The 222,256-nt window shown below is 71.4% G+C and carries 215 protein-coding genes, 5 tRNA genes, 5 pseudogenes and 1 riboswitch; of the genes and pseudogenes, 125 read left to right on the top strand and 100 right to left on the bottom strand.

Annotated elements, in window-relative coordinates:
- Positions 1-126 precede the first annotated feature (126 nt).
- Entirely contained in the window at positions 127-648 is a 522-nt protein-coding gene (locus AC5WRL_RS10985; RefSeq protein ID WP_496088217.1) for a universal stress protein, read from the bottom strand.
- A 645-nt stretch (positions 649-1,293) separates the two neighbouring features.
- On the opposite strand from AC5WRL_RS10985, the gene AC5WRL_RS10980 reads away from it, so the two are divergent.
- The 5 genes from AC5WRL_RS10980 (at position 1,294) to AC5WRL_RS10960 (ending at position 4,940) form a co-directional block, all read left to right on the top strand.
- The gene (locus AC5WRL_RS10980) at positions 1,294-2,412 is read left to right on the top strand and encodes a GlxA family transcriptional regulator (RefSeq protein WP_496088216.1); all 1,119 of its coding nucleotides are present in this window, start codon (positions 1,294-1,296) and stop codon (positions 2,410-2,412) included.
- Between the two features lie 116 nt (positions 2,413-2,528).
- Positions 2,529-3,125 (top strand): oligoribonuclease, encoded by a 597-nt coding sequence (orn, locus tag AC5WRL_RS10975; protein WP_496088215.1) that lies wholly within the window; start codon positions 2,529-2,531, stop codon positions 3,123-3,125.
- 102 nt (positions 3,126-3,227) lie between these two features.
- Positions 3,228-3,303, top strand: a tRNA-His gene (locus tag AC5WRL_RS10970).
- 190 nt (positions 3,304-3,493) lie between these two features.
- Positions 3,494-4,492, top strand: a complete 999-nt coding sequence (locus AC5WRL_RS10965; RefSeq protein ID WP_496088214.1) for a helix-turn-helix domain-containing protein — start codon at positions 3,494-3,496, stop codon at positions 4,490-4,492.
- Positions 4,493-4,742: 250 nt separating this feature from the next.
- Entirely contained in the window at positions 4,743-4,940 is a 198-nt protein-coding gene (locus tag AC5WRL_RS10960) for a hypothetical protein (protein ID WP_496088213.1), read from the top strand.
- A 19-nt stretch (positions 4,941-4,959) separates the two neighbouring features.
- Here the strand turns inward: AC5WRL_RS10960 and AC5WRL_RS10955 are convergent, their stop codons facing one another.
- Positions 4,960-5,196 (bottom strand): hypothetical protein, encoded by a 237-nt coding sequence (locus AC5WRL_RS10955; protein WP_496088212.1) that lies wholly within the window; start codon positions 5,194-5,196, stop codon positions 4,960-4,962.
- 121 nt (positions 5,197-5,317) lie between these two features.
- Between AC5WRL_RS10955 and AC5WRL_RS10950 the strand changes: the two genes are divergently transcribed.
- From AC5WRL_RS10950 to rsgA, 3 genes are all read left to right on the top strand, one after another.
- Positions 5,318-6,040 (top strand): M50 family metallopeptidase, encoded by a 723-nt coding sequence (locus AC5WRL_RS10950; protein ID WP_496088211.1) that lies wholly within the window; start codon positions 5,318-5,320, stop codon positions 6,038-6,040.
- A gap of 105 nt (positions 6,041-6,145) precedes the next feature.
- Entirely contained in the window at positions 6,146-7,486 is a 1,341-nt protein-coding gene (gene aroA, locus AC5WRL_RS10945) for a 3-phosphoshikimate 1-carboxyvinyltransferase (protein WP_496088210.1), read from the top strand.
- Between the two features lie 15 nt (positions 7,487-7,501).
- Positions 7,502-8,509 (top strand): ribosome small subunit-dependent GTPase A, encoded by a 1,008-nt coding sequence (rsgA, locus tag AC5WRL_RS10940; protein ID WP_496088209.1) that lies wholly within the window; start codon positions 7,502-7,504, stop codon positions 8,507-8,509.
- 244 nt (positions 8,510-8,753) lie between these two features.
- Here the strand turns inward: rsgA and AC5WRL_RS10935 are convergent, their stop codons facing one another.
- Positions 8,754-9,416 carry a sensor domain-containing protein gene (locus AC5WRL_RS10935; RefSeq protein WP_496088208.1) on the bottom strand — a complete coding sequence of 221 codons (663 nt, stop codon included), beginning with the start codon at positions 9,414-9,416 and terminating at the stop codon, positions 8,754-8,756.
- 49 nt (positions 9,417-9,465) lie between these two features.
- Positions 9,466-10,527 carry an NAD(P)H-dependent flavin oxidoreductase gene (locus AC5WRL_RS10930; protein WP_496088207.1) on the bottom strand — a complete coding sequence of 354 codons (1,062 nt, stop codon included), beginning with the start codon at positions 10,525-10,527 and terminating at the stop codon, positions 9,466-9,468.
- Positions 10,528-10,628: 101 nt separating this feature from the next.
- Between AC5WRL_RS10930 and AC5WRL_RS10925 the strand changes: the two genes are divergently transcribed.
- Both AC5WRL_RS10925 and hisN read left to right on the top strand, forming a co-directional pair.
- A complete protein-coding gene (locus AC5WRL_RS10925; RefSeq protein ID WP_496088206.1) occupies positions 10,629-10,808 on the top strand; it encodes a hypothetical protein in 180 nt (59 codons plus the stop codon).
- A 23-nt stretch (positions 10,809-10,831) separates the two neighbouring features.
- Positions 10,832-11,650, top strand: a complete 819-nt coding sequence (gene hisN / locus AC5WRL_RS10920) for a histidinol-phosphatase (RefSeq protein ID WP_496088205.1) — start codon at positions 10,832-10,834, stop codon at positions 11,648-11,650.
- A gap of 90 nt (positions 11,651-11,740) precedes the next feature.
- On the opposite strand, the gene AC5WRL_RS10915 is transcribed toward hisN, so the two are convergent.
- A complete protein-coding gene (locus AC5WRL_RS10915; RefSeq protein WP_496088204.1) occupies positions 11,741-13,204 on the bottom strand; it encodes a catalase in 1,464 nt (487 codons plus the stop codon).
- A 144-nt stretch (positions 13,205-13,348) separates the two neighbouring features.
- Between AC5WRL_RS10915 and AC5WRL_RS10910 the strand changes: the two genes are divergently transcribed.
- The 3 genes from AC5WRL_RS10910 to tesB all read left to right on the top strand — a co-directional run bounded on the left by AC5WRL_RS10910 (position 13,349) and on the right by tesB (position 14,862).
- Complete coding sequence (locus tag AC5WRL_RS10910) at positions 13,349-13,774, top strand: Fur family transcriptional regulator (RefSeq protein WP_496088203.1); 426 nt, start codon at positions 13,349-13,351, stop codon at positions 13,772-13,774.
- Positions 13,775-13,815: 41 nt separating this feature from the next.
- Positions 13,816-13,889, top strand: a tRNA-Met gene (locus AC5WRL_RS10905).
- A gap of 79 nt (positions 13,890-13,968) precedes the next feature.
- Positions 13,969-14,862, top strand: a complete 894-nt coding sequence (tesB, locus tag AC5WRL_RS10900) for an acyl-CoA thioesterase II (protein WP_496088202.1) — start codon at positions 13,969-13,971, stop codon at positions 14,860-14,862.
- A gap of 102 nt (positions 14,863-14,964) precedes the next feature.
- Here the strand turns inward: tesB and AC5WRL_RS10895 are convergent, their stop codons facing one another.
- Positions 14,965-15,573: a helix-turn-helix domain-containing protein gene (locus AC5WRL_RS10895; protein WP_496088201.1), complete on the bottom strand. Its 609-nt coding sequence runs from the start codon at positions 15,571-15,573 to the stop codon at positions 14,965-14,967.
- A 102-nt stretch (positions 15,574-15,675) separates the two neighbouring features.
- On the opposite strand from AC5WRL_RS10895, the gene AC5WRL_RS10890 reads away from it, so the two are divergent.
- The 3 genes from AC5WRL_RS10890 to AC5WRL_RS10880 are packed head-to-tail and all read left to right on the top strand — an operon-like array spanning position 15,676 to position 17,904.
- Entirely contained in the window at positions 15,676-16,302 is a 627-nt protein-coding gene (locus AC5WRL_RS10890) for an SAM-dependent methyltransferase (protein WP_496088451.1), read from the top strand.
- A gap of 38 nt (positions 16,303-16,340) precedes the next feature.
- On the top strand, positions 16,341-16,841 hold the full coding sequence (locus AC5WRL_RS10885) for a DinB family protein (protein ID WP_496088200.1): 501 nt from the start codon (positions 16,341-16,343) through the stop codon (positions 16,839-16,841).
- Positions 16,842-16,866: 25 nt separating this feature from the next.
- Positions 16,867-17,904 carry an alpha/beta fold hydrolase gene (locus AC5WRL_RS10880; protein WP_496088199.1) on the top strand — a complete coding sequence of 346 codons (1,038 nt, stop codon included), beginning with the start codon at positions 16,867-16,869 and terminating at the stop codon, positions 17,902-17,904.
- 127 nt (positions 17,905-18,031) lie between these two features.
- Here AC5WRL_RS10880 and AC5WRL_RS10875 read toward each other — a convergent pair whose 3' ends face one another.
- The 3 genes from AC5WRL_RS10875 to map form a co-directional block, all read right to left on the bottom strand.
- Positions 18,032-18,970 (bottom strand): GNAT family N-acetyltransferase, encoded by a 939-nt coding sequence (locus AC5WRL_RS10875; protein ID WP_496088198.1) that lies wholly within the window; start codon positions 18,968-18,970, stop codon positions 18,032-18,034.
- A 9-nt stretch (positions 18,971-18,979) separates the two neighbouring features.
- Positions 18,980-19,780 carry a phosphatase gene (locus tag AC5WRL_RS10870; protein ID WP_496088197.1) on the bottom strand — a complete coding sequence of 267 codons (801 nt, stop codon included), beginning with the start codon at positions 19,778-19,780 and terminating at the stop codon, positions 18,980-18,982.
- Between the two features lie 64 nt (positions 19,781-19,844).
- Positions 19,845-20,615 (bottom strand): type I methionyl aminopeptidase, encoded by a 771-nt coding sequence (gene map, locus AC5WRL_RS10865; RefSeq protein ID WP_496088196.1) that lies wholly within the window; start codon positions 20,613-20,615, stop codon positions 19,845-19,847.
- A 54-nt stretch (positions 20,616-20,669) separates the two neighbouring features.
- Here map and AC5WRL_RS10860 point away from each other — a divergent pair, with 54 nt between their 5' ends.
- Positions 20,670-20,945, top strand: coding sequence for a helix-turn-helix domain-containing protein (locus tag AC5WRL_RS10860; protein WP_496088195.1), 276 nt, complete (start codon positions 20,670-20,672; stop codon positions 20,943-20,945).
- 352 nt (positions 20,946-21,297) lie between these two features.
- On the opposite strand, the gene AC5WRL_RS10855 is transcribed toward AC5WRL_RS10860, so the two are convergent.
- Positions 21,298-21,474 carry a hypothetical protein gene (locus AC5WRL_RS10855; protein WP_496088194.1) on the bottom strand — a complete coding sequence of 59 codons (177 nt, stop codon included), beginning with the start codon at positions 21,472-21,474 and terminating at the stop codon, positions 21,298-21,300.
- Positions 21,471-22,298 carry an L-histidine N(alpha)-methyltransferase gene (locus AC5WRL_RS10850; protein WP_496088193.1) on the bottom strand — a complete coding sequence of 276 codons (828 nt, stop codon included), beginning with the start codon at positions 22,296-22,298 and terminating at the stop codon, positions 21,471-21,473. Before AC5WRL_RS10850 ends, AC5WRL_RS10855 begins: the two co-directional genes overlap by 4 nt.
- Positions 22,299-22,326: 28 nt before the next feature.
- Here AC5WRL_RS10850 and pdxR point away from each other — a divergent pair, with 28 nt between their 5' ends.
- Positions 22,327-23,853 carry a MocR-like pyridoxine biosynthesis transcription factor PdxR gene (gene pdxR / locus AC5WRL_RS10845; RefSeq protein ID WP_496088192.1) on the top strand — a complete coding sequence of 509 codons (1,527 nt, stop codon included), beginning with the start codon at positions 22,327-22,329 and terminating at the stop codon, positions 23,851-23,853.
- A gap of 168 nt (positions 23,854-24,021) precedes the next feature.
- On the opposite strand, the gene AC5WRL_RS10840 is transcribed toward pdxR, so the two are convergent.
- The 4 genes from AC5WRL_RS10840 to erm all read right to left on the bottom strand — a co-directional run bounded on the left by AC5WRL_RS10840 (position 24,022) and on the right by erm (position 26,232).
- Positions 24,022-24,816 carry a phosphotransferase enzyme family protein gene (locus AC5WRL_RS10840; RefSeq protein ID WP_496088191.1) on the bottom strand — a complete coding sequence of 265 codons (795 nt, stop codon included), beginning with the start codon at positions 24,814-24,816 and terminating at the stop codon, positions 24,022-24,024.
- A gap of 41 nt (positions 24,817-24,857) precedes the next feature.
- On the bottom strand, positions 24,858-25,112 hold the full coding sequence (locus AC5WRL_RS10835; protein ID WP_496088190.1) for a Txe/YoeB family addiction module toxin: 255 nt from the start codon (positions 25,110-25,112) through the stop codon (positions 24,858-24,860).
- Positions 25,109-25,390 (bottom strand): type II toxin-antitoxin system Phd/YefM family antitoxin, encoded by a 282-nt coding sequence (locus tag AC5WRL_RS10830; protein ID WP_496088189.1) that lies wholly within the window; start codon positions 25,388-25,390, stop codon positions 25,109-25,111. The genes AC5WRL_RS10835 and AC5WRL_RS10830 overlap by 4 nt, the downstream gene beginning before the upstream one ends.
- A 101-nt stretch (positions 25,391-25,491) precedes the next feature.
- On the bottom strand, positions 25,492-26,232 hold the full coding sequence (erm, locus tag AC5WRL_RS10825) for a 23S ribosomal RNA methyltransferase Erm (RefSeq protein WP_496088188.1): 741 nt from the start codon (positions 26,230-26,232) through the stop codon (positions 25,492-25,494).
- A gap of 453 nt (positions 26,233-26,685) precedes the next feature.
- On the opposite strand from erm, the gene AC5WRL_RS10820 reads away from it, so the two are divergent.
- The gene (locus AC5WRL_RS10820; protein WP_496088450.1) at positions 26,686-30,393 is read left to right on the top strand and encodes an ABC transporter ATP-binding protein; all 3,708 of its coding nucleotides are present in this window, start codon (positions 26,686-26,688) and stop codon (positions 30,391-30,393) included.
- On the opposite strand, the gene AC5WRL_RS10815 is transcribed toward AC5WRL_RS10820, so the two are convergent.
- Positions 30,390-30,611, bottom strand: a complete 222-nt coding sequence (locus AC5WRL_RS10815) for a hypothetical protein (protein ID WP_496088187.1) — start codon at positions 30,609-30,611, stop codon at positions 30,390-30,392. The genes AC5WRL_RS10820 and AC5WRL_RS10815 overlap by 4 nt on opposite strands.
- Before the next feature lie 108 nt (positions 30,612-30,719).
- Here AC5WRL_RS10815 and AC5WRL_RS10810 point away from each other — a divergent pair.
- From AC5WRL_RS10810 to AC5WRL_RS10800, 3 genes and pseudogenes are all read left to right on the top strand, one after another.
- Positions 30,720-31,101: pseudogene (locus AC5WRL_RS10810) on the top strand (type II toxin-antitoxin system RelE/ParE family toxin).
- Positions 31,098-31,421, top strand: coding sequence for a helix-turn-helix domain-containing protein (locus AC5WRL_RS10805; RefSeq protein WP_496088186.1), 324 nt, complete (start codon positions 31,098-31,100; stop codon positions 31,419-31,421). The pseudogene AC5WRL_RS10810 and the gene AC5WRL_RS10805 overlap by 4 nt, the downstream one beginning before the upstream one ends.
- 152 nt (positions 31,422-31,573) lie before the next feature.
- On the top strand, positions 31,574-32,098 hold the full coding sequence (locus AC5WRL_RS10800; RefSeq protein ID WP_496088185.1) for a hypothetical protein: 525 nt from the start codon (positions 31,574-31,576) through the stop codon (positions 32,096-32,098).
- On the opposite strand, the gene AC5WRL_RS10795 is transcribed toward AC5WRL_RS10800, so the two are convergent.
- Positions 32,086-32,625 carry an NUDIX hydrolase gene (locus AC5WRL_RS10795; protein WP_496088184.1) on the bottom strand — a complete coding sequence of 180 codons (540 nt, stop codon included), beginning with the start codon at positions 32,623-32,625 and terminating at the stop codon, positions 32,086-32,088. The genes AC5WRL_RS10800 and AC5WRL_RS10795 overlap by 13 nt on opposite strands.
- An 11-nt stretch (positions 32,626-32,636) precedes the next feature.
- Positions 32,637-33,746, bottom strand: coding sequence for an MFS transporter (locus tag AC5WRL_RS10790; protein ID WP_496088449.1), 1,110 nt, complete (start codon positions 33,744-33,746; stop codon positions 32,637-32,639).
- A 156-nt stretch (positions 33,747-33,902) separates the two neighbouring features.
- On the opposite strand from AC5WRL_RS10790, the gene AC5WRL_RS10785 reads away from it, so the two are divergent.
- Positions 33,903-34,805, top strand: coding sequence for a LysR family transcriptional regulator (locus tag AC5WRL_RS10785; protein ID WP_496088183.1), 903 nt, complete (start codon positions 33,903-33,905; stop codon positions 34,803-34,805).
- A 91-nt stretch (positions 34,806-34,896) separates the two neighbouring features.
- Here the strand turns inward: AC5WRL_RS10785 and AC5WRL_RS10780 are convergent, their stop codons facing one another.
- The gene (locus AC5WRL_RS10780; RefSeq protein WP_496088182.1) at positions 34,897-37,026 is read right to left on the bottom strand and encodes an ATP-binding SpoIIE family protein phosphatase; all 2,130 of its coding nucleotides are present in this window, start codon (positions 37,024-37,026) and stop codon (positions 34,897-34,899) included.
- A gap of 125 nt (positions 37,027-37,151) precedes the next feature.
- Between AC5WRL_RS10780 and AC5WRL_RS10775 the strand changes: the two genes are divergently transcribed.
- Positions 37,152-37,661 carry a hypothetical protein gene (locus tag AC5WRL_RS10775; RefSeq protein ID WP_496088181.1) on the top strand — a complete coding sequence of 170 codons (510 nt, stop codon included), beginning with the start codon at positions 37,152-37,154 and terminating at the stop codon, positions 37,659-37,661.
- A gap of 104 nt (positions 37,662-37,765) precedes the next feature.
- Here AC5WRL_RS10775 and AC5WRL_RS10770 read toward each other — a convergent pair whose 3' ends face one another.
- Entirely contained in the window at positions 37,766-38,929 is a 1,164-nt protein-coding gene (locus AC5WRL_RS10770) for a LacI family DNA-binding transcriptional regulator (protein WP_496088180.1), read from the bottom strand.
- 113 nt (positions 38,930-39,042) lie between these two features.
- On the opposite strand from AC5WRL_RS10770, the gene AC5WRL_RS10765 reads away from it, so the two are divergent.
- From AC5WRL_RS10765 to AC5WRL_RS10755, 3 genes are read left to right on the top strand one after another with little or no spacing between them, the layout of a single operon-like run.
- Complete coding sequence (locus AC5WRL_RS10765; protein ID WP_496088179.1) at positions 39,043-40,212, top strand: Gfo/Idh/MocA family protein; 1,170 nt, start codon at positions 39,043-39,045, stop codon at positions 40,210-40,212.
- A gap of 19 nt (positions 40,213-40,231) precedes the next feature.
- Complete coding sequence (locus tag AC5WRL_RS10760) at positions 40,232-41,419, top strand: dihydrodipicolinate synthase family protein (protein WP_496088178.1); 1,188 nt, start codon at positions 40,232-40,234, stop codon at positions 41,417-41,419.
- A complete protein-coding gene (locus tag AC5WRL_RS10755; protein WP_496088177.1) occupies positions 41,416-42,243 on the top strand; it encodes a sugar phosphate isomerase/epimerase family protein in 828 nt (275 codons plus the stop codon). The genes AC5WRL_RS10760 and AC5WRL_RS10755 overlap by 4 nt, the downstream gene beginning before the upstream one ends.
- Positions 42,244-42,293: 50 nt before the next feature.
- Here AC5WRL_RS10755 and AC5WRL_RS10750 read toward each other — a convergent pair whose 3' ends face one another.
- From AC5WRL_RS10750 to AC5WRL_RS10740, 3 genes are all read right to left on the bottom strand, one after another.
- Positions 42,294-42,668, bottom strand: coding sequence for a toxin Doc (locus AC5WRL_RS10750; RefSeq protein WP_496088176.1), 375 nt, complete (start codon positions 42,666-42,668; stop codon positions 42,294-42,296).
- Positions 42,668-42,898: a hypothetical protein gene (locus AC5WRL_RS10745; RefSeq protein ID WP_496088175.1), complete on the bottom strand. Its 231-nt coding sequence runs from the start codon at positions 42,896-42,898 to the stop codon at positions 42,668-42,670. The genes AC5WRL_RS10750 and AC5WRL_RS10745 overlap by 1 nt, the downstream gene beginning before the upstream one ends.
- 64 nt (positions 42,899-42,962) lie before the next feature.
- Positions 42,963-45,299: an ATP-binding cassette domain-containing protein gene (locus tag AC5WRL_RS10740; protein ID WP_496088174.1), complete on the bottom strand. Its 2,337-nt coding sequence runs from the start codon at positions 45,297-45,299 to the stop codon at positions 42,963-42,965.
- Positions 45,300-45,430: 131 nt separating this feature from the next.
- Here AC5WRL_RS10740 and AC5WRL_RS10735 point away from each other — a divergent pair, with 131 nt between their 5' ends.
- Positions 45,431-46,210 (top strand): TetR/AcrR family transcriptional regulator, encoded by a 780-nt coding sequence (locus tag AC5WRL_RS10735; RefSeq protein WP_496088173.1) that lies wholly within the window; start codon positions 45,431-45,433, stop codon positions 46,208-46,210.
- 126 nt (positions 46,211-46,336) lie between these two features.
- Entirely contained in the window at positions 46,337-47,350 is a 1,014-nt protein-coding gene (locus tag AC5WRL_RS10730) for a prenyltransferase (RefSeq protein WP_496088172.1), read from the top strand.
- Between the two features lie 150 nt (positions 47,351-47,500).
- On the opposite strand, the gene AC5WRL_RS10725 is transcribed toward AC5WRL_RS10730, so the two are convergent.
- Positions 47,501-48,748: an APC family permease gene (locus tag AC5WRL_RS10725; protein WP_496088171.1), complete on the bottom strand. Its 1,248-nt coding sequence runs from the start codon at positions 48,746-48,748 to the stop codon at positions 47,501-47,503.
- A gap of 149 nt (positions 48,749-48,897) precedes the next feature.
- Positions 48,898-49,728 (bottom strand): oxidoreductase, encoded by an 831-nt coding sequence (locus AC5WRL_RS10720; protein ID WP_496088170.1) that lies wholly within the window; start codon positions 49,726-49,728, stop codon positions 48,898-48,900.
- 89 nt (positions 49,729-49,817) lie between these two features.
- Between AC5WRL_RS10720 and AC5WRL_RS10715 the strand changes: the two genes are divergently transcribed.
- Positions 49,818-50,393 (top strand): TetR/AcrR family transcriptional regulator, encoded by a 576-nt coding sequence (locus tag AC5WRL_RS10715; RefSeq protein ID WP_496088169.1) that lies wholly within the window; start codon positions 49,818-49,820, stop codon positions 50,391-50,393.
- Positions 50,394-50,562: 169 nt separating this feature from the next.
- Positions 50,563-51,441 (top strand): MBL fold metallo-hydrolase, encoded by an 879-nt coding sequence (locus AC5WRL_RS10710; protein WP_496088168.1) that lies wholly within the window; start codon positions 50,563-50,565, stop codon positions 51,439-51,441.
- 33 nt (positions 51,442-51,474) lie between these two features.
- Here AC5WRL_RS10710 and AC5WRL_RS10705 read toward each other — a convergent pair whose 3' ends face one another.
- The 3 genes from AC5WRL_RS10705 to AC5WRL_RS10695 are packed head-to-tail and all read right to left on the bottom strand — an operon-like array spanning position 51,475 to position 52,978.
- The gene (locus AC5WRL_RS10705) at positions 51,475-51,945 is read right to left on the bottom strand and encodes a hypothetical protein (RefSeq protein WP_496088167.1); all 471 of its coding nucleotides are present in this window, start codon (positions 51,943-51,945) and stop codon (positions 51,475-51,477) included.
- The gene (locus AC5WRL_RS10700; RefSeq protein WP_496088166.1) at positions 51,903-52,154 is read right to left on the bottom strand and encodes a DUF397 domain-containing protein; all 252 of its coding nucleotides are present in this window, start codon (positions 52,152-52,154) and stop codon (positions 51,903-51,905) included. The genes AC5WRL_RS10705 and AC5WRL_RS10700 overlap by 43 nt, the downstream gene beginning before the upstream one ends.
- Complete coding sequence (locus tag AC5WRL_RS10695) at positions 52,151-52,978, bottom strand: helix-turn-helix domain-containing protein (RefSeq protein WP_496088165.1); 828 nt, start codon at positions 52,976-52,978, stop codon at positions 52,151-52,153. The genes AC5WRL_RS10700 and AC5WRL_RS10695 overlap by 4 nt, the downstream gene beginning before the upstream one ends.
- Before the next feature lie 113 nt (positions 52,979-53,091).
- Between AC5WRL_RS10695 and AC5WRL_RS10690 the strand changes: the two genes are divergently transcribed.
- Positions 53,092-53,568: an ATP-binding protein gene (locus AC5WRL_RS10690; RefSeq protein WP_496088164.1), complete on the top strand. Its 477-nt coding sequence runs from the start codon at positions 53,092-53,094 to the stop codon at positions 53,566-53,568.
- Positions 53,569-53,572: 4 nt separating this feature from the next.
- On the opposite strand, the gene AC5WRL_RS10685 is transcribed toward AC5WRL_RS10690, so the two are convergent.
- On the bottom strand, positions 53,573-55,630 hold the full coding sequence (locus AC5WRL_RS10685) for a serine/threonine-protein kinase (protein ID WP_496088163.1): 2,058 nt from the start codon (positions 55,628-55,630) through the stop codon (positions 53,573-53,575).
- Between the two features lie 88 nt (positions 55,631-55,718).
- Here AC5WRL_RS10685 and AC5WRL_RS10680 point away from each other — a divergent pair, with 88 nt between their 5' ends.
- Positions 55,719-56,393 (top strand): class I SAM-dependent methyltransferase, encoded by a 675-nt coding sequence (locus AC5WRL_RS10680; protein ID WP_496088162.1) that lies wholly within the window; start codon positions 55,719-55,721, stop codon positions 56,391-56,393.
- Here the strand turns inward: AC5WRL_RS10680 and AC5WRL_RS10675 are convergent.
- Together AC5WRL_RS10675 and AC5WRL_RS10670 are read right to left on the bottom strand one after the other, a co-directional pair.
- Complete coding sequence (locus AC5WRL_RS10675) at positions 56,359-57,042, bottom strand: GNAT family N-acetyltransferase (RefSeq protein WP_496088161.1); 684 nt, start codon at positions 57,040-57,042, stop codon at positions 56,359-56,361. The genes AC5WRL_RS10680 and AC5WRL_RS10675 overlap by 35 nt on opposite strands.
- 40 nt (positions 57,043-57,082) lie before the next feature.
- Positions 57,083-57,220, bottom strand: a complete 138-nt coding sequence (locus AC5WRL_RS10670; RefSeq protein WP_496088160.1) for a hypothetical protein — start codon at positions 57,218-57,220, stop codon at positions 57,083-57,085.
- 81 nt (positions 57,221-57,301) lie between these two features.
- Between AC5WRL_RS10670 and AC5WRL_RS10665 the strand changes: the two genes are divergently transcribed.
- Positions 57,302-57,916 (top strand): CGNR zinc finger domain-containing protein, encoded by a 615-nt coding sequence (locus AC5WRL_RS10665; protein ID WP_496088159.1) that lies wholly within the window; start codon positions 57,302-57,304, stop codon positions 57,914-57,916.
- Here AC5WRL_RS10665 and AC5WRL_RS10660 read toward each other — a convergent pair.
- Positions 57,899-59,053, bottom strand: coding sequence for a hypothetical protein (locus tag AC5WRL_RS10660; protein WP_496088158.1), 1,155 nt, complete (start codon positions 59,051-59,053; stop codon positions 57,899-57,901). The genes AC5WRL_RS10665 and AC5WRL_RS10660 overlap by 18 nt on opposite strands.
- A gap of 142 nt (positions 59,054-59,195) precedes the next feature.
- Positions 59,196-60,353, bottom strand: coding sequence for a peptidoglycan recognition protein family protein (locus AC5WRL_RS10655; RefSeq protein ID WP_496088157.1), 1,158 nt, complete (start codon positions 60,351-60,353; stop codon positions 59,196-59,198).
- Between the two features lie 193 nt (positions 60,354-60,546).
- On the opposite strand from AC5WRL_RS10655, the gene AC5WRL_RS10650 reads away from it, so the two are divergent.
- The 4 genes from AC5WRL_RS10650 to AC5WRL_RS10635 all read left to right on the top strand — a co-directional run bounded on the left by AC5WRL_RS10650 (position 60,547) and on the right by AC5WRL_RS10635 (position 65,417).
- Positions 60,547-61,941 (top strand): nitrate/nitrite transporter, encoded by a 1,395-nt coding sequence (locus tag AC5WRL_RS10650; protein WP_496088156.1) that lies wholly within the window; start codon positions 60,547-60,549, stop codon positions 61,939-61,941.
- Between the two features lie 114 nt (positions 61,942-62,055).
- On the top strand, positions 62,056-63,228 hold the full coding sequence (locus AC5WRL_RS10645; protein ID WP_496088155.1) for a uroporphyrinogen-III synthase: 1,173 nt from the start codon (positions 62,056-62,058) through the stop codon (positions 63,226-63,228).
- A 90-nt stretch (positions 63,229-63,318) separates the two neighbouring features.
- A complete protein-coding gene (locus AC5WRL_RS10640; protein WP_496088154.1) occupies positions 63,319-64,317 on the top strand; it encodes a CehA/McbA family metallohydrolase in 999 nt (332 codons plus the stop codon).
- Between the two features lie 365 nt (positions 64,318-64,682).
- On the top strand, positions 64,683-65,417 hold the full coding sequence (locus tag AC5WRL_RS10635; protein ID WP_496088153.1) for a dienelactone hydrolase family protein: 735 nt from the start codon (positions 64,683-64,685) through the stop codon (positions 65,415-65,417).
- Between the two features lie 206 nt (positions 65,418-65,623).
- Here AC5WRL_RS10635 and AC5WRL_RS10630 read toward each other — a convergent pair whose 3' ends face one another.
- Positions 65,624-66,307, bottom strand: a complete 684-nt coding sequence (locus AC5WRL_RS10630; RefSeq protein WP_496088152.1) for a GNAT family N-acetyltransferase — start codon at positions 66,305-66,307, stop codon at positions 65,624-65,626.
- A gap of 399 nt (positions 66,308-66,706) precedes the next feature.
- Here AC5WRL_RS10630 and AC5WRL_RS10625 point away from each other — a divergent pair, with 399 nt between their 5' ends.
- The 3 genes from AC5WRL_RS10625 to AC5WRL_RS10615 all read left to right on the top strand — a co-directional run bounded on the left by AC5WRL_RS10625 (position 66,707) and on the right by AC5WRL_RS10615 (position 71,558).
- Positions 66,707-69,085 carry a HelD family protein gene (locus tag AC5WRL_RS10625; RefSeq protein WP_496088151.1) on the top strand — a complete coding sequence of 793 codons (2,379 nt, stop codon included), beginning with the start codon at positions 66,707-66,709 and terminating at the stop codon, positions 69,083-69,085.
- Positions 69,086-69,463: 378 nt separating this feature from the next.
- Positions 69,464-70,882: an NAD-dependent malic enzyme gene (locus tag AC5WRL_RS10620; RefSeq protein ID WP_496088150.1), complete on the top strand. Its 1,419-nt coding sequence runs from the start codon at positions 69,464-69,466 to the stop codon at positions 70,880-70,882.
- A gap of 394 nt (positions 70,883-71,276) precedes the next feature.
- Complete coding sequence (locus AC5WRL_RS10615; protein WP_019433197.1) at positions 71,277-71,558, top strand: HU family DNA-binding protein; 282 nt, start codon at positions 71,277-71,279, stop codon at positions 71,556-71,558.
- A gap of 148 nt (positions 71,559-71,706) precedes the next feature.
- On the opposite strand, the gene murA is transcribed toward AC5WRL_RS10615, so the two are convergent.
- The gene (gene murA / locus AC5WRL_RS10610) at positions 71,707-73,029 is read right to left on the bottom strand and encodes a UDP-N-acetylglucosamine 1-carboxyvinyltransferase (protein WP_496088149.1); all 1,323 of its coding nucleotides are present in this window, start codon (positions 73,027-73,029) and stop codon (positions 71,707-71,709) included.
- A gap of 120 nt (positions 73,030-73,149) precedes the next feature.
- Here murA and AC5WRL_RS10605 point away from each other — a divergent pair, with 120 nt between their 5' ends.
- The 6 genes from AC5WRL_RS10605 (at position 73,150) to AC5WRL_RS10580 (ending at position 82,838) form a co-directional block, all read left to right on the top strand.
- Positions 73,150-73,707 (top strand): YqgE/AlgH family protein, encoded by a 558-nt coding sequence (locus AC5WRL_RS10605; RefSeq protein ID WP_496088148.1) that lies wholly within the window; start codon positions 73,150-73,152, stop codon positions 73,705-73,707.
- Positions 73,708-73,718: 11 nt separating this feature from the next.
- Complete coding sequence (locus AC5WRL_RS10600; RefSeq protein WP_496088147.1) at positions 73,719-74,027, top strand: DUF3039 domain-containing protein; 309 nt, start codon at positions 73,719-73,721, stop codon at positions 74,025-74,027.
- Positions 74,028-74,056: 29 nt separating this feature from the next.
- A complete protein-coding gene (locus AC5WRL_RS10595; protein WP_496088146.1) occupies positions 74,057-75,697 on the top strand; it encodes a beta-N-acetylhexosaminidase in 1,641 nt (546 codons plus the stop codon).
- A 130-nt stretch (positions 75,698-75,827) separates the two neighbouring features.
- Positions 75,828-76,748 (top strand): FAD binding domain-containing protein, encoded by a 921-nt coding sequence (locus AC5WRL_RS10590; protein ID WP_496088145.1) that lies wholly within the window; start codon positions 75,828-75,830, stop codon positions 76,746-76,748.
- A 2,897-nt stretch (positions 76,749-79,645) separates the two neighbouring features.
- Entirely contained in the window at positions 79,646-80,476 is an 831-nt protein-coding gene (locus AC5WRL_RS10585; protein ID WP_496088144.1) for a (2Fe-2S)-binding protein, read from the top strand.
- A gap of 4 nt (positions 80,477-80,480) precedes the next feature.
- Positions 80,481-82,838, top strand: coding sequence for a xanthine dehydrogenase family protein molybdopterin-binding subunit (locus tag AC5WRL_RS10580; RefSeq protein WP_496088143.1), 2,358 nt, complete (start codon positions 80,481-80,483; stop codon positions 82,836-82,838).
- Between the two features lie 71 nt (positions 82,839-82,909).
- Here AC5WRL_RS10580 and AC5WRL_RS10575 read toward each other — a convergent pair whose 3' ends face one another.
- Entirely contained in the window at positions 82,910-83,737 is an 828-nt protein-coding gene (locus tag AC5WRL_RS10575) for a Rid family hydrolase (protein WP_496088142.1), read from the bottom strand.
- Between the two features lie 73 nt (positions 83,738-83,810).
- Here AC5WRL_RS10575 and AC5WRL_RS10570 point away from each other — a divergent pair.
- A pseudogene (locus tag AC5WRL_RS10570) lies at positions 83,811-84,710 on the top strand (LysR family transcriptional regulator); the annotation flags it as partial.
- Between the two features lie 26 nt (positions 84,711-84,736).
- On the opposite strand, the gene AC5WRL_RS10565 reads toward AC5WRL_RS10570, so the two are convergent.
- Positions 84,737-85,792: a hypothetical protein gene (locus tag AC5WRL_RS10565; RefSeq protein ID WP_496088141.1), complete on the bottom strand. Its 1,056-nt coding sequence runs from the start codon at positions 85,790-85,792 to the stop codon at positions 84,737-84,739.
- 180 nt (positions 85,793-85,972) lie between these two features.
- Between AC5WRL_RS10565 and AC5WRL_RS10560 the strand changes: the two genes are divergently transcribed.
- Positions 85,973-87,007: a phage baseplate protein gene (locus AC5WRL_RS10560; RefSeq protein WP_496088140.1), complete on the top strand. Its 1,035-nt coding sequence runs from the start codon at positions 85,973-85,975 to the stop codon at positions 87,005-87,007.
- Between the two features lie 58 nt (positions 87,008-87,065).
- Here the strand turns inward: AC5WRL_RS10560 and AC5WRL_RS10555 are convergent, their stop codons facing one another.
- From AC5WRL_RS10555 to AC5WRL_RS10545, 3 genes are read right to left on the bottom strand one after another with little or no spacing between them, the layout of a single operon-like run.
- A complete protein-coding gene (locus AC5WRL_RS10555) occupies positions 87,066-87,410 on the bottom strand; it encodes a hypothetical protein (RefSeq protein WP_496088139.1) in 345 nt (114 codons plus the stop codon).
- A complete protein-coding gene (locus tag AC5WRL_RS10550; RefSeq protein WP_496088138.1) occupies positions 87,407-87,640 on the bottom strand; it encodes a hypothetical protein in 234 nt (77 codons plus the stop codon). The genes AC5WRL_RS10555 and AC5WRL_RS10550 overlap by 4 nt, the downstream gene beginning before the upstream one ends.
- A complete protein-coding gene (locus tag AC5WRL_RS10545) occupies positions 87,637-88,047 on the bottom strand; it encodes an ATP-binding protein (RefSeq protein ID WP_496088137.1) in 411 nt (136 codons plus the stop codon). Before AC5WRL_RS10545 ends, AC5WRL_RS10550 begins: the two co-directional genes overlap by 4 nt.
- A 173-nt stretch (positions 88,048-88,220) precedes the next feature.
- Between AC5WRL_RS10545 and AC5WRL_RS10540 the strand changes: the two genes are divergently transcribed.
- The 3 genes from AC5WRL_RS10540 to AC5WRL_RS10530 are packed head-to-tail and all read left to right on the top strand — an operon-like array spanning position 88,221 to position 89,575.
- On the top strand, positions 88,221-89,093 hold the full coding sequence (locus tag AC5WRL_RS10540; protein ID WP_496088136.1) for a helix-turn-helix domain-containing protein: 873 nt from the start codon (positions 88,221-88,223) through the stop codon (positions 89,091-89,093).
- On the top strand, positions 89,093-89,329 hold the full coding sequence (locus AC5WRL_RS10535) for a DUF397 domain-containing protein (protein WP_496088135.1): 237 nt from the start codon (positions 89,093-89,095) through the stop codon (positions 89,327-89,329). Before AC5WRL_RS10540 ends, AC5WRL_RS10535 begins: the two co-directional genes overlap by 1 nt.
- A 6-nt stretch (positions 89,330-89,335) precedes the next feature.
- Positions 89,336-89,575, top strand: coding sequence for a DUF397 domain-containing protein (locus AC5WRL_RS10530; RefSeq protein ID WP_496088134.1), 240 nt, complete (start codon positions 89,336-89,338; stop codon positions 89,573-89,575).
- 19 nt (positions 89,576-89,594) lie between these two features.
- On the opposite strand, the gene AC5WRL_RS10525 is transcribed toward AC5WRL_RS10530, so the two are convergent.
- Together AC5WRL_RS10525 and AC5WRL_RS10520 are read right to left on the bottom strand one after the other, a co-directional pair.
- Positions 89,595-91,985, bottom strand: coding sequence for an ATP-binding cassette domain-containing protein (locus AC5WRL_RS10525; protein WP_496088133.1), 2,391 nt, complete (start codon positions 91,983-91,985; stop codon positions 89,595-89,597).
- Positions 91,982-92,359: a VOC family protein gene (locus tag AC5WRL_RS10520; protein ID WP_496088132.1), complete on the bottom strand. Its 378-nt coding sequence runs from the start codon at positions 92,357-92,359 to the stop codon at positions 91,982-91,984. The genes AC5WRL_RS10525 and AC5WRL_RS10520 overlap by 4 nt, the downstream gene beginning before the upstream one ends.
- 163 nt (positions 92,360-92,522) lie before the next feature.
- On the opposite strand from AC5WRL_RS10520, the gene AC5WRL_RS10515 reads away from it, so the two are divergent.
- From AC5WRL_RS10515 to AC5WRL_RS10505, 3 genes are all read left to right on the top strand, one after another.
- Positions 92,523-92,915 (top strand): helix-turn-helix transcriptional regulator, encoded by a 393-nt coding sequence (locus tag AC5WRL_RS10515; RefSeq protein WP_496088448.1) that lies wholly within the window; start codon positions 92,523-92,525, stop codon positions 92,913-92,915.
- Positions 92,916-92,925: 10 nt separating this feature from the next.
- Positions 92,926-93,348: a VOC family protein gene (locus AC5WRL_RS10510; protein WP_496088131.1), complete on the top strand. Its 423-nt coding sequence runs from the start codon at positions 92,926-92,928 to the stop codon at positions 93,346-93,348.
- 106 nt (positions 93,349-93,454) lie between these two features.
- Entirely contained in the window at positions 93,455-94,672 is a 1,218-nt protein-coding gene (locus AC5WRL_RS10505) for a glycosyltransferase (protein WP_496088130.1), read from the top strand.
- Positions 94,673-94,734: 62 nt separating this feature from the next.
- Here AC5WRL_RS10505 and AC5WRL_RS10500 read toward each other — a convergent pair whose 3' ends face one another.
- The 3 genes from AC5WRL_RS10500 to AC5WRL_RS10490 all read right to left on the bottom strand — a co-directional run bounded on the left by AC5WRL_RS10500 (position 94,735) and on the right by AC5WRL_RS10490 (position 96,650).
- Positions 94,735-95,190, bottom strand: a complete 456-nt coding sequence (locus tag AC5WRL_RS10500; RefSeq protein WP_496088129.1) for a peptidoglycan-binding domain-containing protein — start codon at positions 95,188-95,190, stop codon at positions 94,735-94,737.
- A gap of 257 nt (positions 95,191-95,447) precedes the next feature.
- On the bottom strand, positions 95,448-96,158 hold the full coding sequence (locus tag AC5WRL_RS10495) for a M23 family metallopeptidase (RefSeq protein ID WP_496088128.1): 711 nt from the start codon (positions 96,156-96,158) through the stop codon (positions 95,448-95,450).
- A gap of 78 nt (positions 96,159-96,236) precedes the next feature.
- Entirely contained in the window at positions 96,237-96,650 is a 414-nt protein-coding gene (locus AC5WRL_RS10490; protein ID WP_496088127.1) for a peptidoglycan-binding domain-containing protein, read from the bottom strand.
- Between the two features lie 256 nt (positions 96,651-96,906).
- Here AC5WRL_RS10490 and AC5WRL_RS10485 point away from each other — a divergent pair, with 256 nt between their 5' ends.
- The 4 genes from AC5WRL_RS10485 (at position 96,907) to AC5WRL_RS10470 (ending at position 102,012) form a co-directional block, all read left to right on the top strand.
- Entirely contained in the window at positions 96,907-98,391 is a 1,485-nt protein-coding gene (locus tag AC5WRL_RS10485; protein WP_496088126.1) for an MFS transporter, read from the top strand.
- Between the two features lie 136 nt (positions 98,392-98,527).
- On the top strand, positions 98,528-100,348 hold the full coding sequence (locus tag AC5WRL_RS10480) for a DEAD/DEAH box helicase (protein ID WP_496088125.1): 1,821 nt from the start codon (positions 98,528-98,530) through the stop codon (positions 100,346-100,348).
- 187 nt (positions 100,349-100,535) lie between these two features.
- Positions 100,536-101,195, top strand: a complete 660-nt coding sequence (locus tag AC5WRL_RS10475; RefSeq protein ID WP_496088124.1) for an IclR family transcriptional regulator — start codon at positions 100,536-100,538, stop codon at positions 101,193-101,195.
- Positions 101,196-101,205: 10 nt separating this feature from the next.
- Complete coding sequence (locus AC5WRL_RS10470) at positions 101,206-102,012, top strand: S16 family serine protease (RefSeq protein ID WP_496088123.1); 807 nt, start codon at positions 101,206-101,208, stop codon at positions 102,010-102,012.
- 64 nt (positions 102,013-102,076) lie between these two features.
- Here the strand turns inward: AC5WRL_RS10470 and hppD are convergent, their stop codons facing one another.
- Positions 102,077-103,207, bottom strand: a complete 1,131-nt coding sequence (gene hppD / locus AC5WRL_RS10465) for a 4-hydroxyphenylpyruvate dioxygenase (RefSeq protein WP_496088122.1) — start codon at positions 103,205-103,207, stop codon at positions 102,077-102,079.
- A 134-nt stretch (positions 103,208-103,341) separates the two neighbouring features.
- Here hppD and AC5WRL_RS10460 point away from each other — a divergent pair, with 134 nt between their 5' ends.
- Positions 103,342-103,875, top strand: a complete 534-nt coding sequence (locus AC5WRL_RS10460; protein WP_496088121.1) for an Lrp/AsnC family transcriptional regulator — start codon at positions 103,342-103,344, stop codon at positions 103,873-103,875.
- Here the strand turns inward: AC5WRL_RS10460 and AC5WRL_RS10455 are convergent.
- Complete coding sequence (locus AC5WRL_RS10455) at positions 103,800-104,300, bottom strand: SsgA family sporulation/cell division regulator (protein ID WP_496088120.1); 501 nt, start codon at positions 104,298-104,300, stop codon at positions 103,800-103,802. The two genes, AC5WRL_RS10460 and AC5WRL_RS10455, sit on opposite strands and share 76 nt — an antisense overlap.
- A 270-nt stretch (positions 104,301-104,570) precedes the next feature.
- Here AC5WRL_RS10455 and AC5WRL_RS10450 point away from each other — a divergent pair, with 270 nt between their 5' ends.
- Positions 104,571-105,899: an RDD family protein gene (locus tag AC5WRL_RS10450; RefSeq protein WP_496088119.1), complete on the top strand. Its 1,329-nt coding sequence runs from the start codon at positions 104,571-104,573 to the stop codon at positions 105,897-105,899.
- A gap of 126 nt (positions 105,900-106,025) precedes the next feature.
- On the top strand, positions 106,026-106,676 hold the full coding sequence (locus tag AC5WRL_RS10445) for an RDD family protein (RefSeq protein WP_496088118.1): 651 nt from the start codon (positions 106,026-106,028) through the stop codon (positions 106,674-106,676).
- 24 nt (positions 106,677-106,700) lie between these two features.
- Here AC5WRL_RS10445 and AC5WRL_RS10440 read toward each other — a convergent pair whose 3' ends face one another.
- Positions 106,701-107,048, bottom strand: coding sequence for a hypothetical protein (locus AC5WRL_RS10440; protein ID WP_496088117.1), 348 nt, complete (start codon positions 107,046-107,048; stop codon positions 106,701-106,703).
- Positions 107,049-107,249: 201 nt separating this feature from the next.
- Between AC5WRL_RS10440 and AC5WRL_RS10435 the strand changes: the two genes are divergently transcribed.
- Together AC5WRL_RS10435 and AC5WRL_RS10430 are read left to right on the top strand one after the other, a co-directional pair.
- Entirely contained in the window at positions 107,250-109,631 is a 2,382-nt protein-coding gene (locus AC5WRL_RS10435; protein ID WP_496088116.1) for an immune inhibitor A domain-containing protein, read from the top strand.
- A 134-nt stretch (positions 109,632-109,765) separates the two neighbouring features.
- Positions 109,766-110,107: a hypothetical protein gene (locus AC5WRL_RS10430; protein ID WP_496088115.1), complete on the top strand. Its 342-nt coding sequence runs from the start codon at positions 109,766-109,768 to the stop codon at positions 110,105-110,107.
- 43 nt (positions 110,108-110,150) lie between these two features.
- On the opposite strand, the gene AC5WRL_RS10425 is transcribed toward AC5WRL_RS10430, so the two are convergent.
- Both AC5WRL_RS10425 and AC5WRL_RS10420 read right to left on the bottom strand, forming a co-directional pair.
- A complete protein-coding gene (locus AC5WRL_RS10425) occupies positions 110,151-110,741 on the bottom strand; it encodes an isochorismatase family protein (RefSeq protein ID WP_496088114.1) in 591 nt (196 codons plus the stop codon).
- Positions 110,742-110,882: 141 nt separating this feature from the next.
- A complete protein-coding gene (locus tag AC5WRL_RS10420) occupies positions 110,883-112,211 on the bottom strand; it encodes a nicotinate phosphoribosyltransferase (protein ID WP_496088113.1) in 1,329 nt (442 codons plus the stop codon).
- Between the two features lie 55 nt (positions 112,212-112,266).
- Here AC5WRL_RS10420 and clpS point away from each other — a divergent pair, with 55 nt between their 5' ends.
- From clpS to rodA, 7 genes are all read left to right on the top strand, one after another.
- Positions 112,267-112,578: an ATP-dependent Clp protease adapter ClpS gene (clpS, locus tag AC5WRL_RS10415; RefSeq protein ID WP_496088112.1), complete on the top strand. Its 312-nt coding sequence runs from the start codon at positions 112,267-112,269 to the stop codon at positions 112,576-112,578.
- A complete protein-coding gene (locus AC5WRL_RS10410; RefSeq protein ID WP_496088111.1) occupies positions 112,578-113,192 on the top strand; it encodes a DUF2017 domain-containing protein in 615 nt (204 codons plus the stop codon). Before clpS ends, AC5WRL_RS10410 begins: the two co-directional genes overlap by 1 nt.
- 170 nt (positions 113,193-113,362) lie before the next feature.
- On the top strand, positions 113,363-114,919 hold the full coding sequence (locus AC5WRL_RS10405; protein WP_496088110.1) for an alanine/glycine:cation symporter family protein: 1,557 nt from the start codon (positions 113,363-113,365) through the stop codon (positions 114,917-114,919).
- A gap of 86 nt (positions 114,920-115,005) precedes the next feature.
- Positions 115,006-115,437, top strand: a complete 432-nt coding sequence (locus AC5WRL_RS10400) for a M67 family metallopeptidase (RefSeq protein WP_496088109.1) — start codon at positions 115,006-115,008, stop codon at positions 115,435-115,437.
- 101 nt (positions 115,438-115,538) lie between these two features.
- Positions 115,539-115,820, top strand: a complete 282-nt coding sequence (locus AC5WRL_RS10395; RefSeq protein WP_496088108.1) for a MoaD/ThiS family protein — start codon at positions 115,539-115,541, stop codon at positions 115,818-115,820.
- Positions 115,820-116,770, top strand: coding sequence for a PLP-dependent cysteine synthase family protein (locus tag AC5WRL_RS10390; RefSeq protein ID WP_496088107.1), 951 nt, complete (start codon positions 115,820-115,822; stop codon positions 116,768-116,770). The genes AC5WRL_RS10395 and AC5WRL_RS10390 overlap by 1 nt, the downstream gene beginning before the upstream one ends.
- A gap of 113 nt (positions 116,771-116,883) precedes the next feature.
- Complete coding sequence (gene rodA / locus AC5WRL_RS10385) at positions 116,884-118,035, top strand: rod shape-determining protein RodA (RefSeq protein ID WP_496088447.1); 1,152 nt, start codon at positions 116,884-116,886, stop codon at positions 118,033-118,035.
- 17 nt (positions 118,036-118,052) lie between these two features.
- On the opposite strand, the gene AC5WRL_RS10380 is transcribed toward rodA, so the two are convergent.
- The gene (locus AC5WRL_RS10380) at positions 118,053-118,220 is read right to left on the bottom strand and encodes a hypothetical protein (protein ID WP_496088106.1); all 168 of its coding nucleotides are present in this window, start codon (positions 118,218-118,220) and stop codon (positions 118,053-118,055) included.
- 115 nt (positions 118,221-118,335) lie between these two features.
- Between AC5WRL_RS10380 and AC5WRL_RS10375 the strand changes: the two genes are divergently transcribed.
- The 9 genes from AC5WRL_RS10375 to AC5WRL_RS10335 all read left to right on the top strand — a co-directional run bounded on the left by AC5WRL_RS10375 (position 118,336) and on the right by AC5WRL_RS10335 (position 127,658).
- Positions 118,336-119,091 carry an MBL fold metallo-hydrolase gene (locus AC5WRL_RS10375; RefSeq protein ID WP_496088105.1) on the top strand — a complete coding sequence of 252 codons (756 nt, stop codon included), beginning with the start codon at positions 118,336-118,338 and terminating at the stop codon, positions 119,089-119,091.
- A 191-nt stretch (positions 119,092-119,282) separates the two neighbouring features.
- Positions 119,283-120,026, top strand: a complete 744-nt coding sequence (rph, locus tag AC5WRL_RS10370) for a ribonuclease PH (protein ID WP_496088104.1) — start codon at positions 119,283-119,285, stop codon at positions 120,024-120,026.
- Positions 120,027-120,222: 196 nt separating this feature from the next.
- Positions 120,223-121,347 carry a LacI family DNA-binding transcriptional regulator gene (locus tag AC5WRL_RS10365; RefSeq protein WP_496088103.1) on the top strand — a complete coding sequence of 375 codons (1,125 nt, stop codon included), beginning with the start codon at positions 120,223-120,225 and terminating at the stop codon, positions 121,345-121,347.
- Positions 121,344-122,723 (top strand): ABC transporter substrate-binding protein, encoded by a 1,380-nt coding sequence (locus AC5WRL_RS10360; RefSeq protein ID WP_496088102.1) that lies wholly within the window; start codon positions 121,344-121,346, stop codon positions 122,721-122,723. The genes AC5WRL_RS10365 and AC5WRL_RS10360 overlap by 4 nt, the downstream gene beginning before the upstream one ends.
- Positions 122,720-123,592, top strand: coding sequence for a carbohydrate ABC transporter permease (locus AC5WRL_RS10355; protein ID WP_496088101.1), 873 nt, complete (start codon positions 122,720-122,722; stop codon positions 123,590-123,592). Before AC5WRL_RS10360 ends, AC5WRL_RS10355 begins: the two co-directional genes overlap by 4 nt.
- Positions 123,589-124,497 carry a carbohydrate ABC transporter permease gene (locus tag AC5WRL_RS10350; RefSeq protein WP_496088100.1) on the top strand — a complete coding sequence of 303 codons (909 nt, stop codon included), beginning with the start codon at positions 123,589-123,591 and terminating at the stop codon, positions 124,495-124,497. The genes AC5WRL_RS10355 and AC5WRL_RS10350 overlap by 4 nt, the downstream gene beginning before the upstream one ends.
- 20 nt (positions 124,498-124,517) lie before the next feature.
- On the top strand, positions 124,518-126,614 hold the full coding sequence (locus AC5WRL_RS10345) for a beta-galactosidase (RefSeq protein ID WP_496088099.1): 2,097 nt from the start codon (positions 124,518-124,520) through the stop codon (positions 126,612-126,614).
- Between the two features lie 8 nt (positions 126,615-126,622).
- Positions 126,623-127,225 carry an RdgB/HAM1 family non-canonical purine NTP pyrophosphatase gene (gene rdgB / locus AC5WRL_RS10340; protein WP_496088098.1) on the top strand — a complete coding sequence of 201 codons (603 nt, stop codon included), beginning with the start codon at positions 126,623-126,625 and terminating at the stop codon, positions 127,223-127,225.
- A gap of 43 nt (positions 127,226-127,268) precedes the next feature.
- Positions 127,269-127,658, top strand: coding sequence for a DUF6204 family protein (locus tag AC5WRL_RS10335; protein WP_496088097.1), 390 nt, complete (start codon positions 127,269-127,271; stop codon positions 127,656-127,658).
- A gap of 3 nt (positions 127,659-127,661) precedes the next feature.
- Here AC5WRL_RS10335 and AC5WRL_RS10330 read toward each other — a convergent pair whose 3' ends face one another.
- From AC5WRL_RS10330 to bcp, 4 genes are all read right to left on the bottom strand, one after another.
- A complete protein-coding gene (locus AC5WRL_RS10330; protein ID WP_496088096.1) occupies positions 127,662-128,327 on the bottom strand; it encodes a class F sortase in 666 nt (221 codons plus the stop codon).
- Positions 128,327-128,971, bottom strand: a complete 645-nt coding sequence (locus tag AC5WRL_RS10325; RefSeq protein WP_496088095.1) for a hypothetical protein — start codon at positions 128,969-128,971, stop codon at positions 128,327-128,329. Before AC5WRL_RS10325 ends, AC5WRL_RS10330 begins: the two co-directional genes overlap by 1 nt.
- Before the next feature lie 111 nt (positions 128,972-129,082).
- Positions 129,083-129,862 carry an HAD-IIA family hydrolase gene (locus tag AC5WRL_RS10320; protein WP_496088094.1) on the bottom strand — a complete coding sequence of 260 codons (780 nt, stop codon included), beginning with the start codon at positions 129,860-129,862 and terminating at the stop codon, positions 129,083-129,085.
- On the bottom strand, positions 129,855-130,346 hold the full coding sequence (gene bcp, locus AC5WRL_RS10315) for a thioredoxin-dependent thiol peroxidase (protein ID WP_496088093.1): 492 nt from the start codon (positions 130,344-130,346) through the stop codon (positions 129,855-129,857). The genes AC5WRL_RS10320 and bcp overlap by 8 nt, the downstream gene beginning before the upstream one ends.
- 135 nt (positions 130,347-130,481) lie before the next feature.
- Here bcp and AC5WRL_RS10310 point away from each other — a divergent pair, with 135 nt between their 5' ends.
- A complete protein-coding gene (locus AC5WRL_RS10310; RefSeq protein ID WP_496088092.1) occupies positions 130,482-130,790 on the top strand; it encodes a DUF3618 domain-containing protein in 309 nt (102 codons plus the stop codon).
- Positions 130,791-130,864: 74 nt separating this feature from the next.
- The gene (locus AC5WRL_RS10305; RefSeq protein WP_046725788.1) at positions 130,865-131,167 is read left to right on the top strand and encodes a GroES family chaperonin; all 303 of its coding nucleotides are present in this window, start codon (positions 130,865-130,867) and stop codon (positions 131,165-131,167) included.
- 12 nt (positions 131,168-131,179) lie between these two features.
- On the opposite strand, the gene AC5WRL_RS10300 is transcribed toward AC5WRL_RS10305, so the two are convergent.
- Together AC5WRL_RS10300 and AC5WRL_RS10295 are read right to left on the bottom strand one after the other, a co-directional pair.
- Positions 131,180-133,420 carry a transglycosylase domain-containing protein gene (locus tag AC5WRL_RS10300; protein ID WP_496088091.1) on the bottom strand — a complete coding sequence of 747 codons (2,241 nt, stop codon included), beginning with the start codon at positions 133,418-133,420 and terminating at the stop codon, positions 131,180-131,182.
- Between the two features lie 77 nt (positions 133,421-133,497).
- Positions 133,498-134,814: a GDSL-type esterase/lipase family protein gene (locus AC5WRL_RS10295; protein WP_496088446.1), complete on the bottom strand. Its 1,317-nt coding sequence runs from the start codon at positions 134,812-134,814 to the stop codon at positions 133,498-133,500.
- A 12-nt stretch (positions 134,815-134,826) separates the two neighbouring features.
- On the opposite strand from AC5WRL_RS10295, the gene AC5WRL_RS10290 reads away from it, so the two are divergent.
- The 4 genes from AC5WRL_RS10290 (at position 134,827) to AC5WRL_RS10275 (ending at position 137,645) form a co-directional block, all read left to right on the top strand.
- On the top strand, positions 134,827-136,149 hold the full coding sequence (locus AC5WRL_RS10290) for a DUF445 domain-containing protein (protein ID WP_496088090.1): 1,323 nt from the start codon (positions 134,827-134,829) through the stop codon (positions 136,147-136,149).
- Between the two features lie 434 nt (positions 136,150-136,583).
- Positions 136,584-136,669: transfer RNA gene (locus AC5WRL_RS10285), tRNA-Leu, on the top strand.
- Between the two features lie 138 nt (positions 136,670-136,807).
- The gene (locus AC5WRL_RS10280) at positions 136,808-137,236 is read left to right on the top strand and encodes an OsmC family peroxiredoxin (protein ID WP_496088089.1); all 429 of its coding nucleotides are present in this window, start codon (positions 136,808-136,810) and stop codon (positions 137,234-137,236) included.
- Between the two features lie 88 nt (positions 137,237-137,324).
- The gene (locus AC5WRL_RS10275) at positions 137,325-137,645 is read left to right on the top strand and encodes an antibiotic biosynthesis monooxygenase family protein (RefSeq protein ID WP_496088088.1); all 321 of its coding nucleotides are present in this window, start codon (positions 137,325-137,327) and stop codon (positions 137,643-137,645) included.
- A 21-nt stretch (positions 137,646-137,666) separates the two neighbouring features.
- Here AC5WRL_RS10275 and AC5WRL_RS10270 read toward each other — a convergent pair whose 3' ends face one another.
- The 7 genes from AC5WRL_RS10270 to AC5WRL_RS10240 form a co-directional block, all read right to left on the bottom strand.
- Positions 137,667-138,425 (bottom strand): IclR family transcriptional regulator, encoded by a 759-nt coding sequence (locus tag AC5WRL_RS10270; RefSeq protein WP_496088087.1) that lies wholly within the window; start codon positions 138,423-138,425, stop codon positions 137,667-137,669.
- Positions 138,426-138,548: 123 nt separating this feature from the next.
- Positions 138,549-139,343 carry an ectoine/hydroxyectoine ABC transporter ATP-binding protein EhuA gene (gene ehuA, locus AC5WRL_RS10265; protein ID WP_496088086.1) on the bottom strand — a complete coding sequence of 265 codons (795 nt, stop codon included), beginning with the start codon at positions 139,341-139,343 and terminating at the stop codon, positions 138,549-138,551.
- A gap of 67 nt (positions 139,344-139,410) precedes the next feature.
- Positions 139,411-140,031 (bottom strand): ectoine/hydroxyectoine ABC transporter permease subunit EhuD, encoded by a 621-nt coding sequence (gene ehuD, locus AC5WRL_RS10260; RefSeq protein ID WP_496088445.1) that lies wholly within the window; start codon positions 140,029-140,031, stop codon positions 139,411-139,413.
- Between the two features lie 29 nt (positions 140,032-140,060).
- Complete coding sequence (gene ehuC / locus AC5WRL_RS10255) at positions 140,061-140,774, bottom strand: ectoine/hydroxyectoine ABC transporter permease subunit EhuC (RefSeq protein ID WP_496088085.1); 714 nt, start codon at positions 140,772-140,774, stop codon at positions 140,061-140,063.
- Positions 140,774-141,697: an ectoine/hydroxyectoine ABC transporter substrate-binding protein EhuB gene (gene ehuB / locus AC5WRL_RS10250; RefSeq protein ID WP_496088084.1), complete on the bottom strand. Its 924-nt coding sequence runs from the start codon at positions 141,695-141,697 to the stop codon at positions 140,774-140,776. The genes ehuC and ehuB overlap by 1 nt, the downstream gene beginning before the upstream one ends.
- A 60-nt stretch (positions 141,698-141,757) precedes the next feature.
- The gene (locus AC5WRL_RS10245) at positions 141,758-142,969 is read right to left on the bottom strand and encodes a S8 family serine peptidase (RefSeq protein ID WP_496088083.1); all 1,212 of its coding nucleotides are present in this window, start codon (positions 142,967-142,969) and stop codon (positions 141,758-141,760) included.
- Positions 142,966-144,468 carry a WXG100 family type VII secretion target gene (locus AC5WRL_RS10240; RefSeq protein WP_496088082.1) on the bottom strand — a complete coding sequence of 501 codons (1,503 nt, stop codon included), beginning with the start codon at positions 144,466-144,468 and terminating at the stop codon, positions 142,966-142,968. Before AC5WRL_RS10240 ends, AC5WRL_RS10245 begins: the two co-directional genes overlap by 4 nt.
- A 133-nt stretch (positions 144,469-144,601) precedes the next feature.
- On the opposite strand from AC5WRL_RS10240, the gene AC5WRL_RS10235 reads away from it, so the two are divergent.
- Positions 144,602-145,108: a DUF3830 family protein gene (locus AC5WRL_RS10235; RefSeq protein WP_496088081.1), complete on the top strand. Its 507-nt coding sequence runs from the start codon at positions 144,602-144,604 to the stop codon at positions 145,106-145,108.
- Here the strand turns inward: AC5WRL_RS10235 and AC5WRL_RS10230 are convergent.
- Both AC5WRL_RS10230 and AC5WRL_RS10225 read right to left on the bottom strand, forming a co-directional pair.
- Positions 145,051-146,574 carry an amidase gene (locus tag AC5WRL_RS10230; protein ID WP_496088080.1) on the bottom strand — a complete coding sequence of 508 codons (1,524 nt, stop codon included), beginning with the start codon at positions 146,572-146,574 and terminating at the stop codon, positions 145,051-145,053. The two genes, AC5WRL_RS10235 and AC5WRL_RS10230, sit on opposite strands and share 58 nt — an antisense overlap.
- Positions 146,571-147,566, bottom strand: coding sequence for a D-2-hydroxyacid dehydrogenase (locus AC5WRL_RS10225; RefSeq protein WP_496088079.1), 996 nt, complete (start codon positions 147,564-147,566; stop codon positions 146,571-146,573). The genes AC5WRL_RS10230 and AC5WRL_RS10225 overlap by 4 nt, the downstream gene beginning before the upstream one ends.
- Before the next feature lie 237 nt (positions 147,567-147,803).
- On the opposite strand from AC5WRL_RS10225, the gene AC5WRL_RS10220 reads away from it, so the two are divergent.
- Both AC5WRL_RS10220 and AC5WRL_RS10215 read left to right on the top strand, forming a co-directional pair.
- Positions 147,804-148,709: a maleate cis-trans isomerase family protein gene (locus AC5WRL_RS10220; RefSeq protein ID WP_496088078.1), complete on the top strand. Its 906-nt coding sequence runs from the start codon at positions 147,804-147,806 to the stop codon at positions 148,707-148,709.
- A 71-nt stretch (positions 148,710-148,780) separates the two neighbouring features.
- Entirely contained in the window at positions 148,781-149,539 is a 759-nt protein-coding gene (locus AC5WRL_RS10215; protein ID WP_496088077.1) for a maleate cis-trans isomerase family protein, read from the top strand.
- 15 nt (positions 149,540-149,554) lie between these two features.
- On the opposite strand, the gene AC5WRL_RS10210 is transcribed toward AC5WRL_RS10215, so the two are convergent.
- On the bottom strand, positions 149,555-151,363 hold the full coding sequence (locus AC5WRL_RS10210) for a putative bifunctional diguanylate cyclase/phosphodiesterase (protein ID WP_496088076.1): 1,809 nt from the start codon (positions 151,361-151,363) through the stop codon (positions 149,555-149,557).
- Between the two features lie 312 nt (positions 151,364-151,675).
- Between AC5WRL_RS10210 and AC5WRL_RS10205 the strand changes: the two genes are divergently transcribed.
- Positions 151,676-152,896, top strand: coding sequence for a M6 family metalloprotease domain-containing protein (locus tag AC5WRL_RS10205; RefSeq protein WP_496088075.1), 1,221 nt, complete (start codon positions 151,676-151,678; stop codon positions 152,894-152,896).
- A gap of 63 nt (positions 152,897-152,959) precedes the next feature.
- On the opposite strand, the gene AC5WRL_RS10200 is transcribed toward AC5WRL_RS10205, so the two are convergent.
- From AC5WRL_RS10200 to AC5WRL_RS10180, 5 genes are all read right to left on the bottom strand, one after another.
- Positions 152,960-153,033 (bottom strand) — tRNA-Lys (locus tag AC5WRL_RS10200).
- Positions 153,034-153,159: 126 nt separating this feature from the next.
- Positions 153,160-153,233 (bottom strand) — tRNA-Lys (locus AC5WRL_RS10195).
- The gene (locus AC5WRL_RS10190; protein WP_496088074.1) at positions 153,224-153,754 is read right to left on the bottom strand and encodes a hypothetical protein; all 531 of its coding nucleotides are present in this window, start codon (positions 153,752-153,754) and stop codon (positions 153,224-153,226) included. The genes AC5WRL_RS10195 and AC5WRL_RS10190 overlap by 10 nt, the downstream gene beginning before the upstream one ends.
- Before the next feature lie 52 nt (positions 153,755-153,806).
- Complete coding sequence (locus tag AC5WRL_RS10185; protein ID WP_496088073.1) at positions 153,807-154,184, bottom strand: DUF8844 domain-containing protein; 378 nt, start codon at positions 154,182-154,184, stop codon at positions 153,807-153,809.
- Between the two features lie 53 nt (positions 154,185-154,237).
- Positions 154,238-155,116, bottom strand: a complete 879-nt coding sequence (locus AC5WRL_RS10180) for a phosphatase PAP2 family protein (RefSeq protein ID WP_496088072.1) — start codon at positions 155,114-155,116, stop codon at positions 154,238-154,240.
- Between the two features lie 152 nt (positions 155,117-155,268).
- Here AC5WRL_RS10180 and AC5WRL_RS10175 point away from each other — a divergent pair, with 152 nt between their 5' ends.
- Positions 155,269-155,868 carry a histidine phosphatase family protein gene (locus AC5WRL_RS10175; protein WP_496088071.1) on the top strand — a complete coding sequence of 200 codons (600 nt, stop codon included), beginning with the start codon at positions 155,269-155,271 and terminating at the stop codon, positions 155,866-155,868.
- A gap of 153 nt (positions 155,869-156,021) precedes the next feature.
- Here the strand turns inward: AC5WRL_RS10175 and AC5WRL_RS10170 are convergent, their stop codons facing one another.
- Entirely contained in the window at positions 156,022-157,353 is a 1,332-nt protein-coding gene (locus tag AC5WRL_RS10170; protein ID WP_496088070.1) for an NsdA family TPR-like regulatory protein, read from the bottom strand.
- Between the two features lie 174 nt (positions 157,354-157,527).
- Between AC5WRL_RS10170 and AC5WRL_RS10165 the strand changes: the two genes are divergently transcribed.
- The 3 genes and pseudogenes from AC5WRL_RS10165 to AC5WRL_RS10155 form a co-directional block, all read left to right on the top strand.
- The gene (locus tag AC5WRL_RS10165) at positions 157,528-157,893 is read left to right on the top strand and encodes a hypothetical protein (protein WP_496088069.1); all 366 of its coding nucleotides are present in this window, start codon (positions 157,528-157,530) and stop codon (positions 157,891-157,893) included.
- Between the two features lie 25 nt (positions 157,894-157,918).
- The gene (locus AC5WRL_RS10160) at positions 157,919-158,770 is read left to right on the top strand and encodes a spermidine synthase (RefSeq protein ID WP_496088068.1); all 852 of its coding nucleotides are present in this window, start codon (positions 157,919-157,921) and stop codon (positions 158,768-158,770) included.
- A gap of 100 nt (positions 158,771-158,870) precedes the next feature.
- Positions 158,871-159,293: pseudogene (locus AC5WRL_RS10155) on the top strand (transposase); the annotation flags it as partial.
- Between the two features lie 9 nt (positions 159,294-159,302).
- Here the strand turns inward: AC5WRL_RS10155 and AC5WRL_RS10150 are convergent.
- Entirely contained in the window at positions 159,303-161,024 is a 1,722-nt protein-coding gene (locus AC5WRL_RS10150; protein ID WP_496088067.1) for an eCIS core domain-containing protein, read from the bottom strand.
- A 520-nt stretch (positions 161,025-161,544) separates the two neighbouring features.
- On the opposite strand from AC5WRL_RS10150, the gene AC5WRL_RS10145 reads away from it, so the two are divergent.
- Positions 161,545-161,874, top strand: a complete 330-nt coding sequence (locus tag AC5WRL_RS10145) for a helix-turn-helix domain-containing protein (protein ID WP_496088066.1) — start codon at positions 161,545-161,547, stop codon at positions 161,872-161,874.
- 38 nt (positions 161,875-161,912) lie between these two features.
- On the opposite strand, the gene AC5WRL_RS10140 is transcribed toward AC5WRL_RS10145, so the two are convergent.
- Complete coding sequence (locus AC5WRL_RS10140; RefSeq protein ID WP_496088065.1) at positions 161,913-162,524, bottom strand: hypothetical protein; 612 nt, start codon at positions 162,522-162,524, stop codon at positions 161,913-161,915.
- Positions 162,525-162,556: 32 nt separating this feature from the next.
- On the opposite strand from AC5WRL_RS10140, the gene AC5WRL_RS10135 reads away from it, so the two are divergent.
- Together AC5WRL_RS10135 and AC5WRL_RS10130 are read left to right on the top strand one after the other, a co-directional pair.
- Positions 162,557-163,252: a response regulator transcription factor gene (locus AC5WRL_RS10135; RefSeq protein WP_496088064.1), complete on the top strand. Its 696-nt coding sequence runs from the start codon at positions 162,557-162,559 to the stop codon at positions 163,250-163,252.
- Positions 163,249-164,691 carry a sensor histidine kinase gene (locus AC5WRL_RS10130; RefSeq protein ID WP_496088063.1) on the top strand — a complete coding sequence of 481 codons (1,443 nt, stop codon included), beginning with the start codon at positions 163,249-163,251 and terminating at the stop codon, positions 164,689-164,691. The genes AC5WRL_RS10135 and AC5WRL_RS10130 overlap by 4 nt, the downstream gene beginning before the upstream one ends.
- Before the next feature lie 10 nt (positions 164,692-164,701).
- Here AC5WRL_RS10130 and AC5WRL_RS10125 read toward each other — a convergent pair whose 3' ends face one another.
- From AC5WRL_RS10125 to AC5WRL_RS10110, 4 genes are all read right to left on the bottom strand, one after another.
- The gene (locus AC5WRL_RS10125; protein ID WP_496088062.1) at positions 164,702-166,153 is read right to left on the bottom strand and encodes a GH1 family beta-glucosidase; all 1,452 of its coding nucleotides are present in this window, start codon (positions 166,151-166,153) and stop codon (positions 164,702-164,704) included.
- Positions 166,154-166,280: 127 nt separating this feature from the next.
- Complete coding sequence (locus AC5WRL_RS10120; protein ID WP_496088061.1) at positions 166,281-167,258, bottom strand: carbohydrate ABC transporter permease; 978 nt, start codon at positions 167,256-167,258, stop codon at positions 166,281-166,283.
- Positions 167,259-167,261: 3 nt separating this feature from the next.
- Positions 167,262-168,272, bottom strand: coding sequence for a carbohydrate ABC transporter permease (locus tag AC5WRL_RS10115; protein WP_496088060.1), 1,011 nt, complete (start codon positions 168,270-168,272; stop codon positions 167,262-167,264).
- A 24-nt stretch (positions 168,273-168,296) separates the two neighbouring features.
- Positions 168,297-169,565, bottom strand: coding sequence for an ABC transporter substrate-binding protein (locus tag AC5WRL_RS10110; RefSeq protein ID WP_496088059.1), 1,269 nt, complete (start codon positions 169,563-169,565; stop codon positions 168,297-168,299).
- A gap of 351 nt (positions 169,566-169,916) precedes the next feature.
- On the opposite strand from AC5WRL_RS10110, the pseudogene AC5WRL_RS10105 reads away from it, so the two are divergent.
- Together AC5WRL_RS10105 and AC5WRL_RS10100 are read left to right on the top strand one after the other, a co-directional pair.
- Positions 169,917-171,108, top strand: a pseudogene (locus AC5WRL_RS10105) (RNA-guided endonuclease InsQ/TnpB family protein); the annotation flags it as partial.
- Between the two features lie 81 nt (positions 171,109-171,189).
- Positions 171,190-172,227, top strand: a complete 1,038-nt coding sequence (locus tag AC5WRL_RS10100; protein WP_496088444.1) for a LacI family DNA-binding transcriptional regulator — start codon at positions 171,190-171,192, stop codon at positions 172,225-172,227.
- A gap of 286 nt (positions 172,228-172,513) precedes the next feature.
- Here the strand turns inward: AC5WRL_RS10100 and AC5WRL_RS10095 are convergent, their stop codons facing one another.
- Together AC5WRL_RS10095 and AC5WRL_RS10090 are read right to left on the bottom strand one after the other, a co-directional pair.
- Positions 172,514-173,527: an NAD(P)/FAD-dependent oxidoreductase gene (locus tag AC5WRL_RS10095; RefSeq protein ID WP_496088058.1), complete on the bottom strand. Its 1,014-nt coding sequence runs from the start codon at positions 173,525-173,527 to the stop codon at positions 172,514-172,516.
- 155 nt (positions 173,528-173,682) lie between these two features.
- The gene (locus AC5WRL_RS10090; protein WP_496088057.1) at positions 173,683-174,144 is read right to left on the bottom strand and encodes a MarR family winged helix-turn-helix transcriptional regulator; all 462 of its coding nucleotides are present in this window, start codon (positions 174,142-174,144) and stop codon (positions 173,683-173,685) included.
- A gap of 35 nt (positions 174,145-174,179) precedes the next feature.
- On the opposite strand from AC5WRL_RS10090, the gene AC5WRL_RS10085 reads away from it, so the two are divergent.
- The 5 genes from AC5WRL_RS10085 to AC5WRL_RS10065 are packed head-to-tail and all read left to right on the top strand — an operon-like array spanning position 174,180 to position 177,323.
- A complete protein-coding gene (locus AC5WRL_RS10085; protein ID WP_496088056.1) occupies positions 174,180-174,638 on the top strand; it encodes a nuclear transport factor 2 family protein in 459 nt (152 codons plus the stop codon).
- Positions 174,639-174,667: 29 nt separating this feature from the next.
- Positions 174,668-175,093, top strand: coding sequence for a PPOX class F420-dependent oxidoreductase (locus tag AC5WRL_RS10080; RefSeq protein WP_496088055.1), 426 nt, complete (start codon positions 174,668-174,670; stop codon positions 175,091-175,093).
- A gap of 7 nt (positions 175,094-175,100) precedes the next feature.
- Positions 175,101-176,024 carry an SDR family oxidoreductase gene (locus tag AC5WRL_RS10075; protein ID WP_496088054.1) on the top strand — a complete coding sequence of 308 codons (924 nt, stop codon included), beginning with the start codon at positions 175,101-175,103 and terminating at the stop codon, positions 176,022-176,024.
- A 26-nt stretch (positions 176,025-176,050) separates the two neighbouring features.
- Complete coding sequence (locus AC5WRL_RS10070) at positions 176,051-176,917, top strand: alpha/beta fold hydrolase (protein ID WP_496088053.1); 867 nt, start codon at positions 176,051-176,053, stop codon at positions 176,915-176,917.
- A 49-nt stretch (positions 176,918-176,966) separates the two neighbouring features.
- A complete protein-coding gene (locus tag AC5WRL_RS10065) occupies positions 176,967-177,323 on the top strand; it encodes a glyoxalase superfamily protein (protein ID WP_496088052.1) in 357 nt (118 codons plus the stop codon).
- A 69-nt stretch (positions 177,324-177,392) separates the two neighbouring features.
- Here AC5WRL_RS10065 and AC5WRL_RS10060 read toward each other — a convergent pair whose 3' ends face one another.
- On the bottom strand, positions 177,393-178,808 hold the full coding sequence (locus AC5WRL_RS10060) for a glycoside hydrolase family 6 protein (protein ID WP_496088051.1): 1,416 nt from the start codon (positions 178,806-178,808) through the stop codon (positions 177,393-177,395).
- 510 nt (positions 178,809-179,318) lie between these two features.
- Between AC5WRL_RS10060 and AC5WRL_RS10055 the strand changes: the two are divergent.
- Positions 179,319-181,283 (top strand): annotated as a pseudogene (locus tag AC5WRL_RS10055) (glycoside hydrolase family 48 protein); the annotation flags it as partial.
- A gap of 143 nt (positions 181,284-181,426) precedes the next feature.
- Here AC5WRL_RS10055 and AC5WRL_RS10050 read toward each other — a convergent pair.
- A complete protein-coding gene (locus AC5WRL_RS10050) occupies positions 181,427-182,380 on the bottom strand; it encodes an SCO2400 family protein (protein WP_496088050.1) in 954 nt (317 codons plus the stop codon).
- 368 nt (positions 182,381-182,748) lie between these two features.
- Here AC5WRL_RS10050 and AC5WRL_RS10045 point away from each other — a divergent pair, with 368 nt between their 5' ends.
- From AC5WRL_RS10045 to def, 8 genes are all read left to right on the top strand, one after another.
- Positions 182,749-184,491 (top strand): glycoside hydrolase family 6 protein, encoded by a 1,743-nt coding sequence (locus AC5WRL_RS10045; protein ID WP_496088049.1) that lies wholly within the window; start codon positions 182,749-182,751, stop codon positions 184,489-184,491.
- Positions 184,492-184,573: 82 nt separating this feature from the next.
- On the top strand, positions 184,574-185,434 hold the full coding sequence (locus AC5WRL_RS10040; protein ID WP_496088048.1) for an SOS response-associated peptidase: 861 nt from the start codon (positions 184,574-184,576) through the stop codon (positions 185,432-185,434).
- A 293-nt stretch (positions 185,435-185,727) separates the two neighbouring features.
- Positions 185,728-186,384: a sigma-70 family RNA polymerase sigma factor gene (locus AC5WRL_RS10035; protein ID WP_496088443.1), complete on the top strand. Its 657-nt coding sequence runs from the start codon at positions 185,728-185,730 to the stop codon at positions 186,382-186,384.
- The gene (gene rsrA, locus AC5WRL_RS10030; protein ID WP_496088047.1) at positions 186,381-186,725 is read left to right on the top strand and encodes a mycothiol system anti-sigma-R factor; all 345 of its coding nucleotides are present in this window, start codon (positions 186,381-186,383) and stop codon (positions 186,723-186,725) included. Before AC5WRL_RS10035 ends, rsrA begins: the two co-directional genes overlap by 4 nt.
- 194 nt (positions 186,726-186,919) lie before the next feature.
- Positions 186,920-188,221, top strand: coding sequence for an HD-GYP domain-containing protein (locus AC5WRL_RS10025; protein WP_496088046.1), 1,302 nt, complete (start codon positions 186,920-186,922; stop codon positions 188,219-188,221).
- The gene (locus AC5WRL_RS10020; protein ID WP_496088045.1) at positions 188,218-188,922 is read left to right on the top strand and encodes an HD-GYP domain-containing protein; all 705 of its coding nucleotides are present in this window, start codon (positions 188,218-188,220) and stop codon (positions 188,920-188,922) included. The genes AC5WRL_RS10025 and AC5WRL_RS10020 overlap by 4 nt, the downstream gene beginning before the upstream one ends.
- Before the next feature lie 83 nt (positions 188,923-189,005).
- A complete protein-coding gene (locus tag AC5WRL_RS10015) occupies positions 189,006-189,986 on the top strand; it encodes a hypothetical protein (protein WP_496088044.1) in 981 nt (326 codons plus the stop codon).
- A 32-nt stretch (positions 189,987-190,018) separates the two neighbouring features.
- Positions 190,019-190,642: a peptide deformylase gene (def, locus tag AC5WRL_RS10010; RefSeq protein WP_496088043.1), complete on the top strand. Its 624-nt coding sequence runs from the start codon at positions 190,019-190,021 to the stop codon at positions 190,640-190,642.
- Between the two features lie 54 nt (positions 190,643-190,696).
- Here the strand turns inward: def and AC5WRL_RS10005 are convergent, their stop codons facing one another.
- Genes AC5WRL_RS10005 through AC5WRL_RS09995 form a run of 3 tightly spaced genes read right to left on the bottom strand, consistent with a single transcriptional unit; the run spans position 190,697 to position 193,906 of the window.
- A complete protein-coding gene (locus tag AC5WRL_RS10005; RefSeq protein ID WP_496088042.1) occupies positions 190,697-191,233 on the bottom strand; it encodes a hypothetical protein in 537 nt (178 codons plus the stop codon).
- A gap of 35 nt (positions 191,234-191,268) precedes the next feature.
- On the bottom strand, positions 191,269-193,416 hold the full coding sequence (locus AC5WRL_RS10000; protein WP_496088041.1) for a hypothetical protein: 2,148 nt from the start codon (positions 193,414-193,416) through the stop codon (positions 191,269-191,271).
- Entirely contained in the window at positions 193,403-193,906 is a 504-nt protein-coding gene (locus AC5WRL_RS09995; protein ID WP_496088040.1) for a hypothetical protein, read from the bottom strand. The genes AC5WRL_RS10000 and AC5WRL_RS09995 overlap by 14 nt, the downstream gene beginning before the upstream one ends.
- Before the next feature lie 103 nt (positions 193,907-194,009).
- Between AC5WRL_RS09995 and AC5WRL_RS09990 the strand changes: the two genes are divergently transcribed.
- Positions 194,010-195,434: a WXG100 family type VII secretion target gene (locus AC5WRL_RS09990; protein ID WP_496088039.1), complete on the top strand. Its 1,425-nt coding sequence runs from the start codon at positions 194,010-194,012 to the stop codon at positions 195,432-195,434.
- Positions 195,431-196,669, top strand: a complete 1,239-nt coding sequence (locus AC5WRL_RS09985; RefSeq protein WP_496088038.1) for a S8 family serine peptidase — start codon at positions 195,431-195,433, stop codon at positions 196,667-196,669. Before AC5WRL_RS09990 ends, AC5WRL_RS09985 begins: the two co-directional genes overlap by 4 nt.
- Here AC5WRL_RS09985 and AC5WRL_RS09980 read toward each other — a convergent pair.
- The 7 genes from AC5WRL_RS09980 to AC5WRL_RS09950 all read right to left on the bottom strand — a co-directional run bounded on the left by AC5WRL_RS09980 (position 196,649) and on the right by AC5WRL_RS09950 (position 204,777).
- Positions 196,649-196,846 carry a DUF397 domain-containing protein gene (locus AC5WRL_RS09980; protein ID WP_496088037.1) on the bottom strand — a complete coding sequence of 66 codons (198 nt, stop codon included), beginning with the start codon at positions 196,844-196,846 and terminating at the stop codon, positions 196,649-196,651. The two genes, AC5WRL_RS09985 and AC5WRL_RS09980, sit on opposite strands and share 21 nt — an antisense overlap.
- Before the next feature lie 191 nt (positions 196,847-197,037).
- Positions 197,038-198,069: a ribonucleotide-diphosphate reductase subunit beta gene (locus AC5WRL_RS09975; protein ID WP_496088036.1), complete on the bottom strand. Its 1,032-nt coding sequence runs from the start codon at positions 198,067-198,069 to the stop codon at positions 197,038-197,040.
- Positions 198,069-200,528, bottom strand: coding sequence for a ribonucleoside-diphosphate reductase subunit alpha (locus AC5WRL_RS09970; protein WP_496088035.1), 2,460 nt, complete (start codon positions 200,526-200,528; stop codon positions 198,069-198,071). The genes AC5WRL_RS09975 and AC5WRL_RS09970 overlap by 1 nt, the downstream gene beginning before the upstream one ends.
- Before the next feature lie 79 nt (positions 200,529-200,607).
- Positions 200,608-200,746, bottom strand: a riboswitch (cobalamin riboswitch).
- Between the two features lie 50 nt (positions 200,747-200,796).
- Entirely contained in the window at positions 200,797-201,297 is a 501-nt protein-coding gene (locus tag AC5WRL_RS09965; protein WP_496088034.1) for a GNAT family N-acetyltransferase, read from the bottom strand.
- Between the two features lie 30 nt (positions 201,298-201,327).
- Entirely contained in the window at positions 201,328-201,618 is a 291-nt protein-coding gene (locus tag AC5WRL_RS09960; RefSeq protein ID WP_496088033.1) for a YbdD/YjiX family protein, read from the bottom strand.
- Positions 201,615-203,753 (bottom strand): carbon starvation CstA family protein, encoded by a 2,139-nt coding sequence (locus AC5WRL_RS09955; protein WP_496088442.1) that lies wholly within the window; start codon positions 203,751-203,753, stop codon positions 201,615-201,617. The genes AC5WRL_RS09960 and AC5WRL_RS09955 overlap by 4 nt, the downstream gene beginning before the upstream one ends.
- Before the next feature lie 232 nt (positions 203,754-203,985).
- Positions 203,986-204,777: a GntR family transcriptional regulator gene (locus AC5WRL_RS09950; protein WP_496088032.1), complete on the bottom strand. Its 792-nt coding sequence runs from the start codon at positions 204,775-204,777 to the stop codon at positions 203,986-203,988.
- Between the two features lie 266 nt (positions 204,778-205,043).
- Here AC5WRL_RS09950 and AC5WRL_RS09945 point away from each other — a divergent pair, with 266 nt between their 5' ends.
- Genes AC5WRL_RS09945 through AC5WRL_RS09925 form a run of 5 tightly spaced genes read left to right on the top strand, consistent with a single transcriptional unit; the run spans position 205,044 to position 210,894 of the window.
- Positions 205,044-206,315, top strand: coding sequence for an extracellular solute-binding protein (locus AC5WRL_RS09945; RefSeq protein ID WP_496088031.1), 1,272 nt, complete (start codon positions 205,044-205,046; stop codon positions 206,313-206,315).
- A 45-nt stretch (positions 206,316-206,360) separates the two neighbouring features.
- Entirely contained in the window at positions 206,361-207,341 is a 981-nt protein-coding gene (locus AC5WRL_RS09940; protein WP_496088030.1) for a carbohydrate ABC transporter permease, read from the top strand.
- Positions 207,338-208,252, top strand: coding sequence for a carbohydrate ABC transporter permease (locus AC5WRL_RS09935; protein WP_496088029.1), 915 nt, complete (start codon positions 207,338-207,340; stop codon positions 208,250-208,252). Before AC5WRL_RS09940 ends, AC5WRL_RS09935 begins: the two co-directional genes overlap by 4 nt.
- A gap of 7 nt (positions 208,253-208,259) precedes the next feature.
- Positions 208,260-209,852, top strand: coding sequence for a glycoside hydrolase family 3 protein (locus AC5WRL_RS09930; protein WP_496088028.1), 1,593 nt, complete (start codon positions 208,260-208,262; stop codon positions 209,850-209,852).
- Positions 209,842-210,894, top strand: a complete 1,053-nt coding sequence (locus tag AC5WRL_RS09925; RefSeq protein WP_496088027.1) for an SIS domain-containing protein — start codon at positions 209,842-209,844, stop codon at positions 210,892-210,894. Before AC5WRL_RS09930 ends, AC5WRL_RS09925 begins: the two co-directional genes overlap by 11 nt.
- A gap of 60 nt (positions 210,895-210,954) precedes the next feature.
- Here AC5WRL_RS09925 and AC5WRL_RS09920 read toward each other — a convergent pair whose 3' ends face one another.
- Complete coding sequence (locus AC5WRL_RS09920; RefSeq protein WP_496088026.1) at positions 210,955-211,713, bottom strand: SDR family oxidoreductase; 759 nt, start codon at positions 211,711-211,713, stop codon at positions 210,955-210,957.
- A gap of 84 nt (positions 211,714-211,797) precedes the next feature.
- Here AC5WRL_RS09920 and AC5WRL_RS09915 point away from each other — a divergent pair, with 84 nt between their 5' ends.
- Positions 211,798-212,439 (top strand): TetR/AcrR family transcriptional regulator, encoded by a 642-nt coding sequence (locus tag AC5WRL_RS09915; RefSeq protein WP_496088025.1) that lies wholly within the window; start codon positions 211,798-211,800, stop codon positions 212,437-212,439.
- A 297-nt stretch (positions 212,440-212,736) separates the two neighbouring features.
- Positions 212,737-214,230: a sensor histidine kinase gene (locus AC5WRL_RS09910; protein WP_496088024.1), complete on the top strand. Its 1,494-nt coding sequence runs from the start codon at positions 212,737-212,739 to the stop codon at positions 214,228-214,230.
- Between the two features lie 180 nt (positions 214,231-214,410).
- On the opposite strand, the gene AC5WRL_RS09905 is transcribed toward AC5WRL_RS09910, so the two are convergent.
- Together AC5WRL_RS09905 and AC5WRL_RS09900 are read right to left on the bottom strand one after the other, a co-directional pair.
- Positions 214,411-214,668 (bottom strand): WhiB family transcriptional regulator, encoded by a 258-nt coding sequence (locus AC5WRL_RS09905; RefSeq protein WP_019433310.1) that lies wholly within the window; start codon positions 214,666-214,668, stop codon positions 214,411-214,413.
- A 330-nt stretch (positions 214,669-214,998) separates the two neighbouring features.
- Positions 214,999-215,967 carry a diacylglycerol/lipid kinase family protein gene (locus AC5WRL_RS09900; RefSeq protein WP_496088023.1) on the bottom strand — a complete coding sequence of 323 codons (969 nt, stop codon included), beginning with the start codon at positions 215,965-215,967 and terminating at the stop codon, positions 214,999-215,001.
- 74 nt (positions 215,968-216,041) lie between these two features.
- Here AC5WRL_RS09900 and AC5WRL_RS09895 point away from each other — a divergent pair, with 74 nt between their 5' ends.
- Positions 216,042-216,455, top strand: a complete 414-nt coding sequence (locus AC5WRL_RS09895) for a hypothetical protein (RefSeq protein WP_496088022.1) — start codon at positions 216,042-216,044, stop codon at positions 216,453-216,455.
- A gap of 73 nt (positions 216,456-216,528) precedes the next feature.
- On the opposite strand, the gene AC5WRL_RS09890 is transcribed toward AC5WRL_RS09895, so the two are convergent.
- The 3 genes from AC5WRL_RS09890 to AC5WRL_RS09880 form a co-directional block, all read right to left on the bottom strand.
- A complete protein-coding gene (locus AC5WRL_RS09890) occupies positions 216,529-217,536 on the bottom strand; it encodes an RNA polymerase sigma factor SigF (protein ID WP_496088441.1) in 1,008 nt (335 codons plus the stop codon).
- Positions 217,425-217,838: an ATP-binding protein gene (locus tag AC5WRL_RS09885; RefSeq protein WP_496088021.1), complete on the bottom strand. Its 414-nt coding sequence runs from the start codon at positions 217,836-217,838 to the stop codon at positions 217,425-217,427. The genes AC5WRL_RS09890 and AC5WRL_RS09885 overlap by 112 nt, the downstream gene beginning before the upstream one ends.
- Before the next feature lie 162 nt (positions 217,839-218,000).
- The gene (locus AC5WRL_RS09880; RefSeq protein ID WP_496088020.1) at positions 218,001-218,954 is read right to left on the bottom strand and encodes a 1-aminocyclopropane-1-carboxylate deaminase/D-cysteine desulfhydrase; all 954 of its coding nucleotides are present in this window, start codon (positions 218,952-218,954) and stop codon (positions 218,001-218,003) included.
- A gap of 163 nt (positions 218,955-219,117) precedes the next feature.
- On the opposite strand from AC5WRL_RS09880, the gene AC5WRL_RS09875 reads away from it, so the two are divergent.
- On the top strand, positions 219,118-221,316 hold the full coding sequence (locus tag AC5WRL_RS09875) for an ATP-binding domain-containing protein (RefSeq protein ID WP_496088019.1): 2,199 nt from the start codon (positions 219,118-219,120) through the stop codon (positions 221,314-221,316).
- Here the strand turns inward: AC5WRL_RS09875 and AC5WRL_RS09870 are convergent.
- Positions 221,294-221,761 (bottom strand): NUDIX domain-containing protein, encoded by a 468-nt coding sequence (locus AC5WRL_RS09870; RefSeq protein WP_496088018.1) that lies wholly within the window; start codon positions 221,759-221,761, stop codon positions 221,294-221,296. The two genes, AC5WRL_RS09875 and AC5WRL_RS09870, sit on opposite strands and share 23 nt — an antisense overlap.
- Positions 221,762-221,837: 76 nt before the next feature.
- Here AC5WRL_RS09870 and AC5WRL_RS09865 point away from each other — a divergent pair.
- On the top strand, positions 221,838-222,256 hold a 419-nt coding region (locus AC5WRL_RS09865; protein WP_496088017.1), incomplete at its 3' end, for a four-helix bundle copper-binding protein.

The raw sequence follows: 222,256 nt of genomic DNA, 5'->3' as shown, positions 1-222,256 counted from the left end.
CCACCCCGGGCGGGGCAGCAATTTGCGGAAACGTCCCGGCGGCGTGCGACCGGGCGCGCCGGGGCGGCCCAGGGGGGCACAGGAGCCCGTCGCGGGCGGCCGGGGGCAGCGGGGCGGCCGGGGCCGTTACGGGATGACGATGACGGGCCGCCGCGCCCGGCGGGCCAGCCGGCCCGACACGGAGCCGAACAGCCGCCCCAGCAGCCCCTGGGTGGTGCCCACGACGATGGCGTCCGCCTCGTACTCCTGGCCCACCTCCTCCAGCTCGTGGCAGATGTCGCCGCCACGCTCCAGCAGGACCCAGGGGAGGTCGGTCAGCAGATCGGAGCAGGCCAGCTCCAGACCGATGACCTCGGTGCGGTGGTCGGGGATGTCCACCAGCGCGGGGGGCTCGCAGCCCGCCCAGACGGTGGTCGGCAGTCGGTTCGCCACATGAACGATGATCAGCCCGGAGCCGGCGCGGTGGGCCATGCCAATGGCGTATGCGAGAGCACGCTCACTGGTGGTCGAACCGTCGAAGCCGACTACGACACCATGCTGAAAAGCCGGGTCGCGGGAGTACCGCTCGTCATCGGCGGGCGCGGGGGGAGTGGACGGATCGGCGAGACGCTTGCGATCCGTGGGTTCTGGGAGCTCGTATCCAGCCATCAGTGCCTCGGCGGGCGGTCAGCGAGGAGACCTCGTGAGCACGGCAGGGACGCGTGTGGGACACGGAAGGGCCCACGTCAAGGCTGTTTCGTCAGCCACAAGCCCACCTCCTGAATACGACGTACATTGCTGGTTCCCGCTGACGGCGTTGTCAACCCCGCGAACCATGACCGAGCAGCATGCCGCACCGCGCGGCGGGACGCAATGGCCGCCGCACCCTTGTGTGCGACCGATGCCGGAGCGTAACGATACGGTGTCTGTGACGTTGCCGGCGACCCGCCGGGACGTCGGATCACCGGCCGGGGGTCTTGTTGACGACTTTTATTTTCAGCCAACTTCCCCACTACTGAAACACCTTGCCCATCCGCCCCGCCAACCCCACGGCTCCACGGGGAAACGGCGAGGCACCGGGGCTCCCGGCCACTGGCGCTGCGGAGCACGACGAGAAGGCGCACTTCCCCCAACTGCTCGTACGTGTAACGCTTCCTGATCGACTGCTTCGCGCCACGTTGCCATGTCGATTTAGCGCCGAGTGATGAACTTGTCCCGCCGACCTCATCCGACACAGTAGATTCGATCTTGGCAATCACGTCGGGGGAAACGTGCAGGACCGAGAGGATGCGACGACCGAGGGAACTGAGGAGCATGAGCCAGGACCCAACGCACGGCCCCGAGCCCGCCGTCAAGCTCGCTGCCCGGCGCCGCCGCGAGATCGTCGCGGTGTTGCTGTTCAGCGGCAGCCCCATGTTCGAAAGTTCCATCCCGCTCTCCGTCTTCGGCGTCGATCGTCAGGACGCCGGAGTACCGCGCTACCGCCTGCTGGCCTGCGCGGGGGAGGAAGGACCGCTGCGCACCACCGGCGGACTGGAACTGCGCGCGCCCTACGGTCTGGGGGCGATCTCCCGGGCCGGAACCGTCATCGTCCCCGCCTGGCGGTCGATCACCGGACCGCCACCCGCCGCCGCGCTCGCCGCGCTGCGCCGGGCCCACAGTGAGGGCGCACGCATCGTCGGGTTGTGCACGGGCGCGTTCGCGCTCGGCGCGGCCGGCCTGCTGGACGGCAGACCGGCGACAACCCACTGGATGTACGCGCCCACGCTGGCCAAGCGCTATCCGTCGGTCCATGTGGACCCCCGGGAGCTGTTCGTCGACGACGGTGACATCCTCACCTCCGCCGGCACGGCCGCCGGGATCGATCTGTGCCTGCACATCGTCCGCATGGACCATGGCCCCGAAGCCGCGGCGGCCCTGGCCAGACGGCTGGTGCTGCCCACCAGGAGAGGGGGTGCCGGCAACGGCGCCGAGAGCGGGCAGCCACGTCATCTGGACCGGTCTTTACCAGAGGACATCGGCGCCGACCCGCTGGCCGAGGTGGTGGCCTGGGCGCTGGAGCACCTCCACGAGCAGTTCGACGTGGAGACCCTGGCGGCCCGGGCGTACATGAGCCGCCGTACGTTCGACCGGCGCTTCCGGTCCCTCACTGGGAGCGCTCCCCTCCAGTGGCTGATCACCCAGCGGGTGCTTCAGGCGCAGCGGCTGCTCGAAGTCTCCGACTACTCGGTGGACGAGGTGGCGGGCCGCTGCGGCTTCCGCTCCCCGGTCGCCCTGCGCGGACACTTCCGGCGGCAGCTGGGGGCCTCCCCGGCGGCCTACCGGGCGGCCTACCGGGCCCGGCAGCAGGAGACGGCGGCCGGGCGCGCCAAGCCCGTGACCGACGGCTTCTCGCCCCGGGTGCCCGGGCAGCGGGGGCGGCCGGTGGCCTGAGCGCCGGGCGAGCACGTACGACACGGGGCGGGCCGTCCGCCGGGGGGCACCCGGGGGCGGCCCGCCCCGCCCGCTCCGGGGCGGCGCTCCCGAACGCGCGGCGTAGGGTTGATCGCATGAACGACCGGATGGTGTGGATCGACTGCGAGATGACAGGTCTCTCGCTGATCGACGACGCGCTCATCGAGGTGGCCGCGCTGGTCACCGACTCTGAGCTGAACGTACTCGGCGACGGCGTGGACATCGTGATCCGCCCGCCCGCCGCCGCCCTCGCCGGCATGCCGGAGGTGGTGCGCACCATGCACACCACCTCGGGGCTGCTGGACGAGCTGGACGGCGGCACCACGCTGGAGGACGCCGAGCGGCAGGTGCTGGAGTACGTACGCGCGTACGCGCCGGAGCCCGGCCGCACCCCGCTGTGCGGCAACTCGGTCGGCACCGACCGGGGGTTTCTCGCCCGGGACATGCCGCGGCTGGAGGGGCATCTGCACTACCGGATCGTCGATGTCTCCTCGGTGAAGGAGCTGGCCCGCCGCTGGTATCCGCGGGTCTACTTCAACAGCCCCCCCAAGGGCGGGCAGCACCGGGCGCTGGCGGACATCAAGGAGTCCATCGCGGAGCTGCGTTACTACCGGGAGGCGCTGTTCGTGCCCCAGCCGGGCCCCGACTCGGACACCGCCAAGCGGATCGCCGCCCGGCACACCGAGGGCTGACCCCGGTCCCGGCAGAACGCGGGAGCGAAGTGCCCCGCGCACCCTGTACACTCAATACGGCCGAGCGGGGAGAGCCGTAAAAAGCCTCCCGAACCGGTCATGGTGGGTGTAGCTCAGTTGGTAGAGCACCTGGTTGTGGTCCAGGTGGTCGCGGGTTCAAGTCCCGTCACTCACCCCAAAGGATCAAGGGTCCGACCTGCGGAAACGCGGTCGGGCCCTTTGTCGTTGGGGCAGTTGACGTGGTGCCCGCCACAGCATGAGCGCCGGGCGGGGCGGGAAAGAAGCGGATGGCCGTTGGCATACGGGGGCGCGCCGCGCAATTCGGAGATCGCGGCTGAGGAGCGCCCGATCCTCCGAAGGAGACCTGGATGCTTCCCACGACCGTGCTCGACACCAGCCATCTCGAACCCGGCGAGCGCTTCGACTACTGGCGCGACACCCTCACCGGTGTCATCTCCCCGATGGAGATCACCAGCGACACCACCTCCGACTTCCACGGCCGGATGCGGCTGATCGCCCTGGACGACATCCGCGTGCTGCCCGTGACCATGCAGGCGTTCCAGTGCCACCGCACCCCGTACCTGATCCGGCGGTCCGACCCGGAGCTGCTGCACCTGGCCGTGATGCTTCCGGGGGCCACGCCGCTCGCCGTCACCCAGACCGCCGGGCAGCACATCACCGGGCCGGGCGACCTGTACATGGTGGACACCTCCCGCCCGTTCACCATCCGGGCCACCGAGCCCGGCAGAGCGTCCATGGGGCACTGCGTCGAGATACCGAAGAAGCGCCTCAGCCTCCCCCGGCACACACCGGTCGGCCGGCTGCTGGGCCGCTCGCTGTCCGGCACCCGTGGCTTCGGCGCGCTGCTGGCCCACTACCTCACCCATCTCACGGAACAGCACCACACCTACCGGCCGGCCGACGCGCCCCGGCTCGCCACCACGCTCACCGATCTCGTCACCGGACTGATCACCCACACCCTGGACACCGCCCCGCCGCCCGACCCGGCCGGGGCGGAACGCACCCTGCTGCTGGCGGTCAAGACGTTCATCGAGCAGCACCTCGCCGACCCGGAGCTGAAGCCCACCGCCATCGCCGCCCACCACCACATCTCCACCCGCCACTTGCACCGGCTCTTCCAGCACCACGGCACCACCCCGGCCGCGCACATCCGCCGGCGCCGGCTGGAGCGGGCCCACCACGACCTGACGGACCCGGTGCACACCCGTACCCCCATCCACGCGATCGCGCACCGCTGGGGCTTCACCTCGCACGCCCACTTCACCCGCACCTACACCCATCACTACGGCACCACCCCCACGCACACCCGCAGCCGGGTCCTTGACCGGCGGCGACCGGATTCTTGACGCTCGGCGCCACAACCCGCCCCAAGGCTGGCCGTCCTCGGCGGGCCCGGGTGGAATGGATTCCGTCAACACAGATGAACGGCGCACCGGCCAGGGGTGCCGTTCATCAGGGGGAGGGACGTCGCGCGAGGCACGCCCCCGCGCTGCCTCGCGCGACGGTTGAACGGAGAGTTGAACGGAGAAGAGAGCGGCGCACCCCTGACCGAGGTGCGCCGCTCGGCCGGTCGGGGCCAAGCCCTAGGCTGGTGGGATGGGGAAGAGCCAAGAACCCGTCCTGGGCGTGAAGTTGTCCGATGTGCTGCTGCTGGCCGCGATCATGCTGGTGGGTGTGGGGATCGCCCTGCTGCTGGACGACGGGCCGCGGCAGGTCGTGCTCGGCCTGGCCACCATCGGGAACGGCATCTTCATCGGGAGCCGGATCCGCGAGCGGCGCGACGCCGGGCGCTGAGTACGGTGCGGCGGCCGGCTCAGTCGCCGCCACCCCCGCCATCGCCACCGCCCCCATCGCCGCCGCTGTTGCCGCCGTCGCCGCTTCCGCCGCCCCAGCTCCAGCCGCTGTCACCCCCGTTGCCGCTGTTGCCGCCGTCGGCCGGGGAACCGCCCGAGCCCGTACCGCCGGTGGTGCGGCGGTGATCGCCCCGGAACATCCGCATGGCGATCGAGCCCGCCACCAGCACCAGCACGACGCCGATCACTATGACCACGGCAACCCACTCCCCCTGTTGGTCATTTCACACATTCACGAGTTATCCACAGGCCCGGACGGGCTGAGGGCAGCCTCCCATAAGATCGAGTGGATGGCCGGAGCACAGGGGAGGGGAAGCCGTGGAGATCGCTGACATCGGGGAGCTGTGGGACCGGGTGACCGGCACCCAGCCCGCGCCCGAGCTGTGGCTGGTGCTGGCGACCGCCGCCGTGGCGCTGGCCGTCGTCACCCCGTACGGCGTGTGGCGGGTCGCCCGGAACACCATCACCATCGCCCACGAGGGCGGCCACGGCCTGGTGGCCCTGCTCACCGGCCGCAAGCTCGAAGGCATCCGGCTGCACTCGGACACCTCCGGGCTCACCGTCTCCCGGGGCAGACCCACCGGGCTCGGCATGATCCTCACCGCCGCCGCCGGCTACACCGCCCCCTCGCTGCTGGGCCTGGGCGGCGCCGCGCTGCTGGCCGCCGGGCGGATCACCGCGCTGCTGTGGGGCGCCACCGTACTGCTGCTGGCGCTGCTGATCATGGTGCGGAACGCGTACGGCATGCTCACCGTGGTGCTCACCGGCACGCTGTTCATCCTGGTCTCCTGGCTCACCGACCCCGAGGTGCAGGCCGCCTTCGCCTACGGCGTGGTGTGGTTCCTGCTGCTGGGCGGGGTCCGGCCGGTGTGGGAGCTCCAGATGAAACGGCGCCGGGGCGGCGCCGGGGACTCCGACGCCGACCAGCTGGCCCGGCTGACGCGGATGCCCGCGCTGATCTGGCTGCTGTTCTTCCACGCCGTGGTGCTGGCCTGCCTGATAGCCGGCGGCGGCAGCCTGCTGGACGCCGCCGCCTCCTGACCCACCGCCTTCCCCGGCTCCCGGTCCATCCCGGACCGCGTCCAGGGGCCCGGCCCCGACCCGGGCCCGCCGCCCCGCACTCCGTCGCGCACTAAAGTGAGCACCATGACCGATCACAGCCTGACCGCCGACCACTGGCCCGCCCCGCTCGCCTCCGGCGCGGTCGAGGCGACCGTCACGGTGCCCGGCTCCAAGTCGGTCACCAACCGCGCCCTGATCCTCGCCGCGCTGGCCGCCGAGCCGGGCTGGGTACGGCGCCCGCTGCGGTCCCGCGACACCCTCCTGATGGCCGACGCGCTGCGCTCGCTGGGCATCGGCATCGAGGAGACCGTCTCCTCCAACTCCACCGTCGCCCCCGAGGGGCTCGGCGAGTCCTGGCGGATCATCCCCGCCACCCCGCAGGCCCCGGCCACCGTCGACGTCGGCAACGCCGGCACCGTGATGCGCTTCCTGCCGCCGCTGGCCACCCTCGCCGAAGGCCCGGTCCGCTTCGACGGCGACCCCCGTTCGTACGAACGCCCGCTGCACGGCGTCATCGACGCGCTGCGCGCGCTCGGTGCCCGGATCGACGACGAGGGGCGCGGCGCGCTGCCGCTGACCGTGCACGGCGCGGGCTCGCTGGACGGCGGGCGGGTGGAGGTGGACGCCTCCTCGTCCTCCCAGTTCATCAGCGCCCTGCTGCTGTCCGCCCCGCGCTTCAACCAGGGCGTGGAGGTCCGGCACACCGGCACCGTGCTGCCCTCGCTGCCGCACATCCGGATGACCGTCGACATGCTGCGCCGGGCCGGCGCCCAGGTGGACGCCCCCGAGTCGGGCGGCGAGCCGAACCTGTGGCGGGTGTCCCCCGGCGCGCTGCTCGGCCGCGACCTGGTCATCGAGCCCGACCTGTCCAACGCCCAGCCGTTCCTGGCCGCCGCGCTGGTCACCGGCGGCAGCGTCACCATCCCCGACTGGCCCTTCCACACCACCCAGCCCGGTGACGCGCTGCGGGAGATCTTCTCCGCGATGGGCGGCGACTGCGTCCTGGACGACCGGGGCCTGACGCTCACCGGCAGCGGCCGGATCCACGGCATCGACATCGACCTGGGCGAGGTCGGCGAGCTGACCCCCGGCATCGCGGCGGTCGCGGCGCTGGCCGAGGACGAGTCGGTGCTGCGCGGCGTGGCCCATCTGCGGCTGCACGAGACGGACCGGCTGGCGGCCCTCACCCGCGAGATCAACGCGCTGGGCGGCGATGTGACGGAGACGGCCGACGGCCTGCGGATCCGCCCGCGCCCGCTGCACGGCGGGGTGTTCCACACGTACGAGGACCACCGGCTGGCGACCGCCGGTGCCATTCTGGGTCTGGTGGTGAAGGACCTGGAGGTGGAGAACATCGCCACCACCGGCAAGACCATGCCCGACTTCCCCGAACTGTGGCGCGACATGCTGGCGGGACGCGGCTAGGCCGGGCTGCACACGATGCGCCGGTACGGCAAGCACACCGATGAGGACGATGTACGGGTCCGGCCGTCCCGGCACGGCAGCCGCCCCCGCACCCACCGCAGGCCCGCGCACGAGGACGCGGCCCAGGGATTCGTCCTGACGGTGGACCGGGGCCGGATCACCTGCCTGGTGGGCGAGGTGACCGTCACCGCGATGAAGGCCCGCGAACTGGGCCGCAAGGCCGTCGTGGTGGGCGACCGGGTCGCCGTGGTCGGCGACCTCTCGGGCAAGCGGGACACGCTGGCGCGGATCGTCCGGGTGGAGGAGCGCACCTCCGTGCTGCGGCGCACGGCCGATGACGACGACCCGTTCGAGCGGGTGGTCGTCGCCAACGCCGACCAGCTCGCGGTGGTCACGGCGCTGGCCGACCCCGAGCCCCGGCCACGGCTGATCGACCGCTGCCTGGTGGCCGCGTACGACGCGGGTCTGGAGCCGCTGCTGATCCTCACGAAGGCGGACCTGGCCCCGGCCGGTCCGCTGCTGGAGACGTACGCGCCGCTCGGGGTGCGGCACGTGGTGACCAGCGCGGAACGCTTCGAGGACGCCGAATCGGTGGCTGCGGTACGGGAGTTGCTGGCGGACCGGATCACGGCGTTCGTGGGCCACAGCGGGGTCGGCAAGACCACCCTGGTCAACGCCCTGGTGCCGGAACGGCAGCGCGCCACCGGGCATGTCAACGCGGTGACCGGGCGGGGCCGCCACACCACCGTCTCGGCGCTGGCCCTGCCGCTGCCCGACTCGGCGGGCTGGGTCATCGACACCCCCGGCGTACGGTCCTTCGGCCTCAACCACGTGGACCCGTCCCGGGTGATCGGGGCCTTCCCCGACCTGGAGCCGGGCGCCGCCAACTGCCCCCGGGCATGCAGCCACGACGAACCGGACTGCGCCCTGGACGCGTGGGTGGCCGAGGGCCACGCGGACCCGTCGCGGCTGTACTCCCTGCGCCGCCTGCTGGCGACGCGGGAGCGCACGGCCGGGGACTGACCGGCGGACCGATGTGCCGCCGGTCAGCGTCGGGCCGCCCGCTCCCTGACGCGCGCGACGATCGCGTCATCCATGGCTCCGGCGGTCATGGGCCGGCCGCCGGCGAAGACGGGGAGAGCCAGCCTCGCCCGCACCGCCCGGGCGGTGGTGTCTGTGGCGTGCGCGGGCGGCTCTGGAACCTCGGGTGGGGGCGGGTTGGTCTCCGTCGTGCGAGCCGGGGTGCCAGGCGGCGGGGCGGTGCGCGTCACGAGGCGGCCGGGGCAGGGGAAGCCATCGTGGCGCGGTGGGCTGCCGTCTGGTTGGTCAGCAGCGCGCTCGCCAGCGAACGGTGCAGTGCCGCAAGGCCGCGGACCAGCGGGAGCGCGGTCGCCAGCAGGACCACACCGATGGCGGTGGTGAGGGCCACATCGCCCGCGTAGGAGTCGTTGCCCGTGATCAGGTCCAGCAGGCCGTGGTGGTCGTCGCCGCGCGGCAGGGACCACGCCCAGGCGAAGTAGAGCAGCCCGCCGGCGCCGCCCACCGTCCAGGTGACGGCCAGGCAGAAGCCGGCCACCCGCAGCGGGAACGACACCACCATGTGCGCCAGATCGCGCCAGGACTGCGGCTCCGCCAGGGAACGGACCAGGCCCGTGAAGCCGGTGCCGCCCGGCCGCCGGTAGTGGTGCGGCGGCAGCGGACGGCCGCTGAGCGCTTCGAGTTCGCGGCGTTCCACGACGGCCATGCCCCGGGCGGCCCGCAGGGTTCCCGCGAGGACCGGTATCCCGGCCCCGATGACCAGGGTGCCCATGCCCAGGCTGAACCCGGTGACCGCGACGGTGAAGGCCACGATGCCGACCGGCAGGCCGCGCAGCAGATACGACAGTTCGCGTGCGAAACGGCCTCGGGCCGGGGGAGTCGGGGTGCTCATGGCGTCCATCCTCTGGCCGGGAACCGCTGTTCAACAGCGGCCTGGGGCGTCAGCCGTGGGTGGTGCTGAGTACACCCTCCGCCTCCCGCCACAGCCGGCCGGTCAGCTCCGCCGCGCCCTCGTCCGTCGTGTGCCGGTGGCCGGTGCCCGCCCACAGGCTCAGCCCGTGCGGGTCGCCGGCGGCGGCGGCAGCCGCGCGCAGCGGCTTGGTCAGCTGGTGCAGGAGGGGATAGCCGGCCGGGGCGGTGGCGGTGTGGGCATCGAGGAAACGGTTGCGCAGGCCGCGCGCCGGGCGGCCCGAGAAGGCGCGGGTGACGGTGGTCTCCGCGAAGTCGTCCTCGTTCGCCAGCGCCGCCCGGTACGCCGCGCCCGTGCCCGCCTCCGGGGTACGCAGATACGCCGTGCCCAGCTGCGCCGCCCCGGCCACGCCCCCGCGCAGCACCGCCGCGATGTCCGCCCCCGTGGCCAGGCCGCCCGCCGCGATCAGGGGGAGAGCGGTCCGCTCCCGTACCCGGGGCAGGAGTTCGGTCAGCGGCGTGTCGTCCGGGTCCGCCTCCGCGTCGAAACAGCCGCGGTGGCCGCCCGCCTCCGGGCCCTGCACACACAGCGCGTCCACCCCCAGGGCGGTGGCCTCCGCCGCCTCGGCGGGCGTGGTGACCGTACAGATCACGGCCGTCCCGGCCGCGCGCAGCGCGGCCACCGTCGCGGCCGGTGGCGCGCCGAAGGTGAAGGACACCACCGGCACCGGATCGGCCAGCAGCAGATCGAGCTTGTGCTCCCAGTGGTCGGTGTCGCGCACATCCGGCTCCGGCAGCTGCGGTACGCCGTACCGCCGCGCCTCCGCCGCCAGTTCGGCGCGGTAGCGCAGCACCGGGCCGAGATCCGCAGGCGGCGGACCCGGCACGAAGACGTTGACGCCGAACGGCCCCGCGCCCACCAGCCGCCGGGTTCCGGCGATCCGCTCCGCCAGTGCCTCGGGGGTCAGATACCCGGCGGCCAGAAAGCCGAGCCCGCCGGCCCGTACCACCGCCGCCACCAGCTCGGGAGTGGTGGCTCCGCCCGCCATCGGGGCCTGGACGATCGGGACCCTCAGCTCGCGCAGTTCGAACATACCGGCAGCGTAATCGCCTTGTCGTCGGGTGGAGCCCGCTCCACCACCGGGAGGGGTGGCCGCGGTCGGCCCGGCGGGCCGGGTCTTGCAGACTGGTCGGCATGAAATCGCTGCTGCTGTTCACCCTCGTCGTCAGCCTGACCGCGAACGTCTTCGTCAACTTCGCCCTCGACAGCGGGGTGACGCAGGCGCTGCTCAGCATCTGTTCCGGTGGGGTGGCGCTCGGTTCCGGCATCGGGATGTGGGTGCTGCGCGACCGGGGTGACGCTCCCGCCCACTGAACCGACGGGGGATACTGGTCCGCATGGCCGATTACCACGACGATCTGCGGCTGGCCCATGTGCTGGCGGACGGCGCCGACGCGCTCACCATGGACCGGTTCAAGGCGATCGATCTCCAGGTGGCCACCAAACCCGATATGACGCCGGTCACCGAGGCCGACCGCGCGGCGGAGGAACTCATCCGCGCGCAGCTGGGCCGGGCCCGGCCGCGCGACACGGTGCTGGGCGAGGAGTACGGCACCAGCCAGGGCGCCGGCACGGCCCGCCGCTGGATCATCGACCCGATCGACGGCACCAAGAACTATGTGCGCGGCGTCCCGGTGTGGGCCACCCTCATCGCCCTGCTGGAGCGCGACGAGCACGGTACGGAGCGCCCCGTCGTCGGCGTCGTGTCGGCTCCCGCGCTGCACCGCCGCTGGTGGGCGGCGCTCGGCAGCGGCGCGTACACCGGGCGCGGGCTCACCTCCGCCACCCGGATCCAGGTGTCGAAGGTGGCGGACGTGGCGGACGCCTCGTTCGCGTACTCCTCGCTCACCGGCTGGCAGGAGCGCGGCAAGCTCGGCAGCTTCCTGGAGCTGTCCGGCAAGGTGTGGCGGACCCGCGCGTACGGGGACTTCTGGCCGTACATGATGGTCGCCGAGGGCGCGGTCGATCTGTGCGCCGAGCCGGAGCTCTCGGTGTGGGACATGGCGGCCAACGCGATCATCGTCACGGAGGCGGGCGGCCGGTTCACCGGCCTGGACGGTACGGACGGCCCGCTCGGCGTGGACGGCGCGGCCTCCAACGGGCTGCTGCACGAGGCGCTGCTGGCGCATCTGGGGTACGTGCCCGGCGCCATGTAGACCATCGGCGTACCTCCGGGTACGCAGGCCGGAGCGGCCGTCCCCGCCCACGGGGTCCGGCCGCTCCGGTTTTGTTACGGCAGGCGCCGGTCAGCCACGGAGGGCCTGTACCGCGGACTGGAGCCGCTTGCCGTAATCCTCGTCCGCCCGGCGGAAGTTCTCGATCGCGCGGTCGGCGATGTCGTCCCGCGACACCTGGGCGATGAAGCCGGCCAGGTTGTCGATCAGGCGGGTCTTCTCGTCCTCGGACATGAGCCGGTAGAGGTTCCCGGCCTGTACGAAGTCGTCGTCCTCGGCGTGCGAGGGCGCCGCGTGCCCGTCGGCGGTGCCGGTGACGGCGGTCGGCTCCCACAGCGGGCGGCCGGTCTGGGCCGGGCCGCCGAAGGAGTTCGGCTCGTAGTTCTTGGCGCCGCCGTGCCGGCCGTCGTACATCACGCCGTCCCGGCCGTGGCTGCGGGCCTCGGTGGCGTGCGGGCGGTTGACCGGCAGGTGGTCGGCGTTGATGCCGACCCGGTAGCGGTGGGCGTCGCCGTACGCGAAGAGCCGGCCCTGGAGCATCTTGTCGGGGGACGGGCCGATGCCCGGCACGAAGTGGTGCGGGGAGAAGATCGACTGCTCGACCTCGGCGAAGATGTTCTGCGGGTTGCGGTTCAGCTCCAGCTTGCCGATCTCGATCGGCGGGTAGTCCTCGTGCGGCCACACCTTGGTGAGGTCGAACGGGTTGAAGCGGTAGGTGGCCGCCTCGCTCGCCGGCATGATCTGCACCTGCACGGTCCAGGTCGGGAAGTCGCCGTTCTCGATGGAGACGCGCAGGTCACGCTGGTGGCTGTCGGGGTCCGTGCCCGCCAGCACCGCCGCTTCCTGGGAGGTCAGGTTCTTGATGCCCTGGTCGGTCTTGAAGTGGTACTTGACCCAGAAGACCTCGCCGGCCTCGTTGGTCCACTGGAAGGTGTGCGAGCCGTACCCGTTGAGGTGCCGGTAGGAGGCCGGGATGCCGCGGTCGCCGAACAGCCAGGTCACCTGGTGGGTGGACTCGGGCGACAGGCCCCAGAAGTCCCAGACGTTGTCCGCCTCCTGGGAGCCCGTGTACGGGTCGCGCTTCTGGGTGTGGATGAAGTCGGGGAACTTGATGGCGTCCTTGATGAAGAAGACCGGGGTGTTGTTCCCGACGAGGTCGTAGTTGCCTTCCTCGGTGTAGAACTTCAGCGCCCAGCCGCGCGGGTCGCGGACGGCGTCGGCGGCGCCGAGGTTGCCGGCCACGGTGGAGAAGCGCAGGAACGTCTCGGTCTGCTTGCCGATCTCGGACAGGAAGGCCGCCCTGGTGTACGGGGTGACGTCCGCCGTGACGGTGAAGGTGCCGTACGCGCCGGCGCCGCGGGCGTGCACGATGCGCTCGGGGATGCGCTCCCGGTTGAAGTGCGCCAGCTTCTCGATGAGCAGCTGGTCCTGGATCAGGCCCGGGCCGCCCACGCCCGCCGTCTGGCTGTTCTGGTTGTCGGCTACCGGCGCGCCGGCCTCCGTGGTGAGCGGTCCCGCCGCGGTCTGATCGGTCATCCCTGTTCACGCCCTTCGGTGCCATTTGGTGCGGACTCTTGGCCTCCGCTGAATCCGATCCTATATTGGACTTAGTCCAAGTCAAGACGGGGCCTGAAGTCATACGAAGTCGGGCCCCCGGGCGGCTCGCGCTAGGGTGGAACCATGAGTGACCTGCTACAACGACTCCGGGACCGTGGCTGGCGGCTCACCGCGCAGCGGCGCGTCATCGCCGAGGTGCTGGATGGTGAGCATGTCCACTACACGGCGGACGAGGTGCACGCCCGCGCCGTCGCCCGCCTGCCGGAGATCTCCCGCGCCTCCGTCTACAACACCCTGGGCGACCTGGTCGCGCTCGGCGAGATCATCGAGGTCACCACGGACGGCCGCGCCAAGCGGTACGACCCCAACGCGCACCACCCGCACCAGCACCTGGTCTGCTCGGGCTGCGGCACGATCCGCGACGTACGGCTGGCCACCGACCCGCTGCGGGCGCTGCCGGAGAACGAGCGGTACGGCTTCACCGTCTCGGACGTCGCCGTCACGTACTACGGGCGCTGTCCCAGCTGTTCGGGCGCCGTTCAGGGCTGATTTGCTCTGATCACCGGCGAGGGTTAGAGTTAAGACATCGCCGCGGGGTGGAGCAGCTCGGTAGCTCGCTGGGCTCATAACCCAGAGGTCGCAGGTTCAAATCCTGTCCCCGCTACGGAAGCCGAAGGGCCCGGATCCGATCAGGATCCGGGCCCTTCGCACATTCCAGGAAGCGGACGGGGAGAATCAACGCCATGGACGCTACTCTTCAGTATTTGCTCGATCTGCTCGATCTGGAGCCGATCGAGCGGGACATCTTCCGGGGTGCGAGCCACCCCTCGGTCATCCCCCGGGTCTTCGGCGGCCAGGTCGCCGCGCAGGCCCTGGTGGCGGCGTGCCGCACCGTGCCGAGCGACCGGCTGCCGCACTCGCTGCACTCGTACTTCCTGCGCGGCGGCGACCCGGGCGCGCCGATCGTGTACACGGTGGACCGCATCCGCGACGGCCGCTCCTTCACCACCCGGCGGGTGGTGGCGATCCAGCACGGGCAGCCGATCTTCCATCTGTCGGCGTCCTTCCAACTGCCCGAGGCCGGGCTCGAACACCAGGAGCCGATGCCGGACGCCCCGGACCCGGAGACGCTGCCGGGCGGTGAGGAGGTGCTGCACCGGTACGCGGACCGGTTCGCGCACCCGGCGGTCGCCGAACTGCTGCTGGAGGCACGGCGCGCGGTGGATCTGCGGTACGTGGCGGAGCCGCCGTACGCGACGGCGGGGGAGCGGCGTGAGCCGCGCTCGCAGGTGTGGTTCCGGACGAACGGGAAGCTGGACGGTGAGCGCGACGACCCGATGCTGCACATCTGCCTGGCGACGTATGTCTCGGACATGACGCTGCTGGACTCGGTGCTGCTGGCGCATGGGCGCGGTGGCTGGGCGGTGGGCGATGTGGTGGGCGCGAGCCTGGACCACGCGATGTGGTTCCACCGGCCGTTCCGGGCGGACGAGTGGCTGCTGTACGACACGGACTCGCCGACCTCGGGGGGTGGGCGCGGGCTGGCCAGGGGGAGGATCTTCACCCGGGACGGTCAGCTGGCGGTCTCGGTGATCCAGGAGGGTGTGGTACGGGTGCCCCGGCGCGAGCAGGAGTGATCGCGCAGATGGGGCCCAGTAGTCCTGGCCCGGACACCGGGGAGCACGTAACCCGCCGGTAGGGCCGGGGCCGTTTCCTGGCGCTGAGGAACCTCGGTGAGTTCACCGTCCGCTCCCGGCCCGAGACGACCGATGAGGGTCGGTGCGCACATGCGCGCGCACTCCCTGTAGGCCGAACAGGATGAGAAGCTCAACCGCGCCGCCGTCGGCGCTGCCCAGCCAGTGGGGCACGGAGGTGTCGAACTCGGCCGCCTCACCGGGCGGCAGTGTCAGGTCGCGCTCGCCGGCCACGAGTCGCAGGCGTCCGCTGAGCACGTAGAGCCATTCAAAGCCTTCGTGGGTCTGCGGGGTCGGTTCGAGTGGTTCCGGCTGGGCGGGGATGATCATCTTGAACGCGTGCACACCGCCCGGTCGCCGGGACAGCGGCACGAACGTCATCCCGAACCGCCTGATCGGCTTGAGGTGGATCCGGGGGTCGCCGGTGCGCGGGGCACCGACGAGGTCGTCCAGCGGAACGTCATAGGTACGGGCCAGCGGCAGCAGCAGTTCCAGGCTCGCCCGGCGTTGCCCGCTCTCCAGCCGGGACAGGGTGCTCTCCGACACGCCGGTCGTCGCCGCGAGGTCGGCGAGGGTGATGCCGCGGTCACGGCGCAACGCACGCAGCCGCGGCCCCACCGCGTCGAGCACGTCGTCATCCGTCCTGGGATCCATGGGGCCATCTTGCCATTACCGCAAGATTGCGTGCCGGTTTGTGGTGCGCCCGGCGAGACTGAGCGCCTTCTGACACAAGGAGTCCTGATGAACACCGCCGATATGAGCACCACCGACGCGGTCGCCTTCTGGGACGGCATCTACGCGGCCCGACCGGCAGCCGGCAACCCGCAGCCGAACGCTCGCCTCACCGAGACGGTGACGGGCCTGCCGCCCGGTGACGCGTTGGACCTCGGATGCGGCGACGGCGGCGACGCGCTGTGGCTCGCCGGCCAGGGGTGGCAGGTCACCGCCGCCGACATCTCGGCCGTGGCGGTCCAGCGGCTCGCCGCCCTCGCCCGCTCACACGGCCTGGGCGACCGCGTCACCACCGTGCGACACGACCTGCACAGGTCTTTCCCGCCCGGCGGGTTCGACCTGATCTCCGCCCACTACCTGCACACCCCCGGTGACCTGGACCGGGTAACCGTACTGCGCTCGGCCGCACACGCACTGCGCCCGGGCGGGCGGCTGCTGGTGGTCGACCACGGCTCGGCCGCGCCGTGGTCGTGGAATCAGGACGACGACACCCGGTACCCGAGCCCACGGGAGGTCGCCGCCGGTATCGATCTGGCTCTGGAGACATGGACGGTCGAGCGGGCCGACGCCCCCCGCCGGATCGCGACCGGACCAGGCGGGCACACCGCCGAGGTCACCGACCACGTCCTCCTCATCCGCCGCACCGCCTGACACGGCGGCAGGCCCCCAAGGAAGGAAGACGATCCCTGTTGCCCAGCACCACACGCCGCGATGGCCGTGGCGACACCCCGCCACCCCGGACCGGAAGCAGCGAGATCGAGGTCCTGCGCGGCTTTCTCGACTACCTCCGGACCTCGATCGCCACGAAGGTCGATGGCGCCCCCGAGCCGCAGGTGCGAACAGCCGCGGTGCCGTCGGGCACGAACCTGCTCGGCCTGCTCAACCACCTGACGTACGTCGAGCGGTCGATGTTCCTCGGGGACGACGTCACCGACTGGCAGGCGACGTTCCGCGCCGCGCCGGCGGACAGCGTGGCCGATGTCGTCGCCCGCTACCGGGACGCGGTCAAGCGCGCGAACGACGTTCTCGATGGGTGCGCCGATCTCGGCGCACCGGTTCCCCGGCCCCGGCCGGACCGCCCCGCTCCCAGCATCCGCTGGGCACTCACCCACCTGATCGAGGAGACCGGCCGGCACGCGGGCCACGCCGACATCCTCCGCGAGCTCATCGACGGCACGACCGGACGCTGACCCACCCTCTCCAGGACGGAAACACATGATCACCGCACTGCGGCCGTTGCCGCGTGTCCTCCGGCGATCCGCGCGCACCGTGGCCACCATGATGCTCACTCTCCTGCTCTTGACCGGCATCGCGGCCTGTGCCACGTCCGCGCCCACCGCTGGCGACGGCGTTCCCGACCACACCGCCGCGACCCAGGACGATCCCCGGTTCGAGAACACCTTCCGGCACGAGTTCGCCGACGTCGACGGCGTCCGTATGCACTACGTGACCGGCGGCAGCGGCACACCGGTCGTGCTGATACACGGCTGGCCACAGACCTGGTACGGCTGGTGGCCGATCATGCCGGAACTCGCCGAGCACCACACCGTCTACGCCGTCGACCTTCCCGGACTGGGTGACAGCACCGGCTCACCGACCGGCTATGACAAAGCCACGCTGGCGCGGTACGTGCACACCCTGATCGCCGATCAGCTCGGGGTGCGTGACGCCCGTGTCATCGGGCACGATTTCGGTGCCGCGGTGGCATTCCAGTACGCTGCCCAGTTCCCCGACGACACCGCACGCCTCGGCTACCTCGACCTGCCGCTGCCCGGGCCCGCGATCGATGCGCCCACCTACCGCTCGCTGAGCTGGCACATCGCCTTTCACTCCCAGCAACGAGTCCCCGAGGCGGTCGTGGATGATGATGTCCGCGAGTACCTGGCGCTGTTCTATCCTCAGGTCTCCTTCGGTGGCACGGCGTTCGGCGGCACCTCCGACCGGTCCCCGTTCACCGACGCCGAGATCGACGAGTACGCACGAACGTACAGTCGGCCCCAGGTCCTGTCGGGCGGCTTCGACCTCTACCGCGCCCTCGACAAAGACGTCCGCGACACTGTGGCAGCGGCACCGGTCGGTGTGCCGACCCTGCTCATGGCCGCCCAAGGGCAACTCGAAGGGATCCAGGGCACAGTCGCCCCGCGCGTGACCAACATCGTGCGGGCGGTGGACGTGCCGGACGCCGGGCACTGGCTCGTCCGGGAGAACCCTCAGTTCGTCACCGCCGAGCTCTTGCTTTTCCTCGACGGATGACCACGCCACCAAGACGGCATCGCAGCGGGCACTGACATCCCCTCCCGCCGAACCGGACAGCCGAACCGTTCGGGCAGAAGTCCGTGAGACGGGCGGGCCCGGGCGCGGGGGTGCCCAGGGCGGCCCCTCAGTGGCAGGGCGGGCGCCGGGCCCAGGTCGTCCACAGCGGGCGGTAGCCCGCCCGGTGCCAGAACGGGCCCGACAGGGGGCTCAGCGCGGCGTAGTGGAGCAGGGTGTGGGTGGCGCCCGCCTCGGCGAGGGCCAGGTGTGCGGTGCGGACCAGCGCCGTGCCGGTGCCGGTGCCGCGCTCGGCCGCCTCGACCATGAGGGTGGCGAGATAACCGACCCGGCGGGCGGCGATCTGGCGGGCGGCCCAGGCGGCGTCCGCGGGCGGTTCGACGGACAGCAGGCCGGTGATCCGGCCGTTGCGCTCGGCGACCCACACCCACGCGCCGGGGGCGGCCAGCCGCTGCCGGGCGTGCCGCTCGGACGCCTCGCGCCGTACCGTCGCGCCGAACTGTTCGTCCCAGCGCAGCCCGTCCCGCCACAGCGCCACCGCCCGGTCCAGCTCGACGGGGTCGGCGGGCGCCAGCGGCCGTACCAGCATGCCGCCGGCCGTCCGGGCGCGGTCCGGTTCGCGGGCGGCGGCCCGGCGGGCCGCGATGATGGTCTTCGGGGTGAAGCCGTGCGCGAGCAGTGTCGGGGTGACCTCGGTGTCGCGGCTGGGCCAGGTGAAGGTGGCCTCGCTGTCGCCGGCCGCCGGCCCGGTGGCGGCCATCCGCTTGTCCCAGGCGGCCAGCAGCGCGTCCAGTGCGCGGGCGGGGTCGGGGCCGGTGAGCCGGACGTGCAGCTGGTGCTGGTCCAGGGCCGACCAGCTGGCCTCGTACGCCTGCGGATCGAGCCGGCGGCGCCGGTAGCGGGCCTCGGCGCCGGGGAGGGTGAAGGCGATGTCGCCGGCGGCCGGCTCGGGCAGCGCGTGAACGGCGGGCAGCAGGGGATCCAGGGCCCGTAGCCGGGTCTCCATGGGTGGTGTGCTCGTGTTGCTCGTACGCGTCACGGACGTCACGGCCGGAGCCTACGTCAGCAGCCCGGCCGCGTGGAGGAGATAGGCGGTCATCGGCTCGTAATAGCGGGGATTGGTCACATGATCGTCCAGCGGTACGCAGATCGACAGGGTGCCCTCGGCCTCCCCGACGAACAGCGCCGGGTCGTTGCAGTCCGCGTATCCGATGGTGTCGATGCCGTACTGCGCCGCGCAGCCCGCCCAGCCGTGATCGGCGACCACCAGATCCGGCGGCGCCTGGCCGTCCGCCGCCAGCGCGTCGAGGATGGCCGCCATCGGGCGCGGCGAGTGCGTGTGCCACAGGGTCGCGCCGCGCTCGTACATCGCGACCCCCGCCATCTGCGCGACCACGCCCTCGTCGGCGGTGAGCCCGATCGGCACCTTGACGATGTCGCAGCCGGCCCCGGCCAGCGCGAAGCCGGTGCGGGCGTGCACGTCCAGCAGCCCGCCGGGGTGGCCGGTGGCCAGCAGGACGCGCTGCCGGCCGTCGGCCGCCTTGCGCAGGGTGGCCGCGGCGCGCTCCAGGGCGTCGACCGTCAGCTCGGGGTCGATGGTGTCCTGGCCCTGCCGGTGCTCGGGGTCCTCGTCGACGCCGCACCGCTCGGCCATCACCGCGAGGACGTCCTGCTCGTCGGCCCAGCGGTCGCCGAGTTCGAGGCCGAGCCAGTAGTGCCGGTTGCCGTTGGCCAGCTCGCGGTAGTGGGCGAGGTTGTTCTCCCGCGGGGTGGCCACCTCCCCGGCGATGCGGGCACGTATGAGGTGGTCGATCAGTTCCGGGCGGGAGGGCGGGGGCGCGAAGGACACGGACGGCATACGGCCAGTATCGCCCCGCCCGGCGCGGTGCGGGGGCCCCGTCGCCGAGCTGTGATCTCGGGGATCAGGGCAGCGTGAGGATACGGGGTCCGTCGTCCGTGATGGCCACGGTGTGCTCGAAGTGGGCCGCGCGGGAGCCGTCATCGGTGCGCAGGGTCCAGCCGTCGCGGTCCTCGTGGAAGCCGTCCGTGCCGCCGGCCAGCAGCATGGGCTCGATGGCCAGCACCAGGCCGTGCTTGAGCGGGAAGCCGCGCCCGGGGCGGCCCTCGTTGGGGAGATGCGGGTCCTCGTGCATGGCGCGGCCGATGCCGTGGCCGCCGAAGCCCTGCGGGATGCCGTAGCCGGCGGCGCGGGCGACCGTACCGATGGCGTGGGCGATGTCGCCGGTACGGGAGCCGTCGGCGCGGGCGGCCTCGATGCCGGCCGCCAGGGCGCGCTCGGTGGTCTCCAGCAGCCGGGCGTCGGCGGGGGAGGGGCGGCCGATGGTGAAACTGACGGCGGCGTCGCCGGTCCAGCCGGCCAGGTGGGCGCCGGTGTCGATGGAGACGAGGTCGCCGTCGCGCAGCCGGTAGGCGGTGGGGATGCCGTGCACGATGGCGTCGTTGACGGAGGCGCAGATGGCGCCGGGGTAGGGGGTGGGAGCGAAGTTGGGCCGGTAGCCGAGGAACGCGGGCTTGGCGCCGGCGTCGCGGATCACCTGGTGGGCGATCTCGTCGAGTTCGAGCAGGGACACGCCGGGCGCGGCGGCCTCGCGTACGGCGGCGAGCGCCTGGCCGACGACGCGGCCCGCCTCGCGCATGGCGTCCAGTGCCGCGTCGTTCTTGATCTCCACCATGGCTGGTGCTCCTCCCGGATAGCCAATTACTATACCGGTATTAGTATCACGAGCATGGTACGTACTCCACTCACCCCCGAAGAGCGCGAACGCGGCCGGCGGCTGGGCCTGCTGCTGCGGGCCGCGCGCGGCGAACGCAGCATGGCGGAGGTGGCGCTGGTGGCCGGTATCTCGCCGGAGACCCTCCGCAAGATCGAGACCGGCCGCGCCCCCACCCCGGCCTTCTTCACCGTGGCCGCGCTGGCCCAGGCCCTGGACCTCCCCCTGGACCAGCTGGCGGCGCGCTGCGCGGCGGCGGAGGAGGCGGCGGCTGCGGCGGCTGCGGCTTAGCGATTCCCCCGCCGCGCGGAGCGGCGAGGACAGCCGCGCCGTCCGTCAACCGGCGAGCGGGACCGTACGTACGCCGATGCCGCTCCCGTCCGGCCCCCGCCCCGATCGGGGAGCGAGGCTCACCATTGCGCTGTCGCCCATGACGCACCAGGGGCCACGGGCGTGGGCCGCGCGGACCACGCCGCGCGGAGCGCGGCGCCGAACGCGCCGCGTCCCGTGGTGTGGTGCGGGCGCTGGTCCCGGGCGGTAACGGACACCCGAGGAGTTCAGCGCCCGCAACCGGGGCGAGGCCACGCCGTGATGGGACGCCCCGCTGCCCCGGCCCGAAGCGGCGGGCGGCAACCGGTCCCGGCTAGCCGCAGTCCGGACCGGCGGCTCTCAGGTCCGCCTCGGTGCGTTCGGCGTCGCGGTCCACGAGGTCGGTGCTGCCCGCGAGATCCCGGGTGGGGCGGGCGGCACGGCGGTGGTTGCGCTCCAGCGCGGCCCAGATCGTCAGCACGGCGACGGCGAGGATCGGGATCATCGTCATGCCGGGTTGGTGGCGGTGGCCTTGAAGAAGGAGTACTGGAACGTCCCGCCGTCCGCCGCGCAGCGGTGCAGGTCCTCGATGCCCCGGTCCCACTCCGTCCCGGTGGTCAGCCCGGCCGCCAGGGCGTCGGCGCGGAACGACTCGATCATCGCGATGAAGGTGTTGCGGGTGAAGGAGTCCACCAGCGCGGGCCGGGTGCCGTCCGCGTACATGGTGCGCGGGGTGACCGTCACCCCGGTGAACCCGGCGCGGCCCAGCAGCGGCTGCAACTGCCGCCCCAGCAGGGTGTTCCCGCCCGCCGCCGCTTGCAGCCGTACATGATGGCCGATCACCGCGCGGGCGGCCTCGCTCTCCGGGTGGAGCACGATGGCGCCGTGGTCGCCCTCGATCACGGTGAGGGTGCCGCCCGGGCGCAGCACCCGGCGCAGCGCCGCCAGGGTGCGCTCGGGGTCCGGCTGGTGCTCCAGCACGAAGCAGACGAAGACATGGTCGAACGCGCCCCGGGGGAAGGGCAGCTGGTGCAGATCGGCCTGCCGCCAGGTCACGTCGCTGTCCGGGAACTCCGCCGCCACCCGGGCGCGGGCCCGCTCCAGCGATTCGGCCGAGATGTCGACAGCGGTGAGCCGGATCCCCGGGCTGGCGGCCAGCAGATGCACGGTCTGCGCGCCCACCCCGCAGCCGGCCTCCAGGACCTGGCTGCCGGCCGGATAGCCGGTGTCGTAGTGCAGCAGGGTGGCGAGGGAGTCGGCCTGGTCGCCGAGGCGGCGGGTCTCCCGCGCCGAGTAGCCGTGGACGTAACGGCTTGTTGTCGTGGTGCTGTTCATGCGCTCAGCCTCGGCGCACAATGGTCTGATGGACAGGTCCAATGAGAGGGATCTCCACGGGGCCAAAGCGGGCTCGGACTTTCTTCAGCTGCGCATCGAGGAGGCGCCGCCCGGGGGGCGGGCCGACTGGCTGGGGCGGGAGATCCGCCGTGCGATCGCGGACGGCCGGCTGCCGGTGGGCAGCAGGCTGCCCGCCAGCCGGGTGCTGGCCGCCGAACTGCGGGTGTCGCGCGGCGTGGTGACCGAGGCGTACCAGTGTCTGAGCGAGGACGGCCATATCGCCGGGCGGGGGCGAGCGGGCACCGTGGTGGTCGCGGCGCCGGTCCCGGTGCCGCCGGCCCGCCCCGCGCCCCCCGTGGTACGGGATACGCGTACCACCGGTGCGTCGCTGCCGGAGGGCGCCCTCTTCGGCGCCGCGCCCGGCACCGATGTGTTCGATTCGCTGCGGGCCGCCACCGCCCGGTTCGACTTCACCCCCGGCGTCCCCGATCTGGCCGCCTTCCCCCGCGCCGCCTGGCTGCGGGCCGAACGCGCCGTGCTCGACGGCCTGTCGGCGGCCGACCTCGGCTACGGCGACCCGCGCGGCGCGCCGGCGCTGCGCACCGCCGTCGCCCACTGGCTGGCCCGCATTCGGGGCATCTCCGCCGACCCGGCCGAGATCCTGATCCTCGCCGGGGTGTCCCAGGCGCTGAGCCTGCTGGCCCCCGTGCTGCGGGAGGACGGCATCGAGCAGATCGCCGTCGAGGAGCCCGGCTCGCTGGGCACCCGGCAGCATCTGCGGCACGGCCGGATGGTGATGCCGCCGGTGCCGGTGGACGAGGACGGGGTACGGGTCGACGCGCTGCGTGCCGGCGGCGCCCGGGCCGTACTCCTCACCCCCGCACACCAGTTCCCCACCGGGGTGGTGCTGAGCGGGGAGCGCCGCCGGGAACTCATGGCGTGGGCGCGGGAGCGCGGCGGGCTGATCGTCGAGGACGACTACGACGCCGAGCACCGGTACGACCGCCCGCCGGTGCCCGCGGTGCGCACGATGCTGCCGGAGGCGGTCGCGTACACCGGCAGTGTCTCCAAGCTGCTGGCCCCCGCGCTGCGGATCGGCTGGCTGCTGCCGCCGCCGCGCTACCGGGAGGCGCTGGTGGCCGCGAAGCGGTTCACCGATCTGGGGAACGGGGTGCTGCCGCAGCTGGTGCTGGCCCGGCTGATGGAGTCGGGGGAGTTGGAGCGGCAGCTGCGGATGGTGCGGCGGCGGCACCGGCACCGGCGGGACACCATGATCGAGGCCATTGAGCGGTCGCTGCCTGGGGTGCGGGTGCACGGCGCGGCGGCCGGCGTGCATCTGATGATCACGTTCTCGCCGGGGTCGCCGCTGGTACGGGACCGGCCGGATCGGGAGCTGGCGTCGGCGGCGCTGGCGCACGGGGTGAAGGTGCAGCCGCTGTCCTGGCACCGGCAGCGCCCGGGGCCGCCCGGCCTGGTCCTGGGGTACGCGGCCAGCGCCCCGGCCCAGATCACCGAGGGCATCACCACCTTGGCCCGTGCGCTGCGCGCGGGCTGACGCCCGGCGGCGAGCGTGCTTGTGCCGGGGCCGGCGAACCGCGACGAGGCGGGATTCCGCCGTGCCCTCGGCCGCCGGCCCCCACCGCGAGCCCGGCCCGCACGATCCGGGTCGCGGGTCGCGGGTCGCGGGTGGCCGGCAGCGCCCGGCGGCTCGACCGGGCCCGGGTCAGTCCCCGTTCTGCGTGGTTGTGGTCGTGGTGAGGGCGGCGGTGAAGGCGGTGCGGTGGGCGGCGAGCCATTCCTGGAGCTGGTCCCAGTAGCGCCAGCCGCCCCGGGCGGCCACCAGCCGGACGAACCCCTCCTCGCCCGCCGTCACCCTGCGGGTCACAAAGGCCCGGCCCACGGCGGTGGCCTGCTCGATCACGGCGGGGAGTTCGGCGCGTTCCGCCGCCCCCAGCCCGTACCCGTCCGCCAGGACCCGCAGCCGGCCCGGCGCGTCGGCCGTCTCGCCGGGCCGCATCGGCACCCAGTAGCGGGCGGCCATCGCCACGTCCCAGACCGGACGGCCGGGCGCCGCGAGATCGAAGTCGATCAGCGCGGCGGCCCGGCCGTCGCGGAAGACGACGTTCTCCCGGCAGACATCGTTGTGGCACAGCAGCGGGCCGCCCTCGGGGTCGGCCAGCTCCCGCGACCAGCCGGCGCCCGGGTCGACGGGCACGGCCGCGCTCGCCGCGTGGAACGCCCGCAGCAGCGCGCCCACCGAGCGCAGCGCGCCGGGGGTCCACGACCAGGCGGGGAACGGCGGCACCGCCACCTCGCCGGGCAGGAAGGTGAGTTCCTCGCGGCCGTCGCCGGTCAGCCGGACCGGCTCCGGGGCGGCCTCGAACCCGGCCCGGCGCAGGGCGCGGAGATGCGCGTGCAGGGCGGGGGCGTTGGGCGGGGCCGGCCGGCTCACCACCGTGCCCCGCCGCCGCACGGCGCCGCCGCTGCCCAGGCCGCCCGGCAACTCCTCACTGTCCATGGTCGGCAGCGTAGTTGGGGCGGGCCCGGCCCGGGCCGCCGTCAGTAGTGGTAGCGGGCGGCCAGGATGATGATCTCCCGGTCCGTGACCAGGTAGACGAGGCGGTGTTCGTCGTCGATGCGCCGGGACCAGGCCCCGGGCAGGTGGTACTTCAGCGGCTCGGGTTTGCCGATCCCGGTGAAGGGGTCGCGCCTGGTGTCGTCGATGAGCTTGTTGATCCGGGCGAGCGTCTTGCGGTCGTTCTTGAGCCAGGAGGTGTAGTCCTCCCAGCCCTGCTCCTCGAAAACCAGCCTCACCCGGCGCCCGTCCCGGCATCCGGCGCCTGTGGGTCGATCAGCTCGCGTTCGGAGACATGGAGGCCGCTCAGGGCGTTCTCGTACGCCTTGAGCAGGCGGCGGGCGTTCGCGGGAGAGCGCAGCAGGTACGACCCCTCGCGCAGGGCGGCATAGTCTTCGGCGGACAGGAGTACGGCGTTGCCGTGCCGGGACACGATCTCGACGGCGTCGTGGTCCTCGTTGACCCGCTTGATCAGCGGAAAGAGCTCCTTGCGAGCCTCGCTCGCGGTGATGGACATGGCGTGGCCCTTTCGGAGAGTGGTACTTGATAACGTACCACTCTCCGAATTGATCTGGGCAGGGTGCCATGGGCCGGGCCGCCCGCCGGCGACGCCGGTCCTCAGCGGCGCAGTTCCCGGAACAGCGCGATCCACCGGTCCGGTGGGACCAGGCCGCACGGCAGATCGCGGTCCAGGTCCAGGGGCCGGGTGCGGCGCCGGCCGTAGTGGTGGGTCAGGGTCGCGTGCAGGGAGCCGCCCTTTCCGGTGAAGCCCAGGTCGACGAACGCGCCGTACGCGCCGAGGTCCGCCGCCGGGAGCAGCGGTGCCGGGCGGCGGTCCAGATGCAGCAGCGCCGAGTCGGTGCGCGGCACCGGGACGAAGTGCCGGCGGTGCACGCGCGGCCCGAGCCGCCACGCGTACCGGGGCCAGCTCCGTACGGTCAGCAGCGGCCAGTTGCCGAAGTCGCCGGTGCGTTTGCGGGCGTACTCCTGCTGGGTGAGGAGGGTGGCCGAGGTCAGCCGGGGCGCGGCCAGGCACCAGCGCACGATGTCGGTGGTCCGTGAGTACGGGATGTTCCCGACCACCGCGAACGGCTCGCGGGGCGGGGTGGCGCGCAGGAAGTCTCCCTGGATCAGCCGGATGCGGGGGTGGTCGGGGAAGCGGTCGGCCAGCGCGGGGTCGATCTCGTAGGCGATGACCCGGTCGGCGGTGGCGGCCAGCGCGCGGGAGAGGTGCCCCTCTCCGGCGCCGGGCTCCACCACCAGATCGCCGGGGCGCACGCCGGAGGCGCGCACGATCGTCCGAATGCTGGCGGGGTGGCGCAGAAAATTCTGCGAAAGGGTGAGGCGACGGCGTGCCACGGGTGATGTCCTCGGGGGTGAGGACAGGCATCGCCAAGGCGGCGGGCCTGTCCGTGTCGATTGCTGACACCGGACGGCCCTGGTGGCGTGAGGACTGCGCGATCAAACGGTTCAGGCGTCGGGCGAGTCCTGGCGGACCAGGGCCGGACGCCGCACGCGCGGGCGGGGGCTGAGCTGGGGCTGCCACGCGGCGGCGCGCAGCCCGTTCACGATCGAGTTGAAGCACGACATGAGTGAGACGATACGGACCGTCGCGTGGAGCCCGCAAATCCATTTCTTCACACTGTTGCGGTGGGATGAAATGGCCCCGGCCCGGTGTTGAGCACTGCGGCACGAAGACGGGTCCACGGGAGGCAGCAGGTGGCGGAAGCCGGCACGGACACCAACAAGGAGCACAGCGGTCAGAGCTGGGTACGGCGGCTCACCGCGTACTGCTGGCTGCACCGCCGCAACATGCTGCTCTCCCTCGGCGCGTCCCTCGCCGGCATGGGCGTCATGGCCCTCATGCCCCTCATCACCAAGATCATCATCGATGACATCGTCATCGGCGGCCAGGGCGGCCTCGCCCTGTGGATCGGCCTGCTCATCGCCGGAGCCGTCGTCATCTACGGCCTCACCTTCGCCCGCCGCTACTACGGCGGCCGGCTCGGCATCGACGTGCAGCACGACCTGCGCACCGCGATGTACCGCTCCCTCACCCGCCTCGACGGCCGCCGCCAGGACCAGCTCTCCACCGGCCAGGTCGTCGGCCGGGCCACCAGCGACCTCAGCCTCATCCAGGGCCTGCTCTTCATGATGCCGATGGTCATCGGCAACCTCATGCTCTTCGCGGTCTCCCTCGTCGTCATGCTCGTGCTGTCCCCGCTGCTCACCCTCGTCGCCCTCGCCGTCGTCCCCCTCCTCATCTGGATCGCCCGGCTCAGCGGACGCCGCCTCTACCCCGCCACCTGGCACGCCCAGAACCGGGCCGGCGCCGTCGCCGGCGTCGTCGACGGCGCCATCACCGGCGTCCGCGTCGTCAAGGGCTTCGGACAGGAGGAACAGGAGCGCGGCAAGCTGCGCGCCATCAGCCGCGACCTCTTCGCCGCCCGGCTGCGCACCGTACGGCTCAACGCCCGCTTCGTCCCCGCCTTCAACGCCATCCCCTCCCTCGGCCAGGTCGCCATGCTCGCCCTCGGCGGCTGGCTCGCCACCCGCGGCGAGATCACCCTGGGCACCTTCGTCGCCTTCTCCACCTACCTCGCCCAGCTCGTCGGCCCCGTCCGGCTGCTCACCATGGTGCTCACCGTCGGCCAGCAGGCCAGGGCCGGCGTCGAACGCGTCCTGGAACTCATCGACGCCGAACCCGAGATCACCGAAGCCCCCGACGCCCGCGCGCTGCCCGCCGACGCCCCCGCCAGCGTCGAATTCGACCGGGTCGGCTTCGGCTACGGCAACGGCCCCGGCGCCACCCCCGTCCTCACCGACCTCTCGCTGCGCATCGAACCCGGCGAGACCCTCGCCGTCATCGGCCCCTCCGGCAGCGGCAAATCCACCGTGTCCCTGCTGCTGCCCCGCTTCTACGATCCCGACAGCGGCACCATCCGGGTCGGCGGCCACGACACCCGCGAGCTGACGTACGACTCACTGCGCGCCGCCATCGGCCTGGTGCCCGAGGACAGCTTCCTGTTCTCCGACACCATCCGCGCCAATCTCGCCTACGGCCACCCCGACGCCACCGACGAGCAGGTCATCGCCGCCGCCCGCGCCGCCCAGGCCGACGAGTTCATCCGCGCCCTGCCCGACGGCTACGACACCGTCGTCGGCGAACAGGGCATGACCCTCTCCGGCGGCCAGCGCCAGCGCGTCGCCCTCGCCCGCGCCATCCTCACCGACCCCCGGCTGCTCATCCTCGACGACGCCACCTCCGCCGTCGACGCCCGCGTCGAACGCGAGATCCACGACGCGCTCCGCTCGGTGATGGCAGGCCGCACCACCCTCCTCATCGCCCACCGGCTGTCCACCCTCCAGCTCGCCGACCGCATCGCCGTCCTGGACGGCGGCCGGCTCGCCGACACCGGCACCCACGCCGAACTCACCGAACGCAGCGAGCTGTACCGGCGACTGCTGAGCGACCCCGAGGAGTGGGGGACCACCCCCCGCGACCCGGCCGGACTCGCGACGGGCGACAGCGACGGCGACGGCGAGGCAGGGGCACCGAACGGCATCACCCCCGAACTGTGGCAGCGCGAAGCCGCGGCACCCGACGCCACCGCCACCTCCCTCATGGGCGGCACGGCCGCCGACCCCGCACTCCTCGCCCAGGTCGCCTCGCTGCCCCCCGCCACCGATACCCCCGACATCGACGAGGACGCCGCCACCAGCCCCGAGACCGGCGGCTACGGACTGCGCCGCCTGCTGGCCGGACTGCGCACCCCGCTGCTGCTCGCCCTCCTGCTGGTCATCGCCGACGCCGGCGCCTCGCTCCTGCTGCCCGTGCTCATCCGGCACGGCATCGACCAGGGCGTGGAGAAGGCCGCGTACGGCGCGGTCTGGGCCGCCGCCACCCTCGCCCTGCTGGTGGTGCTCGCCCAGTGGGCCGTCCAGGCCGGCGGCATCCGCGCGGTGGGACGCACCGGCGAACGCGCCCTGTACTCCCTGCGCCTGAAGATCTTCGCCCACCTCCAGCGGCTCGGCCTCGACTACTACGAGCGCGAACTGACCGGCCGGGTCATGACCCGGATGACCACCGACGTCGACGCCCTCACCTCCTTCCTCCAGACCGGCCTCGTACAGGCGCTGGTCGCCGTCATGACGTTCTTCGGCATCATGGGCGTCCTGGTCGCCATCGACGCGCAACTGGCCCTGGTGGTGCTCGCCACCCTCGTCCCGCTCACCATCGGCACCGTCATCTTCCGGCGGCACAGCGTCAAGGCGTACGAGCTGGCCCGCGAGCGGGTAGGCGGCGTCAACGCCGACCTCCAGGAGTCGGTCGCCGGGCTGCGCATGGTGCAGGCGTTCCGGCGGGAGAGCGCGGGGTACGAGCGGTTCACCGACCGCTCGGACGGCTACCGGCGGGCGCGGCTGCGCGGCCAGTGGCTGATCTCGGTGTACTTCCCGTTCGTGCAGCTGCTGGCCACCCTGGCGACGGCCGGGGTGCTGCTGGTCGGCGCCGGCCGGGTCGGCGCGGGCACGCTCACCGCCGGCGCGCTGGTCGCGTACCTGCTCTACATCGAGCTGTTCTTCGCCCCCGTGCAGCAGCTCTCCCAGGTCTTCGACGGCTACCAGCAGGCGGTCGTCTCGCTCGGCCGGATCCAGGAGCTGCTGGCCGAACCCACCACCACCCCGGCCGCCGACCGGCCCCGGGCGGTCGGCGAGCGGCTGCGCGGCGAGGTGGAGTTCGCCGGCGTACGGTTCGCCTACCAGGGCACCGAGGCCGCCGAGGAGGCGGGCGAGGAGGCGCTGCGCGGCGTGAACCTGACCATCCCGGCCGGCCAGACCGTCGCCTTCGTCGGCGAGACCGGCGCCGGCAAGTCCACGCTGGTCAAGCTGGTCGCCCGCTACTACGACCCGACGGCGGGCGCGGTCCGGGTGGACGGCACCGACCTGCGCGCCCTCGACCTCGCCGGCTACCGGCACCGGCTCGGCGTCGTACCGCAGGAGCCGTATCTGTTCGCGGGGACGGTACGGGACGCCATCGCGTACGGCCGCCCCGACGCGAGCGACGCGGAGGTGGAGGCGGCGGCCCGCGCGGTCGGCGCCCACCACATGATCGCGGCGCTGCCCGGCGGCTTCCACCAGCCGGTGGGGGAGCGGGGCCGGGCGCTGTCGGCGGGGCAGCGGCAGCTGATCGCGCTGGCCCGCGCGGAGCTGGTACGGCCCGACATCCTGCTGCTCGACGAGGCCACCGCCGCGCTCGACCTGGCGACCGAGGCGCTGGTCAACCGGGCCACCGACCGGCTGGCGGTGCGGCGCACCACGCTGGTGGTGGCCCACCGGCTGACCACCGCCGCCCGCGCCGACCGGGTGGTGGTGCTGGACCACGGCACGGTGGTGGAGGACGGCACGCACGCCGAACTGCTCGCACTCGGCGGCCGGTACGCGGTGCTGTGGCGCACCTACGCGGGCGAGGGCGAGGGCGCGGGCGCGGGCACGGAGGCGACGGCCCCGGTGGCCGGTTAGCGGTTGCGCGGGTGCCGGCGCGCGGTGCGCTCGTTGCCCCGCCGGTAGTTGCCGGTCCACCGCGCCATCACCAGCTGCGGATCGGCACCCCCCGCGACCTCGGCCAGAAAAGCCCCGGCCCGCTCCCCCCGCAACATCCCCGCCACCACCCCCCGATGCGTGATCCGCACCGCACCGTCACCCAGCTCCCGATACTCAAAACCCTCGGCTCTCCCCATGGATGGCAGGCTACGCCGTCACTCCTGCGAGTGGCAGTGGCTGAACGGAGTGGTGACGTGACCCTCAGCCATGTTTAGCTATTGCTAAATAGAGGAGGGGGTGCCACAGTGGAAGAGCGCTGGGAGGTCTACCTGACGGACGAGGTGGATCAGTGGCTCAACGACCTGGAGAAGGCGGATTGCGCATCGTATGTGCTGGTAAATCAGGCCATCGCGATGCTCTCCCGGGTCGGGCCGGCCGAAGGCAGGCCGCTGGTCGACCGAGTGAAGGGCTCGGTGCTGCACAACCTCAAAGAGCTGCGTCCGGGCTCCGTGGGGCGCAGCGAGGTGCGAGTGTCTGTTCATGTTCGACCCATGGCGTGCCGCCATCCTGCTGATGGCGGGAGACAAGTCAGGGAACTGGGACGAGTGGTACCGCCGGGCGATTCCGGAGGCGGAGCGGCGGTATGCGGAATACCTTGCGGAGCGGAAGAGGGAGAACGGGCAGTGAGCGGATTCGTCAGCTGGTCGGCCAGTGGACACCGGGAGCAGGCCGAGGCGCTGGCGGGCGGACCGGAGGCGTTCCGTGAGGGTGTGCTGCGCATGGTCGCGGAGGCGCGGGCGTGGCGTCTGGTGGAGATGCGGCGGGAGCGGGGACTGACCCAGCAGCAGGTGGCCGACCGGATGGCGGTCAGTGCGGGGCGGATCTCCCAGATCGAGAGCGGGCAGGTCTCGGGGAGCGAGGTCATCGCCCGCTACGTTCAGGCGCTCGGCGGGAATCTCATCATGGTCGCTGTCTTCGACGACGGGGAGCTCAGGAAGGTCGGATAGCCGGTGGGAGCGGAGGATTTCGCCCGTATCCGCCCGGGGGCGGTGGCGGTAGGGTGCCGCCATGAGGAGTGTCCGGGGGAAGAGGGCGCTGTTGGCGGTGTCCGTGTTGGTGATGGTGATGGCGTCCTGTGGTGGTGGCGGGGGCGACGGGGGTGTTCCGGATTCTCTGGCGCCGTCCGGGGGCGGACGGGGCGGACGGGGCGGACGACGGGGGCGGGCCCGGCGCTCCGCCGGGCGGCGGGCTGCCGTCGGTGCCCGCCGCGGAGCTGTGCTCCATCGTCAGCGACGAGCCCCTGGCCTCGGCCGGCCTGACCACGGCCGACGGGGCGCTCAAGGCCTGGGCCCACTACGAGCAGGCCTGTGTCTACGGTGAGCTGACGGCCCGGCGGCTGATCCTCTCCGTCAACGAGAGCGACCTGATGCTGAAGTGGGCCCACGAGGAGCCGGTCACCGACTTCGAGGGACATCCCCTGGTCGTCCAGTACAGCTCCGCCGAAGCCTGCATGCTCGACCTCGAAATCGCTGCCATCGGCTCGGAGGACACCGACGACTACCGGGCCACCCGGGTGATGATCCTCGTCGAGGATCTGACCATGTACGGAACCCCGCCGGAGAACCAGCCCTGTGAGGCCACCGCCTACCCGGCGGCCCGGGACGCGCTCGCCTACGTGGACTGAGCCGCCGGCCCCGGGCGGCGGGAGAGGCCGGCCAGGTAGGTGTCCACCGTCTGCAACAGGCCGTCCGCCAGGCCCGGTTCCCCGGACCACCAGTGGATGGCCTTGATCTCCTCGTTCGGCGTGAACGGCAGCGGCTCCGCCGTGTCCGCCTCGTACACCGCCCCGTACGCCGTGGGGCGGTGCGCGAAGGCGGTCCTGGCGAAGCCGGCGAAGCGCAGCGCCCCGGGATCGATCAGCTGGCCCGCCTCCTCCCGCAGCTCGCGGGCCGCCGCCTCGCGCGGGCTCTCGCCCGGCTCGATGCTGCCGCCCGGCAGCTCCCAGGTGCCGCGCTTCCGCTCCAGGACCAGCAGCAGCCGCTGCCCGTGCCACAGCGCCACCAGGCTGTACGAGATCGGCGCGTCGTCGAACGTGCTGTCCTCCGGCACCTGTTCGAACCCCAGCAGCCGCACCGCCAGCGGGCCGGTCGCCAGGGGGAGGGGCAGGGGGAGGGGCTGTCGCTGTGGCTGCGTCCGCTGATCACCCGTCATGCCGCCCGACCCTACTCCGGGGCGCTGACAACCACCGTCACCGCCAGCGCCGCCAGCGCCAGCGCACCGCCCAGCCACATCGCCGCCACCGGCCCGGCCGCGTCCGCCACCCGCCCGCCGGCCAGCGCGCCCGCCGCGATCGCCAGGTTGATCACCGTCGCGAACAGCGAACTCGCCCCCTCCCGCGCCGCCGCGTCCGGCGCCGCCCGCTGCGTCCAGGACTGCCCGGCCACCGCCACCCCGCCGTACGCCACGCCCCACACCAGCAGCAGCCACGCCAGGTGCGGCACCAGCAGCACCGCCACCGCCAGCACGCCGCAGATCACCAGCACGGTGCCGCGTACGGTACTGCCCACCACCGCCCCCGCCGTGAAGGTGCCGGCCAGCCCCGCCACCCCGTACAGCAACAGCAGCCCGCTCAGCGGCGAACCCGCCACCCCCGCCGTCTCCTCCAGCACCGGCCGGATGTACGTGTACGCGGCGAAGTGGCCGGTCACCAGCAGCGCCACGATCAGCAGCGGCGCCCGGACGCCCCGGTCACCGAACAGCCGCAGCACCCCGCCCAGCCCCTGCGCCCGGCCCTGCGGCGGCAGCGGCGGCAGCAGCACCGCCAGCGCCCCCGCCACGGCCAGCGACACCAGACCGCCGCCCACGAACGCCGCCCGCCAGCCGGCCAGCTCACCCAGGTACGCGCCGGCCGGCACCCCCAGCACGGAGGCGGCGGCGATCCCGGAGAAGATCAGTGAGGTGGCCCGGCCCGCGCGGTGCGGCGGCGCCAGCCGGGCGCCGAGGCCGGCCGCCAGCGCCCACACCCCGCCCATCGCCACCCCGACCAGCACCCGCGCGCCCATCAGCACCGGGTAGTTCGGCGCCCAGGCGGAGAGCAGGTTCGCCCCGGCCAGCAGCACCATGAGCGCCACCATGACCCACCGCCGGTCGGCGCCCCGGATGCCCGCGGCGACCAGCGGCGCGGCCAGCGCCGCCAGCACCCCGGTCACCGTCAGCGACAGCCCGGCCAGCCCCTCGCTGACGTCCAGTTCCCGGCCCAGCGGGGTGAGCAGCCCGACCGGCAGCATCTCCGAGGTGACCACCATGAACGTGGCACCCGTCACCGCCGCCACCCCCGGCCAGTACCCGGAGCGCCGAGTACGTCGCTGACCTGCGGTTTCTTCTACTTGTGTCATGCCGTCCAGCCAACTGCGCCGGAGGGCCGGGAACAACGGCCAAGTGCTCACCCTTCTATGAGCGGGGCTCATCGAATCGACGGGAGGCGGGCGGTGCCGGACGGGCTGGAACTCCGCGAGCTGGAGTGCTTTCTGGTGCTGGCCGAGGAACTGCACTTCGGCCGCGCCGGCGAGCGGCTGTACGTGTCGCAGAGCCGGGTGAGCCAGCTGATCGCCGCCCTGGAGCGCCGGGTCGGCGCCCGGCTGGTGGAGCGCACCAGCCGGCGGGTGGCGCTGACCCCGCTGGGCGCCGACTTCCGGGCGGCGCTCGGCCCGGCGTACGGGGCGCTGCGGGCCGCCGTCGAGGAGACGCGGGAGCGGGCCCGGGGGGAGGCGGGGCGGCTGCGGGTCGGGTTCCAGGCGCCGTTCGTGGGGCGGCTGATGGGCGCGGTCAACGACTTCCAGCAGCGGTTCCCCGAGTGCGACACACAGATCACGGAGCTGCCGCTGTCGGACCCCTTCGGCGCGGTGCGGCGTGGCGAGGTGGATGTGGCGGTCGTGATGCTTCCGGTGGCGGAGCCGGACCTGGTGCTGGGGCCGGTGTTCTCCCGGCAGCGGCACCGGCTGGCGCTGTCGGTACGGCACCCCCTGGCGGCGGCGGGAGCGGACGGCGGCAGCGGCGAGCTGTCGGCGGAGGACCTGGCCGCCGTACCGCTGATCTCGGCCGCCGGCCCGGCGCCCGCGTACTGGCGCGAGGCGCAGGCGCCGACCCGGACCCCGGGCGGGCGGCCGGTGCCGCGCGGCCCGGTGGTCCGTACCCTCCAGGAGGGCCTGTCGCTGACGGCGGCCGGGCGCGGCGGGATGCTGCTGTGCGGCACCACCGGGAACTACCACCGGCGGGACGACATCACCTATCTGCCGGTACGGGCGCTGCCCGAGTCGGCGCTCGGGCTGGTGTGGCACCGCGACCACGAGACGGCGCGGATCAGGGAGTTCGCCCGGGCGCTGGCCATGTGAGCGCCCGGCGGGCGTGCCGGACGGTGCCGGACGACCCGCCCCGTACGGCCCCGGGCGCGCGCGACGGAACCGGCGCCCGCGCCCGTAGCCGTCACAGCGCCGGAACGTCCGCGATCCCGGGGAAGTCCTGCGGCTCCTCGGGAACCTCCGCCCAGATCGTCTTGCCCGTGCTGCTCTGCCGGCTGCCCCACCGCTGGGTGAGATGCGCGACGATGAACAGGCCGCGCCCGCTCTCGTCGTACGCCCTGGCCCGCCGCAGATGCGGCGAGGTGCTGCTGCCGTCCGACACCTCGCAGATCACCCCGCCCTCCCGGATGACCCGCAGCTGGATCGGGCCGCCCGCGTGCCGGATGGCGTTGGTGACCAGCTCGCTGACCACCAGCTCGGTGGTGAACACCGCGTCGTCGAGCCCCCAGCTGGTCAGCTGCTGGGCGGCCAGCTCGCGGGCCCGGGCCACGGCCGTGGGCTCGGCGGGCACCTCCCAGGTGGACACCTGGGCCGGGGACAGCGCGCGGGTACGGGCGACCAGCAGCGCGATGTCATCGGTGTGGTGCTCGTCGACCAGGGACTTCAGCACCGCGTCGCACGTCGCCTCCAGGGACGGCGCGCGCTGGGCCAGCAACTGGCACAGCTCCGCCAGCCCCTGATCGATGTCGGCCCGCCGCGACTCCAGCAGGCCGTCCGTGTACAGCGCCAGCCGGCTGCCCTCGGGGAGCGTGATGTCGACGGACTCGAACGGCAGCCCGCCCAGCCCGAGCGGCGGACCGGCCGGCAGATCGATGACCTCGGCCGCCTCGTCCGGCCGCACCAGGACGGGGGCCGGGTGCCCCGCGCGGGCCAGCGAGCAGACCCGGGAGACCGGGTCGTACACCGCGTACAGACAGGTGGCGCCGGTCTCCATGCTGCCGTCGTCGGACCCCGCCCTCCCGTCCTCGACGCCGGTGCCCGGCCAGTCGTCCTGCTCGTTCTCGGCGCGCATCCGGATGACCACGTCGTCGAGGTGGGTGAGCAGCTCATCGGGCGGCAGATCGATGTCGGCCAGCGTCCGTACGGTGGCCCGCAGCCGCCCCATGGTGGCCGAGGCGTGCAGCCCGTGCCCCACCACATCACCGACCACCAGGGCCACCCGTGCCCCCGACAGCGGGATGACATCGAACCAGTCGCCGCCCACCCCCACCATGGAGTCCGCCGGCAGATAGCGGGACGCCACCTCCACGGCGGCCAGATCGGGCCGGCCGCGCGGCAGCAGACTGCGCTGGAGGGTGAGGGAGGTGGCCCGCTCGTGCGTGTAGCGGCGCGCGTTGTCCAGGCATACGGCGGCCCGCGCGCCGATCTCCTCCGCGAGCAGCAGATCGGCCTGGTCGAAGTCCTCCGGGCGGCGGTGGCGGGCGAATATCGCCACGCCCAGCGTCGCGCCCCGGGCGCGCAGCGGCACCACCACGCCGGAGTGCACGCCGTACTCGCGCACCCGCGCCGCCCGCTCCGGATCCATCGCGAACCACTCGGCGACCGCCGTCGCGTCCAGCACCCGCGCCCGGTACTCGCCGCTGGCGGCCACGGCGCGGCCGTGCGGCGACTCCGGCGGGTACTGGAGCGATTCGCCGGTCTCCAGCATGACCTCCGGGGTGCCCTCCAGCACCGACCGCTGCGCCACCCGGCGCAGTGTCACGGGGCCGGGGAACCGCTGGGTACGGGGTTCCTCGCCGCGCAGCACCGAGTCGTACAGATCCACCGTGACCAGATCCGCCAGCCGGGGGACGGCGACCTCGGTCAGCTCGTCCGCGGTGCGGCGGACGTCCAGGGTGCTGCCGATCCGGCTGCTGGCCTCGCTGAGCAGGGTCAGCCGCTCCCGGGCGACCATCAGCCGGGCGACGCGCCGCTCGCGGTCCTCGCGGATGCGGCACACCAGGAGGCTGAGGAGGCAGGCCAGCGCCACGGCGGTCAGTACGGTGACCCGGCCGCCGATGGACAGCTGCGGGACGAGAAACCCGTACAGCACGAAGGAGGCGCCGAAGGTGACGAGGGCGACGAGGAGCGTCGGCCCCAGGGGGAGCAGCCCCGCGGCGGCGAGCGGCGCGAGCAGCGAGAAGCTGGACCAGCGGGCGAGACGGCCGGAGGACGTCTCGTACTGAACGACGGTGATGACGGCGATGTAGAGCAGCAGCAGGGTCAGGACGGACGGGCCCCGGAGCCGGCGGATGTGTGATCGAAAGGAAGCCATGTGGTCACCCTCCGCGTCCACCGTAGCGCGAACGGGACAAGCCGCACCTTTCGTGCGGGGGGTACCGCGGCCGGGCGATTGATGCGAGCATGATCAACCACATTCGGCGTGAACGGGGGTTCGCGATGAAGCGTCGCGTTTGGTGGGCCGCGGGGGCGGCCGGTCTGGTGCTGGTGGGGACGATTGCGTCCGTCGCCATCGCGCAGCGGGAGAGTCTGGCGGAGAAGCTGGAGAAGGACGGCTACCTCCTGGCGGGGGAGGTGGACGGCCGGCAGATCTGGCTCGTCGGGACGGCCGATGGCGGGATGGCGTACCGCACCATCCCGGACGGCGGATGCGGCCGCGGCGGTGGCCCGCTGATGGACCCGGTCACCGAGCACTCGGGCGCGGACTACTACCTCGCCTGCACCGGCACCGACACGGACGGGAGCTTCACGGTGCTGGCCCAGCTGCCGAAGGGCACCACCTCCGCCGTGCTGGCCTTCGATGCCGAGGAGCCCTGGCCGATGACCATGCTGACCACGCCGGACGGCTGGCCGGCCGAGGTCGCCTTCGCCGAGATCGCCTCGGAGCACGCCGTGGCTGTGACGGCCGGGCTCGGGGAGTTCGAGGTGAGGTTCGAACCGGCCGGGTAGCGCCGGTGCGGGGGCCGATTGCGGGCCGGGCGGCCGGGCTCCGGCGTCCGGCATCCGGCGTCCGGGGGTGCCCGGCCGGCCGCCCGTCCGGCGGCCCCGTACGGTCAGGTGGCGCGCGGCGGCGCCGTCGAGGCGCGGACCATCAGGTCGGCGGGGAGGGTCGCCACCCGCCCCGCCGGCGCCTCCTCGCGGCCGAGCGCCAGCCGCCCCGCGCGGGCGCCCGCCTCGTGCAGCGGGATCCGTACGGTGGTCAGGGCGGGCGCCGCGTCGATCGCGAACGGCAGGTCGTCGAAGCCGGCCACCGAGATGTCCTCCGGGATGCGCAGCCCCCGGTCGCGCAGCGCCGCGCAGGCGCCCAGGGCGACCGTGTCGTTGGCGGCGACGACGGCGGTCAGGGTGGGCTCGCGGCGCAGCAGTTCCAGCGCGCCGTCGTAGCCCGAGGCCCGGTCGTAGCCGCCGTGCACGGTGAGCCGGTCCGCGTCGCCGGCCACCCCCGCCTCGGTGAGCGCCGCACGGTGGCCCTCCAGGCGGTGCCGGGTGGTGGTACGGGCGGCGGGGCCGCCGAGGTAGCCGATCCGCCGGTGGCCGAGGGTGAGCAGATGGGCGGTGAGGCGGTGGGCGCCGCCGAAGTTGTCGAAGGTGAGCGCGACGGGGGAGGGGGCCCAGGTCTCGTCCTGCTCCGCAGGCGTGGCCGGGGCCGGGGCGGAGAGCGGCTGCCGCCCGCACAGCACCACCCGGGTGCCGCCCGCCTCAAGCCGCCGCAGCCGGGTGGCCAGCGCGGCCAGATGGTCGGGGTCCTCGACCGTTCCGCCGGTCAGCACCACGGCCGCCGCCCGCTGGCGCAGCAGCAGCGTGAGGTAGGTCAGTTCGCGCTCCGGCGAACCGCCGGTGTTGCAGATGATCGCCATCTTCTGGCCGTGCGGCGCGTCGTGCTGCCCCGCTCCCTGCCCCTGCCCAGGTCCCTGCCCCTGACCCTGTCCTTGTCCCGCTCTCGGCTCCGCGTCCGGTCCGATCTGGGACTGGATGGCGGAGGCCATCACCCCGAAGAAGGGGTCGGCGATGTCGTTGACCAGCACCCCCACCAGGTCGGAGGTGGCGGCGGCGAGCGCGCTGGCCGGGCCGTTCACCACGTACTCCAGCTCGTCCACCGCCCGCAGCACCCGGGAGCGGGTGGAACCGGCCACCGGATAGTTGCCGTTGAGCACCCGGGAGACCGTCGCCGCGGACACCCCCGCGCGTGCCGCCACATCCGCCAGCGTCACCGACATGCTCCGCCCCGCTTTCCGTGCTGCCACTTGTCCCATCCGCTGTGGGCAGGTTAGCGTCTCCCCATATAGAAAGCGCTTACTAGCCGCCGCTGCTCCGGGAGGGAATCCGGCCCATGACCGACACGCCGAACCGCAGGACCGTCCGCATCGCCATGAACGGCGTCACCGGACGCATGGGATACCGCCAGCACCTGGTCCGTTCGATCCTCGCGCTGCGCGAACAGGGCGGCCTCCCGCTCCCCGACGGCACCGTGATCTGGCCCGAGCCGATCCTCGTCGGCCGCCGCGAGCACGCCCTCAAGGCGCTCGCCGACCAGCACGGCCTGGACGCCTCCGCCATCTCCACCGACCTGGACGCCGTCCTCGCCGACGACACCGTCGACATCTACTTCGACGCCCAGATCACCCTCGCCCGCGAGGAAGCCCTCAAGAAGGCCATCGCCGCCGGCAAGCACATCTACACCGAGAAGCCCACCGCCACCGGCCTCGACGGCGCCCTCGCGCTCGCCCGCCAGGCGCGCGACGCCGGCATCAAGCACGGCGTCGTCCAGGACAAGCTGTTCCTCCCCGGCCTGCGCAAGCTCAAGCGGCTCATCGACGGCGGCTTCTTCGGCGAGATCCTGTCCGTGCGCGGCGAGTTCGGCTACTGGGTCTTCGAGGGCGACTGGCAGCCCGCCCAGCGCCCCTCCTGGAACTACCGCTCCGAGGACGGCGGCGGCATCGTCGTCGACATGTTCCCGCACTGGGAGTACGTGCTGCACGAGCTGTTCGGCCGGGTCGAGACCGTCCAGGCGCTGACCGCCACCCACATCCCGCGCCGCTGGGACGAGAACGGCAACGCGTACGAGGCCACCGCCGACGACTCCGCGTACGGCATCTTCCAGCTGGCCGGCGGCACCGTCGCGCAGTTCAACTCCTCCTGGTCGGTGCGCGTCAACCGCGACGAGCTGGTGGAGTTCCAGGTGGACGGTACGCACGGCTCCGCCGTCGCCGGGCTGCGCAACTGCCGCGTGCAGCACCGCTCCGCCACCCCCAAGCCGGTGTGGAACCCGGATCTGCCCGTCACCGAGTCCTTCCGCGACCAGTGGCAGGAGGTGCCGGACAACGCCGAGTTCGACAACGGGTTCAAGGCGCAGTGGGAGCTGTTCCTGCGCCATGTGGTGCTGGACGAGCCCTACAGCTGGGACCTGCTGGCGGGCGCGCGCGGGGTGCAGCTGGCCGAGCTGGGCCTGAAGTCCTCCGCCGAGGGCCGCCGCCTGGACGTCCCCGAGCTGAGCCTTTAGGAACAGGGAGAACGCACCGATGATCCGACTCCCTGACGCGACGGGCACCGGCACGGGCACCGGCACCGTACGGGACTACCAGCCCCGTACCACCCCGGCCCCGGCCCTCGCCGCCGCCGGCGAGGGCCCGCTGACCTCCCGCATCGTCTTCTCCGCCGCACACGTCGTCGCCGACCCGTACGCCGACACCACCCCGGACAGCCCCGCCGCCGTCGACTGGGACGCCACCCTCGCCTTCCGCCGCCACCTGTGGTCGCACGGGCTCGGCGTCGCCGAGGCCATGGACACCGCACAGCGCGGCATGGGCCTGGACTGGGCCGGCGCCGCCGAGCTGATCCGCCGCTCCGGCGCCGAGGCCAGGGCGCACGGCGGCCGGATCGCCGCCGGCGTGGGCACCGACCAGCTCACCGGCCCCGGCCCGTACTCCCTCGCCGACGTGCGTACGGCGTACGAGGAACAGCTCGCCGTCGTGGAGGAGACCGGCGCCCAGGCCATCCTGATGGCCTCGCGCGCCCTGGCCGCCTCCGCCACCGGCCCGGACGACTACCTCACGATCTACGGCGAACTGCTGCGCCAGGCGGCCGAGCCCGTCATCCTGCACTGGCTCGGCCCGATGTTCGACCCCGCGCTGACCGGCTACTGGGGCAGCACGGACCTGGACGCCGCCACCGAAACCTTCCTGGAGATCATCGCCGATCACCCCGACAAGGTGGACGGCGTGAAGGTGTCCCTGCTGGACGCCGGCCGCGAGGTCGCCCTGCGCCGCCGCCTGCCGCGGGGCGTGCGCTGCTACACCGGCGACGACTTCCACTACCCCGAGCTGATCGCCGGCGACGAACAGGGCTTCTCCCACGCCCTGCTGGGCATCTTCGACCCGCTCGGGCCGGTGGCCGCGCAGGCCGTACGCACCCTGGACACCGGCGACACGGTCGGCTTCCGGGCGCTGCTCGACCCGACCGTCGAGCTGTCGCGGCACCTCTTCCGGGCCCCGACCCGCTACTACAAGACGGGCGTGGTGTTCCTGGCCTGGCTCTCCGGCCACCAGCGGCACTTCACCATGGTCGGTGGCCTGCAATCGGCCCGCTCCCTGCCCCACTTCGCCCGCGCGTACGAACTCGCCGATACCCTCGGCCTGTTCCCGGACCCGGCGCTGGCCGAGTCCCGGATGAAGACCCTGCTGGCGCTGAACGGAGTGGAGCAGCCATGACCGAAGTGCGGTTCTCGATCAACCAGATGACCGTCAAGCAGCTCGGCCTCCCCGAGCTGGTGAAGGGCTGCACCGACCTCGGCATCGAGGGCGTCGGCCTGTGGCGCGAGCCGGTCCAGGAGTACGGGGTGGCCGCCGCCGCGAAGCTGGTGCGCGACGCCGGACTGACCGTCACCACCCTGTGCCGGGGCGGCTTCTTCACCGCCACCGACCGGAAGGAGCGCACCGCCGCCCTGGCGGACAACCGGCGCGCCATCGACGAGGCGGCGGAGCTGGGCACCGACACGGTGGTGCTGGTCTCCGGCGGTCTCCCGGCCGGCAGCCGCGACCTGGCCGGCGCCCGCGAGCGGGTCGCGGACGCGCTCGCCGAACTCGGCCCGTACGGGGCGGAGCGTGGCGTACGGCTCGCCATCGAGCCGCTGCACCCGATGTACGCGGCGGACCGCTGCGTCGTCTCCACGCTCGGGCAGGCGCTGGAGCTGGCGGAACGATTCCCCGCCGAGCAGGTGGGGGTGGTCGTGGACACGTACCACCTGTGGTGGGACGAGCGGGTCGCGGACGGCATCGCCCGGGCGGGCGCCGGGGGCCGCATCCACAGCTTCCAGCTGGCCGACTGGGTGACCCCGCTGCCGGCGGGCGTGCTCACCGGGCGCGGCCAGATCGGCGACGGGGCGGTGGACATGCGCTGGTTCGCGGAGCAGGTCACGAAGGCCGGCTACACCGGCTGGACCGAGGTGGAGATCTTCAACGATGTGCTGTGGTCGCGGGACGGCCAGGTGGTGCTGGCGGAGACGCTGAACCGGGTGACCCAGCACCTCGGCTGACCACCGCGTGCGGCGGGGGCCGGGGCGTTGGCGCTCCGGCCCTCAGCCACTCAGATCCGCCACGCCCGGATCCGGTCGGCGGCGGCGTAGACGGTGGCCTTGTCGGTCTGGATGTCCCGGACCAGGTCGATCAGGGCTCCGTATGGTGCGTCGATGCCTTCACCGGAGGCGTTCATATAGGCGACGGTCACCTGACAGGCATACAGGCTGTTGCGATGGGGGAGCGGCTCCAGACGCACCAGGGTGTGCAGCAACGCGGCGGCGCGCCAGGCGTTGTCGGGATCGGCGTTGTCCGGCCGGGGGATGCGGGTCTTGTGGCGGGCGATGGCGGCCACCAGCACGGAGTAGTCCGCGACACTGAGGTCCTCGGGGACGGCCTGTTCCTGGACATCCAGCAACCAGGGCACGTCGATGTACATAGGCATCAGGCCGCTTCAACTCCCCTGCTGGGTGGGACCTCGTCCGGGAACGCCGCGTCGAACTCGGAGCGGTGCTGCTCTCCCCACGTGATCGCGTGGCGTACGAACTGCCGCCGCTGCATCTCACGCAGCGGCAGGTCGTGCACGTACTGCTTGAGCGACTTCCCATCGGCGGCGGCGCCGGCTCTGACGGCTTCGAGTTCTTCGTCGGTGAAGGTGATGTTGAGTGACGGCATACCGGCATGGTACCTGATTGGTACCAGTTGAATGTGCCGCCTGTCACATCACCTCATCCGCACCTCATCCAGCCACATACTCCCGCAGATGCCGCCCGGTCAGCGACACCTCCGCGCCGCCCCCTGCGCCCACCCCTGGCCCGGTCCCCGCCGCCGTCACCAGCTCGCGCGGCGTGCCGGTGAACATCACCCGCCCCCCGTCCGAGCCGCCGCCCGGGCCCAGGTCGATGATCCAGTCGGCGTGCGCCATCACCGCCTGGTGGTGCTCGATGCACACCACCGTGTTCCCGTCGTCCACCAGCCGGTCGAGCAGCGCCAGCAGCTTGTCCACATCGGCCATGTGCAGCCCGGTCGTCGGCTCGTCCAGCACGTACACCGCCGACTTCTCCGCCATGTGGATCGCCAGCTTCAGCCGCTGCCGCTCGCCGCCCGACAGGGTGTTCAGCGGCTGCCCCAGCCGCAGGTAGCCGAGCCCCACATCCGACAGCCGGCCCAGTACGGCGTGCGCCTGCCCGGCCGGGAAGAAGTCGTACGCCTCGGTCACCGACATCCCCAGCACCTCGGCGATGTTCTTGCCGCGCAACGTGTACGTCAGCACCTGGGCCGTGAACCGCCGCCCCTCGCACCGCTCGCACACCGAGGCCACCCCCGCCATCATCGCCAGATCGGTGTACACCAGCCCCAGGCCGTTGCAGTGGGGGCAGGCGCCCTCCGAGTTGGCGCTGAACAGCGCGGCCTTGACCCCGTTGGCCTTGGCGAAGGCGGTACGGATCGGGCCCAGCAGTCCGGTGTACGTCGCCGGGTTGGAGCGCCGCGACCCCCGGATCGGCGACTGGTCGGCGACCGCGACCCCGTCCCGCCCCGAGACGTACCCGTGGATGAGGGAACTCTTGCCTGATCCGGCGACCCCGGTCACCACGGTCAGCACCCCGAGCGGCACGTCCACATCCACCCCGCGCAGATTGTGCCGGTCGGCGCCCCGCACCTCGATGTGCCCGCGCGGGGCGCGCAGTTGCCCCGGCTCGCGCAGCCGGGCCCGGTGTTCCAGATGCCGCCCGGTCAGCGTCCCCGAGGCCCGCAGCCCGGCGACGTCCCCCGCGTAACAGATCTCGCCGCCCGCCGTACCGGCCCCGGGGCCGAGGTCCACCACGTGGTCGGCGATCCGGATCACCTCCGGCTTGTGCTCGACGACCAGGACGGTGTTGCCCTTGTCGCGCAGCCGCAGCAGCAGGCCGTTCATGCGCTGGATGTCGTGCGGGTGCAGCCCGGTGGTCGGCTCGTCGAAGACGTACGTCACATCCGTGATGCCCGACCCCAGATGCCGCACCATTTTCACGCGCTGCGCCTCGCCGCCCGACAGGGTGGCCGAGGGCCGGTCCAGCGACAGATAGCCCAGGCCGATCTCGATGAGTGAGTCGAGCAGCTGCCGCAGGGTGTCGAGCAGCGGGCCGACGGAGGGGTCCTGAACGTCCCCCAGAAATTTGGCGAGTTCGCTGATCTGGGCGGCGGAGCAGTCGGCGATGTTCCAGCCGCCGATCCGGGCGCCGAGCGCGGCGGCGTTGAGCCGGGTGCCGCCGCACTCCGGGCAGGTCGCGAACCGTACCGCCCGGTCCACGAAGGCCCGGATGTGCGGCTGCATCGACTCCCGCTCCTTGGCGAGGAACACCCGCTGGACCTTCACCAGCAGCCCCTCATAGGTGATGTTGTTGGTGCTGATCCGCACCTTGGTGGGCGGCCGGTGCAGGAAGTCGGCCCACTGCTGCTCGGTGAAGTCCTTGAGCGGGGTGTCCGGGTCGTAGAACCCGGAGAGCGCCATCGTCTGCCAGTACCAGGAATCGACGGCGAAGTTGGGCACGGTGATGGCGCCCTGGTTGAGGGAGAGTTCGCGGTCCACGAGCTGGTCGACATCGATCTCGGAGACCTCGCCGAGTCCTTCGCAGCGCTGGCACATGCCCTCGGCGCTGTTGAAGCTGAAGGCCGTGGAGGTGCCCACGTACGGGTCGCCGAGCCGACTGAAGATGATCCGCAGCATGGTGTACGCGTCGGTGGCGGTGCCCACGGTGGAGCGGGAGTTGGCGCCCATCCGTTCCTGGTCGACGACGATCGCGGCGGTGAGGCCGTGCAGCCCGTCCACCTCGGGCCGGCCCAGGCTCGGCATGAAGGACTGGACGAACGCCGTGTAGGTCTCGTTGATCAGCCGCTGTGACTCGGCGGCGATGGTGCCGAAGGCGAGCGAGGACTTCCCGGAGCCGGAGACGCCGGTGAAGACGGTCAGCCGGCGTTTGGGTATGTCGGTGTCCACGCCGCGCAGATTGTTCTCCCGGGCGCCCCGGACCCGGATGACGTCGTGGCGGTCCGCAGCGGCTGTGACGGCGGCTTCGGCTGCGGTGGTGTGGCGCATGGCGGGTCTCCTTGGCGGCGAGGCGGGGGCGGGGAGGCGTACAGCGTACTCTATACACAGTACAGAGTACGCTGTACGCATTAATGCTCGCCGGGGCGGACCGCAGCCGGAAACGGGAGACAATGACGCGCATGGAGACCGACAGGGAGAGGGACGCCACCCGCGCACTGCGCCTGCTGTGGCGCGAACCCGGCTCCCCCGGCACCGCCCCCGGCCGGGGCCCCCGCCCGGCCCGCAGCATCGACGAGGTGATCCGCGCCGCCATCACCACCGCCGACACCGACCCCACCGGCCTGGACGCCGTCACCATGCGCCGCGTCGCCCAGGAACTCGGCGTCACCCCCATGACGCTCTACACCCACATCCCCGGCAAGGCCGTCCTCCTCGACCTCATGCTCGACACCGTCTACCAGGACATGCCCCGCACCCCGCACCGTCCCGACACCCCCTGGCGCGACCGCGTCACCGCCGTCGCCGACGACAACCGCGCCCTCTACCGCCGCCACCCCTGGGTCGCCCAACTCCCCACCAGCCGCCCGCCACTGGGCCCGGGAGTCATCGCCAAGTACGAGCACGAACTCGGCGCCCTCGACGGCCTCGGCCTCGACGACCTCGACATGGACGCCGCACTCACCCATCTCCTCGCCTTCGTCCACGCCACCGCGCGCGCCGCGCTCGACCAGCGCACCACAGAGCGCGAGACGGCGCTCACCGACCAGCAGTGGTGGGACGCCCACGCCCCCGTCCTCGCCAAGGTCCACGACGCGCGCCGCTACCCGCTCGCCACCCGGGTCGGCACGGCGGCCGGGGCCGCCCACCACAACGCCTACGCCCCCGACCACGGCTACGCCTTCGGCCTGGCGCGCGTCCTGGACGGACTGGCCGCACTCATCGACCGGCGCACGCCGTAACCCACCCGGCGCGCGGCCCCGCCCCACCCACCCCTCCCACCCCGGGCGCCCCTCGGTGCCCCCTGCTGCCGGGTCGGTCCACGGAGCTTCACTGGCCGCGAAAGAGCGGTGAATCAACGGGAGTTGATGGTGGTCAGGGCATTCATCCGGCTGGGCAGGCCCAAGTTCCTCTTCCACAGCCTTCTCGTCCTGTGCGCGGGAACAGAACTCGCGGTACGGGCCGGGGCGCGATGCGACACCGCACTGTTCCTGCTGGTGCTCGCCACAGGATGCTGCGGCCACCTGATGACGTACTACTGCAACGACTACTTCGACCTGGAGGCCGACCGCGCCAACCCCGCCCCCACCAACTGGTCGGGCGGCAGCGGAGTCCTCGCCTCCGGAACCCTCCGCCCCGGCACCGGCCTGGCAGCCGCCTTCGTCCTGCTGTTCACATCGGTGTTCCTGCTCACCCTGCTCCCCACCCCCGGAACCCGGCTGCTGGCGGCGGCCTATCTCTTCCTGGCGTGGTTCTACACAGCGCCCCCGTTCCGCTTCAACTACCGGGCGGCCGGCGAAGTGGTCTGCGCGGTGTGCCTGCACGGCATCCTCCCGCTGCTGGCCTGCCTGACCCAGCTCGGCCGCGTCCCGGCGGAGGCGTGGCTGTGCGTCGCCCTGCTGGCGGCCTTCCAGTTCCTGCAACTGCTGGTCCTGAACCTGGCCGACCTCGACGGCGACCGGGCGGTCGGCAAACTCACCCTGACCGGCCTGCTCGGCCCGCGCCGCACCATCCGGGTGTACGGGACGGCGCAGGCGACGGCGTACGCGGCGATCCTGGCCCTGGGCCTGACCGGCGCGCTCCCGCTGTGGGTCACGGCGGCCCTGCTGGCCACCGCCCCCTACCCCTGGCGCGCCACCCGCGCCATGCGCACCGCCGACCTCACCACCCGTACCACCTTCGCCGCCACGGTCCAACTCCCGCTGGCCTCCTGCGCGATCATCGTGGGCTCCACACTGGAGGGGTGGACGGGCGAGTGGAGCGCGTGGCTGATGTTCAAGGCGGCGGCCCTGGCGGCCTTCGCCTGCTGGCTCGCCCCCGTCACGGACGGCCGCCGGCCGGCCGAGGCGGGCAGATCCCGGGAGTCGGTGTCGCCCGGCTGAGTCGGGGCGAGGCCATCCGGGAGGAGAGCGTCCCGCCGTTGCTCCTGGCCCCCGGCCCGGCCCCGACCCCGGCCCCGACCCCGGCCGCCGAACCGATCCGCCCTACCGGCCCCGTCGGTCCCGTCAGGCCAGTCGGTCCCGTCAGGCCCGTCAGGCCCGGCGGTCGCCGATCGCGTACGCGGCGGCCCCGGCCGCCAGCACCGCCGTCCCGGTGAGCACCGATCCGCCCGGAAGCGTGAACGCCAGCAGCAGACACCCGCCCAGACCCAGCACCGGGATCACCCGGTGGGGCCGCCCCTCCGCCGGAGTCAGGGTCCGGGCGGCGGCATTGGCGATCGCGTAATACACCAGCACCGCGAACGACGAGAACCCGATCACTCCCCGCACATCCGCCACCGCCGCCAGCACCGCCACCACACCCCCGACCGCCAGCTCCGCCCGGTGCGGCACCCCGAACCGGGGATGCACGGCCGACAGCCCCCGCGGCAGACGCCGATCCCGCGCCATCGCCAGCACCGTCCGTGACACCCCCAGCAGCAACGCCAGCAGCGCGCCCAGCGCCGCTACCGTGGCCCCCACCCGGACCACCGGCGCCAGCCACCCGGCCCCCGCCACCCGCACCGCCTCGGCGACCGGAGCCGCCGACGCGCCGACCCCGCCCGCGCCGAGCACCGTCAGCAGCGCCACCGCCACCAGCACGTACACCACCAGCGTGATCCCCAACGCCACCGGAATCGCGCGCGGAATCGTCCGCGCCGGATCCCGTACCTCCTCCCCGAGCGTCGCGATCCGCGCATACCCCGCGAAGGCGAAGAACAGCAGCCCCGCCGCTTCCAGCACCCCGCCCCAGCCGACAGCGGACCCCGGCACCGCGCCCGCCCCGCCCGAGCCGCCACCCGACACCAGACACGCCGTCACCACCGCGCCGAGCACCGCCAGCACCACCGCCACCACCACCCGGGTGACCAGCGCCGACTTCCGCACCCCGAGGTAATTGACGGCCGTCACCGCCACCACGGCCGCCACCGCCACCGCGTGCGCCTGCCCCGGCCACGCGTACGTGCCCACCGTCAGCGCCATCGCCGCACACGACGCGGTCTTGCCGACCACGAACCCCCAGCCGGCCAGATACCCCCAGAACGGGCCCAGCCGCTCCCGCCCGTACACATACGTGCCACCCGAGGCCGGATAGCGCGCCGCCAGCCGCGCCGACGACATCGCGTTGCAGTACGCCACCACGGCCGCCAGTCCAAGCCCCAGCAGCAGCCACCCGCCGGCCGCCCGTGCGGCCGGCGCCAGTGCGACGAAGATCCCCGCGCCGATCATCGACCCGAGCCCGATCACGACGGCGTCGAACACCCCGAGCCGCCGCCGCAGTCCGCCTTCCGGCTGTCCCACCGTGCACCTCACCCGAGTCTGTCGCCGCGTTCCGGTCCGTGCGGACGAGACGCTAGCTCAGCGGAGAGCGCCCAAAGGTGGCCGGTGAGGAGACCGCGTCGGACATCGCGGTGACGCGCTTCCCCGGCGATGCCCGGCTGTGCCGCTGATCAGCGGGGGAGCCCGACAGCTCGGGTGATGACACTGTCGAAGGCGCGGTCGGGCAGAAGGCGGCGCAGGGAGATGAGCGGTTTGGCGCCGAAGCCGGTGGCGTAGCGGGTTCTGGGACGCCGGGCACTGACGGCCTTGCCGATGGCGTCGGCGATGACGGAAGGCGGGGAGTTGCGTTTGGCGTTGGCTTCGGAGCGCAGCGAGGAGGCGACGGCCTTGGCCTGGTCCTGGTAGGGGCCGGTGCCGGATGCCTCTTCGAGTTTGTCGGCCGCGATGCCGCCCCATTCGGTGGCGATGCCGCCGGGTTCGATGACGACGACATCGATGCCGAAGGGTTTGGCCTCCAGCCGGAGGCAGTCGCTGAGCGCTTCGAGGGCGAACTTGGTGCCGTGGTACCAGCCGCCGAGCGGGGTGTAGATCTTGCCGCCCATCGAGGTGATGTTGACGACGGTGCCGGCGCGCTGGGCGCGCATGTGGGGCAGGACGAGCTGGGTCAGGCGCAGGGCTCCGAAGACGTTGACGTCGAACTGGCGGCGGGCCTCCGCCATCGGAACGTCTTCGATGGCCCCGTAGGAGCCGTAGCCGGCGATGTTGATGAGGGCGTCGATCCGGCCGGTTTCGGTGATGATCCGGTCGACGCCCGCGTGCAGGGAGTCCTCGTCGGTGACGTCCATGGTCAGGGCGTGGATGCCGCGCTCGGTGAGGGGCCGCAGTCTGTCGGTGCGGCGGGCGGCTCCGTAGACGGTGAAGCCGAGGTCGCGCAGCTTGAGCGCGGTGGCCTCGCCGATGCCGGAGGAGGCTCCGGTGACGAGGGCGGTCTTGGTAGGCATGGGGAGTCCTCACGGGTAATATGAATCACGGTTCACCATCTATCGTGAACCAGCATTCATCTTTGTGCAAGTGGAGGGAGTCCATCCCGGTGAACCAGGCCAGGCCGCCGCGCGCCGACGCGGTCCGCAACCGCAAGAAGATCCTCGCCGCGGCCGGTGAGCAGATCGCGGCCCACGGGCCCGACGTCGGCATGGAGGAGATCGCGGCTGCCGCAGGGGTGGCGGTCGGGACCCTCTACCGGCACTTCCCCACCAAGACGGACCTGGTCGCGGCCGTTGTCGGCGCGTGTGTCTCCCGGGTGGCCGACGACGCCGAGGCCACCGCCGGCCGTGTCGCCTCCGGCGCCCGCGCGGCGGACGAGCTGGTGGCGATCCTCGGCCGCGTGATCGAGTCGTCGGTCGCGGACCGTGCCGTCAAGGCCGCCGCCCAGAGCCTGGGCGCGGAACCAGGTCACCAGGGCGACGAGAACCGCGCCCGCCGCGCCGTCGCGGCCCTGATCGCAGCAGGGCAGGAGGACGGCGACATCCACCCCGATGTCACCGTCCACGACATCTACCTGATCTTCTCCACCGCCCCCACCGACCAGCCCGAACCCGCCCGCACCCGCTGGCTCACCCTCGTCCTGCCGGGCCTGACCCCCCAGGCCCGGCCGGCAGCGAGCTGACGGCCGCAGGACTCACCCGCACCACAACCCCCTCTGTCCCTCTGCCGAACTCGCCCTCGGCGAGGGCGTCGAGCCGGCTCCGGGGCCCTCGCCGGGCGGTGCCGCCCCTCGCGCGACCGGCTCCGGCGGGGCTTCGCCGCGGCCCGTGGTGCGTGGCAGTATCCCGGCCATGCCCCTCAACGTGCCCCGTCTCCGGATCGGTTCCACCGAGATCATCGCCCTCACCGACGGCGAGGGCCCGTTCTTCTCCCCGCGCGCCGAGGCGTTCCCCCAGGCCACCGCAGCTCAGTGGGCCGATGCCGACCGCTATGACCCCGGCGCCGTCGACGCCGAGGACCGCTGGCAGCTCCAGTTCCGCGCCTACGCGATCCGCACCGACAAGGGCCTCACCGTCGTGGACGCCGGGATCGGTCCGGCGGACAGCCCGGCCGCCTCATGGGCACCCGTGCCCGGCACGCTCCCCGCCTCACTCGCCGCCGCGGGCATCGACCGGGCCGAGGTCGACACCGTCGTGCTCACCCATCTGCACACCGACCACGTCGGGTGGGCGGTCGTCACCGATGCGGCCGTCCCACCAGCGGTCGGCGCCCCCGCGCCCGGCGGCACGGCCGGCGGTCGCCGCCCCTACTTCCCGAACGCCGAATACCTGCTCCAGCGAGCCGAGTTCGACGCCCTCGACACGCTCAACCCGCAGCTTCGCGAGACCCTCACCGACCCACTCACGGCAGCCGGCCAACTCCGGCTCCTCGACGGGGACACGCCACTTCGCGCCGGGCGCGCGGTCGCCACACCGGGGCACACACCCGGGCACCAGAGTGTGCTGGTCGCTGACGGGCGCGAACGGGTGCTCGTCACCGGCGACCTCCTGGTGCACGCCCTCCAACTGCTCCACCCCGAACTCGCCTACGCGCACGAGAACGACCCCGAGACGGCCAGGCGTTCAAGGGAGCGCATGCTCGACCGCGAAACCGCCACCACGTCGCTGCACCTGGCGACGCCGCATCTGACGGAGCCGTTCATCGACCTTGGGCGTCCGCACCTGCCGTGAAACCGCCCGACCCCGGTCGCGGTGCGCGCGCGGTCAGCCGCGTTCGACGGCGCGCACCGCCGAGACAACGGTGGTGAAGTTCCGCAGCAGCTCACCATCGGCGGTGAACACCAGCTCCGTGTGGCCTGGCGAGAAATCGAGCCCGCGCTGCTGCGACAGGAACTCCGTCACCTGTCTGCACAGGGTCTCGGTGTCGATGCCCTTGCCGTCCTGGAGGACGGTGATGAAGTACGGGGCGCCCGAGTCGTCCAGCGTCACATGGATCCGGGCCACCTTCTGGGCGGACTCGTCGTTGCCGTACAGCGTGCGGTACTCCTCGGCGGTCACCTGTGCGCGCTCGCGCATCAGGGACGCCACGGTCGGCCCCTGCTCCTGCTCGCGCCCGGTCCGGTACCCGAGAACGGCGGCGAGGGCGATGAGGCTGACCGCGAGCAGAATCCCGACGCCGCCGAACATCGGCTTCAGCCGGTGATGCGCGTTACGGATGCGGTGAAGTGCGACCACGAGTCCGGACTTACTGTGAGGGTGGGGCCAGTGAGGTTCTTGGAGTCACGAATGTGCACGGCATCGCCCGGGCAGCGGGCTACTTCGACGCAGTCGCCGCCCTCGGTGCCGCTGTAGCTGGACTTGTGCCAATCGAAGGCCACTTCGAGGCAGGCACCGCCGTTGTCACCGCTGTAGCTGCTCTTGAACCAGGTCAGTGTGGTGTTCATGACTCTCCTAGCAACCGGTCCAACAGGCTCTTGCTCTCCTCCGGGTTGAGAGCTTGCGTCCGCAGCATTGCATACCTCTGGGACATGTTGCTCACCTCATCCGGATGGTCGATGAGATGGCTGCCGTACTGGTTCTCAGAATAGGCAAGGTGCTGGTGATCGGGGGTTTCCAGCAGAATGAACGGGCCGTTCAAGGCCGCGTGAGTCTCCCGGCCGAGTGGCATGATCTGGAGCGAGACTCCGGGCAGATCGGCGCAGGCCCGTAGATGTCGGAGCTGCACGCGGAAGGCCCCCGCGCCGCCGATCCGGTCGCGCAAGATTGCTTCCGACATGATGAAGCTGGCGCTGATCGGGCTCTTCCGGTGCAGCACCGCCTGCCGCTCCAGCCGGGCGGCGACCCGTTGTTCGATCTCCTCTTCGGTGAGCACGGGCAGATGGCTGCGGAAGACCGCTCGGGCGTAGCCCTCGGTCTGGAGCAGACCGGGCAGCACCTGGTTCTCAAACCACGAGAGCGCGAGCGCCTCCTGTTCCTTGGTGACGTATTCCACCGCCCAGATCGGAAACTTCGCCTCCTCCGGCAAGTTGTCCACCATCACCCACAGCACCCCCTTGGTCTCCAGCAGGTCGTCCAGCCGCTCCGCCAGGTGCGGCAGCAACGGCCGCCGTCCCTGTTCGATGGAGGCGATGGTTTCCTGGGCGACGCACGCCCGCTCGGCCAGTTCGGGCTGGGACAGGCCGGCCTGCGACCGCAGTCGGCCTACTACCGCGCCGACCGTCTTCATGGTGGTCTTGTTCTTCTTGCGGCTGTTGCTCCTTGGGGCCATACGGATTCAACTCCCCATCCGGTTCCGTACGTGACCGAAAATCACCCGTACTCCGCAGCCGTACGAGGTCACTTACTGTCGGACACTACGCACGGATAGCCACCTTTGGGGGCGTGGACAAGGACTTTCACCAGATCTGTGTACGCGAGCGGTTCTACCGCCGCGACAAGCGCAACGTATTCGCCGCTCGTCGGTTTGTCCGAAAAGCAGTGAGGGACTGGGGAGCCGAGCTGCGCGAGGACGATGTCCTTCTGTGCGTAAGCGAGTTGGTGACGAACGCGATCCTGCACGGCGTACCGCCGGGGCGGGGGTTCTATCTCTATCTCTGGCTCACCACCGACGCCGTGCTGCGCCTGGAGGTGCACGACAGTGGCGATGGGCACCCGCGCATCCGGGACCTGGACGAGGGCGGGGAGACCGGGCGCGGGCTTCGGCTGGTGGAGGCGGTGTCCGACTGCTGGGGTGTGGGAGCAAGGGATCCCGGCAAGGTGGTGTGGTGCGAGTTCGTGCTCGACCCGGACACCGTCCGCGACCACCTCGGTCCGCCGCCCGGCTGGCGGTTGGGCGGCGGGAGTCCGATGATGTCCTGAATCCTCAGCCGTCCTCGCAGCGTTCCAGGTCTTGCAGTGAGGGGCTGTCGCGGGATTCGCCGCCGAGGAGTGGCATGAGTTCACTCTGGTAGAGCTGTTGCCAGCGGCCGTCCTTGATGGTGTCGCGGATGACGTCGCACACCGCGCCCTGGAGGGCCCGTTCGCCGGCCTGGAGGCCGACACCGTAACGTTCGGTGGTGAAGGAGCGGGGCAGCATCTCCAGTTCGTCCTCGTGCTGGGCCTTGAAGCCCGCCAGGATCAGGTCGTCCGTGATGACCGCGTCGTAGTGCCGGTCCAGCAGCTGCCGTACGCACATGTCGTAGTCCGACCTGGTGTCCACTTCGAACTTGCCCGGCCAGCCGTTCTCCAGGATTCCCACCGAGGTGGAGTTGTCGCCGGTGCACACCCGGGTGCCGTCCGGCAGGTCGGCCGGGCCCGATGCGCCCTCGTACGCGCCCTGGCGCATCAGCATGGTCTGGCCGGTGATGAAGTACGGTCCGGCGAACGTCACGCCCAGCTCGCGGCGTTTGTCGGTGATGCTGTACGTGGCGACGACCAGGTCCAGTTGGCGTTGGAGGAGCAGACTCTCCCGGTTGACGCTCGACACGACCACGAACGTCACCTCGGTGTCCGGGTCGAAGCCCAGCGCGGCGGCGATCAGGCGGGCGAACTCGATGTCGAAGCCGGTCCATTGGCCGTTGACCTGTTCGCTCAGGCCGGGTTGTTCGGACTTGACCCCGATCCGCAGCATGCCGCGGGCCTGGGCGCCCGCGATGGTGGGGGAGGAGTCCGCCAGATCGCCGCTCCCGCCCCGGTCCGGGCCCCACAGCAGCCAGCCGCCGCCCGCCAGCAGGGCCAGGGCCAGCGCGATCCCGGTGCCCGCCCACCACCGCCGGCCCTTCGGCGCCGCCGGGGCGGCGGGCGGCTCCGGCGGGAGGGCGGGTGGCGGGGCGGGCGGCAGGGCCGGGGGCTCCTCGCGGGCGATCCGGCGCAGCGCGTCCTCCGCCTCCTGAGCGGCCATCCGGTGCCGGGGCAGTTTCCGCAGCAGTCCCTCGATCACCGGCGCCAGCGGGCCCGCGTACCGCATGGGCGGGGTGGGGGAGTCGCGCGCCTCCTGCTGGATCTCCAGCTCGTCGAGGCCGGCGAACGGCTTGCGGCCCTCCACCATCTCGTACAGCGTGACGCCCAGCGACCACAGGTCGGACGCCGGGCTCGCCCGCCGGTCCGGGCCGGGCGAGAAGTAGCCCAGCTCCGGGGCGAGATAGGGCACCGTGCCGATGACCGCGTGCGAGCGCGTGACCTGTACCGCGCCCTCGAAGGTGGCGATGCCGAAGTCCATCAGCAGCGCTCTGCCGCCCTGCCGGAAGAGGATGTTGTGCGGTTTGACGTCGCGGTGCAGCACCTGCGCCGCGTGCACGGCGCGCAGGCCGCGCAGCACCTGGAGCGCGATCCGCGCCGCCCGGGGCACGGACAGCCGGCCCTCCTCGCGCAGTACGTCGGCGAGCGAGCGGGCGTTGAGCAGTTCCATGACGATCCACACCTCGCCCTTGGCCGCCGGCCCGTCCGCCACGCCCTCCATGTCGGCGGGGCCCTCGATGATGTCGTAAACGGCGATGACGTTCTGGTGGCGGCTGCGGGCGATGGCCTGCGCCTCGCGGCGGATGCGTTTGACCAGCTCCGCCTGGGTGTGCGGGTCGATGCCGCCGCGCGGCAGCACACCCTTGACGGCGACCGGGCGGCCGAGCGCGGTGTCCATGGCCTCCCACACCACTCCCATGCCGCCGTGTCCGATCTGCCGGCGCAGCTGGTAGCGGCCGGCGATCACCGGGTACGGGCCGGGTGGGGCGATCGGCCGGGTGATGGTGGCGGGGGTTTGCGCGGCGGGGTCCGGTGTCGTACGGCCGGGAAGCTTGTACGTGTCGGGATCGGGGTCGGGCTCGGGTTCGGGTTCGGGTTCGGGATAGCGGTCGTCGTCGGGCTCGGAGCCGGTATCCGGGTCCCGGCGCAATTGTCTGGTGTCCTCGGCGTCGCCGCCTCCCGCCCCGGTTTCGATGCCGTGCATGGGCCCCCACTCAATGAACGGTCAGTCCTGTTCGTCAGGTTAGACACTCATCCGGAAAACATCACCGGACCGCGTAAAGTCTCCGTTCATGTCTGACGCCACTCGCGATGCGTATGACGCGATCTCCGGGCAGTACCAGGAGCTCGTCAAGGAGGTGTTCCACCGGCAGCCTCTCGAACTCGGGCTGTTGGCCGCCTTCGCCGGGCTGGTACGTGGTACGGGCACCGTCGCCGACATCGGCTGCGGGCCGGGGCATGTGACGGCCCACCTGACCGGGCTCGGTGTGCCCGCCTTCGGGATCGATCTCACCCCGGGCATGATCGGGCTGGCCCGGGCCGCGTACCCCGAACTGCGCTTCGAGACCGGCAGCATGCTCGATCTGAGGGCGCTGGTGCCGGACGGCTCGGTGGCCGGCGCGCTGGGCTGGTACTCGCTCATCCATCTGCCGCCCGCCCAGGTGCCCGTCGCGCTGGCCGAGTTCCACCGGGTGCTGGTGCCGGGCGGCCGGCTGCTGCTCGGCTTCCAGACCACGGAGCTGGGGGTGACCGGCGATCCCGTGCCGTTCGACCACAAGGTGACCCCCGGCTGGCTGTGGCCGGTGGACACGCTGGCCACCACCCTCAACGCCGCCGGGTTCGCGGTCGGCGCGCGCATGCGGCGCGAGCCGGGGCCGACCGACCGGCGCTGTCAGGGGTATCTGTTCGCCGTCAAGGAGGCCGAGGCCGGGCTCACGGACCGAACAGCGCCCGCGCCCCGTCCGTGAGACCGTCGATCGTCACCGGGACCGTACGGTGCGCCGCCCAGTCGGCGCGGTCAAGCCGCAGCCGCTGGAGCGTGCGTCGGCGGCCCTGTACGGACAGGGTGGCCAGGCCGTCGTCCCGGTAGCCCAGCTTGCGCGACACCCCGAGCGAGCGCGGGTTGTCGGTCATGGCCGCAGAGGTCATGGCGCGGGCGTCCAGACCCTCGAAGGCGAGGTGCAGGGCCGCCGCCCGCATCTCCGTACCGAGGCCCTGGCCCTGGTGCGGCAGGCCCAGCCAGGAGCCGGTCTCGGCCTCCCGCGTCACCGGGTAGTCGGCGGCGATGAGGTCCTGCCGGCCGATGACGCGGCCCTCGTACCGTACGGCCAGGCTCAGCGTCCACGCCTCGGGCCGCCAGCCGGCGATGGTGCCGAGCAGGTGCTGGAAGGTGCCGCGGGCCCGTTCCGCCGGGGTGGTGTCGGTCCAGGGGACGCTGAACGGCATGTACCCGTCCGCCGTGACCCCGCCGGCCGCCACCGCCGCCAGTTCGGCGAGCCGGTCCAGGTCGGGGAGCCGCAGCTCCAGGCGGGGGGTGGTGAGGCGCAGTCCGTACAGCGGCCAGGTGTGCCCGGGGTCTTCGGCGTCCGTGGCGTCTGTGGCGTCCGTGGCGTTCATGGCGGGATGCTGCCGGAACCGCGCAGGTCGGGTCGAGCGATTATGCGCGTGTCCGCTGTCGGGGGGAGGGCTGGTGGCCGTGGCGGATCGCGTGGCCGGCGTCGATGCCGTACGCCGCTTCCGCGCCGATCCGGCGCAGCCAGCGCGCCAGGGAGCGTACCCGTGTCCGTATCCGCATGATCCGCATGGTGAACCGCCGCCTCCGCGTTAAGGTGTATAGAGGAGCTACAGCGGTTACAGTAGCAGGGCGGAGTAAGGTATGAAAGTCTCTTTTTCCGATTACGTGCAGGGGGCGGGTCTTGCCACCGACCTCGTCAACACCTCACCCCAGGTGTGGAAGACCGTCGGCGAGATGCTGGGCGACCCCGCCGGACTCGCCCGCTTCCTCGACGAGCACGGCGTCGGCCACCCCGCCCACCCCGCCCACCCCGGGCGTCCCGGCCACCCCACCCCCACCGACCTGCGCCAGGTCCACCAACTCCGGGACGAACTGCGCGCCGTCCTCGAAGCCGGCACCGAGGACGAGACCGTCACCCGCGCCAACGCCCTCATCACCCGCGCCGCCACCGGCCCGGTCCTGGAGCGCGACGCCGCCGGCCAGTGGCAGTGGTACGTGACCACCGCCCCCGGCGCCACCCTCGCCGACCAACTCGCCGTCCTCACCGCCACCGGCCTGCTCGGCGCCCTGCGCACCCTCGGCCACACCCGGTTCCGGCCCTGCGGCTGTGCCACCTGCGACGGTCTGTTCGTCGACACCAGCCGGGCCGGCCGCCGCCGCTACTGCATGCCCGACCGGTGCGGCAACCGCGTCAACGTCGCCCGGCACCGCGCCCGCAGGCATGCCGAGGCCGGTGACTCAGCCGACCACCCGTGAGAACGGCGGCTGGGTACGCTCCGCGCCCGCCGTCCGCCCCGTCCAGCGGTACTTCTCCGCGTAGCCCTCCTGCCGCACCACCCCATCGGGACCCACCACCCGGACACTGTCCGCCACGTAGTACGTGCCGTCGCCCAGCGCCTCGAAGCCGAACTGGCCGTGGAAGTCGAAGCCGTCGCTCACCGTCAGCAGCCGGCCGTACTCCCGCTCCGGCTGGCCCACGATCTCCCCGCGCACCGGGCGGGCCGCGCCGTCGATCACGAAGAACGAGTAGTTGGGGAATCCGGCCTTCGCCCCCACGTACACCGCCAGGAACCAGTCACCGGTGTACGGGTCGTACTCCAGGTTCTGCACCCCGTACCTGGTGTTCCCGGTGTACGCGAAGAACTTGCCGTCCGTGCCCGCCGGGCCGCTGTGGTGCGGGGCCGCCTGCGTCAGCGTGCGCTCGTAGCGGCGCCAGTCGGACACGTCGTACTCCAGGATCACCTGGTGGTCGTTGTCGGTCCGCCGCGTGTTGGAGTAGACCCCGTACGCCACCTTGAGGGTGTCCTTGCCCTGCCCGGCGCGCCTGCCGAACGCCGGCCCGAACGCCACCCCGTCGATGCCGCTGCACCCGTACCGGTGGTCAGCGGTGTCGGCCGTGTCGCCGTCGAAGACGCCGTCCCCGTCCATGTCGGCGGTGAAGTCCGCCACCACCTCGTTGAGATAGACGGCCGTCATCACGCCGTCCCGTTCGGCGTTCATGCCGATCCGGTTGATCTTCTTCACGTCGAAGATGGCGATGTAGAACGCCTCTTCGGCCTTGTACTCCAGCGAGCCGTAGACCCGGCCGTCCCTCGGGTTGAGATCGAGATCCCCGAGATGCCCGGTCAGGCCCTCCACCGTCCCGATGACACCGCCGCGCAGATCCGTCTTCACCAGCATCTGGGTGAAGGACCAGTACATGAAGCCCTTTTCACGGTCCAGCGCCACCCCTTGGAGATGGGAGGTGGGCCAGGCACCGCCGTTGATCTCATCGGGGAGGGCGGGCAGGGACGGCCTGCCCCGGGTCTCGTGGGCCGACGCCACCGCCACCGCCGGGGCGGAAGCGAAGAGCAGCCCGGACAGTACGGCAAGGACGGCGAGCTTACGCATCATGGGGCCTCCTCGGACACGTTGTACCGCGACATCCCGATCCTGGGGAGCGGGGATGAACGCGGCGCGCCGGGCAACCAGCCCCCGGCGACGCCCGCGTGAACAGAAGTCATGTGCCCCCGAGGCGGCTCAGCCCCGGGGCGGCTCAGCCCCGCGCCGCCACCGCCTCGCGCAGCGCGGCGAGTTCGGCGTACATCACCTCGCCGGGGCAGTCCGTCGCCAGCCAGTCGCTGTGCCCGCTGATCCCCGCGACCTCCTTCTCGGTGCCGTTGACCGGGTTGACATAGGTGACATCGGCCAGCGGGTCGCGGCCGTGCAGCCGGAACACCGTACGCACCAGCCGGGTGAGCGAGGCACGGGCCGCGTCGGTCGGGCCCCGCTCCGTGAGGTCGCCGATCAGCGCGATGCCCAGGTTCCCGGAGTTGAAGCCGCCGACGTGGAAGGCGGTGACCAGGTCGCCGTCCGCGTTGTGCGCCGGCAGGCCGCCGTCATCGCCCGAGTAGCGGCCCTCGTAGATCCGGCCCGCCCCGTCGATGAGGAAGTGGTAGCCGAGGTCGCCCCAGTCGTTGGTGATCGCGTGGAACTCGTAGATCCCGCGCACCGTGGCCGCCGGGTCCGGGTCGTCGTTGGGGGTGGCGGTGTGGTGCACCGTCAGGGTCTGGAAGGGATAGAAGGCGACCGGCGTGTTCTCCGTACCGTCCGGGTTGAGGCGCAGCGACTCGTCGGCGCCCCAGGCGGCCCGGGAGAGGTATTCCACGCCGCGCACCCGGGTCGGGTCGGACGGGACGGGGATGCGGTGGCGCGGGCCGCGCGCGGTGTCCAGGGCCACCGATATGAGGGAGGTGGCCGCGTCGGGGGCCCTCAGCTCGTAGCCGGTGGCGCGGCGGGCGGCCACCAGCAGCCGGCCGCCGTTGCTGTCCGAGCAGCCGCCGGTGCTCAGCGGCGCCCAATGGCCGGCCGGGTCGTCGTCCGCGCCGGTCAGCCGGATGGCGCCGCCCGCCGCGCTGCGCGAGCCGGCCCAGGCGACGCCGACGAAGCCGATCGGGAACGCGGTACGTACCGCCTCCTCGCCGGTGGCCGCCGCGCTCCTGGTGCGCGGGAAGGACTGCTCCGTCATGCCGTCCGGGACGTCGGCATCGGAGTGGCCGTCGCCGCCGGAGCCGGAGCCGGAGTCGGAGCCGCCGGTCGCCGCGATGACCGCCGGAGTCAGCGCGGCACCGGCCGCCACCGCGCCCGCGGCGCCGATCAGCCCGCGCCGGGTCACCCGGGACCTCGGACGGTGGGATGTGGGGGGAACCGTCATGATGTCGTTCCTAACGCAGTGCGTACGTGGGGAGTTCACACGCCTCCCATCCCTAGCAGATGTCCCGCCCCGGCCGCTCACGCGCCCCGCCGCCCCGCCGTGAGTGCAAGGTTGCGTCCGTGTCATCTTTGGGCACAGCGGCGAAACGCGGCCTGCCTACCGTGCCCGGAAAGACATCGACGATGGAGGCGCCATGAACAGGCCGGGGCCAGGGGCAGCAACACGATCGCGCACCGCCTCCGGGCGCTGGATCGCCGAATGGGACCCGGAGGACGAGCGGTTCTGGGCCGAGAAGGGCGAACGGATTGCCCGCCGCAACCTCGCCTTCTCCATCCTCTCCGAGCACATCGGCTTCTCCATCTGGACGCTGTGGTCGGTACTCGTGCTGTTCATGGGGCCCGAGTACGGCATCGACCCGGCCGGCAAGTTCTTCCTCGTGTCGGTCGCCACCCTCGTGGGCGCGATCGTCCGCGTCCCGTACACCTTCGCCGTCGCCCGCTTCGGCGGCCGGAACTGGACCGTTGTCTCCGCCGCGATGCTGCTGCTGCCCACCATCGCCGCCTGGCTGGTCATGGAACCCGGCACCTCGTACACCACCTTCCTCCTGGTCGCCGTCCTCACCGGCGTCGGCGGCGGCAACTTCGCCTCCTCCATGACCAACATCAACTCCTTCTTCCCGCTGCGGAAAAAGGGCTGGGCGCTCGGCCTCAACGCGGGCGGCGGCAACATCGGGGTGCCCGTCATCCAGCTGGCCGGGCTGCTGGTCATCGCCACCGCGGGCGACGGCAGCCCCCGGGTGCTGCTCGCCGTGTACGCGCCACTCATCGTGCTCGCCGCGGCCCTCGCCTGGCGCCACATGGACAACCTGCTGACCGTCACCAACGACACCGGTGCCGCCCGCGAGTCGGTGCGCGACGGGCACACCTGGATCATGTCGTTCCTGTACATCGGCACGTTCGGGTCGTTCATCGGCTACAGCTTCGCGTTCGGGCTCGTGCTCCAGAACCAGTTCGACCGCACCCCGCTCCAGGCCGCCTCCATCACCTTCCTCGGGCCGCTGCTCGGCTCCCTCATCCGCCCCGTCGGCGGGGCGCTGGCCGACCGGTACGGCGGGGCGCGCATCACGCTGTACACCTTCTGCGGCATGGCCGCCGCCACCGGCGTCGTCATCCTCGCCTCGCAGCGCGCGTCGCTGCCGGTCTTCCTGGTCGGCTTCATCGCGCTGTTCGTGCTCACCGGACTCGGCAACGGCTCGACGTACAAGATGATCCCCGGCATCTACCACGCCAAGGCGCGGGCGCTGGGCCTGCGCGGCGAGGCGGCGGCGGCGTACGGACGCCGGCTGTCCGGCGCGGCCATCGGGCTGATCGGCGCGGTGGGCGCGCTCGGCGGACTCGGCATCAACCTCGCCTTCCGCCAGTCGTTCCTGTCCACCGGAACCGGCACCGCCGCGTTCATGTCCTTCCTCGCCTTCTACGTGGCCTGCTGCGCCGTCACCTGGGCCGTATACCTGCGCGGCGGCGCGCGGGAGGCGGCGGCCGAGGAAGTGCCGGGGCAGCGGCAGCAGCCGGCGTACGCGGGCGTGTGAGCGCGGCCCGCGCCGTAACGCCCGGGAAACACGACGAACGCGGGCCCGTCACCCACCATTGACAGGCTCGGACGTCCGACCGGCCCGACCCCACTTGCCCTTGGGAACCACCAGATGCAGCGAGATCCCCAGCCGATCCACCCCCTGGCCGGATTCACCGTCGGGGTGACCGCCGCGCGCCGGGCGGAGGAGCTGATCGCCCTGCTGCGGCGGCGCGGCGCCGACGTGCTGCACGCCCCGGCGCTGCGGATCGTCCCGCTCTCCGACGACGACGAACTGCTGCACGCCACCCGGGCGCTGATCGCCGACCCGCCGGACGTGGTCATCGCCACCACCGCGATCGGCTTCCGGGGCTGGGTGGAGGCGGCCGAGGGGTGGGGCATCGGACAGGAACTGCTGGCCACCCTGGGACGGTCCGAGGTACTGGCGCGCGGGCCCAAGGTACGCGGCGCGATCCGGGCGGCCGGGCTCACCGAGGAGTGGTCGCCCGGCTCCGAATCGATGGCCGAGGTGCTGGCGCGGCTGCTGGACGACGGAGTGAACGGCGGGGTGAACGGCGGGGTGGAGGGGCGCCGGATCGCGCTCCAGCTCCACGGCGAGCCGCTGCCCGGCTTCATCGAGGCGCTGCGGGAGGCGGGCGCCCAGGTGGTGGAGGTTCCCGTGTACCGGTGGATGCCGCCGCAGGACATCGGGCCGGTGGACCGGCTGATCGATGTGACGCTGGCGGGCGGCCTGGACGCCCTGACCTTCACCAGCGCCCCGGCGGCGGCCTCCCTGCTGCGCCGGGCAGAGGAACGCGGGCTGCTGGCGCCGCTGCTGGCGGCGCTGCGCCGCGACGTGCTGGCGGCGGGCGTGGGGCCGGTGACCGCCCTGCCGCTGGAATCGCGGGACGTACCGGTACGGCATCCCGAACGCTTCCGGCTCGGGCCGCTGGTGCAACTGCTGTGCACCGAACTCCCGGGCCGGGCCCGTACCCTGCCGGTGGCCGGCCGCCGCCTTGAGGTACGCGGCCACGCGGCGATCGTCGACGGCGAACTCCGCCCGGTCCCGCCGGCCGGCATGGCCCTGCTGCGCGCCCTGGCCCGGCGCCCCGGCTGGGTGGTCCCCCGCGCCGAACTGCTCCGCGCGCTGCCCGGCACGGGCCGCGACGAACACGCGGTGGAGACGGCGATGGCCCGCCTGCGCACCTCACTGGGCGCCCCGACGATCATCCAGACGGTGGTCAAACGCGGCTACCGCCTGGCCCTGGACCCCACCACCCCCACCGGCGACAAATACGCCCCGTAGCCCCCGCAATGACCGGCATCTGGCACGGTGCGGCACCTCTTCCGGCGTCGAGCCGTTCAGCTCCTACAGCCGGGGAAATGAGGAGGCCGGATGGGGCGCGGTGGCTGGTACCGGGGGGACTGCCATGTGCACTCGGCGCACTCCGACGGCGAACTCACCCCCGCCCGGCTGCTGGCCGAAGCCCGAGGGCTGGGGCTCGACTTCCTGGTCAGCACGGACCACAACACCACCGCCGCGCACGGCGCCTGGGCCGCCGGCCGGGCTGATCCGCTGGTCATCCTGGGTGAGGAGGTCACCACCGCCACCGGGCACTGGCTGGCTCTCGGGCTGCCGCCCGGGCGGCTCATCGACTGGCGGTACGGCGTCGGCGACGCCGTGGTCCGGCGCCACCTGGAGGAAGTCCACCGTGCCGGCGGCCTGTGCGTGGTGGCCCACCCGCACGCCCCGTACCCCACGGGCACCTTCGCGTACCCGTACGACGGCTTCGACGCCGTCGAGGTGTGGAACGGGCCGTGGGCCTCGGACGTGCCCTGGCAGGCCGACAACGAGGCCGCCCTGGCCGAGTGGGGCCGCGCCCTGGCCGCCGGTGTCCGGCGCGGGCGGTGGCGGCCGGCGATCGGCGGCAGCGATGCCCACCTGTCCGGCCAGCTGGGCACCCCGCACACCGTGGTCCGTGCCGACGCGGCCAGTGCCGGGGCGATCCTCGCCGGGTTGTGCGCCGGCCGCAGCTGGATCGCCGGTTCAGTCGCCGTCGGCCTGGCGTTCTCGGTACGCGCCGGCGTCCGCCGGGCCGGTGTCGGGGAGCGGCTGATGGCAGCCGACGACGGTGAGCCGTGCGTGGCACATCTCGCGGTACGCGGCGTGCCGCACGGCACCGTCAGCTTTCACACCGACCGGGGCACGGCCCACCGCGCGTCCCTCCCCGCCGACGGCACCGGCGTCCTGACCTGGCCCACCCGACCGGCCGAATCCCGCTTCGTACGGGTCGAGATCCGCGACGGGCGCGGGCGGATGGCGGCCCTCACCAATCCGGTCGTTCTCCACGCGCACCGCCCCAACCGCCCCGGCCCGCGCCCGCGCCCGCCGTGACTTCTACCCGCCCAGACCTCCAGCGAGGGCCGGCTCCTGGAGGCCAAGGGCAATCTTCAGCGCATGCCGGCGAGCGCCGCGCTCAGCGACGACGAGCGCGCTGCCGGGGACGACGGTCGGGCCGCGCTCGACCAGTTGCCGGAACGGCTGGTGGACATTCCCACCCGTGGTGTTCGGCCACGGAGCCTCCGCAAGAACCCGTTGGCGGAACCGCGGCAGCCACTGCTACGTTTCCGGAGGCCGTGCAGGAGAGCGAGGAGGTGGTACCCGTGAACGTATCGACATGGGTGCTCCCCTCCGGGGTCACGGTCGGGCGATAGGTCGTCCGGGAGCGCCGTTCCATGGCACTCCCGAAAGGCACGACCATGCACTTCACTTCTGAACAGCGTCTCGACGACGCTGTCCTTGAGAGCGAGTTCACCCTCGGTGAGATCCCCGGCATCCTGTGGACGCCCGCATCCGCGTCCGCACCGGTCCCGCTGATCCTGCTGGGCCACCCTCCTCTCGGGCTGCGCAAGATGTACCCCCGGCTGGTGGCCCGGGCCCGGCACGCTGCGGCGGACGGTTTCGCCACGGCTGTCATCGAGCTCCCCGGAAGCGGCGACCGGCCCCGTTGGCCCGCCGCCGAGCAGGCCCGCGCCGACCTGCGCCGGGCGCTGGAGGCCGGCGAGCCGGTCAGCGACGAGATCGTCGACGCCCTCATCCTCCCGCTCGTCGACAAGGCGGTCCCGGAATGGCAGGCCGCCCTGGACGCCCTCCTGACGCTGCCCGGGATCGGCGGCCCGGTGGGGTACTCGGGGGGAGTGATCTCCATCGGGACCCGGCTGGCGGTGGTCGAGCCGCGCATCTCGGCCGCTGTTCTGTTCGCCGGGAGTTTCGTCCCCCGGGCCATGTTCGATGAGGCCCGCCAGGTCACCATTCCACTGCACGTCCTGCTCCAGTGGGACGACGAAGGGAACGACCGGCAGGCGGCCCTGGACCTGTTCGATGCCTTCGGCTCCAAGGAGAAGACCCTGCACGCCAACATGGGCGGGCACACCGGCGTCCCGCAGTCCGCAGGCGACGAAGCGGGCCGATTCCTCGCCCGGCACCTGAAGTGACGCCGGGCCGTCGAGCCACCAGCGGACCGTAAGCCGTGTCGGCCAGGATGCCGCCCGTCCAGGGACAGGCCCCGGCCTCCACGGCTCTCCACACCACGGGCCGCTGCCGGACTCTGGGCAGGGGCCCGTGGTGCCCGAAGCCATGAACGGCTCGACGTCTGTCCCGCGATCCCGAACTTCAGCGGACAGGCAGACGTGAGCCGGTCCTACCTGCTGGAGGGAACCACCGGCCCCCGGGCGATCAGGACGTCGGCCTCGTGGTGCCAGCCCAGGGAGGAGTAAAGGCGCTGGCCTTCCTCACTGGCGATGAGAAGACCGGTACGGGCGCCCTGAGCCACGGCGGCCTCCGCCAGAGCGCTCATCATGGCGCGGCCCAGGCCGCGTCGGCGGTGCGCCGGGTCCGTCTCGATGCGATCGGCGATCGCATCGGCACCGACCACGGCGATGGTGCCGCGCGCCGCAACCTCTCCGGAGGGGTCGCGGAGGGAGACGACCGTGACCGGCCCCTCCGTGCGGACCTCCAGCTCGTACGGCGCGGCGGGTGCGTGCTGCGGGTGCTCGGTCAGATCGGTCGTCATGAGCCACTCGGACCGGTGGAGCAATTCCAGTCCGGCAGCCCTGACGAAGGCTTCGACGGCGCCCGGGCGCAGCGTGGGTACCGTGAGCCAGGTGGTCTGCTGCGCGGCGGCGACGACTGCCGCCAGCCGTGCCAAGGACTCGGGCTCCTCATCCGCACGCAGCGCGAAGACCTCGACCTCACGGCCGGGTTGGTGGCACGTGGACCGCAGGCCGTCCCCGGCGGACTCGACCGGCTCGGCCTCGGGCAGGGAGCGAGCCACGCTCCAGCCGCTCAGCCAGCGTCGTATCAGCCCTGAATCGATCTTCGTCATCCGGTGATTAGAACATGACCGCAACCGGCCGAAACCGGTATGGATGGCCGTGGGCAAGGGAAGCGTCCCCTTCTCGGTCATCACTCTGCGTACACCGGCCGAGGGGCGTGCCCCAGCAACAGGTCGCGGGTCCTGCCCGGCCGGCCGGGCACCCCGCACACCGTGGTCCGTGCCGGCGCGGCCGGTGCCCGGGGCGATCCTCGCCGGGTGGTGCGCCGGCCGCGGCTGGACCACCCGACCGGCCGGCGGCCCTCACCAATCCGGTCGTTCTCCACGCGCACCGCCCCAACCGCCCGGCCTGAGGCCGTGGCGGCACAGCGGTCGCGTACCGTAGTGCGCCGTTCTTCAGTGCAGTGCATATGCCAGTGCCAGCGCGCAGGTCAGAAGGGGGCCCAGGTCGTGGACGTACGGGAGCGGGAGGTCCTTGGCGAACAGCGGCACCTTGACACCGTGTACCGGCGGCTGGAGGAGAAGATCCACGAGGCCGAGTTCCTGATGGCCGACGCCGCGAAGCGGGTGCAGGTCGGTACGCCGGGTGCGCTGGCCGAGCGGGACGCCCAGGTGTTCCAGGCCGGGGCGCACCTGTCGCGGCTCAACAACGAGTTCGAGGACTTCCTCTTCGGCCGCATCGACCTGCTCGCCGGGCAGGACGGGCGGCGCGGGCCGGACGGGGCGCTGACCTCCGTCGAGCCCGCCGAGGACGCGATCCGGCCCGGCCCGGACGGGGAGAGCACGGCCGAGATCGCCGAGACCCTGCACATCGGGCGGCTCGGCGTGCTCGACGCCGACTATGTGCCGCTCGTCATCGACTGGCGGGCCCCGGCCGCCGCCCCGTTCTACCGCGCCACCCCGGTGGCTCCGGGGCGGGTCGTACGGCGCCGGGTGATCCGCAGCAAGGGGCGCAGGGTGCTGGGGGTCGAGGACGATCTGCTCCGCCCGGAGCTGCGCGCCACGCTCGCCGGCCAGGAGCTGCCGGTGGTCGGGGACGGGGCGCTGATGGCGGCCCTGGGCCGTACCCGGGGCCACCGGATGACGGACATCGTGGCCTCCATCCAGGCCGAGCAGGACGAGGTGATCCGCGCCCCCGCCGTCTCCGTCACCGAGGTGACCGGCGGTCCCGGTACCGGCAAGACGGCCGTCGCGCTGCACCGTGCCGCCTATCTGCTCTACCAGGACCGGCGGCGCTACGCGGGCGGCATCCTCATCGTCTCGCCGACCCCGCTGCTCGTCTCGTACACCGAGGGCGTGCTGCCGGCTCTCGGCGAGGAGGGCCAGGTCGCCATCCGCGCGCTGGGCTCGCTGGTGGACGGCGTGACGGCGCAGGCGTACGACGAGCCGCCGGTGGCCCGGATCAAGGGCTCCGCCGCGATGGCGCGCGTCCTGGCCCGGGCGGCGCGCGGCGCGCTGGACGCGCCCCAGGCGCCCGCCCGGCTGCGCGTGGTGGCCTTCAACGCCCGCGTCGAACTCGACGCCGCCGAGCTGGACCGGATCCGCCAGCAGGCGCTCAGCGGCACCGCCCCCGTCAATCTGCTCCGCCCCCGCGCCCGCCGCCTGCTGCTGGACGCCCTGTGGCACAAGTCCGACGCCGCCGGCCGCCGCTACGGCGACGCCGACCTGGCCCAGGAGGCACGCCAGGGCTTCAACGAGGACATCGCCACCGAGGACGCCTTCACCGACTTCCTCGACGCCTGGTGGCCCGAGGTCAGCCCGCTCCAGGTGCTGCGCGCCATGGCCGACGAGGGCCGCCTGGCCCGCTGGGCCCGCCGGGTGCTGCGTCCGCGCGAGGTACGCCAGCTGGCCCGCTCGCTGCGCCGCGTCACCCCGGACGGCGGCGGGCTGTCCGTACACGACGTGGCGCTGCTGGACGAGCTGCGGCAGCTGCTGGGCACCCCGTCCCGGCCCAAGGAGCGCGGCCCGCGCGAGGCGGACCCGCTCGATCTGCTGACCGGCCTGGACGAGCTGACCACCTATGCGGACCGGACCGGCCCCTCCCGCAGGGAGCGCCGGGAGCGGCGCGAGCTGCTGGAGGGGGAGCGCACCGACTACGCGCACATCATCGTGGACGAGGCGCAGGACCTCACCCCGATGCAGTGGCGGATGGTGGGCCGCCGGGGCCGGCAGGCGACCTGGACGATCGTCGGCGACCCGGCGCAGAGCTCCTGGTCGGCGCCGGAGGAGGCGGCGGCCGAGAAGGACGGGGCGCTGGGCTCCCGCCCGCGCCGCCGCTTCGAGCTGACCGTGAACTATCGCAACCCGGCCGAGATCGCCCAGGTGGCCGACCGGGTGCTGGCCCTGGCCATGCCGGGCACGGTACCGCCGCGCGCGGTGCGTACGACGGGGGTACGGCCGGTGTACGAGGTGGCGGCCGGGGCGGCGGGGGCGGCCGGGGCGGCGGGGGCGGCCGGGGCGGCGGGGGCGGATGGCGCGCCGGAGCGCACGCCGGGGCGTGCGGCCATCGCGGCGGCGGCCGGGCGGCTGCTGGCCGAGGTGGAGGGCACGGTCGGGGTGGTGGTGGCGATGGGCCGCCGCGAGCAGGTACGCGGCTGGCTGGCCGGGGTGAGCGAGCGGCTGCTGGTGCTGGGCTCGCTGGAGGCGAAGGGCCTGGAGTACGACGCCACGCTGGTGGTGAGCCCGGCGGAGATCGCGGACGAGTCCCCGGCGGGGCTGCGGGTGCTGTACGTGGCGCTCACCCGGGCCACCCAGCGGCTCACCGTGCTGGCCGGCGCCGCCGACGACCCGGACGCGGGCGGGGTGCCGGACCTGCTGCGGGAGACGTGAGGGGTGCGGAGCCGGGAGCGGAGTGAGACGCAGCGCACAGGCATATGCGCCGTGCGTATGAGGTAGAACGATGAACGGAACGCACGGGCGATTCGACTGCCCGGCCGACTAGTTGTGTTCTGCCATGGTTTGTTAGGCTTTAAGAGGCACCGGCCCGATCCATGCCCCCGGGCCCAACCATTGTCGCTACGAGCGACCACTTGCCGCGAGGCGAGCTGGCGGGTCGGTGTCAAGACTTTCTTCCCGGGCACCCCCCCCTTCGCATACCCCTGCCGTTGTTACGGTCATATAGGTCGATGCCCCTGGGTTACCGGCTACTCCACGGTAGGTGCGACCATTCGGGGGCACGCGTGATGGAGAAAACGAAGGAAGTCGGTCATGGCAACGGCGCCCAGCGTCTCGTATTCGATGACCGTTCGGCTGGAAGTTCCGGCCAGCGGTACTGCGGTCAGTCAGCTCACCACGGTGGTGGAGTCCTCCGGAGGATCCGTCACCGGCCTGGACGTCACCGCCTCCGGCCACGAGAAGCTGCGCATCGACGTCACGATCGCCGCCTCCTCCACGGCGCACGCCGATGAGATCGTGCAAAAGCTCCGGGCCATCGACGGCGTCGCGCTCGGCAAGGTCTCCGACCGTACGTTCCTGATGCATCTCGGCGGCAAGATCGAGATGACCTCGAAGCACCCGATTCGCAATCGCGACGACCTCTCGATGATCTACACCCCCGGCGTGGCCCGGGTGTGCACCCAGATCGCCGCCCACCCCGAGGACGCCCGGCGGCTGACCATCAAGCGCAACAGCGTCGCCGTCGTCACCGACGGCTCCGCCGTGCTCGGCCTGGGCAACATCGGCCCGCAGGCCGCCCTGCCGGTCATGGAGGGCAAGGCCGCCCTCTTCAAGCGGTTCGCCGGCATCGACGCCTGGCCGATCTGCCTGGACACCCAGGACACCGACGCCATCGTCGAGGTCGTCAAGGCGATCGCCCCCGGCTTCGCGGGCATCAACCTCGAAGACATCTCCGCCCCGCGCTGCTTCGAGATCGAGGCGCGGCTGCGCGAGGCCCTGGACATCCCGGTCTTCCACGACGACCAGCACGGCACCGCCATCGTCGTACTCGCCGCCCTGCACAACGCGCTGCGCGTCGTCGACAAGGAACTGGCCGACGTACGGGTCGTCATGTCCGGTGCCGGCGCGGCCGGTACCGCGATCCTCAAGCTGCTGCTGGCGGCCGGCGTCAAGCACGCCGTCGTCACCGACATCCACGGCGTGGTGCACGCCGCCCGCGCCGACCTGGTGGACGCCGCGCCCGGCACCCCGCTGCGCTGGATCGCCGACAACACCAACCCGGACGGGGTCACCGGCACCCTCAAGGACGCCATCGTCGGCGCCGATGTCTTCATCGGCGTCTCCGCCCCCAACGTGCTGGACGCCGACGATGTCGCGGCCATGGCGGACAACTCGATCGTGTTCGCGCTCGCCAACCCCGACCCGGAGATCGACCCGGCCATCGCCCGGCAGACCGCCGCCGTGGTGGCCACCGGCCGCTCGGACTTCCCCAACCAGATCAACAACGTGCTGGTCTTCCCCGGGGTCTTCCGCGGTCTGCTCGACGCCCAGTCGCGCACCGTCAACACGGCGATGATGCTGGCCGCCGCCCGCGCGCTGGCCGATGTCGTCGGCGAGGACGAGCTGAACGCCAACTACATCGTGCCGTCCGTCTTCAACGAGAAGGTCTCCGGCGCGGTCTCCGGCGCCGTCCGCGAGGCAGCCCAGGCCACCCACGCGGACGAGGCGTAAGCCACATCCGCCACCTGCGGGCTCCCGCCCGGCACATCACCACGGTGCCCGCACCGGACGCGCACCGCGCCCGGGCGGCTCCGTACGGCTCAGTAAGGCTCCGTAAGGCTCCGTACGGTCCCGGCACCGGCCCGCCCCCGGCGAGTCGGTTGCCGGGGCCGACGGCGCCCCCCGTAGGGTGACCCGGAGGCTGAGCCCCGGGACGGACGCCAGGACTCTTCGTGTGACTTCGCGGGCGCCGGATTGGCCTTCACACCACTGGTGGGGGCAGGATGCGTATCCGGGCGCGAGGGTCACGAACGCTGACCCGGGTCCGGGAACTGTCCGAGGGTCCTGGCAGCATCGGCTTCGATCTCACGCCTCATCGGCAAGGAAGAACACGGGAGTACGAAATATGAACCGCAGTGAGCTGGTGGCCGCTCTGTCCGAGCGCGCCGAGGTGACCCGGAAGGACGCCGACGCGGTACTGGCGGCCTTCGCGGAGATCACCGGGGAGATCGTGTCCAAGGGGGACGAGAAGGTCACCATCCCCGGCTTCCTGACCTTCGAGCGGACCCACCGCGCGGCGCGCACCGCCCGCAACCCGCAGACCGGCGAGCCGATCCAGATCCCCGCCGGGTACAGCGTCAAGGTCTCCGCGGGCTCCAAGCTGAAGGAAGCCGCCAAGGGCAAGTGACGCTCTGAGCGCAGGCTCTGGGCAGTTGCGGCACCACAAGCAGTCGCAGTGAACGAATGAGGGTGGCCCCCAGCCAGGGGGCCACCCTCTTCGTTCACCGTGTACGCGATGTGTCGTACGTCCTACAACCGGATGACAGTTGCGTACGTCACGCGGGGCGCTCGACCTTCGCGCCCAGGTCCTCCAGTTTTCTGATGAAGTTCTCATAGCCGCGGTTGATCAGGTCGATGCCGTGCACCCGCGAAGTGCCCTGCGCCGCCAGCGCCGCGATCAGATACGAGAACCCGCCCCGCAGATCCGGGATCACCAGATCCGCGCCCTGGAGCGTGGTCGGCCCCGACACCACCGCCGAGTGCAGGAAGTTGCGCTGCCCGAACCGGCAGGCCGAACCGCCCAGGCACTCGCGGTACAGCTGGATGTGCGCGCCCATCTGGTTCAGCGCGCTGGTGAAGCCCAGCCGCGACTCGTACACCGTCTCGTGCACGATCGACAGGCCCGACGCCTGGGTGAGCGCCACCACCAGCGGCTGCTGCCAGTCGGTCTGGAAACCGGGGTGGACGTCCGTCTCCAGGGCGATCGCGTTCAGCGGGCCGCCCGGGTGCCAGAAGCGGATCCCCTCGTCCTCGATCTCGAAGGCGCCGCCGACCTTCCGGTAGACGTTCAGGAACGTCATCATCTCCCGCTGGGCGGCCCCGCGTACGTACACGCTGCCCTTGGTCGCCAGCGCCGCGCTCGCCCACGAGGCGGTCTCCAGGCGGTCCGGGAGGGCGCGGTGGGTGTAACCCTCAAGACGGTCCACGCCGGTGATGCGGATGGTGCGGTCCGTGTCCATGGAGATCATCGCGCCCATCTTCTGGAGCACGCAGATGAGGTCCTCGATCTCCGGTTCCACGGCCGCGTTGGAGAGTTCCGTCACACCCTCGGCCAGCACGGCGGTCAGCAGCACCTGTTCGGTGGAGCCGACGGACGGGTACGGCAGCCGGATCTTGCAGCCGCGCAGCCCGCGCGGCGCCTCCAGGTACTGGCCGTCCGCCCGCTTGTCGATGGTGGCGCCGAACTTGCGCAGCACGTCGAAGTGGAAGTCGACCGGCCGGCCGCCGATGTCGCAGCCCCCCAGGCCCGGGATGAACGCGTGCCCCAGGCGGTGCAGCAGCGGGCCGCACAGCAGGATCGGGATGCGGGAGGAGCCGGCGTGCGCGTCGATGTCGGCGACATTGGCGCGTTCGACCCGCGACGGGTCCATGAACAGCTCGCCCGGCTCCTCGCCGGTGCGCACGGTCACCCCGTGCAGCTGCAACAGCCCGCGTACAACACGGACATCACGGATATCGGGGACATTGCGCAGCCGGGACGGACTGCTGCCGAGCAGCGCCGCCACCATCGCCTTCGGCACGAGGTTCTTCGCCCCCCGCACCTTGATCTCGCCCTCGATCGGGGTGCCGCCATGGACAATCAGGACGTCGTCAGTCATGGAACTCGCGATCTCCAAGAGGGCCGGGGGGAATCGAGCGGAGGTAATCGAAATGGTAATGCTCCACACGGTCCGCACCCGGCACTCCCCACCGCCCCCGGGATGGGGAATCATGTCCTCATGACCGAGGTGTCCTCGCTCACCGGACGGCTGCTGGTGGCCACCCCCGCGCTGTCCGATCCCAACTTCGAGCGCTCCGTGGTGCTCATGCTCGACCACGACGACGACGGCGCGCTCGGGGTCGTCCTCAACCGCCCCACCCCGGTCGGCGTCTCCGAGGTCCTGGAAGCCTGGGCCGAGCTGGCCGGCGACCCCGGCGTCGTCTTCCAGGGCGGCCCGGTCGCCCTGGACGCCGCCCTCGCCCTCGCCGTCGTCCCCGGCGCCGGGCCGCTGGGCTGGCGCCGCGTCCACGGCTCCATCGGCCTGGTCGACCTGGAGGCCCCGCCCCAGGTGCTCGCCGCCGAGGTCGGCTCGCTGCGGGTCTTCGCCGGCTACGCCGGATGGGGCCCCGGCCAGCTGGAGGCCGAGCTGGAGGAGGGCGCCTGGTACGTGGTCGACTCCGAGCCCGGCGATGTGTCCGCCCCGCACCCCGAGGGGCTGTGGCGCGCGGTGCTGCGCCGGCAGCGCGGCAGACTGGCGCTGCTCGCCACTTACCCGGATGACCCCTCGCTCAATTAGGCTTGGTGCTCATGAGCACCCTTGAGCCCGAGCAGCAGCCCGAGCGGGGGGCAGGCACCGGCACCCTGGTCGAGCCCGTCCCGCAGACCTCGCACGGCGATGGCGACCATGAGCGCTTCGCCCACTATGTCCAGAAGGACAAGATCATGGCGAGCGCGCTGGACGGCACGCCCGTCGTGGCGCTGTGCGGCAAGGTGTGGGTGCCGGGCCGGGACCCGAAGAAGTACCCCGTCTGCCCCATGTGCAAGGAGATCTACGAGTCCATGGGCGCCTTCGGTGGCAAGGGCGGCAAGGACGGCAAGGGCGGCGGCAAGAAGTAGCCGGCCGCCGTGGCGGGCACGATCCTGCCATGACGACGACTGTTGACCTTGCCGAGCGTGCCGACCCTGCCGACCTGATACCGGCCCCGACCGCGTACCGACCCGGCCGGGGCGCCGGTGTGACCCTCGGGCCGGGGGTCGTGCTCGACGCCGCCCCCGGTACGGAGCCCACCGCCCGCTGGCTGCGGGCCGCCCTGGGGGCGGACGGGAGCGGCACCGGGTCCCCCGTACGCCTGACCCTGACCCTGGACGAGAGGCCGGCCGGCGGCCCCGAGGCGTACCGGCTGACCGTTGACAGCACCGGGGTGCTCATCGCGGGCGGCGGCCCCGCCGGGGTCTTCTGGGGCGCGCAGACCCTGCGCCAGCTGGCCGGCCCGGAGGCGTACCGTCGCGCCCCGCTCACCGGGAGTGAGTGGCGGCTGCCCGCCGTCACCATCGAGGACGCCCCGCGCTTCGGCTGGCGCGGCTTCCTGCTGGACACCGCCCGCCACTTCCAGCCCAAGGACGCGGTGCTGCGCCAGCTGGACCTGCTCGCCGCCCACAAGCTCAATGTGCTCCATCTGCATCTCACCGATGACCAGGGCTGGCGGATCGAGATCACCCGCTACCCGAAACTGACCGCCACCGGGGCATGGCGGCCCCGCTCGCGGTACGGGCACCGCGACTCGCCGCTGTGGGACGAACGCCCGCACGGCGGCCACTACACCCAGGCCGACCTGCGGGAGATCGTCGCCTACGCGGCGGAACGGCACATCACCGTCGTCCCCGAGATCGAACTGCCCGGACACTCGCAGGCCGCCATCGCCGCCTACCCCTGGCTGGGCAACGACGGCAACGGCGACCCCGGCGTGTGGACCGACTGGGGCATCAGCCCCCACGTGCTGGCCCCCACCGACGAGGTGCTGCGGTTCTACGAGAACGTGCTCGCCGAAGTCCTGGAGATCTTCCCCTCCCGCTTCATCCACATCGGCGGCGACGAATGCCCCAAGGAGCAGTGGCGCACCTCCCAGGTCGCCCAGGAACGGATCGCCCGCGAAGGGCTCGGGGACGAGGACGGCCTCCAGTCGTGGTTCATCCGGCACTTCGACCGCTGGCTGACGGCACGCGGGCGGCGGCTCATCGGCTGGGACGAGATCCTGGAGGGCGGGCTCGCACCGGGCGCCGCCGTCTCCTCCTGGCGCGGCTACGCGGGCGGCATCGCGGCGGCCGAGGCGGGACACGATGTGGTGATGTGCCCCGAGCAGTTCGTCTACCTCGACCACCGGCAGGCCGCGGGCGAGGACGAGCCGATGCCGGTGGGGTGGGTGCGTACGCTGCGCGACGTGTACGAGTTCGAGCCGGTGCCGCCCGCGCTGGCCGGCCGGGACGCCGCCCGGCATGTCATCGGCGCCCAGGCCAACTTGTGGACCGAACTCATCGACGACCAGGCACGCGCCGACTACCAGACGTACCCGCGGCTGTGCGCGTTCGCCGAAGTGGCGTGGAGCGCGCCGGAGCGGCGCGCGTGGCCGGACTTCGAACGGCGCATGAACGGATCGCACTACGCGCGACTCGACGCGCTGGGCGTCGGATACCGGCCGCCCGCCGGCCCGCACCCCTGGCAGCGGCGGCCGATGCCCGCCGGGCTAACCGGACAACTCGGGCGCCCCGTCGACGGCGAGCCGGGCTGAGTCGTTAACGGGCGTGACGCGCATCCGGAATGAGGGTGACCCCGGCACCGGTGGAGCGGAAAAATGTGCCAGAGTTGCCTCGCATACCGTACGGCTGGGCAGCCGGGACAGCCGGAAAGGGGCAGCTGGATTGAGCACGCACGCACCTCAGGCTTCGCAGGCACCCGGAGCGTCCTCGCCGAAGACCGCTCAGCTCGTCGCGCTGCCCGCCACCCTGGACGACGCCGTGGCCGCGCTGGTCGCCACCCCCGCCGCCGTACCGGTCGCGGGCGGCACCGACTTGATGGCCGGCGTCAACTCCGGACTGCTGCGGCCCGCCGCCCTCGTCAGCCTGGGCCGGCTCGGCGAACTGCGCGGCTGGGAGTACCAGGACGGGCACGCGCTGCTCGGCGCCTGCCTCACCCACGCCCGGATGAGCCGGCCCGACTTCGCCGCCCTCATCCCGGCCCTGGCGGCGGCGTCCCGCTCGGCGGGCCCGCCGCAGGTGCGCAACGCCGGGACGCTGGGCGGCAACATCATCACGGCGGCGGCATCCGGCGACACCCTGCCGGTGCTCGCCGCGCTGGAAGCCACCTTGCTGGTGGCCGGCCCCGAGGGGCAGGGCCGGCAGATCCCCGTCAGCAACCTGCTGGCCGGCATGGACCAACTCCGCCCCGCCGAACTCCTCGCCCACGTACGGGTACCCCTGCTGCACGCCCCCCAGACCTTCCTGAAGGCGACCGCGCGCAGCGGCCCGGGGCGGGCGCTGGCATCCGTGGCGGTGGTGCTCGACCCGATACGGCGCGAGGTGCGGTGCGCGGTGGGCGGCGTCGCGCCGATGCCGCTGCGTCCGCTGGACGCCGAGCGGTGGGTGGCGTCGCTGGTGGACTGGGACGGCGAACACGGGCGGGCGCTGGCGCCGGAGGCGCTGGCGGCGTTCGGTGACTACGTGGGCCTGGCCTGCGTCCCCGATCCGCAGCCGGGGGAGGCGCAACTGCCGGCTGCTGTGCTGCATGTGAGGCGTACCGTGGCGACACTGGCCCGCCGTGGACTCGGAAGGGCGCTGCGATGAGCGACGATCAGCGGGGGGCGCGGCCACAAGACGGCTGGGCCGCGGGGGAGTACGGCGGCGACTACGACGCGGACGCAACGGCGTTCGTGCAGTTGCCGCCCCAGCCGGCACCGGGCGCGGACCCGCTGGCGGTGACGGGCGGCGGCACCCCGGTCACCGACCCGGGCGCGACGGGCGCCTGGTCGCTGCCGTTTGCGCAGCAGGGGCAGCAGGGGCAGCAGGGGCAGCAGGGGCAGGGTGAACTCCCCGAATCCGGCCCGTGGACGGCGCCCCAACCCACGTCCTGGCCAGGCACCGGCACCGGCACCGGCACGGGGACTGGAGCCGGCCCGGCGGCAGGAACAGCCCGCTGGCCCGCGACCGCGGAACCTCCCACCCCCAGCCACCCCACGGGAACCACCCCCCGCGACGGCTGGCAACACCAGCCAACCACCGAACGCCCCGCCCCCGCCCCCTCTCCCTGGCCCGGCACGGGGGCCAACCACGGTCACGTTCCACCAAGCGCGGACAACCCGGCCGCTGACGGCCATGGGCAGCGCGGCGGCTGGTCCGACGCGTCGACGGGGGCGCAGGGCGGATCGCATCCGGTGGGCACGGGCGCTTCGGTGACGGACGGTGGGGCCGCGCACGCGGCCTGGCCCGACGCGACCGGGGCGGTGCACGTCGGCGATGCCGGGAACGGTGTTCCCGCCCAGGCTGCTGAGCGGAGCGGGCACGGTCCGCAGCCGGGCTGGCCGGACGCGCCCCTCCCGGCGGGTGCGGGTGCGGGCACAGGCGCTTCGGCGACGGACGGTGGGTCCGCCCACGCGGCCTGGCCCGACGCGGTCGGCCACCCGGCACCCGGCAGCGCGGACGGTCATGACACGCACTCGGCCCACGCCGGTGCTCACGGTCCGCAGGCCGGCTGGCCCGCCGCCGGGCCCGGCGCCGGCTGGCAGCAGACCGAGCGCCCTGTCGCCGCCGGCGCCGGGGAAACGGCCCCCGTCGGCGACAGCCGTGACGGTTGGCCAGGCGTCCCGCAGCACGGCGGATCCGACCCGGTCGGTGGGCAGGGCGGCAACGGCGTGACCGCGCGGGTTCTCGGTCCCGGGCAGCCGGGAACGGACTCCGGCGCGTGGCCGGTAGTGGACCTCGCGGGCGGGCCGACGCCAGGAGCCCCTTCAGCTGAAACGGTTGCCTTCCCGCAGCAGGGGGGGTCCGTGACCCCGGCCCAGCAGCCGTTCGCGGCGCACGGGGGCGACAGCGCACAGTCCGCTCCGGCCGCGCCCGTTGGTCCCGGAACGTCGGGCGTCACCCTGTCCGGTGCCCACGTCGTGCTGAGCGGCCCGGGCACCCCACCGTCTTCCCCACCCTCGTCCCACCACGCCCCCGGACCGACTGGCGGCGCTGACACGACCGTTGCCCAAGCCTCCGGGACGGCTCAACCGAGCGATACGGGCACGGGCACCGTCCCCGGTGCCCCCGGCCCCGTTGGCCATGCTGGTCCGGTCGGCGCCGACGCCGGCGGGCCGAACGGTGCCGCGGGTTTTGGCGTTGCCGGATCGGCCGGCGCCGCGGGTGTCGCCGTCACTGGGCCTGGGCCTGGGCCCGTCGACCATGCCGAAGGCGCGGGCCCGGGTGCGGCTTTCGGCGCCGGGCCGAGTGGAGGCACGGGTTCAGGCGGCACGATCGAACCTGGCGGCTTCGCGACCGCCGCCGGCTTTGCTGCGGGCGCGGCTACGGGTACCGGGCCAACTGGTGCCGCAGGTTCCGGTCATTCCGGTTCCACCGGCGCGGTCGGGCCGGCCGCTTCGGCTGCCGCCGGTCCCGCTGACGCCGGCGTGAGTTCAGGCGTCGCTGGGTCGAGCGGTGCCGCGGATAACGTCGTTTCCAGCCCCGCCGGGTCGGCCGTCGCCGGACCTGCTGACCCGGCCCCGGGCACGGGTACGGTCCCCGGCGGCTCCGGCTTCGCCGCTGATGCGGGTTCGGCCGGCCCTGGTGTGAGTACGGCGTTCGGCGTCGCGCCGGATGCTGGTGCGGGTTCTGGCGTTTCCGGTTCCGTCGGCTCGGTCGGCTCGGTCGCGTCGGCCGGCTTCCCGCCTCCCGTTGGCCCTGCCGGTGCTGCTGGCGCGGGTGTGGGTGAGGGCGGCCCTGGCTTCGCCGCTGGTGCCGGTTCGGCCGGCCCTGGCGCGAGTACGGCGTTCGACGTCGCGCCGGATGCTGGTGCGGGTTCTGGCGTTTCCGGCTCGGTTGGCTCGGTCGCCTCGGCGGGTTTCGCACCTCCCGTTGGCCCTGCCGGTGCTGCTGGCGCAGGTGTGGGTGAGGGCGGCTCCGGCTTCGCCGCTGGTGCCGGTTCGGCCGGCCCTGGTGCGAGTACGGCGTTCGGCGTCGCGCCGGATGCTGGTGCGGGTTCCGGCGTTTCGGGGTCGGACGGTTCGGTTGGCTCTGCCGGCCTGGCCGGTGCCGTTGGTCCGGGTGCGGCTTTCGGCATGGGGCCGGACCGTGACGCGGGTTCGGGCGATTCCGGCGCCGCCGGTTCGGCTGGTTTCGCCGTTGCCGACTCTGCCGGCCCTGTTGGTTCTGCTCTCACCGGTTCGGCTGGTCCTGGTCCTGGTTCTGGTCCGGGTGCGGCCTTCGGCGTCGGGCCGAATGGTGATGCGGCTCCCGGCCATTCCGGCTCCGCCGGGTTGGTCGCCTCGGACGGTTTCGCCGCTGCCGCCGGGCCCGCGGGTACGAGTGCGATTGCGCCTTCGGCTTCCGGGGCCGGTGAATCGGCCGGGTCAGCCGGTTACGGCGGTCCGGTCGCCGGTTCCGGTGCGGCTGCGGTTGAGGCTTTCGGTGTCGCGGCTTCGGGCGACTCCGGCGCCTCCCTCTCCGGTGCGGCCGAAGCCGACGTCAATGGCTCCGGCTCCGGTTCCGTGACGTCCGGCCCGGCCGGTGTCTCCGCTGACGTCGCCGCCCCCGGTGCCCCCGCCGCCCCCGCCGAGGGCCACCTCCCCCCCGGCTTCCCCGCCGCCGAAGGCGGCCCCGTGCAGCGCCCCGCCGGGTTCGGCGGCAGCGGAAGCGGTGACGAGTCCGGGTCGTGGGTGATTCCGTCCGACGTCTCCGACCCCGCTCACCCGCACGGCGCCGGAGGCGGCGACGCCGCCTCCGCGCCGCCCCCGCCGCCCGTCAGCGACAGCGAGCACCCCGAGGTCTCCTACGTCCTGCGCGTCAACGGCATCGACCGCGCCGTCTCCAGCGCCTGGATCGGTGAGTCCCTTCTCTATGTCCTGCGCGAACGCCTCGGCCTCGCCGGCGCCAAGGACGGCTGCTCGCAGGGCGAGTGCGGCGCCTGCTCCGTCCAGGTCGACGGCCGGCTCGTCGCCGCCTGCCTCGTACCGGCCGCCACCGCCGCCGGCTGCGAGATCCGTACCGTCGAGGGGCTCGGCACCGAGCAGGAGCCGTCCGACGTCCAACGCGCCCTCGCCGCCTGCGCGGTCCAGTGCGGCTTCTGCCTGCCCGGCATGGCCATGACCGTGCACGACCTTCTCGAAGGCAACCACGCGCCCAGCGAGCTCCAGACCCGCCAGGCCCTGTGCGGCAATCTGTGCCGCTGCTCCGGCTACAGCGGCGTCCTGGACGCCGTCCGTACCGTGATCGACGAGCGCGCCGACCGCGCCGAGCGGGCCGCCGCCCGGCCACCCGTCACCGCCGCCGAGCCGCCCCGCATTCCGCAGCAAGCCGGACCGCCCGAGGGAGACGCCTGAGCCGATGAGCGAGCAGCCCATCGACGGCATCACCGCCGTCACCGTCGCCGGCGGCGAGTCCGCGCCGGTGCCCGCCGAGGGGGCCGCCCCGTTCGGCCTCGGCGCGTCCGTACCGCCCACCGACGCCGCCGCCAAGACCACCGGCGTCTTCCCGTACACCGCCGACCTGTGGGCGGAGGGCCTGCTGTGGGCGGCCGTGCTGCGCGCCCCGCACCCGCGAGCCCGGATCCGTGGCATCGACACGGCCGAGGCCGCCGCGCTCCCCGGGGTGCGCGCCGTCGTCACGCACCTCGATGTCAAGGGCACCCCGCCGGGTGACCGGCCACCGCTCGCCTCCGACGAGGTGCGCTACCACGGCGAGCCGGTGGCCGCCGTAGCCGCCGATCATCCGGAGACGGCCCGGCTGGCCGCCGCCGCGATCGCCGTCGAGTACGAGGTGCTGCCGCCGGTCACCGACCCCGAGAAGGTGTTCGAGGCCGAACCCCTCCACCCGGACGGCAACATCATCCGGCACATCCCGCTGCGCCACGGCGACCCGAACATGAACGGCGAGATCGTCGTCGAGGGCGTCTACCGCGTCGGCCGCCAGGACCCGGCCCCGATAGGAGCCGAGGCCGGCCTCGCCGTACCGCGCCCCGACGGCGGCGTCGAGGTGTACACCGGCACCACCGACCCGCACGGCGACCGCGACCGGCTCGCCGCCTGCCTGGGCCTGGAGCCGGAGCAGGTGAAGATCTATGTGACCGGCGTCCCGGGCGCGTTCGGCGACCGCGAGGACCTGGGCTTCGAGCTGCCGCTCGCGCTGCTCGCCATCCGCACCGCATCCCCCGTGAAGCTGGCGGCGACCCGCGAGGAGTCGTTCCTGGGCCATCCGCACCGCCACCCCACCATGCTGCGCTACTGGCACCACGCCGACCGCGAGGGCAAGTTGGTGAAGGTGGAGGCGCAACTGCTGATGGACGCGGGCGCGTACGCGGACGGTTCGGCCGAAGCGCTGGCCGCCGCAGTGTCGTTCGCGGCCGGCCCGTACCTCGTACCGAACGCCGTCGTCGACGGCTGGGCGGTCCGTACGAACAACCCCCCCTCCGGCCATCTGCGCGGCGAGGGCGCCATGCAGGTGTGCGCCGCGTACGAGGGGCAGATGGACAAGCTGGCGGCCCGGCTCGGCCTGGATCCGGCCGAGGTGCGGGCCCGCAATGTGATGAGTACGGGCGACCCGCTGCCCACCGGCCAGGCCGTCACCTGCCCGGCGCCGGTCGGCGAACTGCTGCGCGCCGTACGGGAGACCCCGCTCCCGCCGCCGCCCGACGAGGACTGGGTGCTGCCCGGAGGCCCGGACGGCGCGGCCGACCCGGCGGCGGTGCGGCGTGGCGTGGGGTACGCGCTGGGCATGGTGCACATGCTCGGCGCGGAGGGCGCCGACGAGGTGTCCACGGCCACCGTCAAGGTGGAGGGTTCGGTGGCCACCGTGCTGTGCGCGGCGGTGGAGACCGGGCAGGGGTTCGCGACGCTGGCCCGGCAGATCGTGCAGGAGGTGCTGGGGGTCGAGGAGGTGTACGTCGCACCGGTCGACACCGACCAGCCGCCGGCCGGTCCCGGCCTGCGCGGCCGGAACACCTGGGTGTCGGGCGGGGCGGTGGAGCGGGCGGCGAAGATGGTCCGTACGCAGCTGCTCCAGCCGCTGGCCGCGACGTTCGGGATGTCTGCCGAACTGCTCACCATCGAGGGCGGCAAGATCACCTCGTACGACGGGGTGTTGAGCACGACGGTGGCCGAGGCGCTGGAGGGCAAGGAACTGTGGGCGACGGCGCAATGCCGCCCGCATCCCACCGAGCCGCTGAACGCCGCCGGTCAGGGTGACGCGTTCGTGGGTCTGGCGTTCGCGGCGGTACGGGCCGTGGTGGACGTGGACGTGGAGCTGGGTTCGGTGCGGGTGGTGGAGATGGCCATCGCGCAGGACGTGGGCCGGGTACTGAACCCGGCGCAGCTGCGGGCCCGGATCGAGGCCGGGGTGACGCAGGGCGTGGGGACGGCCCTGATGGAGCATCTGCGGGTGGCGCGTGGGGTGGTGCGGCGCCCGGACTTCGCGGACTACGCGCTGCCGACCGCGCTGGATGTGCCGGATATCCGGATCGTGAAGCTGCTGGAGGAGCGGGACGTCGTCGCGCCGTTCGGCGCGAAGGCGGCGGGCGCGGCGCCGGTGGTGGTGTCCCCGGCGGCGGTGGCGGCTGCGGTACGGGCGGCGACCGGCCGGCCGGTGAACCGGCTGCCGATCCGCCCGCAGTCGGCGGTGGTCACGCCGGGCCCGGTGGGCGTGGTACCCGGTCCGGCGGGTGCGGCTCCCGGTGGTGTGGTGGTGTAGCACCGTGCGGCTCGTGCAGGCCGGCAGCGCCGCCGCAGGCTTGCGGCGGTCAGCGAGCCGTCACCGAGCCGTCAGCGAGCGGTCGGCGGTGGCGGGGTCTGCGCCCGGCTGAACTCGTTGCTCCGTTCCACTTTCGCCACGTGAAGCGTGTAGCTCTGGTACCACTGGGCTCGCCCGCGCTGTTGCGCCGCGCGGTGCTCGGCGTTGGTCTGCCACTCCCGGAGGGCGTCCGCGTCGCGGAAGTAGCTGACGGTGATGCCCAGTCCGCCCGGGGTCTGGGCGTGGTCCATCCCCAGGTACCCGGGGATGTCCTTCACCAGGTCTTCCAGGTGTGCGCTGGTCTCGCCGTAGCCGCTCTGGTCCTGGGCGCGCACCGTGGTGAAGACGGCCGCGTAGTAGGGGGGTTCATGGGCCGCGACGGGCAGGACGGACCCCACCGGCGCGACCGGCGCGACCGGCGCGACCGGCGCGACCGGGGCGACCGGCGTGACCGGCTCGACCGGTGCGGCGGGCATGGCACGCCGCCGCGCGGACACCTCTATCTCGATCTTCATCCGCGGGTCGGCGAGACCGCACACGAGCATCGTGGCGGCCGGCCGGACGGCCCCGAAACAGCCGCGCAGGACCGGCCGGCAGCGTTCGAAGTCCGTACGGTCGGGCAGCAGATAGCGCACTCGCACCACGTCCGCGAAGGTGCACCCCGCCTCGGCCAGTACCGCCTCGATGGTGCGCAGGCACTGCCCGGCCTGTTCCACCACATCGTCGGAGATCGTCATGGTGGCGTAGTCGAACCCGGTCGTCCCGGACACCTCCACCCGGTCGCCGTCGACCACGGCCCGGGCGTAGCCGATCTGCTCCTCGAAGGCCGAGCCGCCGAGGATCGCGCGTCGCTCTGTCATGCGCCGAACGCTAAGGGGAGCAGCACCGATACGTCGAAGACCGTCGCGCGCATCGTCTGATATCTCTGGGCGTATGGAGCGCCCCGAACTCCCGCTGCCGCAGCTGCACGCGTTCGTCGTGCTCGCGGAGGAACTGCACTTCGGCCACGCCGCCGCCCGGCTGGGCATCGCCCAGCCGCCGCTGAGCCAGCAGATCCGCCGCCTGGAGGACAGGGTCGGTCACCCGCTGTTCGCCCGGGCCCCGGGGCGGGTCACCCTGACCCCGGCCGGCAGCGCGCTGCTGCCCGCCGCCCGGCGGGCACTCGCCGACCTCGCGGACGGCCTGGCAGCGGCCCGGGCCGTGGGCAGTGGCCGGGCGGGCCGGCTGCGGATCGGCTTCGCCGCCTCGCTCGCTCTGACGGTCCTGCCGGGCCTGCTGCGCGATTTCCGTCAGCGACACCCCGGTGTCCAGCTGGACATCCACGAGATGACCACCGCTCCGCAGCTCGCCGCCCTGCGTGACAAGACCATCGACATCGGTCTGCTGCGCGAACCACCCGACGCTGATCCGGAGCTGGGCTTCCGTACGGTACTCAGCGAGCCGTTCCTGGCCGTACTGCCGTCCGGCCATCCGCTGGCCGGTCAACGGACGGTCCGGCTCGCCCAGTTGGCGGACTCGCCCTTCGTGCTGCTGCCCCGCTCGGCCGGCCCGACACTGTACGACCAGATCATCAGGGTGTGCACCGCGCAGGGGTTCACGCCGGAGGTGGTCCAGCACGCGGTGGAGTGGCAAACCGTGTGTGCCCTGGTGGAGACCGGACTTGGCGTCTCCCTGGCCCCGGCGAGCGTCCGGCGCGTCCGCCTCAAAGGCGTGGCCTTCCGCGGCATCGACCCCGGCACCGCCCGGACCCGGGTGGCCGTCGCCTGGCGCAAGAACGATCAGAATCCCCTGGTCACCCGCCTGCTGGCGACCATCAGCGACGACCCACCCGGCCCGGGCCCGGGCCGGCGGGCGCGCGGTCAGCGGCAGCCGCGGCGCCAGGCGTCGAGCAGGCGGCCCGTGGAGCCGCCGATCGGGCCGACAGCGTCGGCGAGCGTCGCGGCGTCCGGCAGTCGGGCCCCGTCGATGGCGGCCACCGCCTCGCCCGGGTCGCCGATGGTGGACGAGCACACCGCCAGCAGATAGTCCGGCACCGTGAGCGCCGGGTCCGTACAGCCGACCAGCGGCGTACCGACCGCCGCCACCAGCGGGAACACCGTTCCCGGGATTCCGATCGCCGCCTCGGCCCGCGCGGACGCGATCACCGAGGGGTCCGTGGCGATCTCGTAGTCGCTCCACAGGGCGCGGTCCTCGCGCGGATGCAGGCCGACCAGGATCCGTTTCCCGGCGGCGGCCAGCTTCCCGGCCGCCGCGAGCAGCAGTGCGGTGCCGGGCGCGGAACTGCCCGTACCGTCCGGGTGCGTGACGCTGGTCAGCACCAGCACCAGGTGCTGTTCCGGTACGCGGCGGGGCAGATCGTCGGTCTGCGGCGAGCCGACGATCCGGGGCTTGAGCGCCGAGCCCCGGGTACCGAGGTGGTGGGTGAAGGCACGTCCCTCGGCGGCGGACGAGGAGGTGACGCCGCGCAGCCACGGCCGGATCTCCTTGGCGCGTGGCGCCTCGACGGGCTGGTGGTACGCCAGTGAACTGGCCAGCACGGGCAGCGGGCCCGGTCGGCGGCGCCGGAGATGGGCCACGCAGTCGGCGGGCCAGTCGCCGGCGCCGGTGACGACGAGCAGGTCGGCGCGCGGTGCGTCGGCGAGGGTGGCGACGGGCACCGGGTCGCCATCGGCGATCTGCGTGTAGTCGGGCACCAGTTGGGTCAGTCGCCAGCCGCGCCGCCCGGCCTCGGCCAGCAGCGGTTTGACGTGGTACGTACCCCAAGGCTCGTTCGTCGCGATCAGCACCCGGGCGCCGCCCGTCGAAGTGCCCGCCGAACCGCCGGTGGCGCCGGCCGGCCCGGCGCCGAGCACCAGCGCCGCGCCCCCGGCGAGGGCTCCACCCAGTACGGCCCGCCGCGAAAGTGAGGTGTCCATGGCCGGCAACCTAAGCACAGCCGATGACGAGGGGATGAAGTGCCTGGAAACAGCGTCAAGCAGGCACCGGCCGGCCCTCGCCCGATGAACTCCCCATGATCGAGTAAAAGTTCGAGCAGGGTCATGAATCCGAGTGCTAGGTTTGCAATCGGAATCAGTTGTCGATCGAGAGGTGGCGACATGATCGATCCTATGGAGAGCGCGGCCAAACCGGCCCGCAGCCGCAGAAGTCTGCTCACCGGCGGCGTCAAACTGGCGGCAGGGGCGGCGCTGCTCGCCGGCGGCTCACTGCTCACGGCAGGCCCCGCCATTGCGGATGTGACCAACTCGCCGAAGTTCCGGCTGTCGGGCGCCGGCGGCAATCCGGTCTGGCGCCGGACGCTCCACCAGCCCTACTGGGCCATGCAGTCGTTCGCGTACGACAGCGTCAACAGCCACATCTACTTCGCCCAGCACAAGGTGGGCAGCAAGACCGGCGACCTGTGGCTGAGCAAGACCGACCTGTCCGGCACCGTACTCAACCGCATGGCCCTGCACGGGTTCGGCCACGGGTCGTCCATGGGCGTGGAGGCCGCCGGGGTGGGCATCGCGCCCTACATATGGATCGAAAGCCACTCCGTCAACGACGCGGGCACCCGGATCGCCCGCTTCCGCTGGTCGGACGGCGGAACCCTGGAAACCACGTCCCTCACCATCGCCAACCGCACCCCCCAGGTCACCAGCTTCGCCCACAGCCCCCGCCCGGCGATCGACCCGCACTACGGCCGGGTGCTCTACCGCTACCACTCTGGCTCCGGTGCGCGCCCCTGGCGGATCGCCCTGTTCTCCCTCTCCGACGCCGTGGCCGGGCGGCTGACCAACGGCTACCGCATCATCGAGCGGGCGATCCCCACCAACCAGGAACTGGGCCTGACCGACAAGGACTACTTCCAGGGGATCACGGCCTGCGGTCGTTACGCGTACCTCCTCTTCGGCGGCCCCGGCGGCCCCTCCTACCTGGTCACGCTCGACATGAACGCCACCGGGTCGAGCTACGTCGAGAAGTTCCGCACCGGCGCCGGCCAGTCGCTCCCGGGCCGGGAGGGCCAGGGCATCGCCATCTGGCGGGTGAACGGGGCGCCCCGGCTCGCCTTCGGCTACTCCTCGAAGATCACCTCGACCAACCCGGACTCCTTCGAGTCGAGCATCTTCTACAAGAGCGAGTTCAACGCCTGACCGAGGGACGTCACCCGCGCCCGGCATCCCACGGGGGGATGCCGGGACACCTCACGCCTCACCGCACCACGGCCGCAGCGGCGGCGGCGATGGCCCAGGCGCCCGCGCAGACGCAGCCGAGCGCGACGAGGGCGAGCAGTACCCGTAACTCCTTGCCGCCGCCGCTGCCGCTCTCCCGGGCCGGGGGCTCGGGGTAACTCTCCACCCACCGGATCAGCCACCCGGAACACTCCTGGCAGCAGAAGAACGGCGCGTGCCGCGCCCCGTACACCACCGGCCCCATCCAGATCACCGGCACATCGTCCCGGCGGCACATCACGCACCACCCCCGCTCCCACCACCCGGCGAGCGCCCCCGTCCTGGCGAACAGCAGCGGCGGCGGCGACTCCTCCGCCGGACTCACCGCGCCCGCCGCCTCGGCGTCGGCGTGTAGAGCCGGGTGACCTCGATGGTCGCCTGCTTGCCGAGCACGTACGCGTTGCCGTCCTCGAACACCAGCCCCTTCCGGAACGGATGCAACTCCCGTACGTCCCGCACCCGGTGCGGAATGCCGCCGACCGCGATCACATCCCCGGGCCGCACCTCCGAACCGACCACCACCTCGGTACGGATCCACGCGCCGTCGAAACTCATGCCGCCCCCCTCTCCTGCCGCAGCGTGAAGATCGTCGACTTCCCGTCGCAGGTCCGCTCGGTGCGCCAGTCGGCGGCGAGCAGTTCCAGCAGTTCGAGCCCGCGCCCCGACTCGTCCAGCCCACCGGCTTCCCGCCGGACGGGCAACAGGCGGCTGCGGTCCTGCACTTCCACCTGCACGCTGCCGCCGATGGGGGAGTGGCACAGCACGTCGAACTCCCCGCCGCCGTTCCCGTTGGCGTGCAGCACCGCGTTCGTCGCCAGCTCGGAGATCAGCAGTTCGACGGCGAAGGCATCCAACCCCGGCGTGTCCGCATAGGCCCGCACCACTATCCGCCGCGCCCGCCCCACGGACGCGGCCTCACAGGGATACCGCCCCACCGCTAGTACGAACCCACGCTCATGCATCACCAGTTCCTTCCGCTCGAACAGGACTGCGTTCCGTGCGTCAGCATCCTGTGTCACGTGACATCCGAAGAGCAAGGGGGCGGCCGAATCGCCCCTCGAAAGAGTTAAGTTCGCCTGGTCCGGACCCTGCGCCGAACACCGGGGATACGCTGGCCGAACCTGATGGGAGGCCCATGTCTGTCGACATCAACACCAACACGATCTTCGCCATGCGCGATGTGGGTGACGAACTTCGGCGCTACCGCGAGAAGACCCCGCTCCGTCAGGAGGACGTGGCGCAGAAGATCGGCGTCTCACGCTGGGTCGTAGGCAAGATCGAACGGGGCCAGGCGTTCCCGACCGCACGGCAACTCCCCATCATGCTCAAGCTGTACGGAGTCCCCACCGAGGAACGGGCCGCCATCCGCGCCAAAATCGACCACGGCAGGTCATACGGCCGCGCCTGGTGGCAAGCGGAACGCTTCCGCGCGCTCTACAGCGGTGATTCCTTCCGCTACTTCCACCTGGAGGACGCGGCGGAGCGACTGGCTCACCACTCCGGGACCTACATCCCCGGCCTGTTGCAGACCCGCGAGTACATCGAGGCGATCGCGGAGTTCGGGCAGAAGCACCAGAGCACCGACACCCGGGAGACGTTTGTCGAGGCCCGGCTACGGAGGCAGGCGGTCCTTTCTCGGCGCAACCCGGTTGTCCTTGACGCCGTGTGCCTGGAGACAGCCGTACGTGCGATGGTCGGCGGGCGCGAGGTGATGCTTGGACAACTCCAGAGCCTGATCGAGTCCATGCGGCGGCCGAACGTGACCCTACGCGTGGTTCCCTTCTCGGCAGGTGCTCCTAGCATCAGAAGTCAGGCACTCACCGTGCTTGACTTCCCGGGCGCGGAGAACAGGGGTGTTGTGTCTCAGGAACGGTCGACCGGCGAGACTCTCCACGATGATCCGGCCGAGGTCAGGAGTGCCCGTCGAAAGATCGCGGACTTGAAGGCGCACGCCCTGAGCCCTCAGGACACGCTCCGCTTCCTCGACAAGATCCAGAAAGAGCTGTGATGACCCACCAGAAAGCTGACCTGTACGCCGCACCGCTCGATGGCCCGTGGCTGAAGTCGTCGATGAGCAATGGCAGCGGCGATGACTGCGTTCAGCTGATGCCGATACCCGGCGGCGTGGCCCTGGGCGACTCCAAGCGCCCGGACCTGTCGCCCCTGCGCTACACCCCGGCGGAGCTGCACGCGTTCCTCCACGCGGCGAAGGCCGGAGAGTTCGACCACCTGTTGGAGGACTGAGCCGTCATGGGTAACGAGAAGGCGGAACTGTACGCGGCCCCCCTCGATGGCCTGTGGGTGAAGTCCTCCCTCAGCGCCGGCAACGGGAACGCCTGCGTGCAGATCATGCCGATAGCGGGTGGCGGTGTGGCCCTTCGGGACTCCAAGCGCCCCGACCTGCCGCCCCTGCGCTACACCCCGGCGGAGCTGCACGCGTTCCTCCACGCGGCGAAGGCCGGCGAGTTCGACCACCTGTTGGAGGACTGATCGCCGGTCACCGGGCCGGTCAGCTGCCGCCGACGTAGGTGGCCAGGTGTTCGGCGGTGAGGGTGGAGTGGGCCGCGATCAGGGTGGCCGGGGTGCCTTCGAAGACGATCCGGCCGCCGTCGTGGCCCGCGCCGGGGCCCAGGTCGATGATCCAGTCGGCGTGGGCCATCACCGCCTGGTGGTGCTCGACGACGATCACCGACTTGCCGGAGTCCACCAGCCGGTCGAGCAGCCCGAGCAACTGCCGTACATCGGCCAGGTGCAGGCCGGCGGTCGGTTCGTCCAGGACGTACACGCCGCCCTTCTCCCCCATGTGGGTGGCCAGCTTGAGCCGTTGCCGTTCGCCGCCCGACAGGGTGGTGAGCGGCTGGCCCAGGCTGAGATAGCCGAGCCCCACATCGGCCAGCCGGTCCAGCACGCGGCGCGCCGCCGGGGTCGGCGCCGGGCCGTCCGTACCGAAGAACTCCCGTGCCTCGGTCACCGGCATCGCCAGCACCTCGCTGATGTCCCGCCCACCGAGGTGGTATTCGAGCACCGCCGCCTGGAACCGCTTCCCCTCGCACTCCTCGCACGTGGTGGCCACCCCCGACATCATCGCCAGATCGGTGTAGATGACCCCGGCGCCGTTGCAGTGGGGGCAGGCGCCCTCCGAATTGGCGCTGAACAGCGCCGGCTTCACGCCGTTGGCCTTGGCGAACGCCTTGCGGATCGGCTCCAGCAGCCCGGTGTACGTGGCCGGGTTGCTGCGCCGTGAGCCACGGATCGCCTCCTGGCCGATGGACACCACGCCCTCCCGGGCCGGGATCGAGCCGTGCACCAGCGAGCTCTTTCCGGAGCCGGCCACGCCGGTGACGACCGTCAGCACCCCGAGGGGGATGTCGACGTTCACGTTCCGCAGGTTGTGGGCCGTCGCGTTCCGGATCGCGAGGTGACCGGTCGGCGTGCGTACCGTGTCCTTCACCTTCGCCCGGTCGTCCAGGTGGCGGCCGGTGACCGTGTCGGAGGCCCGCAGCCCGGCCACGTCGCCCTCGTAACAGATCTCGCCGCCCGCCGTACCCGCGCCCGGACCCAGGTCCACCACATGGTCGGCGATCGCGATCGTCTCCGGCTTGTGTTCCACCACCAGCAGCGTGTTGCCCTTGTCGCGCAGCCGCAGCAGCAGGCCGTTCATGCGCTGGATGTCGTGCGGGTGCAGCCCGGTGGTCGGCTCGTCGAAGACGTACGTCACATCGGTGAGGGACGAGCCGAGCTGGCGGATCATCTTCACCCGCTGCGCCTCGCCGCCCGACAGGGTGGCCGAGGACCGGTCCAGCGACAGATACCCGAGCCCGATCTCGACGAACGAGTCGAGCGTGTGCCGCAGCGCGTCCAACAGCGGCGCCACCGACGGTTCGCGCAGGCCGCCGACCCATTGGGCCAGGTCGCTGATCTGCATCGCGCACGCGTCGGCGATGCTGACCCCGCCGATCTTCGACGACCGGGCCGCCGCGCTCAGCCGGGTGCCCTCGCACTCGGGGCAGGCCGTGAAGGTCACCGCCCGGTCCACGAACTCCCGGATGTGCGGCTGCATCGCCTCCCGGTCCTTGGCCAGCATCGACTTCTGCACCCGGGGGATCAGCCCCTCGTACGTCATGTTGATGCCCTCGATCTTCATCCGCGTCGGCTCGCGGTGAAGAAAATCGTGCAGTTCGGTCTTCGTGTACGCGCGGATCGGCTTGTCCGGGTCGTAGAAGCCGGACGAGGAGTACAGCCGGTAGTTCCAGCCGCCCGGTTTGTACCCGGGCACGGTCAGCGCGCCCTCGTTGAGCGACTTGTCCGCGTCGTACAGCTGCGTGAGATCGATGTCGGAGACGGTGCCCCGGCCCTCGCAGCGCGGGCACATCCCGCCCGTACGGGAGAAGGTCGCCTTCACCGCCTTCTGATGGCTGCCGCGTTCGACGGTGATCGCCCCGCTCGCCCGCACCGAGGGGACGTTGAAGGCGTACGCGCCGGGCGGCCCGATGTGCGGGTGGCCGAGCCGGCTGAACAGGATTCGCAGCATCGCGTTGGCGTCGGTCGCGGTACCCACCGTCGAACGCGGGTCGGTCCCCAGCCGCCGCTGGTCCACGATGATCGCGGTCGTCAGCCCCTCCAGCACATCGACCTCGGGCCGCGCCAGCGTGGGCATGAAGCCCTGTACGAACGCGCTGTACGTCTCATTGATCAGCCGCTGCGACTCGGCGGCGATCGTGTCGAACACCAGCGAACTCTTGCCCGACCCCGACACCCCGGTGAACACCGTCAGCCGCCGCTTGGGCAACTCGACGCTGACGTCCCGCAGATTGTTCTCCCGCGCGCCGTGCACCCGGATCAGGTCATGGACATCGGCGGCGTGCGACGGCCGGCCCCCGGTCCCGTCCGCCGCCGTCATGCCGTGGGGTCCTGGAGCAGGCCCAGCACGTTGCCGTCCAGATCGGTGACGGTCGCCACCAGCCGGCCGCCGCCGACATCGCGCACCGGCTCGTGGACGGTGGCGCCGGCGGCGGTCACCTCGGCGAGCTTCGCCGCGATGTCCGGCACATGCCAGTACGCGACCGGCGAGGTCATCGCCTGCGGCCCGCCGGCCGGCACCAGACCGATCTGCTGGCCGGCCGTCTCGAAACCGACGTAGTAGGGGGTGTCGGACTGCGGGCGCACGCCCAGCAGCGCGGCGTACACCTCCTTCGCCGCCGCCAGGTCGGAGACGGGGTGCAGCACGGTCTTGATGCCCTGGGTGGCTGCGGTCGGGTCGGTCGGGTCGGACATGATCACTCCTGACGTGCGGTATTGCCTGGTCAGCCTCAGCCTCAGCCACGCTAGCCGGGGCCCGCAGCCGCCGCTTCTCCATTCCTGATCGCTCTGGGACACTGGACGGGTGAGACGGCCCGACCTCGACGACCTCGTCCGGCTGCGGCAGGCCCGCGACCGGATGGACCGCGACTACGCCGAGCCGCTGGACGTCCCGGCGCTGGCGCGCGGCGCGCTCATGTCGGCGGGCCACTTCTCCCGCAGCTTCCGGGCGGCGTTCGGCGAGACCCCGTACAGCTATCTCATGACCCGCCGCATCGAGCGGGCCAAGGCGCTGCTGCGGCGCGGCGATCTGTCGGTGACCGAGGTGTGCATGGCGGTCGGCTGTACGTCGCTGGGGTCCTTCAGTACCCGCTTCACGGAGCTGGTCGGCGAGAGCCCCAGCGCGTACCGGGCCCGTGGCCACGCCGACGGGGCCGCCATCCCGGCCTGCATGGCCAAGATCCACACGCGTCCGCGATCCGCCCGGCGACCGGTCAGGAACGGAGAAGCGGACCCCGCCCCCCGCCCGTAGCGTGGCGGGCATGGACATCAAGATCTCGCAGTGCTTCATCGCCGTCGACGACCACGACACGGCGATCCCCTTCTACCGCGACGCCCTCGGCCTTGAGGTACGCAACGACGTCGGCTTCGAGGGCATGCGCTGGGTGACGGTCGGCCCGCCGTCCCAGCCGGACGTCAGCATCGTCCTGGAGCCGCCGCTCGCCGACCCGAACGCCTCCGCCGAGGACCGGCAGACCATGGCCGAACTGATGGCCAAGGGCCTGCTGCGCGGCGTGATCTTCGCTACGGACGACTGCGACGCCACCTTCGAGCGGATCCGGGCGGCCGGCGCGGGCGGCGAAGTGCTCCAGGAACCGATGGACCAGCCGTACGGGGTGCGGGACTGCGCCTTCCGTGACCCGTCCGGCAACCTGCTGCGCTTCAACCAGCCCCTGGAGAAGTGAACGCCTGAGCCGAACGGGTGAGCCGGGGCCGGTTTCCGGTGGGTGGTGGGGGAGGGGCGGGGTAGTCCTGGACGCGCCGCCCCGCCCCCTTTCCGGAAGGAACCTCATGCGCGTCCTGTGCACCGCCATGGCCTCGCCCTCGCACGGCCGGGCCCTGCTCCCGCTGGCCCGCGCACTGGCCGGGGCCGGCCACGAGGTCACCGTCCTCACGACAGAGGCGGTGGCACCGGTCTTCGCCGCCGACCGGGTCGCGGTACGGGCCGTGCTGCCGCCGCTTCCGCAACTGGGCGGGGCCGCGCTCCTCGACCCGGCGCTGGACATGTCCTCGCCGGACCACCCGTTCACGGCGCTGCTGCTCGGCGCGTACGGGGCGGAGGTGTTCGGCCTGCTGCGCGCGGCGGCGGCGGAGGTACGGCCCGAGTTCGTCGTACGGGACGGCATGGACTTCGGCGCGGTCCTGCTCGCCGAGGAACGCGGCGTGCCGCAACTGCCGTTCCCCAGCGGCTTCCTCAACCTGGTGGACCCGGTGGCGCTGCTGCCCGCGCTCAACGCGCTGCGCTGCGCGGCGGGGCTGCCGGCGCTGGACGATCCGGCGAGCCTGTACCCGTACGGGCGGTTCGACTACATGCCGCAGGCGTACGGGTTCGCGCGCGTGCCGAGCCCGGTGCTCGCTTACCGGCAGACGACGGCGGTCGAACGGAGCGGCGAACTGCCGCCCTGGGCCGGCCGGCTGCCGGGCGATCGGCCGCTGGTCTTCGCCGCGCTGGGAACGGTCCTGCCGACGTTCGGCGAGGCTGGGCGGAACGTGCCACTGTCCCCGGAAGCGACGGACCCGGCGACGACGTTGCGCACCGTCGTCGCCGGGCTGTCACTGCTGGACGTCACGGCCGTCGTGGCCACCGGCGGCATCCGCGTGGATGATGCCGAACCCGGCCCGAACGTCCACCTCACCGACCGGCTTCCGCAGCCGCTGCTGCTGGAGTGCGCCGATCTGTTCGTCACTCACGGCGGGTACAACAGCATCCGGGAGGCGGTGCGCACCGCCACCCCGATGGCGGTCATCCCCAACTTCGGTGACCAGCCCCACAATGCCCGCCGGGTCGCGGACCTCGGCCTGGGCCGTCACCTCACCGGTGAGCCGGCGCCGAGCCCGGACTCGCTGGCCGACGCCTGCCAGCTCCTCCTGGACGACCGCGCCACGGCGGCCCGGCTGCGCGCCGCCAGGCTCGCCATGCTCGCGCTCCCCGACTTCGACCGGTCCCCGGCCGACATGGCAGATATCACGACGGGCCGCCACCTCGTTCCCCCGCGCGTGCCCGTGTGATCAGTGCCCGGCGGCGTGCCCCGTGCGGGATGTGCCGCCTACTGACGTTGCCTATAGGCAGATCAGAGGTTGGGAGTAGCGTTGGCAAACCGCTTGAATGCGGCCTGAGTCCCCGGTCCGGGGTCTCCGTCGATCGGACCCGTGTAGCCGTAGTGCGCCTTCAGCATGCGCTGTAGCGCGCTGACGGTCCCGACGCCGGGGATTCCATCGATCGGCCCGGTGTACTTCCAGTCCGCCTTGAGACCCTTCTGCATGGCCTTCCAGCTGTTGGGGCCCAGCAGCCCGTCGATCGAGTCCTTGTAATCCAGGTACTTTGCCAGCCAACGCTGCACGTTCTTGGCCTGTGCAGTGCTCAGGCCGAAGTTGTATACCGCGAGCGGGGCGACGGCCTCCGCGCTCACGGCCGGGTTGTCGGCGGACGAGGCCACCGCCGTACCGGCGGTCACCAGGCTGCCGGCGCCCACCCCGAAGATGGCGGTCGCGGCGATGAGTGTCTTCGCTACGATCTTCGATCGCATCCTTTGGTTCCCCTATGGTCGCGAGGGGCAGCAACCAGCGCGGCTCGCGGCAGTGTTCCCCCTCTTGAATGAACGCGCACCGAGGCAACCTTGGTCATAGGTTCTGACCCCCCAGCCTCGACGCACGGACGGAAGCCGCTCCCCAGCGAGTTCCGCCGCCGACAACAGTGGTGGTTGTGAACGGCCTTGAACAGTCGAACTTCGGACAACTACGACTGAAGGCAATCAGCCACCCACACATGTCCAGAAGTGTTCGATCAGTGTTCTACTGGCGGAATCGGATGCGCCTCCACCACCGCGCCCTCGCCCGGTACGGCCCGCTCCCGTACCCGCGACTGCCGGGCCCGCCGCGAGGGCCACTCACGGAACCGGTCGAACGCCATCGGCACCCCCCGCGCGGCGGACGGGTCCGCGCGGTCCATGGCCTGCATATGGACGTGCGGCTGGGTGGAGTTGCCGGAGTTGCCGCAGTCCGCGAGGTGCTGGCCCGTGGTGACCTCGTCCCCGGGTGACACCCGGATCGAACCGGCCCGGAAGTGCGCCAGCGCGACGAAGACGTCGCCGCGCGCCAGCCGCAGGATCACATGGTTGCCGGCCACCGCGTCCATCCCGCGCCGTACCCGGGCGGCCTGGCCCAGCGCGTACGGCACCAGCGCCGGCTGCGAGCGGCGCGCCGCGTGGTCGGGTTCGCCGTCGTGCACGGCGACGACCGTGCCGCTCGCCGGGGCGAGGATCGGCAGGCCGAAGCCGTGGAAGAGGGCGGGTGGTTCGGTGGCGAGGAACGTCCGCCAGCTGCGGGACGCGGCCGTACGGTGGCGGTCGTCCACCGCCGTGAAGTCGATGGCGTAGCGCCCGCCGAACAGGTCCGTGCCATGGCTGGGCACCCGCCGGGCCGGGCTGTTCTCGGTCAGCCACCGCCCGGCGAACGGCAGCGACACCACCACCGGTTGAGCCCGCTCCACTGCCATGGCGCCCAGCCTAGAACCCCCAACGCCGAGCGGCGCGCCCCACCGGGGCGCGCCGCTCTCACTGTGCGATGGGCGGGTTCAGCAGCCCACGGTCCGGACGAATGCCTGGAAGGCCTGCCGGTCACGGGCGCCGTAAATGCCGTCGACCGTGCCTCCGAGGAACCCTTCCGCGATCAGCATGCGTTGCAGCCCGGGCACCATGGAACCGAACAACCCGTCGATCGGGCCTCGGTATCCCCAGTGGTCCGTCAGGTACCGCTGGAACGCTCGCCAGAGCCCGCTTCCGCCGATACCGAATGAATCAGTGCGATAGCCCTGCTCCTCCAGCCAGCACCTCAGCATGCTGAGTTCAGCCGACGACAAGCCCGGTTCGACCACCACGGCCGTCGGTGAGACAACCGCCTCCCCGCCCGCCGTCGCCTGCTGGGCGACCGCCGGTCCCGCGGCGGCCGGCCCCCCGGCGCCGATGGCGAGCGCGGCGGTCGCGCTCACCAGTAGCCGCGCCACTTTCCTTGTTCTCATGGTGCGTTTCCCTCCCCTTGTGTTCAGGGGGCGGTACGGTGACGCACGTCATGTCGATGGTCTGTCGACGGCCCCCTGCCCGGCGCGCTTCGTACCGCGCACGGTACGGCCACTGTCCCGCCACCCCGGCCACCGCGAACAGGCGCAGTCCGGTCAAAAGTGCGACCGGCGGCCTAAGACGCATCGGGTATGGGCCCACGACCGGCGGGTCTCTACCGTGTGACGTATGACCGAGCCCGCAACCCCGACACCGTCGTCGGCCCACACCGTTCCAACGGCCCCCCGCGAATCGTCCGCCGCCCCTGCCGCACCGCCCGGGGGCGGCGTGCTCAGCCGGCCGTACCGGGCGCTCACCCTCGGGTGCGTCAGCACCATCCTCCTCATAGCCTTCGAGGCCATGGCCATCGGCACCGCCATGCCCGCCGCCGCCGAAGCCCTCGACGGGGTGACGCTGTACGCGTTCGCCTTCTCCGCGTACTTCACCACCTCCCTCCTCGGCATGGTGCTCGCCGGGCAGTGGAGCGACCGCAACGGTCCGGTCGGGCCCGTCGTCGGCGGGATCGCCGTCTTCTCCGCCGGGCTGCTGCTCTCCGGCGTCGCCCAGAACATGCTGACCTTCGTCGCGGGCCGCGCCGCGCAGGGCACCGGCGGCGGGCTGGTGATCGTCGCGCTGTACGTCACGGTCCGGCGCGTCTACCCCGAGCATCTGCGGCCGGCCGCCCTCGCCGCCTTCTCCGCCGCCTGGGTGGTGCCCTCCCTCCTCGGCCCGGTCATCTCCGGCATGGTCACCGAGCACTTCGGCTGGCGCTGGGTGTTCCTGGGCATCACCGCGCTGGTGGTTCTGCCCCTCCTCGTCATGCTGCCGCCGCTGCGCCGCGAGGCGTCCGGGCCGCCGGAGAGCGGGGCCAAGGCGTTCGATGTCCGCCGGCTGCGACTGGCGCTCGCGGTGGCCTTCGGTGCCGGGCTGCTTCAGCTGGGCGGGCAGGAGTTGCGCTGGATCTCGGTCATTCCGGTACTGGCCGGGTTCGCGCTGCTCGCGCCGTCCGCCGTCCGGCTGCTGCCGCCGGGCACGCTGCGGGCCGCGCACGGGCTGCCGTCCGTGATTCTGCTGCGGGCGCTGATCTCCGGCGCGTTCATGGCCACCCAGACCTTCCTGCCGCTCATGCTGGTGACCCAGCGCGGGCTGTCCGTCACGCAGGCCGGGCTCGCGCTGACGGTGTCCGGCGCGATCTGGGCGCTCGGCTCGTACGCCCAGTCGCGGCCCGCCCTGGAGCCGCACCGGTACGCGATGGTGCGGGTCGGCACGGTGCTGATCCTGTTCGCGGTGCTGACCACCCCGCTGGTCCTGATCGAGGCGGTGCCGGTGTGGCTGCCCGCCGTGACGCTGTCCATCGGCTGTTTCGGCATGGGCAATGTGGTCTCCACGATCGGCGTGCTCGTGCTGCGGCTGTCCCGCCCCGAGGAGGCGGGCGGAAACGTGGCCTCGCTCCAGGTGTGTGACGCGCTGTCGAATGTGGTGATGCTCACTGCGGTGGGCAGCGCCTTCGCCGCGCTCGGCGGCACCACCGGCCCCGTCGAGGACGCCGCCGCCACGGCCACCGCCGTGGGCCCGGGCGCCTTTGTGGTGGTGTACGCGGCGGCCGCCGCCGTCGCCGTACTGGCTGTCATCACCGGGGGACGGGTCAGGGCAAAGGGGGACACGGCGAACTGAATCCCGGGCGCCGGGGCCGGGTTGCCGGGACGCCGGCCGCCGCGTCCGTCCGGGTACGCTGGCGCGGTTCCTGTCCGTCCCACCGGCCCCGCCCGCCGTCCAGCTCGCCCGCCACCCCGCCCCCGCCCCGGAGACCGTGACTACCACCGCCGCTTCCGCCACCACGGCCGCCACCGCCGCGTCCTCCCACCTCTCCCCGGCCTTCCCAGGCCGCGCCCCCTGGGGCACCGCGAGCAAGCTGCGCGCCTGGCAGCAGGGCGCCATGGACGCCTATGTGCAGGCCCAGCCCCAGGACTTCCTCGCCGTCGCCACCCCCGGAGCCGGCAAGACCACCTTCGCGCTGACCCTCGCCTCCTGGCTGCTGCACCACCACATCGTGCAGCAGGTGACCGTGGTGGCCCCCACCGAGCATCTGAAGAAGCAGTGGGCCGAGGCCGCCGCCCGGATAGGCATCAAGCTCGACCCCGAGTACAGCTCCGGGCGGCTGGGCGCCGAGTACCACGGCGTGGCCGTCACGTACGCGGGCGTCGGCGTCAAGCCCATGCTGCACCGCAACCGCTGCGAGCAGCGCAAGACCCTCGTCATCCTGGACGAGATCCACCACGCCGGCGACTCCCGCTCGTGGGGCGAGGCGTGCCTGGAGGCGTTCGAGCCCGCCACCCGCCGCCTGTGCCTCACCGGTACGCCGTTCCGCTCCGACACCAACCCCATCCCGTTCGTCGCCTACGGTGACAACGGGGACGGCATCCGCCGCTCCGTCGCCGACTACACCTACGGCTACGGCAGCGCGCTCGCCGACGGCGTGGTGCGGCCCGTCATCTTCCTCTCCTACAGCGGCAGCATGCGCTGGCGCACCAAGGCCGGGGACGAACTCGCCGCCAAGCTCGGCGAGCCGATGACCAAGGACGCCACCTCCCAGGCATGGCGCACCGCGCTCGACCCCAAGGGCGCCTGGATGCCCGCCGTGCTCAGCGCCGCCGACCGCCGGCTCACCGAGGTGCGGCGCGCCATCCCGGACGCGGGCGGCCTGGTCATCGCCACCGACCAGGAGTCGGCGCGCGCCTACGCCAAGCTGCTCCGCGAGATCACCGGGGAGGGCGCCACCCTCGTCCTGTCCGACGACGCGGGCGCCTCGGAGCGCATCGACGACTTCCGGCAGTCCTCCCACGCCCGCTGGCTGGTGGCGGTGCGGATGGTCTCCGAGGGCGTGGACGTGCCGCGGCTGGCGGTCGGGGTGTACGCCACGACCATCTCCACGCCGATGTTCTTCGCGCAGGCGATCGGCCGCTTCGTACGGTCGCGGCGGCGCGGCGAGACGGCGTCGGTCTTCCTGCCCACCATCCCCTCCCTGCTCGGCTTCGCGCACGAGATGGAGGTGGAGCGCGACCACATCCTCGACAAGCCCAAGAAGGGCGGCGAGGACGAGGATCCGTACGCCGAGGAGGCCGATCTCCTCAAGGAGGCGGAGCGCGAGCAGAACGAGGCGGACGGTACGGATGACCAGTTGCCGTTCGAGGCGCTGGAGTCGGAGGCCGTCTTCGACCGGGTGATGTACGACGGCGCCGAGTTCGGCATGCAGGCGCATCCGGGGAGCGAGGAGGAGCAGGACTACCTGGGCATCCCGGGGCTGCTGGAGCCGGACCAGGTGCAGATGCTGCTCCAGAAGCGGCAGGCGCGGCAGATCGCGCACAGCAGGAAGCGCCCCGACGAGGAGGCCGATCTGCTGGAGGTGCCGGCCGAGCGGCGTCCGGTGGTCACCCACAAGGAGATGATGGAGCTGCGGCGCGAGCTGAACGCGCTGGTGGGCGCGTACGTGCACCAGTCGGGCAAGCCGCACGGGGTGATCCACACCGAGTTGCGCCGGGTGTGCGGCGGGCCGCCGACGGCGGAGGCGACGGCGGGGCAGTTGCGGCAGCGGATGGCCAAGGTGAAGGAGTGGGCCACCCGGATGCGGTGAGCGGGTGACGGCGTCCGCCGCCGTCCGCCGCCGTCCGCCGGGTTCGACGGATTCGACGACGCGGAATCGCCAAAAAGGCGGTCGAAAAGAGACGCACCAGTGCTCGAATAGTGGACAGCCTCTTCCGCTGAGCGGTGACGCTGGATAAGTTCCCGGTCACGCGTTGGCAGCCGAGACGGGGGCGTCGATGACCGCGGAGACCTCTCAGACGCTCGACCGGGGACTGCGCGTCCTCAAACTGCTCGCCGAGACCGACCACGGGCTGACCGTGACCGAACTGTCCAAGCAGCTCGGCGTCAACCGCACCGTCGTCTACCGGCTGCTGGCCACCCTCGAACAGCACGCCCTGGTCCGCCGCGACGCCGGCGGCCGGGCCCGGGTCGGTGTCGGTGTGCTGGGGCTCACCCGGCAGGTGCACCCCCTCGTACGGGAAGCCGCGCTGCCGGCGCTGCGGGCGCTCGCCGAGGACGTCGGCGCCACCGCCCACCTGACCGTGGTCGACGGCAGCGACGCGCTCGCGGTGGCCGTCGTCGAACCGAGCTGGACCGACTACCACGTCGCCTACCGGGCCGGCTTCCGCCACCCCCTGGACCGCGGCGCCGCCGGCCGGGCCATCCTCACCGGGCGCTGCAAGGACATCCAGAACGACGAGGGGTTCGTGCTCACCCACGGCGAACTGGAGGCCGGCGCGAGCGGCGCCGCCGCCCCACTGCCCCGCGACTGCGGCATCGAGGGCAGCGTGGGCGTGGTGATGCTCAACGAGACCGTCCCCCCGGACATCGGCCCCCGTGTCGTCCGCGCCGCCCTGGAGATAGCCGCCGTTCTGGGCAGCCGCCCGGTGGGTTAGATTCGGCGGCATGTCCGCCCTCAGCAAGCAGTTGACCGGCCGGCGCCGTACCGGGGTGCTCATCGGGTGCGGCGCGGTGTTCGCCGCGCTGCTCGGGGTGGCCGCCCTCGCCCCGCTGCCGTTCGCCGTCGCGCACCCGGGGCTCACCGCCAACGTGCTCGGCGACCTCGACGGCAAACCCGTCATCACCATCACCGGCGCCCCGGTGCGCGAACCCGAGGGCGAGCTGCGGATGACCACCATCACCGCCACCGCCCCGGACGCCACCGTACGGCTCACCGATGTCGTCGGCGGCTACTTCGCCACCGACCGGGCCGTGCTGCCCACCGAAGCGGTCTACCCGGTGGGCGATTCGGTCAAGGAGATCCAGGAACACAACCAGGCACAGATGACCGAGTCCCAGCACGCGGCCGTCACCGCCGCGCTCGGTCAGCTCGGCCGCACCGGGGAGGGCATCGACATCACCCTCAGCCTGGACTCGGTCGGCGGCCCCAGCGCCGGGCTGCTGTTCTCCCTCGGCATCGTCGACCTGCTGGACGGCGACGGCCACGGCGGGGACCTCACCGGCGGCGCCGTCATCGCCGGCACCGGCACCATCGACGCGGACGGCACGGTCGGCCCGGTCGGCGGCGTACCGTTGAAGACGCAGGCCGCCCGGCGGGACGGCGCCACCGTCTTCCTCGTGCCGCGCGACGAGTGCGACGCCGCCTCCGCCAACCTCCCCGACGGGCTCCGGCTCATCCCGGTGACCACCCTGTCCGGCGCCGTCGACGATCTGCGGGCGCTCGCCGCCGGGGAGCCCGTACCCAGTTGTTGAGCGGGACGCGGAAAACCGCCCCCGCGAGTGCAGGTCGCGGGGGCGGTTGTGGGGGGTGGTGTTCTTACAGATTCCCCCGCCGCGCCTGTTCACGCTCGATTGCCTCGAAGAGAGCTTTGAAGTTCCCTTTGCCAAATCCCAGCGATCCGTGCCGCTCGATCATCTCGAAGAAGACCGTTGGGCGATCCTGTACGGGCTTGGTGAAGATCTGCAAGAGATAGCCGTCCTCGTCGCGGTCCGCGAGGATTTTCAGCTCCCGCAGGGTGTCCAGCGGCACCCGGGTCTCGCCGACCCATTCACCCAGCGTGTCGTAGTACGAATCCGGCACGTCGAGGAACTCCACGCCCGCCGCCCGCATGGTGCGCACGGTGTGGATGATGTCCCCGGTGTTCAGGGCGATGTGCTGGACCCCGGGGCCGCCGTAGAACTCCAGATACTCATCGATCTGTGACTTCTTCTTGGCCACCGCCGGCTCGTTGATGGGGAACTTCACCTTCCGGGTGCCGTCCGCCACCACCTTCGACATCAGCGCCGAATACTCGGTCGCGATGTCGTCGCCCACGAACTCCTTCATATTCGTGAAGCCCATGACCTTGTTGTAGAAGTCGACCCACTCATTCATCCGGCCGAGTTCCACATTTCCCACACAGTGGTCGATCGCCTGGAACACCCGGCGCCGCCCCCCGGCGGCCGGTTCGACGATCGGCCGCGCCGGCGTGAACCCCGGCAGATACACGCCCTTGTAGCCGGAACGCTCCACCAGCGTGTGCCGGGTGTCGCCATAGGTGGCCACCGTCGCCAGCACCACCGTCCCGTCGTCGTCCGACAGCTCGTACGGCTCCACCAGCCCGCGCGCCCCCCGCGCCACCGCGTGCGCGTACGCCGCCCGGGCGTCGGGCACCTCGATCGCCAGATCGATCACCCCGTCCCCGTGCTCGGCGACATGCCGGGCCAGCTCCTTCGCGCGTTCACCCGTCGGAGTGATGACCGACGTAAGGACAAAACGCGCGCCGCCGGATTCCAGCACGTACGAAGCGGTCTCCCGGCTGCCGTTCTCCGGGCCCTGATAGGCGACGAGGGTCATCCCGAACGCCGTCGAGTAGTAGTGCGCCGCCTGCTTGGCGTTGCCCACCGCGAAGACGACCGCATCCATCCCCTGTACCGGGAACGGATCGGCCGGAGTGTGCTCAGTCATAAGCGCAGGGTGCGCCCCCTCGGCAAGGTGCGCAATAGTTGGCACGAGTGGTGGACACCCAGTACAGCTACACGCGCGTAGCCCCGTACGGTGTGTACAGGTTGCCCAGTGGATCCAGTGGAGGAGAGGCCCGCATGGCGATCGACGAACTCGACGGCCGGCTGCTGGAACTCCTCGCGCGCGAGCCGCGTATCGGCGTACTGGAGGCATCCAGAAGGCTGGGGGTCGCACGCGGCACCGCCCAGGCGCGGCTGGACAAGCTGCGCGCCTCCGGCGTGATCCGGGGCTTCGGCCCCGAGGTGGACCCGGCCGCCATCGGCTTCCCGGTGACCGCCTTCGCCACCCTGGAGATCAAGCAGGGGCGCGGCACCGAGGTGCGCGCCCATCTCGCCTCCGTCCCCGAGGTGCTGGAACTGCACACCATCACCGGCCAGGGCGACATGCTGTGCCGCCTCGTCGCCCGCTCCAACGCCGATCTCCAGCGCGTCATCGACCGGGTCGTCGGCTTCGACGGCATCGTGCGCGCCGCCACCGCCATCGTCATGGAGAACCCGGTGCCGTACCGCACCACCCCGCTGGTCCGGCACGCCGCTCACCTGTCGCCGTCGGACGGCCAGGGCCCGAGCCCCGGCCCGTCCAGCGGACCGGCCCATCCCTCGTACGGGTAGCAGTCCTCGCCCGGCGCGGGCGTCAACAGTGCGAAGAGCTCCTTTTCCAGGTCGGTGTTCTCCGACTCCGCGCCCGGCGGTACGACGCGCAGCGTGCGCTCCAGCCACGCCGAGACCGCGACCGCGGGCGCCTGGATGAGCGCGTCACCGTCCGGCGAACTCAGCGCCACACAGATGACGCCGCGCGCGTCGGCCTTCGTCGGCCACACCCGGACATCCCCGTGCCCGGACGGCCGGAAGACCCCTTCCACCAGCAACTCCCGGGAGAAGGTCCAGTGCACGGGCAGGTCGGAGCCGAAGTGGAAGGTGATGTGGACGGCGTACGGGTCATCGGACCGGTACACGAAGCGGGCCGGTACCGGGATGCTGCGCTCCGGCGAGAGCACCAGCTGGAGTTCGATGTCCCGTTCGACGGTGGTGTTCATGCGCTGCGTCGCCCCTTCACATGCGTTCCTGTCTGGTCAGGCACAAGGAGAGAGGGCGCGGGTCGCGGATCATTACGCGGCTTTGGAGATTTTTCTGCGAAGGCCGCGTGTCGGCCGGCCACCGGGCCGCCGGCTGCGGGACATCGGGGACACTGTCGGCGACCCTGGCTGTATCTGCCGCCTCGCCCGGGGACGTACCATGCATACCCGGCGACGGGCCGCAGACAGCCCAGTAGGAACCCCGTAGGACGAGGAGATTCAGGACCGCTCATGAGCTCCCCACCCGCAGGAGGCACCGGCGGCAGCCCGGGGCCCAACTGGTATCCGGACCCGTCGATCCCCGGCTACATCCGGTACTGGAACGGTGCCGCCTGGATGCCCGGCACCAGTCGTCCGGAGCCCAGGGGCGGGGAGCCGATGCCCGCGCCGCCGGTGGGGGCGCCGGCGCCGGGGCTTCCCGAGCCGCAGCCGCAGCAGGAGGTGGCGCGGCCCGAGTTGGAGCCGGGCCGCTGGTCCGGCGACGAGGATGTCTCCACCTCGCCGGCCGCAGCCGCTGCCGCCGCCCCCGCCGTGCAGAAGCCCGATCCCCGGATCGATCCGCGCGGGCAGTTCCGCCGCGCCGAGCCGGGACCGGCAGCGGCAGCGGTACCGGCATCGGAGCCGGCACCGGCACCGGCGGCGGAGCCGGAGCAGCCGAAGCCGGCCGCCGCGCTGCCCGCTGTGCCCGAGCAGCAGCAGGCGCTGCCGGCCACGCCGGTGCAGGCCGCGCGCCCGGCGCTGCCCGCCCAGGCGAGGTCCGTACCGCCCGAGGCGCCGCACGAGCAGACGGCTCAGCTGCGGCTGCCGAAGGGGGAGTCCTGGCAGCACCAGGTACGGGAGCTCGCCCAGCAGGCCCCGCAGGCCCCGCAGCCGCTGCCGGTCCAGGCGCCGCCGCCCGGGCTGCCGCCGCTTCCGGTGCCGCAGCAGCCGCAGCACCAGCCGGTGGCCCCGCAGCAGCAGCCGCAGCCTCAGCAACTTCAGCCGCAGGCGGCGCAGTCGCCGTTCCTGCGCTCGCACCAGGCGGACCCGCTCACCCCGCCGCCGTTCCGCAAGGACGAACTGTTCGGCGCGGGCGAGCAGCTCTACCCGGCCGGTCTGGGCCGCCGGCTGCTGGCCCGGCTGATCGATTCGCTGCTGCCGCTGGGCGCCGCCGCCGCGATGGCGGCGATGGTGATCGGGGATGCCAGGGACCACATCCAGCAGCAGGTCGACGCGGCCAACGCGGCCGGGGTCACCCAGGAGATCTGGCTGATCGACGGGACCACCGGCGGCCATCTCGCCATGGTGCTCGGCGTCTTCCTGGTGGCCGGTTTCCTCTTCGAGGCGCTGCCGACCGCGCTGTGGGGCCGCTCTCCGGGCAAGGCCCTGTGCAAGCTGCGGGTGTTCGATCTCCAGAGCCAGCTCAAGCCGGCCTTCGGGGCGGCGGTGCTGCGCTGGCTGGTCCACAGCCTGCTGGCGATCCTGTTGATCGGGATCGTCAATGTGCTGTGGGGGCTGCGCGACCGGCCCTGGCACCAGTGCTGGCACGACAAGGCGGCCGGCACCTTCGTCACCGGCTGACGGGCTGACCGGCCGGCCGGCTGACGGCCCGGCCGTCGGCCGCCTCCGTACCCCCTCGGCGCAATGGTGTAGCCCGAACGCCGCACGCCGGGTGCGTGAGCCCGGTGCCCGGGGTCGACTCGGGCCATGAGTACTGATCAGCCGCAGCCACCGCCCGGCGATGAGGGACCCCACGGGGGTGACGACGCCCAGGGCCCGCCGTCCGGTGGTCCGGATTCGGGTCCCGGCGCCGGCGCCGGCGCCGACTATCCCAGCGCGCCGCCGCCCTCGGGCGAGGGGCCGGGAGCCGGGGCCGGGGCCGGGGCCGGGCCGTACGGGGAGGCCGATCCGCTGGCCGGCATGCCGCCGCTGCCCTCGCGCGGCCGGCGGCTGGTGGCGCGCATCATCGACGCGCTGATCATCGGCATCCCGATGTCCCTGCTGCTGTGGTGGGTCACCGGCGACCGGCACTACGACACCGCGTCGAGCAGCAACTATCTCCAGGAAGCCGCCATCATCATCGTCTACTTCGTGTACGAGGGGGCGATGCTCACCGCCCGGGGGCAGACGCTGGGCAAGATGGCCATGAAGATCCGGGTGGCGATGCTGGAGAACGGGGCGGTGCCGCGCGGCTCGGCGGGCTGGTTCCGGGCCGCCGTCTACTCGCTGGTCCAGCTGGTGCCGTGCTTCGGCTTCGTCTTCTGGCTGGTCAATGTCCTCAACTGCACCTGGGACAAGCCCTACCGGCAGTGTCTGCACGACAAGGCGGCCAGGACCGTTGTGGTCTCGACCGCCTGATCACGCGGGTGCGGTGGTGGTGTCTCAGACCCGGGCGTGGGGCCGTTCCGTCCGCTGTGCGGGGGCGGTCGCCGTGGCCGTGGCCGTGGCCGGTTCGGGCAGTGCGCGGTCCGATACGGGCGCGGGCCCGGCGGCCTTGGCCCGTACCGCCATCGTCACGGTGACGCCGAGCAGCAGCGCCAGCGCGGCGATCGCGGTGAGCGCCGGCGTCGTGTCGGCGCCGGTGACCAGGAGCAGTAAGACGGTGGTGATCAGGACCGTGCCCGAACCGTAGGCGATCTGCGAGGGGGTCGGATGCGGAGGCGTCATGACGGAGTCCGTCCTGATGAGGGTGGGGTGCTGATGTTCGGTCGGGGTGCTACGGGCGTGCATGCCCGCACGGTACGAGTCTGATGCCTCGGGCAGGTGCCGGCTGACCGGAGCACAGGGGGCGCACGGAGTCATATATCAACAGATCGTGAAATGAACATGAGATTCCGTGATCGTTTTAAGCAGGATCTGTCTTTTCGCCTTCGCTTCGTGTCCAATGCCTGTGATCACCAACCATGTTCGCGACAAAGGACAGACATCAGAGTGAACATTCGAGGCAGATCCCCACGGTCTACCGCCCTCGCAGCGGCTACCGCCGTCGCCGCCCTGACCGCCGCCGTCCTGGTGCCCGCCGGCACCGCCCAGGCAGCCACCGGCAGCCCCGCCGACGACGCCGCCGGCATCCCGGCCGACCAGCAGCTGTACGCGGCCGAGCCGCACCTGGAGAACCCGCTCGGCGAGAAGCGCGAAGCGCTCAAGCAGGAGGCCCACCAGCAGCTGATCACCGGCCAGGCCAGCCCGCGCACCCGGAACGGCTCCGAGGTCGTCGAGCTCGGCGAGGGCGAGTTCGTCGAGGTGGCCACCACCGGCACCGACAAGATCTTCACCATCCTGGTGGAGTTCGGCGACGAGATCCACCCCGAGTTCGGCGGCACCCCCGGCCCGCTGGCCAACGAGATCGCCGAGCCGGACCGCTCGGTGGACAACAGCACCATCTGGCAGAAGGACTTCAGCCGGGAGCACTTCGAGGAGCTGTACTACGGCACGGACCCGTCCGTCCCGTCCGTCAAGCAGTACTTCGAGAGCCAGTCCTCCGGCCGCTACTCCATCGACGGCCTGGTCACCGACTGGGTCAAGGTCGACTACAACGAGGCCCGGTACGGCAACTCCGCCTGCGGCTCCAACGTCTGCCGCTCGGTGTGGGAGGTCGTCGCCGACGGGGTCAACGCCTGGTACGAGGACCAGATCGCGCGCGGTCTCACCCCCGACGAGATCCGCGAGATCCTCTCCGAGTACGACCAGCAGGACCGCTACGACCACAACAACAACGGCAACTTCAACGAGCCCGACGGCTACATCGACCACTTCCAGATCGTGCACGCCGGTGAGGACGCCTCGGCCGGCGGCGGCGCGCAGGGCGACGACGCCATCTGGGCACACCGCTGGTACGCCTTCGCCGACCAGGTCGGCCTGACCGGTCCGCCCGGCAACAAGGCCGGTGGCGTGGAGATCGGCGACACCGGCATCTGGGTCGGCGACTACACCATCCAGCCCGAGAACGGCGGCGTCGGCGTCTTCGCCCACGAGTACGCCCACGACCTGGGCCTGCCCGACCTGTACGACACCTCGGGCGGCGAGAACGGCACCGGCTTCTGGTCGGCGATGTCCTCCGGCTCCTGGCTGAGCGACCGGGGCGACGGCGCGATCGGCACCCTGCCCAATGACATGGGCCCCTGGGAGAAGCTGCAACTGGGCTGGCTGGACTACGACGTGGCCCGTGCCGCGTCCCGCTCCACCCACCTGCTGGGCGCCTCCGCCGGCCAGTTCCCCGAGGGCAACCGCCGCCCCGACGCCCAGGCGCTGGTCGTCGAACTGCCCGCCAAGACCGTCACCACCGATCTGGTGGCCCCCGCCCAGGGCGATACCCAGTGGTGGAGCGGCAGCGGCGACAACCTCTCCAACACCCTCACCCGCACCGTCGATCTGACCGGCGTCTCCACCGCCTCCCTCGACCTCACCGGCTGGTGGAGCATCGAGGAGGACTACGACTTCCTCTACGTCGAGGCGTCCACCGACGGCGGCGCGAGCTACACCCCGCTGACCGGTACGGGCGATGGCGCGCCGCTGCCCACCGACAGCGCCGGACGCACCGCGCTGCACGGCGAGTCGGACGGCTACGTCGCGCTGTCCTACCCGCTGGACGCGTACGCCGGGCAGTCCATCGAGCTGCGCTTCCGCTACCTCACCGATGGCGCGGTCGCCGAACTCGGCTTCACCGCGGACGAGATCACCATCACCGCCGACGGCGCCACCGTCTTCTCCGACGACGCCGAGAACGGCGAGGGCGACTGGCAGGTGAACGGCTTCTCGCTGGTGGGGTCCTCGATCACCGATGACTACGCGCAGTTCTACATCGCGGAGAACCGCCAGTACACCGGCTTCGACCGCACCCTGAAGTACGGCCCGTACAACTTCGGTTTCCTGGACACCAAGGGCGACTGGGTCGAGCACTACGCCTACCAGCCCGGCCTGCTGGTGTGGCTGTGGGACACCTCGCAGTCCAACAACAACACCCGTCAGCACCCGGGCGCGGGCCTGATCCTGCCGGTGGACGCCTCGCCGGCGGCCGAGAAGTGGTCGGACGGCACGCTGCTGCGCAACCGCATCCAGTCCCGGGACGCCACCTTCAGCCTGTACGCCACGCCAAAGCTGACGCTGCACAAGGACAGTGTGGCCACCACGCTGGCCGGGCACCGCGCGGTGCCGGTCTTCGACGACCGCAAGGGCGACTACTGGGACCCGGCCAACCCGTGGAACAGCGTGATCGTGCCGGACACCAACACCAAGATCACCATCCTGGCGCAGTCGCCGACCGGCAACGGGAAGGCACCGATGGTCCTCCAGGTGGCGCCCAGCACCCGCTGATCCGCCGATGACGACAGGTAGTCGCATCATCACCTGATGTATTCCGGCCGTCGCCTCTTGCTGGGCGGCGGCCGGTCGGGTGAGTATGGCGGGGTCCCCCCCACACATCCGGGACCTCGACGAAAAGGTGTCTCATGGCCGACGGAGGCTTTGTCCGGCTGCCCGATGGCAGCGTCGTGGTGGCGCTGCTGCTGCCCCGCCCGGCCACCCACGGCCGGATCAGGGTGCTGGTGCGCGCCGCGAACCGGGCCCGCGCGCTGACCAGGCTGCGGAACCTGGGCCTGCGCGCCGTCTACCTGCGCGGCAACGCCGCCCCGCCGACCCCGGACGAGGTCACCGCCGTGCTGCACCACCCCGACGGCGCCCTGTGGCGCTCCAGCCCGCACCACGAGACGGAGCGCTGGCGGCCGATGGCGGCCCTGTGGGGCTCCACCCGGGCCCGTACCGCACAGGAGGCGCACATCTGGGCGGCGTGAGCCCCCTGCGCCCCGGGCGCCCCCCGGTACGCCCCGCGCGCCCTCAGTCCGCGACGAGCGCCTTGCCGGACAGCTCCACCCCGGCGTTCTCCAGCTCCCGCAGCGCCGCCTCCACGGTCTCCTGGCTGACCCCGGCGGTCAGATCCAGCAGCACCTGGGTACGGAACCCGGCCCGTACGGCGTCCAGCGCGGTGGCCTTCACACAGTGGTCGGTGGCGATCCCCACCACATCGACCTCGGTCACCTGGTGGGCGCGCAGCCAGTCGGCGAGCGTGGCGCCGTCGGCGTCGGCGCCCTCGAAACCGCTGTACGCGGCCTCGTAGGCGCCCTTGTCGAAGCAGGCGTCGATGGCGCCGGAAGCGACCGCCGGGGCGAAGTTCGGATGGAAGCCGATGCCCTCCGTACCGGCCACACAGTGCCGTGGCCAGGAGTTCTTGAAGTCCGGGGTGTCGGAGAAGTGATCACCGGGGTCGATGTGGTGATCACGGGTGGCCACCACATGGCGGTAGCCGGGGGAGGACTCCCCGATCAGATCGGTGATGGCCGCCGCCACGTCGGCGCCCCCGGCGACCGGCACGGCACCCCCTTCGCAGAAGTCGTTCTGTACATCGACGACGATGAGTGCGCGGTGCATGACGAACACCCTTTCGGCTGGTTCCGGTCTCGAACGGTATCGGGTGCAAGGCCGACCACTTCCGAGGCTACGGCCACCCGCGTGGCGCGGGCGAGGGCTCATAACGGGGGCACGGTCACAGCCTGCCGACAGGTCATGGCCTCAGATGTACTCCGTGCGCAGGACGGGCTCCCCCTGGGACAGCTGGGTGGCCGACAAGGGCAGCAGGTCGCGGGCCGCCCGGTGCCGGTCGCGGGCCGCGTCCAGCCGCTCGCGCGCCACCGCGCGCCCGTCCCGCATCAGTTCCACGCCCATCAGATGCCCGGCGAGCGCGTCCGGCACCGGGCCGGTGCCGATGACCTCCGCGTCGGCCACCCCGTCGGAGCCCGGGCGGCGCGCCGCCCACTTCACCCCGCCGATGGACAGCTTCCCGCCGGTGGACTTCTTGGCCACCGGCTCCAGCGGCGCGTCCGGCCCCTCCCCCGATGCGCGGGCGACCATCTTGTAGACCATGGAGCAGGTCGGATGCCCGCTGCCGGTCACCAGCCGGGTGCCCACCCCGTACGCGTCCACCGGCGCGGCGGCCAGCGAGGCGATCGCGTACTCGTCGAGATCGCTGGTGACCACGATCCGCGTGTCGTGCGCCCCCAGCTCGTCCAGCTGGCGGCGCACCCGGTGGGCGACCAGCAGCAGATCACCGGAGTCGATGCGGACCGCGCCCAGCTTCGGCCCGGCCACCTGCACGGCGGTACGCACCGCCGCGGCCACGTCGTAGGTGTCCACCAGCAGGGTGGTGCCGGTGCCCAGCGCGTCGATCTGGGCGGTGAAGGCGTCCCGCTCGCTGTCGTGCAGCAGGGTGAAGGCGTGCGCGCTGGTGCCCACGGTGGGGATGCCGTAGCGGAAGCCGGCCGCCAGGTCGGAGGTGGAGGAGAACCCGCCGACGTACGCGGCGCGGGAGGCGGCGACGGCGGCCAGCTCGTGGGTGCGCCGGGCGCCCATCTCGATCAGCGGCCGTCCGGCGGCGGCCACCGCCATCCGGGAGGCGGCGGCGGCGATCGCCGAGTCGTGGTTGAGGATGGACAGGATCACCGTCTCCAGCAGGACGCACTCGGCGAAGGTGCCGGCCACCTGGAGGATGGGGGAGCCGGGGAAGTAGACCTCGCCCTCGGGGTAGCCGCGCACCGTGCCGGTGAAGCGGTAGTCGGCCAGCCAGCGCAGGGTGGGCTCGTCGACGACGCGCGCCTCGCGCAGATAGTCCAGCAGCGGCGGGTCGAAGCGGAAGTTCTCCACCGCGTCCAGCAGCCGCCCGGTGCCGGCCACCACGCCGTAGCGGCGGCCCGCCGGGAGGCGGCGGGTGAAGACCTCGAAGACGGTACGGCGGTGCGCGGTGCCGGCGCGGAGCGCGGCTTGCAGCATGGTCAGCTCGTACTGGTCGGTGAAGAGCGCGGTCGAGGGCACCGCCACCGGCAGTCCCAGCTCCAAGTCATCCATGGGATCAGCGTACCTCCCATCTCGTCAGAGTGACGATATTAGGGGGTGTGGCAGCATGGGACCTGTGAGTGCCATCCCCATGGAGGTCGAGCAAACCCGGTCCGAGGAAGCTCCGGTGCAGGTGCCCGAGCCTGACGTGCCGTGGGTGACGATCGTGCACAACGACCCCGTAAATCTCATGAGTTATGTGACATACGTCTTTCAGGCGTACTTCGGCTATTCGAAGGACAAGGCCAAGAAGCTCATGCTCGACGTACACCACAAGGGCAAGGCCGTGGTCTCCCAGGGCAGCCGCGAGGAAATGGAGCGGGATGTGCAGGCCATGCACGGCTATGGCCTGTGGGCGACGCTCTCCCAGGACCGGTGATGGCGGGTTATTTCGAGCCCACGGGCGGCGCGGGCGACGGCGACGGCGGCGCGGCGGTCGCGCTGGACGAGATCGAGATTTCCATTCTGCGCAGCCTCGCCGTGCAGCTGCTCGAACTGATCGGGCCGGGGGAACGGGCGGAGAGCGTCGGCGACGAACTCGCCGCGCTGTTCACCGAGGGGCCTAGTGAGCCGCCCACCGATCCGGCGCTGGCCCGGCTTTTCCCGGACGCCTATCACGGCCCGCGGGACGGCGCGCAGGACGAGCGCTCCCGGCAGTACTCGGAGGAGTTCCGGCGCTTCACCGAAGGGGAACTGCGGGCCGGCAAGCGGGAGAATCTGCTGACGGTGATTCGGGCACTGGACGGGCTTTCCGGGCAGGAAAACGGGCCGGGTCCCGCGGTGCTCACCCTCAAGCCGGAGGAATCCCGGGCCTGGCTCGGCACGCTGAACGATCTGCGGCTGGCGATCGGGACGCGGCTGGACATCAGCGAGGACGACGACACGGACCGGCTGTTCGGGCTGCCCGACGAGGACCCGGACAAGCCGCTGGTGATGGCCTATCTGTGGCTGGGGGGCCTTCAGGAATCGCTCATCGCCACCCTGTTGCCGTAATTCGCCCCGATTTCGAGTGCGGGTAATGTGACCGTTACTTCAAACGTGACCCGCGTCACATGATGTGCAGAGTGTTGCGTGGTAGGAACACCCCGTCTGAATAATGCTCACACCCGCCGCGTCCGGCAGGTGTTTCCTTCCCCCACCACCAGCCAGAGGAATCCCCCGCAATGTCCTGGACCGATGACGTCGACAAGGCGATCAGCGACTTCTTCGACCCGATCAGCAGCTTTCTGTCGGACATCGTCTTCTTCAATGTTCCCGTCTTCGGGGCCGATTTCCCGGTGATCGTGGCCTGGCTGGCGGTGGCCGGTGTGGTCTTCACCGCCTACTTCGGCTTCGCCCAGGTGCGGTACTTCAAACTCGCCCTCAAGTTCGTCAGCGGCAAGTACGAGCAGAAGGACGCCCCGGGCGAGATCAGTCATTTCCAGGCGCTCACCTCGGCGGTCTCGGGCACCGTGGGCCTGGGGAACATCGCCGGTGTGGCGGTCGCCGTCTCCCTGGGTGGCCCCGGTGCCACCTTCTGGATGATTCTGTGCGGCTTCCTCGGCATGGCGACCAAATTCGTCGAATGCACCCTCGGAGTGAAGTACCGGGAGATCGACGACCAGGGCCGGGTCACCGGCGGCCCCATGCTGTATCTGCGCAAGGGCCTCGCCGAGCGCGGCCTGCCCCAGCTCGGCCGGATCATAGCGGCCCCGGCCGCCCTGATGGTGCTGCTGTTCGCCCTCTTCGGCGGCAACGTCCTCCAGGTCAACCAGTCCCTTGAGCAGGTCGTCTCCGTCACCGAGGGCTCCACCGACTTCTTCGCCGGCTCGGCCGGCGGGCTGCTCTTCGGCCTGCTGCTGGCGGTGCTGGTCGCCCTGGTGCTGATCGGCGGCATCAAGTCCATCGGCGCCGTCACCTCCAAGCTGGTGCCCGGCATGGCGATCCTGTACGTCACCGCCTGTCTGATCGTCATCCTGTTCAATGTGAACCAGGTGCCCGATGCCATCAGCTCCATCGTCACCGGCGCCTTCAGCCCCGAGGGCGTGACCGGCGGTCTGGTCGGTGCGCTGATCGCCGGCTTCCGCCGCGCCGCGTTCTCCAACGAGGCCGGCCTGGGCTCCGCCCCCATCGCCCACTCGGCGGTCAAGACCAAGCGCCCCGCCACCGAGGGCCTGGTCGCGATGATCGAGCCGTTCGTCGACACGGTCATCATCTGCACCATGACCGCGCTGACCATCATCATCGCCAACGGCCCGGCCTACGAGGCGGCCCGGGAGAGCGACTCCCCGGCCGGCATCTCCGTCACCTCCGACGCCTTCGCCACGGCGCTGCCCTGGTTCCCGAACATTCTCACCGTCGCGGTGCTGCTGTTCGCCTTCTCCACCCTGATCACCTGGTCGTACTACGGACAGAAGTCCTGGCACTACCTCTTCGGCGCCTCCAAGGTCAGCGACACCGCCTACAAGCTGGTCTTCTGCTTCTTCGTCGTCATCGGCGCCATGATGTCGCTGGGCACTTTGGTGGACCTCGCCGACTGCGCCCTCTTCCTGGCCGCCGTCTTCAACATCATCGGGCTCTACCTGCTGGCCCCGATCGTGAAGAAGGAACTCCAGAAGGTCCTCACCTACGTCCGGCGCCGCGACGCCGGCGACACCGAGGAGGAGATCGAGGCCGACGAGCGCGCCGCCGAAGCCGCCGAAGCCGCCGCCCGCACCACCCCCTCGCTGGTCAAGGACTGACCCCGGCCCCGTACCGGCGTACCACCGCCGGCACCCGCCCCCGGCCCGCGCCAGCGGCCGGGGGCGGGTCTCGTATCGTGTGCCGCATGCTGACCATCACCCAGGAGCTGCACGACGCGATCCTCGCCCACGCCCGCAAGGACCACCCGGACGAGGCATGCGGCGTCATCGCCGGACCGGCCGGCAGCGACCGCCCCGAGCGCTTCATCCCGATGCTCAACGCCGCCCGCTCACCCACCTTCTACGAGTTCGACTCCGGTGATCTGCTGCGCCTCTACCGCGAACTGGACGACCGCGACGAGGAGCCGGTGGTGATCTACCACTCGCACACCGCCACCGAGGCGTACCCCTCCCGTACCGACATCTCCTACGCCGGCGAGCCCGGCGCCCACTACGTGCTGGTCTCCACCGCCGAGTGCGGCAACGACGAAGGCCCCTTCTCCTTCCGCTCCTTCCGCATCATCGACGGCGAGGTCACCGAGGAAGAGATCCGGATCGTGGGTGCCTACGGCGCCTGACCGGGAATCGATACGATGACCGCATGGTTTTCCCTGGCGTGCGCGGGCCCGCAGCCGGCGCGCACACCGCCCACCGCCGTACCGTCTGATCTGGAGCTTTCATGGCCATCGAGGTCCGCATCCCGACCATCCTGCGCACCTACACCGACGGCGAGAAGGCCGTGAACGGGGCCGGCGCGACCCTGGCCGAGCTGATCACGGACCTGGACGCCCGGCACCCCGGTATCCGCGGCCGGCTGGTGGAGGACAGCGGCGAGCTGCGCCGCTTCGTCAACGTCTACCTCAACGACGAGGACGTCCGCTTCCTGGCCGGCATCACCACCGAGCTGACCGACGGCGACCAGGTCACCATCCTGCCCGCCGTCGCCGGGGGCGCGCGCTGATGCGCTTCGACTCCCCGCTGGCCTCGGTCGGCAACACCCCGCTGGTGCTGCTGCCGAGGCTGTCCCCCTCCGAGACGGTCCGGATCTGGGCCAAGCTGGAGGACCGCAACCCCACCGGCTCCGTCAAGGACCGGCCCGCCCTGCACATGATCGAGCAGGCCGAGAAGGCCGGCCGGCTCACCCCCGGCTGCACCATCCTGGAGCCCACCTCCGGCAACACCGGGATCTCGCTCGCCATGGCCGCCAAGCTCAAGGGCTACACGATGGTGTGCGTCATGCCGGAGAACACCTCCGCAGAACGCCGCCAGCTGCTCGCCATGTGGGGCGCCGAGATCATCTCCTCGCCGGCGGCCGGCGGCTCCAACACGGCCGTGCGGGTCGCCAAGGAGCTGGCCGCCGAGCACCCCGAGTGGGTGATGCTCTACCAGTACGGCAACCCCGACAACGCCGGCGCCCACTACGCCACCACCGGCCCGGAGATCCTCACCGACCTGCCCTCCATCACCCACTTCGTGGCCGGTCTGGGCACCACCGGCACCCTGATGGGCGTCGGCCGCTATCTGCGCGAGCAGCGCCCCGGCGTCCGGATCGTGGCCGCCGAGCCGCGCTACGACGACCTGGTGTACGGGCTGCGCAACCTGGACGAGGGCTTCATCCCCGAGCTGTACGACGCGTCCGTGCTCACCACCCGCTTCTCGGTGGGATCCGAGGACGCGGTGCGCCGTACCCGGGAGCTGCTGGAGCAGGAGGGCATCTTCGCGGGGGTCTCCACCGGTGCGGTGCTGCACGCCGCGCTGGGCACCGCCCGCAAGGCGGTACGAGCGGGGGAGGACGCCGACATCGTCTTCGTGGTCGCGGACGGCGGCTGGAAGTATCTGTCCACCGGCATCTACACGGCGGCCACCACGGAGGAGGCGGTGGAACGGCTGCACGGCCAGCTGTGGGCGTGAGCGCCACCGCGCAGAGACGCATCGCATCACGCTGAGTGTCAGTGTGCTCACGTACAGTCCAAGGCGTGAGTGTGCACAGCTATACCAGCCGGCGTCCCGAGGTCCAGAAGACCATGTGGCGCTGGCTCACGGACCGGGACTCGATCGCGCGGCGGCTCGACTGGCCGCTGCTGGGTGCCGCGCTGGCCCTGTCGCTGCTCGGCGCCACCCTCGTCTACTCGGCCACCCGGGGCCGCACCGATCTCACCGGCGACGATCCGTACTTCTTCCTGATGCGGCACCTGCTGAACATCGGCATCGGCTGCGGCCTGGCCGCCGTGGTGGTGTGGCTGGGGCACAGCAGACTGCGCGACCTGGTGCCCGTGCTGTACGTGGGCACCCTGGTGCTGTGCCTGGTGGTGCTCAGTCCGCTGGGCACCAATGTCAACGGCTCGCAGAGCTGGATCCAGCTGGGCGGCGGCTTCGCCTTCCAGCCCTCGGAGCTGGTGAAGGTCTCCGTCATCCTGGCGATGGCCACGCTGCTGGCCGCCGGGGTGGAGGGCGACAACAACTCGGTCCCTGACACCCCCGCGGTGCTGCGGGCGCTCGGTCTGGTGGCGATCCCGGCGGTGCTCATCCTGGCCACCCCGGATGTGGGCACCACGCTGGTGCTGGCGGCGATCGCGCTGGGGGTGCTGATGACCTCGGGTGCCGCGCGGCGCTGGATCATCGGGCTGGTGACGGCCGGGGTGCTGCTGGCGGTCGCGGTGTGGCTCCTGGGCGTACTGGACGACTATCAGATCAACCGGTTCGCGGCGTTCGCCAACCCCGCGCTGGACCCGGCCGGGGTCGGCTACAACACCAACCAGGCGCGGATCGCCATCGGTTCGGGCGGGCTCTTCGGGCAGGGCCTGTTCCACGGCAGCCAGACCCTGGGCCAGTTCGTGCCGGAACAGCACACCGACTTCATCTTCACCGTGGTGGGGGAGGAGCTCGGCTTCGTGGGCGGGGCCGCGGTGATCGGCCTGTTCGGCGTCATCATGTGGCGCGGCTGTGTGATCGCCATGAAGTCCCCCGATGTGTACGGCACCATCGTGGCCGGCGGCATCGTCACCTGGATCGCCTTCCAGTCCTTCGAGAACATGGGTATGGCTCTGGGCATCATGCCGGTCACCGGAGTGCCGCTGCCGTTCCTTTCCTACGGGGGCTCCTCCACCTTCGCGATCTGGATCGCCGTCGGGCTGCTGCTGGCCATCCAGGTGCGCCGCAAGACGAAACGCAACTGACCGGCGCGCGGCGCGGCTCAGCCCTGGTCATCGCCGTCGTCCCGGCGTCTGCGGCGGGTGAACGGCCGCCGCCGGCGGTCCCGGCCGGCGCCGTGCGTGCCCAGCCGGGCCGTGCCGTCGACCAGTGCCGCGACCAGCGCCACACCGGCGATCACCAACAGGACAATCCACCACAAGACGTCCATGTTCCGACGGTACCCCGCGACGGTGATTCCGCCCACACCGCGGTCCGGCCGGGGAGCGGGGGGCCGCCGTGCGACTTACAGTCATTCGAACCCCACCACGGAGGTTCCCCCGTCCATGAAGCTCACCGTCGTCGGCTGCTCGGGGTCGTTCCCGTCCGCGGACTCGGCCTGTTCCAGCTACCTCATCGAGGCCGAGGGCTACCGGCTGCTCCTTGATCTGGGCAATGGCGCCCTCGGCGAGCTCCAGAAATACACCGGCCTGTACGACATCGACGCGATCGCGATCAGTCATCTGCATCCCGACCACTGCATCGACATGTGCGCCTACTTCGTCGCCCGCTACTACCGGTACGAGGGCGGCCGTTGCGAGCCGATCCCGGTCTACGGGCCGGAGCACACCGAGCGCCGGCTGACCACCGCGTACGACGACACGCCGTCGGAGAAGTCGATGAGCGAGGTCTTCGACTTCCGCCGGCTCACCGCGGGCGGCGTCTTCCGGCTCGGGCCGCTCACCGTGCGCACCGACCGGGTGACCCACCCCGTGGAGACGTACGGCTTCCGCATCGAACACCGCGGCCGGGCGTTGTGCTATTCGGGTGACACCGGGGAGTGCGGCAACCTCACCGAGCTGGCCCGGGACAGCGATCTCTTTCTGTGCGAGGCGTCCTTCACCCACGGCAAGGAGGACATCGGCGAGCTGCATCTCAACGGCCGGCAGGCCGGTGAGTGCGCGCGGGCGGCCGGGGCCCAGCGGCTGGTGCTCACCCACATCCCGCCGTGGACCGACCCGCTGACCAACCTGCGCGACGCCCGCGACGTCTTCGATGGACCGGTGGAGCTGGCCAGGCCAGGGGCCGTCTACCAGATCTGAGACCACCCGCGCCCGGCCCGCGCCTGGCCCGGGCACCCCCGCCCCGCCCCGCCCCGCGCGGCCGTCCACCGCACCGGCGGATCGCCCGAGTACCCCCGCACGCGAGCGCGCCGCCGCCCCGCCGGCCGACCGCACCCGACGACGCGGCCCACCGGGCAAGGGCGCCGGGGCGGGGCACTAAGCTGCCCCGCATGTCTCGTTTCGACGGCCGCCAGGCCGACCAGCTCCGACCCGTGTCCATCGAGCGCGGCTGGAGCAAGCACGCCGAGGGCTCTGTGCTGGTGTCCTTCGGGGACACCAAGGTGCTGTGCACCGCCAGCTTCACCGAGGGCGTGCCGCGCTGGCGACGCGGCAGCGGCGAGGGCTGGGTCACCGGCGAGTACGCGATGCTGCCCCGGGCCACCAACACCCGGGGCGACCGGGAGTCTGTGCGCGGCAAGATCGGCGGCCGTACCCATGAGATCTCCCGGCTGATCGGCCGCTCGCTGCGCGCGGTCGTCGACTTCAAGGCGCTGGGCGAGAACACCATCGTGCTGGACTGCGATGTGCTCCAGGCGGACGGCGGCACCCGTACCGCCGCCATCACCGGCGCCTATGTGGCGCTGGCGGACGCGATCGCCTGGGGGCGGACCCGCAAACTCGTCAAGGGCAAGGGGCAGCCGCTCACCGGCACCGTGTCGGCGGTCAGCGTCGGCATCATCGGCGGGGTGCCGATGCTCGACCTGGCGTACGAGGAGGATGTCCGGGCCGGCACCGACATGAATGTGGTGTGCACCGGGGACGGCCGCTTCATCGAGGTGCAGGGCACCGCCGAGGGGGTGCCGTTCGCCCGGCACGAGCTGGACGCCCTGCTGGACCTGGCGGTGGCGGGGTGCGCCGAACTGGACGCCGCGCAGCGCGCGGCGCTGGCGACGGCGCCCGTGGCCACGGACTGAGCGAAGCGCGGAGGGGCGGCTACCCGGAGTGATGTCCGGGCGGTCGCCCCTTTGCGTTGTCCGGTATTCCGAACGAATTTCAGGATGCCGAACAAAATTCGGTCGAAAGCCTTGACGCACTCCGGCGCCGCTCCCTACCGTATCCGCACCGGTTGACTGCGCAGTCAACCGGGGTCGCTGGCAAAGGAGCTGGTGCATGACGAGCCGCATATCCATGAAGGATGTCGCCCGCCGGGCGGGGGTGTCCCAGAAAACCGTCTCCCGCGTCGTCAATGACGAACCCCACGTCTCCCCCGAACTGCGCGAACGCGTCCAGCGCGAGATAGCGCAACTCGGCTACCGGCCCAATACATTCGCCCGCGCCCTGGTCACCCGGCGGTCCCGCAGAATCGGCCTCATCTCCACCGGCAGCGGCTATTTCGGCCCCGCCTCACTCCTCAGCGGATTGCAGCGCGCCGCGCATGCCGAAGGATATGACGTCAGCGTCATCCACGCCGACGAACACGACCCCGAGGAATCCGGCCGCGCCGTATGGCAATTGGTCGGCCACGGCATCGACGCCATCGCCCTGTGCGGGCCCATCGGCTCCGCCGAAATCGCCCAGCACATTCCCCGCGACATTCCCGTCCTGCGGGTCGACCTGCCGGACGCACCGCCCGGCGCGGAAACCAGCGGCCACCACGTCCTGTTCGTCAGCAACGACGACATCACCGCCGCCACCGAGGCCACCGCCCATCTGCTGCGGCTCGGCCACCGCACCGTGCACCACCTCGCCGGGCCGCCCCGCTGGGCCGTCACCGGCTACCGCGAACGCGGCTGGCACACCGCCCTGGAGCTGGCCGGCGCCCCCCGGCCCGAGACCCGGCGCGGCGACTGGAGCCCCGCTTCCGGCTACCGGGCCACCCGCGAACTGCTCCAGGACGGCGGCGTGACCGCACTGTTCGCCGCCAACGACCAGATGGCGATCGGCGCCATCCACGCCATCGAACGCAGCGGCCGGCGCGTCCCCGAGGACGTGAGCGTCATCGGCTTCGACGACATCCCCGAGGCCGGCTACCTCTCCGTCCCGCTGACCACCGTCCGGCAGGACTTCGCCCGGATCGCCGCCGAGGGCATGCGCCGGCTGGTCGCCGCCATCGGCACCCCCGCACCCGCGCCGGCCGCCGACCCCGGGGTGGCCATCCCCGCCCAGCTCGTCCACCGCGCGTCCACCGCGCCCCCGCCCCCGCTCTCATCCCCATCCCCATCCCCATCCCCATCCCCATCCCCGAGCACGGGTACGGGCGCGGGCGCCGCCGCGCCGGAACAGAGCCGACGATGAACGGCGGCACCCCCGGCACATCCGGCCCCCGCGGCATCTCCCGCCGCCAACTGCTGCGCACCGCCGGCGGCCTCGGCGCCGCCGCCGCACTCGCCCCCGCACTCAGCGCCTGCGGCACCGCCGCCCCCGCCCAGCCCCTCACCTCCGGCCGCGCCGACATCTCCTTCTGGACCCACGACGACGCCTACGTCGAGTTCTTCCGCACCGCCGCCGAGACGGCCACCGGCTCCCCGTTCACCTGGCGGCTCAAGCCCACCCGGGCCGGCGCCGCCGACGTGGTCACCAAGACCATCGCCCAGGCCATCGCCGGACGCGGCACCCCCGACGTGGCCGGCTTCGAGATCGGCGCCTTCACCCGCCTGCTGCGCGGCGACATCGCCGCCGAACTCGTCGAAGACCTCACCGCATACATCGACCCGGCCATCCGTGAGGACCTGCTGACCGTGCGCACCGAGCCGTTCAGCAAGGACGGCGCCCTGTACGCACTCGACTCCGACGCCCCGCTGGTCGTCTACTACTACCGCGAGCCCGAGTTCGCCCGCCACGGCCTGCCCACCGACCTCGGCAGCTGGGAGGAGCTGGCCGAGGCCGGCACCCGGCTCGCCGACCGGCACGGGGTCGCGCTCGCCGCCGTCCCCACCGGCAGCGACCTCCCGCAGATCCTCCAGTCCTTCGAAATGCTGCTGCTCCAGCGCGGCGGCCGGCTCTTCGACGCCGACGGCACCCTCACCCTGGACACCCCGGAGGCCGAGGACACCCTGCGGTTCCTCGCCGAAGGGGTGCAGCGCGGCTATCTCAGCACCGTCTCCGACTACTACGGGCCCAGCATGCAGGCCGCCCTGAAGACCGGAAAGGTCATCGGCCAGTGGATGGCCAGCTGGTACAAGGTGTACGGACTCATGGCCAACGTCCCCGAACAGTCCGGGCAGTGGCGGATCCGCCCGCTGCCCGTCTTCACCGGCGGGGGCGGCCGTACCTCCTTCGCCGGCGGCACCGGATTCGCCGCCCTGCGCGACAAGAGGAACACCCTGGCCGGCGTCGAACTCATCAAAGCCGCCTACCTCAGCCCCGCCGAACAGATCCGCCGCTACACCGTCCTGGGCTATCTCCCCAGCCGCCGCTCCGTCTTCAACGACCCCGCCCTCTCCCTCATCGAGGACGAATACTGCGGCGGACAGCGCATGTTCGAGATCTACCGGGACGTCATCGACGAAGCACCCGTGCTGTATCTCAGCGCCGACCGGTCCATTCTCGACACCGTCCTCTCCGGATATCTGCTGCGCGCCTACCACGGCCGCATATCACCGCGCGACGCACTCAGAAGCGCGGCGGCGGATTTCGCCGGCCAGACCCGTACCCGAGGAGGATCGCGATGACCTCCCGCAGACAACTCGCGCCGTACGCCTTCATCGCCCCCTTCTACGTGCTCTACGGCCTGTTCATGGTGGTGCCCATCGGGGTCGCCTGCTATCTGAGTCTCACCGAATGGGTGGGCCTTGGCACCCCCACCTTCATCGGCTTTGACAATTTCACCGACCTGGCCCGCGACACCAGTTTCCACAAAGCTCTCGGCAATTCCCTGATCTTTGTGCTGGTATCGCTCTTCCTTGTCGTACCCGCCGCCCTGCTGATCGCCCAACTCCTCAACACCAGGGGGCTCCGGGCCCGCGATCTGTTCCGGGTCACCTTCTTCATCCCCATGGTGCTGTCACCCATAGTGATCGCCCTGCTGTACAGCCTGCTCCTCGACCGCGAGTACGGCCTGGTCAACTCCGTGCTGCGGGCCCTGTTCGGCTTCGGCGGCGCCGACTGGCTCGGCGACCCCACCCTCGCCAAGGTCTCCATCAGCTTCGTGCTGCTGTGGCGCTGGACCGGCTACCTCACCATCTTCTTCCTCGCCGCCCTCCAGGCCGTACCGCGCGAGCTGTACGAATCCGCCGAACTGGACGGCGCGGGCCCGGTACGGCAGTTCACCACCGTCACCCTGCCCTCCATCCGGCCGGTCACCGCCTTCGTCGTGGTGACCTCCTTCATCGGCGCCGCCCAGCTCTTCGACGAGCCCTACCTGATCACCGGTGGCGGACCGGGGGAGGAGACCCTGACCGTGGCCCAGTTCGTGTACCGCGCCGCCTTCGAACGCCAGCAATTCGGCTACGCGGCGGCGGCCGGTCTGGTCCTGTTCGTCGTCGTGTTCGGCCTCAGCCAGCTCCTCAACCGGCTGCTCAGCATCGGGAGGACCGCATGAGCGCCACCAGCACCGCCAGCACCGCGACCGGCGGGACCGCGAGGACCCGGAAGCGCGAGACCGCCCCGCCGCGCGGGCGCCGCCGGTCCGTCCCCGGCCGGATCGCCCTCTACGGCACCCTCACCCTGCTTCTGCTGGTCTTCACCGCCCCGCTGATCTGGGCGCTGTCCGGCTCGTTCAAGCCCCGCGGCGACATCTTCAACTACCCGCCCACCCTCATCCCGGACCCCGGCACCACCGAGAACTACCGCAATCTGCTCAGCGGCCAGCCGTTCTGGAGCTGGTTCGCCATCAGCGTCATCACCGCGCTGACCGCCACCGTCATCGCCGTATTCGTCTGCGCCCTGGCCGGCTTCGCCTTCGCCAAATACCGCTTCGCCGGCAAGAAGATCCTCTTCGGCATCATGTTCAGCTCGCTGTCCGTGCCGTTCGCGGTGATCCTCGTCCCGCTGTTCATCCTCATCGTCAAATCCGGGCTGGCCAACCCCTGGTTCGCCCTGATCGTCCCCTGGGTCGCCCCCGCCTTCGGGATCTTCATGATGCAGCAGTACATCATCCAGTCCATCCCGGACGAGATCCTCGAAGCCGCCCGCCTGGACGGCAACAGCGAGTTCGGCATCTTCTGCCGCGTCGTGCTCCCCCTGCTGCGGCCCTCCCTCGGCGCGCTGGGCGTATGGCAGTTCCTCCAGAGCTACAACAGCTTCATGTGGCCCCTGGTCCTCATCTCGGATGTGAACCAGTACACCCTGCCGCTCGGCCTCAACATCCTCTTCCGCGCCGAGAGCCGCGCCTTCGACCTCGTGCTGCCCGGCGCCGTACTCGCCTCCGTACCGACCATCGCCGTCTTCCTGCTGCTGCGCAGGCAACTCCTCGAAGGACTCTCCGCCGGCGCCGTCAAAGGCTGACCAGAAAGGTGACACGCTTCATGTCCACCCTCCCCACCCGGGTGCTCTTCGGCGCCGCGTACTACCACGAGTACCAGCCCACCCCGCGCCTCGACGACGACCTCGACCTGATGGCCGCCGCCCACTTCACCGTCATCCGGGTCGGCGAATCCGTCTGGTCCACCTGGGAACCCGAGAACGGCGTCTTCGACCTCGACTGGCTCCAGCCCGTCCTCGACGGCGCCCACCGGCGCGGCATCCAGGTCATCCTCGGCACCCCCACCTACGCCGCCCCGCCCTGGCTCGCCCGCACCTACCCCGAGATCAACACCGAACGCCGCACCGGGCAGCGCGCCGGCTGGGGCGCCCGCCAGGAAATCGACTACACCCACCCCGCGTTCCTCTTCCACGCCGAACGCGTCATCCGCAAGATCACCGCCCGGTACGCCGACCACCCCGCCGTCATCGGCTTCCAGGTCGACAACGAACCCGGCAACGAGATCTTCCACAACCACGGCGTCTTCCAGCGCTTCATCGAACACCTGCGCAAGCAGTACGGCACCGTCGAGGAACTCAACCGCGCCTGGGGCCTCACCTACTGGTCCCACCGGCTGTCCACCTGGGCCGACCTGTGGACCCCCGACGGCAACGCCCAACCCCAGTACGCCCTCGCCTGGCGCCGCTTCCAGGACAGCCTCACCACCGACTTCATCGGCTGGCAGGCCGACGTGGTGCGCGAATACGCCCGCCCCGGCCAGTTCGTCACCACCTGCATCTCCTACGAACGCCCCGGCATCCGCGACGACGCCCTCACCGCCCGCCTCGACATCACCGCGGGCAACCCCTACTACCGCATGCAGGACAGCCTCCAGGTCCCCCCCGACCCCGCCGAGGCCGGCCAGAGCTGGACCACCCACGGCACCTGGGCGCTGTACGCCACCGCCGACCGCATGTACGCCTCCCGCCAGGAACCCTTCCTGGTGACGGAGACCAACGCCCAGGCCATCGGCCCCTCCTGGATCAACGAACCCGCCTACGACGGCCAGTGGCGGCAGGCCGCCTGGGCCCTCGTCTCCCGCGGCGCCACCATGATCGAGTACTGGCACTGGCACACCCTGCACTACGGCGCCGAAACCTACTGGGGCGGCATCCTCCCGCACAGCCAGGAACCCGGCCGGACCTACCAGCAACTCGCCGAACTAGGAGCCGAGTTCGACCGGGCCGGCGAACTCGTCGCCGCCCTCACCCCCGACGCCGACCTCACCCTGCTCTACTCCGTCGACAGCAAATGGGCCCTCACCGAACAGCCCATGCTCGCCGCCCCCGACGGCGGCCGGGACCCCCGCTCGTACCAGAGCGTCCTGGAAGCCTTCCAGCGCGGCGCCTTCGACGCCAAGCTCCAGAGCCGGCTCATCCACCCCGGCCAGCTCTTCGACCAGGACCCCGCAACCTACGCCACCACCGCGCCCGTCCTCGTCGCCGCCGGCCACCTGACCGCCGACGACGCCCAACTGCACTGGCTCAAGGCGTACGCGGCGGCCGGCGGCCACCTCATCCTCGGCATCCACACCGGCTACGGCGACGAAGAGGCCCGCGCCCGCACCGAACGCAAACCCGCCCACCTCGACGAGGCGGCCGGCGTGCACTACGACGAGTTCTCCACCCTGCGCCGCCCGCTCCCCGTCCACGCCCCCGAAGGCTCACCGCTGCGGCTCGCCGAGGGCGCCACCGCCACCCGCTGGGCCGACGGCCTGCACGTGGAAGGGGCGCAGATCCTCGCCGCGTACCGGCACCCGCACTTCTCCCGCTGGCCCGCCGTCACCACCCGCGCCCACGGCACCGGACGCATCACCTACGTCGGCACCGTGCCCGACCCGGCGCTGGCCGCCGCCGTACTGGAATGGGCCACCGCCGACACCAGCCAGGGCTGGCGGCCGGCCGCCGACAGCCAGACCGTCACCGGCGCCACCGCCCCCGACGGCACCCGGATCCGCTTCGTCCACAACTGGTCCTTCACCCCCAGCACCTTCCCCCTGCCCACCGCCGCCCGCGACATCCTGTCCGGGGAGGAACTCGCCGCCGGCACCGCACTGCACCTGGGCCCCTGGGACGTACGCGTCCTCGCCGACCACGGATAATCACCGCCATGCACCGTCTCGTCCTCGCCACCCGCAACGCCCACAAGGTCACCGAGCTGCGCGCCATCCTCGGCGGAGCCGGCCTCGACATCGAACTCATCGGCGCCGACGCCTACCCCGACATCCCCGACGTGAAGGAAACCGGCGTCACCTTCGCCGAGAACGCGCTGCTCAAGGCACACGCCCTGGCCCGGGCCACCGGGCTGCCCGCCGTCGCCGACGACTCCGGGCTGTGCGTGGACGTACTCGGCGGCGCACCCGGCATCTTCTCCGCCCGCTGGGCCGGCCGGCACGGCGACGACCGGGCCAACCTGGACCTGCTGCTGGCCCAGCTCGCCGACATCGACACCCCCCACCGCGCGGCGCACTTCGCGTGCGCCGCCGCGCTGGCCCTCCCCGACGGCACCGAACGCGTCGCCGAAGGCCGGCTCACCGGCACCCTGCGCCACACCCCGGCCGGCGACGGCGGCTTCGGCTACGACCCCATCCTCGTCCCCGACGGCGACACCCGCTCCGTCGCCCAACTCACCCCCCAGGAGAAGAACGCCATCAGTCACCGCGCCCACGCCTTCCAGGCCCTGGCCCCGGCCGTCGCCGAACTGCTTCCCTGAAAACCCCTGGCAACGCCCCGGACCCCACCACTACGGTCGCCCGATGAGCACCCGCACCTTCCGCGTCACCGTCCGGGGCGTCTTCACCGGCCTCACCCCAGACCAGCGCGCCGCCCTCCTCGACCGGGCCGCCGAGCACGACATCCTGCGCGCCGCCTTCACCCCCGAGGGGCACCTCAGCTACGACCTCGCCGCTCGCGACGCGTTCACCTTCCGCTTCTCCCGGGAAGGCGAAGCCGAGGAGGACATCCTCACCGCCACCGAGGACGCCGAGAACACCGCCCGCGCCTGGCTGGCCGCCCGCGGCTACGGCCACAAGAACCTCCGCTCCCAGGCCGAGGACCTCTCCCTCGCCCCGCTGAGCAAGCGACAGCGCCAGGCCCTCCCCAAGCTCTTCGAGCAGGGGACCCCCCAGGCCCGGCAGCACGGCTGAGCCTCACACCGGGGTGGTGTCCGTCAGATAGGCGGACACCACCACATTCGCCGAATACTCCCGCCGCTGCGGATCGTACGTTCCCCCGCAGGTGATCAGCCGCAGCTCCGCCGCGCCCGCCCGCCGCGCCCCGTAGACCCGGTCCGGGTCGAAGTCCGCCCGCTCCACCACCTCGGTGCCGCTCACCGTGAACGCCGCCACCGAACCGTCGTCCCGCACCACCCGCACCCCGTCCCCCGGCTCCACCGAGGACAGCGCGTAGAACACCGCCGGGTCCGTATCGGTGTCCACATGCCCCACCAGCACCGCCGCGCCCTCCGCGCCCGGCGCCGGACCGCCCGCGTACCAGCCCACCAGACCCGGCTCACTGAACGGCGGCGGCGCCACCCCACCCCCCTCGTCCACCCCGCGCGCCATGATGTCCGCCCGCACCCCGATCGCGTCGATCTCCAGCACCGCCGGCGCCACCCCGCCCGCCAGCGGATCCGCCGCCGGCGGCAACGACCCCCGCGCCCCCGCAGCCTGTGCCGTACCGGGCGCCGACCCCGGCAGCCAGCCACCGCCCTCCGTCAGCTGCCGCCCCCACAGCCACAGCCCCGTCAACAGCAGCGTCCACGCCACACACGAGATCAGCCGGCCGGCGCCCGAGGCACGCGGCTCGTCCTCCATCACCTCTCCCGCGCGCGCAGCCGCCGCACCGTCAACGCGGCAGCAGCCGCCAGCACCCCCGACAGCACGGTCAGCGCCGTGGGCGCGGTCGGGATCCGCTCCTCCCCCTCACCGGCCACCGCGACCGCCTCCGCCGTACCGCCACCGCCCGCCCGCACCGGCGCCGAGGGCCGCACCGGCAACGACGGAACAGCCTCCCGGTCGTGGTCCCGCTCCCGCTCATGGTCGCGGCCCCGCTCGCGCTCATGCTCGCGCCCACCGCCGGCCTTCACCGTCAACTCACCCGAGAACGCCCGGTCCTTCCCGTCACACGAGATGTCCACCGGATACGTACCGGCCTCGATCGTCGACGAGACCCGCGCCTCCCCGAACAACCCGCCCTCCGTCGAAGGCGCCAGCACCGCCTCCGCCACAAACGCCTCCGAGTGCGCCGTGCCGCTCTTCCCCCGGCACCCCGTCACCCGCAGCACCACTTCCTCACCCGGCCGCGGCTGGGCGGGCGAGATCCGCACCTCACACCGCTCCGGCTCCCGGTCCCGCTCCCCGCCGGACGCGAACGCCGGCCCGGCGGCCGGGCCCAGCACGGCCAGGCCGATCGACAACGTGCACAGGGCGAGCCCCGCGGGCTTGACGACGCTGCTCATGGCGGAACCTCCGGATCGATACACCGAAGGTCACCCGCCACCCGCCCCGCCGCACCCGCAGGCCACACCCATTACGCCGTCCGGGCAAACAAATCGCCCGACCGCGCCACCTCAGATGCGATCCACCAGATCCGCGATCGAATCCACCACCTTCGACGGCCGGAACGGATACCGGTCGATCTCCTCCGGCCGGGTCAGCCCCGTCAGCACCAGGAACGTCTCCATCCCCGCCTCAAGACCCGCCAGCACATCGGTGTCCATCCGGTCACCGATCATCGCGCTCGACTCCGAATGCGCCCCGATCTCATTCAGCCCCGCCCGCATCATCAGCGGATTCGGCTTCCCCACGAAATACGGCTCCCGCCCCGTCGCCTTCGTGATCAGCGCCGCCACCGAACCCGTCGCCGGCAGCGCGCCCTCCGTCGAGGGACCCGTGTGATCAGGGTTCGTCGCGATGAACCGCGCCCCGTCATTGATCAGCCGGATCGCCTTCGTCAGCGACTCGAAGCTGTACGTACGGGTCTCACCCAGCACCACATAGTCCGGCGCCGCGTCCGACAGCACATAGCCCACATCGTGCAGCGCCGTCGTCAGCCCCGCCTCACCGATCACATACGCACTGCCCCCCGGCCGCTGCTCCGAAAGGAACTGCGCCGTCGCCAGCGCCGACGTCCAGATGCTCTCCACCGGCACCTGAAGACCCATCCGCGACAGCCGGGCATGCAGATCCCGCCGCGTGTACATCGAATTGTTCGTCAGCACCAGAAACGGCCGGCCCGACTCCCGCAGCCGCTTCAGAAAACGATCCGCGCCCGGAATCGGCACCCCCTCATGGATGAGCACCCCATCCATGTCCGTCAGCCACGACTCGATCGGCTTCCGCTCAGTCATCGCCCTCGCCCCCCGCCACCACATCCAGATCCCGGATCAGCTTGGCCACATGACCGGTCGCCTTCACGTTGTACAGCGCCCGCTCGACCTTCCCGTCCTCACCCACGACCACGGTCGAACGGATCACCCCCGTCACCGTCTTCCCGTACAGCTTCTTCTCCCCGAACGCCCCGTACGCGCCCAGCACCGCCTTCTGCGGATCACTCAGCAGCGTCACCCCCAGGCTCTCCTTCTCCCGGAACTTCGCCAGCTTCTCCGGGGTGTCCGGCGAAATCCCGATCACGTCATAGCCCGCACCGGCCAGCAGCCCCAGATTGTCGGTGAAATCGCACGCCTGCTTGGTGCAGCCCGGGGTCAGCGCCGCCGGATAGAAGTAGACAATGACCTTCCGACCGGCATGATCGGCCAGCGACACCCGCTTGCCATCGGCATCGGACAGGGAGAAGGCGGGGGCGGGATCCCCCACCTGAAGGCGCTCACTCATCGCGGATCCTCACGGTTCGGTCATTTCCTGCACTGCGCCACCCAGCCTAATCGGGGGCTGCGACAGGCAGCGCGTCCCCGGAGCTGACACACTGTGCCGTAAACCCGATCCGGGACGGACGATGGAGGCGTGAGCGTGTCGCAAGCAGCCGAGAACCCCGCGGCGATCGAGGCGCGGATCAACAGGCGCCGGGAAAGCCTGCGGGTCACCCTCGAAGAGATCAGCGTCCGGGTACACCCCAGGACAATCGTCGGCGACGCCCGCGCCCGGGCCGCCGCCAGCGTGGACCGTACCGTCGGCGGCTTCCGCGAGAAGCTGACCCACGCCGACGGCAGCCCGAGGCTGGGCCGGGTCATCCCGCTCGCCCTCGCCGTGGTCGCCGTCGGACTCCTGGTCGCCTCCTCCCGCTCCACCCCCGCCGGCAAGGACCGACGACACCGGTAGCCGAACGTTCAACCACCTGAGATACGGTCAACCCCGTGAGTTCGAACCCCACCCACGACAAACTGCCGATCCGGATGCTCCACGACCGGATCCTCGTCCGGGCGGACGGCGAGGGCGGCGAACGCCGCTCCTCGGGCGGCATCGTCATCCCGGCGACCGCCCAGGTCGGCCGCCGGCTCGACTGGGCCGAAGTGGTGGCGGTCGGCCAGAACGTCCGCACCGTCGAGGTCGGCGACCGGGTGCTGTACGACCCCGAGGACCGCGCCGAGGTCGAGGTGCGCGGGGTGGCCTACATCCTGATGCGCGAACGCGACCTGCACGCCGTCGCCGCCGAACGCCTCCAGGGCTCGGACGACTCCACCGGCCTCTACCTGTGAACCGCTGACCCGCTAGCCCACCGGGTCCGCCTCCGGATCCGCGCCCGGCTCCCGGGGCTGCGACGGCACCACCGACGGCTCCCGGGCCGGCTCCGAGGGCACCGGGCCCGACGACGGCACACCCGACGACGGCCCCGGCGACGGAACGGACGAGGGCGCCGGCGACGGCGCGGCGGACGGCGCGGCCGACCCCGAAGGAACGGGCTCCGGCTCCCCGTCCCCCTCGTCCCCGTCCCCGTCCGCACCCTCGCGTTCACCCGACGGCGGCACCGGCTCCACCCCTCCACCGAACCGCCCCACCGGCCGCCCCTCCAGCGCCGCCGCCGTGTACTGCCCCCAGATCCGCGCCGGGAACCCCCCGCCACTGATCCGCTCCTGCCCCGCCGCCCCGTACAACGACTGCTGCACCCCGCTCTCCGAATCCTGCCCGAACACCGCCACCACCGTCGCCAGCTCCGGCGTGAACCCCGCGAACCACGCCGCCCGATCCTCCTCCGCCGTCCCCGTCTTCCCCGCCGCCGGCCGCCCCGCCGACTGCGCCGCCGTCCCCGTACCCCCCTCCACCACCCCGCGCAGCACCGCCGTCACCCCCTGCGCCGTCTCCACCGACACCGCCCGACGCTCCTCGGCCGCCGGCACCGGCACCGCCTCCCCGCCCCGGCTCACCTCCCGCACCAACACCGCCGCCCGATACATGCCACCCCCCGCCAGCGCCGCGTACACCTGCGCCACATCCAGCGTGCTCGGCGTCGCCGTACCCAGCGAGATCGACCCCCGCGCGTCCGCGAGACCCGGCACCTCCACCGGAATACCCAGCGCCACCGCCGTCTCCCGCACCCGGTCCGCACCCACGTCCTGACCCAACTGCGCGAACACCGCGTTCACCGAACGATCCATCGCCTCCGCCACCGTCAGCGGACCGAAATCCTTCCCGCCCTCGTTCTGCGGCGCCCAACCCGAGCCGGAACCGTCCCGGTTGCGCACCTCACGCCCGCTGTCCCCGTCGAACACGGTGCCCGGCCCGATCCGCTCCCCGTCCACCGTCTCCACCCGGTGCTCCAACGCCGCCGCGTACACGATCGGTTTGAACGTCGACGCCGCCTGATAGTCCCGGCGCGTCGCGTTGTTCACGAACTGCTCGGTGTAATCCCGCCCCCCGTACATCGCCACCACCTCACCCGTGGCCACCTCCACCGACGTCGCCCCCACCCGCACATAACTGTCCGGCGGCTCCGTACCCAGGCCGTCCAGCACCTGCTCACCCACCGCCCGCGTCAAAGCCTCCTGCCGCACCGGATCGATTGTTGTGGTGATCCGGTACCCGCCCGCCGCCAGATCGTCCTCCCCGACAATGCCCCGCTCCGTCAGATACCCCTTCACCGCCTCCACCAGATAACCCCGCTCACCCGACAGCCGGTCCGACGGCTCGTAAGGACCCGGCCGCGGAAACTCAAGACCCGCCCGCTCCGAGGCAGCCAGCCAGCCCTGCGACACCATCCCGTCCAGCACGTACTCCCAGCGCGCCACCGCCTTCCCCGCCGCACCCGGATCCGCCACCACGTCGTACGCGCTCGGCGCCTGGAGCAGCGCCGCCAGATACGCGCCCTCCGCCACCGACAGATCGGCGGCGTTCTTGCCGTAGTACGCCTGTGCCGCCGCCTGGATGCCATACGCGTTACGGCCGAAATAGCTGGTGTTCAGATACCCCTGAAGGATCTCCTCCTTGCTGGTCTCCCGCCCCAGCTTCACCGCGATGAACAACTCCTTGACCTTGCGGGTCACCGTCTGCCGCTGATCCAGGTAGTAGTTCTTGACGTACTGCTGGGTGATCGTCGACCCCGACTGCCGGCCCCCGCCGCGCAACATGTTCCAGCCCGCCCGCGCCATCGCCGACAGATCCACCGCCGCCGCGTCGTAGAAGTCCCGGTCCTCCGCCGCCAGTACCGCGTGCCGCACCGGCTCGGGCACCTCGTCGAGGGAGACGTTCGCCCGGTTCACCTCACCGATCGCCGCGATCTGCGAACCGTCCGCGTACAGATACACATTGGCCTGCGCCGCAGCCGCCGACTTCGGCTCCGGGATCTCCACCAGCAGATAGCCCGCCACCAGAGCCCCCAGCGCCAGCACCGTCCCGCCGATCACCCCACCCAGCAGCAACCGCCACGTGGGCACCAGCCGCCGCAGCCCCCGGCGGCGCGGTCGGCGCACCCCCGCGCTCTTCGCCGGCCACCCCGGCCATCGGTCATCGCCCATGGGCGACACTGTCGCAACCGGGCCGCCGCGCGCCCCCGCACACCACCCGGTAAGCCCCCCGGCTCCCCCGAACGGCTCTACGCCGCGGCCGGCACCTCCGGCACCGCCACCCGCAGCAGCGCCGGATCCACCGCCTCCGCCATCGCCCGGTACCCCGCGTCAGTGGGATGCAGACCGTCCCCCGAGTCGTACGCCGGCAGCAACCGCGACGGGCGACCCGGATCGCCCAGCGCCGCGTCCAGATCAACCAGCTCGTCGAAAACCCCACCCGACCGCAGCCGCTCATTGACCGCCTGCCGCACCGACTCCAGCTCCGGCGACCAGGAATAATGCCCCTCGAAAGGCATCAGGGTCACCCCCACCACCCGCAGCCCGCCCGCCCCCCGCGCCTCGGCCGCCAGCCGCCCGAGCCCCGCCACGATCTCCTCCGCATCGGCCCGCAGCGGATCCCGGATGATGTCATTGATCCCCAGCTGAACGATCAGCACCGCCGCGCCCTCCTGCCGCAGCACATCCGCATGCAGCCGGCTCAGCCCGCTCGGCCCCTGGTACGACCGCCCCGGCGGGGCATCCCGCAGCAGCCGGTTCCCGCTGATCCCCAGATTCAGCACCGGCTGTCCGCCCAGCCGCGCCGCCAGGAAATCCGTCCAGCGATGACCCGCGTCCGGCGTCGACGTGATGCCGTCGGTCAGCGAATCCCCCAGCACCACCACCGCCCCCGCCGCCGCCGGAGCGAACACCCGCACCCCGGACACATACCGCCAGTGCTCCGACGTCGCCGTGTACGCCGCACCCGACTCCGCCGCCGTGTGCTCACCACGCGCCGCGAAATTCGTCTCCCGCGCGTGCTTGTGATACGTCACCGGACCCGAAGGACCCGGCGCGTACACCGACACCAGCAGCCGCGCCGCCGCCTCCACCGGAAGCGGCAGCACCACCGCGTCACTGAGCACCACACCCCCCGCCGGTATCGTCACCGCCGCCTTGCCGGCGAACACCAGTGGCACCACCGAGCCCGCCACCGCGTCCGCCCCGCCCCCATCAGCGAGCCCCACCGACGAACGGGTGAACGTCACCGGCTGACTCCCAAACCGATTCGACAACTCCACCCGCACCGCAGAACCACCCGCCGACACCCGCACCACATTGCGCAACGACTGCCCGCCCAACCCATCCCGGGTCCCCGGCTCCGACCCCGACGGCGCCGCCGCCCACGCACTTACCCACGCCCCCTGTGACGCCGGCACCACCCCACCCGACAGCCCCGGCGCCGGACGCGCCACCCGCCCCTCACCCCCCGGCAACCCCGCCAGCACCCCCGACACGATCACCACCAGCGCCACCGCCCCGGCCGCCCACCAGGCCAGGCCACGCCGTACACCCACCACTCCCACACCCACCCGCACATGATCCCACGATCGGACGGCACGGGCCCGTCCGTTCGGACCACCCCACCCCCGACAATGGGACACATGAGCCTCACCGCAGCAGATGTGGCGAAACAGCGCTCCCTGCGCCGCATGAAAGGCGTGGCCACCGGACTGCTGGTGGCCGTCGCCGTGGTGTACGCCCTCGCCACCTGGGCCCAGCACAGCGGCGCAGGCGCCTGGGCCGGCTACGTGGCCGCCGCCGCCGAAGCCGGCATGGTCGGCGCCCTCGCCGACTGGTTCGCCGTCACCGCCCTCTTCCGCCACCCCCTCGGCCTCCCCATCCCGCACACCGCCATCATCCCCACCAAGAAGGACCAGCTCGGCCAGTCCCTCGGCGACTTCGTCGGCGAGAACTTCCTCGCCGAACACGTCATCCGCGACAAACTCGCCTCACTCCGCCTCTCCCGCCGCGCCGGCAGCTGGCTCGCCCGCCCCGAGAACGCCGCCCGCGTCACCGCCGAACTCGCCACCGCCGTACGCGGCGGCCTCACCGTCCTGCGCGACGCCGACGTCCAGACCGTCATAGGCGAAGCCGTCACCCGGCAGGCCGGCCACCGCGACATCTCCCCCCACCTGGGTGACCTCCTGGACCGTACGGTCACCGCCGGGGCCCACCACCGCGTCGTCGACCTCGTCTGCGCCCGCGCCCACGACTGGCTGATCCTGCACCGCGACTCCGTCATGGAAGCCGTCGAGGGCGGCGCCCCCGGCTGGACCCCCCGCTTCGTCGACCGCAGAATCGGCGAACGCGTCTACCGCGAACTGCTCCGCTTCATCACCGAGATGCGCGACAGCCCCCAGCACCCGGCCCGCGGCGCACTCGACCGCTTCCTCGCCGACTTCGCCCAGCAGCTCAAGGACGACCCCGACACCCGCGCCCGCGTCGAACGCCTCAAGACAGACCTGCTGCACCGGCCCGAGATCCAGGACCTGATCGCCTCGGCCTGGGCGGCCGTCCGCGCCATGATCGTCACCGCCGCCGACGACGAGAACAGCGCCCTGCGCCGCCGCGCCCACGCCGCCCTGCTCTCCCTGGGCAACCGCCTGGCGACGGACGACCGCCTCGGCGGCAAACTCGACGGCTGGGTGACGGACGCGACCCTGCACGTGGTCTCCGGCTACCGGAGCGAGATCACCTCGCTGATCACCGACACGGTCGCCACCTGGGACGCCCGCACCACCTCCCGCAAGATCGAACTCCACATCGGCCGCGACCTCCAGTTCATCCGCCTCAACGGCACGATCATCGGCTCCCTGGCCGGCCTGACCATCCACACCGTGACCCAGCTCCTCACCTGACCGGCGTAACCACGCCGCCGATCGGTCGTTGATCCGTACGAGACCACGACACGTGGTCGAAGCGGCCGAAGTGGAGCGGCGGATGTCCAGTCCTTGCACCCGGGAACGCCGCACGCGAGCGGCGCAAACACGGTGACCCGCGGGACCCGCACCGTTCTCCTGCGCCGGGTTTTGTCGGACATCGGCCGTCCGGAAGTCCGCGCGGAGTGCGGTACGGGGCCGGGGCCGGTCTGGCTCGGCGAATCCATGACGCTGGAGGTGGATCAGGTCAACGGTGACGGGCACGACGACCGCGCGGAGAATCTCCGTCAGCGGTGTCCGAACTGTCATGCGATCAGGGACACGTGGTGCCGGGGCGGCGTGCTGGCGCCGCTGTCGGCTTGATCGTTGTCGTGTCAAGCACGGTGGGTGCCCGCTACCATGGGGGAGAGCAAGCGGCCGTGGTGAAATTAGGATAAACACGCGAGTTTTAGGTGCTCGTGGGCGCAAGCCCTTGCGGGTTCGAGTCCCGCCGGCCGTACTCACGATGACAACGAACGGCGGCCCGGCTCTCAGGAGCCGGGCCGCCGCCGCGTTCGCGGGGTGTTCCGTCCGTCGGGCGCCGGCCGGGGATAGCGTGGGCGGGTACTGGTTCAGCTGATTCTCTGGAGGATCGATCATGGCTACCACCCGCGTCGCGACGACGAATTGGGCCGGCTCTCTCATGGAGGGGTCGGGGACCGTCGCGCTGGAGTCCTCGGGGGTCGGGACGTTCGAGGTGAACTGGCCGTCGCGGGCCGAGACTCCGAACGGGCGGACCTCCCCGGAAGAGCTGATCGCCGCCGCGCACTCGTCCTGTTTCTCCATGGCGCTGTCGCACGGCCTGGCCGGTGCCGGCACGCCCCCGGAGACCGTGCAGACGCAGGCGTCCGTCACCTTCCAGCCGGGTGAGGGGATCACCGGCATCGTGCTGAGCGTCAAGGCGCGGGTGCCCGGCATCTCGGCGGAGGACTTCCAGACGGCCGCCGCCACCGCCAAGGAGAACTGCCCGGTCAGCAAGGCGCTGGCCGGTGTCACCATCACCTTGCAGGCCGAACTGCTCTCCTGAGTGAACGCGTGCGGCCCCGGCACCGGTGGGTGCCGGGGCCGCCGTACGCTGGGCCGTGGATTCGTTTCCCGGAGAGAGGCGCCCGCCGATGGCCAGCGTGGTGAAGATCAATGTTCTGACCGTTCCCGCCGATCAGCGCGAGGAGCTGGAGCGCCGGTTCGCCGCGCGGGCCGGTGCCGTTGAGGGGGAGGACGGCTTCGAGTGGTTCGAGCTGCTGCGGCCGGTGGAGGGCACCGACACCTACCTCGTGTACACCCGCTGGCGCAGCGAGGAGGACTTCCAGAACTGGATGAAGGGGTCCATGCGGCAGGCGCACGGTGGCGGGCCCGGCGGCGAGGGGCGCAAGCCCGCCGCCTCCGGTTCGCAGCTGTGGTCCTTCGAGGTGGTGCAGCAGGCCGCCCCCAAGTGACGGTACGGTCCTTGGCCCCTGCTACAGGGCGAGTGACAGCAGCGCCGGGGCGGCCTTCCGGTTGAGGGTTTCCGCCGCCTGCCGCAGCCGGTGCGCCTCACCGACCGGGAGCGACAGGGCCAGACAGCCCACCGTCGCCCCGGCGGTCAGCGGCACGGCCGCGCACAGCGTGCCCACCGCGTACTCCTGGAGGTCCAGCACCGGCATGGTGGCGGGTTGCCGCTCCAGTGAGCTGAGCAGTACCCGGGAGTCGGTGATCGTCCGGGAGGTGAGCCGGGCCGCCCGGTGCCGGGCGAAGTGGTCCTGCCGCCCGTCGTGATCGAGCTGGCTGAGCAGGCATTTGCCGATGGCGGTGGCGTGCGCGGCGGAGCGGAAGTCCACCCACTGGTGTACGGGCGGGGTCTCCGGCCCGTCCGAGACGTGCGGGACCTCCAGTTCGCCGTCCCGGTAGAGCCCGATGTAGACGGCGGCCCCGAGCGCGACGCGCAGCGCGTCCAGTGCCTCCCGCAGTTTCTCGTGCCGTACCCGCTGCCGGTCGCCGCCCCTGCTGAGCAGGATGAGCGCTTCGCCGGGGAGGTAGGCGCCGTCCCGCAGCCGGTGGACGTACCCTTCGCGGCTGAGCATCAGCAGCAGGTGTGACAGCTGACCGGGTGGCAGCTCGATGTGTTCGGCGATCTCGTTCTCGGGGATGCCGTCGGGGTGGCCCGCGATGGTCTCCAGCAGCCGCAGTGCGTACTGCACGGAGTGAAAAGGGGCGGTCAGCCCGGGTGTGATCGCCACTTCGTCCTCCTGGAGGGGGAGTTGTGCCAGCTCGGGACCCAGGGTAGCGAGCTTGCGGCCCCCGGGGAGGCGGTCCGGCACAAGTGACGCGCTCGTCCCGGTGCCGGACCGCACGGCCGGTGGTCACAGCACGGTGCTCAGGAACTCCCGGGTGCGGTCGTGCTCGGGATCGCTGAAGATCTTCTCGGGGGGCCCGGATTCGACGATCTTGCCCTTGTCGAACATCAGCACGCGGTCGGAGATGTCCCGGGCGAAGCTCATCTCGTGGGTCACGCAGATCATGGTGATGTCGGTGGTGTGCGCGATGTCGCTGAGTACGTCCAGGACGCCGGCCACCAGCTCCGGGTCGAGGGCGGAGGTGACTTCGTCGAGGAGCAGCACCTGGGGGCGCATCGCGAGGGCGCGGGCGATGGCGACGCGCTGCTGCTGGCCGCCGGAGAGCTGGGAGGGGTATTTGTCGAGGTGTTCGGTCAGTCCGACGAGTTCGATCAGTTCTCTGGCGCGCTGGGCGGCCTCTTCCTTGTCCATGCCGAGGACGTGGACCGGCGCCTCCATCACGTTGCGCTGGACCTTCATGTTGGGGAAGAGGTTGAACTGCTGGAAGACCATGCCGATCTTCTTGCGGACCTCGCGGGTGTGCCGCTCGCCGGCCCGTACCAGGCTGCCGTTCTTGTGTTCGTGGCTGAGGAGGTCGCCGTCGACGGTGATGGTTCCCTCGTCGGGGCGCAGCAGGGTCATCAGCAGTCGCAGGATGGTGGTTTTGCCGGAGCCGGAGGGGCCGATGAGGGTGACGTGTCTGCCGGTGGCGACGGAGAAGTCGAGTTCGTCGAGGACGGTCACCTCGCCGAAGCGTTTGGTGACTCTGTCGAAGCGGACGAGTTCGGTGCCGTTGGCGCGGCTGGTGTCGTTGGTTGTCATGGGTGGGTCTCTCCGTGCGGTACGGGGGTGGGGCCGGTACGGGGTGGGGCGGGTGCGGGCGGTTGGTTCAGGTGGTGAGTGCGAGCCGGCGTTCGAGGGAGCGGATCAGCAGCGAGGCCGGGTAGGCGATCACCAGGAACGCGATGCCGACGACGGTGTACGCCTCGGAGGTGAAGGTGGCGTTGCTGAAGCTGCGGGCCTCGCCGAGCATTTCCAGGGCGCCGATGACCGCGATCATGGGCGAGTCCTTGAGCATGGCGATGACGTAGTTGCCCAGCGCGGGAACCACCCTTCGGATGGCCTGCGGGAGGATGACGGCCGTCCAGGTACGTACGCGGGGCAGGCTGAGGGCGGTGGCGGCCTCCCACTGGCCGGCGGGGACGCCGCCGATGCCGGAGCGGTACACCTCGGCGGTGTACGTGGAGTAGTGGAGGCCGAGTCCGACGATGCCGGTGGTGAGCGCCGACATGGACGGGCCCCATTCGGGGACCACGAAGTACAGGAAGAACAGCTGTACGAGGAGGGGGGTGTTGCGGATGAACTCGGTGACCGTGTTGACCGGCCAGCGGACGACGGCGAAGCGCGAACGTTGCGCCATCGCCCACACCAGGCCGAGGGAGAACGCGATCAGGGTGCCCAGGGCCAGGGCCTGGAGGGTGACCAGCAGGCCCTTCCAGAAGTCGGGCATGAAGTCGGCGACGACGTCCCAGCTCCAGCTCACCGGGCACCTCCCAGTGAGGTGCGGAGGCGCCGTCTGCCTTGGGCTGCGGGAGGAGCCGCCTGGCCGACCCCGGCCTTGGCGAGGCGTTCGACGACGCGCATGCCACGGGTGAGGACGAAGGCCATCGCGAAGTACAGGACGAGCAGGAGGGTGTACACGGGTGCGCTTTCGTTGCTGCCGAGCCGGACGAGGTTGCCGGCGTACGTCAGGTCGGCGACGCCGATGACGGAGACCAGTGCGGTGCCCTTGAGCAGTTCGATCAGCAGGTTGTTGAACGGTGGGACCATCTCGGGCCAGGCTTGCGGGATCTCGATCCGGCGCAGCCGCTGGGCCCGGGAGAAGCCCAGCGCGACCCCCGCCTCGCGCTGGGCGACGGGTACGGCGGCGAGGGCGCCGCGTACCACCTCGGAGCCGTAGGCCCCGTACGTGAGGCCGAGCGCGAGCACGCCGGCGTACATCGGGACGAGCTGCCACTGGAGGATCAGGGGCAGTGAGAACGCCAGCCAGAAGAGCATGACCAGGGCGGACATGCCGCGGAAGATCTCGAAGTAGGTGCCGGCGAGGAAGCGGACGATCCACAGGCGCGAGGTGCGCAGGGTGCCGATGGTGAAGGCCACGACGGCGGCGAGCGCGGCGCTGTAGACGGTCACCTGGATGGTGATCCAGATGCCCGGGAGGAAATAGTTGTGGAACATGCCGGAGGTCATCATCAGCAAAGCTCCTCGGCCGTGAGGTCCGTCATCTCCGCCTCGGTGAATCCGAACGGACTGACGATATCGAGCAGCTCGCCGCTGGCCTTGAGTTTGTGGAGTTCCACATTGAAGGCGTCGCGGAAGTTCTTCTCCGAGCGGCGGAAGGCGAAGCCGCCGGCACCATAGGCGGGCTTGCCGTTCACGATGGGCTGGAACGGCTCGGTGGCCTCCGCGCGGGAGGAATTCTTGACGACGCCGGTGACGGTGACGTTCGTACCGGCGAACGCGGCGGCCCGCCCCTGGACGACGGCGTCGAGGCCGGCGACCTGGTCGGGGAGGATCAGCAGCCGGCTGTCCGGGATGCCGGCCGCCAGTGCGTAGTCGATCTCGGCGTAGGCGGTGCCGGTGGCGAGTGTCAGATTCTGCTCGGCGATGTCCTCGTACCGCTGGATGTTGTGCGGATTCCCGGTGGGCACGATAAAGGAGTCCAGCATGAGGTAGTCCGGGTCCGAGAAGAGGACCTGGGCGCACCGGGTGGGATTGATGTACATCCCGGCGGAGACCACATCGAATTGCTGGGCCTTGAGCCCGGGGATGAGCGCGCCGAATTCGACGGGGACCGGGGTGACTTTGTCGATCCCGAGCCGTTCGAAGATCACCTTGGCGATGGCCGGGGCCTCACCGTCGGGCTGGCCGTCCTGGTTGATGTAGCCGAAGGGTGGCTCGCTGGCGATGCCGACCTTGACGGAGCCGCGCGACCGGAGCCGCTCCAGCAGATCGCCGCCCTCGACGTCGCCCTCCGGTGGGACCCGGCTGCACGCGGCGGCCAGGGACCCGAAGGCGCCGAGGGCGGCGGCGCCGGCGAGCAGTGATCGCCGGCTGATGCCGTTTGTCGTCCGTCTTTCGTAAGGTGTCGATTTTGTCCGTTGCGGTGGAGCCATGGCGGCGCGGCTACCCAGGCTCAACGAACTTATGCGACTCCTTTCGAGTGCGGTACGGGCTCAGGCCCGCCTACGCCACACCACCCAGCCCCCCACGGCAAGCAGAACCACGGCACCGGCGCCGCCGAGAATCCAGGGCAGCGAACTGCTGTCACCGCTGGTGGCGGACGCTTCGGCGTCGGTCTCGCTCCCGGGCCCGGGAGCGGGTTCGGCGTCCGGCGCAGGCTCGGTTTCCGGGGCGGGCGCGGGAGTGGCGGGCGGATCGAGGGCGGCTTCCCAGTCCCGGAAGATCGGCGGACTGTCCGGGTCCCCCGGGTCACCTTCCCCATCGACGATGACCCGGTCGGGCCGGACAACGCCGTACCCGATCTCATCATCCCGCCGCTGATCATCTGGCCGCTCGGCGGTGTTGAGCATCACCCGCAGGACCTGGTTCTTGGTCCAGTCGGGATGCTGCGACCAGATGAGCGCGGCGGAGGCGGAGGCCAGGGCGGTGGCGGCACTGGTGCCGCCTTCCGCCTCGATACAGGCAGCTCCTGTGATGTCCCCGCAATGGCCCGGGACATCGTTCCCGGGGGCGGCGAGGGCAACCTGCGGGCCGTAAGTGGAATACGGCGCTCGTTCACCGCTGCTCTCCACGGCGCCGACGCCCACGACACCGTTCATTCCGCTGGGCAACTCGACGGCGTTATCCTTTTCGCCGCTGTTTCCCGCTGAGGAAAAAATTAGAACATCATGCTGTGCCGCCAAGGCGATGGCATCTCCCAAGGCTTCCTCGGTGGCTGCCGTGTTCATTCTTCCCAGGGATATGTTGATGATGTCCGCGCCTGAGTCGATCGCATATCGAATTGCTTCGTTCCAGGGTTCTGTCGAATTATCGCCGAAGAGTCCTGTGTAAAGCCGAATGGGGAGGATTCGTGACTGCGGTGCGAGTCCTTGTACCCCTTCACCCATTCCCGTTCCCGCGATGAGGGCCGCCATGGCAGTGCCGTGGCCTTCGTCATCGATGTGGGCGCCTTGAGGGCTCCTCGTGAGGTCGGTTCCTTCGAGGACTTGTCCTTCGAGTTCGGGGAGTGAGTTGTCGACGCCGGTGTCGATGACGGCGATGGTGATGCCTTCGCCTGTGGTGTGTTGCCAGATTTCTTCGACGCGCATCGTGTCGAAGTACCAGGGGTTTTGTGGGGTGTTGGCTGCGTGGGCGGTGGTGGGTGTGCCGGCAAGGATCGCGGTGAGGGCAAGGGTGGTGGCGAGGGCCCGGGGGGTGGGGGTCATGGGTGCCTGTCGTCCTTGTCCTCGTTCTTGTTCTTCTTTTTCTTGTTGCCGGTCTTCTTGGTCTGGCCGGGGAGGCCGATGACGCCGGTGGGTTTGGGCAGGGCTCGTCTGCGTTTGGTGGGGCCGGTGGTGCGTCCGTCGACGGTGGCTTTGCCGTAGGTTCCGCGCGGGGTTGCGGGCTGGTCTTTTTTGGAGGGGGTGAGGCGGGAGTTGGTGGGGTTCATGCCGGGCTGGATCACCCCGCCGGGTGGGATTCTGGATGCCACGGTGGGTTTGGCGTTGGGTACGGGTTTCCCGCCGAGGAGGCCGTAGTTGTTCCCCCGGCCCCACGGGTTGCCCCCACCCGGGCCGGTGCCACCACCGGTGCCAGGGCCGGTCATGGGAGGGCGGCCGACCGGCGGCTGTCCGGTACCGGCGGGCCGGCCTGCCACAGGGGCCTGCGAACCCGGCCCCGACGGCGGACCGGACGGCCCCCGCATCCCGGGAACCTCGCCCGGCCGCAGACCGGGACCCCTCCCCGGCGGCACCTGACCACCGCCGCCACGACCCATCCCCTGCCCTGGGCCGGATGGAGACGGCCAGCCCGGCAGCGGACCCGCCACCGGCGGCTGCACCGGACCACCACCCGGCATCACCGGCCGATCCACCACCGGGGCAGAAGGAGACTGCACCGCCGGGACAGGGGGAGCCGCACCATTCGGCCTCACCCCCACCGAATCCAACGACGTCCCCACAGCGCCTTCAACAGGTCGCAAGACCGGGGGAGTGGTCATGTGACCCTCGGCCGGCATGGTCGATTCACGGACAGGACCGTTGCGTGAGTCCTGCACAGACCATGGGCCGCTGATATCGCCGGGCACCTTCGACTCGTTAGGCCGAGCGCCTGCTCCGCCATCCGATGGCGGGGCAAACCCTGGGTCACGCGGGTTGACGGCCAGGGGCTGGAACTGCGGCTCCCGCTCGTTCACATACCCGATCGTCCCCGCCGACATCTTGTAGGTCGAGCCCAGTCGGCTGATGACGGCGATCGCCTCCTGGCGGTTCGCCTCCAGTTCCGGGGCGGACAAGCGTCCGTCCCCGGCACCCATGTAGCCGGCTGCTTCGGGGGCCGTCGCCGGCAGTTCGTTGGGTGGGGCCGGTGGCATCTCGCTCTTGGCCTGGCGCAGGGCCACCCCCGCGTTGGTGATCGCGTGGGCCATGAAGCTCGCGTACGTCTTCAGATCCACCGAGTCGTGGCGGAAGCGCCGGATCCAGGCGCGGAATTCCTCCGCGGCCTGGCCCTCCCACGTCAGATCGTTCGCCCGCGCCAGAAGCTCCTCGCTCAGCCAGTCCACCGCCTCGGCCACCTGGTCCAGCGTTTCGCCCCGCTGGATCAGCGCGTCCGGGTTCGCCCCGGCGAGCAGGCCCTCCAAGTCCTTGTGGGACATGGACTCCAGCCGATCCGCCAGCGGGTCCGCACTGCCGTTGTACGTGCCCCGGTATCCGCCCGCCTCTTCCACGATCCGATCTCCTCCCCGTTGACCTCTGCCCGCCAAGACGTTCGAGGCTCAGGATACGTTCCGCTGCCGACAGGCTCCGGTGTGCCACCATGCCAGGAGCAGAACATCGTGTGCGGATCAGGAGGGATGTCCCATGTCGGACTCGGAGCGGTTCATCACCGTCTCGCTGGACAAGCGCGGGGTCAGCTGTACCGCCAAGCTGCTCACGGAGCGGGCGCCCCTCACCTGTCATGCGGTGTGGGACGCCCTGCCGCTGGGTGGGGACGTCTATCACGCCAAGTACGCCCGCAACGAGATCTATACGCTCGTGCCGCCGTTCGCCCCGGCCGAGCCGCCGCTGGAGAATCCCACCATCACGCCGATCCCCGGCGACCTGTGCTACTTCACCTTCTCCGATACCCAACTCGCCACCAGCTCCTACGGCTACGAGACGCACGCCGCCCACCAGGGCAAGGCGACCGTCGTCGATCTGGCGCTCTTCTACGAGCGCAACAACCTCCTCATCAACGGTGACGCCGGCTGGGTGCCCGGCATCGTGTGGGGGACCGTCGTCGATGGGCTGGACCGGATGGCCGACGCCTGTCAGGACCTGTGGCGGGCCGGCGCGCTCGGTGAGTCGCTCAACTTCCGGCGCGCGTAGGGGTCCTCGATCCGGGTGGTGCCCGCGATGTCCAGCGCGTGCGCGACGGCCAGCACCAGTTCGTCCGCGTGTCGCGCCGCCACCAGCTGAACGCCGATCGGGTGCCCGTCGGCGTCCGTGCCGCACGGCACGGACGCGGCGGGCTGCTGCGTCATGTTGAAGGGGTAGGTGAACGGGGTCCACTCCGTCCAGCGCGTCATGCCGGAGTCCGCCGGCACCTCCGTCCCCACCCCGAACGGCCCGATCGGCAGCGTCGGTGTCAGCAGCAGGTCGTACGCCTGGTGGAAGCCGCCCATGGCCTTCCCCACGCCCATCCGCACATCCACCGCCGCCAGATAGTCCAGCGAGCCGTATCGCGCGCCCTGTCCGCAGATCTCCCGCAGGCCCGGGTCGAGCAGGGCCCGCCGCCGTTCGTCGAACGGCTCGACCACCCGGGCGGCGCCCGCGAACCACAGCACCTGGAAGGCGTTCCGCAGCGTCTCCAGTGGCGGCAGTGGCGGGTCGGTCTCCTCCACCACCGCGCCCAGCTCCGCCAGCCGCTCCGCGGCGCGCCGCACCGCCGCCGCGATCGCCGGGTCCACGTGTACGCCGTCGAAGCCGAGCCGTGGCGAGTAGGCGATCCGCAGGCCCCGTACGGTGTCCTCCGCCGCCGCGATCGCGGAGCGGAAGCCGTGGGGGCCGCCGGTGGCCGGCAGGGCGGACCAGTCGCGCGGGTCGGGGCGGGCGATGACGTCCATCATCAGCGCCGCGTCCCGGGCGTCGCGGGTGAGCGGGCCGACGTGTGCGAGTGTCCCGAACGCGCTTGCGGGGTAGATCGCCACCCGCCCGTACGTGGGCTTGAGGCCGAGGACTCCGCAGAACGACGCGGGGATACGCACCGAGCCGCCGCCGTCCGTTCCCAGGCTGAGCGGCCCGGCCCCCGCCCGGACCGCCGCCGCGCTACCGCCGCTGGAGCCGCCGGAGGTGCGCTCGGGGGCGTACGGATTGCCGGTCGCGCCGTGCCGGGGTGAGTCGGTGACGCCCTTCCAGCCGAACTCGGGGGTGGTCGTCTTCCCGATGAACACCGCCCCCGACTCGCGCAGCCGGGCCACCGCCGGCGCGTCCTCGGGCCACTCGCCGTCGGCCGACAGCGCGGCCGAGCCGCGCAGCGTGGGGTGGCCGCGCATCAGCAGGATGTCCTTGACCGTGACGGGTACGCCGTCCACCGGGCCGGACGCCTTGCCGCGCCGCCAGCGGTCCTCGGCGGCCCGGGCCTGTTCGAGGGCGCCCTCGTGGTCGATCAGGACGAACGCGTTCAGCTCCGGTTGTACGGCCTCGGCCCGGGCCAGTGCCGCCCGGGTCGCTTCGACGGGGGAGAGGTCGCCCGCCGCGTAGGCCGCCGTCAGCTCGGTCGCGGTCCACTGCGTAGCCTCCGCACCCTGCGCACCCTGCGTACCCTGCGTACCCTCCGTGTCCTCATGCGTCACTTTGCCGTCCCTTCGCCGTTGCCTTCGCCGGACACGTAGCCCAGCCGCTTGTCGACCACGTTGAACAGTGGTTCGCCCGCCGACCAGCGGTCGAAGTTGTCCAGGAACTGTTCGGCCAGGTCGTCGCGCCAGCCGAAGGTGTCCCCGCTCATGTGCGGTGAGACGATCAGTCCCGGCGCGTCCCACAGCGGGCTGTCGGCCGGCAGCGGTTCGGTCGCGAAGACGTCCAGCGCCGCCCCGGCCAGCGCGCCGGCGTGCAGTGCCGCGGCCAGGTCCGGTTCCACCACGTGGCCGCCGCGCCCGATGTTGATGAAGTGGGCGGTCGGCTTCATCCGGGCGAAGGTGTCCGCGCCGAACAGGCCCTTCGTCTCTTCCGTCAGTGGCGCCGCGCACACCACCCAGTCGGCGTCCGGCAGCAGGGCGGGCAGGTCGCCGGCGGCCCGTACCCGGCCGAATTCGGGGTCGCCGGTGCGTTCCCGGCGGCCGGTCAGGGTCACTTCGACACCCAGTGCCTTGAGCAGTGAGCCGATTCTCCGGCCGATCGGACCGGAGCCGACGACGACCGCCCGGCTCCCGTACACCTTGAATGTCTCCCGGTGTCGCCAGCGGCGGTCGCGCTGCAATTCCCAGCTGCCGTGGAAATCTTTTGCCATGGCCAGCACCAGCCCCGCCACATATTCGGCGATCGGCCGATCGAAGACGCCCCGGGCATTGGTAATGATCACCGGCGAGGAGAGCAGTTCGGGAAAGAGCAGCCGGTCCACGCCGGCGCTCGCGGTGTGGACCCAGCCCGGGCGCGGCCCGGTGGCGCCGGGCCATGCCTCGCGGACCGCGTCGGAGGTGAAGTCCCACACCAGCAGCACATCGGCCTGCGGCAGCTGCCGGGCGAGGGCGGCGGCGCCGTCGGCGTGCAGGACGCGCGCGCGGCCGGCGAGCCGGTCGAGGCGGGGGAGTGGGGCGGCGTCGAGGACCAGGACACAGGGTTCGGGCATCCGGCGAAACCATTTCGAAACGAGGGCGTGTTTGAGTGGAGAAGGTGGCGCCAAAGTGGGTGCGGCCAAGGATTGACCACGGTAGGGAGAAGAAACTACCTTCGTCAACGAAGGCATCGGCTCCCGGCGTCCCGGTTCCGGAAGATTTGCCGACCGGCGGTGCGTTTCTGTTTATGTCAGCGTTCGCTCGGCCAGACTGGTTCTGCGCCGCCCCCGCGTTTGAATATGGGGTGTGAAATGGATGTCTCCTTCCTGGGTGGCCCGCAGCAGCAGCGCGGGGTCGGGGTCGTGGCGCCGTTCGACTTCGCTCTCGACCGTGAGCTGTGGCGCTGGGTGCCCGATGACATCTCTCTTCATGTGACACGGACCCCGTTCGTGCCGGTGGAGGTGAGTCTCGATCTGGCCCGGATGGTCTCCGAGCACGAGACGCTGCGGGAGGCGGTGCGCGCGCTGTCCGCCGTGGCGCCCGAGGTCATCGCGTACGCCTGCACCTCCGGCAGTTTCGTCGGTGGGGTGGCCGGTGAGATGGCCATGACGACGGCGATGACGCAGGCCGGTGAGGCGCCGGCGATGACCACTTCCGGTGCGCTGCTGGAGGCGCTGCGTGAGCTTGAGGTGCGCCGGGTGGCGGTGATCACCCCGTACACCCGCTCGGTCACGGACTCGCTGGAGGACTTCGTCCACGCGGCCGGGGTCGAGGTCAGCGGGCGCAGCTATCTGGGGCTCACCCGGGAGATCTGGCGGGTGGGCTACCGCGATGTGGTGAACATGGCGCGGGAGGCGACGGCCGCCGCCGCTCCGGACGCGCTGTTCATCAGCTGCACCAACCTCGCCACCTATGACGTGATCCCGCAGCTGGAGGCTGAGCTGCGGATTCCGGTGCTGTCGGCGAACCAGGTGACCGTCTGGAAGGCGCTGCGGATGATCGGCAAGGAGGCGGTGGGCCCGTACCAGGCGCTGCTGGATCCGGCGGCGCGGGCCTCGCTGGCGGCGGCTGCCGCGCTGCCGCCGCTGCCGGGGGCCGCCGCGCCCGAGCCGGCCGCGGCCACCGCCTCGGCGGGCGAGGAGGGCCCGGTGGAGGCGACCGCGAGCCAGCCGGTGGTGTTCCCGGACGATCTGGGTGGCGGCCGGCCGCCGGGGTGAGGGTGATCGGGGTACCCGTCCTGGCGGACGCGCCCCGATACGTACGAGCACGAGCAGGAAGCGAGCGTCGTATGACGGACACCGACAACGCAAGCGGAACGGTCGGATTTCTCTACCCGGGCTATTCGGCCGAGGACGACTATCCGAGGATCGAGTCGCTGCTGCACGGCAGCGGCGATCCCCGCGCCGCCGGGCTGCGGCTGCCGCTGATCCACACGGACATCGGTACGGACGCGCACCGCGTGGACGCGCTGCTGGAGATGGGCGCGGTGTCCCGGCTGGCGGCCGGGGTCGGCGAGCTGAAGCGGGTGGACGCGCGGGCGGTGGTGTGGGCGTGCACCAGCGCCAGCTTTGTGTACGGCTGGGAGGGGGCGGGCCAGCAGGTGGCGGCGCTGTCCGAGGCGGCGGGGCTGCCCGCGTCCAGTACGTCCTTCGCCTTCGCGCACGCGGTGGCGGAGCTGGGGGTGAGCCGGGTGGCGATCGCGGCGACGTATCCGGACGATGTGGCGGGTCTGTTCGCCGAGTTCTTGAAGGTGGCGGATGCCGAGGTGGTCGGCACCCGGGGCAGCGGCATCATCACGGCGGCGGAGGTCGGCACCTGGGGGCGCGAGGAGGTGCTGCGGATCGCCCGTGAGGGGGATGATCCGGCGGCGCAGGCGGTGCTGCTGCCGGATACGGCGCTGCATACGGCGGCGTGGCTGCCGGAGCTGGAGTCGGCGCTGGGCAAGCCGGTGCTCACCGCGAATCAGGTGACGGTCTGGGAGGGGCTGCGGCTGCTGGGCCGTACGGTGCGGGTTCCGGCGCTGGGCTCGCTCTTCGACCGGGCCTGATGAGGCCGGTAGCCGTTACGTGCCGTGGCCGGCCGCCGCGTTGATCATGTCGGTGATCTGTTCGGGCGGCAGTGGTTTCGCGTACAGCCAGCCCTGTCCGGTGTCGCAGCCGATGCGGCGCAGCCGGTCGGCCTGGGCCTGGCCTTCCACGCATTCGGCGGTGACGGTCAGGCCCAGTTTGTGGGCGAGGTCGACGAGGGCGGTCACGATGGTCTCGTCGGCCGGGTTGAGGTGGCGGGCGGTGCGGAAGCCCTTGACGAAGGTGCCGTCGAGCTTGAGGGCGCGGACCGGCAGCTGGGAGAGATAGGCGAGGTTGGAGTAGCCGGTTCCGAAGTCGTCGATGGCGATGCGTACCCCCATCTCGGACAGCTCCTGGAGGGCCTGGACGGGGCGTCCGGCGGGGCCCATGACGGCGGATTCGGTGAGTTCGAGCTGGAGCAGTCCGGCGGGCAGTCCGGTTTCGGCGAGTACCCGGGTGACGTCCGCGACGACGTCCGAGTCCCACATCTGCCGTACGGCGACGTTGACGCTGACGAAGAGCGGCTGGTGCCGGTGGGCGAGCTGCCAGGCGCGGGCCTGCCGGCAGGCTTCGGTGAGCACCCAGCGGCCCAGGGGGACGATCGCGCCGTTCTCCTCGGCGAGGCCGATGAACCGGTCCGGGCCGAGCCGCCCGAACCGTGGGTGCTGCCAGCGCACCAGGGCCTCGACGCCGCGCAGGGTGTCGTCGGCGAGGGCGACGATGGGCTGGTATTCGAGGATGAACTCGCCGCGTTCGATGGCGGGGCGCAGGGTGGCGGTGAGGGACTGGCGGGTCATGCGGTGCGCGTTGCGCTCGGGGTCGAAGAGGGTCCAGCGGGCGCGGCCGTCGGCCTTGGCCCAGTAGAGGGTGGTGTCGGCGGCCTGCATGAGTGAGGTGGCGGTGAGGCCGGCGCATTCGCGTTCCACCACGCCGATGCTCGCGGAGACCGAGAGCCGCTGGCCGGCCACGTCGAACGGGCGCTGGAGCGCGATCCGCATGGCCTCGGCGAGTTCGGTGAGCTGCTGGGTGCCGGCGGAGCTCTCCACCAGGACGGCGAACTCGTCGCCGCCGAGCCGGGCCACCAGCGGGCCGCCGCCCGGGGTTGGGCCGGCGGCGGTGTCCGTTCCCGGGGTGTCGCTCGCCGTGCTGTGGGTGAGCCGCTGGGCGGCGGCGCTGAGCAGTTCGTCGCCGACCCGGTGGCCGTGGGTGTCGTTGATCGCCTTGAAGCCGTCCAGGTCCAGGTAGCACAGGCCGATCCGGCCGGTGGCGGAGTCGTTCAGGGCGGCGGTGAGCCGTTCCACGAACAGCGAGCGGTTGGGCAGCCGGGTGACCGGGTCGTGCATCTGGAGGTGCCATAGCTTCTCGCGCAGTTCGCGCCGTTCGGTGATGTCCAGCACCGACAGCAGGGCGCCGCCGTCCGGGCTCGCGGGTCGTACGGTGACTTCGGCCCATACGGTGTGCCCGGCGGCGTGTTTGAGCCGCCGGGTGCAGCGCAGTCGTTCGCGCCGTCCGCTGAGCACGGCGTGGTACGGGCCGCGGGTGTCGCCGTCCAGGCCGAGGTCGAGGCCGGTGGCGGCGTCGGCGGGGAGGCCGGTCAGTTCGCCGGGGTCGTGCCCGAGCAGGGTTTCCAGCGCCGGGTTGGCCGCCGTGATCAGTCCGGTGGGGGCGATCAGCGCCATCGGCAGGGTGGCGATCCGGAACGCGGCCCGGTAATCGGCCTGAATATCACGCTCCGTGACGGTTGGCCGCGGTGTGTCCTGGGCGCCGCCGGTGGGGCCGCCCGGTCCTGGGATGGGTCCGTTCACCGATCGCTCCTGGGCTGCCGGCCGGGGGAATCCGCTGGAAATGTGCCGATCATAGAGGCTGATCCGTGGCCGGAGCCAGCTACGGCGGGGCCTGTCTCGATCCCTGACATCTCGACCCCGTACGCATTTTCGATGGGCTGATCGATTCTGCACATCCGGGGTGCGGTCACGACCGTTCCCGAGCGATATATACGCAGGGTAATCGTACTGCCCGTTACGCCAGCCGGCCCAATTCAACGGGAATAGCGGGACAGAAGTGAACACAGTGGTGAAGGTATCTTCCCGTCCCCGCAGCCCCGATGGGAGGCCGAAGTGCCCCGGAGCGCCCTCCGGCGGACCGCCGCGGTGCTCACCGCGCTGACCGCCCTCATGGGGACCACCCTCACCGCCGGACCCGGCACGACCGCGCTCGCCGACGAGCCGTGCGGCCTGCCGCGCTCCGCCGCCCACCACCACTCCGAAGGGCTCGACACCTGGAACGCGGACTATCCGCGCCCCGTCGGCACCCTCGACGCCGTGATGCTCTTCCTCTCCTTCCCCGACTCGGGCGACCTCATCGACCCGGACACCATCGCCGGCGACTACTTCCCCGGCACCACCGAGTTCTTCCGCCGGGCCTCCTACGGCCAATTCGAACTGGCGGTGGACGTGGTGCCCCGGTGGACCGAGATGCCCGCCCCGTCCACCCACTACGCCATACAGCGCGACTGGGACGCCGGGCTGCGTACCGCCTATCTGCGCGACGCCCTCACCGTCCTCGCCCCGCTCGCCGACCTCGACGCGTACGACGTCGTCTACCTCGTCGCCGACCCGCAGGCGCCCGGCGTGGACTCCGACGCCACCAAGGTCGTCAACTTCCACGAGCCGCTGCGCGTCGCCGGCACCGAGATCAGCCGCGTCGTCACCGTCTTCGAGAAGCGCCCGCCCGACCGCAACGTCCTCGCCCACGAGACCGGGCACATCTTCGACCTGCCCGACCTGTACAACCGGCCCACCGGCGACTACGGCGACTGGGACACCCACGTCGGCGACTGGGACCTCATGGGCAGCCAGTTCGGGCTCGCCCCCGAACCCTTCGGCTGGCACAAGTGGAAGCTGGGCTGGCTGGGCGCCGACCACGTCGACTGCGTACGCGCCCCCGGCACCACCCGGCACACCCTCCAGCCGCTCACCGCCCCCCTGGACACCGGCAACCCGGCCGCCGACACCCGCCTCGCCGTCATCCGCACCGGCCGCAGCGAGGTGCTGGTCGCCGAGGCCAGGACCCGGGACGGCAACGACAAGCGGGCCTGCACCCAGGGCGTGCTGCTCTACAAGGTGCGCGCCGACATCGCCTCGGCGGACGGCCCGGTCCAGGTCATCGACGGCCACCCGGGCACCGGCGCCTGCCACGGCAGCTCCGTACACCCGCGGCTGGCGGACGCGCCGCTGGGCAGCGGCGAGAGCTATCACGACCAGGGGCTCGGCGTACGGGTGGAGGTGGGCGACCGTACGCCCTCGGGCGGCTGGAATCTCAAGATCGTCAAGGAGTGAGGGGCGTACGGGGGACGGGCACGGAAAAGGCCCCCCGCAGCTGCGAGGGGCCTTTCCTGTCGGTGCGCCGCCAGGGACTCGAACCCCGGACCCGCTGATTAAGAGTCAGCTGCTCTAACCAACTGAGCTAGCGGCGCCTGCTGACGTGGTAAAGATTAGCACCCCGCGCGCCCCCTTCCGCACCACCCCGGAATGGGGTAGGGGCGTACGGGGGACGGGCACGGAAAAGGCCCCCCGCTGCTGCGAGGGGCCTTCTCTGTCGGTGCGCCGCCAGGGACTCGAACCCCGGACCCGCTGATTAAGAGTCAGCTGCTCTAACCAACTGAGCTAGCGGCGCCTGCTGACGTCGTAGACATTAGCACCCCGCCGGTCATCAGCAAAAATCGCTTTCTCCCGCCCCCGCCACACCGCCTCCCTGGCCGCCCGCACGCACGCCCACAGCAGTACCTCCGGGCCCGGCAGCCACGGATGACGGCTCTGCGGCGCCACCACCCACTGGCCGTCCGCCGCCGCCGTGCCGTCCGGCACCGTCACCACATCCCCGACCCCGTGGCACAGCAGCGGGGGGATCAGCCGGGCGCCCCGGTTCCACTCCTCCCAGCGCAGCAGGGCCGGCAGCCGGTCCGCCGTGCCCGGCGCCGCGAACAGCAGCAGCCGGCCCCGGTGCGCCGCCACCGGCCCCCGGCCGGGCCCCGCCGCCCACAACTGCTCCAGCATCCGGCGCCCGAACAGTCCCGGCGCGCTGATCACATCGAAGCCGGTGCCACAGCGGGCCGAGGCCAGCCACTGGGCGCCGGAAGGGGTCGGTGTCGATGTCGGCGTCGGTGCGGATGTCGCTGTCGCCGCGGATTCCGTCATGACAACCAGATGTACGGGATCGGGCGTCGCCCCGGTGCCATCTCCGCGGAAATCAGGACAGCGGAGGGGGCCCTCCGGTACCGTGCGGCGACTGCCGGCGCTGCAACCGCCGGCCGAACTCGATCATCTTCACCGCGTAGTCCTCGGTCCACTCCGCCCGCTCGGCGATCTGCGCCGCCGACAGCCGGTCGAAGCGCCGCGGCTCCGCCAGCTGGGCCGCCGCGATCGCCTGGTACTCCACGGCCCGGTCGGCCGCCGCCTGGAACGCCACCGCCAGCTCGGTGGCCCGCGACAGCAGCCGGTCCGGCTCCGAGATCGACTCCAGATCGAAGAAGTGCTCCTCCTGCGGGGCATCCGTGGGCGGCTCGAAGAACAGCCCCGCCGGGCGGCGGAAGCGCGGCGGCTCGGGTGCCGGTCCTGAGTCGGTCATGGGGGAGCCTCCACGGCTGAGCGGGGACGGGGTGCGAGGGGATCCTCCCCAGGTTACGTCCGGGAGGCACCCGAGGACCGGGCCAGTTCCGCTTCGCTCCCGCCCGCACTCCGCGCGCCGTCCGCACGCTCCGGGGCGTACGGCCCCACCGGCGCGGGCCGTACCCCGTACGGCGCCGCGCTCCGTACCAGCCCCAGCCGTTCCTGGATCCGCTCGGCCAGCCGCATGAACGGGCGGGCCAGCAGCAGCCCCGCGATCATCACGGCGATGCCGGCCAGCGCGTCCATGAAGTAGTGGTTGGCGGTGCCCATCACCACCATCACCGTGATCAGCGGATAGCCGACCGCCACGGCGCGCAGCCACCAGGTGCGCGGCCCGAAGTACCACAGCGCGACCCCGCACCACACCGCCCAGCCGACGTGCAGGCTCGGCATCGCCGCGTACTGGTTGGTCATGTCGCCCATCCCGCTGGGCGCGCTCGCCTCATCGCCCCACCAGCCGTAGTCGCTGTACTGGGAGAGGCTGTCGGTGAAGCCGTGCCGGTCGTGCAGCAGCCGGGGCGGGGAGGTGGGCATGAGGGTGAACCCGATCAGCCCCATCAGGGTGGAGCCCATCAGCCAGGTGCGCATCAGCCGGTAGTGCGCGGGGCGGCGCTTGAACAGCCAGATCAAGGTGGCCGGGGTGACCAGATAGTGCAGTGACGCGTAGGCGAAGGAGGACGGTATGCCTATCCATGCCTCCGACGTGAACAGGTCGTTGAGCGGCTCCTCGGGGTTGAGGAACAGGGACCGTTCCAGCCGCAGGATCGACAGGCCGTTGTCGACGGCCGTACCGACATCGCCCCTGGCCAGCAGCCGGGCGCCGGAATACGCCGCGTAGACAACCACGATGAGCAGCAGCTCGGTCCACCAGCGGGGCCGGACTCGGGGCATGGGGGCGGACTCCAGTGTTCGGGCAGGGGTGTTCATCCCCCGGACGGTGAGACGTAAGGGAACAGACGCTCGGGTGGTGCCCATGGTTCCATGCGGGAAGATGGGAAAATCAGCCACGTATGACCGGATGAACCGTAAGAGAGAAGAGAGTCATGACCGCGCGCATTCTGCTGGTACGGCATGGGCAGACCGCCTGGTCGGTGGACGGACGGCACACCGGGCACACCGACGTCCCGCTGCTGGACGCGGGCCGGGCGGACGCCAAGGCACTGGGCGCGCGCCTGCACCACGCGCCGTGGGACGGGCTCCCCGGCGCGCGGGTGCGTACCTCGCCCCTGTCACGCGCCAAAGAGACCTGCGAACTGGCCGGATTCGGCGACCGGGCGAGCGACTGGGACGCCCTCAAGGAGTGGGACTACGGCGACGCCGAGGGCCGCACCGGCGAACAGATGGCGCGGGCGCGCGGCGGTGACTGGGTGCTGTGGCGGGACGGGGTGCACGGCGGCGAGAGCTTCGCGCAGCTGGCGGCGCGCGCCGATGAGGTGGTGGCGTGGGCGCGGCGGGTCGAGGGGGACGCGGTGCTGTTCGCGCACGGCCACATCCTGCGCTCGGTGGCGGCGCGCTGGCTGGGCGAGGACGTACGGTTCGCCGCCCGGCTGCGGCTGGCCCCCGCGTCGCTGTCCGAACTGGGCTGGGCCCACGACATCCCGGTCATCGCCCGCTGGAACGACACCTCGCACCTGGAGCACTGACCGCCCCGTCCCCGGCCCCACCTCCCCGGCCGACCGGGCCCGCGCCGGCGTGCGCCGCCGGCCACCGGGCCGCCCGGCCGCCGGGCCGCCGTCCGGTGCCGGGGTGCGTGAACCCGGCCGGTGATCGGCGCGGGTCCGCCGTGCGGGGCGCGCTCAGGCGGCGCGGGTGGTGAAGGTCGTGATGTGGGGGGTGGGTTCGTAGCGGGTCAGCCGGTGGGCGGTGTGGTGGAGCAGGGTGCTGATGCGGGAGGAGCGGACCTGCTCCAGCAGGTCGAGTGCCTCCTCTCCGGCCGCCGCCGCCTCGTCCGGGCGGCCGGCGCCGGTGAGATGGCCGGCCAGTTCGGCGGAGTAGAGCGCCCGGTTGCGGACGAGATGCGGCTGCTGCGCCGTGAGCGCCCGGCGCGCCGCTTCGACGGCGCGCTCCCCGTCGTCGAGCGCCGCCCAGCAGTGCGCCTCCTGGCTGGCCAGTTCCGCCTCGTTGAAGAAGGTCATCCACGGTGGGTCGGCGTCGGCCGGGCCCCGGCCGAAGGCGGTGTGGGCGCGGGCCAGGGCCAGTTCGCAGCCACGGCGGTCGCCGAGCCCCGCCCAGCCGCCGGCCTCGCGCAGCGCCAGCAGGGCGTGCAGCCGGTGCGAGCCGGTCGCGCGGGCGGCCTGCTGGCCGGCCTGGGCGGCGCGTACCGCCTCCCGGTGGCGGCCGGTGTCGCGGGCGAGGAACGCGGTGTTGCAGAAGGCGTGCGCCTCCAGCGCGCGGTCATCGCTGACCCGCGCGGTCGCGAGCGCCTCGGCGTAGTGCGAACGGGCGTCGGCGTGCCGTCCCGAGTCGTGGGCCAGCCAGCCCACCGACAGGGCCAGTTCGCCGGCGGCGGAGTGCAGCCGGGCGCTGACGGCGGCCCGGGCGGTGCCCGCGTCCAGCAGTTCCTGGGCGGCCCGCAGCGCTTCGCCGGCCGGGCCGTAGAGCGTGTCCGCGCCGTACCGGTCGTCGAAGTCCCGGATGTCGGTGACCGCCTGTTCCACCGCCGTGGCCTCGGCGGCGCCCACCCGGCGCGGCGGCGCCGGCTCGGCGGCGGCCAGGGTGGCGGCCAAGGGGGTGAGGGACGCCACGGCGGCGGGGCCGCCGGCCATGAACACTCGGCGCAACACGTCGCTCTCCTCGGTGTTGTCGGTGCCAGTGCGGTCCCTGGTGGTGTACCCATTAATTCGTACTGATGTGCTTGCTCCGGCGCGCGCCCCGCGCCCGCGTACCGCCTCGCGGGGGGCGAAGCCCAGATCGGCCAGGGTGCGGCCGGGAAACATATGGCGGAAGACCCGCTCATAGGCGTAGTTGGGGCAGCGGATCACACCCGACTCCACCCGGCCGATGTAGCGGGCGTCGCAGCTGACGTTCTCGCCGATCTCCCGGGCCGCCCGCCGCACCGCCGAGGCGAACTCGGCGGCCGAGCGGGTGCCGCGCAACGCCCGGAAGGCTCGGTTCGGTGACGTGGCCATGTGGGGGACCGTACCCCCGGAGAAGCCCCCAAGAGCGGGCGATCTACGTACAGATCGGATATACCGCCCGCGATCTGCCACGAACTGCCACCCGTTTCGGCGGCAATTGCCCGTAGCCATTGACGCCTGTACGGCGTTGTACCTCACACACCGACACGTGAGGAGTGAATCCCCATGGCGAACGGCGGCGGAGCACAGCCGTGCGACCTGGTCACGGTACCGGCCAGGGAGGGCCTGGAAGCCGTGGATCTGATGGTGCGGCTGCTGAACGGCACCGGGCCCGTACTGCACGACCGGAACGGCGACACCCTCGGCTTCCTCGTACCACCGGGCACCGCCGAGCGCTGGGATCTGCCCGGCAGCGCCTGCACCCCCACTTTTGGCCAGCCGCAGGGCGCCGGCCACCCGCCGGTCACCGGCACCGGCTGGCTGGTCCCGCCGGACGGCACCGTCCCGCACGCCACGCCGCCCGACCGGCTGCGCACCGCGCTGCGGCACGCCGCCCGGCTGCTCGCCGCGGCGGACCGCTGTCAGCCCTGACCGGCACCGAGGCGATACTGGGCGGATGGCACGACGAGGACGGCAGACGCAGGAGACCAGTGCGCAGGTGGCGGGCGGGCGCGCGGAGCTGCTGCCCGACCCCGACCGCGCCGATGCCTGGGAGCTGCTGCTGGACGGCGCCCCGCAGTCCCACGTCGATCTGGCCGAGCCCACCCGGCTCGGCTTCGAGTACCAGCGCCGGCTCGGCCATGTGATCGATGTACTGGCCCCGCCGCGCGCGCCGCTGAATGTCGTGCACCTGGGCGGGGGCGCGCTCACCCTGGCCCGCTACGTGGCGGTCACCCGGCCGCGTTCCGGCCAGCAGGTGGCGGAACCCGACGCGGCGCTCACCGACTTCGTACGCCGGCACCTGCCGCTGCCCGCCGGCGCCCGCGTCAAGGTACGCGCCCTGGACGCGCGCGAGGCGCTCGGCAAACTGCCGGAACACACCGCCGACCTGGTGATCGCCGACATCTTCCACCACACCCGCACCCCCGCCCACTGCGCCAGCGCCGAATTCCTCGACGCGGCCCGCCGGGTGCTCGCCCCCGGCGGCAGCTACGCGGCCAACATCACCGACGGCGGTCCGCTGACCCATCTGCGCGGCCAGACCGCCACCGCGCTCGACCGGTTCGGCACCGTCGCCCTGAGCATCGCCCCCGCCGTACTGCGCGGGCGCCGCTACGGCAACGGCATCCTGCTCGCCTGCGACGGCCCGCTGCCCCTGGACGCCCTGCGGCAGCGACTGGCCCGCGAACCGCAGCCCACCCGGCTGCTCACCGACGCCGAACTGCGCGACTTCACCGCCGGCGCCCCCGTGGTCACCGACGCCACCGCCCAGCCGTCCCCGGCGCCGCCCAGCGATCTCTTCGGCTAGTACTGCAACGACAGTCTGTAATTGGTTGCGTGGTGTGTCGTTGTCTGTGGTGTGCGTGCAGAGATAACTGACGAGTGGTCAGGTCGTTTTTGGTGACTTCATGGCGCGGTTCGCAGGCACGGTTCGGTCGGGTGGAGTCGCGACGTCGGATGGTGTCCTACCTGCGGGGACTGCTTGGCGAGGCCGAGCGGAAGAACGGGTGGACCCTGGCTGAGGAAGCGGTGACAGTGGCTCGCAGGGGATGCAGCGGCTGCTGAACTTCTACCGATGGGATGCCGACGGGCTGCGCGATGATGACGTGGAGTTCGCGGCCAAGTGGGAGCTCGGCCTGCGGGTGCTGGAACGTGCGGTGGAGTCCGGACGTCCGTTCCGCTGGGTGACCGCGGATGAGCTGTATGGCCAGGTGGGCCGGTTGCGGAGGGGCGGCCTCCATGAGACCGCCCCTGACCACTCCAGGGCTCGATACACTCCAGCCGACAGCCGAAACCTGGGGCTCAGACAGCGAAATCCTGCTGGAGTACTACCCCTGTCGCTATCGGTGTCGTTGCTCGCGTTCGTAGCGTTCGTGCCGCTCGTAGCGTTCCCTTATGTTCTCATGCTCGCGCCGTTCCCTGGGATGAGGTCGTCGAGGTTCGTCCAGCGGGTTCCGTGCCCCCTGTTCCCTTGGCCGCATCTCCTGGTAGTACATCCCCCGAGCTCCGGAGAAGTGACTCGGGTCAATCGCAGGGCCGGTCGTATCCATGGTGTCCGTCAAGCCCGCAATATCCACGGTTTTCCGACCGAATGCCATGTAGTCTTTGCCATCGGGTTTGTATGCCGTTGCTTCGGGAGTGACCTCTCCGTTCACGAGAAAGGCGAAGTGGAGATTCTCCCCGGCCATCCTGAGGGAGGAGTTGTCCTGCCAGGCATCGAGGATAATGATCTCGTTTGGTTTTTTGGGGCTACCCACGGCTACGTAGGCGTGGTCGATTGACAAGGAAACGTGCCAGATGCGGTACCCGGAGGGCAGCTTCGCCTTGTTGAGCAGGCAGAAGGACACGGCGGCGTGTTCGCCGCAGTTCCCGACGCCGAGGGCTGCCGACGCAGCCGCGTTCTGCCCCAGCATCTCTTGGAAAGTTTTCGGGTCTTCTAGGCGGTATGCAGGGTCACGGACCTTCGCGAGCAGGTGGTTCAGCCCGCCACCGGCGGCTGCTGCGGATGATATCTGGTTGGCCGCTCCCCTGTTGATTATTTGTTTGGTATCCGCCATCACCTTGGTGGCGATAGCCCATACTTTCCTGCCGTTTTCGGAACTCGGTATGGGATACGACTTTTCGATCCCCTTAGGGCGCGAGAAGCGCGACTCCTGGCGCCTGTCCGAGCCGCCGGGGCGACGGGTTCTCGAATGGCTGCGACGGGAGGAGCCGGGTTCCGCATCGATGATTCGGGGGCGATCATCCAGCTCCATTTCCATGTCGTCCCGGTAGCCGGAAGGAGCACGTGAGGACTGCCGGGAACGGCCATAGGGCGCCCTGGATGAAGGGCGGCCGGGTTCCGCATCGATGATTCGGGGGCGATCATCCAGCTCCATTTCCATGTCGTCCCGGTAGCCGGAAGGAGCACGTGAGGACTGCCTCGAATAGCCATAGGGCGCCCTGGATGAACGTCGGCCGCGGTCGTCCTCCATCTGCTGATATTCGGGGGGCAGCGTGTACGACGTGTAGCTGACCTGCGGAAAACCTGACGAGGAGCCGTAGCCGGGCTCGGCGTCGATCACCATCGGATCATCATCGGCATAGCCAGACGGATAGCCGTAGCCGGAGGGAGCTCGCTGGACGGTCGGCTTGGCTTCGGCCTCCTCACCTGTTGTGATAGGAGTTCCGGTCTTCTGCGTGGCGCGTTGGGTGACGAGGGACGGTGCGGTCGCCGTACCGGCGGCGAAGGAGACTCCGTCCCTCTCCGCCTTCTGCTCGGAGTTCTGACCGGGGTCGGTGACGGTGACGCCGGCACCGTTGCTCTTCCCGGTTTCGCGGGTTCCGTTGAGGTTTTCGTTGACGTGGCTCAGCTCGTGGCCCATGAGGTGCATGTTTGTAACGGCCTCGGGTGGCGCGAAGATGTGTGTGCCGATCGTCATCGCCTGTGCCCCCATCGCCTCAGTGGCCCGCTGGGCCACTGGGTTGTCGTGGAGCCGCGTGACGTCGAGGTTCTCGTTCTGGAAGTACGGCTTGGCTGCTTCAAGCAGAGGCTCGGGAAGGCGTCGGCTCGGCGAGGCCATCGCCTGGTCGATAAGGGCCCGCTGACCCTCTGGGGAATGATCGTCCACAGTCCGGGGGCGTGCTTCGGCCTCCACCGCCTCCTGCGTCGAACGCTGGACCCCGGACCCCTCCATCTGGTGTCCGCAAGTCGAGCTGTGCTGGTGCGAGTCCTGGGCCCACGGGTGCCCCGCCTGCCGAAGCATCTGCACCACTGCCGCGTTCCCAGCCTTAGCCTGTAGGCCCACCAGCATTGCAGCGGAGTTCGGCTGAGAGCCAGACTTCCGCTCAGAAGGTGCTTTTCCACGCATGTATTGATTCATGCAAACTCCTGGTAGCGCCAGAAAGATCTACTTCCTGTCTCTGGCGCAAGCATCACACAACTGCCAGGGCCCAGAGGAGCGGGGTCAGCTCCGAACGGGCTTTCTTTCAGGCCCTCTTGGCGTGCCACCCCAAATCCTTTGGCAGACACCCCCTCGTGTCCTGAGTCGGGATTGGCTTCATAGTCGAATGGCGAGAACGGGACGGCCGAAGGCCGAGCTGGTGCTGACCGAGGACGAACGCGAGACGCTGACCCGCTGGGCCAGGCGCCGGACCTCTTCGCAGGCCCTGGCTCTGCGGTGTCGGATCGTGCTGGAGAGGGCAACCGGCGCGGCGAACAAGGACGTTGCCGCCCGTCTGGGTGTCGAGCCACATACGGTCGGCCGTTGGCGGGCCCGGTTCGTGCGCGACCGGCTGGAGGGCCTGACCGACCGGCCTCGTCCGGGCGGGCCGAGGAGGATCACCGACGATCAGCTGGAAGAGGTGACCCGAAACCCTTCGTATGGACGAGAACCGCAGACGAGATCCTTGAACGCCTCTCCGGATATCTGAACCGAATTCCCGACTCGGGACCCTAGGGCGTGTCGTCACTATCCTTCGTGGACCTCGATGGCCGGCTCGTAGCCGTGCCAGGTGCAGAACGCCGACAGCTCACGGCCGTGCCCGGCGAAGGTGACCCGCAGATAGGACTCGGTGGTCCACACCTGCATCTCCCAGCCCGGCTCGGGGGTCGCCGACACCAGCTCACAGCGCTCGGTGCCCAGCTCGTACACCACCCTGCCGCCCTCCAGCGTCACCGTCTCCACCCGCCCTGCCGGCGGGGGCTGCGCGTGGGACGACCCGCCCTCGCCGGCCTCCGGGCCGCCCTCCGGATCGGGTTCGGCACCCGCGTCGCCGCCGTCCCCGGGGTCCGGAACGGGGTCCGGCTCCGCGCCGGGGTTCCCCTCCGGAGCCGGCCGCTCATCACCCGCACCGGAGTCCACGGCGGGCGGCGGCGCATCGTTCCGCGCCGGATCCGGCGGTGGCCGGTGCGTGGAGGACGCGGCCGGCTCGGTCCACGCCGAGGAGTCCCGCACCGGAACGGCCCGCGGCGGGTCGTACACCGTGCCCCGCAGCACCGAGTACACCCCGAACCAGGAAAACGTGACGGACAGGCCGGTCGCGGCCAACCACACACCCGTGTGTACCAGGAGACGTTGCATCGAGATCACCCTAATGGCGTACGGTGCCGCGCATGGCGCATGTGCTCGTGGTGGAAGACGACCCCTTCGTCCGATCAGCCTTAATCCGTCAGCTCACCGATGCCGCACACACCGTGCGCAGCGTGGGCACCGCTCTCGAAGCGCTCAGGGAAGTGGCCCAGATCGGCTTCGACCTGGTCATTCTGGACCTCGGACTCCCCGATCTGGACGGCCGGGAGGCCCTGAAGATGCTGCGCGGCATCACCGATGTGCCGGTGATCATCGCCACCGCGCGGGACGACGAGACCGAGATCGTACGACTGCTCAACGACGGAGCCGACGACTATCTCGTCAAACCCTTCTCCGCGGAGCATCTTTCGGCCCGGATGGCGGCGGTATTGCGCCGAGTCCGCGCCCCCGGCGGGCGCCCCGGCGCACCCCAGGACGCCGAACTGCGCGTCGGCGGCCTGTCGGTGGACCCGCTGCGCCGCCGGGCCCGCCTCGATGGCACCGAACTCGACCTCACCCGCCGCGAATTCGACCTGCTCGCCTTCCTCGCCCAGCGGCCCGGCGTAGTGGTGCCGCGCAAGGAACTCCTCACCCAGGTGTGGCGCCAGTCCTACGGCGACGACCAGACCATCGACGTCCATCTGTCCTGGCTGCGCCGCAAGCTGGGCGAGACCGCCGCCAAACCCCGCTATCTGCACACCCTGCGCGGCGTCGGCGTCAAGCTGGAAGCGCCCCTATGAGATGGGCGCTGGTACGGATCTCCCTCGCCGTCACCTCCATGGTGGTGCTGGCCTTCGCCGTCCCCCTCGGCCTGGTGGTCCAGGAGATGGCCGGCGACCGGGCGATCGGCAACGCCGAGCGACAGGCCGCCGCCATCGGCCCCGTCCTCGCCATCACCGGCGACCACGACCAGCTGGAGCGGGCCGTCGCCAGCACCGAGGCCGGCGCCGAGGGCCGGATCGCCATCTGGCTGCCGGAAGCCGACCCCGCGGCCGACGCCATGGTGATCGGCGAACCGCACACCAGCGACGAGGAGTTCCGCTCCTTCACCGAGTTCGCCCGCGCCGCCACCCTGGAGATCCCCGGCGGCGTCATCCTGCTCCAGCCCACCGCCGTATCGGGTGAACGCATCGCCGTCGTCGAGGTGTTCGTCCCCGACGCCGAACTCACCACCGGCGTCACCACCGCCTGGCTGGTCCTCGCCGGCGTCGGCATCGCCCTGGTGGCCGGCTCACTCGTCATCGCCGACCGGCTCGGCCGCCGCACCGTACGCCCCGCCGAACAGCTCGCCGGCGCCGCCCGCAAGCTCGGCGAAGGCCGCCTGGAGGTACGGGTCCCCGAGGCCGGCCCGGCCGAACTGCGCGAGGCCGCCGTCGCGTTCAACTCCATGGCCGCCCAAGTGGCCCGGCTGCTCGCCAACGAACGCGAACTCGCCGCCGACCTCTCGCACCGGCTCCGCACCCCGCTCACCGTGCTCCGCCTCAACACCGCCACCCTCGGCGAGGGCGACGCCGCCGACCAGACCCGGCACGCCGTCGACCAACTGGAGGCGGAGATCGACCAGATCATCCGCACCGTCCGCGAACAGCGCGAACACCACCCCGCGGGCGGCGCCGCCGCCGAACGCGGCGAGGTGGACGCCGCCGAGGTGATCAGGGACCGGATGGCGTTCTGGTCGGCACTGGCCGAGGACGAGGGCCGCGAAGTACGGCTCTCCGGAGCCGACCAGCCGGTACGGGTCCCGGTGCCGCGCGCCGAACTCACCGCCGCCCTGGACGCGATGCTCGGCAACGTCTTCCGGCACACCCCCGAGGGCACCGCCTTCGCCGTCGACGTGCACCACGCCAGCACCGACGACGCCGTGATCGTGCTGGTCTCCGACGCGGGCGAGGGGATCGCCGACCCGCACGCCGCGCTGCGCCGCGGCCACGGCCACGGCGGTCCCGGCTCCACCGGCCTCGGCCTCGACATCGTCCGGCGGCTGGCCGAGTCCACCGGCGGAGACCTGCGGATCGGCCGCTCCGTACTGGGCGGCGCCGAGATCCGGCTGTGGCTGTCCCTGGGCGGGCCGGCCACCGCGCCCCCGGAAGGCCAGGGCCCGGCCCGCCGCCGCGCCACAACGCGACGCCGGACCAGGCACCAGGCCCCCCCATCCCCCCTTCCGGGAAAGCGACACTAAAGCACGGTGGCTAGTCGCTCTGAGGGGAAGCGGTGGTGGGCTCGGCCGGGAGCCGGCCCGCGGCGATCACCCCGGCGTACCAGCGGGCACTGGACTTCGGGGTACGCGCCAGGGTGTCGAAGTCCACGTGCACCAGCCCGAACCGCTTGCTGTACCCGAAGGCCCACTCGAAGTTGTCCAGCAGCGACCACACCTGGTAGCCGCGGACATCCGCGCCCTGCTCCATCGCCTCGTGCACGGCGGCGAAGTGCTGGTGCAGATAGGAGATCCGCCTCGGATCGTGCACTGCCCCGGTGGCGTCCGGCTTGTCGTCGTACGCCGCCCCGTTCTCGGTGACGTACAACCCCAGCTTCGGCGCCTCCCGGTGGAAGCGCAGCAGCAGCTCGGTCAGCCCCTCGGGGGCGACCGTCCAGCCCATCTCGGTGACCTCGCCCGGCGGCCGGTGGAAGACCACATCCTCCGCCGCCACCCACATCGAGTGCTGGGACGCGCCGTGGTTGTTCGCCCGCCTGCTCTCCGGCAGGTCCTCGGTCACCGGGCCCGACACCACGGTGGTGGTGTAGTAGTTCAGCCCGACCGAGTCCAGCGGCTGGTGGATGATCGCCTCGTCGCCGTCCCGGACGAAGGACCAGTCGCTCACCCGCGCCGTGTCGCGCTTCAGGTCCTCCGGGTAGGAGCCGTGCAGCACCGGGTCGGAGAAGATCCGGGTGTGCAGATTGTCGATCCGGCGCGCCGCGTCGCGGTCCGCCTCCGAGGACGGGTCCAGCGGGTGCACCACACCCGGGTTGAAGCTGATCGACACCTCGGCGGAGCGCGGCAGTACCGAGCGCAGCACCTGGGTGCCCAGGCCGTGCGCGAGGTTGAGGTGATGGGCGGCGCGCAGCACCGACTCCTGGTCGTGGCGCCCCGGGGCGTGCACGCCGGAGCCGTAGCCGAGGAACGCGCTGCAGAACGGCTCGTTCAGGGTGGTCCACAGCGACACCCGGTCGCCGAGCGTCTCACCGACGATCCCCGCGTACTCGGCGAACCGTTCGGCCGTCTCCCGCTCCGGCCAGCCGCCGGCGTCCTCCAGCTCCTGGGGCAGATCCCAGTGGTAGAGGGTGACGATGGGCGTGATGTCCCGCTCCAGCAGGCCGTCCACCAGCTCGCGGTAGAAGTCGAGCCCGCGCTGCACGGCCGGGCCGCGCCCGGTGGGCTGGACCCGGGGCCAGGAGACGGAGAAGCGGTACGAGCGCAGGTTGAGATCGGACATCAGCGCGAGATCGTCCTGCCAGCGGTGGTAGTGGTCGGTGGCCACATCCCCCGTGTCGCCGGCCAGGACCTTGCCGGGCGTATGGCTGAAGGTGTCCCAGATCGAGGGGGTACGGCCGCCGTCGCGGGCGCCGCCCTCGATCTGGTAGGCGGCCGTGGCCGCGCCCCACAGGAAGTCCGGTGGAAACACCCGTAGTTTGTTTTCAGTCATGGAAGCGCTCCCATTTTTGCTTGTTCAGAGGGTAACTGACCTCGCCGGACGGTGCTGTGCGGCGGCGCCCGGGGTGGCCCGGCGCCGCCGCCCGGTCCATGTGCCGCGACCGGTACGTACTCGGTGTTCAGCCCTTGATCGCGCCGTGCATGATGCCGCCCACGATCTGCTTGCCGAACAGGACGAACGCGATCAGCAGCGGCAGCGTGCCCAGCAGCGCGCCCGCCATGATGACGCCCTGATCGGGGACATACCCACGGCCGAGATTCGTCAGTGCCACCTGCACGGTCGGATTCGACTGGGTGAGGGCGATGATCGGCCAGAAGAACTCGTTCCAGGCCGCCACGAAGGTGAGCATGCCCAGCACCGCCATCGCCGGCCGCGCCACCGGGAAGACCACGTGCCACACCACCCGCAGACTGTGCGCGCCATCCACCCGCGCGGCCTCGATCAGCTCGGTGGGCAGCGCCTGCGCCAGATACTGCCGCATGAAGAACACCCCGAAGGCGCTCACCATCGTCGGCAGGATGACCGCCTGGAGATGGCCGGTCCACTCCACCTTGGCGATCGCCATGAACATCGGCACCACCGTCAGCTGCGGCGGGACCATCATGGTGCCGATCACCAGCAGGAACAGCACGTTCTTCGCCCGGAACCGCAGCTTCGCGAAGGAGAACCCGGCCAGCGTCGCGAACAGCACCGTGGAGAGCGTGATGGTGCCCGCCACAAAGGTGGTGTTGAGCAGCGCCAACCCGAGATTGGCATCGGTCCAGGCCCGTTCCAGATTGTCGAACAGCCGGTCCCCGAACCAGAACGGCGGCGGGGTCTGCGCCAGCCGGCCCGACTCGTGCGACGCCGCGATCGCCTGCCACACCAGCGGCACCAGCGAGCCGATGGTGAAGATGATCAGGATGGTGTACGTCAGCCAGCCGCCGTACATCTGCCGGCCCGCGCTGCCCGCCCGCCGCGCCCGCCGGCGCCGCGGGCCCCGGCCCGTACCGTCCTTGCCCCGGCCGCCCCGCGCGGCATCGGCGTCCGCGTCCGCGTCCGGCGCCGGGCCGGCGTCCGACGCCCGGCGCGCCGCCTCGGCCTCCGTGGTTGTCACGCCTCACGCCTCCTTTCCACTGCCGGTGCTGCGGTTCACCCAGTGGGTGACCGCCCAGTAGGCCAGCCCGATCAGGATCAGCAGCATGAACATCGTCCAGGCGATCGCCGCCGAACGGCCGAGATGGAAGTTGAACCACCCCATCTGGTACATGTACAGACCGAGCGTCTGGTACTGCGACTGCGAGCCACCGGCCGGCGACCCCGCGAACAGCAGCGGCTCACCGAACAGTTGCGTGGCGCCGATGGTCGACACCACGATCGTGAACAGAATCGTCGGCCGCAGTGACGGCACCGTCACATGGATGAACTGCTTCCAGCGGCTGGCCCCGTCCAGCGCCGCCGACTCGTACAGATCGTGCGGCACGGCCTGCATCGCCGCCAGATAGATCAGCGCGTTGTAGCCGGTCCAGCGCCAGATCACGATGGTGGAGACCGCGAACTGGCTGCTCCAGCTGCCCGCTTCCCAGGACACCGGGTCGATCCCCACCAGGCCCAGTGCCCAGTTGATCAGCCCGTAGTCCCGGCCGTACAGCATCGCGAAGACCAGCGTGGCGGCGGCGATCGAGGTGGCGTACGGGGTCAGCATCGCGACCCGGAACATCATGGAGCCGCGCAGCTTGTAGTTGAGGAGATGGGCGATCCCCAACGCCATCAGCAGCTGCGGCACCGTGGAGATGACCCCGATGGTGAAGGTGTTCCCCAGGGCGTTCCAGAAGAACTCGTCCTCCCACAGCCGGGTGAAGTTCTGGAACCCCACCCACTCCATTTCGTTCGGGTTGTGAAGCGACACCCGATGCAGCGCGGACCAGCCCGTATACAGCAGTGGGAAGAGTCCGAAGGCGCCGAAGAAGACGAAGAAGGGCGCGATGAAGCCGTACGGGCTCCACTTGGTGTCCCGCTGGTAGCGGCGGGAACGGCGGACGGCCCGGCGCTGCTCCTTGGCATCGGCGCCGGGCGGGGCCGCGCCCCCCGTGGAAACGGGGGGCGCGGCCGGGACGTGATCAGTAGTCATTGATCCGCACCTGCTCCGGTCTTCTTACTCGTCGAGGGCGTTCTGGATCCTGGCGAGGGTATTGCTCCACGCGGTGTCGGGCGACTCGCCCTGCTGCGCGATCTGGAGCAGACCGTCCGCCATGGCCTCCTGGATCAGCTGGTCACGCGGCCCGATGATGGTCGGCGGGATCTCCGCCGCCGCGGCCGAGAAGATCTCCCCCATCGGCATCCCCTCGAAGTAGGGGTGGGTGGCCTCCTGGACGGCCGACGTCGCCTGGGCCTCCAGGGAGGAGGGGAAGCTGCCGCGCTCGGTGAAGAGCTTGGCCTGCTGCTCGGGGGCGGTCAGCCAGGCGGCCAGCTTGACAGCCTCCTCGTGGTTCTTGCCCGCCTCGGGCACGCCGATGAAGGCACCGCCCCAGTTGGACGGTACGGGCGCGGGCGCCGCGTCCCACAGCCCGATGGCGCCGTCGCCGGCCTTCTCCTGGATGTAGCCGAGCATCCAGGCGGGGCAGGAGATGGTGGCGAAGTCGCCGTTGGCGATGGCGCGTTCCCACTCGGGGGTGAACTGCTTCTGCCGGGTGCTCAGGCCGCTCTCCTCGGTGCGGACCCCCAGCTCCCAGGCGGCCTGGACGGCTTCGCTGTTCTCGTAGACCAGCTCGCCGGTGGGGCTGTAGTAGCGCTCCTCGTAGCTGGAGACCACGCCGTTGTACACGCCGCCGGGGGAGTCGACCCAGGCGACGCCGTCGGGGGCGTTCTCCTGGAACCGCTCACCGGTCTCGATGTAGGCGGTCCAGTCGCCGGCCCACAGCGCGCCGAGCTCGTCGCGGTCGGAGGGCAGCCCGGCCGCCTCGATGAGGTCCTTGCGGTAGCAGATGGCGGTGGGGCCGATGTCGGTGCCGAGCCCGATCAGCCGGCCGTCCAGGCTGGTGGACTGGACGAGCTTCCAGGGGGCGAAGTGGCTGGTGTCGACATCCGCGTACTGGTTGAAGTCCACCCAGCGGCCGTTGAGATCGCCCGCCATGTCGGCGATGTTGGCGACTTCGATGGCCTGGATGTCGGCCAGCCCGCTGCCCTGCGAGAGGCGGGTCAGCAGCTGGGCTATGTAGTCCTTGTTCTCGGTGATCGAGTCCTGCTGGATCTTGATGCCCGGGTTCTCGTCCATGTACTGCTCGTAGAGCCCGGCCTCCTCGTACCCGAACTGGCCGAACACGCCGACGGTGAGGGTGATCTGGTCGCTGTCCCCGCCGCCGTCGCTGCTCGAACAGGCGGCGAGCAGGCTTCCCGCGAGGACGGCGGTCAGACCGGCCGTCATCGCTCTGGCGGTCCGGCCGCGCGGGCGGTATGACACTTGGACTTCGGGTGTGTTGCGCATGGTTGGGTCGTCCTCCTGGCGCACAGACGTTGCCTTCCCGGCCGGGTGGTGCGGCGCGTTCGTGGGGGTGGGGCCTGGGTTCGGAACGTACGGGGTATGTAGGGTTTCCGATGTGTGGGAGCGCTCCCAGTTGTGATGGGTTGAAGGCTCCCCGAGCCCTTGGCGGGTGTCAAGGCATCGGACACGACGACTCGGGTTCGTGATGGGAATGGTGAGAACCGGATACCCCTCGCAGGTTGAGAGGGTGCGAGTGATGGGGTTTTGACACAAACATGCGTTATCGTGTCAGTTGTGGTTCAGGTCATCAAGCGGGCGTACAAGTACCGCTGTTATCCGACCAGCGAGCAGGAAGTGCTGTTGCGTCGCACGTTCGGCTGCGTCCGGATGGTCTGGAACAGGGCGTTGGCCGAGCGGACGCGGCGGTACAAGGACGAGGGCCGGCGGACCTCGTATGTGGATACCGCGGAATGGCTCACGGAGTGGAAGCGGGACGAAGAGTTCGCGTTTCTGCGCGAGGTGTCGAACGTGCCGCTCCAGCAGTGTCTGCGGCAGCAGCAGAACGCCTTCGCCGACTTCTTCGCCAAGCGGGCCCGGTACCCGCGCTTCAAGAACAAGAAGAAGTCGCGCAGGTCGGCCACCTTCGCGAACAGCGCCTTCACCTACCGGGGCGGCCGGCTCAAACTGGCCAAGACCAGCGAACCGTTGCCCATCGTGTGGCACCGCCCGCTCCCGGAGGGCGCCGAGCCGTCCACGGTCACGGTGTCGCAGGACGCCGCGGGGCGCTGGTTCGTGTCCCTGCTGGTCGAGGAGTCGATCGGGCATCTTCCCCCGACGGATGCCGCCGTGGGGCTCGATGCGGGGCCGACTCACCTCGTGACGCTCTCCACCGGGGAGAGGATCGCCAATCCCCGGCACGAACGCCGCGACCGGCGCAAGCTGGCCAAGGCGCGGAAGGCCCTGTGCCGCAAGGCCAGGGGATCGGCGAACCGGGCCAAGGCGCGACGGCGAGTCGCCAGGATCCATGCCAGGATTGCCGACCGGCGCCAGGACCATCTGCACAAGGTCACCACGAGGCTGGTACGCGAGAACCAAGCGCTGGCCATCGAGGACCTGACCGTGCGGAACATGCTCAAGAATCACTCCACGGACCGCGCCGTCAGCGATGCGTCGTGGTCCGAGCTGCGACGGATGCTGGAGTACAAGTCCGGCTGGTACGGGCGGCGGCTGATGCTGGTGGACCGGTGGTTCCCCTCCTCGAAGCTGTGCTCCACGCCGGGTTGCGCCCATGTCAACGACAGCGTGGGGCTGAAGGTGCGCTCCTGGACCTGCTCTCGGTGCGGTATCACCCACGACCGCGACGTGAACGCGGCGAAGAACCTCTTGGCCGCCGGGCTGGCGGACAAGTAAAACGCCTGTGGAGGACTGGTAAGACCGGCCTCGGAGTCTTCCGGGGAGGCACGGTCCGGTGAAGCAGGAACCTCAATCCCGCGAGGGAATGAACCCTTCTCCGTCACGTGAGGGGCGAAGTCACGTAGTTGGAACTGGGCAACACGGGAGGCAGATCATGGTTCGTACAGGACGCGGCGCCGGTCGCGACGGCAGACCGACACTGGAGCAGGTCGCCGCCCGCGCCGGAGTCGGCCGGGGCACGGTCTCCCGCGTGATCAACGGCTCCCCGCGGGTCAGCGACCGCACCCGGGCCACGGTGGAGCAGGCGATCGCCGACCTGGGCTACGTACCGCACCGTGCGGCCCGCGCGCTGGCCGCCAACCGGGCCGACGCCATCGCGCTCGTCATCCCCGAGGCGGAGGCCCGGCTCTTCGCCGAGCCGTACTTCTCCGGCATCATCCGTGGCGTCACGGCCGAACTCGCCGACACCGACATCCAGTTGCTGCTCACGCTGATCCGTACCCCCAAGGAGCGGCAGCGCTTCGGACAGTACGCCTCCAGCCGGCGGGTCGACGGCGTCCTGCTGGTCTCGGTGCACGGCGATGACCCCCTGCCCGATCTGCTCACCGAGATCGGCATGCCCGCGGTCATGAACGGCCGCCGCTCGGCGCAGGAGTCCTTCCCGCACGTCGACTGCGACAACCTCGGCGGCGCGCAGCTCGCGGTCGAACACCTGCTGGGGCGGGGGCGTGGCACGGTCGCCACCATCACCGGGCCGCTGGACATGTACGCGGCCCAGTGCCGGCTGGAGGGCTACCGCGAGGCGCTGCGCGCGGCGGGGCGGGAGGCGGACGACGAGCTGGTCGCGCACGGGGACTTCACCGAGGAGAGCGGGCACGCGGCGATGCGCGCGCTGCTGCGTCGGCGGCCCGGGCTCGACGCGGTGTTCTGTGCCTCGGACCTGATGGCGATCGGGGCGCGGCGGGCGCTGCGGGAGGTGGGCCGTACGGTGCCGGGGGATGTCGCCCTGGTCGGCTTCGACGATTCCTCGATGGCGCGGCACATGGACCCGCCGCTGACCAGTGTCCGGCAGCCGATGGAGGGCATGGGGCGGGCGATGACCCGCGCCCTGCTGGCGGAGATCGCGGACGGCGGCCTTGAGCGTCCGCACATGGTGCTGCCGACGGAGCTGGTACGGCGCTCGTCGTCGTGACGGGCGGGGCCTGCCCGGGCCGGCCGGCTGCCCGGACCGGTCGGTTCACTGTGGCCGGATGACCGTTTGCCGGGTGGGTTCGGGCAGTGCGGCGGCGGCTTCACGGGCAGGGGGCGCGGGGTGCCGGGCAGGTGGTGTGGGGGCCGGGGGAGGCCCGTTGTCCCGGGGCCGTGGGCGGACCGGACGGGGGCGGTCCGGCCGCCCGGTTGCCCGTGCCGGTCATCCGATACGGCCTGCCGGGCGCCCGGATGTGCCCGATCAGGTCGTACGGGCCGGCCCCGGCGGATCACCCGAGTGGATCGCTGCCGCGGTGCCGGGCGGTGTGGGCCGCGCGTTCTCCGGGCCCGGACAGCGCGCGGCGGTCGGCGACGGCCGCGGCGATGTCCTGGGCGAGCAGATCGCCGTTGATCGCCGCCGCCGCGGCCGAGCCCTGGCCGGCGGCGGTGATGACCTGCGCCCGGGGGTCGATGACGTTGCCCACCGCCCACACCCCGGGTACGGCGGTACGGCCGGTCGCGTCGACCGGCACGAAGCCGGTCTCGCTCCGCTCGCCGCCCAGCGCGAGCAGCAGCGCGTCCCGGGGTACGAAGCGCGGCGTCACGAACACCGCCTCCAGCGGCACCGACCCTCCACCGGACTCCGTCCGGGAGGTACCCCCTGCGGCGCCCAGTTCGGCGCCGCGAAGCCGGCCGTCCGCGATCACCAGCCGGGCGACCGGGCCCGGCATGATCCGTACGCCGCGCGCGGTCAGCTGCTCGCGCTCCTCCTCGGACACGGGTTGTTCCTGCGGGAACCAGGTGAGGTCGCGGGACCACTGGCTGATCAGCAGGGCCTGCTGGGCGCCGCCGATGACGCCCACCCGGCGGTCCCTGACCTCGTAGCCGTGGCAGTACGGGCAGGCCGCCACCTCCTTGCCCCAGCGTTCCCGCACCCCGGGGATGTCGGGCAGTTCGTCGCGCAGGCCGGTCGCCACCACGAGCCGGCGGGCCGGGAGGGTCCGCCCGTCGGCGAGCCGCGCCGTGAAGCCGCCGTCCGCCGCGTGGCGCCGGACCCCGGCCACCTGTCCTTCGATCAGCTCGACCCCGTATCCGGTGACCTCGGCGCGTCCCGCCGCGAGCAGTTCGGCCGGGGGCAGGCCGTCCCGGGACAGAAAGCCGTGCATGTGGTCCGCCGGGGCATTGCGCGGTGCCCCGCTGTCCACCACGGCCACTCGCCGCCGGGCCCGGCCGAGCACCAGCGCGGCGCTGAGCCCGGCCGCCCCGCCGCCGATGATCAGTACGTCGTACGTGTTGTCGGTCATCGTGACCACCTCCGCGACCGAGCATGCGGAGCGGGATGCGCGGGTGACAACTTCCGTTGCCGTTTCCGGGAAGTGGGGCCGTGCTGATCGTTCAAGAGGTGAACGCATGAGGCGACCGGCCGCACCGGATCAGGTGACAAGCGCTTTCCGGACGGTCAGCAGGATTGCTGCGGAGCCCAGCCTTCGGGGAGGCCCGCCGCGGCGGTGATGGCGGCGACGGCGGCGCGGAAGTCGGTGCGCGCCTGCGGCGTCAGCGGGGCGAAGAGCGCGCCGAGCTCGTCGGCCACGGTCTGGTGAAAGGCGAGAGCGGAGCGGCGCCCCTCCTCGGTGACGACGACCTGGATGGCGCGCCGGTCGCCGGGGACGAGGGTGCGCTCGACGAGATTGCGCTGGGCCGCCCGGTCGACCAGCCCCGTCAGATTCGCCTTGCCCACGCCGAAGAGGCGGGCGAGTTCGGCCATGCCGCGCGGGCCGTCGGCCAGGACGCAGAGCATGCGCGCCTGCACCGGCGTCAGTCCGTGCTGCTCGGCGACGCGGGTGAAGGTCTCCCGGACCAGCCAGGAGAGCCGGATCAGGTCCAGTGCGTCGGAGTCGCCGGGGGGCGGGGTTGCGGGCACGGGGATTATCGTACATCGGCAAGACGGTACATGGGGTGTACTATCTGCTGTACGTACTACCTCCGCGCGCCGTCCCGCACCGCCCCTACCAGAACCCCTGGACAGGAACCGTGAACCACACCCCCGACACCCCGGCGACCGTCGCCGACGCCTACTTCAGCGCCTGGCAGAGCAACCAGCCCGCCGCCCTCGCCGATGTCCTCGCACCCGGCATCCGGGTCCACGGCCCACTGGGCCGCATCGACGGCGCCGCCTCGTACCAGGACTCACTCGGCCGGATCTTCGCCCTCACCGACACCCTCGTCCTCCACAAGCGGTGGACCGACGGCGCGGACGTCATGACCTGGTTCGATCTGCACCCCCGGGACGAGGACGCGGAGCCCTTCCCCGTGGCCAGCTGGCTGCACATCGAGAACGGCCGCATCACCGACGTACGCGTCACCTTCGACCTCACCAAGCTCCTGCGGGCCGGCGACCCCCGCATCGCCTCCTGACACCGGCAACGGAAGGACCGCTGACCGCCATGTCGTTCACCGAGGAAGAGATCGGCTACATCCGCTCGCAGCGCCTGGCCCGCGTGGCGACCGTCTCCGCCGACGGCCAGCCCGACGTCACCCCCGTCGGGTTCGAGTTCGACGGCGCGCACTTCTACATCGGCGGCCTCAACCCGACCAACACCCGCCGCTCCCGGAACGTCCGCGCCGGCAACCACAAGATCGCGCTGGTCATCGACGACCTCGTCGCCACCCGGCCGTGGTCACCGCGCTACCTGCGCGTGTACGGCACGGCCGAACTGGTCACCCGCGGCTCCGGCAGCACCGAGCAGCAGATCCTGAAGATCACCCCGGTCACCTCCTGGAGCATGAACCTGTCCGGGGCCTGGTCCCCCGGCAGCTCCCAGCCGCCGGGCGCCCGCAAGACCCACCACCAGCCGCCGAACGAGAAGTGACGGACCGATGAGCACTCCCCACCCCACCACCGCCCCCGTCCTCGTCGTCGGCGCGACCGGCACGCTCGGCGGCCAGGTCGTCGACGAACTCCTCAGCCGTGGCAGAGCAGTCCGCGCCCTGGTCCGCCCGGCCTCGGACGCGAGCAAGCTCGAAGAGCGCGGCGTGCAGATCGCCCGCGGCGACATGCTCGACCTCGACTCCCTCGTCACCGCCATGGACGGCGCCGACGCCGTCATCACCACCGCCGCCGGCTACACCCGCGGCGGCAAGCAGGCGCACGAGATCGACACCACCGGCAACACCAACCTCGCCGAGGCCGCACACCGCGCAGGCGTCCGGCGCTTCGTCCTCACCAGCATCCTCACCAGCGACCGGACACCCGACGTGCCGCACTTCTGGCACAAGAAGCTCACCGAGGACAAGCTCGAACAGCTCGGCGTCCCCTTCGTCGCCCTGCGCCCGGGCGCCTTCCTCGACCAGATCGCCACCATGTCGGGCAACCCGCTCGACAAGGGCCGCCTGATGTGGATGGGCAAGACCACCGTACCCCTGACCTTCGTCCTCACCACGGACCTCGCCGGCTACCTGGCCGCCGCCGTCGACGCCGACGCCGGGCCCACCGAGCGCGTCGACATCGGCTGGGACCGGCCGGTCAGCATCCACGAGGCGGCCGGCATGATCGGCGACCGGGCCGGAAGGACCGTCAAGGTACGGGGCATCCCGTCCCCGGTCACCCGCGCCGCGGGCGCCGTCGTCGGCCGCTTCGTACCGATGGTCAAGGACATGGCCGCGATGTTCCGCTGGTTCGACACCGGCAACTACGTCGCCGACACCCACCGCCAGCAGCAGCTCTTCGGCCCCGTACCGACGGCCGAAGACGCCATCGCCAGGCTCACCGCCGAACTGAAGGACACCCAGCAGCACGCGTAGCCGGCCGGCCGGGTAGGTTCACGGCGGTGAAGACCACGGTGACGCAGACCGAAGGCCAGGCCGCGATGAGCGACGGGGCGCGGCTGCGCTGGACGGCGCTGGGCGGCACGCCCGCGCAGCCGCCGGTGGTCCTGCTGCACGGCGGGCCCGGCCTGCCCGACTATCTGGGCGACGTCGCCGCGATGATCGCCGACCTCGCCACCGTCTACCGCTACGACCAGCGCGGCACCGGAGCGTCCGGATGGCGGGGCCGGCACACGCTCGCCCGCCATGTCGAGGACCTCGCCGAGCTGCTCGACCTGTGGGGCGCGCCGAAGGCGGTCCTGATCGGACACTCCTACGGCACCGATCTGGCCGCCCGGTTCTGCCGGGCCCACCCGGACCGGGTGGCCGCGATGCTGCTGATGTGCGGGCCGTTCACCGGTGACTGGCGTACGGGGTACCGGGCGGCCCGTCACCGACGCATGTCGGCGGCGCAGCGGGAGCGGCGCGGCGAACTGGCGGCGATGGCGCCCCGTACGGAGGAGCAGGAGGCCGAACTGCTCACGCTGTCCTGGTTCACCGACCACGCCGACCCCGAACGCGGCCGGCGCTGGGCGGCGCGGGAGGCCGGGAAGCGCCGCCCCGTCAACTGGGAGATGAACCGCGAACTGGGCGAGGAGGGGCGTGCCGACCCGCTCGACCGGCATGTCGACGCGCTGCGCGGCTGCCTGCCCGCGCGGGTCGAACTGCTCGGCGGCACCGAGGACCCCCGGCCGCTGCCGGCCCTCGCCGCACTCGCCCACCGGCTCGGCGTCCCCCTGACCCGGATCGACGAGGCGGGCCACGAACCCTGGCTCGAACAACCCGAGGCGGTACGCGCCCACCTCCGCCGATTCGTCCGGGCACGGTAGGCCGGCCACTTCGATCCGATGTGTCAGTGCCTCGCGGCACACTTGGCGCATGGAGGAAGTGGATGTGGAAGCGGAAGAGGAGATTGTCCCCATTCTCCGGGTCGCGGATGCCGTGGTGGCGGCGGAGTGGTACGGGCGGCTGGGGTTTGTGAAGGCGTGGGAGCACCGGTTCGAGCCGGGGTTTCCCGCCTTCGTGGAGGTGGCGCGGGGGCGGGTGAAGGTGTTTCTGTCCGAGCACAGCGGGGACGCGCCGCCGGGTGGGCTGGTGTATCTGAGGGTGCGCGACATCGATGCCGTGGCGGCCGAGTTCGGGGTGGCGGTGGAAGACGCCCCGTGGGGGCGGGAGGTGGAGCTGAGGGATCCGGACGGGAATCGCGTCCGGGCCGGCACGCCGGGCGGCGGATAGGCCGGGCACGGCAACCCGCCCCCGGGCCGCGGGGGCGCCGGGGGCGGGTGCGGTGGGGTGGCGGTCAGCTCACAGGGGCGGGTAGGCGTTGGCCAGCAGCTCCTGGAACTGGGCGGAGAACCAGTGCCCGGAGACCGGGGCGTTCCCCAGGGCCCCCGAGGGGTGGTTGTTGTTGCGCGGGTTGCCCTGGTACGTCGGATCGCACATCCGGTCGAAGCCCTTGCCCTCGTCGTTCGGGATCTCGGAGCTCGAACCGTCCGACTCACCCGGCGGCTTCATCCACACATACGCGTCGATCCCGGCCGCCGGCGCTGCGGTCGGACGCTCACCGAGGCCGGCGCCCGCCTGGTTGCACCAGTTGCCCAGGTGGATGCGCTGGTCGTACCGGCCACCCTCGACGTACGCCTCCGCGCTGGTCTGCGGACCGGGACCGGTGGGCCGGTCGGGGCCGCCCCAGCCGTTGCGGGAGGTGTCGATCAGCATGCCGACGTCCGAGGGGAAGCCCACGCTGACGGCCTCCTGGCGGAACGCCTGGGCGAACGACAGCTCGTCGACGTAGCGGTTCCAGTCGATCCAGGACGAGTGCTCGCGCACCGCCTGGCCGTTGATCACATCGCCGATGGAGAAGTTGTCCTCGGTCAGCACCCCGTAGTTGGCGGTGTTGGCGATGAACCCCTGCACATTGGCGGGCGTGGCGCCTGCCGTGTTGGCGGCCCGGTAGAACAGCTCGACGGTCGAGCGGAAGTTGTCGTCCCAGCCGATCCAGCCGTGGTGGCCCGCGTCGATGTAGTTGTAGACGTTGTCGACCGCGCCCAGTTTGCCGAGGGCGTAGCCGACCCCCTCCACATAGTTGCCGTTGGCCTTCATCACATCGCACTCCGGGGTGGCCGTGGGCCGGGGGGAGACGTTGGTGATGAGATTGGGGAGGGAGTCGATCTCGATCGTCGTCACGACCCGCAGGTTCGTGTTGCTCTCGTAGTCCGCGAGGATGGCGGCGATCGGGTCGATGAACTCGCTCTTGTAGCGGCCGATCTCGGTCGGGCCCAGCTCGCCGTTGGAGGCGAGCGCGGCGCAGTCGCGGCCGGGGAGGTCGTAGATGACGACCTGGAAGACGATCGGCGAGCCGTTCGCCTGCTGCAACGCGGTGTCCAGGTGCGCCCGCAGGCCGCGGGCGCCGGGGGTGCCCTCGATGGCGGCGATGCGGTCCATCCACACGCCGGTGGGCTGGTTGGCGATGGCGCTGCCGCCGGGTTCGGCGGCGGCCTTGGCCGACCAGTCGGGGTTCACATAGACCTGCGCGCCGGCGTACGGATTGTCCACCCGGGCCAGCGTGCTGGGCTCCTCGTCGGCCGCGGCGGCACCCAGGGTGCCGACGGTCAGCGCGCCGGCGCCGAGCAGTGCGCCCGCCGCGAGGGCGGCCCGGCGGCCTCGGCGGCGACGGCCGGGCTGCGGATGGTCGTGCGGGGGGTTGGTGGTGCGGCTCATCGCAGTCTTCCTCCGTTGTGGGGGTTGGAGTGTTCTGCTGAACGGTGCGCCTGTGACGGATCGACAGGCGTCGCGCCGGTGGGGGTTGTGGGGGTGTGGGGGTTGTGGGTTGTGGGGGGTGGGGGTACGGAGCGGTGTCCGCCGTGTCGCGACGCGTCGTCCGGGGCGTCCGCGGGCTTGGAACCGCTCCCACTGGTTGAAGGGACCGTAGGCCACCGAACCCCCGTTAGCCAAGGGGGCGTTCGAGAAATTACCGCCAGGAGCGGCGGTCCGGGGGGTTGACGTGCACACCTCGTAGACAGAATTCTTGGGAGCGCTCCCACTGGTTCAGTAAGCCTCTCACCCCCCACCGAGCCGCGAGGAGGCACGATGCGGATCCGTACCGGATCGCCCATCGGGACCCCGACCAGAGCGAGACCACAAGACCCCCACCCGCCCCGCAAGCCCCGCCGAACCCGGAAACTGTGGATCGCCGGGCTGCTGGCGCTCTCCCTCCCCCTGGGACTGACCGCCACCGCCGCGCAGAGCAGCGCCGCCCCCGCCCCGCTCACCGACGGGCCAGGGGCGCTGCGCTTCGAGGACCAGTTCCTCGACCTCTACGCCAAGATCAAGAACCCGGCGAACGGCTACTTCTCTCCCGAGGGAATCCCGTATCACTCCGTGGAGACCCTGATCGTCGAGGCACCGGACCACGGCCACGAGACGACGTCCGAGGCGTACTCGTACCTCATCTGGCTGGAGGCGCAGTACGGCAAGGTCACCGGCAACTGGACGCCGTTCAACAACGCCTGGGCGCTGATGGAGCGCTACATGATCCCCGGCTCCGTCGACCAGCCCACCAACAGCTTCTACAACGCCTCCAGCCCCGCCACCTACGCGGCGGAGCACAACGACCCCTCCGCGTACCCCTCACCCCTGAACCAGGGCGTTTCCGTGGGTCAGGACCCGATCGCCGGCGAACTGCGCAACACCTACGGCACCGCCGACATCTACGGGATGCACTGGCTCCAGGACGTCGACAACACCTACGGGTTCGGCAACAGCCCCGGCAACCCCTGCGGCGGCGGCCCGAACACCACCGGACCCTCGTACATCAACACCTTCCAGCGCGGCCCGCAGGAATCGGTGTGGGAAACCGTGCCCCACCCCTCCTGCGAGGACTTCAGCTACGGCGGGCCGAACGGCTACCTCGATCTGTTCATCGGCGACCAGGGGTACGCGCGCCAGTGGCGCTACACCAACGCGCCCGACGCCGATGCCCGCGCCGTTCAGGCCGCGTACTGGGCCCGGCAGTGGGCCGCCGAGCAGGGCAACGCCTCCGCCGTGGCCGCCACGGTCGACAAGGCGTCCAAGATGGGCGACTACCTGCGCTACTCGATGTACGACAAGTACTTCAAGCGCGCGGGCAACTGTGTCGGTGCCACCTCCTGCCCGGCCGGCAGCGGCAAGAACAGCGCCCACTGGCTGATGTCCTGGTACTACAGCTGGGGCGGCGCGCTCGACGCCAACGCCGGCTGGGCGTACCGCATCGGCAGCAGCCACAACCACTTCGGCTACCAGAACCCGCTGGCCGCCTACGCCCTGAGCACCGACCCGGCGCTGATCCCCAACTCCCCGAGCGGCGGGCAGGACTGGGGGCAGTCGCTGGAGCGGATGGTGGAGTTCTACCGCTGGCTCCAGTCCGCCGAGGGCGGCATCGCGGGCGGCGCCACCAACAGCTGGGACGGCTCCTACGCCAGCCCGCCGGCCGGCACCCCCACCTTCTACGGGCTGTACTACGACGAGGCGCCCGTCTACCGCGACCCGCCGTCGAACCAGTGGTTCGGCATGCAGGCGTGGTCGATGCAGCGGCTCGCCGAGTACTACTACGAGTCCGGTGACGCCAGGGCGGGCACGGTGCTCGACAAGTGGGTGGACTGGGTGCTCGACCACGTCACCATCGGCAGCGGCGGGAACTTCTCGATCCCCTCCACCCTGTCGTGGTCGGGCCGCCCCGACACCTGGAACCCCTCCAACCCGGGCGCCAACGCCGGGCTGCATGTCACGGTCACCGACTACACCCAGGACGTCGGGGTGACCGGTTCACTGGCCAACGCCCTGTCGTACTACGCCGCGGCCAGCGGTGACACGGCGGCGCGGGACACCGCGGCCGGGCTGCTGGACGCGCTGTCGGCGAACTCCGACAGCCTGGGCATCTCGGTGCCCGAGCAGCGCGCGGACTACTCCCGCTTCGACGACCCGGTGTACATCCCGCCGGGCTGGAGCGGACAGATGCCCAACGGTGACAGCATCCAGCCGGGTGCCACCTTCGACTCGATCCGGTCCTTCTACCACGACGACCCGGACTGGCCGAAGGTCCAGGCCCATCTCAACGGGGGGCCGGCGCCGACCTTCGAGTACCACCGTTTCTGGGCGCAGGCGGACATCGCCATCGCGATGGCCACGTACTCCGAACTGTTCGGGGACAGCGCTTAGGGCTCGTGATCACCGACCGGTCCGCCGGGCGCACGGTGACGTCACGCCCCGGCGGGCAGGATCAGCCAGGACCCGCGCAACCCACGCCCGGAGCCCCGGTCGGCGTCTCATCGCCGGCCGGGGTTTCCGGTGTCGCGGGTACGTCAGGAGCACCACCAGAGCCAGCAACTGCCGCCGCCTCCGCTGCTGCTGCCGCCCCCGCTGGTTCCGCCGCTGCCGCTGCCGCCGTCGTCATCGCCACCGCCGCTGCTGCCGCTTCCGCCCCCGCCCCCGCTGCTGTCGTCGGAGGGTGGCGGGGTGGAGGGTTCGTCCTCGCCGGGCGCGGTCTCGGTGGGGTCGGGGGAAGCGCCCTCGGTCGGGGTACCGGTATCACTGGGGGGAGGGCTGACCCGGCCCGAGCTGGAGGCGTCCGGGGGCGGGGACTCGCCGGCGGTCTCCCCGTCGCCGTCCCGCTCCTGGTCCTTCGCGTCCTGGTCGGCGTCGTCGCCGTCCACCGCGTCCGGGTCCTCCCCGTCCCTGGGGGCGCCGCTCTCGCCGGCCGTGGCGGTGGCCGCACCGCTCGGGCCGGCCGCCGTACCGCCGCCGTCCGTACCGCTGTCGGCGCTCCCGTCCGTGCTGTCCGCCCCGGAGGACTCGGAGGCGGCCTCGGTGGTCCGGTCGGAGTTGACCGGCTGCTCGCGCTGCATGGGCAGCCGTACGTCGCCGACCTCGGCCACCAGGACACCGACGGCGACGATGCCGAGCACCGCGCCGAGTACGTAGCGCCGGCCCTTGCGGGAGCGGGAGCGGTGCCGTTTGGCCCGGTTGGCGGCGCGCCGGCCGCCGGCGGGGAGCGGGGCGGTGGCGGTTTCCCGGCGGTCTTCGGCACCCGGGCCGTCCCGGCCGTCCGGGTCCTCCGGGTCGGCGCCGTGGGGCGCGCGGTCCGCGCCGCGCGTGCCGCTCCCGGTGGCCACCGCGTCACCACGCGTCGGGTCATCGACCGCCATCGATGACACGGGCGGGTCCTGGTGCGGTTGCTGCCAGGTGGTCACTTCGCCACATCCTGGACATGTCAACGCGCCATTGAGATGTCGGCGGCAGGTTATGCAGTAGTCCACGGGTTTACCCGGCTTCGTGCGAGGGGGGTGGGTGGTGCGCGAGACACCTTAGCCACGTGGACGCGCGGGGTGGTGCGGGTGGTTCTGCCGGGGTCCCAGATGGTGCACGCTCCATAGCTAGTGGGAGCGCTCCCAAGGATGTGCCCGTGACGCGTATGTGTCAAGACCTTTGACGTCAGGTCATGACCGTCCAGTGATTTCCGTGTGGTATCTGACCTTCTGGCGACTTCATGGGCACAATTTCTGAACAGACATCTGGCGGACCGGGGGAGTAGGCGCTACCTTCCCCTCAGCTAGTGGGAGCGCTTCCATGACGCACCCGGGCCGCCCGGTCCGGTGCGGGACCTTTCAAGGACGAAGGGACTCCGATGAGCCGCACCAACCCCCCACTCCCCAGACGACGCAGACGCGGTGCCCTGCTGGCCGCGGGCGCGCTGCTCGCCACCTCGCTGGGCACCGGCGCCATGCTGGAGGGCACGGCCTCCGCCGCCGCCGTCGAATGCTCGGTCGACTACCGCACCAATGACTGGGGCTCGGGCTTCACCGCCGATGTCACCATCAGCAACTCGGGCACCACCGCCGTGAACGGCTGGACCCTCACCTACGCCTACACCGGCAACCAGACCCTCACCGGCGGCTGGAACGGTCAGTGGTCGCAGTCCGGCCGCAACATCACCGTCAGCAACGCCGCCCACAACGCCGCCATCGCGGCCGGCGGCGGCAGCGTCAGCACCGGCGCGCAGTTCACCTACAGCGGCACCAACACCGCCCCCACCAGCTTCGCGGTCAACGGCATCACCTGCGGCGGCGCCGGCAACCCCGGAAACCCCGGAAACCCGCCGGGCAACCGCGTCGAGAACCCGTACGTGGGCGCCGGCGTCTACGTCAACCCGGAGTGGTCGGCCAACGCCGCCCGCGAACCCGGTGGCAGCCGGATCGCCAACCAGCCCACCGGCGTGTGGATGGACCGCATCGCCGCCATCAATGGGTCCGGCCAGGGTGCGGGCCGCACCATGGGCCTGCGCGAGCACCTCGACGCCGCCGTCGTCCAGGCGCGCAGCCACAGCCAGTTCGTCTTCCAGGTCGTCATCTACGACCTGCCGGGCCGCGACTGCGCCGCGCTCGCCTCCAACGGTGAGCTGGGCCCGACCGAGATCGGCCGCTACCGCACCGAGTTCATCGACCCGATCGCCGCGATCCTCGCCGACCCCGCCTACGCGAACCTGCGGATCGTCACGATCATCGAGATCGACTCCCTCCCCAACCTCATCACCAACGTCTCCCCCCGGCCGACGGCCACCCCGGAGTGCGATGTGATGAAGGCCAACGGCAACTATGTCCAGGGCGTGTCGTACGCGCTCTCCAAGCTCGGCGCCATCCCGAACGTCTACAACTACATCGACGCCGGGCACTACGGCTGGATCGGCTGGGACGACAACTTCACCGCCTCCGCCCAGCTGTTCAAGACGGCCGCCACCACCGGTAGCGCCACCGTCAACGACGTGCACGGCTTCATCGTCAACACCGCCAACTACGGTCCGACCCTGGAGCCCCACTACACCATCAACGACTCCGTGAACGGCACCTCCGTCCGCGAGTCGAAGTGGGTCGACTGGAACCGCTATGTGGACAACCAGACCTTTGCCCAGGGCTTCCGTGCCGAGTTGGTCCGGCAGGGCTTCAACGCGGGCATCGGGATGCTGATCGACACCTCCCGCAACGGCTGGGGCGGCCCCCAGCGGCCCACCGCGGCCGGGCCCCGTACCAGCGTGGACGCCTTCGTCGAGGGCAGCCGCGTCGACCGCCGTCTCCAGGCCGGCAACTGGTGCAACCAGGCCGGCGCCGGCCTCGGTGAGCGCCCGCGCACGGCTCCGGCCACCGGAATCCACGCCTATGTGTGGATCAAGCCCCCGGGTGAGTCGGACGGTTCGAGCAGCCAGATCCCGAACGACGAGGGCAAGGGCTTCGACCGGATGTGCGACCCCACCTACACGGGCAACCCGCGCAACAACAACAACATGTCCGGCGCCCTGGGGAACGCCCCGGTCTCCGGGCACTGGTTCTCCGCCCAGTTCCAGCAGCTGATGGCGAACGCCTACCCGCCGCTGTGAGCTGACCGCACCCGGCACCGACCGAGCACGAGAGAGCCGGGGCCCGTCATCGCACGGGCCCCGGCGCACTACGCTTGATCACATGTGCGGACGGTACGCAGCCAGCAGAAGCCCGGCGGACCTCGCGGCGATCTTCCACATCGACCGCTGGGAGCAGGAGCAGGAGCAGGCGCTGCCCGCCGACTGGAATGTGGCCCCCACCAAAGAGGTGTACGCGGTGCTCGACCGCCCCCTCAAGGGCGGCGGCCCCGAGCCGGTGCGCCAGCTGCGGGTGCTGCGCTGGGGCCTGGTGCCGTCCTGGGCGAAGTCTCCCGAGTCCGCCGCCAAGATGATCAACGCCAGATCGGAGACGGTGCACGAGCGCGCCTCCTACCGCCGCGCCTTCGCCGCCCGCCGCTGCCTGCTCCCGGCGGACGGCTACTACGAATGGGCCACCGGCGGCGACGAGCGCGCCGAGGAGGAGAAGGGCAAACGGAAGCGGCAGCGCAAGCAGCCGTACTTCGTCACCCCCGCCGACGGCTCGGTGATGGCTCTGGCCGGCCTGTACGAGTTCTGGCGCGACGCCACCCTCCCCGAGGATCATCCGCGCGCCTGGTGGGTGACCTGCACGGTGCTCACCACCGACGCCGAGACCACTCCACTGGCCGACGCGCCGCCCGGGCAGCCGCAGCCGGCGGGGCCGGCGGTGGGCGCCGCCGCCAAGGGCCCCAGGGCGCTGGCCGACATCCACCCCCGGATGCCCCTGATGCTGCTGCCGGACCGCTGGGACGCCTGGCTGGACCCGGCCCGCACCGACCCCGAGGAGATACGGGAGCTGCTGACCCCGCCCCCGCCGGGCACGGTGCGTGCCCATCCGGTCACGACGGACGTCAGCAACGTACGGAACAACGGCCCCGAGCTGGTGGCCGCCCTGCCGTCACCCGAGGAGGAGACGCTCTTCTGAGCGGGTGAGCGCGCGATCACCGCCGCGGGCAGGAATGCGCCGCGCGGGCCGGGTGTTGTGCCATGCGTACGCGCTGTACAGCACGCACGGCAGACGAGAGAGCGGAGACGTCCCTCATGGGATCCATCAGCTGCCCCACCCGCCCCCAGCGGCCGGCCGCCGCCGAGGTGGACTGGGCGACGCTGGCACTGGCCGCCGACCGGTCCTCCCGACCGGCGGAGGTACCCATCCGTCGTCTATCCTCCGAATCGGACGGTCCCGTGCCCGGGTTCGTCACATTTCGGAAGGAGGAGGTGGGTCAGGTCACCGGTACGGACGACGACGCGTCGCGGGACGGCGAGAGCGCACGCGAGACGGACGCCGAGCGCAACGCGCGCTTCGAGCGGGACGCCCTCGGCTTCCTCGACCAGATGTACTCGGCCGCGCTGCGCATGACGCGTAACCCCGCCGATGCCGAGGATCTGGTGCAGGAGACCTATGCCAAGGCGTACGGCTCGTTCCACCAGTTCCGCGAGGGCACCAACCTCAAGGCGTGGATGTACCGCATCCTCACCAACACCTTCATCAACTCCTACCGCAAGAAGCAGCGCGAGCCGCAGCGCAGCGCCGCCGAGGACATTGAGGACTGGCAGCTGGCGCGCGCCGAGTCGCACATGTCGACCGGGCTGCGCTCCGCCGAGTCGCAGGCGCTGGATCATCTGCCCGACTCCGATGTGAAGCAGGCGCTCCAGGCGATTCCGGAGGAATTCCGCATCGCCGTCTATCTGGCGGATGTCGAGGGGTTTGCCTACAAGGAGATCGCCGACATCATGGGTACCCCCATCGGTACGGTGATGTCCCGGCTGCACCGCGGCCGGCGGCAGCTGCGCGACATGCTCAGTGATTACGCCCGTGAGCGTGGCCTCGTTCCGGCCGGCACGGGCGGGGCACAGGAAGGCTCAGGCTCATGAGTGGCGACCCGTCGCGCCCCACGGACTGCTCGGAGGTCCTGGGCCATCTCTACGAGTATCTCGACAAAGAGATGCCGGACATCGACTCGGCGAAGTTCCAGGAGCACATCGAGGAGTGCCGGCCGTGTCTGGCCGAGTACGGGCTTGAGGAGTCGGTGAAGAAGCTCGTCAAGCGCTGCTGTGGTCAGGACGAGGTGCCGGCGGATCTGCGGGCCAAGGTGCTCAGCCGGATCGAGGTCATCAGATGCACGGACACGGGCACGGGCACAGCCGCGGGTGCCGGCACCGGTACGGGCGGTGCCGCGGTGCCACCGGCGGCGGCGACGGACTGTTCCGACTGACCTGGCCCGGGCCGGTCGGCATCCCCAGGGGCGCGCACTTCCGCCGCCCCACCCCGCTTTCACTTCCTTCACCCCCCTTTCACTCGATCGGGTGAGTATGGCGGCGTTCTACCAGGACTGACCCGCAAACTCCCCCCGCGCCCACCGGCTCGCGCTCTATCCTCCCCGGGACACCCAGGGGAGGAGGAACCAGCATGCAGCCATTCGGGGAGGCCCTCGCGGCCCTGCCGTGGACCCAGTTCCTCCCACTGGCCGTACTCGGCACCCTGTGCGGCTATCTGCCCCGCTGCCGGTTCATCGGCCACCGCGTCCCGAACGAGACCGCCGCCTACGGCGCGCTGCTGTTCACCGGCGTCTTCCTGCTGCCCCCCGCCCTCGCCGCCCTCGCCCCCGTCCCCGGCGCCCTGCTCGGCCGGCCACCCGCCGAAGGCCGGCTCCGGCACACCATGCGCCTGATGGTCACCGCGGCGGCAGCCGCGTACTGTTTCCGCCTCTTCACCGAGGGCCTGCTCGGCGACGCCCTGCCCATCCCCGGCAGCGGCGACCCCGGCCACGCCCAGCCGGCCGCCGCCCCGCTGGCCATCACCGTCATGCCCGCCCTGATCGCCGTGCTCACCTGCGCCGCCGCCGACCGGGCACTGGGCGGCAGCCGCACCGCCGCCGCCGTTCTGCTGGGCCATCTGCCGTACGGGCTGCTCGGGCTGCTCGCCGCCACCCTGTGGCACGCCGTCCCCGGATACGGGCTGCTCGGCGCGCTGCCGGTGCTGGCCCCCGGCTACATCTGCTGCTGGATCATGGCCCGCTCCCGGCAACTGGACGCCGCGCACCGCACCACCGTCGCCGCGCTCGTCCAAGCCGTCGACCTCAAGGACCGCTACACCCGGGGCCACAGCGAACGCGTCGGCCACGCCGCCGCCCTCATCGCCCGCGAGCTGGGCCTGGACGCCGAACGCACCCACGCCCTGCGCACCGCCGGCGCCCTGCACGACATCGGCAAGCTCGCCGTGCCCACCCGCACGCTGCGCAAGGAGGGCCCGCTCAGCGACGAGGAGTGGGGCCAGATCCGCCGGCACCCCGAGTACGGCCACGAGATCGTCCGCGACATCCGGGTGCTCGGCGAGGCCGTGGACGCCGCCCTCCACCACCACGAGAGCTACGACGGCACCGGCTACCCCGCCGGCCTCGCCGGGCGGCGGATTCCCGAGGCGGCCCGGATCGTGGCCGTCGCCGACGCCTTCGACGCCATGACCTCCACCCGCAGCTACCGGCGGGCCCGCCCGGTGACCGAGGCACTGGCCGAGCTGCGCCGCTGCGCCGGCACCCAGTTCGACCCGGGCATGGTGGCCGCGCTGGGCACCGCGCTGGAACGGTACGGCTGGCCCTACACCGAGCCCACGGCCGAGGAGCGGACGAGCGGAAACGTCCCTGCGAGCAGATCCAGCACCTCCGGCACCGAACGGCCGGTGCCCGGCGAACAGCCGGGCGCCCGCGCATGAACTGGTCCGCACTGCGGCTGCTGCGCGCCGACCCACCCGCCGCCACCGCCCTGGCGGCGGCCGTGGCCGGCGGCTGCACCGCGCTGGTACTGGGTGCGGCGTACGCACAGTGGTGGGCGTTCCCCCTCTACAGCGGGCCGCTGCTGCTCACCGCCCTCGTCTTCCGGCGGTACGCGGCGGTACGCGCCACCTACCGGCAGACGATCTCCGCGCTGGCCCGCGCCACCGAGGTCGCCGGCTACACCCCGCCCGGCCACGCCCAGCGGGTCGCCGCCCTCTCCCGCGCCACCGGCCGCGCGCTGCGGCTGCGCGGCCCCGAACTCACCGCACTGGAGTACGCGGCCCTGCTCCATGACATCGGCCAGCTCTCCCTCTTCGAACCGCTGCCCGACGGCGCCACCACGCCCCTGCCGGCCGCCCGCCGCCGCACCATCGCCGCGCTGGGGGCGAGCGTGGCCCGCGAAGCCGGGGCGGGCGAGACCATCGCACGCACCCTGGAGCTCCAGGCCGAGCCCTACCGGGACCAGCCGCTGGCGGCCCGCATCGTCCGTACGGCCAACGCGTACGCCGATCTCACCCCGCCGCGCGGCGGCGGCCCGGAGCGGGCGCTGCGGCTGCTGGAGCAGGAGAGCGGCACCGAGTACGACCCCGAGGTGGTCCGGGTCGTGAAACAGATCATCTCGCGCGGGACGATCGGCTGACTCATGCTGTGGTTGGATGCGGCCTGAGGCGGACAGGAGAACGACGACGTGCACTACACGAAGCGGGAATCAGGCAGGACATCGTGAGGATTTTCGGCAGGGTCCGGCAGCGGCCGTCCACCGACTGGCGGCTGGCCACCAACCGGGCTTTCACCCTCATCGACGACGGCCGTTACGAGGACGCCGGCGCGCTCCTCACCCGTGCCGCCGATCTGGAGCCATGGCTGTCCGAGTCCTGGTTCAACCTGGCGCTGCTGCACAAGTTCCGGCACGACTGGGAGCAGGCGCGCTCCGCCGGCCTGCGGGCCGTCGCCCTGCTGGAGCGGGACGCCGGGGCCCCGGACTGGTGGAACGTCGGCATCGCCGCCACCGCCCTCCAGGACTGGCCGCTGGCCCGCCGGGCGTGGCAGGCGTACGGGCTGACCGTCCCGGGCGCCGGAACGGTCGCCGACGAGCCGCTGGGCATGGAGCTGGGCGGGGCGGCCGTACGGCTCTCCCCGGAGGGCGAGGCCGAGGTGGTGTGGGGGCGGCGGCTCGACCCGGCGCGGATCGAGCTCCAGAACATCCCGCTGCCGTCCTCCGGGCGGCGCTGGGGCGAGGTGGTGCTGCACGACGGCGTACCGCACGGGGAGCGCAGCACCGGGGGCGCGGTGTTCCCCGTCTTCGACGAGATCGAGCTGTGGGCGCCCTCGGCGATCCCCACCTGGGTGGTGCTGATCGAGGCGGCCTCCGCGCGCGACCGGGACGCCCTGGAGCGGCTGGCGGCGGACGCCGGTTACGCGGCCGAGGACTGGTCCTCGTCGGTGCGGCTGCTGTGCCGGGCCTGCTCGGAGAGCCGGATGCCGACCGAGGACGGCGACGGGGCGGCGCGGCACGACCCGCACGACCACAGCGAGCCGGGCAGCCCGGGGCCGCTGGGCCATGTGGCGCCGGACGGGCTGTGGACCCCGGAGCGCGAGTGCGGGCTGGCGGCCCCTGAGCCGCTGGTGCGCGGGCTCCTGGACGGCTGGGTCGCCGACAGCCCGGACACCCGGGACTGGCGGGACCTGGAAGAGGTCTGCTGAGGCTGTCCTGGGCGGACCGTAAGCTGTAAGGCATGACGCAAGAGATCGATCAGCGTGTGGATGAGTTCATCGACGACACGCAGGACTGCGAGGCACGGGAGCAGGCGTACCGGGAGCGCGGCACGGCCCGGCCCATCACGGTCGTCGGCAACCCGGTGCTGCACTCCGAGTGCCGGAATGTCACCGAGTTCGACGACGGTCTCGCGGCGCTGATCGACGACATGTTCGCCAGCCAGCGGGCGGCGGAGGGCGTGGGTCTCGCGGCGAACCAGATCGGTGTCGATCTGAAGGTGTTCGTGTACGACTGCCACGACGACGAGGGCGTGCGGCACGTCGGGGTGGTGTGCAACCCGGTCCTGGAGGAGCTGCCGGCCGAGTCGCGGGTACTGGACGACAACAACGAGGGCTGTCTGTCGGTCCCGACCGCCTACGCGGAGCTGGCCCGCCCCGACTACGCGGTGGTCACCGGCCAGAACGCCTCCGGCGAGCCGATCAGGGTCGAGGGCACCGGCTACTTCGCCCGCTGCCTCCAGCACGAAACGGACCACCTGTACGGCCGCCTGTACATCGACCGCCTGTCGAAGCGGGAGCGCAAGAACGCCCTGAAAATGATGGAAGAGGGCACCCCCCGCTACGAAACGGTCCCGAACGCATAGTCCCGGCACCGCAGAAGCACCCACGAGGGGTGGACCGGATCTCCGGTCCGCCCCTCAGGTGTAGTCACACTGCTCGTACTCCTTGACCCCTTCGACGTAGCTGCGGGCGAACGCTTCGACGGCGTCCCGGCGTTCTTCCTCGTCCGGAATCGGCGCATCGGAGAAACGTATGGAGACTCTGGGGAAAGCGTAGATGCTGGCATCGTCCGCCAGGCACTGGAAGGAAATCCCGGCACCCTTCTCCCATACGAGGGATTCCCCCTCGATATTTACTTCCTTGAGAAAAGGGGTCCACTTGTCCGGCCTGCGAGGGGATTCAAGCTGCGACAGCATATATATATCGAAATAGGCGGTCGCTTTTGAATCAACGATGACCGTGCACATGTGCACCCCCTCGATGGATTCGTCCATGTCTTCGGCATATTCCTCCCCCGGGGGAAGAAGACTTTTGAAGGCCACTTGATCCACTGGGATTCCGCAGGCATTGTCAGGGACCGTGTAGTTCTTTTCCGGCGGCTTCCCGCTGCACCCGAAGAGAAGTACGGCAGAGCCAAGAATCATGCACAGGGGCGTTCGGGAAAATATCTTCATGTACTCTCGCCCTCATTTTCCCCATTCGGTCGGGGTTATTTGGAATCTCCACCCAGCACTGCGTCTGCGGCAATCCGTGTTCTGCGTCCGAGTTCCGTATCGTATCCAGGCGTCGAGTCGGCCCAATCGCGATGCACTTCGTACCACGCGTCGGACAGGGCTCCCAGTTGACTCTTCCTGGACTTTGAAAGATCGTACTCCTTCTCGGAATACTCCTCGCCGATCCTGTTCATCTCATCGTCAAGCCACGCCTGCGTGTAGACGTCGACCCCGCGTTGCACCACATCGCCCACCTCCGGGATGAAATTCGCGACCGAACCGACCGCGTGATACTGCCAACGGGCATCCCAGACCGCTTGTGATTCCTCGTCCGATCTCGCCCCGGCCAGTGCGTCGTATCTTGCCTGCTCAAGGAAGCCAAGAGTCTGGCCCGCGCGATCGAGAGTGTCGCTGGGGCTCAGCTCCTGGCCTGTGCTGGTCTCAGTGTCCTGGAATGAGTCGACAAGAAGGTAATTAATCCCCTCGTTGAGATACCCGTAGGATTCCTGGTCGCGGGAGATCTGGGTAGCCACATTGGACAGATGGCGCTCATCAAGGGGCGGGTGTTCCCATTGGGTTCCGGCCGTGTCGATGACCGCATCCCCGTGATTGACCAGCATCTTCGCCACGGGAGTTCGGTACTCCGGCGGGAAATCGTCGCCAAGGGCGGACCCGAGCTCAAGAATCCGGTCCCGTGCCGCGTTGTGTTCGGCGGTGTGCTTTACGTACACGGCGCCCGGGTCGTGCGGGTTCATGCCGGTGGCGGCGGCGAACAAGGCGTTCCCGGTCTCCTCGTACAGCGCGTGACTGGCCTCGCCCGGGAGGTTGTTCCGCTCGCTCAGGATGTAGCCGATGTAGTCCTGCTGCTCCTCGCTGTCGTCCCCCGTCTCCTGCGGATCAGTGGCGGTCGCCGGGTCCGGATCGGGTGCCTCGCTCATAACAAAGGCGGTCGCCGCGTCCGGGTTGTTGGCGAGGGCCCGCATGAATCCCGTCATCGGGTCCGGCTGGTATTCGTCACCGATGACGCGGCGGTACCGGTCGACGGGCGCCGTGTTGGCCCAGAACTGCCCTGCGGCGTCGAAGGACAGTTCCTGCTCGGCGTCGACCAGGGCGATGCCGTATGCGACCAGCCAGTCCTCGTTGTACTCGCCATGTGTCATCAGATCGCTCATGATCTGGAATCCGTAGGGATTCCAGCCGGCACCCGCATCGATCTGCTGGGATCCCAGCGCGATCATGTCGTTCCGCCACGCGTCCATGCCGTTGCGATCACTGTTCGACGCCGTGCCGAACGTCACGCCCAGGTTCTCGCGGAGCTGGAGCGCCGACTCCCGGTAGGCGTCGGTCACTTCACTGGATTCCGGGCCGTCCAGCACATCCGCCCAGAACTCCAGCGTTCCCTCCGCACCGAGACCGGTGGCGAGGTAGGTAGCGAAGTACTCGTTGTTCTTCTGGGCCGCCGCCAGCTCGTTGAGGCGGTCGATGCCCTCCTGCGTGTTGTACGCCTCGGCCTCGACGAGCTCCAGGTATTCCTGGGCGTCCGCGATGCCCTGGGCCCGTTCGGCGTCGAGCAGGTCGGCGGCGGTGACCGGCGCGAAATGGTCACGCTCCTCGCCGGCGTTCTCGCGCAGCGCCCTGGCCGCCGTTTCATCCGCCTCGGCGGACCGGCCCAGAACGTCACGGATCCGAGCGGCGAAATGGTCGATGTCCGCCTGCCGATCCGAGTCCACGGACCCGAACAGCGGACCCTGCCGGTCCAGTCCCGCGTCGGTGTACGGTGCGTCCGGCCGTTCGATCACCATGCCGTCCGACCGGATGTACAGCCCTTGTTGCTGTGCCTCCAGCGCCAGCTCCTGAAGAGACGTCTGGTGGCCTCGCTGCTTCTCACGGAACTCCGTGAGAATCGTATGGACGGCCTCCGCCTGTTCGTACGCGTACTCGAACTGCGAACCGGTGCGGATGGCGAACACCCTGCTGACGGTGGCGTTCTCCCCCTTCCAGCTGGAACCCTGGATCTTGGACATCAGGCCCTGGGCCGCCTCGGCGGCCAACTCGTCCAGGTCGCCCTTCGTCTGACGCCAGTCCTCGATCGAGGCATCCAGCGCACCGAAGTCGAAGTTGTACAGCTGCTCATACCCGGGCATCGGAACCGTCCTCCCCGCCCCATACACCGACGATCTCGGTCGGCTGGATCTCTTGGTTGGCGAGAGCCACGATCGAGGGAGTGCCCTGATAGCCGATGGCCTGCGTCGCCGAGTGGAGCTGGGCTGTGATCTCCTGCTCAAGGCCCGCGTGCGCGGTGCTGGTGTCGGCGAGGTGATCCGCGATGCTCACGCAGTCGTCGTACAGATTCTTCGACTGCCGGAAGAATCGCGCCATGGCGTGCTGCAACGCGGCGCCGGTGGTGAAGCCGTCCGTGTTCAACGACGCGGCGGCGGAATACGTCGAGCCGGAAGCCTGGGGGCCCACCCTCAGAATGCGGGACAGGGCGTGTGCGTCCTCACCGATGGCCCGCAACTCCTCGGGATCCACGACCAGATCCGCCTGCGGCTGATCCCAGTCCTGCAAGGTCTCGCCGTCCGGGACCACGGTGCTGTTCAGCCGGGTCGAGACGGACTCTTCGGATGCGGACATGACCCTCCCCCGATGGTTGGCGTTCGGATACACACGGTAGCAACCCCTTGAGTTACCGCAGCAAGCGGTAAGTATCCTGTCCTGGTATGGGGAGGGGCGGTCGATGACTGAGGACTTGTGGTCGAAGTCGCATGCGGAACTGGTGGCGCTGCTGGACAGCGCGAATCCTGACATGCTGATTGAGCGGGGCGACACACTGGAAGAAGTGGCGCGGGCCGTCGCGCAGGTGGGCGCGGCGGTGGCACATCAGATGCGGCTACTGGAGTGGGAGGGCCAAACGGCCACGGTCCTGCGGGAATGGGTCGCTCGCTTCAAACAGGACTCCGAGGATCTCAAGACCTACGCCAACCGCGTGGGGGGCTCCATCAAACAGGCGGGCGCGGCACTGCGGGAAGCCAAGTCCTCGATGCCGCCGGTCCCTCAGAACATCTTGACGACGACCCCGGAGATCGCCGCACAGGAATCCTTCCGCACCGATATCGGCCCGACCTTTTTCGAGGCTGAGCAGTTGCGTTCGGAAGCCGCCGGCGTTATCAGTCGTCTCGGCTCCGTGTACCGGTGGGAGGCCACGGTCATCCAGACGGCGCCGGAACCGACCTTTACGCCGTTGGAGGGCGGGGACTCTTGGGGGCCCTCGGGCTCTCACCGGCCCTCGCCTTCGGCAGCGGGGGGGAGTGAGGCGGGCGGTAGGCCACAGTCAATTCCCTTGGGCGGAGGAGCAAGTACTGCTCCGGACGCACCACAGGTTTCTGGGAGTCCAGCCCCGATTGGCGACGTTTCTGTGACCGAGCCACGTCCGGCGGCGCCTCCCAGCGGCGTGGCAGCGGGTGGTGGTGTGGGGACGTCGTTGGATTCGGTGGGGGTGAGGCCGAATGGTGCGGCTCCCCCTGTCCCGGCGGTGCAGTCTCCTTCTGCCCCGGTGGTGGATCGGCCGGTGGTGCCGGGTGGTGGTCCGGTGCAGCCGCCGGTGGCGGGTCCGCTGCCGGGCTGGTCCTCGCCGGACCGGACCGGAGCGGGGCGTGGCGGCGGTGGTCAGGTGCCGCCGGTACGGGGGCCGTCCGGTACGCCTTCCGGGCCGGGTTCGCAGGCTCCTGTGGCAGGCCGGCCTGCCGGTACCGGGCAGCCGCCGGTCGGCCGTCCTCCCATGACCGGCCCTGGCACCGGTGGTGGCACCGGCCCGGGTGGGGGCAACCCGTGGGGGCGGGGGAACAACTACGGCCTCCTCGGCGGGAAACCCGTACCCAACGCGAAGCCGACCGTGGCATCACGGATCCCGCCGGGCGGGGTGATCCAGCCCGGCATGAACCCCACCAACTCCCGTCTCACCCCCTCCAAGAAAGACCAGCCCGCAACACCGCGCGGAACCTACGGCAAGGCCACCGTCGACGGACGCACCACCGGACCCACCAAACGCAGACGGGCCCTGCCCAAACCCACCGGCGTCATCGGCCTCCCCGGCCAGACCAAGAAGACCGGCAACAAGAAAAAGAAAAACAAGAACGAGGACAAGGACGACAGGCACCCATGACCCCCACCCCCCGGGCCCTCGCCACCACCCTTGCCCTCACCGCGATCCTTGCCGGCACACCCACCACCGCCCACGCAGCCAACACCCCACAAAACCCCTGGTATTTCGACACCCTCCGCGTCCAGGAAATCTGGCAACACACCACAGGCGAAGGCATCACCATCGCCGTCATCGACACCGGCGTCGACAACTCACTCCCCGAACTCGAAGGACAAGTCCTCGAAGGAACCGACCTCACGAGGAGCCCTCAAGGCGCCCACATTGATGACGAAGGCCACGGCACTGCCATGGCGGCCCTCATCGCGGGAACGGGCGTCGCTGGGGGAATCCCAGGACTCGCTCCGGGTGTTGAAATTCTGCCCGTTCGGATTGACATCGAGAGTCTGGATTTCGGTCATGAAGAGGTAGTGGCAGCGGCTATCCAGTATGCAGTTGATGAGGGCGCTCACATCATCAACATGTCCTTCGGGAACACCGATAGCGGGCTGGTCGAGGCGGCGACTGCTGAGGCGAGGGCTGTTGCGGCCAGGAATGACGTTCTCCTCTTCGCTGCTACAGGAAATGAGGGAGACGGTGATAATTCTGCGGGTTATCCCGCGTCGCATAAGGGAGTAGTTGGAGTCGCGGCGGTGGATAGCAGTGGGAAATGGACTGCTTACTCCACCTATGGACCGCAAGTTACTTTGTCGGCACCTGGAAACGATGTCCCGGGTTACTGCGAGGGGCTGTCGGGCCCCGCCTGCCTTTGGGAGGAAGGCGGCACGAGTTCCGCCACCGCTCTGGCCTCGGCCTCCGCCGCGCTGATCTGGTCGCAGCATCCGGACTGGACCAAGAACCAGGTGCTGCGGGTGATGCTCAACACCGCCGAGCGGCCCGACGATCAGCGGCGGGATGACTACACCGGATACGGCATGGTCCGGCCCGACCGGGTCATCATCGATGGCGAAGGTGACCCGGGGGACCCGGACAGCCCACCGATCTTCCGGGACTGGGAAGCCGCACTCAACCCGCCCGCCACACCCGCACCCACCCCCGAAACTGAAGCAACGCCCGACCCCGACCCCGACAACGACACCGAGCCCGCTCCCGGGCCCGAGGCCCAAGCCGCCGACACCAGCGACGACAGCAACTCGCTGCCCTGGGCTCTCGGCGGCGGTGCCGGTGTGGTTCTTGTTGGTCTGGTGGGCTGGTTCCTCCTTCGGCGGCGGTCGGTTTCAGCGTCCCCGGGGGCGTAAGGAGTTGGTGCGGGTGGCCGTGATGAAGGATTGCCAGGCCGCCGCCGGCAGCAGCAGGGTGGCGCAGGCTCGGGTCTTGGTGTCGCGGATGGCTTGGAGGCCGGTGGGCAGGGGGGCGTGTTCCAGGCAGTTGTTGCCGGTGCTGCTGTAGCTGCTGATGTGCCACGAGATGGTCATGATCGGGGTGCTCCTCGTCGGCTCGCGCTCGTTCTGTGACGGTGCGTCATCCTGCTGAGCGGTCGGGGAGGGCACAAACCCGGTTCTGATTGAGCGATCAATTAACGCCAGACGGCCTCTTGTATACGAAAAGCGCCGCCGCCCGGCTTTCCCCAGCCGGGCGGCGGCGCGTTCTCTCGCCGTACTTCGGATCAGAAGTCGTCGTCGAACGACACGTTCCCCTCGACCGCCACCTGGTAGGCGGACGCGCGGCGTTCGAAGAAGTTGGTGAGTTCCTGGACGTCCTGGAGCTCCATGAACGCGAAGGGGTTCTCCGAGCCGAACACCGGCTTGATCCCCAGCCGCAGCAGCCGCTGGTCGGCCACGCACTCCAGGTACTGACGCATGGACTCGGTGTTCATACCCGGCAGGCCGTCCCCGCACAGGTCCCGCGCGAACTGGAGTTCCGCCTCGACGGCCTCCTTCAGCATGTCGGTGACCTGCTGCTCCAGCTCCTCGTCGAAGAGCTCGGGCTCCTCCTCGCGCACGGTGTCGACGACCTCGAACGCGAAGTTCATGTGCATGGTCTCGTCGCGGAACACCCAGTTGGTGCCGGTCGCCAGACCGTGCAGCAGGCCCCGCGAGCGGAACCAGTAGACGTACGCGAACGCCCCGTAGAAGAACAGCCCCTCGATGCACGCCGCGAAGCAGATGAGGTTCAGCAGGAAGCGCCGCCGGTCCGCCTTCGTCTCCAGGCGGTCGATGTTCTCCACCGAGTCCATCCACCGGAAGCAGAACTGCGCCTTCTCCCGGATCGACGGGATGTTCTCGACCGCCGCGAACGCCTCCGCCCGGTCGTCCGGGTTGGGCAGGTACGTGTCCAGCAGCGTCAGATAGAACTGGACATGCACCGCCTCCTCGAACAGCTGCCGCGACAGGTACAGCCGCGCCTCGGGGGAGTTGATGTGCTTGTAGAGCGTGAGCACCAGGTTGTTGGCCACGATCGAGTCGCCCGTGGCGAAGAACGCCACCAGCCGGCCGATCATGTGCTGCTCGCCGGGCGAGAGCTTCGCCAGGTCCGCGACGTCCGAGTGGAGGTCGACCTCCTCCACCGTCCAGGTGTTCTTGATGGCGTCCCGGTACCGCTCGTAGAAGTCCGGGTAGCGCATCGGGCGCAGGGTCAGTTCGAAGCCCGGGTCGAGCAGGTTCTTCGTCGCGTTCGGCTTCGGTGTCTCGGTGGTCATTACTGGCATGCCTCGCAGGACTCGGGGTTCTCCAGGGAGCAGGCGACGGCGTCGGCCTCCGCCACGGGCGCCGCGGGCGCCGCGGACGCGGGCGCCTGCTGCTGTACGGGGATGGTCGCGGATGCCGTCGCCGCGCCGCCCCTCGCCGACGCCGCGATGCGGGTGGCCGGGCGCGACCGCAGGTAGTAGGTGGTCTTCAGGCCGCTCTTCCAGGCGTACGCGTACATCGAGCTGAGCTTGCCGATGGTGGGCGACGCCATGAACAGGTTGAGCGACTGCGCCTGGTCGATGAAGGGGGTACGGGCCGCCGCCATGTCGATCAGCGCGCGCTGCGGCAGCTCCCACGCGGTGCGGTACAGGTCGCGCACCTCGGCGGGCAGTGCCGCGATGCCCTCGATGGAGCCGTTCGCCTCACGCAGCGCCGCCCGGGTGGCCTCCGTCCACAGCCCCAGCCGCTTGAGGTCTTCCACCAGGTAGGTGTTGACCTGGAGGAACTCACCGCTCAGCGTCTCGCGCTTGAAGAGGTTGGACACCTGCGGCTCGATGCACTCGTACACCCCGGCGATCGAGGCGATGGTGGCGGTCGGCGCGATGGCCAGCAGCAGCGAGTTGCGCATCCCGCTGCCCGCGATCCGGGTCCGCAGCGCCTCCCAGCGCTCCGGCCAGGTCACCTGGGCGTCGGCGTAGTGGTCGGGGTGCAGCACCCCGCGCGCCGTGCGGGTCTTCTCCCAGTTCTCGAACGGGCCGTGCCGCTCCGCCAGATCGGCGGAGGTCTCGTACGCCGCCAGCATGATCCGCTCGGAGATCCGGGTGGACAGCGCCTTCGCCTCGGGGGAGTCGAACGGCAGCCGCAGCCGGAAGAAGACGTCCTGCAACCCCATCAGGCCCAGGCCGACCGGCCGCCAGCGGTTGTTGGAGGCGGCGGCTTCCTTCGTCGGGTAGAAGTTGATGTCCACCACCCGGTCCAGGAAGGTCACGGCGGTGCGCACGGTGGCGTCGATCCGCTCCCAGTCCATGTCACCGTCCGCGCCCAGGTGCGCGGCGAGGTTGATGGAGCCGAGGTTGCACACGGCGGTCTCGCCGTCGTCCGTCACCTCGATGATCTCGGTGCACAGGTTGGAGGAGTGCACGATCGAGCCGGGCTCCGCCGTCTGGTTGGCGGTACGGTTCGAGGCGTCCTTGAACGTCATCCAGCCGTTGCCGGTCTGCGCCAGGGTCCGCATCATCCGCGCGTACAGCTGCCGGGCGGGCACCGTCTTGGCGGCGCGGCCCTCGGCCTCCGCCCTGCGGTAGGCGGCGTCGAACTTCTCGCCCCACAGGTCGACCAGTTCGGGCACCTCGGAGGGCGAGAACAGCGACCATTCGGCGTCCGCCTCCACCCGGCGCATGAACTCGTCCGGGATCCAGTGCGCCAGGTTCAGGTTGTGGGTACGGCGCGCCTCCTCGCCGGTGTTGTCCCGCAGCTCCAGGAACTCCTCCAGGTCGGCGTGCCAGCTCTCCAGGTAGACGCAGGCCGCGCCCTTGCGCCGGCCGCCCTGGTTGACGGCGGCGACCGAGGAGTCCAGGGTGCGCAGGAACGGCACGATGCCGTTGGACTTGCCGTTGGTGCCCCGGATGAGTGAGCCGCGGGCCCGGATCCGGGAGTAGGACAGGCCGATGCCGCCCGCGTGCTTGGAGAGCCGGGCCACCTGGTGGTAGCGCTCGTAGATGGAGTCGAGTTCGTCCAGCGGGGAGTCCAGCAGATAGCAGGAGGACATCTGCGGGTGCCGGGTTCCGGAGTTGAACAGGGTGGGGGAGGACGGCAGGTAGGCGAGCGAGCTGGTCAGCCCGTACAGCCGCGCCACCTCTTCCAGGGCGCGCTCGGAGCGGTCCTCGGCGAGTCCGCAGGCGACCCGCAGCAGGAAGTGCTGCGGGGTCTCGATCACCTTGCGGGTGATGGGGTGGCGCAGCAGATAGCGGGACTCGACGGTGCGCAGCCCGAAGTAGCCGAACCGGTCATCCGCACCGTCGGTGATGGCCTGCTCCACCAGGGCGTTCAGCCGCCGCGCGTGCAGGGCGACGAACTCGGCGGTGCTGTCGGCGATCAGGCCCTCGCGGTGGCCGGTGGCGATGGAGTCGGAGAAGGTGACCGCGCCCTGCCCGGCGGCTTCCTCGCGCACGGCGAGGGTGAGCAATCGGGCGGCCAGCCGCGAGTACTCGGGCTCCTCGCCGATGAGGCCGGCGGCGGCCTCGATGGCGAGCGAGCGGAGTTCGGCCGCGTCGGAGTCGGCCTGCCGGCCGCGGATCACGGCCGCGGTGACCCGCGAGGGGTCGACGGCGGGCAGATCGGCGGTGAGGTCGCTCACGGTGCGCAGCAGTTCGGCTGAAGCCGGCTCCGCGGGGGCGACGGGTGCGATGGTCACGCGATGCTCTCCCTCATATCGCAGGGAAACCTCCGGGGTTACGCACGACGGGCGCATGCGGGCATACGTGTGGTAAGGCAAAGGGCCACGTGTCGTATACCGCGCAGCGTCCGCCGGCCCAACCCACGAGGCCCGGACGTTCTCGATACTGACGGCAGGTGTTCGGACTCATGATGGACAGCACGAAATCAGCCCATCACATACCGTTGCGGGACAGTTCCGGAATCGCACCGGATTCCCCTGCGGCGACAGCGAGCATGAGCATACATCTAGTGTCGCGAGAAGCGAGCACCCCCATATGTAGTGTTCGTCGTCATACTTACGGTCACAGCTCACATGCGAACGCCTGAAGAGTGATCCCCGGTATCGGCTCCCAGTCGCGCTCCGGGGCCCGAACGAAGCCCAGCCGCTCGTAGAGTCTGTGCGCTGTGTGCATTTGCGACTGGCTACAGATGACGACACGCCGTTTCCCGGTGTGGCGCGCCCGACGCAGACACTCCCGCACCAGTGCCTCGCCGACGCCCCGGCCGCGCGCCTCGTCCCGGACCGCCAGCATCCGGAACTCGCCCTCCTCGGGCCCGGCGGCGACATCGGCGTACTCGCCGCCGTCCGGCACATAGGTGACCGAGCCGAGCAGGGTGCCGTCCGAGTCGGCGGCCACCAGCAACTGGGCGTGGGCGGCCCGGTGCGCGGTGTTCCGCAGCACCTCCAGGTAGGGGTCGGCGGCCCCGTAGGTGAGCAGGCCGCCGCTGAGATAGACCTCGGCGGTCAGCTCACCGGTCGCCACCAGTTCGCCGGCCGCCGCGGCCCTGATCGTGATGTTCATACCGCCCAGTGTGCGGGGTGGCTCCGACAGTCAGCAGCAGCGGGCGCCGCCCTGCGGATCGGCCTCGCGGGCGTCCATCCGCATCCGCTCGAACTCGCGCCGGGTCAGCACCCGTACCGCCGGGTCCTGGGTCCGGGCGCGGGCCGTGTAGCGGTCGTACGCGCTCTCGCCGGTGACCTCTCGTACGTACCAGCGCAGCCAGCGGCCGGCCCGGCGGGCGGCGGTGCGTGCCACCACGGCCACCCCGGCAGTCCCGGTGGCAGCCCCGGCAGTCCCGGCAGTCCCGGTGGCGGTGCCGGCCGCCCCGCCGTCCCCGGTCATTCGCGCGCCCCTTGGGGGGTGCGCTCGTCGCCGCTCTCGCCGTCCCTGGGTGCCGGGATGCCGCCGTCCGGGCCGAGCCCGGCGGCCACCAGTTCGGCCTTCTCCTCCTTGGTGGCGATCAGTCCGGCCGGGGCGATCAGCCGGGACTCCACGAAGGGCGACTCCTGGAGGGTGACGGAGCCCGGGTCGCGCAGCGACTTGGTGATCATCCGGGCGGCGTCGGCGAAGACCACCAGGACCAGCAGCGCCAGCAGGCCGGTGATGGCCGCGGTGATGGTGGCGTTGTTCACGATGGTCTGCATATCGGACATGTTCTTGGCGCCGGGCAGCAGTTCACCGGCCGCGATGCCGTCCCGGTACTGGGTGCGGCGGGCCCAGAAGCCCACCGTCGGGTCCCCGGAGAACACCTTCTGCCAGCTGGCGGTCAGCGTCACCACCGAGATCCACGCCAGCGGCACCCCGGTCACCCACGCGTAGCGCACCCGGCCGGCCTTCACCAGCAGCACCGTACAGATCGCCAGGGCGACCGCGGCCAGGAGCTGGTTGGCGATGCCGAAGACCGGGAAGAGCGTGTTGATGCCGCCCAGCGGATCGTGCACCCCGATCCACAGCAGACCGCCCCACAGCCCCACCACCAGCGCGCCGGTGATCCAGATCCCCGGCCACCAGTGGGTGGAACGGAACTTCGCCAGCTTCGGGTGCGCGCCGCCGATGGCGTCCTGGAGGATGAAGCGGCCCACCCGGGTGCCGGCGTCGATCGCGGTCAGAATGAACAGCGCCTCAAACATGATCGCGAAGTGATACCAGAAGGACATCATCGCGTCGCCGCCGAGAATGTCGGCGAGAATCGCGGCCAGGCCGAGCGCCAGGGTCGGCGCGCCGCCGGTCCTGGAGAGCAGTGAGCCTTCCTCCACCGATTCGGCCGCCGCCGCCAATTGGTCCGGGGTGATGGTGAATCCCCAGGAGGTGATGATCTCGGACGCCGATTGAACGGTGTCCCCGATCACCGCCGGCGGGGCGTTCATCGCGAAATAGATGCCCGGATCGAGCACGCAGGCCGCGGTGATCGCCATGACCGCCACCGAGGATTCCATCAGCATCGCGCCGTAGCCGATGGTCCGTACCTGGGTCTCTTTCTGAATCATCTTCGGGGTGGTGCCCGAGGAGATGAGCGCGTGGAATCCGGAGAGCGCCCCGCAGGCGATGGTGATGAACACGAACGGGAACAGCGAGCCGGCGAACACCGGGCCCTGGCCATTGGTCGCGAAGTCCGTGACCGCGTCCATCTTCAGGCCCGGCAGGGTGATCACAATGGCCGCCGCCAGCAGCCCGATCGTGCCGATCTTCATAAAGGTCGACAGATAGTCACGCGGCACCAGCAGCAGCCACACCGGGACGACGGAGGCGGCGAATCCGTACACCGCCAGCCAGATCACCAGAGTGCTCGGCTCCAGCGTGAAGGTCTCGCCGAGCGAGGAATTCGCCACCCAGCGGCCGGCCACGATGACGAACAGCAGCAGCGAGACGCCGATGGCGGTCACCTCGGCGACCTTTCCCGGCCGCAGATACCGCAGATAGAAGCCCATGAACAGCGCGATCGGAATCGTCATCCCGACCGAGAAGGTGCCCCAGGCGGATTCGGCGAGCGCGTTCAGGACCACCAGCGCCAGCACCGCCAGCAGAATGATCATGATGGTGAAGATCGCGATCACCGCCGCGACCCCGCCCACCGGGCCGATCTCCTCCCGCGCGATCTGCCCCAGCGACTTGCCGTCCCGCCGGGTGGAGGCGAACAGCACCACCATGTCCTGCACCGCGCCGGCGAAGATGACCCCGACCACGATCCAGATGGTGCCCGGCAGATAGCCCATCTGGGCCGCCAGTACCGGGCCCACCAGCGGGCCGGCGCCCGAGATGCCGGCGAAGTGATGGCCCAGCAGCACCCGCCGGTCGGTGGGGTGATAGTCGAGCCCGTCGTTCAGCCGCTCGGCCGGAGTGGCCCGCCGCTTGTCGACGCCCAGCGCCCGGTGCGCGATGAACCGCGAGTAGAAGCGATAACCGATGGCGTACGAGCCGAGCGCCGCCGCCACCATCCAGGCCGCGGACACCTCCTCGCCCCGGGAGAGCGCCAGCATGGCCCAGCCACAGGCCGCCACCACGGACACCAGCGTCCAGATGACGACCGTACGGGGTCGTGCCTGCCGTAGTTGTCGCACCACAGTCGTACCCTCCCTGCACCACCGTGCCGGTCGTCATCGCCCGACAGAGGGCGAATCTAGGGCAGGAGCGGCCGGATGACCATGGGGCGGTGCGGGATTGAGGGACGTCTTCACCGACTCATCGCGTGATGATCATGACCTGGTGGCGTCAGGACGCGGGCGGCGGTACCGGGGCCGGCCGCTCCAGATTGGCCACGAACTTGTAGCGGTCGCCCCGGTACACGGAGCGCACCCATTCCACCGGCTCCCCGTCCGTGGCGAACGAGTGCCGCGACAGCATCAGCATCGGCAGCCCGACATCGGTGCCCAGCCGCCCCGCCTCGCACGGATTGGCCAGCGAGGTCTCGATCGTCTCCTCCGCCCGGGCCAGATGGACCCCGTACACCTCGGCCAGCGCCGTGTAGAGCGAGGTGAACCGCACCAGGGAGCGGCGCAGCGCGGGGAAGCGCTCCTGGGAGAGGTGGGTGGTCTCCAGCGCCATCGGCTCGCCGCTGGCCAGCCGCAGCCGTTCGATGCGCAGGACCCGGCCGCCCTCGGGGAGGCCGAGCAGCCGCGAGAGCCGTTCGTCGGCGTTGATGTAGCCGATGTCCAGCAGCTGGGAGGTGGGTTCCAGGCCCTGGGCGCGCATGTCCTCGGTGTAGGAGGTCAGTTGCAGCGCCTGGGAGACCTTGGGTTTGGCGACGAAGGTGCCCTTGCCCTGGATGCGTTCGAGGCGGCCCTCGACGACGAGTTCCTGGAGGGCCTGGCGGACGGTGGTGCGTGAGGTGTCGAACTCAATGGCGAGGGATCGCTCCGGCGGCACCGGAGTGCCGGGCGGCAGGGTCTCGGTCATCCGCAGCAGATGCCGCTTGAGGCGGTAGTACTTGGGCACCCGCGCGGCACGGTTCCGGTCGGTGCCCTCGGTTCCGGCCGCCGGTGCCGTGCCCCCTTCGCCCGTCATGGACCGTCCTTCCCCGTATCGGTGCGGTGCTGTCACCGGCTCCTCCGTTTTTCGCAGCTGACATCGTGGCACGGCCCGAACGGGCGCGGCGTCGGCGGACAGGTGTCGGTCCGGTAACGGACGGACGGGGCCCGCTTGTGGACTCTTGACACCTCTCCTTGGTCTAGTCCAGGCTCCGTGCAACTGGTCTACACCTCTTGTTCCTTCACTACTAACCACCGCTCCCGGCACGGGTGTCAAGGGGCGGATGCCCCGAGGAGGGTCACGTGAAGCGCACGCTGATGGCCGCCGTATCGGTGACGGCGATGACCGCGGCACTGGCCGCCTGCGGTACCGGCGACGACGGCAGCGGTTCGAGCGGCGGAAGCGGCTCGTCCGATTCCCTGACCGTTTGGCTGATGGACGGTTCCGCCCCCGAGCCGTGGGTGACCGAGCTCAATGACGCGTTCGAGGCCGAACACGGCGTCAAGGTCGATGTACAGATCCAGCAGTGGGGCGGCATCCAGGAGCGGCTCACCACCGCCCTCTCCGAGGACGGCACGGTGGACGTCTTCGAGATCGGCAACACCCAGACGGTGGGCTACGCCAACACCGGCGGTCTGGCCGAGCTGTCCTCGTTCAAGGACCAGCCGTGGAACCCCAACATGATGGCCTCCGCCGAGATCGACGACACCCTGTACGCCGTGCCCATGTACGGCGCCAACCGGGTGGTCATCTACGACAAGAAGATCTGGGACGAGGCCGGCGCACAGGTGCCCACCACCCGGGACGAGTGGATCACCGCCCTGGAGACCATCCGCGACAACACCGACGCCCAGCCCATCTATCTGCCGGGCCAGAGCTACTACGTGCTGGGTGGCTTCATCGCGGACGAGGGGGGCTCCTTCGCCACCGAGGACGGCGACCAGTGGAAGGGCTCCCTCAACACCCCGGCCGGTCAGGCCGGCATGGACTTCTACGGGCAGCTCCAGTCCTTCTCCACCTCGCCCACCGACAATGACGAGGCGACCCCCCAGCAGTCCACCGATGTCGTGCCGGGCGGCGACGTGGCCTCCTGGATCGGGCTCGGCTGGGAGGCGGGTGGCGCCATCGCCGCCATCGAGGAGGCCGGCGGCGAGGCCGACTTCGGCTACTTCCCGGTCCCCGGCAAGACCGCCGACCAGCTCGGCCATGTCTTCCTCGGCGGCTCCAACCTGGCGATCAATCAGCGCGCCGGCAACCCGGAGCTGGCCCAGGAGTGGCTGTCGCTGGCCACCTCCCAGGAATGGGCACAGAAGTTCGTGGACGCCAACGGTGGCGGCGTGGTCCCCAACCGCACCGATGTGACCGCCAGCCCCGAGGCCGGCTCCTTCGCCGAGGCCATGGTCGCCTCCTCCGATGTCGGCTTCCTGCCGCCACTTACCACCGGATGGGCCAACGTCGAGACCGTCCCCAATCCGATCAAGGAAATGATGACCAAGTCGCTCAACGGTGAGGACTACGCCTCCGCCGCCCAGGCGGCCGACTCGGAGATCACCACCCGCATCAACCGCGAATAGTCCACGCGGCGGCTGCCCCCCGGCGAAGGATGAGGAACGACACGCATGTTGACCGTGGACACCGAGGGACCCGGCTCCGGCCCGGCGGCGGCTACCGCCGGCCGGGCCGCCCGGCCCGGCCGCCGGTTCGCGCCGCCCGGCGGCTGGCTGCCGTATCTGCTGATCACGCCCGCCGTGCTGGCGATCGTGGGCATCCTCGGCTACGCCCTGGTGCGCAACCTCCTCATCTCCTTCCAGGCGTTCGGCCGCCGCCAGCTGATCTCCCACACCACCGAGTGGACGGGGCTGGACAACTACCGGCGGGTGCTGGAGGACGAACGCTTCTGGGCCTCCCTGGTCCGCACCTTCGTCTTCATGGCCGCCAACGTGGTGCTGATCATGGTGATCGGCACCCTCATCGGGCTGCTGCTGAACAAGCTCGGCAAGCGCATGCGGCTGACCCTGTCGATCGCCCTGGTGTTCGCCTGGGCCATGCCGGTGATCGCCACCACCACGGTCTTCCGCTGGCTGTTCGACACCCAGTTCGGGGTGGCCAACTGGGTGATGCGCACCCTGGGCTTCTCCGGCTACGAACAGCACAACTGGTTCGCCACCGGCTTCTCCACCCTGTCGATCGTCACCGTGCTGATCGTGTGGGCCTCGGTGCCCTTCGTGGCACTCAACCTGTACGCCGGACTCACCACCATCAGCGGTGAGATCTACGAGGCGGCCCGGATGGACGGCGCCTCGGGCCCGCGGATCTTCTGGTCCATCACCGCCCCGATCATGCGGCCGTTCTTCCTCATCACCACCTTCCTGGAGATCATCTGGGTCTTCAAGGCGTTCACCCAGATCTACGCCTTGAACGCCGGCGGACCCAGCCGGGAGTCCGAGACCCTGCCCGTCATGGCCTACATCGAGGGCATGGGCCAAAACCAGTACGGCTCGGCGGCGGCCATCTCCGTACTCACCCTGATCATCCTGCTGATCGCCCTGTCCTTCTACTTCCGCCTGATCCTCAAGCAGGAGAAGGAGCAGCAGCCATGACCGCCACCGACCAGGCCCTCGCGCGGCCCCCGGCCGGGGGGCGCACCGCCGTACGGAGCGACGTCTCCGCCTCCGCGCGCGCCCGCCGGGCCAAGCGCCTGAACCGGGCCGGGCTCAACGCGGTGGCCCTCGCGCTGACCGTGCTGTTCCTCTTTCCCGTGTACTGGATGTTCTCCACCTCCTTCAAGAGCAACTCCCAGGTGCTGGTGAAGGACCCCGTCTTCTTCTTCACCCCGACCTTCGAGCACTACACCACCGCCACCGGCGTGGAGCTGTTCTGGACGTATGTCCGCAACAGCGTCGTGGTGACGCTGGCCGCCGTGCTGCTGGCCCTGATCGTGGCGCTGGCCGCCAGCTTCGCCATCGCCCGGCTGAACTTCCGCGGCCGGCGCGGCATGGTCCTCGTGGTGATGATGGCCCAGATGGCGCCCTGGGAAATCCTGATCATCGTGATGTATCTGAACGCCCGGGACGCCCAGGCGCTCAACAGCCTGGTCACCCTGATCGTCATCTATTTCGTGATGGCGCTGCCCTTCACCATCTGGACCCTGCGCGGCTTCATCGCCGCTGTGCCCAAGGAGCTGGAGGAAGCCGCCCTCATCGACGGCTGCACCCGCACCCAGGCGTTCTTCCGGATCATCTTCCCGCTGCTGGCCCCCGGACTGATGGCCACCTCACTGTTCGGCTTCATCATGGCGTGGAATGAGTACGCCATGGTCCTGGTGCTCAACAAGGCCCCCGACATGGCCACCCTGCCGCTGTGGCTCACCCAGTTCCAGACCAACTTCGGCAATGACTGGGGCGCCACCATGGCCGCCTCCTCCCTGTTCACCGTCCCCGTGCTGATCGTCTTTCTCCTCCTCCAGCGAAGGGTCACCGGCGGTCTCTCCGCGGGTGCCGTGAAGGGATAGCACCCCGATGACCACCACCCACCGCGTCACCGACACCCTCACCCGGGACGCCCTGGCCGTGCTCCAGCCCACCTTCGCCGGCACCGACCGGGCACCGGCCTGGCTGCTGCGGCAACTGGAGAACGGCATGACCGGGGTCGGCCTGTTCGGCCGCAATGTGCACAGCACCGAACAACTGGCCGCCCTCACCGGGGCGCTGCGCGCCGCCAACCCCGAGGTACTGGTCGCCACCGACGAGGAGGCCGGCGATGTCACCCGCCTGGAACTGATCGGCGGCTCCTCCTTCCCCGGCAACCACGCCCTGGGCGCGGCGGATGACCCCGACCTCACCCGCGCGGTGGCCACCGCCATCGGCCACCGGCTCACCGAATGCGGCATCACCGTCAACTGGGCGCCCTCGGCCGACATCAACACCGACCCCGGCAACCCGGTGATCGGGGTGCGCTCCTTCGGCGAGGACCCCGACCTGGTCGCCCGGCACACCGTCGCCTTCGTCGAAGGACTCCAGAGCACCGGTGTCGCCGCCTGCGTCAAACACTTCCCCGGCCACGGCAACACCAGCGTCGACTCCCATCTCGCGCTGCCCCGCATCGACATCGATCTCGACACCCTCCACTCCCGCGAACTCGTCCCCTTCAAGGCCGCCATCGCCGCCGGCACCCGCTGCGTGATGAGCGCCCACATCCTGCTGCCCGCCCTGGACCCCGACCGCCCCGGCACGCTCAGCCCCACCGTGCTCAACGGTCTGCTGCGCGCCCCGCAGACGGAGGGCGGCCTCGGCTTCGACGGGGTGATCTACTCCGACGCCATCGAGATGAAGGCGATCGAGGCCGTGCACGGCCTGGCCCGCGGCTGCGCCCTGGCGGTGGCCGCCGGGGCCGACGCCATCTGCGTGGGCGGCACCCCCTCCGACGAGGCGGAGGTGCTGCACCTGCGGGACGCGATCATCCAGGCGGTACGGGACGGGGAACTGTCCGAGGAACGGCTCCACGACGCCGCCGAACGCGTCCGCGCCCTGGGCCGCTGGACCGCCCGGGCCCGTACCGAGGCCGTCACCGGAGCCGCCGCGGACGCCGGCACCGGCCGCCCCGTGCCGGACATCGGTCTGGCCGCCGCCCGCCGTGCCCTGCGGCTCACCCGCCCGGCGGGCGGCCCTCCGCACAGCCCGCCGACCCTGCCGCCCTATGTGGCCTCCTTCCATCCTGTCGCCAACATCGCCGTGGGCCACCGCACCCCGTGGGGGGTGGCCACCGAACTGGAGCAACTGCTGCCCGGCACCCGCTCCGCCGATCACACCGCCGACCAGGCGCAGGCCGCCGGACCGGCCGCCCTCGCCGCCGGCATCCTGGAAGAGGCGGGCGAGCACCCGGTGGTCGCCGTGGTCCGCGACGCCCATCGGCACCCGTGGATGGCCGACACCCTGACCGCGCTGCTCGCCGCCCGGCCCGACACCATCGTGGTGGAGATGGGGGTGCCCGCCTCCGCGCCCGCCGGCGCGCTGCACATCGCCACCCACGGCGCCGCCCGGGTCTGCGGCCGGGCCGCCGCCGAGGTCATCGCCGGTGCACCGGCGGGGGAGGACCGTGACCATGACCGGTGACCGGCCCGGCCGGATCATGGCCGGCGAGATGGCCCAGCAACCCGCCGTGCTGCGCCGCCTGCTGACCGAGGGTGCCCCCGCCGTCCGGGAGACGGCCCGCGCGATCGCCGCCCGCCGCCCCCGGTTCGTGCTGCTGACCGCCCGGGGCACCTCCGACCATGCCGCGCTCTACGCCAAGTACCTGCTGGAAATCGATCTTGGTATGCCCTGCGGCCTCACCTCCATGTCCACCACCACCGCCTACGCGGCCACCCCCGATCTGCGCGATGTCCTGGTCATCACGGTGAGCCAGTCCGGCGGCTCACCCGATCTGCTCGCCTCCACCCAGGCCGCCCGCGCGGCCGGGGCGATCACCCTCGCGGTGACCAACAACCCCTCCTCCCCACTGGCCGCCGCCTCCGAGTTCCACCTCGATGTGCTGGCCGGGCCCGAACAGGCCCTGCCGGCCACCAAGACCTACACCGCCGAACTGCTGGCGCTGTATCTCCTGGTGCAGGGGCTGCGGGAGACGGACGGGGCGCCGGCCGCCGCCCCGCTGCCCGAACTCGCCGAGCGGATCCTCCGGCGCCGCCCGGAGATCACCACCCTCGCCGCCCGCTACCGCTTCGCCGAGCGCATGGTGCTCACCTCCCGTGGCTACGGCTATCCCACGGCCAAGGAAGCCGCGCTGAAACTGATGGAGACCAGCTACATCCCGGCCCTGTCCTACTCGGGGGCGGATCTGCTGCACGGCCCACTGGCCATGGTCGACAACATTTCCCCGGTGATCGCCATCGTCACCGACGGCAAGGGCGGCCAGGCCCTGCAACCGGTGCTCGACCGGCTCCGGGACCGGGGGGCGGATCTGATGGTGGTCGGGCCCGCACCACAAGTGGACGCGGCCTCGGCCGGCTTCGCCCTGCACACCGAGGGGGTGCCGGAGAACCTTCAGCCGATCCTGGAGATCATCCCGCTCCAGATGCTCGCCCACGAGATCACCCTCGCCCGGGGCCAGGACCCGGACGCGCCGCGCGCCCTGGCCAAGGTCACCGAGACCAGTTGACCGGCGGGCTCTGCCGGCCGAGCCGATCTCGCCCTCGTCCTCGTCCTCGTCCTGCGGGGGTTACAGCAGCGCGCCCCCGGACGCCTCTATCCACTGGCCGGTGACCCAGCGGCTGTCGTCACAGGCGAGAAACGCGGCGATGTCCGCTATGTCGCCGGCCTCCGCCACCCGCCCGAGCGCGGACTGCTCCGCCGTCGCCCGCCGGGCCTCCTGCGAGCCGCGCAGCCAGCCGGCGTTCATATCGGTGTCCACCGCGCCCGGTGCGATGGCGTTGACCGTGATCCCGCGCGGGCCGAGCTCCTTGGCCAGCACCGGGGTCAGCCGGTCGAGGGCACCCTTGGTCATCGAGTACGCCACGAGCCCGGGCTTCCGCGCGGCGCTCGCGGTGAGGTTGGTGGAGAGATTGATGATTCGCCCGCCGTCCCGCAGCCGGGACAGCGCGAGTTGGGCGATGAAGAACGGCGCCCGGGTGTTGACCGCGAACAGCCGGTCGAACTCCTCGGTGCCGGTGCCCGCGACCCCACCGCCCGAGCCATTGATCCCGGCGTTGTTCACCAGGATGTCCACTCCGTCCGCCTGAGCGTCGAACGCCGCCCACAGCGCCTCCGCGTCACCCGGCACGCCCAGCTCGGCGCCCAGGGCGAACGCGCTGCCGCCCGCCGCCTCGATCGCCGCGACCGTCTCCTTGGCCGCCGCCTCGCCCCGCCCGTAGTGCACCGCGACCCGCGCGCCGTCCCGCGCCAGCCGCTCCGCGATCGCCCGCCCGATGCCCCGGCTGCCGCCCGTGACCAGTGCCGTCTTCCCCGAGAGCGCGCTCATCCGCCGCCCACCACCTTTCTCTAGCAGTCGCTACAGAAAGGAACGTAGCACGATTTTTGAAGCACTCGCTATAGAATGGCGTCCATGGTCACCCGATCGCGTGGTCGCCCCCGTTCCTTTGACCGGGCCACCGCACTGGAACGCGCCATGCTCTCCTTCTGGGAGCACGGCTACGACGCCACCTCCATCGCCGATCTCACCCGCGAGATGGGCATCGGCGCCCCCAGCCTGTACGCGGCGTTCGGCGACAAGAAGACGCTCTTCGAAGAGGCCCTGCGCTGCTACGTCGACCGGCAGGGCTTCGTCCACCGGGCCCTGAACGAGGAGCCCACCGCCCACGCCGCCGTCGCCCGCGTCCTGTATGAGGCCGCCGACGAGTACACCCGCCCCGGCCGGCCCCCCGGCTGCATGATCCTCATGTCCACCGCCCACGCCGACGCCTCACGGGAGGCCGCCCACCAGCTGCGGCAGCGCCGCGAGCGGACCCTGACCGTCCTGCGGCACCGCATCCAGGACGGCATCGCCGCCGGTGAACTGCCCGAGGGCGCCGGCGCCGCGGCGCTGGCCCGCTACGTCCAGGGGGTGATGACCGGCATGAGCCAGCAGTCGTGCGAAGGCGCGAGCAGGGAAGAGCTGGAAGCGGTGGCGGCGATCGCCCTGCGCGCCTGGCCGGTGGCCGGCGCCCCGCGCGGCGAGCCCTCCCGCACCCAGGGCCGCGGCGCCTGAGAGGGACCCTCAACCCTCCCGGCACCGCAGCCCGGAGCGATCGCGGACCCGGGCGCCGTCAGGGCAGAGAGCACCGGGGCCTCGCGTCTGCCCTCCTGTGCGGGGAAGGCAGAGGCAGAAAGAAGCTGCGGTCCGCTCCATTCTGACCGCAGGGGTGGCGGGTGTCCATGCTCTGAACGCATTTCCTGCGCCCACCGCCGCCATCTGCCCGTATCACGACGTTTCTTGATCGATGCGGCGCACACCACGCGGTGCGCGGCGCCCGCCATCCGGACACCCGCCGGTAAGCTCCCCCGTGTGCCCTCCATGAACGACCTCGTCCACCAGCACACCGACCTCGGGGAACGTGACCTTGAGTGGCTGCATCTGCTGGTCTCCGAATGGCAGCTGCTCTCGGACCTCTCCTTCGCGGACCTGGTGCTGTGGCTTCCCACCCGGGACGGCACCCGCTATGTCTCCGTCGCCCAGATGCGCCCCAACACCGGCCCCACCTCCTACCAGGACGACATGGTCGGCCACCTCGTGCCGCGCGGCCGGCGCCCGCTGCTCGACGTCGCCCACGACGAGGGCCGCATCGTCCGTGAGGGCGACCCCGAGTGGCGCGAGGAGGTCCCGGTCCGGGTCGAGTCCATCCCGGTACGCCGCGAGGGCCGCGTCCTGGGCGTCATCGCCCGCAACACCAACCTCCTCACCGTCCGCACCCCCAGCCGCCTCGAACTCACCTATCTGCAAAGCGCCTCCGACCTCGCCCAGATGATCGCCGGCGGCACCTTCCCCTACCCCGGCCAGCAGGTCGGCATGGACCGCGCCCCCCGGGTCGGCGACGGCTTCATGCGGCTCGACGCCGACGGCGTCGTCCAGTACGCCAGCCCCAACGCGCTCTCCGCGTACCACCGCCTGGGCCTCGCCGCCGACCTCGTCGGCCTGCCGCTGGGCCCCACCACCGCCGAACTCGCCCCCACCCGCGGCCCGGTGGACGAATCCCTGGTGAAGCTGGCCAGCGGCTACGCCCCCCGGGAGACCGAGATCGAGGGCAACGACTGCGTCGTCCAGCTGCGCGCCATCCCGCTCAAACCCAAGGGCGAGCACATCGGTTCGCTCATACTGCTGCGCGATGTGACCGAACTGCGCCGCCGCGAGCGCGAGCTGATCACCAAGGACGCCACCATCCGGGAGATCCACCACCGGGTGAAGAACAACCTCCAGACCGTGGCCGCCCTGCTGCGCCTCCAGGCCCGCAGGATCGGCGCCACCGGCGACGAGAACGCCCGTGCCGCGCTGGACGAGGCGGTCCGCCGGGTCGGCTCCATCGCCATCGTGCACGAGACGCTCTCCCAGAACCTGGACGAGCGGGTCGAGTTCGACGAGATCGCCGACCGGGTGATCACCATGGTCGCCGAACTCTCCCCGGACGGCCGGGTCACCGGCCGCCGCAAGGGCCGGTTCGGCATTCTGGACGCCGAGACCGCCACCCCGCTGTCCATGGTGCTCACCGAGATTCTCCAGAACGCCCTGGAGCACGCCTTCGGCCCCGGCGAGACCGGCCGGATCGAGGTCGGTGCGACCCGTACCGAGGTACGCCGCGGGTCCGCCCGGCTGCTGGTCACCGTGACCGACAACGGCAGCGGACTGCCTGCGGGTTTCGATCCGCACACCGACGGCAGCCTGGGATTGCAGATCGTCCGCACTTTGGTGGAGGGGGAGTTGGGCGGGCGCTTCGACATGATCCCGGCGGAGGGCGGCGGCACCCGCGCCGTGCTCGACCTCCCCGTCGACCAGCACAAACGCTGAACACGGCGCTGCCCGGCACAGGCACAGCACTGAGCCCCGGACCTGAAGTGGTCCGGGGCTCAGCCGCGTTCATCGCTTTTCGCGTATCGCGTGGGCACCTTCGGTCGGTGCGCTGTGCTGCGGCTCGGAGGCAGCAGTGGCGGGGTGGCAGCCGCCGGGCGTGGCCTGGGCCGGCCTGGATCAGGCGGTGGCCTTCCGTGCCCGGTTGCGAGCGGCGCGGCGCTTCATGGCGCGGCGCTCGTCCTCGCTCATCCCACCCCAGACGCCGGAGTCCTGGCCGGACTCCAGCGCCCACTGCAGGCACTGCTCCATGACGGGGCAGCGGCGGCAGACGGCCTTGGCTTCCTCGATCTGCAGCAGCGCGGGACCGGTGTTGCCGATGGGGAAGAACAGCTCGGGGTCTTCCTCGCGGCAAACGGCGTTGTGACGCCAGTCCATGTCTGCTCCATCTCCTGCACGTTGCAGTAACATTGCTTGTGAATGTGAACGCTTTCACGAACCCCCCGACGAAGAACGAGCCGTTGCTTGCGCTGCGGTGGATGTCTTCGGCGGGATCCCGCTGGGTGGGGAAGAAGGATTCGGGCGATCTGGGGGCCGAGGTGTCGGCCGTCCCGATCGCCATGTAGAGGTTCGCAAACCTCAGCGGCGGATACAACCCCTTCCGGAAAGTTTTTTTTGAATCCTTGGTGTCGTGTTGCTCACAGCCCTACTTCTCCCGGGTGGAGTCTGGGCTAAACGTTCGACTGTAAGGACTTTTCGCCGTTCCGCTCACACAATCACACGCAGTGCACGGCGTACGCCTGTGAAGGTCACACTCGTGCGCACTCCGAGATGGTCACCATCAAGCTGAAACGGCAGTGGCACCTGCGATTGCAAGGTGAACTCCGTCTCATCGTGCAGCGACACCACGTGCTTCCCCTGTGGCCCGCGTTCGGGCGAGGAGCGCAGAAGCTGGGTGACATAACGGGTCATACCCGTCGAAGACATCTTGGAGACCGCCATCACATCCAGCGCGGTGTCGAACGACGCCCGCGGCGCCGCGTACACCGGCCGATTGCCCAGATATGTCCAGGGCGCGGTGTTGCACACTATCCCCAACACCAGCTCCGCCACCGGATCCTGGCCCGGCCGCAGCAACGTGATCGGCCCCCGCTCCCCATGCGGATGCCGCACAAAGGTACGCAGCGCCTGCCGTACGTACAGGGCGTGCGTGGACCGCTTGCCGCGCTCGCGCTCCCGCTCCACGCGCCCCACCACCCCGGCGTCGAAGCCGAGCCCCGCACAGAACGTGAACCAGCGCTTGGGCACCTCCGCGTCCCGCGAATCCGGCGTCCCGGACGCCAGGCCGAGCCCGATCGTCCGCTCCGAACCGTTGTGCAGCGCGTCCAGCAGCGCCCCGGTGGCCTCCACCGCGTCATTGGGCAGCCCCAGCGCCCGCGCGAAGACATTGGTGGAGCCGCCCGGCAGCACCGCGAGCCTGGGCAGCCGGTCCAGCTCGGGGCCGTGGTGCAGCAGCCCGTTGACCACCTCGTTCGCCGTGCCGTCCCCGCCCAGCGCGATCACGATGTCCACGCTCTCGTCCTCCGCCGCCCGCCGGGCCAGCTCCCTGGCATGGCCCCGGTGTTCGGTGGCGGCGACCTCCAGCTTCAGATCGCTGGCGAGTGCGTGCGTGAGCACATCACGGGTCCGCACACTGGTGGTGGTGGCGACCGGATTGACCACGAGAAGCGCGCGCATGAAGTGCAGCGTACCCAGCACGGGAGGATCCGGGCGCCACGGGTGGTGTCCCACTGGCCCGATACCCTGGCGGCGTGAGCGAGAACAGCACCCCGGCCGAGCGGCCCCGCGCCCTGACTACCGCCGCCGTACTCACCGGCCTCCAGGGGCTCGTCGCGGTGGGCCTGGGCGGCTACATGCTGCTGCTCGCCGCCACCGGCGACCCCGGCAACCCGCTCCAGGCCGTCACCGGGGCCATCACCGTACTGGTGCTGGCCCTGGCTCCGCTGGCCGCCGGGCACGGACTGTGGCGGCTGCGCTCCTGGAGCCGCGGCCCGGCCGTGATCACCCAGCTGCTGATGCTGCCGGTGGCCGGCACCCTGGCCGGCAGCGGCGGTGCCTGGCCGGCCGTCGCGCTCGCGCTGGGCGGCTCGGCGCTGGCGGTGCTGTTCTGCCTCATGAACCAGTCCTCCGCCCGCGCGCTGGGCGTCGGCGCCCGCCGCGCCTGACGAAGTACCTGAGAGGTACGGGTACGGGGTACGGGCCGGGCTGACCCGGTACCCGCCCCACGCTCCTCGCCCCTCACTCCTCCACGAGCAGCTTGTCCCGCAACTGCGCCAGCGTCCGCGCCAGCAGCCGGGAGACATGCATCTGCGAGATCCCGACCTCCTGCGCGATCTGCGACTGGGTCATGTTGCCGAAGAACCGCAGCAGCAGGATCTTCTTCTCGCGCGGCGGCAACTCCTCCAGCAGCGGCTTGAGCGACTCGCGGTACTCCACACCCTCCAGCGCGTCGTCCTCCGCGCCCAGGGTGTCCGCCACGGCCGGCGACTCGTCGTCCGTGTCCGGGACATCGAGCGACAGCGTGCTGTACGCGTTCGCCGACTCCAGGCCCTCCAGCACCTCCTCCTCGGAGATGTTCAGCCGCTCGGCCAGCTCGTGCACCGTCGGCGCCCGACCGTGCTGCTGGGACAGCTCCGCGGTGGCCGTGGACAGCGAAAGCCGCAGCTCCTGGAGCCGGCGCGGCACCCGTACCGCCCAGCCCTTGTCCCGGAAGTGCCGCTTGATCTCGCCGACCACGGTGGGCGTGGCGTACGTGGAGAACTCCACGCCGCGCTCCGGGTCGAACCGGTCCACCGACTTGATCAGCCCGATCGTGGCGACCTGGGTGAGATCGTCCAGCGGCTCGCCCCGGTTGCGGAACCGCCGCGCCAGATGCTCCACCAGCGGCAGATGCATTCTGACCAGCGTGTTGCGCAACTCGGCGCGCTGCGGCGAGCCGTCGGGCAGCTCCCGCAGCTCGATGAACAGCTCGCGGGCCGCACTGCGGTCCTGCGGATCGGGCAGCGCCCGCCGGGGGGCGGTCGCCGCCGGTGGTACGGGTGGCGGCTCGGGCTGGCCGGGGATGGCGGCGGCCCGCTCCACTTCGACGTCGTTCATATCGGCCCCCTCGTCAGGTGGCGGCCCCGATTCGCCGGTCACGGCGCTCCGGGGGCGGCGCCGCGCGTCTTGTGCAGGCTGATACTGACCGTCTTGTCGTCCTTGACGGTCGATTCCACCTCGCCGGCCAGCGCGGTCAGGACGGTCCAGGCGAAGGTGTCCCGCTCGGGGGCGTGGCCTTCGGTGGTGGGCGCCGAGACCGTGACCCGCAGGGCATCCCCGACCAGCGTGAAAACGCACTCCAGCACGCTGCCCGGGATGGCTTGCTGGAGCAGGATCGCGCAAGCCTCGTCCACGGCGATGCGCAGATCCTCGATCTCGTCGAGGGTGAAGTCCAAGCGCGCCGCGAGACCGGCCGTGGCCGTACGCAGTACCGAAAGATAGGCACCCGCCGCGGGCAGCCGGACCTCGACGAAGTCCTGCGATCCTGGCTCACCTGGGAACTGGGACACCCTCACCTCCACAGTGGCTGTCACTGATTGAGCGCTGCCCGGCACCACCGAGGGTGCCGCGCGCCAACACGAAACGTACGCCCTGCGACGCTACCGCGATCACTGGCGTGCTGTCGCCTGGATCTTTGCGGCCACCTCAGTGGTATTACTCATCGTAATGCATCAAGTGCGTTCTGTGGTGGGGCGGGTGGGATTCGTTACGGTATCCGGTCCGGGGGTTCCGGTGACCACGGCGGCGATGGTGCTGCCGGGCGCGAACGCCCCCTCGCCGGCCAGGGCGGTCAGCGCGTACAACAGCTTGGCCACGTAGATCAATTCGAGATCCGGGAGGCCGTGCCTGGCGGCGAAGTCGGCGGCGAACTCCCGCAGCGCGCCGGGGGTACGGGCGTACCCGCCGTGGTGGAAGCGGTCATCGAGCCACCACGCGCCGCGCGGCCCCCCGAACGCCTCCGTCTGGAGGGCGCGCACCCGCGCGTCGAGGAACCCGCCCGCCAGGACGGGGATGCCCAGCGCGCGGCGGCCCGGCCCCAGCCCGGCGGCCAGACCGGCGAGGGTGCCGCCGGTGCCGCACGCGACGGCGGCGACATCGGGCGGATCGGCGGCCTCGCGCAGCTCGCGGCCGAGCTCGGCGCAGCCGCGCACCGCCGGCGCGTTGCTGCCGCCCTCCGGCACGAGGTGGCAGTCGCCGAACCGGGCGCGCAGCGCCGCCAGCCACTCCGGGTCGGTACGCAGCCGGTAGTCGGACCTGCTGACGAAGTGCAGCCGCATGCCGTCGGCGGCGCAGCGGGCGAGGGAGGGGTTGAGCGGCCGGTGCGCCAGTTCGTCGCCGCGCACCACGCCGACCGTCGTCAGCCCGGTGATCCGGCCGGCGGCGGCGGTGGCCCGCAGATGACTGGAGTACGCGCCGCCGAAGGTGAGCAGCGCCCGGTGCCCGGCGGCCCGGGCGGCGCGCACATTGGGCATGAGCTTGCGCCACTTGTTGCCGATCAGCTCCGGGTGCAGCAGGTCGTCCCGCTTGAGCAGCAGCCGCAGCCCGTGCCGGCCGAACCGCTCGTCGTGCACCTCCTGGAGCGGGGACGGCGGGTGGGCGGGTGGGCCGGCGCCGTCCTCGATCATGCGCCTGAGCGTACTCCCCGAGGGTTCCCCGCCGGGCGCGGGCGCATAAAAAAACCCCGCCTTGGAATGCGGGGAAAGAATTGCTATATTTCTCGGTTCGATATGTGGCGAAGAAAAGCAAAAAGACTGCCACTTCGGCCAGTTTAGCGAATAGGGGAATCGCTTGTCAACTGTCGTGAAGAGCGAACAGGAATATCTGACCGCGCTCTACGCACGTCTCGACGAACTGCGGGAGCGGACCCGACAGCGGCTCGACCAGGTGCTCGGCGCCACCGGCCTCGGCCACCAGGGGCACTCGGAACGGGACGCCGCAGCGGCCGAACTCGCCCGCCGGCTCGGGCAACTGCATTCCGTCGAGAGCGGACTGTGTTTCGGCCGGCTCACCATGACGGACGGACAGCGTCTCGCCATCGGCCGGATCGGTATCCCGGCGGACGACGATGAAACCGAACCACCCCTGATCGACTGGCGGGCGCCCGCCGCCCGGCCCTTCTACGCCGCCACCGGAGCCAGGACCGAAGGGGTACGAATCCGCCGCCATCTGCGGACCGACGCCCGTACCGTCGTCGGCGTCCAGGACGAGGAACTCGGCGCCGGGGGCGCGGTCGCCGGCCCGGACGGCGACTCCGCGCTGCTCGCCGCCCTCAACGCGCCGCGCACCGGCCGGATGAACGACATCGTGGCCACCATCCAGGCCGAGCAGGACGCCGTCATCCGCTCCCCGCGGGCCGGCGTGCTCGTCGTCCAGGGCGGCCCCGGCACCGGCAAGACCGCCGTCGCCCTGCACCGCGCCGCCTACCTCCTCTACACCCACCGCGAACGGCTCGCCCGCGAGGTGGTGCTCATCGTCGGCCCCGGCACCGCCTTCCTGCGCTACATCGGCGAGGTGCTGCCCTCCCTCGGCGAGAGCGGGGTGCTGCTGGCCACCCCCGCCGAGCTGTACCCCGGGATCACCGCGGACCGTACCGAGGACTCCCGTACCACCGAAATCAAGGGCCGGGCTGCCATGGCCGGGGTGATCGCCGCCGCGCTCGCCGACCGGCAGTGGCTCCCGGCCGCCGCCCTGGAGATCGACCACGAGGGCGAGACCCTGACCCTGGACCGGGCCACCGCCGACCGGCTGCGGCGCCGCGCCCGCGAACTCGGCCTGCCGCACAACGAGGCCGCGTCCGCGCACGGGGAACTCGTCATCGACGCCCTCGCCCGCGGCATCGCGGAGCGGATCGGCGCCGACCCGCCGGCCGGCGGCCTTCCCCTGATCTCCGAGACCGAACTCGACGGCATCCGTGCCGAACTGCGCGACAGCCCCGGCGTACGCGCCGCGCAGCGCCGGCTGTGGCCCCCGCTCACCCCGCAGCGGCTCCTCGACGAACTGTTCGCCTCCGCCGGCCGGCTGGCCATCGCCGCGCCCGAACTCACCGCGCCGGAGCGGGAACTGCTGCTGCGCGCCCCCGGCGGTGGCTGGGCGCCCTCCGACGTCCCGCTGCTGGACGAGGCCGCCGAACTCCTCGGCACCGACGACCGCGCCGCCCGCGCGGCGGCAGCCGCCGAGCACGCCGAACGACTGCGGCTGGCCCAGGAAGCGCTGGAGGTGGCCTACGGCTCGCGCGACACCGAACTCGACGACGGATCCGAGCCCGAGATCCTGTCCGCCTTCGACCTGCTCGACGCCGAACGGCTCGCCGACCGGTACGCCGAGCAGGACCACCGCACCCCCGCCGAACGCGCCGCCGCCGACCGCACCTGGACCTACGGCCACATCGTCGTCGACGAGGCGCAGGAGCTGTCCGCCATGGCCTGGCGGCTGCTGCTGCGCCGCTGTCCCGCGCGTTCCATGACCCTGGTCGGCGACATCGCCCAGAGCAGCGCACCGGGCGGCGCGCGCTCCTGGGCGCACACCCTCGACCCCCACCTCGCCGGCCGCTGGCGCGCCGCCGAGCTGACCGTCAACTACCGGCTGCCGACCGAGATCGCCGCCCCCGCCGCCGAGGTGCTGCGCGCCATCGACCCCGGACTGCGCCCGCCCCGCGCGGTGCGGTCCACCGGGCTGCCGCCCTGGCGCCGTACCGTCCCCGCCGCGCGGCTGGCCGCCGAGACCGCCCGCGCGGTGACCGGTGAACGGGCCGCGCACCCGGACGGCACCGTCGCCGTGATCGCCCCGGCCGCCCGGCGCTCCGCCCTCGCCGCCGCGGTGGGTGCCGCACCCGGGGTGAGCGTGCTGGACCCGCACGCCGCCAAGGGCCTGGAGTACGACACCGTCATCGTCGTGGACCCCGGCGCGATGGCCCTCGCCGACCGCTACGTCGCGCTCACCCGGGCCACCCAGCGCCTCGGGGTGCTCACCCCCAGCCGTGCAGAGTGACCCCCGGCGCGCCGTGCAGCGCCCGTGCCAGCATCCGGTCGGTGGACAGCACCATCCCCTCCGCCGGCAGCGCGTCCGTATCCACCCAGCGCACCTCGGTGTGCTTGCCCGGCTCCATGTTCACCGGCTCGCCGGCCCAGCGCTCCGTCCTGAACACCACCGTCAGGAATCCGGCCGCCCGGACCGTGCCCGGCGCCGCGTGCACCACATGGGCCAGCCGCAGATCCGCCGCCGCGACGCGCAGTCCGGTCTCCTCGCGCAGCTCCCGTACCGCCGCCGCCGTCACCGGCTCGCCCGGCTCGCACTTGCCCACCGGCAGATCCCACAGGCCGGCCCCGAAGCTCGCGCCCGCCCCGCGCCGCAGCAGCACCACCCGGCCGCGTTCCCGGTCGTGCACCACCACGGCGGCGGACAGTGGCGGCGCCGCCGCATCGGAAGTCGTCATGCCCGGCAGCCTAGAGGTTTGCCCACCGGGGCCGGCGGCCACCCGTGGCGCAGCTATCGCATGGAGGTGAAGGACGATGACCACGGCTCACGAGACCATGGTCCGGGGCATGCTGCGCAGCTACCCCGCCGATATGGGGCACGCCGATCAGGAGGCGATGGCCCACTGCATCGAGGCGTGCATGGCCTGCGCGCAGAGCTGTACGGCCTGCGCGGACGCCTGTCTGTCCGAGGTGCGGGTGGCCGATCTGGCCAAGTGTGTACGGACCGACCTGGACTGCGCGGACGTCTGCGAGGCGACCGGTCGGGTGCTGTCCCGGCACACCGGCTATGACGCGAACCTCACCCGCGCCCAGCTGACGGCGTGCGTGGCCGCCTGCGAGGCGTGCGGTGACGAGTGCGGCCGGCACGCGCCGATGCACGAGCACTGCCGGATCTGCGCGGACGCCTGCCGTCGCTGTGCGGAAGCCTGCCGCGCGCTGCTCGCCGTGCTCGG

The organism is Streptomyces sp. NTD107, assembly GCF_059510435.1.
The sequence above is the reverse complement of the archived record's forward strand: the minus strand, read 5'-3'. Positions and strand labels throughout refer to the sequence as shown.

Bases quoted from the DNA above. Each gene is read 5' to 3' on its own strand.
- AC5WRL_RS10855 (WP_496088194.1), bottom strand. From the start codon at position 21,474: ATGACGATGATCCCGATCCTCGCCGTCGCCGTGCTGACGATCTGGGCC.
- AC5WRL_RS10360 (WP_496088102.1), top strand. From the start codon at position 121,344: ATGAACGGCGGCACCCCCGGCACATCCGGCCCCCGCGGCATCTCCCGC.
- AC5WRL_RS10175 (WP_496088071.1), top strand. From the start codon at position 155,269: ATGACCGCGCGCATTCTGCTGGTACGGCATGGGCAGACCGCCTGGTCG.
- AC5WRL_RS10870 (WP_496088197.1), bottom strand. From the start codon at position 19,780: ATGCCGTCCGTGTCCTTCGCGCCCCCGCCCTCCCGCCCGGAACTGATC.
- AC5WRL_RS10675 (WP_496088161.1), bottom strand. From the start codon at position 57,042: ATGAACGCCACGGACGCCACAGACGCCACGGACGCCGAAGACCCCGGG.
- AC5WRL_RS10650 (WP_496088156.1), top strand. From the start codon at position 60,547: ATGAACAGGCCGGGGCCAGGGGCAGCAACACGATCGCGCACCGCCTCC.
- AC5WRL_RS10720 (WP_496088170.1), bottom strand. From the start codon at position 49,728: ATGCCTACCAAGACCGCCCTCGTCACCGGAGCCTCCTCCGGCATCGGC.
- AC5WRL_RS10000 (WP_496088041.1), bottom strand. From the start codon at position 193,416: ATGCCCGGGTATGAGCAGCTGTACAACTTCGACTTCGGTGCGCTGGAT.
- AC5WRL_RS10475 (WP_496088124.1), top strand. From the start codon at position 100,536: ATGACCGCGGAGACCTCTCAGACGCTCGACCGGGGACTGCGCGTCCTC.
- AC5WRL_RS10185 (WP_496088073.1), bottom strand. From the start codon at position 154,184: ATGACCGACTCAGGACCGGCACCCGAGCCGCCGCGCTTCCGCCGCCCG.
- AC5WRL_RS10375 (WP_496088105.1), top strand. From the start codon at position 118,336: ATGAAGCTCACCGTCGTCGGCTGCTCGGGGTCGTTCCCGTCCGCGGAC.
- AC5WRL_RS10665 (WP_496088159.1), top strand. From the start codon at position 57,302: ATGAAAGTCTCTTTTTCCGATTACGTGCAGGGGGCGGGTCTTGCCACC.
- AC5WRL_RS10550 (WP_496088138.1), bottom strand. From the start codon at position 87,640: ATGAGTTTCGACGGCGCGTGGATCCGTACCGAGGTGGTGGTCGGTTCG.
- AC5WRL_RS09985 (WP_496088038.1), top strand. From the start codon at position 195,431: ATGACCCCCACCCCCCGGGCCCTCGCCACCACCCTTGCCCTCACCGCG.
- AC5WRL_RS10525 (WP_496088133.1), bottom strand. From the start codon at position 91,985: ATGACGGCGGCGGACGGGACCGGGGGCCGGCCGTCGCACGCCGCCGAT.
- AC5WRL_RS10005 (WP_496088042.1), bottom strand. From the start codon at position 191,233: ATGAAGATATTTTCCCGAACGCCCCTGTGCATGATTCTTGGCTCTGCC.
- AC5WRL_RS10245 (WP_496088083.1), bottom strand. From the start codon at position 142,969: ATGACCCCCACCCCCCGGGCCCTCGCCACCACCCTTGCCCTCACCGCG.
- AC5WRL_RS10540 (WP_496088136.1), top strand. From the start codon at position 88,221: ATGTCTGTCGACATCAACACCAACACGATCTTCGCCATGCGCGATGTG.
- AC5WRL_RS10045 (WP_496088049.1), top strand. From the start codon at position 182,749: ATGAGCCGCACCAACCCCCCACTCCCCAGACGACGCAGACGCGGTGCC.
- AC5WRL_RS10850 (WP_496088193.1), bottom strand. From the start codon at position 22,298: ATGAACAGCACCACGACAACAAGCCGTTACGTCCACGGCTACTCGGCG.
- AC5WRL_RS10760 (WP_496088178.1), top strand. From the start codon at position 40,232: ATGATCCGACTCCCTGACGCGACGGGCACCGGCACGGGCACCGGCACC.
- AC5WRL_RS10220 (WP_496088078.1), top strand. From the start codon at position 147,804: ATGGATGTCTCCTTCCTGGGTGGCCCGCAGCAGCAGCGCGGGGTCGGG.
- AC5WRL_RS10880 (WP_496088199.1), top strand. From the start codon at position 16,867: ATGATCACCGCACTGCGGCCGTTGCCGCGTGTCCTCCGGCGATCCGCG.
- AC5WRL_RS10815 (WP_496088187.1), bottom strand. From the start codon at position 30,611: ATGGGGAGAGCCGAGGGTTTTGAGTATCGGGAGCTGGGTGACGGTGCG.
- AC5WRL_RS10495 (WP_496088128.1), bottom strand. From the start codon at position 96,158: ATGGCAGTGGAGCGGGCTCAACCGGTGGTGGTGTCGCTGCCGTTCGCC.
- AC5WRL_RS10325 (WP_496088095.1), bottom strand. From the start codon at position 128,971: ATGAGCAGCGTCGTCAAGCCCGCGGGGCTCGCCCTGTGCACGTTGTCG.
- AC5WRL_RS10095 (WP_496088058.1), bottom strand. From the start codon at position 173,527: ATGACCGACAACACGTACGACGTACTGATCATCGGCGGCGGGGCGGCC.
- AC5WRL_RS10080 (WP_496088055.1), top strand. From the start codon at position 174,668: ATGTCGTTCACCGAGGAAGAGATCGGCTACATCCGCTCGCAGCGCCTG.
- AC5WRL_RS10150 (WP_496088067.1), bottom strand. From the start codon at position 161,024: ATGGCCTCGCCGAGCCGACGCCTTCCCGAGCCTCTGCTTGAAGCAGCC.
- AC5WRL_RS10305 (WP_046725788.1), top strand. From the start codon at position 130,865: ATGCTCCACGACCGGATCCTCGTCCGGGCGGACGGCGAGGGCGGCGAA.
- AC5WRL_RS09975 (WP_496088036.1), bottom strand. From the start codon at position 198,069: ATGACCACCGAGACACCGAAGCCGAACGCGACGAAGAACCTGCTCGAC.
- AC5WRL_RS10350 (WP_496088100.1), top strand. From the start codon at position 123,589: ATGAGCGCCACCAGCACCGCCAGCACCGCGACCGGCGGGACCGCGAGG.
- AC5WRL_RS09925 (WP_496088027.1), top strand. From the start codon at position 209,842: ATGACCGGTGACCGGCCCGGCCGGATCATGGCCGGCGAGATGGCCCAG.
- AC5WRL_RS10275 (WP_496088088.1), top strand. From the start codon at position 137,325: ATGGCCAGCGTGGTGAAGATCAATGTTCTGACCGTTCCCGCCGATCAG.
- rsgA (WP_496088209.1), top strand. From the start codon at position 7,502: ATGCGCCGGTACGGCAAGCACACCGATGAGGACGATGTACGGGTCCGG.
- AC5WRL_RS10355 (WP_496088101.1), top strand. From the start codon at position 122,720: ATGACCTCCCGCAGACAACTCGCGCCGTACGCCTTCATCGCCCCCTTC.
- AC5WRL_RS10775 (WP_496088181.1), top strand. From the start codon at position 37,152: ATGAAGCGTCGCGTTTGGTGGGCCGCGGGGGCGGCCGGTCTGGTGCTG.
- rdgB (WP_496088098.1), top strand. From the start codon at position 126,623: ATGCACCGTCTCGTCCTCGCCACCCGCAACGCCCACAAGGTCACCGAG.
- AC5WRL_RS10485 (WP_496088126.1), top strand. From the start codon at position 96,907: ATGACCGAGCCCGCAACCCCGACACCGTCGTCGGCCCACACCGTTCCA.
- bcp (WP_496088093.1), bottom strand. From the start codon at position 130,346: ATGAGTGAGCGCCTTCAGGTGGGGGATCCCGCCCCCGCCTTCTCCCTG.
- AC5WRL_RS10565 (WP_496088141.1), bottom strand. From the start codon at position 85,792: ATGGACACCTCACTTTCGCGGCGGGCCGTACTGGGTGGAGCCCTCGCC.
- AC5WRL_RS10460 (WP_496088121.1), top strand. From the start codon at position 103,342: ATGGCGATCGACGAACTCGACGGCCGGCTGCTGGAACTCCTCGCGCGC.
- AC5WRL_RS10600 (WP_496088147.1), top strand. From the start codon at position 73,719: ATGAGCACCCTTGAGCCCGAGCAGCAGCCCGAGCGGGGGGCAGGCACC.
- AC5WRL_RS09900 (WP_496088023.1), bottom strand. From the start codon at position 215,967: ATGCGCGCGCTTCTCGTGGTCAATCCGGTCGCCACCACCACCAGTGTG.
- AC5WRL_RS10440 (WP_496088117.1), bottom strand. From the start codon at position 107,048: ATGCACGCCCGTAGCACCCCGACCGAACATCAGCACCCCACCCTCATC.
- AC5WRL_RS10640 (WP_496088154.1), top strand. From the start codon at position 63,319: ATGGGGCGCGGTGGCTGGTACCGGGGGGACTGCCATGTGCACTCGGCG.
- orn (WP_496088215.1), top strand. From the start codon at position 2,529: ATGAACGACCGGATGGTGTGGATCGACTGCGAGATGACAGGTCTCTCG.
- AC5WRL_RS10680 (WP_496088162.1), top strand. From the start codon at position 55,719: ATGTCTGACGCCACTCGCGATGCGTATGACGCGATCTCCGGGCAGTAC.
- AC5WRL_RS10615 (WP_019433197.1), top strand. From the start codon at position 71,277: ATGAACCGCAGTGAGCTGGTGGCCGCTCTGTCCGAGCGCGCCGAGGTG.
- AC5WRL_RS10635 (WP_496088153.1), top strand. From the start codon at position 64,683: ATGCACTTCACTTCTGAACAGCGTCTCGACGACGCTGTCCTTGAGAGC.
- AC5WRL_RS10020 (WP_496088045.1), top strand. From the start codon at position 188,218: ATGAACTGGTCCGCACTGCGGCTGCTGCGCGCCGACCCACCCGCCGCC.
- AC5WRL_RS10455 (WP_496088120.1), bottom strand. From the start codon at position 104,300: ATGAACACCACCGTCGAACGGGACATCGAACTCCAGCTGGTGCTCTCG.
- AC5WRL_RS09930 (WP_496088028.1), top strand. From the start codon at position 208,260: ATGACCACCACCCACCGCGTCACCGACACCCTCACCCGGGACGCCCTG.
- AC5WRL_RS10330 (WP_496088096.1), bottom strand. From the start codon at position 128,327: ATGGAGGACGAGCCGCGTGCCTCGGGCGCCGGCCGGCTGATCTCGTGT.
- AC5WRL_RS09880 (WP_496088020.1), bottom strand. From the start codon at position 218,954: ATGATCGAGGACGGCGCCGGCCCACCCGCCCACCCGCCGTCCCCGCTC.
- AC5WRL_RS10820 (WP_496088450.1), top strand. From the start codon at position 26,686: ATGCTGCTCTCCCTCGGCGCGTCCCTCGCCGGCATGGGCGTCATGGCC.
- AC5WRL_RS10335 (WP_496088097.1), top strand. From the start codon at position 127,269: ATGAGCACCCGCACCTTCCGCGTCACCGTCCGGGGCGTCTTCACCGGC.
- AC5WRL_RS10655 (WP_496088157.1), bottom strand. From the start codon at position 60,353: ATGACGGTTCCCCCCACATCCCACCGTCCGAGGTCCCGGGTGACCCGG.
- AC5WRL_RS10510 (WP_496088131.1), top strand. From the start codon at position 92,926: ATGGACATCAAGATCTCGCAGTGCTTCATCGCCGTCGACGACCACGAC.
- AC5WRL_RS10700 (WP_496088166.1), bottom strand. From the start codon at position 52,154: ATGAACACCACACTGACCTGGTTCAAGAGCAGCTACAGCGGTGACAAC.
- AC5WRL_RS10110 (WP_496088059.1), bottom strand. From the start codon at position 169,565: ATGACGGCCGGTCTGACCGCCGTCCTCGCGGGAAGCCTGCTCGCCGCC.
- AC5WRL_RS10915 (WP_496088204.1), bottom strand. From the start codon at position 13,204: ATGACCGATCAGACCGCGGCGGGACCGCTCACCACGGAGGCCGGCGCG.
- AC5WRL_RS10530 (WP_496088134.1), top strand. From the start codon at position 89,336: ATGGGTAACGAGAAGGCGGAACTGTACGCGGCCCCCCTCGATGGCCTG.
- AC5WRL_RS10765 (WP_496088179.1), top strand. From the start codon at position 39,043: ATGACCGACACGCCGAACCGCAGGACCGTCCGCATCGCCATGAACGGC.
- AC5WRL_RS10630 (WP_496088152.1), bottom strand. From the start codon at position 66,307: ATGACGAAGATCGATTCAGGGCTGATACGACGCTGGCTGAGCGGCTGG.
- AC5WRL_RS10660 (WP_496088158.1), bottom strand. From the start codon at position 59,053: ATGATGCGTAAGCTCGCCGTCCTTGCCGTACTGTCCGGGCTGCTCTTC.
- AC5WRL_RS10645 (WP_496088155.1), top strand. From the start codon at position 62,056: ATGCAGCGAGATCCCCAGCCGATCCACCCCCTGGCCGGATTCACCGTC.
- AC5WRL_RS10730 (WP_496088172.1), top strand. From the start codon at position 46,337: ATGGTGGTCAGGGCATTCATCCGGCTGGGCAGGCCCAAGTTCCTCTTC.
- AC5WRL_RS10515 (WP_496088448.1), top strand. From the start codon at position 92,523: ATGGACCGCGACTACGCCGAGCCGCTGGACGTCCCGGCGCTGGCGCGC.
- AC5WRL_RS10190 (WP_496088074.1), bottom strand. From the start codon at position 153,754: ATGACGGAATCCGCGGCGACAGCGACATCCGCACCGACGCCGACATCG.
- map (WP_496088196.1), bottom strand. From the start codon at position 20,615: ATGGTGGAGATCAAGAACGACGCGGCACTGGACGCCATGCGCGAGGCG.
- AC5WRL_RS10935 (WP_496088208.1), bottom strand. From the start codon at position 9,416: ATGAGCACCCCGACTCCCCCGGCCCGAGGCCGTTTCGCACGCGAACTG.
- AC5WRL_RS10745 (WP_496088175.1), bottom strand. From the start codon at position 42,898: ATGCCGTCACTCAACATCACCTTCACCGACGAAGAACTCGAAGCCGTC.
- AC5WRL_RS10170 (WP_496088070.1), bottom strand. From the start codon at position 157,353: ATGGCCACGTCACCGAACCGAGCCTTCCGGGCGTTGCGCGGCACCCGC.
- AC5WRL_RS10695 (WP_496088165.1), bottom strand. From the start codon at position 52,978: ATGGCCCCAAGGAGCAACAGCCGCAAGAAGAACAAGACCACCATGAAG.
- AC5WRL_RS10125 (WP_496088062.1), bottom strand. From the start codon at position 166,153: ATGACTGAAAACAAACTACGGGTGTTTCCACCGGACTTCCTGTGGGGC.
- AC5WRL_RS09970 (WP_496088035.1), bottom strand. From the start codon at position 200,528: ATGCGCCCGTCGTGCGTAACCCCGGAGGTTTCCCTGCGATATGAGGGA.
- AC5WRL_RS10135 (WP_496088064.1), top strand. From the start codon at position 162,557: ATGGCGCATGTGCTCGTGGTGGAAGACGACCCCTTCGTCCGATCAGCC.
- rodA (WP_496088447.1), top strand. From the start codon at position 116,884: ATGTGGCGCTGGCTCACGGACCGGGACTCGATCGCGCGGCGGCTCGAC.
- AC5WRL_RS10430 (WP_496088115.1), top strand. From the start codon at position 109,766: ATGGCCGACGGAGGCTTTGTCCGGCTGCCCGATGGCAGCGTCGTGGTG.
- AC5WRL_RS10235 (WP_496088081.1), top strand. From the start codon at position 144,602: ATGTCGGACTCGGAGCGGTTCATCACCGTCTCGCTGGACAAGCGCGGG.
- AC5WRL_RS10985 (WP_496088217.1), bottom strand. From the start codon at position 648: ATGGCTGGATACGAGCTCCCAGAACCCACGGATCGCAAGCGTCTCGCC.
- AC5WRL_RS10390 (WP_496088107.1), top strand. From the start codon at position 115,820: ATGCGCTTCGACTCCCCGCTGGCCTCGGTCGGCAACACCCCGCTGGTG.
- AC5WRL_RS10395 (WP_496088108.1), top strand. From the start codon at position 115,539: ATGGCCATCGAGGTCCGCATCCCGACCATCCTGCGCACCTACACCGAC.
- hppD (WP_496088122.1), bottom strand. From the start codon at position 103,207: ATGACTGAGCACACTCCGGCCGATCCGTTCCCGGTACAGGGGATGGAT.
- AC5WRL_RS10860 (WP_496088195.1), top strand. From the start codon at position 20,670: ATGGTACGTACTCCACTCACCCCCGAAGAGCGCGAACGCGGCCGGCGG.
- AC5WRL_RS10405 (WP_496088110.1), top strand. From the start codon at position 113,363: ATGTCCTGGACCGATGACGTCGACAAGGCGATCAGCGACTTCTTCGAC.
- AC5WRL_RS10910 (WP_496088203.1), top strand. From the start codon at position 13,349: ATGAGTGACCTGCTACAACGACTCCGGGACCGTGGCTGGCGGCTCACC.
- AC5WRL_RS10960 (WP_496088213.1), top strand. From the start codon at position 4,743: ATGGGGAAGAGCCAAGAACCCGTCCTGGGCGTGAAGTTGTCCGATGTG.
- AC5WRL_RS10980 (WP_496088216.1), top strand. From the start codon at position 1,294: ATGAGCCAGGACCCAACGCACGGCCCCGAGCCCGCCGTCAAGCTCGCT.
- AC5WRL_RS09980 (WP_496088037.1), bottom strand. From the start codon at position 196,846: ATGACCATCTCGTGGCACATCAGCAGCTACAGCAGCACCGGCAACAAC.
- AC5WRL_RS10425 (WP_496088114.1), bottom strand. From the start codon at position 110,741: ATGCACCGCGCACTCATCGTCGTCGATGTACAGAACGACTTCTGCGAA.
- AC5WRL_RS10365 (WP_496088103.1), top strand. From the start codon at position 120,223: ATGACGAGCCGCATATCCATGAAGGATGTCGCCCGCCGGGCGGGGGTG.
- AC5WRL_RS10740 (WP_496088174.1), bottom strand. From the start codon at position 45,299: ATGCGCCACACCACCGCAGCCGAAGCCGCCGTCACAGCCGCTGCGGAC.
- ehuB (WP_496088084.1), bottom strand. From the start codon at position 141,697: ATGGCTCCACCGCAACGGACAAAATCGACACCTTACGAAAGACGGACG.
- AC5WRL_RS09960 (WP_496088033.1), bottom strand. From the start codon at position 201,618: ATGACCGGGGACGGCGGGGCGGCCGGCACCGCCACCGGGACTGCCGGG.
- AC5WRL_RS10380 (WP_496088106.1), bottom strand. From the start codon at position 118,220: ATGGACGTCTTGTGGTGGATTGTCCTGTTGGTGATCGCCGGTGTGGCG.
- pdxR (WP_496088192.1), top strand. From the start codon at position 22,327: ATGGACAGGTCCAATGAGAGGGATCTCCACGGGGCCAAAGCGGGCTCG.
- AC5WRL_RS09990 (WP_496088039.1), top strand. From the start codon at position 194,010: ATGACTGAGGACTTGTGGTCGAAGTCGCATGCGGAACTGGTGGCGCTG.
- AC5WRL_RS09955 (WP_496088442.1), bottom strand. From the start codon at position 203,753: ATGCTGGCGCTCTCCCGGGGCGAGGAGGTGTCCGCGGCCTGGATGGTG.
- AC5WRL_RS10025 (WP_496088046.1), top strand. From the start codon at position 186,920: ATGCAGCCATTCGGGGAGGCCCTCGCGGCCCTGCCGTGGACCCAGTTC.
- AC5WRL_RS09995 (WP_496088040.1), bottom strand. From the start codon at position 193,906: ATGTCCGCATCCGAAGAGTCCGTCTCGACCCGGCTGAACAGCACCGTG.
- AC5WRL_RS10420 (WP_496088113.1), bottom strand. From the start codon at position 112,211: ATGGATGACTTGGAGCTGGGACTGCCGGTGGCGGTGCCCTCGACCGCG.
- AC5WRL_RS10620 (WP_496088150.1), top strand. From the start codon at position 69,464: ATGGCAACGGCGCCCAGCGTCTCGTATTCGATGACCGTTCGGCTGGAA.
- AC5WRL_RS10400 (WP_496088109.1), top strand. From the start codon at position 115,006: ATGCTGACCATCACCCAGGAGCTGCACGACGCGATCCTCGCCCACGCC.
- AC5WRL_RS10140 (WP_496088065.1), bottom strand. From the start codon at position 162,524: ATGCAACGTCTCCTGGTACACACGGGTGTGTGGTTGGCCGCGACCGGC.
- AC5WRL_RS09920 (WP_496088026.1), bottom strand. From the start codon at position 211,713: ATGAGCGCGCTCTCGGGGAAGACGGCACTGGTCACGGGCGGCAGCCGG.
- AC5WRL_RS10795 (WP_496088184.1), bottom strand. From the start codon at position 32,625: ATGACGGGTGATCAGCGGACGCAGCCACAGCGACAGCCCCTCCCCCTG.
- AC5WRL_RS10770 (WP_496088180.1), bottom strand. From the start codon at position 38,929: ATGTCGGTGACGCTGGCGGATGTGGCGGCACGCGCGGGGGTGTCCGCG.
- clpS (WP_496088112.1), top strand. From the start codon at position 112,267: ATGGGACCTGTGAGTGCCATCCCCATGGAGGTCGAGCAAACCCGGTCC.
- AC5WRL_RS10075 (WP_496088054.1), top strand. From the start codon at position 175,101: ATGAGCACTCCCCACCCCACCACCGCCCCCGTCCTCGTCGTCGGCGCG.
- AC5WRL_RS10130 (WP_496088063.1), top strand. From the start codon at position 163,249: ATGAGATGGGCGCTGGTACGGATCTCCCTCGCCGTCACCTCCATGGTG.
- AC5WRL_RS09965 (WP_496088034.1), bottom strand. From the start codon at position 201,297: ATGAACATCACGATCAGGGCCGCGGCGGCCGGCGAACTGGTGGCGACC.
- AC5WRL_RS10180 (WP_496088072.1), bottom strand. From the start codon at position 155,116: ATGCCCCGAGTCCGGCCCCGCTGGTGGACCGAGCTGCTGCTCATCGTG.
- AC5WRL_RS10040 (WP_496088048.1), top strand. From the start codon at position 184,574: ATGTGCGGACGGTACGCAGCCAGCAGAAGCCCGGCGGACCTCGCGGCG.
- AC5WRL_RS10710 (WP_496088168.1), top strand. From the start codon at position 50,563: ATGCCCCTCAACGTGCCCCGTCTCCGGATCGGTTCCACCGAGATCATC.
- murA (WP_496088149.1), bottom strand. From the start codon at position 73,029: ATGACTGACGACGTCCTGATTGTCCATGGCGGCACCCCGATCGAGGGC.
- AC5WRL_RS10165 (WP_496088069.1), top strand. From the start codon at position 157,528: ATGGCGAACGGCGGCGGAGCACAGCCGTGCGACCTGGTCACGGTACCG.
- AC5WRL_RS10500 (WP_496088129.1), bottom strand. From the start codon at position 95,190: ATGCGATCGAAGATCGTAGCGAAGACACTCATCGCCGCGACCGCCATC.
- AC5WRL_RS09935 (WP_496088029.1), top strand. From the start codon at position 207,338: ATGACCGCCACCGACCAGGCCCTCGCGCGGCCCCCGGCCGGGGGGCGC.
- AC5WRL_RS10780 (WP_496088182.1), bottom strand. From the start codon at position 37,026: ATGGCTTCCTTTCGATCACACATCCGCCGGCTCCGGGGCCCGTCCGTC.
- AC5WRL_RS10670 (WP_496088160.1), bottom strand. From the start codon at position 57,220: ATGCGGATACGGACACGGGTACGCTCCCTGGCGCGCTGGCTGCGCCGG.
- AC5WRL_RS10545 (WP_496088137.1), bottom strand. From the start codon at position 88,047: ATGCATGAGCGTGGGTTCGTACTAGCGGTGGGGCGGTATCCCTGTGAG.
- ehuC (WP_496088085.1), bottom strand. From the start codon at position 140,774: ATGATGACCTCCGGCATGTTCCACAACTATTTCCTCCCGGGCATCTGG.
- AC5WRL_RS10930 (WP_496088207.1), bottom strand. From the start codon at position 10,527: ATGTTCGAACTGCGCGAGCTGAGGGTCCCGATCGTCCAGGCCCCGATG.
- AC5WRL_RS10345 (WP_496088099.1), top strand. From the start codon at position 124,518: ATGTCCACCCTCCCCACCCGGGTGCTCTTCGGCGCCGCGTACTACCAC.
- AC5WRL_RS10280 (WP_496088089.1), top strand. From the start codon at position 136,808: ATGGCTACCACCCGCGTCGCGACGACGAATTGGGCCGGCTCTCTCATG.
- def (WP_496088043.1), top strand. From the start codon at position 190,019: ATGACGCAAGAGATCGATCAGCGTGTGGATGAGTTCATCGACGACACG.
- AC5WRL_RS10755 (WP_496088177.1), top strand. From the start codon at position 41,416: ATGACCGAAGTGCGGTTCTCGATCAACCAGATGACCGTCAAGCAGCTC.
- AC5WRL_RS10965 (WP_496088214.1), top strand. From the start codon at position 3,494: ATGCTTCCCACGACCGTGCTCGACACCAGCCATCTCGAACCCGGCGAG.
- aroA (WP_496088210.1), top strand. From the start codon at position 6,146: ATGACCGATCACAGCCTGACCGCCGACCACTGGCCCGCCCCGCTCGCC.
- AC5WRL_RS10445 (WP_496088118.1), top strand. From the start codon at position 106,026: ATGAGTACTGATCAGCCGCAGCCACCGCCCGGCGATGAGGGACCCCAC.
- AC5WRL_RS09905 (WP_019433310.1), bottom strand. From the start codon at position 214,668: ATGGACTGGCGTCACAACGCCGTTTGCCGCGAGGAAGACCCCGAGCTG.
- AC5WRL_RS10115 (WP_496088060.1), bottom strand. From the start codon at position 168,272: ATGACTACTGATCACGTCCCGGCCGCGCCCCCCGTTTCCACGGGGGGC.
- AC5WRL_RS09940 (WP_496088030.1), top strand. From the start codon at position 206,361: ATGTTGACCGTGGACACCGAGGGACCCGGCTCCGGCCCGGCGGCGGCT.
- rsrA (WP_496088047.1), top strand. From the start codon at position 186,381: ATGAGTGGCGACCCGTCGCGCCCCACGGACTGCTCGGAGGTCCTGGGC.
- AC5WRL_RS10505 (WP_496088130.1), top strand. From the start codon at position 93,455: ATGCGCGTCCTGTGCACCGCCATGGCCTCGCCCTCGCACGGCCGGGCC.
- AC5WRL_RS10890 (WP_496088451.1), top strand. From the start codon at position 15,676: ATGAGCACCACCGACGCGGTCGCCTTCTGGGACGGCATCTACGCGGCC.
- AC5WRL_RS10520 (WP_496088132.1), bottom strand. From the start codon at position 92,359: ATGTCCGACCCGACCGACCCGACCGCAGCCACCCAGGGCATCAAGACC.
- AC5WRL_RS10605 (WP_496088148.1), top strand. From the start codon at position 73,150: ATGACCGAGGTGTCCTCGCTCACCGGACGGCTGCTGGTGGCCACCCCC.
- AC5WRL_RS10895 (WP_496088201.1), bottom strand. From the start codon at position 15,573: ATGGATCCCAGGACGGATGACGACGTGCTCGACGCGGTGGGGCCGCGG.
- hisN (WP_496088205.1), top strand. From the start codon at position 10,832: ATGGCCGATTACCACGACGATCTGCGGCTGGCCCATGTGCTGGCGGAC.
- AC5WRL_RS10750 (WP_496088176.1), bottom strand. From the start codon at position 42,668: ATGCCTATGTACATCGACGTGCCCTGGTTGCTGGATGTCCAGGAACAG.
- AC5WRL_RS10685 (WP_496088163.1), bottom strand. From the start codon at position 55,630: ATGCACGGCATCGAAACCGGGGCGGGAGGCGGCGACGCCGAGGACACC.
- ehuA (WP_496088086.1), bottom strand. From the start codon at position 139,343: ATGACAACCAACGACACCAGCCGCGCCAACGGCACCGAACTCGTCCGC.
- rph (WP_496088104.1), top strand. From the start codon at position 119,283: ATGTCTCGTTTCGACGGCCGCCAGGCCGACCAGCTCCGACCCGTGTCC.
- AC5WRL_RS10065 (WP_496088052.1), top strand. From the start codon at position 176,967: ATGGAGGAAGTGGATGTGGAAGCGGAAGAGGAGATTGTCCCCATTCTC.
- AC5WRL_RS10225 (WP_496088079.1), bottom strand. From the start codon at position 147,566: ATGCCCGAACCCTGTGTCCTGGTCCTCGACGCCGCCCCACTCCCCCGC.
- AC5WRL_RS10450 (WP_496088119.1), top strand. From the start codon at position 104,571: ATGAGCTCCCCACCCGCAGGAGGCACCGGCGGCAGCCCGGGGCCCAAC.
- AC5WRL_RS10580 (WP_496088143.1), top strand. From the start codon at position 80,481: ATGAGCGAGCAGCCCATCGACGGCATCACCGCCGTCACCGTCGCCGGC.
- AC5WRL_RS09870 (WP_496088018.1), bottom strand. From the start codon at position 221,761: ATGACGACTTCCGATGCGGCGGCGCCGCCACTGTCCGCCGCCGTGGTG.
- AC5WRL_RS09950 (WP_496088032.1), bottom strand. From the start codon at position 204,777: ATGACGGGCGAAGGGGGCACGGCACCGGCGGCCGGAACCGAGGGCACC.
- AC5WRL_RS10535 (WP_496088135.1), top strand. From the start codon at position 89,093: ATGACCCACCAGAAAGCTGACCTGTACGCCGCACCGCTCGATGGCCCG.
- AC5WRL_RS10560 (WP_496088140.1), top strand. From the start codon at position 85,973: ATGATCGATCCTATGGAGAGCGCGGCCAAACCGGCCCGCAGCCGCAGA.
- tesB (WP_496088202.1), top strand. From the start codon at position 13,969: ATGGACGCTACTCTTCAGTATTTGCTCGATCTGCTCGATCTGGAGCCG.
- AC5WRL_RS10215 (WP_496088077.1), top strand. From the start codon at position 148,781: ATGACGGACACCGACAACGCAAGCGGAACGGTCGGATTTCTCTACCCG.
- AC5WRL_RS10595 (WP_496088146.1), top strand. From the start codon at position 74,057: ATGACGACGACTGTTGACCTTGCCGAGCGTGCCGACCCTGCCGACCTG.
- AC5WRL_RS10290 (WP_496088090.1), top strand. From the start codon at position 134,827: ATGATCCCACGATCGGACGGCACGGGCCCGTCCGTTCGGACCACCCCA.
- AC5WRL_RS10470 (WP_496088123.1), top strand. From the start codon at position 101,206: ATGTCCGCCCTCAGCAAGCAGTTGACCGGCCGGCGCCGTACCGGGGTG.
- AC5WRL_RS10060 (WP_496088051.1), bottom strand. From the start codon at position 178,808: ATGAGCCGCACCACCAACCCCCCGCACGACCATCCGCAGCCCGGCCGT.
- AC5WRL_RS09915 (WP_496088025.1), top strand. From the start codon at position 211,798: ATGGTCACCCGATCGCGTGGTCGCCCCCGTTCCTTTGACCGGGCCACC.
- AC5WRL_RS10410 (WP_496088111.1), top strand. From the start codon at position 112,578: ATGGCGGGTTATTTCGAGCCCACGGGCGGCGCGGGCGACGGCGACGGC.
- ehuD (WP_496088445.1), bottom strand. From the start codon at position 140,031: ATGCCCGACTTCTGGAAGGGCCTGCTGGTCACCCTCCAGGCCCTGGCC.
- AC5WRL_RS10830 (WP_496088189.1), bottom strand. From the start codon at position 25,390: ATGTCCATCACCGCGAGCGAGGCTCGCAAGGAGCTCTTTCCGCTGATC.
- AC5WRL_RS10575 (WP_496088142.1), bottom strand. From the start codon at position 83,737: ATGACAGAGCGACGCGCGATCCTCGGCGGCTCGGCCTTCGAGGAGCAG.
- AC5WRL_RS10160 (WP_496088068.1), top strand. From the start codon at position 157,919: ATGGCACGACGAGGACGGCAGACGCAGGAGACCAGTGCGCAGGTGGCG.
- AC5WRL_RS10320 (WP_496088094.1), bottom strand. From the start codon at position 129,862: ATGACTGAGCGGAAGCCGATCGAGTCGTGGCTGACGGACATGGATGGG.
- AC5WRL_RS10735 (WP_496088173.1), top strand. From the start codon at position 45,431: ATGGAGACCGACAGGGAGAGGGACGCCACCCGCGCACTGCGCCTGCTG.
- AC5WRL_RS10840 (WP_496088191.1), bottom strand. From the start codon at position 24,816: ATGGACAGTGAGGAGTTGCCGGGCGGCCTGGGCAGCGGCGGCGCCGTG.
- AC5WRL_RS10925 (WP_496088206.1), top strand. From the start codon at position 10,629: ATGAAATCGCTGCTGCTGTTCACCCTCGTCGTCAGCCTGACCGCGAAC.
- AC5WRL_RS10100 (WP_496088444.1), top strand. From the start codon at position 171,190: ATGGTTCGTACAGGACGCGGCGCCGGTCGCGACGGCAGACCGACACTG.
- AC5WRL_RS10300 (WP_496088091.1), bottom strand. From the start codon at position 133,420: ATGGGCGATGACCGATGGCCGGGGTGGCCGGCGAAGAGCGCGGGGGTG.